Origin of the sequence: Novosphingobium mangrovisedimenti, assembly GCF_025153475.1 — a bacterium.
Classification (GTDB): Bacteria; Pseudomonadota; Alphaproteobacteria; order Sphingomonadales; family Sphingomonadaceae; genus Novosphingobium; species Novosphingobium mangrovi_A.
Genome location: NZ_JANZXA010000002.1, coordinates 1 through 230,686 on the forward strand (window position 1 = coordinate 1; position 230,686 = coordinate 230,686).

The 230,686-nt window shown below is 64.2% G+C and carries 189 protein-coding genes, 1 tRNA gene and 7 pseudogenes (1 of these 197 cut by a window edge); 103 read left to right on the forward strand and 94 right to left on the reverse strand.

What is annotated here, in order from left to right:
• Positions 1-101: 101 nt before the first annotated feature.
• From NZK81_RS03575 to NZK81_RS03585, 3 genes are all read right to left on the reverse strand, one after another.
• On the reverse strand, positions 102-1,829 hold the full coding sequence (locus NZK81_RS03575) for a DEAD/DEAH box helicase (RefSeq protein ID WP_260043963.1): 1,728 nt from the start codon (positions 1,827-1,829) through the stop codon (positions 102-104).
• A complete protein-coding gene (locus tag NZK81_RS03580; RefSeq protein ID WP_255308807.1) occupies positions 1,826-1,999 on the reverse strand; it encodes a hypothetical protein in 174 nt (57 codons plus the stop codon). Before NZK81_RS03580 ends, NZK81_RS03575 begins: the two co-directional genes overlap by 4 nt.
• Positions 2,000-2,181: 182 nt before the next feature.
• Complete coding sequence (locus tag NZK81_RS03585; RefSeq protein WP_260043968.1) at positions 2,182-3,174, reverse strand: helix-turn-helix transcriptional regulator; 993 nt, start codon at positions 3,172-3,174, stop codon at positions 2,182-2,184.
• A 74-nt stretch (positions 3,175-3,248) separates the two neighbouring features.
• On the opposite strand from NZK81_RS03585, the gene NZK81_RS03590 reads away from it, so the two are divergent.
• From NZK81_RS03590 to NZK81_RS03615, 6 genes are all read left to right on the forward strand, one after another.
• Positions 3,249-3,515 (forward strand): DUF4258 domain-containing protein, encoded by a 267-nt coding sequence (locus NZK81_RS03590; RefSeq protein ID WP_260043970.1) that lies wholly within the window; start codon positions 3,249-3,251, stop codon positions 3,513-3,515.
• 185 nt (positions 3,516-3,700) lie between these two features.
• On the forward strand, positions 3,701-5,188 hold the full coding sequence (locus NZK81_RS03595) for a DUF2779 domain-containing protein (protein ID WP_260043972.1): 1,488 nt from the start codon (positions 3,701-3,703) through the stop codon (positions 5,186-5,188).
• Between the two features lie 48 nt (positions 5,189-5,236).
• Complete coding sequence (locus NZK81_RS03600) at positions 5,237-8,116, forward strand: AAA family ATPase (RefSeq protein ID WP_260043974.1); 2,880 nt, start codon at positions 5,237-5,239, stop codon at positions 8,114-8,116.
• Positions 8,113-9,420: an McrC family protein gene (locus NZK81_RS03605; protein ID WP_260043977.1), complete on the forward strand. Its 1,308-nt coding sequence runs from the start codon at positions 8,113-8,115 to the stop codon at positions 9,418-9,420. Before NZK81_RS03600 ends, NZK81_RS03605 begins: the two co-directional genes overlap by 4 nt.
• The gene (locus NZK81_RS03610) at positions 9,398-12,838 is read left to right on the forward strand and encodes a TM0106 family RecB-like putative nuclease (RefSeq protein WP_260043979.1); all 3,441 of its coding nucleotides are present in this window, start codon (positions 9,398-9,400) and stop codon (positions 12,836-12,838) included. The genes NZK81_RS03605 and NZK81_RS03610 overlap by 23 nt, the downstream gene beginning before the upstream one ends.
• Positions 12,839-12,958: 120 nt before the next feature.
• A complete protein-coding gene (locus NZK81_RS03615; protein WP_030540248.1) occupies positions 12,959-13,165 on the forward strand; it encodes a hypothetical protein in 207 nt (68 codons plus the stop codon).
• A 4-nt stretch (positions 13,166-13,169) separates the two neighbouring features.
• Here NZK81_RS03615 and NZK81_RS03620 read toward each other — a convergent pair whose 3' ends face one another.
• The 18 genes from NZK81_RS03620 to NZK81_RS03705 are packed head-to-tail and all read right to left on the reverse strand — an operon-like array spanning position 13,170 to position 30,954.
• Positions 13,170-15,872, reverse strand: a complete 2,703-nt coding sequence (locus tag NZK81_RS03620; protein WP_260043984.1) for a conjugal transfer protein TraG N-terminal domain-containing protein — start codon at positions 15,870-15,872, stop codon at positions 13,170-13,172.
• Positions 15,873-15,885: 13 nt separating this feature from the next.
• Positions 15,886-17,322, reverse strand: a complete 1,437-nt coding sequence (locus NZK81_RS03625; RefSeq protein WP_070156226.1) for a conjugal transfer protein TraH — start codon at positions 17,320-17,322, stop codon at positions 15,886-15,888.
• On the reverse strand, positions 17,312-18,076 hold the full coding sequence (locus tag NZK81_RS03630) for a conjugal transfer protein TraF (protein WP_260044688.1): 765 nt from the start codon (positions 18,074-18,076) through the stop codon (positions 17,312-17,314). Before NZK81_RS03630 ends, NZK81_RS03625 begins: the two co-directional genes overlap by 11 nt.
• 56 nt (positions 18,077-18,132) lie before the next feature.
• Positions 18,133-19,878 carry a conjugal transfer protein TraN gene (locus NZK81_RS03635; RefSeq protein WP_260043987.1) on the reverse strand — a complete coding sequence of 582 codons (1,746 nt, stop codon included), beginning with the start codon at positions 19,876-19,878 and terminating at the stop codon, positions 18,133-18,135.
• Complete coding sequence (locus NZK81_RS03640) at positions 19,875-20,630, reverse strand: type-F conjugative transfer system pilin assembly protein TrbC (protein WP_260043990.1); 756 nt, start codon at positions 20,628-20,630, stop codon at positions 19,875-19,877. The genes NZK81_RS03635 and NZK81_RS03640 overlap by 4 nt, the downstream gene beginning before the upstream one ends.
• Positions 20,627-21,640, reverse strand: coding sequence for a conjugal transfer pilus assembly protein TraU (traU, locus tag NZK81_RS03645; protein ID WP_260043992.1), 1,014 nt, complete (start codon positions 21,638-21,640; stop codon positions 20,627-20,629). Before traU ends, NZK81_RS03640 begins: the two co-directional genes overlap by 4 nt.
• Positions 21,637-22,266 (reverse strand): type-F conjugative transfer system protein TraW, encoded by a 630-nt coding sequence (traW, locus tag NZK81_RS03650; RefSeq protein WP_260043994.1) that lies wholly within the window; start codon positions 22,264-22,266, stop codon positions 21,637-21,639. Before traW ends, traU begins: the two co-directional genes overlap by 4 nt.
• Positions 22,263-22,784: a S26 family signal peptidase gene (locus tag NZK81_RS03655; RefSeq protein ID WP_260043996.1), complete on the reverse strand. Its 522-nt coding sequence runs from the start codon at positions 22,782-22,784 to the stop codon at positions 22,263-22,265. The genes traW and NZK81_RS03655 overlap by 4 nt, the downstream gene beginning before the upstream one ends.
• Positions 22,781-23,167: a type-F conjugative transfer system protein TrbI gene (locus NZK81_RS03660; RefSeq protein ID WP_260043998.1), complete on the reverse strand. Its 387-nt coding sequence runs from the start codon at positions 23,165-23,167 to the stop codon at positions 22,781-22,783. The genes NZK81_RS03655 and NZK81_RS03660 overlap by 4 nt, the downstream gene beginning before the upstream one ends.
• A complete protein-coding gene (locus tag NZK81_RS03665; RefSeq protein WP_260044000.1) occupies positions 23,160-23,546 on the reverse strand; it encodes a hypothetical protein in 387 nt (128 codons plus the stop codon). Before NZK81_RS03665 ends, NZK81_RS03660 begins: the two co-directional genes overlap by 8 nt.
• A complete protein-coding gene (traC, locus tag NZK81_RS03670; RefSeq protein WP_260044003.1) occupies positions 23,546-26,098 on the reverse strand; it encodes a type IV secretion system protein TraC in 2,553 nt (850 codons plus the stop codon). Before traC ends, NZK81_RS03665 begins: the two co-directional genes overlap by 1 nt.
• A complete protein-coding gene (locus NZK81_RS03675; RefSeq protein WP_260044005.1) occupies positions 26,095-26,718 on the reverse strand; it encodes a hypothetical protein in 624 nt (207 codons plus the stop codon). Before NZK81_RS03675 ends, traC begins: the two co-directional genes overlap by 4 nt.
• Positions 26,718-27,587, reverse strand: a complete 870-nt coding sequence (locus NZK81_RS03680) for a DsbC family protein (RefSeq protein ID WP_260044007.1) — start codon at positions 27,585-27,587, stop codon at positions 26,718-26,720. The genes NZK81_RS03675 and NZK81_RS03680 overlap by 1 nt, the downstream gene beginning before the upstream one ends.
• Positions 27,584-28,927: a TraB/VirB10 family protein gene (locus NZK81_RS03685; protein ID WP_260044010.1), complete on the reverse strand. Its 1,344-nt coding sequence runs from the start codon at positions 28,925-28,927 to the stop codon at positions 27,584-27,586. The genes NZK81_RS03680 and NZK81_RS03685 overlap by 4 nt, the downstream gene beginning before the upstream one ends.
• Positions 28,927-29,733 (reverse strand): type-F conjugative transfer system secretin TraK, encoded by an 807-nt coding sequence (locus NZK81_RS03690; RefSeq protein WP_260044012.1) that lies wholly within the window; start codon positions 29,731-29,733, stop codon positions 28,927-28,929. The genes NZK81_RS03685 and NZK81_RS03690 overlap by 1 nt, the downstream gene beginning before the upstream one ends.
• Positions 29,734-29,741: 8 nt before the next feature.
• Entirely contained in the window at positions 29,742-30,305 is a 564-nt protein-coding gene (locus NZK81_RS03695) for a type IV conjugative transfer system protein TraE (RefSeq protein WP_030538243.1), read from the reverse strand.
• 12 nt (positions 30,306-30,317) lie between these two features.
• A complete protein-coding gene (gene traL, locus NZK81_RS03700) occupies positions 30,318-30,605 on the reverse strand; it encodes a type IV conjugative transfer system protein TraL (protein WP_260044018.1) in 288 nt (95 codons plus the stop codon).
• A 34-nt stretch (positions 30,606-30,639) separates the two neighbouring features.
• Entirely contained in the window at positions 30,640-30,954 is a 315-nt protein-coding gene (locus NZK81_RS03705) for a hypothetical protein (RefSeq protein WP_030538241.1), read from the reverse strand.
• Between the two features lie 381 nt (positions 30,955-31,335).
• Here NZK81_RS03705 and NZK81_RS03710 point away from each other — a divergent pair, with 381 nt between their 5' ends.
• The gene (locus NZK81_RS03710) at positions 31,336-31,815 is read left to right on the forward strand and encodes a hypothetical protein (RefSeq protein WP_260044689.1); all 480 of its coding nucleotides are present in this window, start codon (positions 31,336-31,338) and stop codon (positions 31,813-31,815) included.
• On the forward strand, positions 31,808-32,023 hold the full coding sequence (locus NZK81_RS03715) for a helix-turn-helix transcriptional regulator (protein ID WP_260044022.1): 216 nt from the start codon (positions 31,808-31,810) through the stop codon (positions 32,021-32,023). Before NZK81_RS03710 ends, NZK81_RS03715 begins: the two co-directional genes overlap by 8 nt.
• A gap of 25 nt (positions 32,024-32,048) precedes the next feature.
• Here the strand turns inward: NZK81_RS03715 and NZK81_RS03720 are convergent, their stop codons facing one another.
• Both NZK81_RS03720 and NZK81_RS03725 read right to left on the reverse strand, forming a co-directional pair.
• Positions 32,049-32,669, reverse strand: coding sequence for a thermonuclease family protein (locus tag NZK81_RS03720; RefSeq protein ID WP_260044024.1), 621 nt, complete (start codon positions 32,667-32,669; stop codon positions 32,049-32,051).
• Complete coding sequence (locus NZK81_RS03725) at positions 32,650-33,795, reverse strand: tetratricopeptide repeat protein (protein WP_260044026.1); 1,146 nt, start codon at positions 33,793-33,795, stop codon at positions 32,650-32,652. Before NZK81_RS03725 ends, NZK81_RS03720 begins: the two co-directional genes overlap by 20 nt.
• 121 nt (positions 33,796-33,916) lie before the next feature.
• Here NZK81_RS03725 and NZK81_RS03730 point away from each other — a divergent pair, with 121 nt between their 5' ends.
• A complete protein-coding gene (locus NZK81_RS03730) occupies positions 33,917-35,251 on the forward strand; it encodes a DUF6946 family protein (RefSeq protein WP_260044028.1) in 1,335 nt (444 codons plus the stop codon).
• Between the two features lie 13 nt (positions 35,252-35,264).
• Here the strand turns inward: NZK81_RS03730 and NZK81_RS03735 are convergent, their stop codons facing one another.
• Positions 35,265-35,888 (reverse strand): S24 family peptidase, encoded by a 624-nt coding sequence (locus NZK81_RS03735; RefSeq protein ID WP_260044030.1) that lies wholly within the window; start codon positions 35,886-35,888, stop codon positions 35,265-35,267.
• Positions 35,889-36,061: 173 nt separating this feature from the next.
• Here NZK81_RS03735 and NZK81_RS03740 point away from each other — a divergent pair, with 173 nt between their 5' ends.
• The 3 genes from NZK81_RS03740 to NZK81_RS03750 all read left to right on the forward strand — a co-directional run bounded on the left by NZK81_RS03740 (position 36,062) and on the right by NZK81_RS03750 (position 40,054).
• Positions 36,062-37,111, forward strand: coding sequence for an IS110 family RNA-guided transposase (locus NZK81_RS03740; protein ID WP_260044032.1), 1,050 nt, complete (start codon positions 36,062-36,064; stop codon positions 37,109-37,111).
• Positions 37,112-37,743: 632 nt separating this feature from the next.
• Positions 37,744-38,883 (forward strand): tyrosine-type recombinase/integrase, encoded by a 1,140-nt coding sequence (locus NZK81_RS03745; protein ID WP_260044034.1) that lies wholly within the window; start codon positions 37,744-37,746, stop codon positions 38,881-38,883.
• Positions 38,884-39,124: 241 nt separating this feature from the next.
• Positions 39,125-40,054 carry a TonB-dependent receptor gene (locus tag NZK81_RS03750; RefSeq protein WP_260044036.1) on the forward strand — a complete coding sequence of 310 codons (930 nt, stop codon included), beginning with the start codon at positions 39,125-39,127 and terminating at the stop codon, positions 40,052-40,054.
• A gap of 198 nt (positions 40,055-40,252) precedes the next feature.
• Here the strand turns inward: NZK81_RS03750 and NZK81_RS03755 are convergent, their stop codons facing one another.
• The 3 genes from NZK81_RS03755 to NZK81_RS03765 form a co-directional block, all read right to left on the reverse strand.
• Positions 40,253-40,714 carry a hypothetical protein gene (locus NZK81_RS03755; protein ID WP_260044038.1) on the reverse strand — a complete coding sequence of 154 codons (462 nt, stop codon included), beginning with the start codon at positions 40,712-40,714 and terminating at the stop codon, positions 40,253-40,255.
• Between the two features lie 238 nt (positions 40,715-40,952).
• The gene (locus NZK81_RS03760; protein ID WP_260044040.1) at positions 40,953-42,128 is read right to left on the reverse strand and encodes an MFS transporter; all 1,176 of its coding nucleotides are present in this window, start codon (positions 42,126-42,128) and stop codon (positions 40,953-40,955) included.
• A gap of 14 nt (positions 42,129-42,142) precedes the next feature.
• Positions 42,143-43,177: an aldo/keto reductase gene (locus NZK81_RS03765; protein WP_260044042.1), complete on the reverse strand. Its 1,035-nt coding sequence runs from the start codon at positions 43,175-43,177 to the stop codon at positions 42,143-42,145.
• Between the two features lie 88 nt (positions 43,178-43,265).
• Here NZK81_RS03765 and NZK81_RS03770 point away from each other — a divergent pair, with 88 nt between their 5' ends.
• Entirely contained in the window at positions 43,266-44,171 is a 906-nt protein-coding gene (locus NZK81_RS03770; protein WP_260044044.1) for a LysR substrate-binding domain-containing protein, read from the forward strand.
• 212 nt (positions 44,172-44,383) lie between these two features.
• The gene (locus NZK81_RS03775; RefSeq protein WP_260044046.1) at positions 44,384-44,791 is read left to right on the forward strand and encodes a GFA family protein; all 408 of its coding nucleotides are present in this window, start codon (positions 44,384-44,386) and stop codon (positions 44,789-44,791) included.
• Positions 44,792-44,809: 18 nt separating this feature from the next.
• On the opposite strand, the pseudogene NZK81_RS03780 reads toward NZK81_RS03775, so the two are convergent.
• A pseudogene (locus NZK81_RS03780) lies at positions 44,810-45,569 on the reverse strand (IS5 family transposase).
• 735 nt (positions 45,570-46,304) lie between these two features.
• Here NZK81_RS03780 and NZK81_RS03785 point away from each other — a divergent pair.
• The 8 genes from NZK81_RS03785 to pncB all read left to right on the forward strand — a co-directional run bounded on the left by NZK81_RS03785 (position 46,305) and on the right by pncB (position 56,662).
• On the forward strand, positions 46,305-48,119 hold the full coding sequence (locus tag NZK81_RS03785) for a tetratricopeptide repeat protein (protein ID WP_260044048.1): 1,815 nt from the start codon (positions 46,305-46,307) through the stop codon (positions 48,117-48,119).
• 259 nt (positions 48,120-48,378) lie between these two features.
• Entirely contained in the window at positions 48,379-49,566 is a 1,188-nt protein-coding gene (locus tag NZK81_RS03790; RefSeq protein WP_260044050.1) for a transferrin-binding protein-like solute binding protein, read from the forward strand.
• A gap of 197 nt (positions 49,567-49,763) precedes the next feature.
• A complete protein-coding gene (locus NZK81_RS03795; RefSeq protein WP_260044051.1) occupies positions 49,764-51,077 on the forward strand; it encodes a surface lipoprotein assembly modifier in 1,314 nt (437 codons plus the stop codon).
• Between the two features lie 4 nt (positions 51,078-51,081).
• Positions 51,082-52,755 carry a cupin-like domain-containing protein gene (locus tag NZK81_RS03800; RefSeq protein ID WP_260044052.1) on the forward strand — a complete coding sequence of 558 codons (1,674 nt, stop codon included), beginning with the start codon at positions 51,082-51,084 and terminating at the stop codon, positions 52,753-52,755.
• Positions 52,752-53,993 carry a phospholipid carrier-dependent glycosyltransferase gene (locus NZK81_RS03805; RefSeq protein WP_260044054.1) on the forward strand — a complete coding sequence of 414 codons (1,242 nt, stop codon included), beginning with the start codon at positions 52,752-52,754 and terminating at the stop codon, positions 53,991-53,993. Before NZK81_RS03800 ends, NZK81_RS03805 begins: the two co-directional genes overlap by 4 nt.
• A gap of 289 nt (positions 53,994-54,282) precedes the next feature.
• Entirely contained in the window at positions 54,283-54,429 is a 147-nt protein-coding gene (locus tag NZK81_RS03810; protein ID WP_260044056.1) for a hypothetical protein, read from the forward strand.
• Between the two features lie 24 nt (positions 54,430-54,453).
• A complete protein-coding gene (locus tag NZK81_RS03815) occupies positions 54,454-55,347 on the forward strand; it encodes a hypothetical protein (protein WP_260044058.1) in 894 nt (297 codons plus the stop codon).
• Between the two features lie 10 nt (positions 55,348-55,357).
• Positions 55,358-56,662, forward strand: a complete 1,305-nt coding sequence (gene pncB / locus NZK81_RS03820) for a nicotinate phosphoribosyltransferase (protein WP_260044060.1) — start codon at positions 55,358-55,360, stop codon at positions 56,660-56,662.
• Between the two features lie 7 nt (positions 56,663-56,669).
• Here pncB and NZK81_RS03825 read toward each other — a convergent pair whose 3' ends face one another.
• The 4 genes from NZK81_RS03825 to NZK81_RS03840 form a co-directional block, all read right to left on the reverse strand.
• Entirely contained in the window at positions 56,670-58,640 is a 1,971-nt protein-coding gene (locus NZK81_RS03825; RefSeq protein ID WP_260044061.1) for an AAA family ATPase, read from the reverse strand.
• A gap of 256 nt (positions 58,641-58,896) precedes the next feature.
• On the reverse strand, positions 58,897-59,913 hold the full coding sequence (gene rtcA / locus NZK81_RS03830) for an RNA 3'-terminal phosphate cyclase (protein WP_260044063.1): 1,017 nt from the start codon (positions 59,911-59,913) through the stop codon (positions 58,897-58,899).
• A 42-nt stretch (positions 59,914-59,955) separates the two neighbouring features.
• Positions 59,956-61,182 carry an RtcB family protein gene (locus NZK81_RS03835; protein WP_260044065.1) on the reverse strand — a complete coding sequence of 409 codons (1,227 nt, stop codon included), beginning with the start codon at positions 61,180-61,182 and terminating at the stop codon, positions 59,956-59,958.
• 612 nt (positions 61,183-61,794) lie between these two features.
• Positions 61,795-63,345 carry a vWA domain-containing protein gene (locus NZK81_RS03840; protein WP_260044067.1) on the reverse strand — a complete coding sequence of 517 codons (1,551 nt, stop codon included), beginning with the start codon at positions 63,343-63,345 and terminating at the stop codon, positions 61,795-61,797.
• A gap of 268 nt (positions 63,346-63,613) precedes the next feature.
• On the opposite strand from NZK81_RS03840, the gene rtcR reads away from it, so the two are divergent.
• Entirely contained in the window at positions 63,614-65,212 is a 1,599-nt protein-coding gene (rtcR, locus tag NZK81_RS03845) for an RNA repair transcriptional activator RtcR (RefSeq protein ID WP_260044069.1), read from the forward strand.
• A gap of 264 nt (positions 65,213-65,476) precedes the next feature.
• On the opposite strand, the gene NZK81_RS03850 is transcribed toward rtcR, so the two are convergent.
• Positions 65,477-66,691, reverse strand: a complete 1,215-nt coding sequence (locus tag NZK81_RS03850) for a Fic family protein (RefSeq protein ID WP_260044071.1) — start codon at positions 66,689-66,691, stop codon at positions 65,477-65,479.
• A 732-nt stretch (positions 66,692-67,423) separates the two neighbouring features.
• Here NZK81_RS03850 and NZK81_RS03855 point away from each other — a divergent pair.
• Complete coding sequence (locus NZK81_RS03855) at positions 67,424-67,678, forward strand: FeoA family protein (protein ID WP_260044073.1); 255 nt, start codon at positions 67,424-67,426, stop codon at positions 67,676-67,678.
• Complete coding sequence (gene feoB / locus NZK81_RS03860) at positions 67,675-69,519, forward strand: ferrous iron transporter B (protein ID WP_260044075.1); 1,845 nt, start codon at positions 67,675-67,677, stop codon at positions 69,517-69,519. The genes NZK81_RS03855 and feoB overlap by 4 nt, the downstream gene beginning before the upstream one ends.
• Before the next feature lie 26 nt (positions 69,520-69,545).
• On the opposite strand, the gene NZK81_RS03865 is transcribed toward feoB, so the two are convergent.
• Entirely contained in the window at positions 69,546-69,890 is a 345-nt protein-coding gene (locus NZK81_RS03865; protein WP_260044077.1) for a hypothetical protein, read from the reverse strand.
• Between the two features lie 104 nt (positions 69,891-69,994).
• Here NZK81_RS03865 and ssb point away from each other — a divergent pair, with 104 nt between their 5' ends.
• Positions 69,995-70,555, forward strand: coding sequence for a single-stranded DNA-binding protein (ssb, locus tag NZK81_RS03870; protein WP_311202066.1), 561 nt, complete (start codon positions 69,995-69,997; stop codon positions 70,553-70,555).
• Positions 70,556-70,608: 53 nt separating this feature from the next.
• Here the strand turns inward: ssb and NZK81_RS03875 are convergent, their stop codons facing one another.
• Positions 70,609-71,262, reverse strand: a complete 654-nt coding sequence (locus tag NZK81_RS03875) for a COQ9 family protein (RefSeq protein ID WP_260044079.1) — start codon at positions 71,260-71,262, stop codon at positions 70,609-70,611.
• Positions 71,263-71,273: 11 nt separating this feature from the next.
• Positions 71,274-71,924, reverse strand: a complete 651-nt coding sequence (locus NZK81_RS03880) for an ankyrin repeat domain-containing protein (RefSeq protein ID WP_419181653.1) — start codon at positions 71,922-71,924, stop codon at positions 71,274-71,276.
• A gap of 87 nt (positions 71,925-72,011) precedes the next feature.
• Between NZK81_RS03880 and NZK81_RS03885 the strand changes: the two genes are divergently transcribed.
• The 6 genes from NZK81_RS03885 to NZK81_RS03910 are packed head-to-tail and all read left to right on the forward strand — an operon-like array spanning position 72,012 to position 75,946.
• Positions 72,012-72,674 (forward strand): SCO family protein, encoded by a 663-nt coding sequence (locus NZK81_RS03885; RefSeq protein ID WP_260044081.1) that lies wholly within the window; start codon positions 72,012-72,014, stop codon positions 72,672-72,674.
• A complete protein-coding gene (locus NZK81_RS03890) occupies positions 72,662-73,153 on the forward strand; it encodes a YcgN family cysteine cluster protein (RefSeq protein ID WP_260044083.1) in 492 nt (163 codons plus the stop codon). Before NZK81_RS03885 ends, NZK81_RS03890 begins: the two co-directional genes overlap by 13 nt.
• 5 nt (positions 73,154-73,158) lie before the next feature.
• Entirely contained in the window at positions 73,159-73,884 is a 726-nt protein-coding gene (locus tag NZK81_RS03895) for a M48 family metallopeptidase (RefSeq protein ID WP_260044085.1), read from the forward strand.
• 33 nt (positions 73,885-73,917) lie between these two features.
• A complete protein-coding gene (locus NZK81_RS03900; protein WP_260044087.1) occupies positions 73,918-74,373 on the forward strand; it encodes a hypothetical protein in 456 nt (151 codons plus the stop codon).
• The gene (gene ribD / locus NZK81_RS03905) at positions 74,370-75,344 is read left to right on the forward strand and encodes a bifunctional diaminohydroxyphosphoribosylaminopyrimidine deaminase/5-amino-6-(5-phosphoribosylamino)uracil reductase RibD (RefSeq protein WP_260044088.1); all 975 of its coding nucleotides are present in this window, start codon (positions 74,370-74,372) and stop codon (positions 75,342-75,344) included. The genes NZK81_RS03900 and ribD overlap by 4 nt, the downstream gene beginning before the upstream one ends.
• Positions 75,329-75,946, forward strand: coding sequence for a riboflavin synthase (locus tag NZK81_RS03910; protein ID WP_260044090.1), 618 nt, complete (start codon positions 75,329-75,331; stop codon positions 75,944-75,946). Before ribD ends, NZK81_RS03910 begins: the two co-directional genes overlap by 16 nt.
• 121 nt (positions 75,947-76,067) lie before the next feature.
• Here the strand turns inward: NZK81_RS03910 and NZK81_RS03915 are convergent, their stop codons facing one another.
• The 5 genes from NZK81_RS03915 to NZK81_RS03935 form a co-directional block, all read right to left on the reverse strand.
• Positions 76,068-76,400: a GIY-YIG nuclease family protein gene (locus tag NZK81_RS03915; protein WP_260044092.1), complete on the reverse strand. Its 333-nt coding sequence runs from the start codon at positions 76,398-76,400 to the stop codon at positions 76,068-76,070.
• A 145-nt stretch (positions 76,401-76,545) separates the two neighbouring features.
• Positions 76,546-77,169, reverse strand: a complete 624-nt coding sequence (locus tag NZK81_RS03920) for a DJ-1/PfpI family protein (RefSeq protein ID WP_260044094.1) — start codon at positions 77,167-77,169, stop codon at positions 76,546-76,548.
• Between the two features lie 19 nt (positions 77,170-77,188).
• The gene (locus NZK81_RS03925) at positions 77,189-77,761 is read right to left on the reverse strand and encodes a GNAT family N-acetyltransferase (RefSeq protein ID WP_260044694.1); all 573 of its coding nucleotides are present in this window, start codon (positions 77,759-77,761) and stop codon (positions 77,189-77,191) included.
• 2 nt (positions 77,762-77,763) lie between these two features.
• Positions 77,764-78,942 (reverse strand): amino acid aminotransferase, encoded by a 1,179-nt coding sequence (locus NZK81_RS03930; RefSeq protein ID WP_260044096.1) that lies wholly within the window; start codon positions 78,940-78,942, stop codon positions 77,764-77,766.
• An 88-nt stretch (positions 78,943-79,030) separates the two neighbouring features.
• Complete coding sequence (locus NZK81_RS03935) at positions 79,031-79,855, reverse strand: DUF1134 domain-containing protein (RefSeq protein WP_260044098.1); 825 nt, start codon at positions 79,853-79,855, stop codon at positions 79,031-79,033.
• Between the two features lie 268 nt (positions 79,856-80,123).
• Here NZK81_RS03935 and NZK81_RS03940 point away from each other — a divergent pair.
• The 19 genes from NZK81_RS03940 (at position 80,124) to NZK81_RS04030 (ending at position 104,272) form a co-directional block, all read left to right on the forward strand.
• Positions 80,124-80,214: transfer RNA gene (locus NZK81_RS03940), tRNA-Ser, on the forward strand.
• Between the two features lie 134 nt (positions 80,215-80,348).
• On the forward strand, positions 80,349-80,579 hold the full coding sequence (locus NZK81_RS03945; protein WP_260044100.1) for a hypothetical protein: 231 nt from the start codon (positions 80,349-80,351) through the stop codon (positions 80,577-80,579).
• Between the two features lie 103 nt (positions 80,580-80,682).
• The gene (locus NZK81_RS03950; protein WP_260044102.1) at positions 80,683-81,126 is read left to right on the forward strand and encodes a MarR family transcriptional regulator; all 444 of its coding nucleotides are present in this window, start codon (positions 80,683-80,685) and stop codon (positions 81,124-81,126) included.
• A gap of 2 nt (positions 81,127-81,128) precedes the next feature.
• The gene (locus NZK81_RS03955; protein WP_260044103.1) at positions 81,129-83,189 is read left to right on the forward strand and encodes an FUSC family protein; all 2,061 of its coding nucleotides are present in this window, start codon (positions 81,129-81,131) and stop codon (positions 83,187-83,189) included.
• Entirely contained in the window at positions 83,186-83,401 is a 216-nt protein-coding gene (locus NZK81_RS03960; RefSeq protein ID WP_260044105.1) for a DUF1656 domain-containing protein, read from the forward strand. Before NZK81_RS03955 ends, NZK81_RS03960 begins: the two co-directional genes overlap by 4 nt.
• Complete coding sequence (locus NZK81_RS03965) at positions 83,398-84,273, forward strand: efflux RND transporter periplasmic adaptor subunit (RefSeq protein WP_260044107.1); 876 nt, start codon at positions 83,398-83,400, stop codon at positions 84,271-84,273. Before NZK81_RS03960 ends, NZK81_RS03965 begins: the two co-directional genes overlap by 4 nt.
• Positions 84,273-85,673: an efflux transporter outer membrane subunit gene (locus NZK81_RS03970; RefSeq protein ID WP_260044109.1), complete on the forward strand. Its 1,401-nt coding sequence runs from the start codon at positions 84,273-84,275 to the stop codon at positions 85,671-85,673. The genes NZK81_RS03965 and NZK81_RS03970 overlap by 1 nt, the downstream gene beginning before the upstream one ends.
• A gap of 135 nt (positions 85,674-85,808) precedes the next feature.
• The gene (locus tag NZK81_RS03975; protein WP_260044110.1) at positions 85,809-86,390 is read left to right on the forward strand and encodes an RNA polymerase sigma factor; all 582 of its coding nucleotides are present in this window, start codon (positions 85,809-85,811) and stop codon (positions 86,388-86,390) included.
• On the forward strand, positions 86,374-87,444 hold the full coding sequence (locus tag NZK81_RS03980; protein WP_260044112.1) for a FecR family protein: 1,071 nt from the start codon (positions 86,374-86,376) through the stop codon (positions 87,442-87,444). Before NZK81_RS03975 ends, NZK81_RS03980 begins: the two co-directional genes overlap by 17 nt.
• Before the next feature lie 203 nt (positions 87,445-87,647).
• Entirely contained in the window at positions 87,648-90,719 is a 3,072-nt protein-coding gene (locus NZK81_RS03985; RefSeq protein WP_260044114.1) for a TonB-dependent receptor, read from the forward strand.
• A gap of 69 nt (positions 90,720-90,788) precedes the next feature.
• Positions 90,789-92,336, forward strand: a complete 1,548-nt coding sequence (locus NZK81_RS03990) for an alkaline phosphatase D family protein (protein ID WP_260044116.1) — start codon at positions 90,789-90,791, stop codon at positions 92,334-92,336.
• A gap of 216 nt (positions 92,337-92,552) precedes the next feature.
• Positions 92,553-93,548 carry an NAD(P)H-dependent flavin oxidoreductase gene (locus NZK81_RS03995; RefSeq protein WP_260044118.1) on the forward strand — a complete coding sequence of 332 codons (996 nt, stop codon included), beginning with the start codon at positions 92,553-92,555 and terminating at the stop codon, positions 93,546-93,548.
• The gene (locus NZK81_RS04000; protein WP_260044120.1) at positions 93,545-94,558 is read left to right on the forward strand and encodes an amidohydrolase family protein; all 1,014 of its coding nucleotides are present in this window, start codon (positions 93,545-93,547) and stop codon (positions 94,556-94,558) included. Before NZK81_RS03995 ends, NZK81_RS04000 begins: the two co-directional genes overlap by 4 nt.
• A 194-nt stretch (positions 94,559-94,752) precedes the next feature.
• Complete coding sequence (locus NZK81_RS04005) at positions 94,753-96,060, forward strand: polysaccharide pyruvyl transferase family protein (RefSeq protein WP_260044122.1); 1,308 nt, start codon at positions 94,753-94,755, stop codon at positions 96,058-96,060.
• Positions 96,061-96,149: 89 nt separating this feature from the next.
• Entirely contained in the window at positions 96,150-97,778 is a 1,629-nt protein-coding gene (locus tag NZK81_RS04010) for a hypothetical protein (protein WP_260044124.1), read from the forward strand.
• Between the two features lie 504 nt (positions 97,779-98,282).
• On the forward strand, positions 98,283-100,790 hold the full coding sequence (locus tag NZK81_RS04015; RefSeq protein WP_260044126.1) for a S8 family serine peptidase: 2,508 nt from the start codon (positions 98,283-98,285) through the stop codon (positions 100,788-100,790).
• A gap of 339 nt (positions 100,791-101,129) precedes the next feature.
• Complete coding sequence (locus tag NZK81_RS04020) at positions 101,130-101,684, forward strand: calcium-binding protein (protein WP_260044128.1); 555 nt, start codon at positions 101,130-101,132, stop codon at positions 101,682-101,684.
• Between the two features lie 209 nt (positions 101,685-101,893).
• A complete protein-coding gene (locus NZK81_RS04025; RefSeq protein WP_260044130.1) occupies positions 101,894-102,835 on the forward strand; it encodes a sulfotransferase family protein in 942 nt (313 codons plus the stop codon).
• A gap of 15 nt (positions 102,836-102,850) precedes the next feature.
• Positions 102,851-104,272, forward strand: a complete 1,422-nt coding sequence (locus NZK81_RS04030) for a hypothetical protein (protein ID WP_260044132.1) — start codon at positions 102,851-102,853, stop codon at positions 104,270-104,272.
• An 18-nt stretch (positions 104,273-104,290) separates the two neighbouring features.
• Here NZK81_RS04030 and NZK81_RS04035 read toward each other — a convergent pair whose 3' ends face one another.
• The 10 genes from NZK81_RS04035 to NZK81_RS04080 all read right to left on the reverse strand — a co-directional run bounded on the left by NZK81_RS04035 (position 104,291) and on the right by NZK81_RS04080 (position 116,399).
• On the reverse strand, positions 104,291-104,518 hold the full coding sequence (locus NZK81_RS04035) for a hypothetical protein (RefSeq protein WP_260044134.1): 228 nt from the start codon (positions 104,516-104,518) through the stop codon (positions 104,291-104,293).
• 9 nt (positions 104,519-104,527) lie between these two features.
• Positions 104,528-105,397 (reverse strand): glycosyltransferase family 2 protein, encoded by an 870-nt coding sequence (locus NZK81_RS04040; protein WP_260044136.1) that lies wholly within the window; start codon positions 105,395-105,397, stop codon positions 104,528-104,530.
• 1 nt (position 105,398) lies between these two features.
• Positions 105,399-106,550, reverse strand: a complete 1,152-nt coding sequence (locus tag NZK81_RS04045) for an acyltransferase family protein (RefSeq protein ID WP_260044138.1) — start codon at positions 106,548-106,550, stop codon at positions 105,399-105,401.
• A complete protein-coding gene (locus NZK81_RS04050) occupies positions 106,547-107,833 on the reverse strand; it encodes a glycosyltransferase family 4 protein (RefSeq protein ID WP_260044140.1) in 1,287 nt (428 codons plus the stop codon). The genes NZK81_RS04045 and NZK81_RS04050 overlap by 4 nt, the downstream gene beginning before the upstream one ends.
• 5 nt (positions 107,834-107,838) lie before the next feature.
• Entirely contained in the window at positions 107,839-108,387 is a 549-nt protein-coding gene (locus NZK81_RS04055; protein ID WP_260044142.1) for a polysaccharide biosynthesis/export family protein, read from the reverse strand.
• Between the two features lie 38 nt (positions 108,388-108,425).
• Positions 108,426-109,556 (reverse strand): glycosyltransferase, encoded by a 1,131-nt coding sequence (locus tag NZK81_RS04060; RefSeq protein WP_260044144.1) that lies wholly within the window; start codon positions 109,554-109,556, stop codon positions 108,426-108,428.
• The gene (locus tag NZK81_RS04065; RefSeq protein WP_260044146.1) at positions 109,553-111,787 is read right to left on the reverse strand and encodes a GumC family protein; all 2,235 of its coding nucleotides are present in this window, start codon (positions 111,785-111,787) and stop codon (positions 109,553-109,555) included. The genes NZK81_RS04060 and NZK81_RS04065 overlap by 4 nt, the downstream gene beginning before the upstream one ends.
• A 27-nt stretch (positions 111,788-111,814) precedes the next feature.
• Positions 111,815-113,050 carry an outer membrane beta-barrel protein gene (locus NZK81_RS04070; protein ID WP_260044148.1) on the reverse strand — a complete coding sequence of 412 codons (1,236 nt, stop codon included), beginning with the start codon at positions 113,048-113,050 and terminating at the stop codon, positions 111,815-111,817.
• 182 nt (positions 113,051-113,232) lie between these two features.
• A complete protein-coding gene (locus NZK81_RS04075; RefSeq protein ID WP_260044150.1) occupies positions 113,233-114,594 on the reverse strand; it encodes an HlyD family type I secretion periplasmic adaptor subunit in 1,362 nt (453 codons plus the stop codon).
• Positions 114,591-116,399 carry a type I secretion system permease/ATPase gene (locus NZK81_RS04080; protein ID WP_260044152.1) on the reverse strand — a complete coding sequence of 603 codons (1,809 nt, stop codon included), beginning with the start codon at positions 116,397-116,399 and terminating at the stop codon, positions 114,591-114,593. The genes NZK81_RS04075 and NZK81_RS04080 overlap by 4 nt, the downstream gene beginning before the upstream one ends.
• 247 nt (positions 116,400-116,646) lie before the next feature.
• Here NZK81_RS04080 and NZK81_RS04085 point away from each other — a divergent pair, with 247 nt between their 5' ends.
• Positions 116,647-118,098 (forward strand): TolC family outer membrane protein, encoded by a 1,452-nt coding sequence (locus NZK81_RS04085; RefSeq protein WP_260044154.1) that lies wholly within the window; start codon positions 116,647-116,649, stop codon positions 118,096-118,098.
• 105 nt (positions 118,099-118,203) lie between these two features.
• Here the strand turns inward: NZK81_RS04085 and NZK81_RS04090 are convergent, their stop codons facing one another.
• Complete coding sequence (locus tag NZK81_RS04090) at positions 118,204-120,738, reverse strand: cation-translocating P-type ATPase (RefSeq protein WP_260044156.1); 2,535 nt, start codon at positions 120,736-120,738, stop codon at positions 118,204-118,206.
• 192 nt (positions 120,739-120,930) lie between these two features.
• Entirely contained in the window at positions 120,931-121,848 is a 918-nt protein-coding gene (locus NZK81_RS04095; protein ID WP_260044157.1) for an AraC family transcriptional regulator, read from the reverse strand.
• Between the two features lie 150 nt (positions 121,849-121,998).
• Here NZK81_RS04095 and NZK81_RS04100 point away from each other — a divergent pair, with 150 nt between their 5' ends.
• A complete protein-coding gene (locus NZK81_RS04100; RefSeq protein ID WP_260044159.1) occupies positions 121,999-123,039 on the forward strand; it encodes an aldo/keto reductase in 1,041 nt (346 codons plus the stop codon).
• 83 nt (positions 123,040-123,122) lie between these two features.
• On the opposite strand, the gene NZK81_RS04105 is transcribed toward NZK81_RS04100, so the two are convergent.
• A complete protein-coding gene (locus NZK81_RS04105) occupies positions 123,123-124,451 on the reverse strand; it encodes a TetR/AcrR family transcriptional regulator (RefSeq protein ID WP_260044161.1) in 1,329 nt (442 codons plus the stop codon).
• Between the two features lie 70 nt (positions 124,452-124,521).
• Between NZK81_RS04105 and NZK81_RS04110 the strand changes: the two genes are divergently transcribed.
• From NZK81_RS04110 to NZK81_RS04135, 6 genes are all read left to right on the forward strand, one after another.
• Positions 124,522-127,059 carry a TonB-dependent receptor gene (locus tag NZK81_RS04110; protein ID WP_260044163.1) on the forward strand — a complete coding sequence of 846 codons (2,538 nt, stop codon included), beginning with the start codon at positions 124,522-124,524 and terminating at the stop codon, positions 127,057-127,059.
• Positions 127,060-127,075: 16 nt separating this feature from the next.
• Positions 127,076-128,128 carry a tyrosine-protein phosphatase gene (locus NZK81_RS04115; RefSeq protein ID WP_260044165.1) on the forward strand — a complete coding sequence of 351 codons (1,053 nt, stop codon included), beginning with the start codon at positions 127,076-127,078 and terminating at the stop codon, positions 128,126-128,128.
• 226 nt (positions 128,129-128,354) lie between these two features.
• Positions 128,355-129,857, forward strand: coding sequence for an efflux transporter outer membrane subunit (locus tag NZK81_RS04120; protein ID WP_419181648.1), 1,503 nt, complete (start codon positions 128,355-128,357; stop codon positions 129,855-129,857).
• 2 nt (positions 129,858-129,859) lie between these two features.
• Positions 129,860-131,176 carry an efflux RND transporter periplasmic adaptor subunit gene (locus NZK81_RS04125; protein ID WP_260044169.1) on the forward strand — a complete coding sequence of 439 codons (1,317 nt, stop codon included), beginning with the start codon at positions 129,860-129,862 and terminating at the stop codon, positions 131,174-131,176.
• Positions 131,177-131,188: 12 nt separating this feature from the next.
• Positions 131,189-131,902 carry an ABC transporter ATP-binding protein gene (locus tag NZK81_RS04130; RefSeq protein WP_260044171.1) on the forward strand — a complete coding sequence of 238 codons (714 nt, stop codon included), beginning with the start codon at positions 131,189-131,191 and terminating at the stop codon, positions 131,900-131,902.
• Positions 131,903-131,904: 2 nt separating this feature from the next.
• A complete protein-coding gene (locus NZK81_RS04135) occupies positions 131,905-133,113 on the forward strand; it encodes an ABC transporter permease (RefSeq protein ID WP_260044173.1) in 1,209 nt (402 codons plus the stop codon).
• 60 nt (positions 133,114-133,173) lie between these two features.
• On the opposite strand, the gene NZK81_RS04140 is transcribed toward NZK81_RS04135, so the two are convergent.
• A complete protein-coding gene (locus tag NZK81_RS04140; RefSeq protein WP_260044696.1) occupies positions 133,174-134,727 on the reverse strand; it encodes a tetratricopeptide repeat-containing sulfotransferase family protein in 1,554 nt (517 codons plus the stop codon).
• Between the two features lie 195 nt (positions 134,728-134,922).
• Entirely contained in the window at positions 134,923-136,068 is a 1,146-nt protein-coding gene (locus tag NZK81_RS04145) for a YeiH family protein (protein WP_260044175.1), read from the reverse strand.
• A gap of 249 nt (positions 136,069-136,317) precedes the next feature.
• Between NZK81_RS04145 and NZK81_RS04150 the strand changes: the two genes are divergently transcribed.
• From NZK81_RS04150 to NZK81_RS04175, 6 genes are all read left to right on the forward strand, one after another.
• The gene (locus NZK81_RS04150) at positions 136,318-137,190 is read left to right on the forward strand and encodes a LysR family transcriptional regulator (protein WP_260044176.1); all 873 of its coding nucleotides are present in this window, start codon (positions 136,318-136,320) and stop codon (positions 137,188-137,190) included.
• Positions 137,191-137,278: 88 nt separating this feature from the next.
• Complete coding sequence (locus NZK81_RS04155; protein WP_260044179.1) at positions 137,279-137,593, forward strand: ArsR/SmtB family transcription factor; 315 nt, start codon at positions 137,279-137,281, stop codon at positions 137,591-137,593.
• A gap of 1 nt (position 137,594) precedes the next feature.
• The gene (locus NZK81_RS04160) at positions 137,595-138,650 is read left to right on the forward strand and encodes a permease (RefSeq protein WP_260044181.1); all 1,056 of its coding nucleotides are present in this window, start codon (positions 137,595-137,597) and stop codon (positions 138,648-138,650) included.
• 13 nt (positions 138,651-138,663) lie between these two features.
• Positions 138,664-138,900 carry a thioredoxin family protein gene (locus tag NZK81_RS04165; RefSeq protein WP_260044182.1) on the forward strand — a complete coding sequence of 79 codons (237 nt, stop codon included), beginning with the start codon at positions 138,664-138,666 and terminating at the stop codon, positions 138,898-138,900.
• Positions 138,901-138,946: 46 nt separating this feature from the next.
• On the forward strand, positions 138,947-139,930 hold the full coding sequence (trhO, locus tag NZK81_RS04170; protein WP_260044184.1) for an oxygen-dependent tRNA uridine(34) hydroxylase TrhO: 984 nt from the start codon (positions 138,947-138,949) through the stop codon (positions 139,928-139,930).
• Complete coding sequence (locus NZK81_RS04175) at positions 139,914-140,570, forward strand: glutathione S-transferase (RefSeq protein WP_260044186.1); 657 nt, start codon at positions 139,914-139,916, stop codon at positions 140,568-140,570. Before trhO ends, NZK81_RS04175 begins: the two co-directional genes overlap by 17 nt.
• A 13-nt stretch (positions 140,571-140,583) precedes the next feature.
• Here NZK81_RS04175 and NZK81_RS04180 read toward each other — a convergent pair whose 3' ends face one another.
• Entirely contained in the window at positions 140,584-141,462 is an 879-nt protein-coding gene (locus NZK81_RS04180) for a pirin family protein (RefSeq protein WP_260044188.1), read from the reverse strand.
• A 50-nt stretch (positions 141,463-141,512) separates the two neighbouring features.
• Complete coding sequence (locus NZK81_RS04185) at positions 141,513-142,112, reverse strand: TMEM175 family protein (protein ID WP_260044190.1); 600 nt, start codon at positions 142,110-142,112, stop codon at positions 141,513-141,515.
• 238 nt (positions 142,113-142,350) lie between these two features.
• Between NZK81_RS04185 and NZK81_RS04190 the strand changes: the two genes are divergently transcribed.
• The 3 genes from NZK81_RS04190 to NZK81_RS04200 all read left to right on the forward strand — a co-directional run bounded on the left by NZK81_RS04190 (position 142,351) and on the right by NZK81_RS04200 (position 144,639).
• Positions 142,351-142,617, forward strand: coding sequence for a hypothetical protein (locus tag NZK81_RS04190; RefSeq protein ID WP_260044191.1), 267 nt, complete (start codon positions 142,351-142,353; stop codon positions 142,615-142,617).
• A 169-nt stretch (positions 142,618-142,786) separates the two neighbouring features.
• Positions 142,787-143,767, forward strand: a complete 981-nt coding sequence (locus NZK81_RS04195; protein ID WP_419181654.1) for a zinc-dependent alcohol dehydrogenase family protein — start codon at positions 142,787-142,789, stop codon at positions 143,765-143,767.
• Positions 143,768-143,868: 101 nt separating this feature from the next.
• Positions 143,869-144,639 (forward strand): SDR family NAD(P)-dependent oxidoreductase, encoded by a 771-nt coding sequence (locus NZK81_RS04200; protein WP_260044194.1) that lies wholly within the window; start codon positions 143,869-143,871, stop codon positions 144,637-144,639.
• A 17-nt stretch (positions 144,640-144,656) separates the two neighbouring features.
• On the opposite strand, the gene NZK81_RS04205 is transcribed toward NZK81_RS04200, so the two are convergent.
• Complete coding sequence (locus NZK81_RS04205) at positions 144,657-145,187, reverse strand: nuclear transport factor 2 family protein (protein WP_260044196.1); 531 nt, start codon at positions 145,185-145,187, stop codon at positions 144,657-144,659.
• Entirely contained in the window at positions 145,184-145,483 is a 300-nt protein-coding gene (locus NZK81_RS04210) for a hypothetical protein (protein ID WP_260044198.1), read from the reverse strand. The genes NZK81_RS04205 and NZK81_RS04210 overlap by 4 nt, the downstream gene beginning before the upstream one ends.
• A gap of 421 nt (positions 145,484-145,904) precedes the next feature.
• Here NZK81_RS04210 and NZK81_RS04215 point away from each other — a divergent pair, with 421 nt between their 5' ends.
• The 4 genes from NZK81_RS04215 to NZK81_RS04230 are packed head-to-tail and all read left to right on the forward strand — an operon-like array spanning position 145,905 to position 152,266.
• Positions 145,905-147,311 (forward strand): efflux transporter outer membrane subunit, encoded by a 1,407-nt coding sequence (locus NZK81_RS04215; protein WP_260044200.1) that lies wholly within the window; start codon positions 145,905-145,907, stop codon positions 147,309-147,311.
• Entirely contained in the window at positions 147,308-148,396 is a 1,089-nt protein-coding gene (locus tag NZK81_RS04220) for an HlyD family secretion protein (protein WP_260044202.1), read from the forward strand. The genes NZK81_RS04215 and NZK81_RS04220 overlap by 4 nt, the downstream gene beginning before the upstream one ends.
• Positions 148,393-151,137: a ribosome-associated ATPase/putative transporter RbbA gene (gene rbbA / locus NZK81_RS04225; RefSeq protein ID WP_260044204.1), complete on the forward strand. Its 2,745-nt coding sequence runs from the start codon at positions 148,393-148,395 to the stop codon at positions 151,135-151,137. The genes NZK81_RS04220 and rbbA overlap by 4 nt, the downstream gene beginning before the upstream one ends.
• Before the next feature lies 1 nt (position 151,138).
• Positions 151,139-152,266 (forward strand): ABC transporter permease, encoded by a 1,128-nt coding sequence (locus NZK81_RS04230; protein ID WP_260044206.1) that lies wholly within the window; start codon positions 151,139-151,141, stop codon positions 152,264-152,266.
• Between the two features lie 185 nt (positions 152,267-152,451).
• Here the strand turns inward: NZK81_RS04230 and NZK81_RS04235 are convergent, their stop codons facing one another.
• Entirely contained in the window at positions 152,452-153,285 is an 834-nt protein-coding gene (locus NZK81_RS04235) for a HoxN/HupN/NixA family nickel/cobalt transporter (RefSeq protein WP_260044208.1), read from the reverse strand.
• Between the two features lie 433 nt (positions 153,286-153,718).
• Here NZK81_RS04235 and NZK81_RS04240 point away from each other — a divergent pair, with 433 nt between their 5' ends.
• Both NZK81_RS04240 and NZK81_RS04245 read left to right on the forward strand, forming a co-directional pair.
• Positions 153,719-153,898: a hypothetical protein gene (locus NZK81_RS04240; RefSeq protein WP_419181649.1), complete on the forward strand. Its 180-nt coding sequence runs from the start codon at positions 153,719-153,721 to the stop codon at positions 153,896-153,898.
• Positions 153,895-154,380: a hypothetical protein gene (locus tag NZK81_RS04245; protein ID WP_260044212.1), complete on the forward strand. Its 486-nt coding sequence runs from the start codon at positions 153,895-153,897 to the stop codon at positions 154,378-154,380. Before NZK81_RS04240 ends, NZK81_RS04245 begins: the two co-directional genes overlap by 4 nt.
• On the opposite strand, the gene NZK81_RS04250 is transcribed toward NZK81_RS04245, so the two are convergent.
• Both NZK81_RS04250 and NZK81_RS04255 read right to left on the reverse strand, forming a co-directional pair.
• Positions 154,277-157,255: a cation-translocating P-type ATPase gene (locus tag NZK81_RS04250; RefSeq protein ID WP_260044214.1), complete on the reverse strand. Its 2,979-nt coding sequence runs from the start codon at positions 157,253-157,255 to the stop codon at positions 154,277-154,279. The genes NZK81_RS04245 and NZK81_RS04250 overlap by 104 nt on opposite strands.
• 175 nt (positions 157,256-157,430) lie before the next feature.
• Complete coding sequence (locus tag NZK81_RS04255; RefSeq protein ID WP_260044216.1) at positions 157,431-158,738, reverse strand: DUF3422 domain-containing protein; 1,308 nt, start codon at positions 158,736-158,738, stop codon at positions 157,431-157,433.
• Positions 158,739-158,929: 191 nt separating this feature from the next.
• Here NZK81_RS04255 and NZK81_RS04260 point away from each other — a divergent pair, with 191 nt between their 5' ends.
• The gene (locus NZK81_RS04260) at positions 158,930-159,517 is read left to right on the forward strand and encodes a c-type cytochrome (RefSeq protein ID WP_260044217.1); all 588 of its coding nucleotides are present in this window, start codon (positions 158,930-158,932) and stop codon (positions 159,515-159,517) included.
• Between the two features lie 78 nt (positions 159,518-159,595).
• Here the strand turns inward: NZK81_RS04260 and NZK81_RS04265 are convergent, their stop codons facing one another.
• Positions 159,596-160,204: a rhodanese-like domain-containing protein gene (locus NZK81_RS04265; RefSeq protein WP_260044218.1), complete on the reverse strand. Its 609-nt coding sequence runs from the start codon at positions 160,202-160,204 to the stop codon at positions 159,596-159,598.
• Between the two features lie 69 nt (positions 160,205-160,273).
• Here NZK81_RS04265 and NZK81_RS04270 point away from each other — a divergent pair, with 69 nt between their 5' ends.
• A complete protein-coding gene (locus NZK81_RS04270; protein WP_260044698.1) occupies positions 160,274-161,068 on the forward strand; it encodes a quinoprotein dehydrogenase-associated SoxYZ-like carrier in 795 nt (264 codons plus the stop codon).
• On the forward strand, positions 161,065-162,018 hold the full coding sequence (locus NZK81_RS04275) for a quinoprotein relay system zinc metallohydrolase 1 (protein WP_260044220.1): 954 nt from the start codon (positions 161,065-161,067) through the stop codon (positions 162,016-162,018). Before NZK81_RS04270 ends, NZK81_RS04275 begins: the two co-directional genes overlap by 4 nt.
• Here NZK81_RS04275 and NZK81_RS04280 read toward each other — a convergent pair.
• The 5 genes from NZK81_RS04280 to NZK81_RS04300 all read right to left on the reverse strand — a co-directional run bounded on the left by NZK81_RS04280 (position 162,015) and on the right by NZK81_RS04300 (position 169,503).
• Positions 162,015-164,279: a TonB-dependent receptor gene (locus NZK81_RS04280; RefSeq protein ID WP_260044222.1), complete on the reverse strand. Its 2,265-nt coding sequence runs from the start codon at positions 164,277-164,279 to the stop codon at positions 162,015-162,017. The two genes, NZK81_RS04275 and NZK81_RS04280, sit on opposite strands and share 4 nt — an antisense overlap.
• Positions 164,276-164,794 (reverse strand): cytochrome b, encoded by a 519-nt coding sequence (locus tag NZK81_RS04285; protein ID WP_260044224.1) that lies wholly within the window; start codon positions 164,792-164,794, stop codon positions 164,276-164,278. The genes NZK81_RS04280 and NZK81_RS04285 overlap by 4 nt, the downstream gene beginning before the upstream one ends.
• Before the next feature lie 27 nt (positions 164,795-164,821).
• A complete protein-coding gene (locus NZK81_RS04290) occupies positions 164,822-166,885 on the reverse strand; it encodes a TonB-dependent receptor (protein WP_260044226.1) in 2,064 nt (687 codons plus the stop codon).
• 105 nt (positions 166,886-166,990) lie between these two features.
• Positions 166,991-168,388, reverse strand: coding sequence for a porin (locus NZK81_RS04295; protein WP_260044700.1), 1,398 nt, complete (start codon positions 168,386-168,388; stop codon positions 166,991-166,993).
• Between the two features lie 119 nt (positions 168,389-168,507).
• Positions 168,508-169,503, reverse strand: a complete 996-nt coding sequence (locus tag NZK81_RS04300; protein WP_419181650.1) for a PQQ-dependent catabolism-associated beta-propeller protein — start codon at positions 169,501-169,503, stop codon at positions 168,508-168,510.
• 160 nt (positions 169,504-169,663) lie between these two features.
• Between NZK81_RS04300 and pedF the strand changes: the two genes are divergently transcribed.
• From pedF to NZK81_RS04340, 8 genes are all read left to right on the forward strand, one after another.
• Positions 169,664-170,101, forward strand: a complete 438-nt coding sequence (gene pedF, locus NZK81_RS04305) for a cytochrome c-550 PedF (protein WP_419181655.1) — start codon at positions 169,664-169,666, stop codon at positions 170,099-170,101.
• A gap of 76 nt (positions 170,102-170,177) precedes the next feature.
• On the forward strand, positions 170,178-170,996 hold the full coding sequence (locus NZK81_RS04310; RefSeq protein ID WP_260044704.1) for a substrate-binding periplasmic protein: 819 nt from the start codon (positions 170,178-170,180) through the stop codon (positions 170,994-170,996).
• 244 nt (positions 170,997-171,240) lie between these two features.
• Positions 171,241-172,983: a methanol/ethanol family PQQ-dependent dehydrogenase gene (locus NZK81_RS04315; RefSeq protein WP_260044230.1), complete on the forward strand. Its 1,743-nt coding sequence runs from the start codon at positions 171,241-171,243 to the stop codon at positions 172,981-172,983.
• 58 nt (positions 172,984-173,041) lie between these two features.
• Entirely contained in the window at positions 173,042-173,722 is a 681-nt protein-coding gene (locus NZK81_RS04320; RefSeq protein WP_260044233.1) for a response regulator transcription factor, read from the forward strand.
• A gap of 122 nt (positions 173,723-173,844) precedes the next feature.
• Positions 173,845-175,365, forward strand: a complete 1,521-nt coding sequence (adh, locus tag NZK81_RS04325) for an aldehyde dehydrogenase (RefSeq protein ID WP_260044235.1) — start codon at positions 173,845-173,847, stop codon at positions 175,363-175,365.
• 124 nt (positions 175,366-175,489) lie between these two features.
• Positions 175,490-175,924 (forward strand): DUF779 domain-containing protein, encoded by a 435-nt coding sequence (locus NZK81_RS04330; protein ID WP_260044237.1) that lies wholly within the window; start codon positions 175,490-175,492, stop codon positions 175,922-175,924.
• A gap of 87 nt (positions 175,925-176,011) precedes the next feature.
• Positions 176,012-177,163: an FIST N-terminal domain-containing protein gene (locus NZK81_RS04335; RefSeq protein ID WP_260044239.1), complete on the forward strand. Its 1,152-nt coding sequence runs from the start codon at positions 176,012-176,014 to the stop codon at positions 177,161-177,163.
• 5 nt (positions 177,164-177,168) lie between these two features.
• Entirely contained in the window at positions 177,169-179,370 is a 2,202-nt protein-coding gene (locus tag NZK81_RS04340) for a hybrid sensor histidine kinase/response regulator (RefSeq protein WP_260044241.1), read from the forward strand.
• A gap of 148 nt (positions 179,371-179,518) precedes the next feature.
• Here the strand turns inward: NZK81_RS04340 and NZK81_RS04345 are convergent, their stop codons facing one another.
• Complete coding sequence (locus tag NZK81_RS04345; protein WP_260044243.1) at positions 179,519-181,834, reverse strand: arylsulfatase; 2,316 nt, start codon at positions 181,832-181,834, stop codon at positions 179,519-179,521.
• A 515-nt stretch (positions 181,835-182,349) separates the two neighbouring features.
• Here NZK81_RS04345 and NZK81_RS04350 point away from each other — a divergent pair.
• Together NZK81_RS04350 and NZK81_RS04360 are read left to right on the forward strand one after the other, a co-directional pair.
• On the forward strand, positions 182,350-182,670 hold the full coding sequence (locus NZK81_RS04350; protein ID WP_260044245.1) for a hypothetical protein: 321 nt from the start codon (positions 182,350-182,352) through the stop codon (positions 182,668-182,670).
• A 436-nt stretch (positions 182,671-183,106) separates the two neighbouring features.
• Complete coding sequence (locus tag NZK81_RS04360; protein WP_260044247.1) at positions 183,107-183,325, forward strand: hypothetical protein; 219 nt, start codon at positions 183,107-183,109, stop codon at positions 183,323-183,325.
• A 17-nt stretch (positions 183,326-183,342) separates the two neighbouring features.
• Here the strand turns inward: NZK81_RS04360 and NZK81_RS04365 are convergent, their stop codons facing one another.
• On the reverse strand, positions 183,343-185,811 hold the full coding sequence (locus NZK81_RS04365) for a zinc-dependent metalloprotease (RefSeq protein WP_260044249.1): 2,469 nt from the start codon (positions 185,809-185,811) through the stop codon (positions 183,343-183,345).
• 290 nt (positions 185,812-186,101) lie between these two features.
• On the opposite strand from NZK81_RS04365, the gene NZK81_RS04370 reads away from it, so the two are divergent.
• From NZK81_RS04370 to NZK81_RS04380, 3 genes are read left to right on the forward strand one after another with little or no spacing between them, the layout of a single operon-like run.
• Complete coding sequence (locus NZK81_RS04370) at positions 186,102-187,388, forward strand: OmpP1/FadL family transporter (RefSeq protein ID WP_260044251.1); 1,287 nt, start codon at positions 186,102-186,104, stop codon at positions 187,386-187,388.
• A 13-nt stretch (positions 187,389-187,401) separates the two neighbouring features.
• Complete coding sequence (locus tag NZK81_RS04375; protein ID WP_260044253.1) at positions 187,402-187,818, forward strand: YeeE/YedE family protein; 417 nt, start codon at positions 187,402-187,404, stop codon at positions 187,816-187,818.
• The gene (locus tag NZK81_RS04380) at positions 187,818-188,261 is read left to right on the forward strand and encodes a DUF6691 family protein (RefSeq protein WP_260044255.1); all 444 of its coding nucleotides are present in this window, start codon (positions 187,818-187,820) and stop codon (positions 188,259-188,261) included. The genes NZK81_RS04375 and NZK81_RS04380 overlap by 1 nt, the downstream gene beginning before the upstream one ends.
• Positions 188,262-188,306: 45 nt before the next feature.
• On the opposite strand, the gene NZK81_RS04385 is transcribed toward NZK81_RS04380, so the two are convergent.
• Complete coding sequence (locus tag NZK81_RS04385; protein ID WP_260044257.1) at positions 188,307-189,485, reverse strand: sulfotransferase family protein; 1,179 nt, start codon at positions 189,483-189,485, stop codon at positions 188,307-188,309.
• A 91-nt stretch (positions 189,486-189,576) separates the two neighbouring features.
• On the opposite strand from NZK81_RS04385, the gene NZK81_RS04390 reads away from it, so the two are divergent.
• The gene (locus NZK81_RS04390; RefSeq protein WP_260044259.1) at positions 189,577-190,071 is read left to right on the forward strand and encodes a GbsR/MarR family transcriptional regulator; all 495 of its coding nucleotides are present in this window, start codon (positions 189,577-189,579) and stop codon (positions 190,069-190,071) included.
• 87 nt (positions 190,072-190,158) lie between these two features.
• On the opposite strand, the gene NZK81_RS04395 is transcribed toward NZK81_RS04390, so the two are convergent.
• The 12 genes from NZK81_RS04395 to NZK81_RS04450 all read right to left on the reverse strand — a co-directional run bounded on the left by NZK81_RS04395 (position 190,159) and on the right by NZK81_RS04450 (position 206,672).
• Positions 190,159-191,076, reverse strand: coding sequence for an MBL fold metallo-hydrolase (locus NZK81_RS04395; RefSeq protein ID WP_260044260.1), 918 nt, complete (start codon positions 191,074-191,076; stop codon positions 190,159-190,161).
• Positions 191,077-191,145: 69 nt separating this feature from the next.
• Positions 191,146-191,790, reverse strand: a complete 645-nt coding sequence (locus tag NZK81_RS04400) for a peroxiredoxin (protein WP_260044262.1) — start codon at positions 191,788-191,790, stop codon at positions 191,146-191,148.
• Between the two features lie 524 nt (positions 191,791-192,314).
• On the reverse strand, positions 192,315-193,139 hold the full coding sequence (gene cobA / locus NZK81_RS04405; RefSeq protein ID WP_260044264.1) for a uroporphyrinogen-III C-methyltransferase: 825 nt from the start codon (positions 193,137-193,139) through the stop codon (positions 192,315-192,317).
• Positions 193,136-195,715, reverse strand: a complete 2,580-nt coding sequence (locus NZK81_RS04410; protein ID WP_260044266.1) for a nitrate reductase — start codon at positions 195,713-195,715, stop codon at positions 193,136-193,138. The genes cobA and NZK81_RS04410 overlap by 4 nt, the downstream gene beginning before the upstream one ends.
• Before the next feature lie 5 nt (positions 195,716-195,720).
• Positions 195,721-196,074 (reverse strand): nitrite reductase small subunit NirD, encoded by a 354-nt coding sequence (gene nirD / locus NZK81_RS04415; RefSeq protein ID WP_260044706.1) that lies wholly within the window; start codon positions 196,072-196,074, stop codon positions 195,721-195,723.
• Positions 196,074-198,578: a nitrite reductase large subunit NirB gene (nirB, locus tag NZK81_RS04420; protein ID WP_260044709.1), complete on the reverse strand. Its 2,505-nt coding sequence runs from the start codon at positions 198,576-198,578 to the stop codon at positions 196,074-196,076. The genes nirD and nirB overlap by 1 nt, the downstream gene beginning before the upstream one ends.
• 254 nt (positions 198,579-198,832) lie before the next feature.
• The gene (locus NZK81_RS04425; RefSeq protein WP_260044268.1) at positions 198,833-200,071 is read right to left on the reverse strand and encodes an alginate export family protein; all 1,239 of its coding nucleotides are present in this window, start codon (positions 200,069-200,071) and stop codon (positions 198,833-198,835) included.
• Between the two features lie 323 nt (positions 200,072-200,394).
• On the reverse strand, positions 200,395-202,092 hold the full coding sequence (locus NZK81_RS04430) for an ABC transporter ATP-binding protein (protein ID WP_260044270.1): 1,698 nt from the start codon (positions 202,090-202,092) through the stop codon (positions 200,395-200,397).
• A 40-nt stretch (positions 202,093-202,132) separates the two neighbouring features.
• Positions 202,133-203,170 (reverse strand): ABC transporter permease, encoded by a 1,038-nt coding sequence (locus NZK81_RS04435; RefSeq protein WP_260044272.1) that lies wholly within the window; start codon positions 203,168-203,170, stop codon positions 202,133-202,135.
• 31 nt (positions 203,171-203,201) lie between these two features.
• Positions 203,202-204,632, reverse strand: a complete 1,431-nt coding sequence (locus tag NZK81_RS04440) for a CmpA/NrtA family ABC transporter substrate-binding protein (RefSeq protein WP_260044274.1) — start codon at positions 204,630-204,632, stop codon at positions 203,202-203,204.
• 221 nt (positions 204,633-204,853) lie between these two features.
• On the reverse strand, positions 204,854-206,062 hold the full coding sequence (locus tag NZK81_RS04445) for an ABC transporter substrate-binding protein (protein ID WP_260044276.1): 1,209 nt from the start codon (positions 206,060-206,062) through the stop codon (positions 204,854-204,856).
• A gap of 31 nt (positions 206,063-206,093) precedes the next feature.
• Positions 206,094-206,672 (reverse strand): ANTAR domain-containing response regulator, encoded by a 579-nt coding sequence (locus tag NZK81_RS04450; protein WP_260044278.1) that lies wholly within the window; start codon positions 206,670-206,672, stop codon positions 206,094-206,096.
• A 558-nt stretch (positions 206,673-207,230) separates the two neighbouring features.
• On the opposite strand from NZK81_RS04450, the gene NZK81_RS04455 reads away from it, so the two are divergent.
• The 8 genes from NZK81_RS04455 (at position 207,231) to NZK81_RS04490 (ending at position 216,961) form a co-directional block, all read left to right on the forward strand.
• Complete coding sequence (locus NZK81_RS04455; protein WP_260044281.1) at positions 207,231-208,145, forward strand: LysR family transcriptional regulator; 915 nt, start codon at positions 207,231-207,233, stop codon at positions 208,143-208,145.
• 161 nt (positions 208,146-208,306) lie between these two features.
• Entirely contained in the window at positions 208,307-209,329 is a 1,023-nt protein-coding gene (locus tag NZK81_RS04460) for a substrate-binding domain-containing protein (RefSeq protein ID WP_260044283.1), read from the forward strand.
• A 37-nt stretch (positions 209,330-209,366) separates the two neighbouring features.
• Complete coding sequence (locus NZK81_RS04465) at positions 209,367-210,143, forward strand: ATP-binding cassette domain-containing protein (RefSeq protein WP_260044285.1); 777 nt, start codon at positions 209,367-209,369, stop codon at positions 210,141-210,143.
• The gene (locus tag NZK81_RS04470) at positions 210,140-211,144 is read left to right on the forward strand and encodes an ABC transporter permease (RefSeq protein WP_260044287.1); all 1,005 of its coding nucleotides are present in this window, start codon (positions 210,140-210,142) and stop codon (positions 211,142-211,144) included. The genes NZK81_RS04465 and NZK81_RS04470 overlap by 4 nt, the downstream gene beginning before the upstream one ends.
• Positions 211,145-211,229: 85 nt before the next feature.
• A complete protein-coding gene (locus NZK81_RS04475; RefSeq protein WP_260044289.1) occupies positions 211,230-212,273 on the forward strand; it encodes an isopenicillin N synthase family dioxygenase in 1,044 nt (347 codons plus the stop codon).
• A gap of 127 nt (positions 212,274-212,400) precedes the next feature.
• A complete protein-coding gene (locus tag NZK81_RS04480; RefSeq protein ID WP_260044292.1) occupies positions 212,401-214,725 on the forward strand; it encodes a TonB-dependent siderophore receptor in 2,325 nt (774 codons plus the stop codon).
• Between the two features lie 59 nt (positions 214,726-214,784).
• Positions 214,785-215,741 (forward strand): isopenicillin N synthase family dioxygenase, encoded by a 957-nt coding sequence (locus tag NZK81_RS04485; protein WP_260044294.1) that lies wholly within the window; start codon positions 214,785-214,787, stop codon positions 215,739-215,741.
• Positions 215,738-216,961, forward strand: a complete 1,224-nt coding sequence (locus tag NZK81_RS04490; RefSeq protein ID WP_260044296.1) for a multidrug effflux MFS transporter — start codon at positions 215,738-215,740, stop codon at positions 216,959-216,961. Before NZK81_RS04485 ends, NZK81_RS04490 begins: the two co-directional genes overlap by 4 nt.
• A gap of 48 nt (positions 216,962-217,009) precedes the next feature.
• Here the strand turns inward: NZK81_RS04490 and NZK81_RS04495 are convergent, their stop codons facing one another.
• The 4 genes and pseudogenes from NZK81_RS04495 to NZK81_RS21720 all read right to left on the reverse strand — a co-directional run.
• Positions 217,010-217,996 (reverse strand): aldo/keto reductase, encoded by a 987-nt coding sequence (locus tag NZK81_RS04495; RefSeq protein WP_260044298.1) that lies wholly within the window; start codon positions 217,994-217,996, stop codon positions 217,010-217,012.
• Positions 217,997-217,998: 2 nt separating this feature from the next.
• Positions 217,999-218,536, reverse strand: a pseudogene (locus NZK81_RS04500) (oxidoreductase); the annotation flags it as partial.
• Positions 218,533-219,027 (reverse strand): annotated as a pseudogene (locus tag NZK81_RS04505) (DODA-type extradiol aromatic ring-opening family dioxygenase); the annotation flags it as partial. The pseudogenes NZK81_RS04500 and NZK81_RS04505, both read right to left, overlap by 4 nt.
• Before the next feature lie 39 nt (positions 219,028-219,066).
• Positions 219,067-219,468: pseudogene (locus tag NZK81_RS21720) on the reverse strand (amidohydrolase family protein); the annotation flags it as partial.
• Between NZK81_RS21720 and NZK81_RS04515 the strand changes: the two are divergent.
• Positions 219,388-219,855: pseudogene (locus tag NZK81_RS04515) on the forward strand (PrpF domain-containing protein); the annotation flags it as partial. The pseudogenes NZK81_RS21720 and NZK81_RS04515 sit on opposite strands and share 81 nt — an antisense overlap.
• 25 nt (positions 219,856-219,880) lie before the next feature.
• Positions 219,881-220,761 (forward strand): annotated as a pseudogene (locus tag NZK81_RS04520) (amidohydrolase family protein).
• Positions 220,762-220,914: 153 nt separating this feature from the next.
• On the opposite strand, the gene NZK81_RS04525 reads toward NZK81_RS04520, so the two are convergent.
• On the reverse strand, positions 220,915-221,814 hold the full coding sequence (locus tag NZK81_RS04525; protein ID WP_260044300.1) for a LysR family transcriptional regulator: 900 nt from the start codon (positions 221,812-221,814) through the stop codon (positions 220,915-220,917).
• Positions 221,815-221,948: 134 nt separating this feature from the next.
• Here NZK81_RS04525 and NZK81_RS04530 point away from each other — a divergent pair, with 134 nt between their 5' ends.
• The gene (locus NZK81_RS04530; protein ID WP_311202067.1) at positions 221,949-223,109 is read left to right on the forward strand and encodes an isovaleryl-CoA dehydrogenase; all 1,161 of its coding nucleotides are present in this window, start codon (positions 221,949-221,951) and stop codon (positions 223,107-223,109) included.
• Between the two features lie 323 nt (positions 223,110-223,432).
• A pseudogene (locus NZK81_RS04535) lies at positions 223,433-223,659 on the forward strand (aldehyde dehydrogenase family protein); the annotation flags it as partial.
• Positions 223,660-223,775: 116 nt separating this feature from the next.
• On the opposite strand, the gene NZK81_RS04540 reads toward NZK81_RS04535, so the two are convergent.
• The 5 genes in view from NZK81_RS04540 to NZK81_RS04560 are tightly spaced (at most 60 nt apart) and all read right to left on the reverse strand, a layout consistent with a single transcriptional unit that may run on beyond the window.
• Positions 223,776-224,966 (reverse strand): M24 family metallopeptidase, encoded by a 1,191-nt coding sequence (locus tag NZK81_RS04540; protein ID WP_260044302.1) that lies wholly within the window; start codon positions 224,964-224,966, stop codon positions 223,776-223,778.
• Positions 224,963-226,639 (reverse strand): hydantoinase B/oxoprolinase family protein, encoded by a 1,677-nt coding sequence (locus NZK81_RS04545; RefSeq protein WP_260044304.1) that lies wholly within the window; start codon positions 226,637-226,639, stop codon positions 224,963-224,965. The genes NZK81_RS04540 and NZK81_RS04545 overlap by 4 nt, the downstream gene beginning before the upstream one ends.
• An 11-nt stretch (positions 226,640-226,650) precedes the next feature.
• Positions 226,651-228,705, reverse strand: a complete 2,055-nt coding sequence (locus NZK81_RS04550) for a hydantoinase/oxoprolinase family protein (RefSeq protein WP_260044306.1) — start codon at positions 228,703-228,705, stop codon at positions 226,651-226,653.
• A 60-nt stretch (positions 228,706-228,765) separates the two neighbouring features.
• Positions 228,766-229,602, reverse strand: a complete 837-nt coding sequence (locus NZK81_RS04555; RefSeq protein WP_260044308.1) for an aspartate/glutamate racemase family protein — start codon at positions 229,600-229,602, stop codon at positions 228,766-228,768.
• 14 nt (positions 229,603-229,616) lie between these two features.
• On the reverse strand, positions 229,617-230,686 hold the end of the coding sequence (locus tag NZK81_RS04560) for a TonB-dependent receptor (RefSeq protein WP_260044310.1). Its footprint extends 1,141 nt past the window's final position; 1,070 of the gene's 2,211 nt are visible here — the last part of the coding sequence; the start codon falls outside the window, past its right edge; it ends in the stop codon at positions 229,617-229,619.

The following is a 230,686-nucleotide window of genomic DNA, read 5'->3' on the forward strand; positions in this document are numbered from 1 at the left end:
CCGCACCCAAAACCAAAAAGGAAAAATCACCCGCTTGACCCAACCCCCGCATCGCGGGAAACACACATCCACCCGGGTCACTTCTCGATGAAAATCCCGGGTCAACTCTCAGCGGAAATCAACAGGTTCACGCCTTCCCCTGCGGCGTCGGTCGCCACCAACACGCGGACGTCAGGATCGGAGCGGAATAGTGCCTGGAGGCGCCGCCGTTCGTCGCGATGAGTGCCGCCATGGATCGAGACGATCGCATCGGGATTGCCCAGCACGCCGGCTATCCGCGCCTGAAGATAGTTCAGGGTGTCGCGGTGTTCGGAGAAGATGATGATCTTGCGCTGACGTCCCGAAGCATCGCGCATTTCAGGATGGTCCTGAAGGATCTTCGAAAGCTCATCCCATTTGCGGTCCTGGCCGGACGCGACGACAACCTTTGCTTGGTCTTCGAGCCCCTTCAGGATGACAATCTCAGCTTCCAACTCGACGACCGTCTTTGCGGCTGTCGCGTCATCGATCAGGCTTTCTTCGAGGTCTTCCTGCTCCTCGGCGCTGAGGTCATCATCATCCTCGGGGATTCCTGGATAGGTCTCGGCTTTGGCCTGGCGGCCCTTGATCCCGAGCTTCTCGTCGCGAAGCCTGTTTTCTAGCCGCTCACGACGGCGCTTCAGCGACTGGAAGATCGCTTCGGGGCTAGACGCAAGACGCCTTTGAAGCGCTGTGAGTGCAAAGCCGACAGAGCCCTTGCGCGCCCCTTCGAGCTGATCCGCCTTACCCATTTCGGTCTGCACGTATTCCGTGACGGCTTCGTAGAGAGCTGCTTCAATCGGAGAGAGTTCGTAATTGACGGTATATGCCTTGCGCTCAGGAAAGAGCGGGGTCCCGTCAAACTTGACAAGCTCTTCCTTGACCATCCGGCGCATGAGGTCGGATGCATCGACTTTGTGCACACCGTCACGAAACTTACCGTAGAAGCGGTCGGAATCGAGCAAGGACAGAAAGAGCTGGAAGTCCTCCTCCTTGCCGTTGTGAGGCGTCGCCGTCATCAAGAGCAGGTGGCGCACATGAGCGCCTAGCTTTTCAGCAAAGCGGAATCGTCCGGTCTTCTCGAGCTTGGAGCCAAAATAGTGCGCTGAGAGCTTATGGGCTTCGTCGAAGACGGCCAGGTCCCAACCAGGTGCGCAGAGCTTTTCCTGCAGCTCCTCGTTCCGCGAGAGTTGGTCGAGCCGCACGATAAGGCGAGCGTAGTCGTCAAACGGATTACCGCTCGGGGAGGTCTGCTCCATCAGGCTGGAATAGACGTGGAACTCGAGCCCAAACTTTTCATATAGTTCGTCACGCCACTGTTCAACGAGACTGCCGGGCGCGACAATCAGAATGCGATGCGCGTCGGCTCGCATGATCAGCTCGCGGATGTAGAGCCCCGCCATGATCGTTTTACCGGCACCGGGGTCATCTGCGAGGACAAATCGCAATGGCTGACGAGGCAGCAATGATTCGTAAACAGCGGTGATCTGATGAGGGAGAGGGTCCACGTTTGAACTGTGGACCGCCATCATGGGATCAAACAGGAATGCGAGATCGATCCTTTTGGCCTCGCAAGTCAGCTTGAATGCATCACCATCGCCATCGAAGGAAAATGGCCGCTCTGTTGTCGCAAGCTTAATCAGTTCCTCGTCGACACGGCCAAGCATCCTCTCCTTCATGGAGCCGTCCGGGGTGCGATAAATGAGCTGCACCGAGCCCTCGCCAAGCGGTACGATCGCGACAACCGTCACGACTTCGCTGGGCTCCACGCCGGATAGGCTTTGGCCCTGTGCCAGCTCCTCGATCTTCATTTCCTGTCCTTCTGCTCATCCAAGAGCGATTGCGTTGGATGGGCCTCTACAAAGTCGCGCATAAACTCACGAAGCACCTGCGCCGCGGGCTTGTCCTGCGCCTTGCAGGCAGCCAAGAACTGCTCCCGCAGCTCCCTCTGCACTCTGATGCGAAAGCCAGAATCCTTCATGATGATCTCTGTGTATCCAATGGATGCACATTTGGGTAGTGCAAACTCGGGGCTGGCACCAGAGCAACCCACTTTGGATGACCGGATTTCTCGCTGATGTGAGCTCTCGCCAAGAGCCGCTGGCGAGCCCGCCGCGGCGCCAAGGCTTGGTTTCAGGACCAGCCTCTCAGGCTCGCCCGGCTTCATGGCAACGCAGCAAAGTCACTTCTGCGGTACGGATGCACCATGGCGGCCAGATCGGCTGGCTTGATGACCTCCACGCTGTCGCCCCAAGCGTAGAGGTGCCAGCTCATCTCGAGGTGACCGGACGCCTTGAAGCGCACCAGCATTGATCCATCATCCAGGTGCTCGATCTCCTGGCTGGGGTGGAACTGGAACCTTGCCGCCCGATCGGCCGCTTCGGACGAAAATTTCCAGATTACCTCCCCGTACTCAGCCTCGTGATGATATGATCCGAAGGCACGGGTCGCGTATTCTCCGAGGTCGAATTCGTCCGGATAAGTGAAGATCCTGGTCTGGACCTGGGCCTCCATGATGTCTTCGACGCGGTAGTGGCGGTAGCGTCCATCTCGCTTGGCCGTATCGATACCGACGAGATAGCGACGCGAACCCAGGAGCAGGCCAAGTGGCTCGATTGTTCGCCAACTCGGCTTCGCGTCCCCTCTGCCTTGGTAGTGAATTCTCAGTTCGAACGGCCCCTTCAGCGCCTCCGAAATGGCGAGGTCGACGGCTTCATTCATCGACGGGCGCGGGCCAGGTCTTGCGGCAAAGCCCATGGCTTCGAGCAGGGCTTCTTCGTCGGTCGCCAGACGGAGTGTGCGGTCGCTGGGAATGAGCGCGCGGACCTTGCGCTCAAGGCTGCGCAGCTGAATGGCCTCGCCGTTCATGTCGACCCGCTCGAGTTCGGTGATCGCCGACTTGAGGCTGACGAGCTCTTCCGCCGACGGGGTCAGTAGCGGCGCGACCGCCCGAGACGGCAGGCGCCAATAGTGCCGTCCGTCGTCACCCACATAATGCTCGGTGGCTGGAAACGCCTCTTCCAGCGCCGCGATCATGCGCTGTGCCGTCCGTCGGACACCGCCGAATTCTGCTTCCACATCGCTGAGACAAACCCCCTGTCGGGACGTGGCCATCATTGCGAGACGCAAGAGATCCACCGCCTTGGCAAATGACATAGAGGTCCCCCATGACAGTTTCTGTCACCCCGGTGATTTAGACACAACTCATCACCAAGGGAAAGGACGATCAAATGTTTACGCACCACGCCGAAGCCCGCATGCAGCAGCGCGGGATTTCTCAGCAAGCGGTCGACGCCCTGATGGCATATGGTGAATACCGTCGCCACCGGGGCGCTGAGGTTTGCTTTTTCACCCGGCAGAGCCGCTCTCACATGCTCAAGGACATGGGTAAGTCGGCATTCCTGAAATTAGAAAAGGCGCTGGACGCGTACCTCGTCGTCGGTGACGATGGAGCGATCATTACTGCCGGCCATCGCCACCATCGGTTGAAATTCTGACAATTAACTCTTTGGCCGGGCTTGGACGCCATTACGTGTTCGGGCCGCTAGTCAAAGAAAGATCCGGAGAGCGGCCTTATCAATCGGCACGCAGGGATGTCTGAGTGGAGGCGACAGATTTTGTCATCCTGAAGTGCTAGTGGACCGGATGCATGGTGGGAATGAAGGGGGCATGACGTAGTTCAATGAGTTCTGGCAGCCGGCAATTCGGCCTTTCCAAATCAAAAATCACCTCCTTCGAGCAGTGCCCGAAGCGCTTGTGGCTACAGACGCATCGGCCTGACCTTGCAGAGCTCGATGCCGGTGCTGAGGCGCGCTTCGCTGCTGGTCATGAAGTGGGGGATGCGGCCTGCTCGTTATGTTCCGGCGGCATAATGATCGAGGCCGAACCGGATCTTGCCGCTGCGCTTCAGCGCACCCAGGAGCTCACGTCCGCCTCGGCCAAAGCTCCATTGTTCGAGGCGACCTTTGCCCACGATGGTGTGCTTGTCCGCGTCGACATCATGGAACCCGACGGCCTTGGGGGCTGGCACGTTTCCGAAGTGAAGAGTTCGACGAGCCGGAAGGACTATCATGTCGCTGATCTGGCGACCCAGCTCTGGGTGCTGCGTGAGGCTGGGATCCAGGTGAGTTCAGCTGCCATCCGGCACCTCAACAACCAGTTCTTCCTGACCGAGGAAGGCAACTACAATGGCGCATTCGTGGATACGCCGTCGCTGGAGGATGCCAAGCCATTGGCCCTCAAGCGCCCAAAGCTGGTCGCGGAAATCCGGACGGTCCTTGGCGGGGAAGAGCCGGCTCGCGATCCCGGCGATCATTGCCATGATCCGTTCCCCTGCGAATTCGTGGCCTATTGCTCGCGCGATCTGGAAACGGCGCGGTATCCGGTCTCCTCGCTACCTCGAACGGGCCGGCAACTCGCCGCCAAGTGGGCCGAGCACGGCATTGTCGAGCTCGAAGATGTCCCGCCTGGCAGTTTCACCAATGCCATCCACGCGCGCATTCATGAAGCGACCTTGTCGGGCATCCCCTACCACGATGTGGATGGAGCGCGGCGGATCATCGGGGATTGGGTATATCCCCGAACCTATCTCGATTTCGAGACAATCGCCTTTGCCTTGCCTCGCTGGCTCGGAACCAAGCCCTGGGAACAAGTCCCCTTTCAGTTTTCAGCGCACATCGAGAATAGCGAAGGGCAGTTCACTCATCGTGAATTCTTGAGCCTGGATGGCAGCGATCCTCGCCGCGCCTGCGCCGAGGCACTGGTGGCCCAGATCCCGCAAGACGGGACCGTCATCGCATACAATGCAGCCTTCGAGAGGACATGCATCCTCCGGCTGGCGGAGCAGTTTTCGGATCTCGCCGAGAATCTCAAGGCCATTGCAGCCCGCATCGTCGATCTGCTGCCGGTAACCCGAGAGCACTGGTACCACCGTGACCAGGGCGGCAGCTGGTCCATCAAGGCCGTTCTGCCGACCATTAGCAATAGCGGCGACTATGCCATGCTGGATGTTGCCGATGGCTCTGCAGCGCAGCTTGCCTATCTCGAGGCAATTGCGCCGGTCACGACCGAGGCCCGGGGCGCTGAAATAGCGCAATCGCTCAGAACTTACTGTGCAAAAGACACATTCGCCATGGTCGAAGTGGTTCGCCACCTCACGGATACAAAATAGACTGCAACCGCTGCACCGATCCGTTCAAAGAATTTTGAGAAAGCACTGATGCAAGAAGCCGAATTTCGAAAGTGGATGGTGGATCAAGGTCATTCCTTGTCTACACAGAACACCCAGGTTCAAGATGCGAAGCGTCTTGAGGCGCACTACGGCGATCTCGACGAAGCCTATGACGCAGATGGCCTGGAAGGCATCAAGGCAGAACTTGCCTATTCGAAGGCGGACGAACGTGCAGGCCGGGAGAACCCAGCTCGCTTTCCGATTGACGGCAATCTCTATGCGAACCTCTCGCACTACCGCTCGACGCTGAATTACTACATCCAGTTCCGCTCGGGGACTGCGGGTGACGGGTTCGACAGTGTCGATGCCGAGAAGCGGATCGCGCTCTTTGATGATTCCAGAACGGTTCACTGGCCCATTCGTCAAACCAACCGGCAGTCGGGGGTCAAAGCGTTCCGGATCATGGGCGCTTCGAACAAAACCGAAGATGCCATCGAAACCGACGATGTCTTGGCGGTGGCTCGGGCGCTGTTCAAGGAGCAGCGTTTGGTCCGGGTGCTGCGGTCCAACAATGGTCGTCGGCCCTATCTGGGATACGGCAAACAGAAGCTGACTTCCTATGAGATCGACCCCGAGATCGCCAAGGCTCTGGGCATTCCCGCGAAAGGGTCGATCCACGGTAATGAGCTGATCCTTGACGCCGCCGTGCTTGCGGACCTCAAGGCTCGCTTCCTGCGGACCTACCCAGATTTTGAACCGGAAGGATTTGCCGGCGCGACCTCGCAAGTCTTCAGCGATGTCATCAACTACAAGCGGGAGGCTGTCGCCAAGGTCGCGGCGCTCATGCAGTCTGAGCCGCCGCTGGCGACCGAGGCGTTGGGCGGCGCCATGTTCGACATCCTGACGGGTATCGATCTTCCCGGATGGCGGACCAACAACCGTCTGGCTGCCATTCGCCAGCAGCATCCGAATGTTCTTGAACGGGCAGCAGCCCAATTGGCCCGCTCAAGCAATGACCCGCCGGCGGCGGCCAAACAAATGGTCGACGCGATCTGGCCCGTCCTCCTGGAGGGCCAGGAGAAGAGCAAACCCTACTCGGAGAGCCGCAATATCCCCTCGATGTTCTTGGCGCTGGTCAGACCGCGCGAGGCTCTGGGCATCAACACCGACCCGCTGTCGAGGGCTTACAAGGCTTTGGTTCACAAGCCGCTGTTCGGCTGGAGCCCGCTGTCAGCCGAAGAATATGCCGAAGTGCTCCGCTTCGCGCACAAGCTCTACGAGGAAATGGTCGGTTGGGGATGGCAGCCCCGAGACCTGTGGGACGTCCAGAGCTTCCTCTGGGTCGTGAGCCAGGAAGACCAAGCTGCCGATGCAACGCAAGAAATTTCAGAAATGAGGCCGTCCATGCCAACTGCAACCAACTTGATCCTTTACGGGCCTCCGGGAACGGGAAAGACCTATGCAACGGCAGCCGAGGCCGTGGAAATCTGCAACGGTCCAGGATCGGCGCAGCTTGGCCGCAAGGAGCTGATGGATGTTTATCAGTCGCTCCATCGCAAGGGGCGCATCGGCTTTGTCACATTCCACCAGTCCTTCTCTTACGAAGAGTTCGTCGAGGGACTGAGGCCCGTCACGGGGGAGGAGAGCGACGATGGTCCGGCCAGTGGAGGGTTCAGCCTGAAACCCCACGACGGCATCTTCAAGCAGATTGCCAATCTTGCCTCGGAGAACCGTGGCCATGCGGTCGACGCCGAGAAACCGCTGCTCGATCGAAGCCAGAAGATCTTCAAGATGTCTCTCGGGCGAAGCTGGGCGGCGGAAGATGACGCAATCTTCCAGGACGCAATCCGTGATGGGTACATTGTCCTGGGGTATGGCGGCGACGTCGATTGGTCCGATCCCCGCTTCGATAAATGGGAAGCGATCAAGGAACGGTGGCGCGAGGATCATCCCGAGGCGACCGGCAACGATCCCAACATGTCCCAGATGTATGCATTCAGGATCAACATGGAAGTCGGCTCCCTGGTCGTTGTGTCGGACGGCAACAGGAAATTCCGGGCGATTGGCGAGGTCACCGGGGGCTATCGTTTTGTTCCCGGTCCCAACGGCGAATATAACCATCGCCGATCAGTCAAGTGGCTGTGGCACTCTGATGAGAGCCTCCCGCGCGAACGCATATACGGGAAGACCTTCAGCCAGGTATCGGTCTACCAGCTGAACAATCGCTACATCGACTGGGACGCCCTGGAACAGATCGTCACCTCGGGTGGCGATGCGGTGGCCACCACGGGTGTACCCGAGCCCTATGTGCTCATCATCGACGAGATCAACCGCGCGAATATTTCGAAGGTTTTCGGTGAACTCATCACCTTGCTCGAACCGGACAAGCGGATCGGGGAGGAAAACGAGCTTCGCGTGAAATTGCCCTACTCGGGCGAGATTTTCGGGGTGCCGTCGAACCTTCACATTATCGGCACGATGAATACGGCGGATCGCTCCATCGCCTTGCTCGACACCGCTCTGCGTCGGCGCTTCACCTTCCGCGAGCTCATGCCAGACATTGAGGCGCTGCCTGAGGATGTCGATGGCATTGCGCTCAGACAGCTCCTTGCCGCTCTCAACGAGCGCATCGAGTACCTCTTCGACCGTGAACACCAGATCGGGCACGCCTATTTCATGGGGTGTCAGGCCCGATCCGATGTCGATGAGTGCATGCGGCACAAGGTTATCCCGCTCCTCGCCGAGTACTTCTACGAGGACTGGTCCAAGGTCGCCGCCGTGCTTGGCGATACGACCGGCGAGCGTTTCTTGGAACGGCGGGAACTGAAGGCCCCCAACGGCCTCGACTCCGATGGCGATGCTCCGGCTCGTTGGCGCTGGCAGGTCCGGCAGCCGTTCGCAGAAGACGCCTACAAGGGCTTCGCGTGATCCGGCGATCGCTCCTCGAATGGCAATCGCTCGCCTATGGCGAGGGTGAGGAATGCATCCCTGCATGGGCAGCAGACAGGCTTGTCGCCGTTGCGCGCCGCTCCCCCTTGGCCGGTAAGAATGGCAAGGGAATCCTGGAGCATGGCCGGCATGCCCTTGGGGCTCGTCAGGTCGTGGGCGTGATTGTCGCTGATGGGTGTGCGCTGGAAATCCTGCCCAAGATCGATGCCAAGCCTTCAGAGAGCGATCCCGACAATCGCGGCTACTTGCGGGATCGCCTGGTGCATATGCTGGCCGTGGCGCTCGATCTGGAGATCGACAGCGGCACCTTGACGGCGCTTGGGTCTCAACGCGACACATTGCTCGAAGTTCTGATCGGCCTGTTTTCCCGAAAGCTTGCCGACGCCCTGCGTCAGGGCATGCCGCGTCGCTACATGGCCTGCGAGGATGAATTGCCCGCGCTTCGCGGGCGCCTTGATGTGGTGCGGCAGTTTACGCGTCTCGCCGCTTCGCCGCAGCGTCTCGCCTGCCGTTTTGACGAGCTGTCGCCTGACACCCCGCTCAATCAGATCATGAAAGCAGCTGTTTCCCGGTTGCTGCGCGTTTCCAACGATGCCGATAACCAACGCCGGCTGGCTGAGCTGGGCTTCGCCTATGCCGACATTGCCGATGTTCCGGTAAGCGGGTTGCGCTGGGATGACGTCCATCTCGATCGCACCAACGCGCGCTGGAAGGAGCTGATCACCCTAGCCCGGCTTCTCCTCGGCGACCGGTTCCAGACGAGTTCGATGGGCCGGCAGGACGGCTTTTCGCTGCTTTTTGAAATGAATACCCTCTTCGAGGAGTATGTCGGGCGCCTGCTCAAGCGCGCGCTCTCGGGCACAGGATTTAGCGTCAGCCTTCAAGGCGGACGTCTCTTTTGCCTCGAGAATGAGACCGATGGCCGTCAGGTGTTTCAGACCAGGCCCGATATTCTGGTGAAGCGTGGCAACGAGGTCGTGCAGATCATCGACACCAAGTGGAAGCGGATTTCCTCCCGGATCGACGATCCCAAGCAGGGAGTCTCCCAAGCCGACGTCTATCAGATGATGGCCTATGGTCAGATTTACCACTGCAACTGCCTCAGCCTGCTCTATCCGCATCACTTCGCACTGGCTGACAACCCTGGCGCTCTGGCGTCGCACCGGATCGGCGCGGATCAGGCCCGGCTCCACACGATGAGCGTCGAACTCGGCTCCCGGCAGGCCGTCATCCAACAATTGCGGCAGCTCACGCTCGAGTTTGCCGAAGCTGAAGTGGGCTGAGTTTTTCGGGGGCTATATCGTGCAAATTCAAAATGGAACGCCGCGCCTCAGTGCTACCGACCTGGTGGGATATCTCAACTGCCGGCACTTGACCCAGTTGGAGCATGCGGCAGCGCGCGGCGAGCTTTCGCGTCCGAAATTTTTCGATCCAGCCCTCGAAGCGCTCTGGGAGCGCGGCAAGCAGCACGAACTGGCCTATGTGGACCATCTGCGCGCCCAAGGCCTATCATCCGTTGTGATCGACGGTGTGGATATCACCGAGGAGGCTGTCGCTCAAACCATCGCCGCTATGCAGGCGGGCGTTGACGTGATCGTCCAGGGGGCCCTGCGAGGCGGATCCTGGGCTGGCCGTGCCGACATCCTGCAGCGCGTCGAGACCCCAAGCGACCTCGGCGATTGGTCCTATGAAGTCGCCGACACCAAGCTCGCCCGGGAAACGAAGGGCGGCACCGTCCTTCAGCTCTGCCTCTACTCCGAGCTCATCGGCGAAGTGCAAGGCACCATGCCGGTCTTCGCCAGCGTCATCCCACCCTGGACCAACTTTGAACCGGAGCGGTATCGGCTGGCCGATTTCGCCGCTTATCATCGTCAGGTGAAGCAGGGATTGCTTGGAGCGATCGGAACCGACAAGCCCGCACAGACCTACCCGGAGCCGACGTCAAACTGTGACATCTGCAATTGGAGCACGCGCTGCGACAAGCAACGCCGGGATGACGATCACCTGTGTCTCGTGGCGGGTATCTCCTCGATGCAGATCGCAGAGCTCAGGGATCACGGCGTCACCACGGCAACGGCGCTGGCTGAACTGCCGCTGCCCCTGCAATGGAAACCGGAGCGCGGCTCGAAAGAATCTCTGACCCGCGTCCACGAGCAGGCCAGGATCCAGCTTGAAACCAGAGTCAGTGGCGAACTGCGCTACGAGCTGTTGGCGCCGGTGGCAGGTTTCGGCCTCAATTGCCTGCCCGAGCCTTGCGAGGGCGATATCTTTCTCGACTTCGAAGGGGATTCCTTCGTCGGCCAACATGGGCTGGAATATCTCTTGGGCTTCCACTTCCACGAGAAGGGCGAGCCACAGTACCGCGGGCTTTGGGCGCTAGATCGGGCTGGCGAGAAGGCAGCCTTCGAGACATTCATCGATTTCGTGCTCGAGCGGAAGAAGGTCTTCCCGCAGCTCCATGTCTACCACTACGGCGGATACGAGCCGGGCGCGCTCAAGCGGCTGATGGGTCGATATGGCACGCGCGAAGACGATCTGGATTCGCTGCTGCGTGGCCTTGTCTTCGTCGATCTGCTGAGCGTCGTCCGCCATTCGCTGCGCGCGGGCGTCGAGAGCTATTCCATCAAAAAGCTCGAGCCGCTTTACGGCTTCGTTCGCGACGCCAGCCTTCCCGATGCCAACTTGGCGCTCAACCGGCTGCAGGTGAGCCTCGAACTGAACGACGCGGCGGGAATTCTGCCGGAGGATAAGCAAACCGTCGAAGCCTACAACCGCGACGACTGTGTCTCGACCGAGGCTCTGCGCGATTGGCTGGAGGCCGAACGCACCAAGCTCATCGATCGAGGCATCGAGGTGACAAGACCGGAGCCAGGTGAGAGTGGGCCCAGCGAAGGCCTTTCCGAATGGCTCGAGCGGATCACGCCGCTGATTGAGCAGCTGACTGCCGACGTCCCTGTCGATCCGGAGGAGCGCAGCGCAGAGCAACATGCGCGTTGGCTCCTTGCCAATCTTCTCGAGTGGCATCGCCGTGAGGAAAAGGCGACATGGTGGGAATATTTCCGCCTCAGCGACCTCTCCGCAGACGAGCTCATCGACGAGCGCGCCGGTCTCGCAGGTCTCGCCTTTCTGGCAACGGTCGGCGGCACAGCCAAGTGCCCGATCGACCGCTACAGCTTCCCGGTTCAGGAAGCCGATGTCCGCGCAGGCAAAGGGCTGAGAGCGCAGGGCGGCCAGACGCTGGGCACCGTTGAGGACATCTCAAGGGAACAGCGCACCATCGACATCAAGAAGGCCTCGGCCATGGCCGACGAACATCCTGCCGCCGTCTTCGTACATGAGCATGTGCCGTCCAAACCGATGCAGGAATCGCTGGTCCGACTGGCAACCCATGTTTGCGAGCATGGCATGGACGAGGGAGAAGCCTACCAGGCGGCGCGCGACATGCTGATGCGCGTAGCGCCGCGCATCGCAGACGGCAGCGCCGTGCGGCGTGACGGTGAAAAGCCCCTCGATGCGGGCGTGCGCATCGGCCCGCTCATCTCAGCAGGCGTGTTGCCAATCCAAGGGCCTCCTGGCACCGGCAAGACCCACACTGGCGGGCACATGATTTGCGAGCTTGTCCGGCAGGGCCATAAGGTCGGGATCGTGGCCAACGGTCATGAGGTGATCCGCAACCTTGTGAACAAGGTCATTGAGGTCGCCGAGGAGACCGATACCCCCCTGATCTGCATCCAGAAGCCGAAGGCCGGGTCCAAGGAGGACGCGACCGACCGGCTGCGGTTCGCGAAGAAGAGCAATGCGGAGGTCTTCGCCGCGCTCAAAGCGGATTGCAGCCTCGCAGGAGGAACAGCATGGCTGTGGTCGACGGAGGATGCCTTCGAAAGTCTCGACGTTCTCTTTGTCGACGAGGCCGCGCAGATGTCGCTGGCGAATGTGCTTGCCGTTTCGCAGGCGGCCAAAACGCTGGTTCTGCTCGGAGACCCGCAGCAGCTCGACCAGCCCATGCAAGGCAGCCATCCGGATGGCACCGGCTGCTCTGCGCTCGACCATTTGCTTTCGGGCAAGCAAACCATCGCACCCGACGAAGGTCTGTTTCTCGACGTCACCTGGCGGCTGCATCCGGATATCTGTGCGTTCACGTCCGAGCTGTTTTACGAGGGCAAGCTCGGAGCGAAGGCGGAAGCGGCCGGGCAGCGGGTGAACGCCAAGGGCATCGCCAATGGCACGGGTCTGAGGTTCCTGCCCGTCGAGCATTCCGGCAATCAGAATTGCTCAACCGAAGAGGCTGACGTTATCGCCGAACTGGTCTCCGACATACTGGCACAGGGTGCGACCTGGATTGATCGGGAGGGGAACGAAAAGCCGCTCGGGATCGCGGACATACTGATCATCGCCCCGTACAATGCCCAGGTGTTCGAGATCCAACGCCGGCTACCCCAGGCGCGGGTCGGGACGGTGGACAAATTCCAAGGCCAAGAGGCGCCGATTTCGATCTATTCGCTCGCCAGCTCCTCGCATGCCGATGCGCCGCGCGGGATGGAGTTTCTGTACAGCCTGAACCGATTGAACGTTGCGACTTCACGCGCAAAATGCGTCACGATCCTTGTCGGCTCTCCGCAAGTTTTCGAGGCCGAATGCCGCACGCCTCGTCAGATGCAACTCGCGAATGCCTTCTGTCGGTATCTTGAACTCAGTTCATGAAAATGCCGCCGAACATCGCTTGGCACCCATGATTTTGTGTGTCAGAATCGCTGCATTAAGCCCGGAAATCTGCGATAATGCAGCGATTTTGGAGCAGCCTGCCTGCTGAATAGGTGCCCTATGTTGAAGTCATCCGACGACCCTGTTGCGACTGAGGACTGGAAGGGTCTCAAAGAGATCGACCGGGCCATCGCGGAAAATCGCCTGACTGCGTACACCTGGAAGAAGACCTGGGCCGATCCGTGGGGGCGCGCCGCCATGGTCACGGTCTTCACGTTGCTCACAGCGTACATCATTTTTGTGATTATCAACGATTTGATCCTTTAACGCATCACCACTCTTTGACCTCGTCTGCGGCCTCTTCCGAAGCTCCCTTGGCCCCTCGGGTGGTCGCATCGAGATTGCCCCTGGATTGACCGATCCGGCCACGGCCCCGCGCCTGCGCTGCGCGGACTTCTTCGCTGATCCCCGTGGTGTCAGGAGCAGCACCAAGACTGCCGGATCCACCGCCGCCACTGGGCCCACGCGCGCGGACGCTACCCTGGCTCGTAACGGCAGGACGGCTGACTGGCGCGAACTCGGGCAGCGTCAATTGCCCTTCAATGTCATCGTGCAGGCGGTCGGCATAGGTTTCAACGAACCGTGCCTGGAGCTGCTGGCCCTGTGCGCTCATCTGGAAATTGATGTCATCGAAGCGGACCGGGCCGTAATAGTCGCGGTTCGCCTCGACCTCCGCCATGCCCCATTCCCGATAAGCCTGGCTAAGATTGAGCGAACCGGCAGCGTTCGCTCCTTCGTACCAGGAGGCCTGGTTCTCGAGCCGGCTTGCAAGTTCTTCGGCACGCCGCGCTTCGACCGAGTAGGTCTGCGCTTCGGTCAGCGAGTGGCTGAGACCCGCGGCGCTGGTCGAGACCTGCGAACTCGAACTCGAGCTCGTCTGGCGTAGGAATCCTTCGCGCGTGCTCGACCAGTTCCGCGTGTCCGAAAGCTGCTGCAACGTCCCGGTAATCCGGTTGCGATCCTCAGATGCAATGCCGACGTCGCTGTCGGTCCAGCTCTGGTTTCGTCCGCCGCTGGCTTTCGCACCAAGCTCAACTGGCCCAAGGTTGCCTCCGACGCCAGCGCTAGCCTGGCCATTGAGGAACCAGGACACGGTGATGTCGTCGGCGGCTCGGCGCGACAGGCCGAACTGCCGCTGCAGGGTGGTGGAGGCGTTGTCGACCTCACTGAAGGCCGTGCCGATGCTGTCATTGCTGCCGGTGCCGCTCACCGTCTCCGAAGACCGCCCCTGGCTGTAAGCGTTGCGGATCTCGTTGAACCGGGTGACAGCCGAGCTGGTCGATTGCTGGGCAAGGTTCGAATAGGTCTCGCTCTGCCCCCGGCTCTGGCTCGCCATGGTCGAGAGCCTGCTCGTAAAGTCCTGCCCCAGCGTGGGCGTGAACGGATACTGCGAATTCGGCACGGTCGCGAATTCGGCCTCGCCAAAGCTCGTTGTCTGGGTGCCTACATCGCTGAACCCGCGCGTCTGCGGCGCGCCATAGGAAATGCTCGGGTTGAGCGCCCCTTGGGCAAACTGGCGTGAGAAGACCGTCGAATTGTCGAGATTGCTGTTGCCGAGCGAGACATTCCCGGTGCTCGCCTCGCGCGCCGCTTCTTCTGCCGCATTTTGCGAGGGGTTGAGGTAGGAGGTTGCTTGCCCGGAAATGGCGAGCGCGCCCTTGGCGACGCCGCCTGCCAGGAACGGAACCGAGGCGACGAGATAGCCAGCCAGAAGCCCGATATCGCGGTTGACGTCGGTCATGCCTGCGAAGGTTGCGAGCGACAGGCCGGCACCGGCTCCGGCGGACGCGACATCGCTTGCCCCCTTGAACATCAGGATCATGTGCAGGATCACGAAGAGCGGCCCCCATGCCGCGAGGTAGAAGAACCCGGTGATGTAGCCGCGTAGTGCGACCGGTCCGGTCTTGGGCATCAGGAACAGAGGAAAGATCACCGGGAACATCGCGTAGAAGACGACCGTCAGCACGACATTGAGGATCGGCACCCACTTCATCGCGTTCTCCGCGATCGAGGCATAGGTCCGCTCGGTCTGGATATCGGCGCGGGTTTGGGCGAAGACGTCGATGCTCGAGGTGCCGCTCGCACCCGCGAACCCATGCATGGCCTGGTTCATGGCGTTGATCGTCAGGACCTGGCGGAAGATATCGCTCGCGTTCTTCGACACGCCCGAGAGATACTGGTAGGCGACCGGCAGGTCGGCGAGCAGCTTGGTCTTGGCGAGCGCCGCAGTCTGGCGCGGATAGAGCTGTCGTCCGGCGCTGAGCGCCATGGAATCAATGAGACCCGCCCATTGGTTCGATAGCGCAGTATAGGCATCGCGGCAGGTGACGATCGACGCGGTCACGCTGTCATCGGCTTGTCGCGTCAGGAACTTCTGCGCCCGCGCCGCACTCCCGGGGGCGATCGTGGTCCAGATGTCGTCGCTCTCGGCGAGCTGCTTCATCGAGTAGCGGCCAAGCAGCAGATCGTAGAACACGCATTGCCGGACATGCTCGTCGAGATTGGCGGCAAATTCCGGGTCCGAAATGCGTAGGGAGCGCGTCGCCTCCATGAGCCGCGCGCCATAGATCATGCCGTTCTTCGAGTAGTTGAGATCGTCCGGCAGGCCAAAGACGAGCTCGGCCGAGCGGGTGAGATAGTCGCCAACCTGGCTTGTGAAACTCGCCATGAGCGCGAGGCCGAGCGGCACGTTGGCGACGTTTGCAGGCGCAAGGCTCGGGTTGACCCGATCGGTCACATGGACGTCCATGCGCGGCACCATCAGGCACATGTAGATGAGCGTCGCGCCAAGGAACCAGTTGAGCCAGGCCCGCCAGTCCTGGTTGAAGGCCAGCACGATGACCGCGAGCGCCAGCCCCATCACCATGGTCACCTGGATCAGGCTCTTGTAGCCACCCGCGCCCGTCCAGCTGGCGACGGCATTCAAGACATTGACGATGTACTCGCCGCCGCCGACCGTGAAGATCTCGATCATGACTTGTCTCGCCTTAGGGGACGATGGAACGGGACTGGAGCGCGCGCGACCAGTCGAGCGATGCCGCCATCGAGGGCGACATCGAGGCAGCCAGCATGTTCTCGATCATCGCCGTCTTCTCGATGATCTGCATGATGGCCGAGACCTTGGCTTGCCCTGTCGCCTGGCGCTGCGCGAGGCTCGAGCGGACGTCCGCGACTTGCGAACGCCAGATCGCGAGCTTGGCTTCGTCGGCTGCGATAAAGCTCGCCATCGAGCGGCCGGCTTCGGACACGATCCGGTCGAGCACGGCGTAGAGCAGGTCGATGCTGGTGATCTCGGCGAGCGTGTCGCGATCATCGGTCGCCATGCCCCGGCCATAGGCGGCCTGGACCGTCAGGATCTTGTAGAGCGGCACCGAAGCGACCTGGAGCAGCTCCTTCTCGGCATCGCCAATCGCGGTGTCCGAGCGGATCGCCGCCACCATGCTGCCAATGAGCGCGGCTACCCGCGGCCGGATCGCCTTGGCGGAACTGAGGCTCATGTCCTGGAACGTCGGGTTGAGGCACTGGTCGGCCTCATCGCAGGAAAAGACCCGGACGGTCTGGCCTTGCGTCCCATCGAGCAGCGCGGTGACCAGCGTCGAAGACGCGTCGCCCGCAAACGGCACGAACTTGCCCGGCTCATCGTCCTTGGGCGGCACGTAGATAACCGTGCCAATCAGCGTCATGGCATATTCGGCGAGCTCCCGGTCGAAGGTCCCACCCGGATTGAAGAAGGCCGATTTCTTGAGGACGTGCCAGGTGTAGTTGCGCGCCACGGCCGGGTTGACGTCGGCATAGTCTGCCCCGGCTCCCGAGTTGGTCGAGCTTCGCTGCCCGCGCGTGCCGCAGCCATGCTTGGCCGCGGCATAGTCGGTGAAGATGCCCTCGCTGTTGCCGATCGCCTCGCAGATCGCCTTGTCGGCAAGGTCGCCTTTGGGCCAGATCCCGCCGACCAGCCCTTGCGCCATCTCGCAGGAGTTGATCGACAGGTTGTTCATGAGCTGCGCCTTCTGCGCAAACTCCTGCATGATCTTCGAACATTCCGGGCAGACCGTGTCGATCGCCAGGCTGAAGGCAAATCCCACGGCATTGTTCGCAACCGCCTTCAGCAGCGCGACCATCTCGCTCGCGTTGATGAAGCTGAAGCTGCCGGCGAAGATATCGATCCCACCGCAGCCGGCCCGCGCGCGGGGCAGCTGGAGATTGGCGATGTTGGTCGTCTTTTGCGGGAAGCGCGTCCAGACATTGCCCAGGCTGTAATAGCCCGCCGACTGCCCCTGGAAGGCGCTCGGACCCGTGACATTCGCCGCACCGCCCATGTCGTTCATGAAGCGGTCCATGCTGTCGCCGACATTGGCGTGGAGCGGAGTCGCAACGAGGCTCGTGGCGGCAAGCGCGAGCGCCGCCGTGCGCAGCTTAGAAATCATGGCCGGTTTCCTTTGAGGTCAGGAGAAAGATGCGGTCCTGCAGTTCGTCGGCCGAGAGGACGCCGTATCCGATCGGGATCGCGCGCCCCGCTTCGCTGTCCCACAGGACCAGCGCCGGGGTGATCTTGGGCTCCAGCCCCATGCGCGGCCGCTGTCCGTTCTCGACGGTGTATTGCGGGAAATGACGCGAGGGACCGCCATCGGTGGAAATCGCCCGGACGGTCAGGTGCCAGCGATCGGCAACCGCCTTGACGATCGGGCTCATCACCTCGCAGGCGCCGCAGGTCTGGGCGAAGAAATAGAACAGCCCAAAGCGGTCACCGAGATGCGCCATGACCGTGTCGCGCTCGGCGGCCCGGGCGTCCTGCCATTGCCGCTTGGCCAGTGTGCCGACCGGACGTTCGAGCGTGTAGTCGAGCTCGGGCTCCTGCCAGATCGCGCGCTGCCAGACGTCGGAAAACAGCGAAGCACGATCGAGCTGCTCGCGCTGGAAACGGATATAGGCGGTCACATTCTGAGGCGTCGGCTCGATGATCGCCCGGGCTTTCAACTCGCGCAGCTCGGCCGTGACGGCTTCCAGTTGGGCCGTAGCCGACTGCGCCTGGGGTGCCGGGCCTTGCTCGCGCGGTTCGATCCGTTTGGGCCGCACGCAGTAGAACCAGTAACCGAGGCGCCGCTCACCGCAGTAGAAGGCATCGGCCTCGTCGGCGGCTACGGCCTGTTCTGGGCCATGCTCCCGGGCGACGAGCGGCATTGTCGGGACGAGCAGCGCAGCCATGAGCGCGGCGGTCACAGAGGTACGAAGCGCGCTCACGGGTTGCTCCTTTCGTAATAGTCGCGGATTTTCTGCTGGATCAGTTCGGAGGTCTGCAGCTCGTCGGGGAGCCGCGCCGCATCGGTGAACTCGGCGTAGACTTCCGAGAAATCCATGCGGGAGAGGTCAAGCCGGGCGAACTCGTCGAGCGTGAAGCCCAAGCACTGCTCGGACTTGGGCTTGGCCCAGGGCTTGGGAAGCTGCGCGCGGCCCTGTTCCTGCAGGATGCGGGTCAGCTTGGATTCAAAGCAGCAGTAGACCTTCTTCTTGGTCAGGCAGACCCCGAGGAAGCTCGAGGAGCAATAGGTCCCGACATAAGCGCACAGGCCTTGCGCATCGCGCTCGTGGAGGAGGATTTCCTCGCGGCTGCAGCCCAGCGCAACCAGGAGCTGCACCCCCGGGATGAGCGGGAAGCCCTTGCCCTTGCAGCAGTTGAGCACGCCGAAGACCTTGGACGAGCAGGTCTCCCGCTCGCCCTTGAACAGGGTCATGGTTTCGGGATCGAATTCGCGCCGCGCCTGGTCCATCGCGTTCAAGGCGACGACCGCGTCCTTGAATTCGTCGTTGGCCTCACGGGTGATGGTCTCGCACGATCCGTCGATGCAGTAGACGTCGCCGTCGCAGACATATTGCTGGCCCGAAGTCTCGCTCGGCGGCACCGGGCACTCGTAGACGCGCTCGGCGGTCGAGCAGGGGCTGTCGCCCGTCAGGCAATCCTCGCGCACGAAGCGGCAGCTGCCGTTGGCCTCGAGCTCGCTGCAATCATTGCCGGCGATCCTGGCCGAGCAGGTGTAATTGCGCTGCCAGGCCCAGCAAGGCTGGGTCACCGACACTCCGTCGACGATCCGGGTGACGGGATCGCTGTCGGTGCAGACCTCGCTGTCCTGCGAGCAATTGCTATCACCCACAAGGCCTGAGCACTGGCTCTCGTTGCGCTGGGTCGTCACCACGGTTTCGGTGGTCATGGTGTAGGGAGTCGCGCCATCGACCGGCGCGGTGCAGCTCACCAGATCGACGTGCAGATCGCCGTAAGAGCAGCCCCAGTAGATCCCGAAATAGGGATCGCAGAGGTTGATTGGCCAGGACTGGGTGACCGTGCACTGCGGCGCTGGATAGTGGTTGCAGGCGTAGATGCTGGCGGGATCGACCCCGCTGCCGCCCACGCAATAATAGCCATAGATTTGTCGCGGGGTTGCGCTGGCCTCGAGCGTGATCGGACAGGATGCGGACTTCTGCTCGGCCGTATAGCCGGTGTTGCAGGTCGCCATGTAAGTCCCGACCGAGCCGGTGCCCGGCGGCAGCGGAACGCAATTGCCCTTCGAGCCGGACACCGACATGCCGCTGGTGTAATCGAGTGGGGTCTCGCTGATCTCGCCTGAGCGCGCGAGAATGCTCTTGATCTCCTGGGGCGAGAAGCGCGCCCGATTGTTCATCGAATCCTCGATCGTGCGGACGGCAGTGTTGTTGGTGGCTGCGCTGCGCGCCGCGCCCTCGATCCGGTCCGGATTGTCAGCCAGATCCTCGAGGCTTTGCGTTGCGGCGGGATTGAAGCCGGGCACGCGCGAGGCATCGGGCGATGTGGTCGCCGCACTCTTCACCTGGTCGATCACAGAATTGCCGAACGCCTTTCCGTCGGCCTTCGTGTCCGCGGTCGTCTGCCCTGAACTGGATTGGGCTGTGGCAGATTGCGCTGTGCCTGCGCATAGGAGCCCGGCGCAGAGCAGCGTCAGGATCTTTCTCATCGATCCTCTCCTTCCTCAAGGCGGGCCAGATGAAGGCGCGCCAGCGCGGCGCCGGGGCCGGCACCGTCCTTGAATGTTTCGAGGACCTGCCCGACCGTCACATTGCCGGTCATCCGGTCGTGAGGCGGCGGGACGTCCTGGCAATCAAAGCCATCGCAAGGAGCGAAGTCGCTCCCCACCATGACAAAGCTCGGCGCTGCCTCGATGTGGAAGGCGCGGAACAGGCGCGGGTCGATCCCGAGCGCCTGCGGGGCATCCTCGCCTTGCCAGATCTCGGTCAGGAGCGCCTTGAACCGCGCGGAATCGCCGGATGGAAAGCCCCGCAGCACGGTCACGCCGCCGGCGCGGCCCATGTCGCGCACCAATGCCTTCAAGGCCTCGGGCGGCATCGACAGGCTGGCAAAGGCGATGAAGCGCGGGCTCTCGCCAAGCGGCGCTTTTTCCGCCTCAGCCCGCTCGCGAACCATCGCATCGAAATCGAAGACGTCCGTGCTTTTCGACGTCGGTGGCAGGTTGTCGGCATAGCGCGCGCCGGCGGATTGGGCCTGGTCCTGGGTTTGGAGTGCGTCATCGTGCACCGCTTCGGCTCGCTCGCGGACCGTCGCTGCCAGGGCGGCCGCGTCCTCGGCATGCTCGGCCGAGCGGGCACGAATGGCGTCGAGATCGATGCCGTCGGGTGCACTCTGGGCGAGCGCGAGACCTGCGAGAGGGAGAGCCAGTCCCAGCGGGATGAGGAGAAGTTTCCGGTTCATAGCGCGCAGCAGTTCCGCTTGCGCCAGACGAGGTAGCCCATGTCCTCGCCGATCGCGGGGATGACCTGTCCAGCCGATTGAAAGGTGGTGGCGGCGCCGATCGGGGGGCAGGCATAGCGCCCCTTGGTCGCCGGGTTCGGATTGGTGGCCTGGAAGCGGTATTGCTGCTTGCGCATCACCGGCATCAGGTACTTGCCGCAGAGCCCCTTGCTGCCCATCGTGCCCCAGGCGACGAGCTCGCGGTGGAGCTTGTAGGCGAAGCGCGAGAGCACGAGCCGCGAAGCCTGGACGTGCCCGATCGAGGCCGAGACATTGCCGTTCATCGGGTACATCGAGCCCTGGCAGCCCGCGCACCAGAACATCTCGTCGACCGGCAGGTGGACCGTCGAGGACACGCAATCGGCAGCGCAGGCGGCGAGCGCAAGCGGATTGGCGAACAGGACCGCTTCGGGATTGATGATCGCGGTAAGTTCGCTGTCCTGCCAGAGCGGATCGATCTCGGAGATGTAGAGAATGTCGATCGAGCCCGATTCCAGGCACAGGAAATCGGTGACGATCTCCATCCAATAGATCAGCGGATAGGCATACCAATGAACGTGCCAGCTCGAGTAGTTCTGGCTGGCCCCGCCGATCGCCGACGGACCCTTGATCGAGCGAAACCCGATATCGAAGCCGGGATCGAGCTTCATCCCGCCCAGGTTGACGAAGCACCAGGGCTTCATGCTGACGTCGGCAAGCCGAACCGGCTCCCAGAAGCCCATGGCGATGCCGGGCCGCAAACCGCATAGGCACAGCGGCAGGGTCGGGTTGGAAGGATCGGGACGGCTCGACGGCCAGATCTTGAGGGCCCCGACTGAGATCGGAAACAGGCAGGACCAGCAGATGTCGGTGATCGGGTTGACGAAGCTGCCGGTGCAGCGGCCGGGCCCTGCATCTGCACTGGCTGGACTGGCCAGCATCAGGCCCAGCGCTCCGAGCGCAGCCGCTACCAGACGACGAAGATGTGTCATGGGCGGGCTCCTTGACGGGGTGGAAGGACGATCTCGCTAACTTCGAGCGCGCGGCCTTGCTGGCGCACCCGTGCCGGCACCGCCCCGATCCCGAAGTGGCGGATGAGTTTGCCGCCCTGGTCGAAGTAAAAGCGCCGCTGCCGTGCCTTCATCAGCTCGAGCGGCGCGCCTTTGGTGAGGATGAGCTTCGCAGCCCTGGACTGGCTCAGCGCCCAGGCGAGCTGCTCGGGATCATCGCCGTCGAAGAACAGGAGCTCGGCGCGCAGCGGCACGCTATCGAGTGGGTTCACTCGCGTGCCGCGGGCATGAATGAGCTCGCCCTTGGCGCCCCGAATATCGGTCTCGAGCGTGATCGTCGGATCAAAGTTCCAGCGGCGGGCCGCGCTCGCGCGGATAAGTCCGGCGACCGGCTCAGGCCGATTGACCCGGGCCGCCGTGCGCTGCTGTAGTTCCTGGTTGAGCCGCTCGGTCTCGCCCGACTTTTCCATGGCGGTCAGCCGCGCATGGATCTGCTCGAGGAGATCGCGCTCGATCACCGGGAAGACCGCGCCTTGCTGGCCATAGTCACGAGCCTCGGCCGCAGGAACGCATGCAAGGCAGAACGGAAGGAGAAGCGCGCGCCTCACAGGATCGCCCTCCCGCTGCCGAGGATGTGGCCGCGGCAGGCGAAGCCCACTTCGGCATAGCGGCTGTCGAAGCCGCGCGGGTGGTCGCTGCCGACGTAGTAGCAACCACGCGGAATGACGCCTTCGGGTCCGGGGCTTAGCTTGAGCCCGAGCCGGGTTTTCGCCAGGCGCGCGCCGACCTTGCGTCCGTTGACCAGGACCTCGGTGCCCTCGTGGCTCACCATATCGCCCGGCAGGCCAAGGACGCGCTTGCCGAAAAGATGCGGACCTTTCCCGAAATGCCTCTCCAGCAGCGGCGAGGCTGGCGGCTCGAAGAAGATCAGGCTGCCGCGTGCGATCGGGGCCGACTTGTCGAGCCAGAAGGCCCAGTTGGGCAGGCTCGGGCTCGAATTGATGAGAAACGCATGGTCCTCGCCGAAAGCGGCAATCGGCGCCCAGGCAAACGGCAAGGCGACAATCCCGGTGAGGAGCAGCGGACGCCGGACCCGGCGCAGCGTGCGGGCGACAAGATCCGTCATGGCCGCTTCTCCCGGCCAAGCTTGGCGGCAACGCGCTGCTCGAGTTCAGCCGTGGCATCGGGGACATCGCCGGCCAGCACCGCTTCGGCGACCAGAACCACCCGGCCATTGCGGCCCATTTCGCGAACCGCGGCCTCGGCGGCCTGGAGGTAAGCCAGCGTCCTTGCCTGCCCGTCCTCGGGCGCCTTGCCGCTGCGCGCTTCGGCATCGACGAAGCGCGCAATCGTTTCAGACAGGCGCACGGTGACGAGCTGCTCGCGGGGACGCGCCACTTCGCGGCTGACCCACGCGCCCCACAGAAGGAGGCAGACCGCGAGGAGAACCGCGCCCAGACGGATCGCCAGCGTGCGATTAAAAGATTGTAATAGGGTCGTGTCAGCCATTGTCGGTCTCCCGGGGATCTGCCGGAGCGAGCGCGGTTTCGAGGCGCTTCAAGAACCGCGGTGCGCGTGCCAGCAGCACGCCGAGCGAGGTCGCGAGGAACACGCCCTGGAGATCCTGCGAAAACGCGATCCGCCGGATCGCGCTCGCTTCGCGGTAATGGTCGGCAAGGTTGGCGAGCTGCGTGAACAGGAGCCCCAGGTCCCAGCCCGCAAGGAACAAGAAAGCAAAGAGCGGCAGTCCGAGCACGATCAGCAGGCTCGAGACGGCAAAACGCGAGGCCTCGATGAGGACAAAGCATGTCCCCTGCAGAAACGGTAGCAAGCGCTGCGGCGGCGACCACACGCCGATGTGGTCGAAGGGCGTCTGGTGAAAGGCCATCAGCGCTCTCCCAGCGGCAAACCCGCCACCTTGCGGATCGCATCGGCGAGCGGCATGCCGCGGGCCTCGAGCGCCTGGATCGCGGCGTAGGTGTCAGGGTCGGACGAGAAAATGGTCGCCGAGAGCGGATCAAGGACCAGACGGCCAATCGCTTCGGTCTCCGGGCCTTTGATGAAGATCTCGGAATATTCCGCGCCCGAGCGCTTCAGGGACCGGATCAGGGTCTCGGTACGATCGTCCATGTCGAGCCGGGCGCTTTGCCGGAAATCGGCAATCGTCTCGGCCTTCTGCTGGAGGATCAGCATCCAGTCGCTGTTCTCGAGTGCGGCGCGGGCGCCGTCCGACTTGTAGTAGTCGTTGAGCGACTGGGTGGCGGTCGCGAGCGCGCCGCCATATTTGCGCGCAGTGCGGGCATAGGTCTCGACGAACTCGCCCATCGAGCCGCCCCGTAGCATCGACCAGGCCTCGTCGATCAGCAGCAGCTTGCGCGTTGCTCGCGACGTGCGCGTCATGGCCTGGCCGGTCATGAACATGATCGCCGAGAGGACGACGCTTCTGAGCTCCTCCCGGCTCGCAAGGTCGCTCATCTCGAAGACCGTGAAATCAACGTCGAGCGCGAAGCTGGCCTGCCCTGAAAAGAACCCGCCGTAGCTGCCGCCCCGGCAATAGGGCGCGATGGCGGTCGCGAGGTTAGCCCCAAGCTCGCCGCCGCCCGCGCCGAGGGCGGCCGCAATATCGTCGATACTGCCACCGCTGCCGAGCGTGTCCCAGACTGTCGTCACCGCCCGGTCGATGAGGCCGCGCTCGGTATCGCTCGGCTTGTCATCGTGCCGCGCCATCTGGCCGATGATCGCCTTGATCATAGCAAAACAGTCGAGCCGGTAGTCCTCATCGCTCGCCGCCCGGGCATCGTCGACCATCGAGAAAGGGTTGAGCGAGAAGCCCGCTGCCAGCGTAAACTCCACGAAGCGGCCGCCCTGAAGCTTGACCGAGTGCTCGAACGAGCGGCCATCGTCGATCACGACGACCTTGGCGCCCGCGCCGCGCAGGGCCGCGCAAAGCTCCTGGAGCAGGACCGACTTGCCCGACCCCGATTTGCCGCAGATGGCGATGTTGTGGTTGCCCGCCCCGTTCTCGAAGGGCGACCACCAGAAAGGCTGACCGCGGCGACCGACAAGCAGGAGATGCGGAACTGCGCGGCCAAGATATTCACCCTGCATCGGCGCGATATTGGCCGCCGTGGTCGAAAGCATCGTGCGCATGCGCTTCAGCCGAAGCATGTCGTCCGCCAGCCCATCGGCGAGGCTCAAGGGGAAGGCCGCGACCAGGCCCTGGAGCTGGAGAAAGCGTTCGTCGGCGAGATCCCAGCCCGCCGCCTTGAAGATCGCCTTGATCACCCGCTCGTGCGCATCGCCTTGGCCGAGCGGCGAATAGCTCGTGAGCCCGTAGAACAGCTTCACCAGCTTCTTGCCGGCCTGCAGCTCGTTCTGGACATGCCGCCACTCGGCCGACTGGTCGGCAAGCTTGGGCAAAAAACGTGCGCTTTTGGTCTGGCTGAGGCTCGTGGTGCGCATGAACTTGTAGCCCGCGCGTGCCGAGGCCGCTTCCTGGTCGGGATAGACCAGACACAGCATTGTTGCGGTCGGACAGGGAAACCGCAGCTTGTCGGTGAACATGTCGCCGATGAGGCGCGCGCATTCCCAGGGCGCCCAGCGTTCGGGGAACGCGCGCACGGCAAAATGGCGCAGATCGAAGCTGTCGGGCAGGCATTCCCCGACTTCGGGATGGCCAGCGCGGTCGCGGCCGATCTCGCGGAACCGCTCGGTTCGCAGCACCATGCGGTCGTCCTCGACCTCGAGCTCGATGTCGCTGCGGATCGCCTGGACGTCGATCTGCTCGAGCGGATTCCAGCTTTCGCGCTCGGGTTCGCGGGCCGTGGTCGGCGACGTCAGCTCATCGATCAGTCCGATCAGCGCCGAAGGCCGCAGCGCATGGGCTTCGAGGCCCAGCGAATGGATAAGCCCCAGGAGCCCTTCGCGGCATTCGGCGAGTTCGGCATCGGTGACGCTGGCACTTTCGGGCACGCCCAAGGAGACGATCAGACGGCTGCTGCGGACATGGAAGGGCGCATGCGCCGAACCGCTCTCCCAGACGAGATCGTAGAACCGGGCAATCCGTTCGCGCGCGATCGCCTCGTAGATCCCGCCCTGTTCGTAGCGGGGGGCGAACCACGGCGAAACGACCTGCCCGATGCGCGGGCTCGCAAAATTGAGCACCTGCAGGCAGGCTCCCTGGGGTAGCCCTTCGGAGAAGAACTGGCCCAGGATTTCGCCGGTGCGCTCATCGGCGCCGATGAGCGGAGTCACCTCGAGGATGAAACCCTTGGAGCGGGCATTGCGGTAAAGCCCGGCGCTCTCGTCGAAGACCCGGTAAGGGAGCCAGTCCGAGAGCATATCGAGGCCGAAGCTCGTGCGCGGCTTTTCGGCCGAGGCCGTGTCCGCGAACAGCGAGCCCATCAGCGCGTCGCGCGCCCTGGCAAGCGAGAGAGTCATGGCTTTTGACCTTCCTGAGGAGCGGGCTCCTCCATTTGCGCATCAGGGTGGGGGACCCGGGCCGGGAGGGAGGCAGTCCCAGGTCCCCCGGCCGGCGCGTGCTGCAAGGGGGCAGTGAGCACGTCCGGCAAGGCGGTGGTGGTAGGATCGGCAGGCAGATCGGCCGGGGGACCGATCGGGCGCGGCGGCTCTGCCGCGCTCTCGGGACGGCGCGCAGCACTCACCGCACGGGCGAGTGCCCGAGCGACTTCGCGGCGGCTCGCCGGATCCTGAAACTGGCTCGCTGCGCTCGTCGGCAGTGGGACCTCGACGACCCGCGCTTCATGCGTGCGTCCATTGTCGTCGCGATAGGCCGCCAGAACGACGCGCAGCCGTCCCTCTGATATCTGCGGCAGGACGCGTGCCGAGGGACGGCTGGTTGCTTCGGGCGCTTTGCCGGATGCCTGGGTGGCTGCTTCATCGATCACCGAGGTTGGCGCGCAATTGCCCTCCGGCGCGCGGCACGAGAAGCTCCCCTTGACGTTGCCGCCGAGCACCGCGCAGCCGCTGGTCGCGACAGCGAGGGCGGCGAGCGCCGCAAATCGCAGGGGCGCGAGGGAAAGTCTGTTGGGCTTGCGCATCACTGGCCTCCCTTGCTCGGGGTAAGGCCAAGGAAGCGGCGGATCTCGCTTGCCGGTCGATAGCCCTGCAGAACCGCGCCGTCGCTCGCTCGCACCAGCACCGGCGTGCCGTTGAAGCCATTCGCCTTGGCGAATGCCTCGTTCGCATCGAGGCCCTTGGGCTTGCAGCCAGGTCGCGCTTGTGGCGCCTCTCCGGCATAGGCGGCGTGAAGTGCGGCGGCCGGATCGAGCGCGCAGAGAACAGCCTCGGAGAGCGCGCGACTCTTGGCTCCGAAGATCGAGATCGGCCGTTCCTCGACCTGGACGCCCGCCTTGGCGAGCTCGCCGGTCAGGCGCTGGCAGTAGCCGCAGTGGAAGTCCGAAAAGACTACGACTTTGGGGCCTGCCGGATTGCCCCAGCGCACAGCGCCATCGGCGGGCAGCTTGGCGAGATCGACCTTGGCCGGAGGCGCGTTCGCCGGCTCGTCTTCCTGCCCCTTGCTGTCGCCGCCCGCGCGCGCAGCGCCGGCAGCAATGAGGTCAGGGTTGAGCTCGAGCAGGCGCGCTGCCGTCACATCACGGCGCGTCTCCATGTCGTAGAGCCGGCCGACCAGGAGGTATCGGGCACTCTCATCGACGTAGAACAGCGTGCTCCCCGACACGACTTCGCACAGTCCGCCGAAGCCCTCGCAGGTGAGCGCGTCGATCGGCGTCTTGGGAAGGCGCGCCTTGAGCGCGGCGCGCACCGCGCTCGAGGTGTCGCTCGCCTGTGCCGGCGCGGAGGTCACCGCCGCGAGACCGAGGCTGACGACGGCGAAGGCCGTGGTGACGGCAAGCGCTGCCGTCGCGGCGCGGGCTTTGAAGCCCGGCCGGAAATCCGTGTAATTCATTTCGTGTTGCTCCTGACATGAACGCCGTCGAGAAAGACGATCTCGACCTCGATGCCGGTCGGCATCTCGACGACGGGTTGGTATTGTTCGGCGCGTTCGATGAGGTACTTGCTCACCGTGTCGGCGGCTTCGCCGGCGCCCTGGCCGATGCCGCCTGTGACAATGTCGGTCGGCGAGAGCGCTTGGCGCTTACCATCGGCGCCGATCTGGCCGGTGAAGATGCCATTGGCATTGGCGGAAAAACCCCGGCCGAAGCCGCCGACGATCCCGGCAAGGAGGGCCTGGCCAACCAGGCTACCTTCGCGGCTGACGACACGGCCACGCACGCCCGACTTGCCGGCAAAGCTGATGAAGCCTTTGACCTCGCTCACCGCATAGCGGCCGCCCGGCTGCGCACAGGTCATGCGCGCAAGCTTCACATAGACTTTCTCGCTGCTGAGATCCCCGCGGGCCGCGCCGTTGACGAGGCAGCCGGTGATGTCGGTCGTCAGCACCTTGCCGTGCCGCATGACCGAGCGTGCCGGGCCGGTGATCCGCAGCACCACCGGGAGCGGATCGGTCTGGCTGGCAACGCCGGTCGAGGCATCGACACCGACAATGACCCGCGCCGGCGCATAGCTGTTGGGCGGCAGGTAATCGGGGCTGTCCTGTAAGAGGAGCTGCGGGGCCGCGGTTTCGCCGGCAGGCTTCTTGGGTCCGGCACCGCCGGTCTCGAAGCTCATCAGGCTGACCTTGGCGTCGGCTGTCGGGCCCTCGGCACCTTGCCGGTTTGACCCTGGTGCCGGGGTGCCAGCACCCGGAGTGACACCAGGACCATAGGCAGGCGGCGGCATGACCGGTGCAGCCGGCGCGCGCGAGGCCTGGTCGAGCTGCGCCTTCAAGGCCGCGTTCTCTGCCGAGATCGCATCGATCGCGTGCTGACCGTCGGTGCGCATCTGCGCATTTTCGGTCTTGAGCGCGGCGAGCTGCTGCTCGAGCTCGGGACGCGAGACCTGGCCTTCCTTGAGCGCCTTGATCTCTCGGTCCTGGGCATCGGCCCGGTTGCCGTAGGTCGCGACGAACTCGCGTTCGGACAGGTTGCGGTTGACGAGCCCGCCGGTGTCGATCGTTACCGCCTCACCGGAAGCACCCGTGCCTTTGCCGTTGTCACCACTGAACAGGAACGTCGCGCCACCGACGAGGGTAAGAGCGCCGACACCAATGAGCAGAGCCTTCTGGCGCTGAGCGATCTGGCGATTGAGGTTACGGCGTCCGACTTCGCGCCGGCTTTCCGGAGTGGCGGCCACCTGGCCGTTGTCGGAGGCAGGCTCTCCGCCCGATCGTTCGGTTTCGTGTGCCATTACTCGAGCCCTCCCTTGCGGAAGACAAGGAAGGCGCTGGTCGTCTCGCCGGGACGCAGCGCATCGCGGCCATAGGCAAAGGCGATTGTTCCGGCCGGACCCTCGCGGTCGGCTGCGAGGTCGAGCAGCTCCTTGCCGAGGTTGCGCAGGACAAGGCGCTGACCGACGAGTTCGGCGCCGGAATATTCCGCGACCAGCTGGACCTCGATCCCGCCAGTCTTGCGGGGGAGCCCAAGTTCGGCGCGGGCCGTAAAGCCGGGGAGCACCGCATCCCCCGCCATTGCTTCGATCAGGCGGATCGCGGCCTCATCGGGACCTGCCGCCTGCTCCCAGTCTTCGGCGTCATGGGTCTTCAGCGCCGGGTTGGTGACGAAGATCTGGCTCGCCTCCTGGGCGGCCGTTCGGCACGCGAACTTGTAGACGTAGCCCGCCTTGCTCGTGGCGAAGAAGCTGACCCGGTCGGCGGCAAACTGCGGCGGCACCGAAATGTAAATGTCGCCGCGGACCGGCTCATGGGTCACCGTGAAATCGTTGTAGGGATAGGCGCTGGCGATTTTCGAGACGTTGGCAAAGCCATCGTCGATGAGCGCAATGCGGGTCAGTTCGCCGCGCGAGAGCACGCAGTCGATCTTGGCGTTGTCGGCCGCTTCGACGAACTGGTCGGCGAAGGCCGGAGACGCGCTGAACGCGAAGGCGCACAGGGCGGCGCCCAGCGCCTTAAAACCGGTGTCGACACGGCGTGTGACGCCCCATCCGAAACAGGCGAGACCGGCACCAAGTGCGGTCGTTGGGGTAAGAGAGCTCATGTCCGTCTTCAGTCCTTCTGGCTTTGGTCTTGCAGCTGCTCGAAGCCGACGAGCCCGAGGGCGAGGCCATGCCGGCTCCAGCGGAACCGGAAGCTGCGATCGTTGCTGGCGATCACCTGCGCGCCGACGAAGGTCTTGAGCGTGCCGGTGACGGTCGAAGTGAGGGCGGCCGGGTCGACCTCCATCTTGCGGATGACGAAGGCCTGGGAGATGTCCGAGCCGCGCTGCTCGTCGACGATCTTGACGAGCTCGGCCTTGAGGCGGCCGTGGGCAGCCGGATCGGCGAGCTTCAGGATCTCGGCCATCCAGTAGTCGAGGCCTTGTGGGCTTCGGTTGAGCAGCATCAGCGCAGTGTCGCGGGTGACGAGCTCGAGGTAATGCGCATCCGGTCCGGCGCTGGAGAGCGAGAGCCGTTCGCTGGTCACCGGGACCAGAACGACTTCCCGGTCGCGGGTTGCCGCTGCGCCCACGCCGAACAGCGTGGTGACGGCCAGGCCGCCGGCGACCAGAGCCAGCCAGTTGCGCTGGCGCAGGTATTTCTGGGCCTCTTCGTATGCGAATTCCGCGCGCATCTCTTGTCTCCCTCAGCCGGCCAGGAGGCGACAATGGGAGGGCGGCGTGGCCTTCAGCCCGAGGAAACCCCCGGGCATGTACCAGTAGGCAGCATGCACCAGCGCCGAGCCCGCGTTTCCGGATTTCGCCTTCCGCAAGACGAACCAGGCCGCAAAGGACAGTGCGATCCCGATGAAGATGTGCTGCGCCAGGATCCCCCAAGCAAAGGGGATCAACAGCCCCGCGAACTCGTCGATGGTCCAGAAGCCGATGAGCTCCGGATCGTCGAGCCGTTGGGGAACGAGGTACTTGTCGGCCATGTTGCCGCCCTCCCGCCGTGACCGGATCCGCTGTTCAGATGACCGCGGTCACGACCGAGGTGACGATCGGCACGCCGGTGCCGACGCCGATGCCGACGCCTACCGGGACGGCAATCTGACCGAGCGTAAAGCGACCCGAAGCGAGGCCGATGAGGCCGCCCGCGAGGCTGAGAACGGTGATGATCTTACCGCCCGAGCCCTCGAGAAAATCGGTGAATTTGACGAGAGCGGGATCGAAGGTGGTGTCGGCGCCGGCATAGGCCGCGCCGGCACCGGCGAGGGCAACCAGTGCGGGCAGGATGTAGTCCTTGAGCTGGGTGCGCCGGGCAAGCTGGAGAGGGGTATTCATGAGGCAAGGCCTTTCGAGGATTGAAGGAGCAGCAAGCGGTCGACCCGTTCGCTGTCTGTTCTTCGTGATCCCTCGATGCCCCTGTAGGAAATAGCGACTGTCGTCTGGGCCCTGCCGACCAAGCAAAAAGCGACATCTAGGGGCGCGCGAGCCGGCAATCGCGCTGCCTCGATCTCTTCGAGCGCCATTCAAACCGAAGATCGCGATAGCCGAGACGGAATCTGCGCCGAAGCGGCTGATTTCTGCGCGAATCGCAGGAGGCGTCCGATTCGCGTCTTCCTCTATGTTCCATTTATGTTCTTTTCGTTTTCCTACACCTTTCCTCTTCGCTTACCCGGTGAGTCGATCATTCCAGTCAAAGGAGAAACACCAGTGATCGACATGGGCGTACTTGGTGAAAGCCAGACCCGACGCGACCTCGCGCACCTTCTGTACACCGCGGTCGAACGGAGCGGTCGCAACCGCTGCGAAATCGCGCGTGAGGCAGACCTGCATAAAGATGCGCTACGCCGGACGCTGTGCGGCGATCGAAGCCCGAGCCTCGGGGAAGCGCTGCGTATCCTGGCCTCATCGGGCATGGCGCCGCATGCGCACCTGCTGCTGTTCTTGGGAGCCGGCGGCGACCAGGCGACGCGCTGGCTTCAGACCGACATCGCCCGTTTCTTCGAAGAGCTCGTTGGTGAGCTACCGTCCGCCCTTGAGCGGGTTCTCGGCAACCAGGTGCATGACGTGAAGCCCCGTTGGGCCAAGGGAACGGCTCACCGCGTTGCGCGGCTTCTGGCTGATCATATTGACGAGCTCGAACGCAAGGATGCCCTGCTGGGCGAAGGCAGCGCGAGCTTTGGAGGGCGCCATGGCTGAAACAGGACCGTCGCCGTCTCCCGAGCAACGCAGGATCACCCGCCTGATCCGGCTGAAAGAGGTCCAGCACCGTGTTGGCCTCGGTCGATCCACAATCTACCGGTGGATGGCCGAAGGGAAGTTCCCGAAACCGGTTCAGCTGGGTGGATATGCCGTCGCGTGGGCAGAAGACGACATTCAGCTCTGGATCTCCGCCAGATTAGGATGAGCGCGGAAAATTCGGCGATCTCGATTCAGATCAGTCGGCCCTGTCCCTCCGCTGCCTTGCTCCGACGTTTCTGACGGCGCTTGAAGGTCCAGGGCGGCTCCGGATTGTCCATTGCCCACAGGCCCCGCCGATCCCGCCGGGCATCGTCTTGCGCCTCGAAGTATTCTACTTCGCGATCAAACGCATATTGCTCGGTCACCCAAGCCCACCCGTTCACGATCATCTCGAGTTCAATGTTGCGCGAGACAGGGCGCGCCCGCTTCACCGCGCCGCCGCCAAGTTTGCCTTCGTGATAATATTTGACGGTGCCAACGTCCATTTGCTCGGTCAGGAACGCCATGCACAGAACCCGTCTGTACGGGTCGATGGGCAGATAGCCAGTCGACTCTTTGCCGACCGGGTCGAGGCGAAGTTCCTTACCCGCGATGAGGCCGACCAAGAATTCCTTGGATTCCGGACCGAACGGTTGCTCCATTTCGGGCGCGTCGATGAACGCAAAGCGGAAGGGGACGCGCTCGACCCAAGCCTGGCGATAGGGATGCCAGACGTTTGCCAAGAAGCCGTCGCCGTCGAATACCTTTCGGACAGCCGCCTTCAATACGCCGTCGGGACCTGCAGGGCCTGGATCATCTGGAACTATGATCATGCCTACCTGCCTCGACGAATGCGGTGCGATACTTTCTGCTCATCGTTTGCGCGGACTTCGAATGGGCAGACGATTGACCGTTGCCGGGCCAACGCCGGAGCCAAGCAAAGCGCTCGGGATCCTGGCGAAGCAGATATTCACGAATGCGCTGCTGTTCCTGATTGGAAGAGCGCATCAGCAGCCCTCGCAATTCATGGTCGATCGCTTGGCGCGGCGCTCCAAGGCTCTCGGCCTTTGCGTACCATTCGTGCCCTGTCGGGAGGTCCCCAAGCTCGATGTAGACTGCGCCCAACAACGTGCATGGTCTATAGTCGCTTGAGGTCAGTTCATGCGCTTCGCTTGCCAGTGTCTTAGCCTCGTCGAGGCGGCGCAGGTCACGCATTGCTCCGCCGCGCGTTGTCGCCAAGGCCGACCTGAGTTTGGGATTTGACCCGACCTTTGCCAAGGCCGCCTCGGTCAGACGCAAAGCTCGCTCCGGTTCACCAGCCTTACGCCAATGCCCGCTCGCATTCACGGCATTCCAAGGATCACCGCTGCTTTCCCATGCTTTGGTCAGCGCGGCTGCTTCCAATGCATGCCAGGCTCTCTGCAGCTCGTCGGTCCAGCAGTAATCGGCCTCGGTCTTGAGCCATGCGAGGTCATCGACTTTGAGGCGTTGCCCGTTGGCGACTTGCCTGAGAAGCGCCATCACACGCGGATAATCGTCGCTTTCGATATATCCCACGCCGAAGCGCTGTCGCAGTTCTTTGGCCTCTCGCTTTCGACGGAGTGCCGGATCGTTCGCCATGGCGGCAAAAGTCGCCTTGACTGCAGCGGCTCTGGCCTCAGCGCGTTCTGCCAGTTCTGCCGCATCCTTCAGGGCCTTGACCGAAGCATCTTCAATGCGCGCTGCCTGCTCTCGCTGGGCTGCGGCTTGAAACTCCTCCAGCGTTGCCTGGCCTTCCGCCAAGGCATCGAGCGCACGCAGGCCAGTCGTGACGAGAAACTGCCGCTGTAGCGCGGTCACCGGCTCGCCTGCATCAATCTTCAAGAGAATCCCGTTCAACCGGGCGCCCAGTTGGGCGGCGCCGGGGAGGTCCTCAAGAAAATAGCGTTCAGCTAGGTCGGCGTGCAGAGATCGTGTCATGGCCCTATTTTACGTTCGTGGTCCTGCGCGCCGAGGATATCTTCAATTCCGATATCGTGCGAATTTCTATGTGGCACGCTGGCCTTTTGGATCTCTTAACATCTCAAGGCGAGCTCGTCGTATGACCATGGGCCTATTGCCTGCTGTTGACATGATGCTGGAAGAAAAGAAGTTCGGCGCCATGCAAAGTGAATCGACCATCCGCCGCCTGCATGTCCCGGTATTGCGACCCGAAGACGTGATCCATCACCTCGGATCGCCAACGCATTGGCAGCCAGGTCGTTCTGCCAAATCGGTGGCCGATCTCTGGTTTTCTGCGAACGGGCTGCCGCCATCAGTGAAATCGGCTCTCGATCATGACCCCGCGTTCAAGGGAGCCACATTGGTCGACGCGTTTTTTGAGCGCCCGGTCGACCTCGGTGATGGTCAGCGCCCGAGCCAGACCGATCTCATGGCAATCCTTCGCCTTGATGGGCGTCTTGGCGTTCTGGCCGTTGAGGCCAAGGTGGACGAGACTTTCGGCCCAACAGTCCAGGAGTGGCTTTCAGAGGCAAAAGGAGATGCGACCGCACGCCCAGCGCGCCTGGAGCGGTTATGCCGAATTCTCGATCTCGATCCGGCGACGGTCGGGACAATCCGATACCAACTCATCCACCGCACGGCCTCCGCAGTCATCGAAGCCCAACGCTATTGCTCGCGCGATGCAGCGATGATCGTTCAGAGCTTTTGCCCGAAGCGCTCTTGGTTTGACGATTATCGGGCCTTTGCCGAGGCTATGGGCTTTCCAGACCCGCCAGTCGGCGTAATAAGTCCAGCAAAAGTCTGTGATGGTGTTGCTCTGCGGATCGGATGGGTGGCGGAGCCAAGTGGGGCCCCCGTAAAGCGGCTCGGAACGGCACGCACCGTTCCTTCGCTCACGGAATTGGGCCGCGTACAGCTGTCGAAATCCTTCTTCATGCGCGACATGCTTTATTCGGAAGTCGCCATGATCCACGGGCTTAACAATGCCCCCGATGACCCAGACTTGGCCATCAAGGCCGGAAAGCGGCTGTGCGAAGAACTGCTCGAACCGCTGCAGGATCACTGGGGGCGGATCGCTATCCGCTCGGCCTACCGCTCGTGCGAGGTGAACGGGTTCTGCAACGAAATGCAGCGCAAGAAGAAGGCCGGCTACACTTGCGCGTCCAACGAGAGCAACTACGCCGGGCACATCTGGGATCGTCGTGACGCCGATGGCCACATGGGAGCGATGGCTTGCGTTGTCGTTCCGAGCTTCTGGGCGAAAAATCAGGAACCCGGCGATTGGCGAATCCTTGCGCGCTGGGTGCACGAGAACCTGCCTTACTCGACACTCTACTTCTTCCCGACCTACTGGGCGTTCAACATCGGCTGGCATGAGCGGCCCGAGCGCACGATCAAGAGCTACGCTGAACCCGCGGGTCTATTCTCGCCTTAAGACCGGAAACCGATCAGGCGACATGCAGGCCAGCCCATATGACCCGACCCACAATCTGTACCGCGTTTCTCGGTAGGCCATCCCAGTTCGGATAAGCCGGATTGTCCGTCAGAACCGCAATGCGGTTTCGGGACGGCTCGAGCGCAATCCGGCGCACAAGTAGGCCGGCGTCAGCCCTGATCACGTAAAGGCCATCGCGAATGTTTTCGTTCGCCAAATAGCGCTGGATCAGCACTTCATCGCCATCCCGCAGCGAAGGGCTCATGGCGTCCCCCTCAACCATGACGATCGAGACCCCAGTTGGTTTGTAACTGAACCTCCGGAGCCACGCCTCATCGACCAGGCGCACGCGACCGAGTGCGTCCTCAGCATCGGCGGCACCGAGGACAGGGATCGCTATTGTCGACAGCCCCGCACTCTCGGGGACTGCATCTCCACCAAAGATCGCTGCCGGAACCCCGAAGTGCACAGACAGCTGCGCGATGTCGCTATCGTCCAGGCGCGCCGGGCTGCCACGTTTGATGAACTGCTGGATGTAGGCCGGATTGCGGCTCAGCAGCCGTGAAACCGATGAATACGATTCCCCCCGCTCCTTGATGAGTTCGTCGAGCGCTCGGCGCGGATCCAACGTGGCCATTCCTACAATTTCCTAGACCTTGTTTTGCATTTCTGAGGACCATTCCCATTCGGCGAATCCTTCGCCGATTGCTACCCTCTCATTGGCATGTGGACGTCGGAAGTTTGCAGGGCTCCTGCCGCGAGATTAGGTGACGCCGCGCCAAAAAATAAAGAATTTCATGGGGATTTTGATTGGCTTATCGCAAGTATTGGGTTGGGTTGGACACGGGAGTTTCCGAAACGGCAGTGTGCCTCATCGACGAATTCGGTGAAATCCTGTTCGAAGGAAAACGGGAAACGAATGCTGATCAGATAAAGGATATCCTGCGCCCCTTTGGCGTCGAAGCGGTTCAGCGCATCACCATCGAAGCCGGCGTCGGCACGCATATGGTGCGAAACCTCCAGAGGCAGGGCTTTCCCGTCTATGTCACCGAGGTTCGCAAATCAGCGAAATTCCTTGCGATACGACGGCAGAAGACCGACGCCAACGATGCTCGAGGTCTTGCCGAGCTCGGCCGAATCGGGCGGACAATCGGATCGGAAGTGTTCGTGAAGCCGCTCGATTGCCAGAACCTTCGCAGCCTACTCAATGTGCGCAAAAGCCTCGTCCAGCAGCGCATGAAAATAGACGCGTTGGTCCAGTCGATCGTGCGCCTGCACGGGGGAAAGCTGAAGACCAATACCGGGGTTGGCAAACTCGCCAGCGGTATTGAGGGTCAGCTGGAACGATTGAAGGTCGATGGCCTGGACGTCGATGCGGATCTCAGACCGCTGATCACAATTGCTGAGAACCTGCGATCGCACATCGCCGGGATGGACAAGCGCCTTCGCGCCATGGCTGTGACACATCCCGTCTGTTCGAACCTCATGACGGTGCCCGGTGTCGGCCCAATCACTGCTCTGTCATTCTACAGCGCTATCGGTGACCCGTCGCGCTTCCAACGGACCCGTGATGTAGGACCCTATTTCGGCCTGACGCCGTCCATCCATCAATCGGGCGTAATCTCTCGCGTTGGCAGGATCAGCCGGTTCGGCAGCAAACTAACCCGCACACACCTCGTATCTGCCGCCACCGTTCTTTTGTGCTCCACGAAGGCTCAAAGCGCATTGCAGACTTGGGGGCTGGAATTGTCGAAGAAGGTCGGCCTTTCGAAGGCCCGGGTTGCTGTGGCTCGAAAGCTGGCCGTAGTCATGCTTCACATGTGGAAGTCTGGTTCAGCTTTTGACCCGGCACACACATGAAATGAGTTCCTCCGAGCGGAGGGAGGCCTGGACCCCGCTTTGTTTTCTGGGGCTCCGACCCCGGTGTAGGTAATTGGGCCAGGCCTGCCGACTGCTCCCTCAAGGTTTATGAATTTCGAGCTTTACCAAGTCTGGCTTAGCGGAATCGGAAACTTGTAAACCTGGCTCCCCCGGAGGTGCCGCTGAAGCGGATCATGTGAGATTTGATGGGGCGACCCGGAACGTTGCAGGAACGAATTTTTGCGGGCCTTTCGGTCCCTGACTTGAAGCAGGTTTCTGCTTTTGTTCACGGCTGGCGAATGCCAGAAATCCGCCACTTTTGTAAGTTTCGAGTCCTTGAATTGGACTCGAACCTCTAGGCCACATTGAAATGCGGGCTTTTCTGCGGGCCTTCGTAAAAACCACATCGCCTATGTGGCTGTTATACCACACAAAATATAATAAGATGCGAGTCCTCTTCTGGCACCATTTGTTCTCCTGGCAACGTCCATTGACGTCCAGGAAGTGGCTGAAATCCGCCATTTTTTGTGTTATGATCGTCCAGTCAAATCCGGGCGTATCCGGTACCAACCAGGAACAATGAGGGTATTTCTGAAGGTACCGAAATCGCCTTTTTGAAGGGCGATACCGGCATGAACACCCTTTTCGCGACCACGGTCCTCAACGCCAAGCCCGCCGAACGGGACTACAAGCTGTCCGACGGCGGCGGCCTCTATCTTCTCATCAAGCCGAGCGGCAGCAAGCTGTGGCGCATGAACTACCGCTATCTCGGCAAGCATCGCCCCCTTTCCTTCGGTGCCTGGCCCGAAGTCAGCCTTGCCGATGCACGCGTGCGCCGGGAAGACGCGCGGCGGATGATCGCTGCCGGCCTCGATCCCTCGCACGAACAGAAACTCGCTGCAGCACGCGAAAAGGTCTCCGAGGAGAACAGCTTCAAGCTGGTCGCCGAGGAATGGGTGGCAAAGAACGAACGCGAAGGCATGGCGGAAATCACGCTGAGCAAGATTCGCTGGCTGCTCGAAAAGGCCTACCCCAAAATCGGCAACCGGCCGGTCGCAAAGATCACCGCGCAAGAAGTGCTCGGCGTGCTTCGTGCGATCGAGGCGACGGGACGCTATGAAAGTGCCCGGCGCATGCGCTGCGTGCTCAGCCGCGTGTTTCGCTACGCGATTGCCACGACCCGGGCCGAACACGATCCAGCGCGTGACCTGCGCGGCGCGCTCACGGTGCCCAAGGCCAAGCATCTGGCGGCCATCACCACCGAAAAAGGCGCAGGTGAACTCATGCGCGCGATCGAGGGGTACACGGGTCATGCCATCACCCTCTTTGCCCTGCGGCTGTCCGCGCATCTCTTCGTTCGGCCCGGCGAACTGCGTCAGGCGGAGTGGAGCGAATTCGACTTCGATCGCTCGCTCTGGAATATCCCGGCCGAGAAAATGAAGATGCGCCGGCCGCACCGGGTTCCGCTGTCGCGCCAGGTAACCGCGCTGTTCGAGCAGCTCTGGGACCTGACCGGCACGGGACGGTACTGCTTCCCCTCGTTCCGCTCGCCGCGCCGGCCGATGTCGGAAAACACGGTCAATGCCGCGCTGAGAGTTCTGGGCTTCGGGCCAGCAGTCGGATATCGACGCTCGTGCCGCCCCCCGGCGCATAACCGCGGCAGACAAACAGTGGACCTCGGGAATACTGATGCTCGACCACACGCCGCTCGAAGACGCTGTCGCCGCCATCAATCGCTACAACCGCGTTCAGGTGCGGCTAGCGGTGCCTGACCCTTCCCATCTAACGATGACGGGCGGGTTTCGCGTGCGCGATCCGGAAGGATTTGCGCGCGCCGTGGCTGCCGCTTTCCGCCTCGCGGTCCAACATCCGGATACATCGACCATTCTGCTCGCCCCGCGGCCGTAACATTCACCCAGCCACGTGACGTAAAGAAAGTTGGCGGGTGTTTTCCGCACCCGGCGTCTCTTCCCCATCCCGCAATCAGGCGGCCCCAGGGGGGAGAACGAAAACATGATCCGAGTTCAGGAAATTCTGGCTAGCACCGCCGCAGTGGCGCTCATGGCGGCGGCATCGAGCGCCGAAGCGCAGGACAGCCGAAAGCTCGATATCATCCTGCCGGCGCAGCCGCTGGGCGCGTCCCTGCGCACGCTGGCACAGCAATCCGGCAGCACCGTTCTGGCCGACGACACCGTGATCGCAGACCGGCAAGCGCCGGCCATCCGAGGCTCCTATACTCTCGAACAGGCCTTGACGCTGCTGCTCGCAGGCTCGGGCCTTTCCTTCGACCGTATCGGCAAGAGCTTCGTGGTCCGGCGCGCCGCTTCGACAGGCGACGATAATGCGATCGTCGTGACCGGAAGCCGCATCCGCGGCGCGCCCGTGGCTTCACCGGTCATCCGCATCGGCCAGCAGGACATGCGCGATGAAGGCCAAACGAGCCTTGGCGATGTGGTACGGAGCATTCCGCAGGCCTTCGGCGGCGGCCAGAACCCCGGCGTCGGCAACAACGTCCCGGCGTCGAGCGGGATCAATGTCGGCAGCGCATCGACGATCAATCTGCGCGGTCTCGGAAGCGATGCAACGCTCACGCTGATCGACGGCCACCGGCTCGCCTACAACGGCTCGCGCCAGGGCATCGACGTCTCGGCCATTCCGCTCAGCATCGTCGACAGGATCGAGATCGTCGCCGATGGCGCCTCGGCGCTCTACGGCTCGGACGCCGTTGCCGGTGTGGCCAATGTGATCCTGAAGCGTGACTATCAGGGCCTCGAGACGCGCGCGGACATCGGCGGGGCAACCGATGGCGGCGATTTCAGCCAGCGATATGGCGCGGTCCCGGACAGCGCTGGGCGTCGGGAGGGCTCATCGACGACACGATTGAGGTTCGGCCAAATGCCCACATCTTTGTTGCTGATCGCGCCTCTTGGGACGAGGACCTAGGGGGCCTGCCGATGATCGAGACATTTCCGAGCTAGTCCGAACACGCCGACTTAACGGACATTTCCGACCTCTTCAGCCCCTACCGAAAGCGGCCTTACGTTCATGTGAATTACCTCGACAACGAAGGGCGAGTTTCGAGATGGATTTGGGGAGCCTGGAGGTCCGGAATGCCGGGGGGGAGCGGTCATTGACCCTCTACTAATCAACAGGAATGGGCAGGCTTTTCACCGCATTCAATAGCGATTTGTTGCGGGCTGCATTTTGAGACGCGTTGCATCCAAAGTCTGCCAAAAAATGCTCGTCCAGTCCGCTACCAACCCAACGAATATAGACTGCTCCCGCATCGCGGATCTGAGGGCTTCCGTCCGGACACCCCTGCTGGATGAACTGCAATGCGCTGCTGTCACTATAAGGCGTGGCGGCTTGTCTATATGGTTCTAGTCGCTTTCGAAATTGATCGAATTGTTGAGGCGTGACATTGAACGCTCCAACCTTTCTACTTGGATCCAACTCGAAATGTCCTTCACCTTGGCGCGTTAGCGAAATATCTACCGAGGACCAACCCGAGACCCTTAAATCTATTTCGTCGATCTTTCCGTCAGAAGCCTCAGAACACGCTCCAACTGTGATCAAGAACGAGAGTGCGAGCAGAGACCTCATCACATTGACATGCACCGGAAACGAAACGGCAGCAATGTCGGCGGCTCCGGTAAGGCCGGTTTCCGGTTAAAATGTTGAAACGCCGCCGTTCGCGTTCAGCCAAGCTGAGCCGGCAGCAGGCGCCGACATAGCCGTCGTTCAGGCCTTCGCGACCGACCCATGAGAAGCGGCCATACATTCATCCCCTGCTATTAGGCCGCACTCTGTTAGGCCGCACTCTGTCGATCTGCATCTGGTCTCACGCACCGCAGAGCGGCTGTTCGCGTTCGCGGGCCCTGTCTCGAGCGGTGAGGCCGACAACCGCAAATCCAATGACGGATATCGCCGCGCCAGCCAGAGCCACAGTCGGATAGCCTAGGCCCGCAGCGATGACGCCGCCGCCCAAGGCTGCACCGATCGCGTTGCCCAGATTGAACGCGCCGATGTTGACGGCCGAGGCCAGATTGGGCGCGTCGGCCGCGGCGGTCATCACGCGCACCTGAAGCGGCGGCACCAGGGCGAAGCTGGCAACGCCCCACAGGAATACTAGGATCGCGGTCGGCACGGCGAAGGACATCAGCAGCGCGAAGGCGACAAGGATCGCAGTCAGCGAAGCGAGAGTCACAATCAGCGTGCGATCGACAGATTGATCGGCGAACCGCCCACCCAGCCAGTTCCCCACCGTCAGCCCGACACCATAAGTGACGAGCATTGCCGTGACGAAACCGAGCGATGCGTGCGTGACCTCGCGCAGGATCGGTGCGATATAGGTGAAGACCGTGAACATCGCGCTCGACCCGACCACGGTCAGGGCCAAGGCGCCCAGCACAGGACCGCGCGTGAGGACGCGCAGCTCTGAAATCGCATTGCCGCCGACCGGAACGGGCAACGCCGGCAGCGTCAGCCGCAGAGCGGCCATGGTTGCGAGCCCGAGCCCCGCGATCCCCCAGAAGGCGGCACGCCATCCGAGATGCTCGCCCGCCCAGGTCGCGAGCGGAACGCCGACGACATTGGCAATGGTGAGCCCCATGAACATCGCCGCAACGGCGCCCGCGCGCCGCTGCGGCGGTACTAGGCTGGCGGCGACGACCGAGCCGATACCGAAAAAGGCGCCATGGTTGAACGATGTGATGACCCGCGCGATCAGGAGTATCCAGTAACTGGTGGATATGGCCGCCAACAGGTTGCCGAGCGTGAAGATGCCGGCCAGCCCGATCAGCAGCGTACGGCGTGGCACGCGTCCGGTGGTCAGCGTCATCAGCGGCGCGCCGATCATCACGCCCAGCGCATAGGCGCTGATGAGCAGCCCCGCTACCGGGATCGAGACATGGAGGCCGATTGCGATGACGGGCAGCAGGCCCATTGGCGCGAACTCTGTGACGCCGATACCGAACGCGCCGACGGCAAGAGCGAGCAAGCCAGGATTGAGTTTCATTGCATGGATTCCGTTCAGATCAGCGCGGGATTGAGGCGGGCAAAACCCTCTTGCTGCCGGTACGGGGTGTGCGGATAGGGCGGCAGCCTGTCGCTCGCGGCATCCAGCGAGGCGATCTGCTCGGGCGTCAGCGACCAGCCGACCGCGCCGAGATTCTGGCGGAGCTGCTCCTCGTTGCGCGCGCCGATGATGACCGAGGAAACGGTCGGACGCTGCAACAGCCAGTTGATGGCGATCTGCGGCACGGTCTTGTCCGTCTCCGCGGCGACCGCCTCGATCGCGTCGATCACGCGATAGAGATGCTCCTGCGTGACCGGCGGCGCGAACTGCTCGGTCTCGTGCAGCCGGCTGCCGTCCGGGATCGGGCGGTTGCGTCCGATCTTGCCGGTCAGCCGTCCCCAGCCGAGCGGGCTCCACACCAGCGCGCCGATGCCCTGATCCGCGCCCAGCGGCATGAGATCGTCCTCATAGGCGCGGCCGATCAGCGAATAATAGACCTGATGCGCGACCAGGCGCGGCAGACCGTGCTGGCGCGCGAAAGCCTGCGCCTTCATGAGCTGCCAGCCGGGATAGTTGGAGACGCCGGCATAGCGCAGCTTCCCCGACGCGATCAGCTGCCCAAGCGTCTCCATCAGCTCCTCGACCGGAGTCGAGGCGTCGAAGGCATGGAGTTGCAGCAGGTCGATATGATCGGTGGCGAGGCGACGGAGCGCGTCCTCCACGGCGCGGACCAGCCTTGCCCGCGATACGCCCCAGTCGGCGGGACCATCGCCCATGGGGAGCCCAGTCTTGGTCGAGATCAGCACCGCGTCGCGCCGGCCCTTGATCGCGTCACCCAATATCTCTTCGGAAGCGCCGTTCGAATAGACGTCGGCGGTGTCGAACAGGGTCACGCCGGCCTCGAGGCAGATGTCGATCAGCCGCCGCGCCTCGCGCGCATCGCTTTGTCCCCAGGCACTGAACAACGGACCCCGGCCGCCGAACGTGCCGGTACCGAAGCTCAGGGCAGGGACGCGAAGACCGGATGCGCCAAGTTGCCGATAGTCCATGTGAAAACCTTTCGATTGCTATGCTGGCGCATAAATGGAAGATCGTCGCCAAGCTTGGTAGGGCCGTTGCACGCGAAGGATTTTTGAAATGGACGCAAAGACGGCCGTCGGCGCGGATCGCGCCCGCGCCCTCGAAATCTTCGCGACGGTGATCGATGCCGGCAGCTTCTCCGCCGCCGGGCGCCTGCTCGACCTGACACCGTCGGCGGTCAGCCGCACGATCGACCGGGTCGAGGCGCGGCTCGGCGTCCGACTGCTGCTGCGCTCCACCCGCACGCTGACGCTCACGGCCGAAGGTCAGGCCTATCTGCTGGCGGCCCGCCGCATTCTGTCCGATCTCGACGATGCCGAGCAGGAGATCGCCGATCAGGGCGCGCCGCGCGGGCGATTGCGAGTGAGCGCGGCGCTATCGCACGGCCGGCTGTGCATCGTCCCCTTGCTGGGTGCGTTCGCCCGCCGCTATCCGCACATATTGGTCGATATCGCACTCACCGACGCGCTGGTTGACGTGGCTGGCGGACAGGCCGATGTCGCGGTTCGCTTCGGCCGGCTCGCCGACAGCATGTTGACCGCGCGCAAGATCGGGGAGACGGGCCGCGTGATCGTCGCCTCGCCCGACTACCTCGCCCGCTACGGCACGCCTCGGACCCCCGAGGATCTGCACGGCCATAACTGCCTGAACTTCAATTTCCGCCGCGCCGAGCCGACCTGGCCTTTCCGCCGTGATGGTCAGGATTTCTCGCTCAGCGTGCAGGGCAATATCGAGGCCAACAATGGTGAGACCCTAGGGCAGCTAGCGGCCAATGGAGTGGGTGTCACACGCGTCGGCGCGTTCAGTGTTGCGGCCGAACTGGCGAGCGGGACGCTGATCCCGCTGCTCGAGGCGTTCAACCCCGGCGATGTTGAACTGATCCATGCCGTTTTTGTCGGCGGGACTAACATTCCCGCACGCGTCCGTATGTTCGTGGACTTCTTGGTCGAGAGCTTGCGCTGATGATGGAAGCGCCGGCAAAGCGGACGTTTGAAACCAAGGGATGGCTCCCTGCTTGCGGTCATCCGTTCATGCGCCCTCGCGCACCTCTATGCTGCTCCTCGGTGACAGCGCCCGGGAGTAGTGAGTTGCCTGACCTTTGTCTTCTTTCCAACAGCTCAGTCCCTAACACCCATAGCGTGGCGTCGCAGAACGAGGTGCGCTAGGCTTGGGCCATGACCCAATCTACCGAAGGCTCCTGTCTGTGCGGCGCTGTCCGCTTCCGCATCGAAGGTGCGTTCGAGAGCTTCTTCCTGTGTCATTGCGGGCGCTGCCGCAAGGACACAGGATCGGCTCATGGTGCAAACCTATTCTCCTCGACGGCGCGGCTCGAATGGCTTGCGGGTGAAAGATTGGTAAGGACCTATCGCCTTCCCGACACGCGCCACGAGAAGAGCTTCTGTGGCACCTGCGGGTCGCCGCTCCCGCGGGTGCAGGAAGGTGTGGGCATGTTAGTCGTGCCAGCAGGCAGTCTCGACGACACGATTGAGGTTCGGCCGAATGCCCACATCTTTGTTGCTCATCGCGCCACTTGGGACGAGGACCTAGAGAGCCTGCCGATGATCGAGACATTTCCGGGCTAGGCTGTAGTGACAAATTAATCACTTAAGCCATAGCATGATGCTTGCGAGTTTGATGAAACCGAGGAAGTTGGCGGCGAGTTTGTCGTATCGGGTGGCGATACGGCGGTATTGCTTGAGCTTGGCGAAAAAGCCCTCGATGCCCCATCGGTTCTTGTAGGCGATGCGGTCATAGTCGCGCGGCTGCTTGCGATGGCGGCGGGGCAGGATGACGACGGCTCCGCCCTGCGCTTCGATCTTCTCGCACAAGCTGTTGGTATCATAAGCTTTATCGGCGAGAACTTGTTCGGCTTCCAGGCCCTCGATCAGGTCGTTTGCGGGTGCCATGTCGTTCTACTGCCCGGGCCCCAGAGCAAAGCGTACCGGCAGACCAAGGGCATCAACTACAGCGTGGATTTTGGTGCCGAAGCCGCCGCGTGACCGGCCAAGAGCCTGGGCTTCCTGCCCCCCTTTTTCGCCGTGCCCCGGCCGCTTGAGCCTGAGCACGGATGACGGTTGCATCAAGGGCGATCCATTCCATGTCCGGATCATTCGATACCGCCTCGAAAATCCGGTCGAACACACTCTGCTCGATCCAGCGATAATAGCGCCGCTTCACCGTTTGGTAGGGGCCGAACCGCTCGGGCAGATCACGCCAGCGCCCGCCCGAGCGCGCTACCCACAGGATCGCATCGAAAAAACGCCGCCCATCGCTTCTCGGACCCCGCCGTCCCTTGCGACCACCCGGCACAAACTCCCGAAGCCGCTCCCATTGATCGTCCCGAAGTACCTCACCTTCCACACCAGCCTCCAAAAGCAAGTGTTGAATCAGAACTTACAGAAAATGGGAATCCCTAAAATGTCACTACAGCCTAGTCCGAACACGCCTGAATAGCCGCCGTTCAGCCGTTCAAACCGGCTTCTCGAAACCTTCCGTTTGTTCAGCAAGCTCTCACGGCGGACCGAGCGACCAGATCTGGGACATTCCAGCCGGTCGCCGCTTCTACTGGGAACGTCCGGCTACGCCCAAACCGGGCATTCGTCGGGCTGCGACAGCCCTCTCTCCTACGTCAGGGCTTTCGGACGAACCCGCAAGTCTCCTTTTAGAAGTTCATCAGCAGAAACAGTCACTTGTTCACGATCCATCGTGCCGCTTGGCGAATGCCTGCTTGGGAGAAATTATGGGAGGTAAGTAATTTAACTTTGATGTTTCGTTAGATGCTGTCAGTTAATTTAGAGACCGTTCTATTGGCGACATCGATGAATGCAATATTGTATAGGTCATTTGTCTTTACTATCTATGTGTGGCACGACATCATTGTCTCGGGTTCCTGACCACTCTAAGCAAATTGCCCCCGTAGATCATTCTTGCGCGTGGGCATTTACATACCGCTGATACCATCTCCGACGATGGGCCACATTGTGAACGACGCGCAGGCTACTCTCTTGGGTATTTTCTGAGAAAATCCATCTTGCCTAATGCATTAATTCCGGCGACTGGGGGCGTTCTTTCAGAATAACAGGTGCCTGGCAGGGCATGGAAATCCAGGAGGAGATCTTGTCCTATCGCCGCTGGCGTGCCGGGAATCTCTCGTACGACGAACGTTCAAATTCTCTTTCCCTGAATGAAACGCCTCTGTTTCTGGACCGGACAGCTCAGGCCATTCTCATTGCGCTGCTTCGGGCGAATGGTGCGCCTGTCAGCAAGGACAACCTGCTCGAAGCCGGCTGGCCGGGACGTCTGGTCCACGAGAATTCCCTTGCGAAGGCTGTTGGCCGGGTGCGCAGTACGCTGGGTGAGGAAGGTCATCGGGTCGAGGCGGTCTACGGACAGGGCTACCGGCTTGTCAGCGGCGAGCCTGTCGAAACAGAACTGTCCGATGACGTAGCTGAACCGTTGGCAGTGCCCGTGGTGCGTCCAGACTGGCTCCAGAGGCTTTCCTGCAAGCGCGTAAGGGCGGTGTTGGCGATAGGAACTGTCGTCGTCGCAGCGGCAACCGGTGCTGTAATATACAGCGCGTCGCACGCGCGAGCGGGTGATGAACAGGTCGAGCAGCTGGTCTCTTTCCTTTCGGCCGACCTGCTTGAACCGGCGGATCCTTATAGCCCCAGGCGAGATAGCAAATCCTTGCGTGTAGTCGTTGAAAAGACGGCTGCGACGATGAATGAACGTTTCAAAGACCAGCCAGACACGCTCATTTCCCTTAATCGGGTCATAGCCAATGCCTTCAGTGGCTGGGGAGAATACCAGAAGGCGATCTTTCATCTGGACGCTGCGGCTGCGCTGGAACAGAGCACGAATGGCACGAGCACGGAGGCTTACGCACAGGTCGAGGCCTCGCTTTGCCAGGCATTGCGGCTGGCAGGGCACACGGGAAGAGCACGCATAGCTTGCCATTCCGCTGTTGAGATAGACAGCCGGCTGCACTTTCCAGATCTTGCACACGCGCAGGTAACGCAGGCGAAGCTGTTCTTTGAAACCGGGCAATATGAAAGGGCTGCCACGGAGCTGGATGCAGTCCTGAACATTTCGGGACCCATTGACCCAAGCGTTGAGGCGGATGCGAACTGGTTCCTCGGACTCAGTTTGCGCAAGCTCGCGCGCTTCGATCAGGCTGATGCCGCGTTCCGCCGGCACATCCAGTTGCGCGAAAAGCAGGTCGGGAGCGATCATCCGCTTACGGCGTGGGCCCTCGCCGATTACGGCGATTTTCTTGTCGATCGGGGAGACTTCGCGAGGGCGGAGGCCAACTTGCTCAAGGCCCGGGCGATTTTCGTCGAAACGCTGGGCAAGGACCATCCGGAATCTCTGTCTCCGCAATACAGCCTGGGCGTTCTCCGGCTCTGGGAGGGACGGCCTGCGGATGCGAGAACCCTTCTTGTTCCCGTCCTCAAACACTATCGCAAAGAGCTTGGCTCGGATCATTTCTGGACGCTGTACGCGATGACGGAACTGGCGCTCGCGGACGCCCAGTTGGGCGATCGCACGGAAGCGGCCCGGCTGCTCGACGAGGCGCGTCAGATCGGAATCCGCACACTTTACGGCCTCGATGCAAAAGCATCCCATTTCCATTTGCGTTGGGCCCGGACATTCCTGGCGCTTGGGGAGGCCGATCCGGCCGAACAGGAAATCCAGGCTGCCCGTGACACGATCTCACGCAGTTTTGCTCCGGCGCATCCCTGGCAGGCGCGCGTTCACTGTCTCTCGGCGCATTTGTTTGCGTTGCGCCAGTCCCGGTCTCTGGAGCAGCGTGAGGCGGCGAGATGCGAAAGTGGTCTGCGTGCCGCAGGCGTGCCGCCCAGCTATGCGCTCTGGAGGGAAGTCGAGGCGTTCCGGAAGAACTCTGGCTGATGTGAATTAAGTGACTGTAAAATTTGAAATTTCATAATTTTCATATTTCAGACACTTCAGTTTTCAGATTGTTTCAGGCTGCCGGCAAAGAACCGGCACTTGTGCCTGTGCCTCTTTGGAGGATGCCACGGGGGGCACAAGGCATTCTGCAGCAGCTTAAGGCAAGCGGGACCTGAGTACGTCCAACCCGTCCGGAGACAAATGCGGACGCCGGTTCGTGGTGAACTGTGAAGATGTGCAAAAGGACCAGAAAATAGCCATGCCCGAGCGCTCGAAGACCGACCTGAACAAGCTGCCGCTGCTCCCGTCCGCGAAGACCAGTGCCCGTGGCATGGAATCTGGCTGGCGCCGTTTTCTGATCGGCACGGCTGCAAGTGTCAGCATTGCGCTTGCGGGCTGCCAAGATGGCGGCGTTGTTTCCACGCCCACACCGACGCCCACACCGACGCCGACGCCCACACCGACGCCGACACCCACACCGACGCCGACACCCACACCGACGCCGACACCCACACCGACGCCGACACCCACACCGACGCCGACACCCACACCGACGCCGACACCCACACCCACACCGACACCCACTCCGACGCCGGCCCCTCTGGCAATCAGCGCTGCAGGTGCAACGATTTCGGTCAACGGTAGCGGCGACATAGTCGCTCCCGCTACGCCCTTCTCGATCACCGGCACGTCAACCGACGATGCAACCGGCGGTGAATCGACTGTCGCTTTGAATTTCACGAGCGCGAACGGGACGGTTTCCGCCTCGTATTACTCGGGCGATACTACCAGCACGGCGCTTGCGGGAGGGACTGCCGAGGCTGCCGAGGCAACTGTCACGGCAAGCTCCGACAGTGCGATCTCTGCCGGCACCGGCGTCGTGAGGGTCTTCGATTTCGCAGATGCCCTTCTGTACACCTCCTATGGCCTGTGGGAAATTGCTTCCGATCAGGATGCCCTCTCGACTTATGCCGGTGTATTCGCCGGTGGTACCGAAACGGAACTGACGGCCAATATGCCAACAACCGGCAGCGCGACCTATTCCGGCAACGCCGTCGGCTATGTGGTCGATCCTTCCAGTGCGAGTGCATATGGAACGGCGGGCCGCTTCTACGGAGATGCGACGCTGACTGCCGATTTTGCCGGCAATTCGCTTTCCGGATCGATCTCAAACAACACCGTTTACAGTGTTGGCGATGGACAAGAGACCCTGGCTATCGGTGCCATGAACGACATCGCTCTGAGCGCCACAATTTCGGGCAACACCTACTCCGGAACGGCGACAGCGAGCAGCGATACCGGCAATGTGTTCGACATTGTCGGAGCGGTTGGCACGCTCAATGGCGCCTTCTACGGAAGCGGGGCTGCGGAAACCGGCGGTATTTTCTCGCTGGAAGGTGGAACCAACGGGGTCACCGTGATCGGTTCATTCGGCGCCGCGAAGTAAGCCAAGCCCCGGTATCGGCCTGCTGCGGACATTCAGCCGCATGTCCGCAGCAGGTCGTGCCTTCTGTTTTCGGCCCCGTAATCGCCAGGCTCCGCGCGTTAGGGAAGTCCTGCGAGCTGGATTACGCCGCGGGGCTATATCCCGGTAACCCAGACGAACGGTCATAGCTGATGCAATTGCTCCTGCCGGCTGCAGTCATGGCCGCAGCACTCGCAGACCCTGTCCAGCCTGGAGCGGACGTGCCGGAACCACCTGCCGCGCCGCAAACTGCCGGCCCGGCCGAAACTCTCGAGCGGGCCAAATGGCTCATCTTCAAGAAGAGGCCGGACGAAGCGCGCAAGGCGCTTGAGGGACTGGCGCTGAATAGCGGAAAAATGCCGCGCCAGCAGGTTAACGAGGTGCAGTTCCTGATCGGCCTGATCGATATCACTGACGAGGACTACCCGTCTGCCATTTCCCATTTCCGCCGGATCCTGGCATCGGATCCCGGCGCCGTGCGCGTGCGGCTGGAGCTGGGTCGTGCCTTTTTCCTGAACGACGATTACAACAATGCCCGGCGGCAGTTCCTGTTCGCAAGGGCCGGCGACGTGCCGGCCACGGTCCGTGAGAATATCGACCGCTACCTCGTCGCGATCCGATCCTTGCGCACGACGAAATTCACCTTTTCGATATCGCTCGCCAGCGACACGAACCTGAACGCGGGCCCTTCGGCGGATACGATCACGATTTACGGCTTGCCGTTCCAGCTTTCGAAATCGGCGCGGGCGAACAGCGGGACTGGCCTCGCCATCGATGCCGGGGCGGAATATGCCCCGCGCATCGCCAAACGGCTGAAATGGCGCATGGGGGCGCAGCTCCACCGGGCCCAGTATCGCTACACCGAGTTTGATGACATGACCATGAGTGCCTACACCGGGCCTCATCTCACGCTGAGGAAATGGGACTTCAACCTCCTCGCCACGGCTGCCCGGCGCTGGTACGGCAATCATGTCTATACCGATATCTTCGGTGGTCGTGTTTCCGCGACCTATTTCGTCACCTCGCGGCTCGGTATCGGCGCAGCACTTGCCGTCAATCATCTGAACTACCTGCGCTACACTCCGCAAAGCGGCACGGGCGGTAATGTGTCGATGAACATGTTCTACACGCCCAGCACATCCAGCATTCTGCGCGCGCGCGCCACCCTTGGACGGCAGGATGCGAAGGACAAGGCATTTGCCAATCACCTTCAGCAGTTCAACGTGAGTGTGACCAAGGAACTGGGAAGCGGCTTCACGGTCACCGCTTCACCGACTTACAGCAGAATCGCCTACGATGCGCGATTGGCCGCGTTCGACCGGCGCCGGATAGATCACCAGTTTATGGGGAGCCTGACGGTGCTCAATCGCAAGATCGACGTCCTGGGTATCACGCCGCGTATCGTCTACTCGTATACCGACAATGCCAGTTCGATTCCGCTCTACCGCTACACCAAGCACCGGGTCGAAGTCGGCCTTACCACGCAGTTCTGATCCCATGACATCCCGGCCAGACAATTCCGATTTCCTCTGCTACGTCGCGCCGGGCTGGGAGCCACGGATCCGCGCGGCCTCCAGCAAGAGGGACTGGATGGACGCCGCGCCGGAATCCTTTCCCTATCGCTGCCTGCCCCTTGCCATTGCCAACAGCCACGGCTGGGAAATCCTGAGCCCCTGCGGTTTCGAGGTTGTCTGGAATGGCGGGGTGGCACCGGAGGACGTGACGGTCCGCGCCGACGAGGGCGCGCGCGAACACGAGATTCCTGTCGCCCTTTTTGGCCTAGGCTCGTTCACGATCCATGTGCAGGGGCTGTTCCGCACGCCGCCGGGCTGGAACCTTTACGTCTCGGGCCCGCCCAATGCAGCCAAGGACGGAGCGGTGCCGCTGGCGGGCATCGTCGAGACGGACTGGTCGCCCTATACGTTTACGATGAACTGGCGGCTTACCCGCCCCGGCCATCCCGTTCGTTTCGAAGAGAACGAACCGATCGCCCAAATCTTTCCGGTCGAGCGCGGTGCCATCGAGAAGATGCAACCCCGTGTGGTGCCGCTTTCGGATAACCCTGAACTGGAAGCCGAGTTCAGAAACTGGTCGCATTCCCGCGATGCCTTTCAGGCCAGGGTCGCGGCCAACCCGCCGGACAAGCCCGCCGACAAATGGCAAAAGCTCTATTATCGCGGTCTGATGCCGGGTGGCCGCTGTCCGGTCGCGGATCATCAGGGCAAGCTGCATGTTCCGGAATTTGCCAATGCGCCCGCGATCCCGGAAACGGGGGCCGTGGCTTCAATTCCGCCGCAAAACGATCAGGAGGCGCTCCGGCAGGCGCAATGGAAGATCGCGAAGTACGAATGGTTGCTGGAAACGCTTGAACAACAGCGGGCGCTTACGCCGACGGGCACGAGCATTTTCCGCTGCCAAGACGTGCCGCCTGACGAATTCCTCGAGCATTTCTATGCGCCCGGAAGGCCTGTGGTCCTGACTGGTCTGCTCGAGGATTGGCCGGCGCTGTACAGATGGACGCCGCAATACTTGCGGGAGCGCATCGGCGAGGCTCAGGTCGAATGCCAGGCGGGCCGCAGCGGCAATGCGCGCTTCGAACTCGACAAGGAAGCCCATGCCGTACGAATGCCTTTCAGTGACTTTATCGATGCCATTTCCGCAGCACAGGGCAATGATCTTTACCTGACAGCCTTCAATTCGCGCGCCAATGGCGAGGCGCTGGCTCCGCTGGAAGCGGATATTGGCCGCATCGACAGTCTTCTCGACCATCCGGAAGGTTCGAGCGGCGGCATGGTCTGGATCGGGCCGGCCGGCACCTTCACGCCGCTGCACCATGATCTGACGAACAACCTGCTGGTGCAAATCGTGGGACGCAAACAGGTAATCCTGCTGCCTCCATCGGACACACCCAAACTGCAAAACGATGTCCATGTCTTCAGCGCAATTTCCGACGTCGCCGATCCCGCGCTGGATCGCAAACTCTATCCACACATCGGGGCCTTGCGGACTTACGAGATCATCCTCGAACCGGGTGAGGCACTGTTTTTGCCGCTTGGCTGGTGGCATCAGGTCCGCTCACTCGATTTCAGCGTATCCATGACATTCACCAATTTTCGCTGGTCGAACGCGGGCTATCGCGGCCATCCCGTTGCGCCATGGCTGGCTTCATGAAAATCTCATCACTGTCTCCCAGACTTACCGGTGCATTGCTGGGGCTTTTTTCGCTGGCCTTGTTCTGCTGGCATATCGCGAGGCCCGATCACCCCTACTTTGACGAGACGCATTACGTGCCAGCGGCAAGAGCGCTGCTCGAACGCGGCGTTCCGCTCAACCCGGAACACCCGCTTTTCGCCAAGGCCCTGATCGCGGCGGGCATTGCGCTGTTCGGGGACAATCCTCTGGGCTGGCGCCTCCCGGGCGCGTTGTGTGGCACCCTGGGAATCGTCGCGGTCTACTGGATTGCCATCCACGTCTTTGCCGATCGGCGCGCAGCACTGGCGACGGCCTTGCTGGTGCTGTTCAACCAGACCTATTTCATCCAGGCGCGCATCGCGATGCTGGAGATGCCGATGATGGCATTCCTGCTGATTGGCGCGGGATGTCTGTTCCATGCTGGAAAAGCAGGCGGTGAATGGCGGAGATGGGCAATGGTCGGGGCCGTTTGCATGGGTCTTGCCACGGGCTCGAAATGGCTGGCGGCACCTTATGCCGGACTTTACGTGCTCCTCGCCTGTCGGCTGACATGGAAGAGGGCCACCTGTGAGAGCACTGCCCGCAGCCTATTCTGCATCCGCGAGGGCCTGACGCTGTCGCTCATCATGGGAATCGTTTATCTGGCGACCTTCCTGCCGCTGTTCTTTTCCCGGCAGGCTCCCATGACGCTGGCCGGACTGATCCCGTTCCAGTTCAAAATGTTGGCCTTGCAGCGCGGCAGCTTGGCCCCGCATCCCTACCAGAGCAGCTGGTGGCAATGGCCCCTGATGCTCCGGCCCATCTGGTACCTCTTTGAAAAGCGGGAGGGGGCCTATCAGGCGGTATTGCTGGTCGGAAACCCGGTGCTTTACTGGTCCGGCCTTCTGGCTGGCCTTGCGATCCTGTCCGGCTGGATGAAATCGCGCAGCGGCGCGGCCATCGGCTGCACGGCGCTGTTTGCAGGGTCTGTCCTCATGTGGGCTGTGATCCCGAAGCAGATCGGCTTCTTCTACTACTACAACTTTTCGGCGATCATACTCTGCTTCGTCGCCGTGGCATTTCTGATGGCATTGGGCAGTCGCGGAGAACGCATGCTGCACTGGTACGTTTCCGCCAGTGCCCTCGCGTTCCTGTACTTTCTGCCCATCATTTCAGCTTCGCAGCTGCCAACGGACGACACCTGGACCCAATGGGTCTGGATGAAGTCCTGGTACTAATACTTCCAGGCTCACAGCCGTCCGGCGACAGATGAATGGCCGGCTGTATCGGGAAGCCGATCTGCGAGCGGGAGCGTCCGGTTTGGCGCCGGATCCCGCCGGACGGCCTGACGTAGCCCGAATGACTGCTCTTTTCAGATTGCGACGTTCACGCCGCCAGAAGCGAACGTCGCAATCTGGTCGGAATCCGAAATCGCCGTCGAACGCCAAAATTATTCCCGGTCGCCCCGTCTTCGCATTATCAACGCTGCATGGCGTTCGGCGTTTTCATCCACCGGTCTGATTCGATTTGCCGCCTGCCATCCTACTCGGCCTTGCTGCGCAGCAGCTTGCCGGCAAGCTGGAGACGATCGAGCATGTCAACGTGACACCCGATCTGCTCGCTGCGGTCCTGGGCGAGTTTCGCAAGGCTCCGGCGCTGACCGACGCACGGTAAAGCCGCAAGACAAGAGAGGCTTCCATGGCCAATCTCACCCCCCGCGCCGTCTTCGTGACGCGCGAGACCGACTACGAACTGCTGATTGCCCGGCACGCGACCCGCGATCAGGCGCGCTTCTTTCTCGAGACGCGAGGCCAGCGGATCGAGGAAGTCGAGGCGCGCCATCACCGGTTCCAAGCGGTGCTCGCCTCGGCGCGGGCCGCCGTGCCGGTGGAGTGGCGGCAGGCCCTGGTAAAGCGCGCCGACCTCGACCGCTTCCTCTTCGCGCCCGACGATGTCGTGGTGCCGGTCGGGCAGGATGGGCTGGTGGCCAACGTCGCCAAGTATCTGGGCGGGCAGCCGGTGATCGGCGTCAATCCAGCCCCCGATCTCTATGACGGTGTGCTGGTGCGGATCGCGGTCGAGAACCTGGCAAAGCTCTTTCCCGCCAGTGTCGCCGGGGCAGCCGGGGTCGAGCGCCGTACCATGGTGCAGGCCACGCTCGACGGTGGCGAAACGCTGACCGCGCTCAATGAAATCTTCGTGGGCCACGGCAGCCACCAGTCCGCGCGCTATCGCATCGAAGCCGGCGGCATGACGGAAGACCACAGCTCGTCAGGCCTGATCGTCGCGTCGGGCACGGGCGCTACCGGCTGGGCGCGCTCGATTGCCGATGCCACGCATCTGGAGCTGGCGCTCGGCCTCGAGGAGCGCGCTGTCGGATACTGGGTTCGCGAACCCTTCCCGAGCGTGGCCACCGCCACGGCCATGCGTGCGGGCAAGATCACCGGCCGCGCGCTGACCGTCACCTCCCGCATGAACGACGGCGGCGTGATCTTCGCCGATGGTATCGAGCAGGACTTCATCGGCTTCGACTGGGGCCGCAGCGTGCAGATCGCGCCCGCCACGCGTTCCCTTCACCTCGTGATCGGGTAAGGATCGCATCATGACCGTCACCGACATCGCCCAGCGCACATACGACCATAATTTCCGGCTGGACCCGATCGTCCGCAGCCTGCTCGACACGGACTTCTACAAGCTGCTGATGCTGCAGATGGTCCAGCACATCCACCCGGACGTGCAGGCCACCTTCTCGCTGATCAACCGGACGAAATCGGTGCGGCTCGCCGACGTGATCGACGAGGACGAACTGCGCGCCCAGCTCGATCATGCGCGCGGTGTCCGCTTTACCAAGAAGGAGCTGATCTGGCTGGCGGGCAACAGCTTCTATGGCAAGCAGCAGATGTTCAGCCCAGACTTCATTGCCTGGCTCGCGGACTTCAAGCTGCCCGCCTACGACTTACGCAAGGCCAATGGCCAGTATGAACTACAGTTCGAGGGACCATGGACTCACACCATGATGTGGGAGATTCCCGCGCTAGCCATCGTCAACGAACTGAAATCACGCGCCGCGATGCAAGGCAAGGGCAAGTTCGCGCTCGATATCCTCTATGCCCGCGCCAAGGCACGGCTGTGGGAGAAAGTCGAACGGCTGCGCCAGCTCCCCGATCTCGTCATTTCCGATTTCGGCACGCGGCGGCGCCATGGGTTTCTGTGGCAACGCTGGTGCGTCGAAGCGCTCAAGGAAGGACTGGGCAGCCGCTTTATCGGCACTTCGAACGTCCTGCTGGCCATGGACGCCGATCTGGAAGCGATCGGCACCAATGCGCACGAGCTGCCGATGGTCGCGGCAGCTCTTGCCGAGAGTGATGAGGCGCTCGCCCGCGCGCCTTATCAGGTTCTTGAGAATTGGCAGCAGCACTACAACGGCAATCTGCTGATCGCCCTTCCCGATGCCTTCGGCACCACGGCCTTCCTGAAGAACGCCCCCTCTTGGCTGGCCGGTTGGACCGGTTTCCGCCCGGACAGCGCGCCGCCGATCGAGGGCGGCGAGCAGATCATCCGCTGGTGGCAGGAACAAGGTGTCGATCCGCGCCAAAAGCTGCTGATCTTTTCGGACGGCATGGATATCGACGCGATCGAGGAAACCTACCGGCACTTTCACGGCCGCGTGCGCATGAGCTTCGGCTGGGGCACCAACCTGACCAATGATTTCCGAGGCTGCGATCCGGATGGCGCTTCGGGCCTGGAGCCCATTTCTCTGGTGTGCAAAGTGACATCGGTCAATGGCCGCCCGGCGGTAAAACTATCCGATAATCCCGCCAAGGCGACCGGCGATCCGAAAGAAATCGAGCGCTATTTGAGAGTATTTGGGTCTGCTGGCCGCACGCCGTCCGCCGTCGCGGTGTGACAGTCGTTTAGAAGCCGATCGGTTGGATAGCATCGGACTTGGCCGCCACTTCGGCACGCAGGCGCGCCACGATTTCATTCGCATCGCGTGTCGGATCATACCGCAACTGGCGGGCAACCACGGCAAGATCGCCCGGCGTCAGTCCGTGAACTGATGCCAGCGAGGCCGGAGGCTCCATCCCGAAGAAGCCGGCGAAGGCCCTCCCCGCCTTCGCGCCTGAAAGCGCCCGCAGTTCCAGCTTGAAGACAAAGCGCCGCAGCGTTGCCGGGTCCAGTCTTGCCGCATGGTTGGTGGCCGCCACGACCGGCAGGGGGTGGCGGTCCAGCCATGTCAGCAGTTCGTTGACCTGGCTGACTTCCCAGTTCGCCCGTGCGGTGCTGCGGTCAAACAGCAGCGAGTCCACTTCGTCGAACAGGAGCACGCATTCCTTGTGCCGCGCTTCGACAAAAGCTTCCGCGATACGCTGCTCGCTCTCCCCGACCCATTTTGACAGCAGGTCCGAAGTGCGGCGCACCAGCAGCGGACGGTCGAGGACGCGTGCGAAGTGATGCGCGAGCGCAGTCTTGCCGGTGCCGGGAATACCGGTGAGCAGTAGCGAAACGTTCAAATATTCGGTCTGCCGCAACTGTTCGAACAGCGGCGCAAGGGGGCGGTCGGTTTCGAACAGGTCGAGATCGACGGGCCCCGGCGCATCGGCCGGAAGGTCGTTTTCATCGCGAAGCGCCTTCACCAGCGAACGCGCGGAACGCAGCCCGCCATCGGTTTCACCCGCCAGCCGGGCACCGCGCGTCGAGACGCGCAGGACCGAGGCGGCCTCTGGAGCGCTTTCGAGAAGCCCGTCCCACCCCGCGCCCGGCGTCACACCCTCTTCCTGCGCGACATGATCCAGCATTCGCAGGGCGACTTTCCTTGTCGGCAAGTCGATCTTGAGTACGTGGCTCATGCGCCGCAGGATCGCCGGATCGACATTGCCGATCGCGTTGGTGGTCCAGATCACCGGAACCGGGTTGGTTTCCAGCAGGCGGTTGACGAAGACCTTGCTGCCTTCGCGTCCCCGCATCCAGTCACCCTGCGCAGGCTGGGCATCGCCGATCAGATCCTCCATCTCGTCGAAGATCAGCGCGGCATCGCCCTTCCCGGCCAGCAGGCGCTGGCCCATCTGGAACGCGGCGATGCGATCACGCCGGTTGGGTTCATCCCCGTCTTCATCGGCTTCCCCGGCACCGTGCAGGGTAAAACCAGCGGCGGCGGCCAGACTGCGGGCAAACTCGGTCTTGCCTGTGCCCGGCGGACCGTGGATCAGGATGTTGACGCCCTGGGCACGCTCGCGGCGCCCCCCTTCGAGCAGACGGCGCAGAAAGTCCGCATCCTCGACATGGGCAAAGGCCGACATCGGCAGCCCTGCCGCATGGCGCGGGCCGACCATCAGTGCGACGATTCCAGCTTCGCTCTGCGGCAGCCGGTCGAGCAGGTTTTCGAGCGCCCAGCGCGTTTCGAGCCGCACCTGCCCGCGCCAGTCGGCCCGAAAGGTTGCAAGACCGAGACGGAACAGCGGGTTCAACCGCACGCGCCGCTCCGCTTCCTGCGGCTCCGCCCCTGCTGCCTCGCCAATCGTTGCCGGGACGTTGTGACCGGAGCGGGCCAGGATATCGTCAAGCTCGCCGGGCAGGGACAGGCGGTCGAGTGCGAAAGTCACTTCGACAATCGCACTGTCGACAGGATCGAGGCGCAGCAGCGCCGAAAGCTCGCGGGCAAGGCGAAGCACGCCGTCGCCGTCATCGGCGCAGCTGCCATCGTCTGCAACCGCGCGCTTTAGCGCCATCCAGGTAAGTTTTTTCGCCTCCGCGGCCTTGAGGCCGAAGAGCATGCGGCCATGGGTCCGCCCGAATTCGAGCAGATCCTTGGCCGGTTGCGTGGTCGCGTGAACGCCGCGCATGGCCCGGCGCATCATGCGCCGGATGATCTGAATCTGGTTCATAAATCTCGCTTCGCGAGCGGCCACGCAAACAGGCGCGGCCGCGTCTTCCATTTCCGGTTATGTCGGGAAACCGCGGGCGCGGGCGTCCTAGCCCTGCCGCGGCGAGAAGACGCCTAGGCGAAGGGCTGGAACGCGGCGGGCACGGCGCCCGGCAGATAGCGTAGTTCCAGCAATGCTTTTCTCCTGCGGATGGCGGTATTGCCGTCCGAGCCGCCGCCGTTAGCCGAAAACGGCCTGATTGGCAACGCGTGTCCGGCTAGCCCACCGTTAACAGGTGTTCACCGGCAGGCTGGCGAGCCAACGTGATCCTGCGCCCGGTAAAGCGCTGGGCGATATCGATCGCGGTCAGCGTATGCTGACTGGGTTTCACGGTCGTGAAGGCTCCACCGCCCGCCAGAACGAACGGCAGGATCAGTTGATCCGCAAGATAGGGGCCCGCGAAGGCTTGGGCTTCGGCATACCCTTTCATCCGCGCAGCCGAGGTCTTGGCCAGCCGTTCGGCGGGCACGCTAAGCTGGCCGAAACCGCTGACAACTTCAGTGACATGGGCATAGCGCGCCTCCAACATCAAGATCACACCGGGCCCCTGTTCGGCCGGCAGTTCTCGGATACAAAGGGCATTCTCCGGCCAGTCCGGCAAGTCCTTTGCGGCACGCTTCACCATGCGATCGGCAATGTCGAACGGCACGCCCGCGAACATGGCCTGTCCGGCCACGCCTTGCGCCACACCGCGCTCGATGCACTCGATGGCGGCAAGGGGGGCCGGTTCGATATCGATCTCGATCCGCCCGCCGCCGCGCGGGTAGAAACCGTGGCGCACGATCCGCGCGCGGACTTTCGGCCCCATCCGTTCGATCACGGGCAGGAAGCTCTTCTCGATGAAGTCAAACGGCGGCGCGAGCATGTTGTGCGTACCGCCCTCCAGCACCAGCCGCGAAGGGCCGCCCGCGAGGATCAACGGCATCAGCACCGTCTGGAGCACAAGGCCCGTGCTGCCCGCCGTGCCGACCGCGAAGTGGTATTCACCGGGCTCCGCCTTGCCCGGCCGGAATTCCAGCTCGGACGAGCCAACCGCCAGCCCGCGCACTTCCGCACCGGAAATGACGCAAGCCGCTTCTACAGCCGTCACATGCTGGCGCATAAGGCCGGGTTTGGAGCGCTTGCCCCGGACATGGGTAATACGGAACGGCTCACCGGTAACGAGCGAGAGCGCGCACGAATTGCGCACGATCTGGCCGCCGCCTTCGCCTTCCGATCCGTCGATGATAATCATGGTACTTTCATTCGATAGGCCATGCAGCCCGCGCAAAGGGGATCACCCCTTCACGCAGACCACCTGCTTCAGTGTATGGACAATCTCCACCAGATCGGCCTGGGCGGCCATCACGGCTTCGATCGGTTTGTAGGCCCTGGGCGTCTCGTCGATGACGCCCGCGTCCTTGCGGCATTCGACGCCTGCGGTATCGCGGACATGCTCATCGAGCGTGACCAGCTTCTTCGCCTCGGTGCGCGACATCACACGCCCCGCACCGTGCGAGCAGGAATCGAAGCTCTCCGGGTTGCCCAGCCCGCGCACGATGAACGACTTGGCGCCCATCGAGCCCGGAATAATCCCCAGCGTACCCTTCGCCGCGCGCACCGCCCCCTTGCGGGTGACGAGCACGTTTTCGCCGAAATGGTTTTCGCGCGTCACATAGTTGTGATGGCAGTTCACCGCTTCCAGCTCGGCCTCAAAGGGCTTGGCAATCACCCTGCGCAGCGCGGCGATGACGTTGGTCATCATCATGCGCCGGTTAAGCGCTGCGAAGTCCTGCGCCCAGCCCACCGCCTCGACATAGTCGTCGAAATGGTCGGTCCCTTCCGGGAAGTAGGCGAGGTCCTGATCGGGCAGGTTGATGTGCCACTTGCGCATGTCCTGCTTGGCCAGTTCGATGAAGAACGAGCCGATCGCATTGCCCACGCCGCGCGATCCCGAATGCAGCATCACCCACACGCGCGCCTCCTGATCAAGACACAGCTCGATAAAGTGGTTGCCCGTGCCGAGCGTGCCGAGGTGCACCATGTTGTTGGTGTTCTTCAGCTTGGGATATTTCTCGCAAATCCGCTCGAACCGGGCGACGAGCGTGGCCCAGGCCTCGACAATCGCCGGGGGCGGCGAACCCCACGAGCCGTTGTCGCGCTTTCCGCGCCCGACGGAGCGCCCATGCGGCACCGCCTGCTCGATGGCAGAGCGCACGCCTTCAAGGCTGTCCGGCAGGTCATGCGCCATCAGCGCGGTGCGCGCGGCCATCATGCCGCAGCCGATGTCCACGCCCACGGCCGCCGGGATCACCGCGCCCTTGGTCGGGATCACCGATCCCACAGTCGCACCGATCCCCACATGCACGTCGGGCATGGCCGCAACATGCTTGAAGATGAACGGCATCTGCGCCGCGCGCGAAAGCTGATCGTGCGCCTTGTCGTCCACGGGTACACCACGGGTCCACATCTTGATCGGCACGCCGCCGTCGACATGCCGGTATTCGTAACTGGTCTCGGTCATGGCCGATCTCCTTGAAAACACGTCATAGGTGCTGGCGACGAGGTTTGGCGAGACTTCCTGAATTGCTTCAGGCGCGGAATTGAACCGCTCGGCCCGTAGGCCTTACCCGTGTAGTCCCACCGGCATTCGCCAGCGTTGAAATAGCGTGCACGGCGACGAGGTTTGAACAGACATCCCGCTCTATCCGTTTGAGCTACGGGTCCGCAGATGGTGGACCCGGCGGGATTCGAACCCGCAACCTGGCGATTAACAGTCGATGTAGTCCGTTCGGCATTCGCCGTGCTGAATGGGTAGCCGTGGCGACGAGGTGTGGTGAGACGCGGCCCTTAAGCTACACTCCAATGGCGGGATTCGAACCCGCATCTCCCCTTGACCGTCGCTGGCTTCGGGGCGCTTTAACTCGTCGGACCTTCTGCTTGGTGGAGGATGTAGTCCCACCGGCATTCGCCACGGCAATTCCTGAATTTCGTTAAAGGGTCACGGCGACGAGGATTGGAAAGACATCCTGATGCTCTACCGCTGAGCTACTGCCCCTGAGGACAGGCGGGATTCGAACCCGCGCCAGTCAGATCCTGATGTAGTCCTTCCGGCATTCGCCGTGACCCTTTGCGTTCAAACCTCCGTTTCGTTCACCAACTCGACCCAATCGCGCGTCTGCCCTGAGGCAAAGCGCGCCATCGCGTCGAACACGGCGTCGGTGAAGCCACCGACATTCATGATATCCGCCCGGCTCTTCGCCTGCGTGGTGCCGTAAGGCGCGATGTCGATGCAGATCAGCTTCGCGCCCGGGTTGCGGGCCTTCAGCTTGTTCCACTCGTCCATCGTTGCCGTGGCGCCGCGGCGGGAGGGATCGATCCAGGACTCATTGTCCGAGACGATCACCACGGTATCGACCGTGGCCCGCTCGCGGTTGAGCAAGGCAAGCGGGGCCGACACATTAGTCCCGCCACCACCGACCGAAGCGAGCTTCGCGGCATTGACCGCCACGCGCGCCTTCGGATCAAGCTTCAGCTTCACCACATCGCATTCGAACGGTAGCACCCGGGCGCTGCGATTGGTGCGCAGTACTGCCGCCGCAACCAGCGCCGCGACATCGATGCACCGCACCTTCGAGCTTGCGCCCTTACGGTAGCCGGTGACAGGCGAACCCATCGAGCCAGACACGTCCGGGCAGACGACCACATGGCCTTCGAGCACCGGAACCCTCGCAAGTGAAGCCTCCAGCGCATCTTCCAGCGCGGCCTGCACCTTGAGCGGCACACCGTCCCCCACCTGTCCCATGGCAACCATGAGCTGATAGGGCATGACGCGCGCCCGGGCCAAAGCCTCGCCATCGGCCAGCCGGGCTGTCACCGCCTCAGTGACCCCCGCGACGTCGAACGCGCCTTGGCGCGCCAGCGTGTTGAGGTTCATCCGCAGCGCCTGCCAACCCATCCGGGTCAGGGCAATCTCACCCCACTGCTCTGCCGAGAGCGGGAACGCGGTCAACCATTCGAACGGCACCGGCGGCAAGGGCAGCGCGGTGTCGCGCTTCCACGCCTCGAACGCAGCGATTTCCGCCGGCAGCGCTGCAACGTCATAGGGCTTGCCGATCAGCCAGCCATAGAACGAGCGTCGCTCATCCGACGCAGGCGTCGGGTGAACCATCCTGACGACATCCGCCAGGCTCGGATCGTTGCCGGTCGCGGCTTGCATCAGACGCGTCATGGAGGCCTGCTCCAGCCACTCCTTCACCAACCGCTTCGGCCGCGAGCCGAGCGAAGCCCGCCCGGTCTGGCCCGAACGCATGATCTGCACGAACGAGCGCAGCATGCGGCCGTTATCGATGACGCGCTTGAACACGCGCACCGACAAGTCGGGATCCGACATCGTCAGCACCGCCGTCAACAGCGCAGGCATATCCTTCATCGCGCCCGACTGGCGGGCATAGACCGCCGCCTTGGCGACAAATTCGGCATCGACCGCCCAGGCAGTCTCCAGCACGTCGGCCAGCTGCGTTTCGGCATTCGCATAGAAGCCGTCACCCAGCGCGCCGGTTGCAGCCAGCTGAGCCAGCTTCGCTTCGGGGCCGTAGGCATAGGCCACACCGCCCGCTTCGTTCACGGCATCGGCGCGCGGCAGAAACCGCGATGCGGTGCCGGCAAAAAGGCGCTTCAAAGCCATGGCATAAAATCCTTCGTCTCGGGGCTGGAGGCGGCCAGCCCATTCCGGCCGCCCCGCTTTCCCGTTTCCTCGCACCGGGCTGTTCGACCGGCCCGGCACGAAGGATATTGCAGAAGGCGTGCCAAATGGGCGGAACCGTCAGAAAATTCTGCAAAACCGGCGTATTTCCGCGAAATTCCGGCAGGCAGATCAAGATGGATCGCTCAATGCCATCGCAGGATTCTTATCTGACTTTATCCAAAAATATAAATATGTATAAGATCATCGCATGAAGCCCACCACCGTCATAGGCTTTCTCGGCTCCACGCTGGACGCATCGAAGTTCGGCCCTTCGCGCTGGATGAAATGGCGGCCCTCGGTCGCGCTCGCCATGCACGAGGACTTGCGCGTCGACCGCTTCGTGATGATCCATGGTAATGCGCACCGGCGTCTGGCCGAATATGTGTGCGAGGATATCGCCTCGGTTTCGCCCGAAACGCATGTCGAGCGCCACGTGATCGACTTCGACGATGCCTGGGACTTCGAAGAAGTCTACGGCAAGCTACTGGATTTCGCGCGCACGCTCGATCTCGATCCCGAAACCGAGGACCTGCTGGTCCACATCACCACCGGCACCCACGTCGCGCAGATCTGTCTGTTCCTCCTGACAGAGGCGAACTATCTGCCGGGCCGCCTGCTCCAGACCCAGCCCGGCAAGCGCGCAGACGGAACCGCGCCGGGCACATGGAGCGTGATCGACCTCGATCTCTCGCGCTACGATTCCATCGCCACGCGCTTCGCCGTGGCGAGCGCCGAGAGCACCTCGTTTCTCAAGTCCGGCATCGACACCCGCAACGCCGCGTTCAACGCGATGATCGAGGAGATCGAACAAGTCGCCAGCCGCACCCGCGCGCCTATCCTGCTGATGGGGCCGACCGGGGCAGGCAAAAGCCAGCTCGCCCGCCGCATTTTCGAGCTGAAGAAGTTGAAGCGGCAAGTCTCCGGCCAGTTCGTCGAAGTCAACTGCGCAACCTTGCGCGGAGACAGCGCCATGTCTGCCTTGTTCGGCCACAGGAAAGGCGCTTTCACCGGCGCAGCAGCAGACCGGCCCGGCCTGCTCCGCACCGCTGACGGAGGTATGCTGTTTCTCGACGAGATCGGCGAACTCAGCCTCGACGAACAGGCCATGATCCTGCGCGCCATCGAGGACAAGCGTTTCTTGCCGGTCGGCGCAGATCGCGAAACCGAAAGCGATTTTCAGCTGATTGCCGGCACCAACCGCGATCTCGGCGCCTGCGTGGCGCAAGGCACCTTCCGCGAAGACCTTTACGCCCGCTTGAACTTATGGACCTTTTCGCTGCCCAGCCTCGCCGAGCGCCGCGAGGACATCGCCCCCAATCTCGACTACGAGCTGGACCGCCACGCTGAACGCGAGGGCGAGCGGGTGACGTTCAATAAGGAAGCCCGCGAACGCTACCTGGCCTACGCCGTCTCTCCCGAAGCCCGTTGGCCCGGCAACTTCCGCGACCTTGCCGCCAGCATCACCCGCATGGCGACATTTTCACCAAAGGGGCGGATCGATGTCGATGTCGTGTCCACGGAGATTACGCGTTTGAAGCGGCCTTCGGCAGTCGCTGAGCCGAACGGCGACGGACTGGAATTTCTTCTGGGCGCCAATACCTTGTCGCAGGTCGATCCGTTCGACCGCGTTCAATTGGGTTTTGTCGTCGAAACGTGCCGAAACAGCTACTCGCTGTCCGATGCGGGCCGAAAGCTGTTTTCCGCGTCACGAGAAAGGCGCGCAAGCACCAATGACGCCGACAGATTACGGAAATACCTCGCTCGGTTTGACCTGACCTGGGATGTAATTGTGCAACGGGATAACTGAAGCGTCAGGTTGGGTTCCAATCTCAGCAACAAGGCCCTTGCTCATCCGCAACGTATCGGCATCATTGCGCAGAAAGTCCGGCAGGTCGGCGCTTCAAAGCTCTCTTTCGATTTGAGGAGAGGAACTACAGCTTTGCCGAACAAACGCCGACCTAGCCGCTTTTGGTCTTTGAAAAAAATCAGCGGATATCGCCTCTTACGCACGACAGCAGGATGATTTGGCCGATCTTTTGGCCGATCCTGCCGCCATTTCCCGGTCGGCCCGCTAAACCATTGCATCAGGATACAGCTTCGGAAACAGCGCCTCCAAGGTATCACTGGGAAAGCGCAACGAGACAGGCCCTTTCTCGGTCGAAGATGCGAGCAGGCCCGCTTGGGTCAGGTCCTTGAGCACTCTGCGCGCACTTCGCTCCGGCATACCAGTAAGACGCGCCGCTTCGCCACGCTCGAACTCACCGCGCCGAAGTGCTTCAAGGAGTAGGTGAACGGCCTCTGGAGCGAACTTTTCGTGCCGGGCAACCAAGCGCTCGATACGCTTGGCGAGCGTTTCAAGATCGAACAGCTGCGTCATGAATTCGAGTTGGTCGAGGGCAACCTTGAGGAACCATGTTGCGAATACGCTGAGTCCCTTGAGCGACAGGTTGCCCCTTCCGTCACGGTCACGCTGTCGCTGCTCATCGGCCCACGCCATGTGCTGCCTGTATTCCAACCGGCCCTCGGGACCGTCCGATAACCCACGCGCAAGCCCGCGCGATATCGACCAGAGCCCATGCGCTCCGATCCCGGCTTTGTGCGCCATTGCATGGCTCATCAAACGACTGACCCGCCCGTTGCCATCCGGAAACGGGTGAATGTAGTTGAAGCGATGATGCGCCGTCGCCATGGCGAGAATGCGCTTACCCTTCCCGGGGCCGACAGCCAACAACAGGTTGTCCGTGGGTTCAAAGGCAAATCGCCGGTAGAAATAGTTCATGAAATCGGGAACGCGGTCACTCGGCGGCGGAAGATGGCGGCCTATCTCGACGTCCTGTTCTTCGCCCTTGCGCCATTCGCCGGGGACCATTTCAAAGGATCGGCCCCGGCCCGTGATAGCCAACATCTCCTTCGTCGCCCCCTCGTAGAAATCATGGTGGAGTTGCCGTAGGAAATCGGGAGCCGCCGGGTCGGGCAGGCGCCCTTCGGAAGCCAACGCATCGATCCGCGCCTGAAGGCGAACATGGGCGACCGCCTCGATGAGGAGATCGCGCTTCTCATCTTCCTCATCGATCCGTGCCAGGGCACGTTCGATATCGCGCGGCCGCGTATTGTGGCCCTCGATGAGGTTGCTGTAGTAGGTGTTCATGATGCGTACGAAGCCGGCGAGATTTTCCGCCGTCCGCGGATGCAGCTTTTGCCCCAGCGCCTCACCCTTTGCAGCCACCTCGGCGATAAGGTCGGGAAGGTCGCCGTCGGGTGCGTCTATACGCGCGGGCTCTATCATGTCAGGCGCTTCTGAACTCATGTTTTGGCCGATCATCTGTGATGGAATAATCGTAGAATATCGTATGTTTTTCTCAACATCTAACTAAATTTGGCCGATCCTTTGGCCGATCCTTTGGCCGATCCTTTGGCCGATCCTTGTGGACGGCAGCGATACGACACCCCCTGCCGATGGCAGACAGCGACACGCTTGATGGCGAGATTCTCTGTGCTCCTGCGGAAGACAGACCAATCTTCTCGTTCATGGTGCAGGCTGTATTCACCGCATGCCTTGCGGCAATTGATCCCGCTAATCGCCGCACACCATCACTTCAAGCTGTTGCCAAGGCACCACCACTATAAGTCGAATCACCCGTCGGAAATGCATTTCTGCGGCCTAAAGGGACTCGAACTTGGGCCCAAAAATTTGCCAGGGTATCGGCGTGGGTATCACTCAAGAATCACAAATAATTATATAGCAAATTCAATTCACTAGATGACACTTTCGAGTGTTCTTCTGACACCATTCCCCACGATCACAGTCGCGCAAGTGAGGCAAAAACTGCCTCCGGCGCGTCTTCATGCGTTCCTTCGCAGGAACATTTGACGCGACTCGTACACGTGAGCTGTCACAAACGGAGCCGGCGTCATTTTTTCGCGCCGAGCGTGCCGATTTGATTCAGAACAAAGACAGATAGCCAGAGTTATTGCGAACCAGTTGCAATTGACGACGTAATCTGGCAGCGCAGCCTTCATGACTCTTGACTCGCTTCCCATCGGCCGGACCGCGCGCATCGTCGCGGTCGAATGGTCGGCACTGGTCCAGGAAGAAGCCCGCCGTTTGCGCGCGCTGGGGCTGGAGGAAGGCGCGCGCGTTGCGGTTGCCCATCGCGGGATACTGGGCGGTGCAGACCCTATCGCGATCACCGTTGGCCGCATGACTGTCGCGGTACGCCGGGCTCATGCAGCGGCGATGCAGGTCGAAATACTGGAAGAGGTGAACGCGTGAGCCGTCCGCGCAAGGTCGCTCTCGTCGGCAATCCCAATGCGGGCAAGAGCGCGCTGTTCAACGCGCTGACCGGCGCACGCCAGAAGATCGCGAACTATCCGGGAGTCACGGTCGAGCGCAAGTCGGGCCGGGTCGTGCTCCCTACCGGCGAGCCCGTCGAGATGACCGACCTGCCCGGCGCCTACGGCCTCGATCCGACCAGTCCCGACGAGGAAGTGACGTCCAAGGTCATCCAAGGTGCCTTTCCCGGCGAGGCCGCACCCGACGTGCTCGTGGTGGTACTCGACGCCTCGAACCTCGAGCAGCACCTCGTCTTCGCTCAGGAGATCCTGGCGCTGGGCAAGCCCACCGTCGTGGCGCTCAACATGGTCGACCTTGCCGAACGCGACGGGCTGGTGCTCGATCCGGCCGTGCTGGAGGAAGAACTGGGCGTGCGCGTCATTCCCACCGTCGCGGTGCGCCGACGCGGCCTTGCCGAACTGGGCGAGGCGATCGCGTCGGCCGAAATGCGCCACCCCGGCCCCGGCATTACCGCGCTGTCGCAGACCGAACGCCGGGTTGCCGCCCATGCCATGGCCGACGCGACGATCCTCTCCGAATCGAAGCGTCACCGCCTGCACGCACGGCTCGACCGCGTGCTGCTCAACCCCTGGGCCGGGCCGGTCATTCTGCTGGCGCTGCTGTTCGTGGTGTTCCAGGCCGTTTTCGCCTGGGCCACTCCCTTTGCCGACGCGCTCGATGCAGCGGTTGGCTGGCTTCACGACGTCGTGAAGGCCGTCTTGCCGGCCGGATTGCTGCGCGATCTCATCACCGATGGCGTGATCTCGGGCGTCGGTTCGGTTGTGGTGTTCCTGCCGCAGATCGTCATCCTCTTCGCGTTCATCCTCGCTATGGAGGCATCGGGCTACATGGCGCGCGCCGCCTTCCTGATGGACCGGCTGATGGCGCGTGTCGGCCTGTCGGGGCGCAGCTTCATTCCGCTGCTCTCCAGCTTTGCCTGCGCGATTCCGGGCATCATGGCGACGCGCTCGATCACCGACCCCAAGGACCGGCTGACGACGATCCTGATCGCGCCGATGATGACCTGTTCGGCGCGCCTTCCCGTCTACGCCGTGATCATCGCCGCCTTCATCCCGAACCGCAATGTGGGCGGCGGCGTGGGGCTGCAGGGCCTGGTCCTTTTCGCGCTCTACGTGGCCGGCGTCATGGGGGCGATGCTCGTCGCGCTGGTGCTGCGCCGGTCGGTCACCAAGGGCGCGGCATCCGGCTTCATCATGGAGCTTCCCAAGTACCAGCTGCCGCGCATCGGCGACCTGCTGCTGGGCCTGTGGCAGCGCGCCTGGATCTTCCTGCGGCGCGCGGGCACGATCATCTTCACGGTGACCGTGGTGCTCTGGCTCCTGCTCAACTTCCCGCAGGCCCGCCCCGGCGAGAGTCAGGTCGATGCCTCGATCGCGGGCAAGGTCGCCAATGGCCTTGCCGTCGTCGTCGAGCCGATCGGTTTCAACCGCGACATGGCGCTCGCGCTGATCCCGGCCATGGCCGCGCGCGAGGTTGCCGTCAGCTCGCTCGCAACGACCTACGCGGTCGATGCGGGAGACGACGAGGACCAGCAGGCTGCGCAGCTCGGCGACCAGCTCAAGAGCCGCTGGACCCTGCCGATGGCACTGGCCTTCCTTGCGTGGTTCGTCTTCGCGCCGCAGTGCATGTCGACCATCGCCGTGACCCGGCGCGAGACCAATGGCTGGAAATGGCCAGCCTTCATGCTCGCCTACCTGTTCGGGCTGGCGTATCTGGCGGCGGGCCTGACGTACTGGATCGCGGTGGCGGCGGGGCTTTAGAGGCGTTCGCACGGCAGGTTGCGGCGTCAGCTGTTCCTGATTCTCGCTTCAAAAGCCGCTGTTCCGGACACGCCGACATTGCAGAAATTGGGCAGCATGGTCATGATGCTTCCATGAAGTTTGCTGAACGTATCCTCTATGCCTCCACTGGTGCGCACTTCGCCGCAGCTTTCGTCGGATTGGGCGTTGAATGGAGAGCCTTTTATTATGGCTCGTTCACTGCTGGTGCTCTCGCCGGAATTTGGCTGGCGGTGTCGTGGTTCTCGAGGCGTCGGTCGATGTCGAAGGGCAACTGACCCCGACTTTTCCGCCATCCAGCACACTACAATGTCTTCCTGAACACCGTCGCCCGCCAAGATCAGCTTTTGCACGGTACATTCCTGCCAAACGGGGAAAACAGCCCCATCAACGGTTGGCAGGAAGCCTCCTCGTTCGCTACCCCATCCGCCGAAGTTCAAAGGAAAGCGATTCCATCATGGCAGGCAGCGTCAACAAGGTCATTCTCGTCGGCAACCTCGGGGCCGATCCCGAGGTCAAGTCGTTCCAGAACGGCGGGCGCATTGCCAACTTGCGCATTGCCACGTCGGAAAGCTGGAAGGACCGCCAGACCGGCGAGCGCAAGGAGCGCACCGAGTGGCACAGCGTGGTGCTCCAGTCCGACGGGCTCGTCGGCGTTGCCGAACGTTTCCTGCGCAAGGGCTCGAAGGTCTACATCGAAGGCCAGCTGCGCACCCGCAAATGGCAGGACCAGAACGGCAACGACCGCTACACCACCGAAATTTCTGTCGGCGGTATGGGCGGCGTGCTCACCATGCTCGATAGCGCACCGGGCGGCGGCGGTTCGCGCGGCGGCGGCGGTGGCAGTGGCGGCTGGAACGAAGGCGGTCGCTCGGGTGGCGGCGACAACAACTGGGGCCGCTCGGGCGGTTCCTCGAGCGGCGATGACTGGGGCCGGACCAGCAGCAGCGGCGGTTCCTCCGGCAGCTCGATGGGCGGCGGCTTCGGCGACGATCTGGACGACGATATTCCGTTCTGATCGCGCCCACGCGCACATCAAAAAAAGGGGGGATGCCCTCCCCCCCTTGATCTTTACCGTGCCGGGTAACGGAGCCTGCCCAGCAGGCGGGTTACGCTGAAATGCTCATCCGGCGCACGCAGCATTTGAGTCTTGGCCTTTTCGAAGCGGATGATGCCCTCGATCCGGCGGTTGAGGAAAGCACGCGTCTCGGCCTTCCCCTCGCTCTTGTCGCGGGCGAAGACATGCAGCGTCGCCGCATAGATGCCCGCCAGAATCGTCCGCTTGGTGTAGTGGTTGTAGTCGGTCGCGGTATCCCCGGCGAGCCGCCACATGGCATCGGCACTGCGCCAGCCCAGCCGCGTGGAAGCGGCAAGGTTGCGCGGCAGAGCCATGATCGAAAGCGCGCGCGTCAGAGCCTCCTCGCGCCCGGCGACGGCATCGAGCCGCGCCATGACCAGCCGGCGGATGCGTTCCCGGACCGACAGGCCCGAAAGCGACTCGGCCGGCACCGCGCTCGCCATCTGCGCATCAACATGGCCGATCCAGGCCGCGATCATTGCCATCGGCCCGTCCCGAAAGGCGAAGGCCGCCAGATCGCCGTCGACGCCCGCCGCAGCTGCGGCATGGGCAACGGCTTCCCTGCTCCAGCCGTCGAAGGCTGCGGCATCGGCAATGGCGGGCGCAAGCTGCACGCGCAGGGCGTCGAGGGTAGCGGGATCTTCCATCGTCTGCACTCTCAAGGCACCGGACCGTAAACCGGCATGGACGACTTGGAGGCATCCTTGCGTGCGTAGGTCTCGATAGTCGTAAGCAGGTTGCTGTCTTCGCCTTCGAGCTTGGCATAGTCGCGTGCGCTGCGGCCCGAATTGTCGGCACGGTCCGGATCGGCACCGGCCTCCAGCAGGGTCTTCATCAGACGCAGGTCATGCCGGTGTACGGCGAAAATCAGCGGCGTCTCGCCCGCGTCGTTCGAATCGTCCGTCCGCGCGTGGTGTTCGACCAGGAATTCGGCGCCCTCGCGCCAGCCGAGGTTGACCGCCAGTTGCAGGGGTGTGCGCCCACGGTCGTCCGCCTGGTTCACATTGGCCCCATGCGAGACGAGATAGTTGAGCCAGGTCAGGTCGCGCCGCTTGGTAACGATGTGCAATGCCGTCTCGCCCGACGAGATGTCGCGTGCATTGACGATGCTCGCGGAATCCATGATGGCCTGCTCGACCTTCTCGCCCTCTTTCTTCTTGACCGCTTCGAGGAACTTGTAGCCATCGGAGAAATCCGCATGGGCGGGGCTCGAAAGCAGCAGGCCCGCCGCAAGCACGGGAGCGGCCACCTTGAGGATCGTACGCGAGATGGCGTTCCCGCTTGCGATCCGCTTCATACCGGCAGTCATCTTGGACACCTTGAAATTCCTCCGAACTCTTCTCAATTCCGGGGCGACCCCGCCAGCTCCGCCTTGCACGGGAGCGTTTAGCAGAGCATGAACCGCCACGCCATGACCTACCTAGACAATCGGCTCGCCCCCCTCGCCAGGGGCCTTGCCCGCCTGACGCTGCCCCTCGCGCTCGGACTGGGGCTCGGCATGTCTCTTGCCGCCTGCCAGCAGCAGGGCCAGCAGGCCGAACGGCCGCCACTCGAAGGCGCCTCGATCGGCGGACCTTTCACGCTGGAGGACAAGAACGGCAAGACGGTGACCTGGGACCAGTTCAAGGGCAAATGGCGAATCGTCTACTTCGGCTACACCTTCTGCCCCGATGCCTGTCCGCTCGATGTCCAGGCAATGATGCGCGGCTTCAACCAGTTCGCCGGGGAACGCCCGGATCTGGCGGCAAAAGTGCAGCCCATCTTCATTTCCATCGATCCCGAGCGCGATACGCCCAAGGTCGTCGGCGAATGGACGGCCGCCTTCGGTCCGCGCCTGCTGGGCCTGACCGGAACGCCCGAACAGGTAAAGCAGGCAGCCGATGCCTTCGCTGCCTACTACAAGCGCGGCGACGACACGCCCGGTGGCTACCTGATGGACCACAGCCGCGTCGCCTATCTCATGGACCCGGACGGCAAGCCCATCGCCATGCTGCTGCCGGTGGACCATGGCCCGCCGGCACCGGCCGTGGCAGCGGAACTGGCGAAATGGGTGAAATGAGACCTTTCTGGGAGCGCCCGCTCGATTCGCTGAGCCGCGAGGAGTGGGAGGCGCTGTGCGACGGCTGCGGCCAGTGCTGCCTGCACAAGGTGGAAGATGCCGACACCGGCGAGATCTATCACACCAACGTCGCCTGCAAGCTGCTCGACCTCAAGACCGCGCGCTGCAGCGACTACGCCAACCGCCGCAGCTTCGTGCCCGATTGCCTGCGGCTGACCCCGCAGATTGCCGGTTCGCTGTCCTGGCTCCCGCCGAGTTGCGCCTATCGCCTGCGGGCCGAGGGCGATCCGCTGCCGGAATGGCACTACCTCGTGTGCGGAGACCGCAATGCGGTTCACGAGGCGGGCATGTCGGTGGCGGGCAAGGTGATCAGCGAGACCATTGCCGGCCCGCTCGAACAGCACATCGTCTGGCCCTATGGCGATGACGAGGAGGATGAGCTGGAGGACGACGGCACCAACCCCTGGGACGTAAGCTGACCGCCATGCTCGACTGGCTGCGCCGCGATCCCCGAGCGGAGCCAACCGTAGAGGTTGCCGGGCGTGCCCTGCCCGTGACGATCCGCCGGCTCGAACGGGCGCGGCGCATGACCATGCGGCTTGCGCCCGACGGCAGCGAAGTGCGCATCTCGATCCCGCGCTGGACGCGCACCGCCGAAGCGCTGGCCTTCGCCGAATCGCGTCGCGACTGGCTGGCGCGCCAGATCGAGGCCCTGCCTGCCGCAGTGCCGCTCGCCCACGGTTCAACGCTGCACTTTCGCGGCGAGGCGCTGACGCTGGCGCACGATCCCAAGGCCCCGCGCCGCCCGGCAAAGGTCGAAAGCGCCCTTCACGTCGGCGGCCCGGAAAGCTCGCTCGCCTCCCGCCTCCAGCGCTGGCTGCAGGCCGAAGCCCGCGAGGCGCTGGGCGGAGACCTTGCCGAATACTGCACCCGCGCCGCGCAGCCCACGCCCCGGCTCGCACTTACCAGCGCGCGGCGGCGCTGGGGCTCGTGCGCCTCCGACGGAACGGTCCGCATCAACTGGCGGCTGATCATGGCGCCGGACACGGTCCGCCGCTCGGTGGTGGCGCATGAAGTCGCGCACCTTGTCCACTTCGACCATTCGCCCGCGTTCCATCTGTGCCTGAAAGAGCTGTTCGAAGGCTCGGTCCACGATGCCAACCGCTGGCTGAAAGCGCACGGGCGCACGCTCTATCAGCCATTCGGGTAGCCTTCCGGCGGCGAACGGCCTACATAGCGGCCCATGTCCCTGTTCAAGCGCTCCGGATACTGGAAAGACGTCAATCCCACGGGAATGGTCGCGGACTTCATCGAAGTCTGGAAACAGGCCGGGCATAACCGCTGGCGCATCGCCGCCATTTCCGCCGCCTGCACTTTCGGCGTGTTCTACGTGATGTGGAATCAAGAGGCGAAGGGCCCGCACCCGCCGCCCAAGGTCGTCTATATTTCCACGCTGCCCGCGCACCGCACCGACGAGGAAATCATGGCCGAGAACATCGCCAACCAGAAGCGCAAGGAGGTCTGGCTGGCCGAGCAGGCCAAGCGCGACGAGGAAGTGCGCAACATCTACAAGGCCATCGGGCGCGCATCGGGCATGGACGTCGACAAGATCGAGCGCGAGGCCAAGGCCGAGCAGGCCGCCGAGGAAAAGGCCCGCGCCGAACGCTTCCGCCAGCAGCAGAGCCAGCAGCAGCAGTGAGCGACGACGCGCGCTGGCTGGCGGCGGCGGCCGCCCTCGCCGCACGTGCGAGGCCGCTGAGCCGCCCCAATCCCGGTGTCGGCGCGATCCTCGTCAAGGACGGAAAGGTCATCGCGCACGGCTGGACCCACGCTGGCGGCCGTCCCCATGCCGAGGCCGTGGCGCTGGAAATAGCTGGCAAGGCCGCGCACGGCGCCACGCTCTACGTCACGCTCGAACCCTGCGCGCACCAGTCGCGGCGCGGCCCTGCCTGCGCCGATCTGGTGAGCGCGTCGGGTGTCGCCCGCGTCGTCATCGGCTGCATGGACCCGGACCCCCGCACTGCCGGCAGCGGCCTTGCCCGCGTGCGCGAAGCCGGAATCGCAGCCGAGTACCTGCCCTCCCTCGCCTGCGAGGCGAGTCTGTCGGGCTATCTGGCGTCCAAACATCTCGGCCGTCCGGAAGTCACGCTCAAACTGGCGATGTCGCTCGACGGCTGCATTGCCATGGCCAGCGGCGAGAGCCAGTGGATCACCGGACCCGAAGCCCGCGCCCACACCCACGCCATGCGCGCGAAAGCCGATGCCATCCTCGTCGGCGGCGGCACGCTGCGCGCCGACAACCCGCGCCTCGACGTGCGCCTGCCCGGCCTTGCCGAACGCAGCCCCGAGCGCTGGGTACTCACGCGCGGCGAAGCGCCCGAAGGCTGGCGCGCCCTGCCCTCGCCCGATGCCATCGCAACGATGGAGGGCGTGCAGTACCTTTTCGTGGAAGGCGGCGCTAAGGCTGCCACGGCGTTTCTGGCCGCCGGTCTTGTCGACCGCCTGCTGATCTACCGCGCGCCGATCCTCGTCGGCGGCCGCCCCGCGCTGGGCGACTTCGGCCTTGCCGCGCTGTCACAGGCGCACGGAAAATGGCGCATGGGAGAGCGGCGGCAGCTTGGCAGCGACACGCTGGAAGTCTACACGCGGACACCATGTTCACCGGAATAGTCACCGCTATCGGCACCATCCGCGAAACCCGCAAGACCGGGGACCTTCGCGCCGTCATCGCCTGCCCCTTCGATCCCGCAGAGATCGCAATGGGGGCCTCGATCGCCTGCTCGGGCGTATGCCTGACCGTGGTCGACAAGGGCGGCGCGCCCGGCGATGCGTGGTTCGCGGTCGATATCTCGGGCGAATCGGTGGCCCGCACCGTACCCGGACGCTGGGAACAAGGCGGCAAGCTCAACCTCGAACCCGCACTCAAGCTGGGCGATGAACTGGGCGGCCACATCGTCACCGGCCACGTCGACGGCGTCGGCACGGTGGTGAGCGTGACGCCCGAGGGCGATTCGAAGAAGTTCGTGATCGCCGCGCCCAAGGAACTGGCGCCCTATCTGGCCCCCAAGGGCTCGATCACTGTCGACGGCGTCTCGCTGACCGTGAACGAAGTCTCGGACGAGCCGGACGGCACCTGCCACTTCACGCTCAACATCATCCCCCACACCGCCGAGGTCACCACCATCGGCGCGATGCAGGCGGGAGACGGCGTGAACCTGGAGATCGACGTGCTGGCGCGCTACTTGCAGCGGATGCAATCGCTGCGGGGGTGATGCCCAGCGGACCGAGAGCTCTGTGCAAGCGTCCTTCGACAAGCTCAGGACGAACGGGAGGTGGAGCAGATATTGCTTCCGCAATCCGGGGCCCATGCCTTTTCGCCATCCCCAAGCCCGCTCAGCCTGAGCCTGTCGAAGGCCGCGCACTACCCGTGGTTCCCGCCTGATCGCCGCTCCTGCATCGCGCAAGCTCGGCAACCAGCCCCCAGTCTCCCGCCATCATCGCTTCCTTCTTGGCCCTACTCCATCCCTTGAGTTTGCGTTCGGCAGCGAAGGCTTCGTCGCGGGTCTGAAAGCTTTCGGACCATAGAAACGTAACGGGACGCCGTCTGGCTGTGTAGCCTCCCATGGTTCCGGTCTGATGCTCGGCGATCCGGCGTTCAAGATCATCAGTGTGGCCGACGTAGTAACTGCCGTCCCGGCATCGCAGGATGTAGGTGAAGAACGCCATGCCCCAGAGTCTGACGTTGGTGGGTGGCCTTCGACAAGCTCAGGCTGAGCGGGAGCGGGTTAAAACTCGGCAAGAGGCTGGTTCACGTTTCAATCTTCGCCTCAAGAAACACCGCTCATCCTGAGCTTGTCGAAGGATGTTGATTTCAGCCCTGCCCCAACGGCTCCGCAACTGCCTCTGCACCCGCAATCGCGGCCATGGCCTGTTCGATGTAACGGGCCTTTTCCCCCACGGGTGCGACGTAATGGATCGCGTCGCGGGCATCCTCCAGCGAGGCGCCGCGCGCGATCATCCACGCTGCCAGATATTGCGAGGCCAGGCACCCGCCCGCCGTCGCCACATTGCCATGCGCAACGAACGGCGCATCGATGACGTCGACGCCCGCCTCGATGACCCAGGGCTTGGTCGTCAGGTCGGTACAGGCCGGCAGCGCACCGATCAGCCCCAGCTTCGCCAGCAGCAAGGTGCCGGAGCATTGCGCCCCGATCAGCTGACGCGAAGGATCGAGCCTTATCCGGGCGAGCAGATCGGCATCGGCCGCGATGTCCCGCGTCCTGATCCCGCTGCCGACGAGCACGGCATCCGCCTCGGCCGCGAATTCCAGCGGCTTCTGCCGGCGCACGGTAACGCCGTTCATCGACGTGACCTCCTCGGCAGGCGAGGTGATATGCGCCGCCCAGCCATGCGGCTTCATGCGATTGAGAATGGCCGATGCGATGAACGAGTCCAGCTCGTTAAACCCGTCGAATGTGAGAACCGCGATCTGCATGGGATACCTCGTAGCTCGTTCAGCCGCGCCCCAGCGGCCCGTTTGCGAGCCCCTCGCGCGTGACCTCGTAGATCACATGGCGCACCATCACGCCGCCGCCACGCTCCAGCATGCGGGTACGGTCGGTCAGCACGCCGCCGATGTTCTCCATGGCCTTGCGCGAGATCGCGTTATCCTCGCCGACCTGAAAGATCGCGCGTTCATAATGCGCCAGCGCGTGGGCGAGCATCAGGCGCTTGAACTCGGCGTTGTATCCCCGTCCCCAATACTTGCGGGCGAGGAACGACCAGCCAATCTCGATTTCACCCGGCCCTGTCAGTTCGGGCTCGTCGAACTGGCTCGACCCGATGATCTCGCCGCCAGCCCCTGCGGCAGAGCTCTGGGCATGCTTGTCGATGATCGCCAGCGCTCCGCCGCGCGTCATGGCATCGGCGAAGAACTTGCGGAACACCGGCTCCTGCCAGCGGTCGTACGAGGGATGGCCCGCCCAGATCTGCGGATCCGAGGCGACGACATAGAGCGCGCGCCAGTCATCGGGACGCAGGGGCCGGAGCGACAGCCGGTCCCCTTCCAGAACCGGCTGACGATCCATCATCAGCCGGTCACGTCCGCAACGGCGGCGATGAACTTGTCGATGTTGCCCGACGTCAGCCCGGCGACGTTGATACGGCCCGACCCGGCAAAATAGATGCCGTGTTCGGCGCGCATCGCCTGCACCTGCTCGGGCGTGAACGGGATGATCGAGAACAGGCCGTTCTGTCCGCCGATTGGCGAAAGATCGACGCCGCCGGTCTTGCCGGCAGCGGCAAGCTTCGCGCGCATCTGGCGCATGCGCTCGCGCATCTGGTCCAGCTCGTCGAGCCATTGCATGGTCAGAGCCTCGTCCTCAAGGATGAGGCGCACCGCCGCACCGCCGTGATCCGGCGGCTGCGACCAGTTGGCGCGGGCCAGCGAATGACCGTTCGACATGACCTTGGCGAGGTCCGCCGGATCGGCGACCATCGCATAGAGCGCGCCGACGCGGTCGCGGTAGAGGCCGAAGTTCTTGTCGCACGAATAGCACACCAGCGCCTCGGGCACGGCGGCCAGCACACGGCGCACGCCGTAGGCGTCCTCTTCCATGCCACGGCCCAGCCCCTGATAGGCCAGGTCGATCACCGGCAGCACCTTGCGCTCGGCCAGCAGACCGGCGATCTCGTCCCACTCGGCGTTCGAATAGTCGATGCCGGTCGGGTTGTGGCAGCAGCCGTGCAGCAGGACGGCATCGCCCTCGCCGGCATCGGCCAGCGCGGCGCGCAGTGCGTCCATGTCGGTGGTGCCGTCCGCCTTGGCATGGGCGAACTCGGAAACTTCAAGACCGAGGTCGGCGCAGATCTGGTTGTGATTCGGCCAGCTCGGCTTGCCGACGATCAGGCGCTTGCAGCCCGCACGCTTCACCATCGCGAGCGCGAGGCGCAGCGAGCCGGTGCCGCCGGGGGTCTGCATGCCCTCGATCCGGCCGTCCATCGTCGGATTCGCCTTGCCGAAGATGTAGGGCATGAGCGCGGTAACGAAACCCATGTCGCCCTCGGGGCCAAGGTAGGCCTTCGAATCCTGCGTCTCGACGAGTTTCTTCTCAGCCGCCTTGATCGCGCCGAAAACCGGGGTTTCCCCCTGACCGGTACGATAGACGCCCACGCCGAGGTCGATCTTGTCGGCGCGCGGGTCGTCGTTATGGAGCTTGATCAGCGCGAGAAGCGCGTCGGCGGGCTGTTGTTGCAGGTCGGTAAGCATGGCGGCGGGGGCTTACTCCCGCTCGCCACGCCGTGCAACAGGGGACAACACAATCCGTGAAGATAGCTTCGGGAGGGCCGCCCTGCCCTCAGAACGGCAGCCACTTCTGCTTGTGCGAGAACTTCATGTAGCCGATGTTGGCACCCAGCCGCAGCCCCGCGCCGGCCCGCACGGGAATCAGCACCACGTCGCCGCGGCGCAGGTAGCTGACCGTGAAGCCGCCCACGAGATAGGCCTGCCCCTCACCCGCGCCGAAGCGGTGGTAGAGGTCCTCGCTATCGTAGAGATTGTAGACCAGAACGAAGGCGTTGCCCGCGTTGGCACCGGCATCGAAGCCGATCGAGGGGCCCGTCCAGTAAACAGGCTGCTCGCCTTCGACCTTGTGGTGCAACGTGCCCGAACCGTAACGCAGCCCCACCGCGAAGGCACCGCCGGCTTCGCGGCCGACGATATAGGCATTGGGCTCGCCCTGCTTGGCCAGCAGGTCCTTGATCAGGTCCGCAAGGCCCTTGGCACCCTTGCCGAAGACTCCCTCGGCCGCGCCGATCAGGTCGTCCTCGCGATAGGTGGACGTCGAATCGGCTGTCTGAGCCCCGGCTGTGGCGGCAGGCGCGGGAGCGGAAACCGCGTTGGCATTCCAGTCCGCGACTCCACCCCCGCTCTGCGCCGGCGTGCTGTCGGCGGCAGCCGGGGCAGTCGGCTCGCTCGATGGCAGTTCGCCTGTGGGCTGCTGCGAGAACGTGGTGCCCTGATTCAGGTCCGCATCGATCGCGGCGTCCGGATCAACGGTCGTAACTTGAGCCAGCGCGGGCGCGACCGGCGCGATCACGGCGAGCAGCGCAGCGGCCAGGGCAACGATCGGCCGGTGGAGGCGACGGCGCCCCTTGCCCCGTTCGTGAGTGCTGACTGGCATGGTATGACCCTTTCCTCGCGTAGCTGGTCGAATTCGTAACTGGCGGCCCGACGCGGCGCGTTCGCGCGTGCCATGATTGATGGCACCCTAAAAGAATCCACGGCACCTTTCCCCGCAATGAATGGGCGATGGGGCGAGTCCGTTTTGCGGCGGACCGAATCCGAAAACGCTCCGGGAGGCCGGTTTTCGGCAAATCCGCACAAAGGCGACATCGCCCCCTTGCCGCCCCCGAAACCCATGGCTATAGGGGCCCGCCTGAGCCGGCACCGGAGACGTGGGTGAGTGGCTGAAACCAGTTCCCTGCTAAGGAACCGTACTCTATCAGGGTACCGAGGGTTCGAATCCCTCCGTCTCCGCCACTAAGCCAAAACTCGAAGCAGCTTCTCAAGACCTTCCGGAACACGGCCAGAACGCACTGGCGGACCAGAGGCGGCCATAGGTCGACCCTGCATTTCGGGAAACGTCTCCCATTCAAAAGAATCGTCCGGCGTGGATGAAACGCTATGCTGATCTTTCCCGCCGCCGCGCGACCATCGTTGCCCTGTCCGCGCTGATCGGGACATTGCTGTTTACCCAGGTGTTCAGCTATTTCGTGTCGCCGAAGGCCCCCATACAGAGCCCGGACGTCGCCATTTTCATGGCAGATGCGATCCTAAGTATGGCCTTTACAGCCTTGTTTCTGTGGAAAAATACCGCCCCGGCGACAGCAACTCAAGCACGATAGAGGGTCGCAGCGTCGAGCTATCGCGCTAACAGACAATCCCCTGCCGTCGCGCGCGCCGCTTACCCGCAATTGACTCTTTTAATTAGCATACTAATGAAAATTCATGAATCGCAGCACAATGGAACGATTGTTCGCCACCCAATTCGCCAACCTGTCCCGGCGCTGGCGCCTTCTGGGGGATCAGGTTCTGTCCCGGCTCAATGTCTCCAGCTCGAGCGGTTGGTGCCTTGTCTACATGCAACGACTGGGAGAAGGCGCCTGCCAGTCGGATCTCGCCCGAGCGCTGGGAGTGCGCGAACCGACGCTGGTGCGAACCCTGAACGGTCTGGAGCAGGCCAAGCTGATCGAGCGCTTCCCCCACCCCCAGGACGCGAGGGCCAAGCTAACGCGCCTGACGGTGAACGGGGCTAGCATCGTTCGCGACGTCGAGGATTGCCTCAAGGAACTGCGCCATGAGCTGCTGGCGAGCGTGAGCAACGAGGATCTTGCAGCCACCTTGCGTGTTTACGAAAGCATCGAGGCGGCATTGACGGAACGGCGAGACTGACCGTGACTTCCCGTTTTGGACTACCGGCAGCGCTCTTTTCGCTGAAGATCTATCTGTCGGCGATGCTGGCGTTCTACGTGGCGCTTCGGATCGGACTCCCGCGCCCCTACTGGGCCATCCTGACATCGTTCATCATCGCCCAGCCGCTGGCCGGTGCTGTGCTGTCCAAGGCGTTTTTCCGCATCATCGGTACGATCGCCGGCGCGGCCGCCACCGTCATCATGGTTCCGCCGCTTTCCAACGCACCCGAGCTGCTCTCGCTCGCCATCGCGCTGTGGCTGGCACTGTGCGTGTTCATTTCCCTGCTTGAGCGGACACCGCGCGCATACATATTCGTGCTGGCCGGCTACAGTGCCTGCCTCATCGCCTTTCCCAGCGTCGAAACGCCCGGGGAGATCTTCAACGTGGCGATCCTGCGCGTGCAGGAGATCACCGTCGGCATTCTGTGCGGCAGCCTCGTGCACGGCGTGGTGCTTCCCGGATCGGTGACCGACATGCTGCTGCGTCGGGTGGACACCACCTTGCGCGACGCGGAGCGCTGGTCGCACGATTCGATCTCGACCGAGGACGTCCCGAACCTCGATGCGGAGCGCCGCCGCCTGGCACTCGACATCACCGAAATGCATCAGCTGTCCATTCACCTGCCTTTCGACACCGTGAGGGCAGCACCGCGCATCCGAACCGTGCGAGCCCTGCAGGATCAGCTATCGCAGATCCTGCCTCTGGCGGCCGGCGTCGACGACCGGATAAAGGCGCTCGCGGAACGCGGCAGGCCGCTGCCGCAGAACGTGGACCGCCTGATCGCCGATTGTCGGGCATGGCTCGCCCATCCCGGCGAGGACCGGGACGAGCGGCACAGGCAGGCCGAAGCCTTGCGCCAGCGCGCAGCCGCGCTCGAGCCCCATGTGGAAAGCGGCATGGGCTGGGATGCCGCACTGCTTCTCAATCTGCTCGCGCGTCTCTCGTCGCTGATCGCGGCCCATCGCGATTGCCGGGACTTGCGCGACCAGATGGTGAGCCCGACCAGCCGTCCCGTCTCGCCGCGCGTCGCGGAACTGCTGGAAGGACGCAGCCAGCGCACGCTCCATCGCGATGTGGCCGGCGCGGCACGAGCAGCCTTCAGCGCCGCGCTGACGGTCATCGTCGGCTGCGCACTGTGGATCGGCAGCGGCTGGCAGGACGGATGGATGGCGGTCATGCTGGCCGGCGTTTTCCTTGCCCTGTTCGCCAGCGCCGATGACCCGGTGGCTCCGATCCGCTTCTTCCTGACCGGGACCCTGATCGCCATTGTGATCGGCGGCGTTTACGCCTTCGTCATCCTTCCGCGCCTGGACGGATTCCCGATGCTCGCGGCAGCGCTGGCCCCGGGTCTCCTGATCGGCGGCGCGGCGATGTCGTCGCCGCGCCATGCCCCCGTGGCGCTGGCGGCCATGCTGGGACTTGGCAGCCCCAGCCTGCTCGCCGTGCAATACAACGGCGATTTCGCGACCTTTGCCAATGAGGCCTTTGCCCAGTTGGTCGGCATTCTCTTCGCGCTCGTCATGGTTCGCCTGCTGCAGTCCGCCGGGCTCGACGGCGCGATCCGCCGGACCCTGAAGGCGGGCTGGGCCGACATCGCCACTCGCAGCAGTCTCAACACGCCGCCCAATGTCACGGCATGGATAAGCCGCATGCTCGACCGGATCGGCCTGCTGGCGCCGCGCCTCGCCATGCGCGGCGACGATCCGGGGCAACCGCTCTACGACGCGCTGCGCGATGTTCGTACCGGGATTGTCATCGGCGAGCTGCGCCAGATGCGTCTCGACCTCCCGAAGGAAGACGGCGCCGCCATCACGCCCGTGCTGAAGGACATCGGCGACTATTACCGTGCAATGGAACCGGATCGGCCCCCTGCCAGCCCCCCGGAGATGCTGGCCCGCATCGATCATGCCGTGGCCAGGCTTGCAGACCATTCCTCCGAACAGGTTCGGCGCGCGGGCGTGCTCGCCCTCGTCAGCCTGCGCCGGAACATCTTCCCCGATGCCCCCGCATACCAGACACCCACAGGAGGAGCCCCAGCATGACCGGTGAGGTCTCCATCAGCGGCCTGTTCGTGCCGACACTCCTGCTCCTCGCGATTGTGGCACTGTTGATCAGCATGGCCACGATCCGCCTGCTCAACCTTTCGGGGTTCTACCGTTTCGTCAGCTACAAGGCGCTGGTCGACCTTGCGATCTTCATCCTGATCCTCGGCGGCCTGTCGCTTGTGGCGACCCATACCGGATTCCAGCCATGAAAAACCTTCTGCCCTCCCTCGCACGCAACCTCGCCACGGTCCTGATCGTGGTCTTCGCCGTTCTGACCGCAATCTGGATGTGGAACCATTACGAGCACAGCCCGTGGACACGCGACGGGCGCGTGCGTGCGGACGTCGTGCGCGTCACTCCGGACATCGGCGGCCTCATCACCGAAGTGGACGTGCACGACAACCAGCCGGTCAAGGCGGGCGACCTGCTCTTCGTCATCGATCGGCCGCGCTACGCACTGGCGCTGGATCAGGCGAACGCCGCCATTGCCAGTGCGAAGGCGACGCTCGCGCAGGCACGCCGCGAGGCGCAGCGCGACATCGCCCTTGGCGATCTCGTCGCCAAGGAAACGCACGAGCAGAACGTGGCGAAGGTGGAAACGGCACAGGCCGCTCTCTCTCAGGCGCTGGCGGCGCGCGAGGCCGCGGCACTCAACGTCAGGCGCACCAACGTGCATGCTTCGGTCAACGGCGTGGTCACCAATCTCGATCTCCATCCCGGCGACTATGTCGGGGCAGGGCAGCAGGCCATGGCCCTGCTGGACACGGACAGCCTGCGGGTCGAGGGCTATTTCGAGGAAACCAAGCTGCCGCAGATCCGGATCGGCGCGCCTGCGTCGGTGCATCTGATGGGCGAGGACGGGACGCTGAAGGGCCATGTCGAGAGCATCGCCGCCGGCATCAACGACACGACGCGCTCCAATTCCGGAAACCTGCTGCCCAATGTGGACCCGACGTTCAGCTGGGTCCGGCTGGCGCAGCGCATCCCCGTGCGCATCCGGCTCGACAATCCTCCCGCATCGGTACGTCTTATCGCCGGGCGAACCGCCACGGTGACCGTAGAGCCGCAGGGCGACAAGTGATGCGCTCCGCGTTCCTCTCCCTGTTGCCCGCCGTGCTGCTGGCCGGATGCGTCGCCGGCCCCGACTATCACATGCCGAAAGACGCAGTGGCCGCGTCCGATGCACCGGGACGGCCTTTCGTGTCGGTACAGGGCACCGCGTTTTCGGCCGCCCCCCTGCCCGACGAGTGGTGGCAGCTCTACAACGACCCGCGCCTGAACGAACTGGTCGAGCAGGCCCTGGCAGCCAATACCGACCTTCGCGCCGCCGACGCCAATCTGCGTCGCGCCGCCGCCATCGCACGTCAGGTGGAGGCAGGACGCACCGTATCGACGGCGGTAGGCGGCGGGATCGACCTCTCGCGTCCATCCTCGACCGGATACAGCCTGCCGGGCATCCTCGGCTATGATGCGGGCATATCGGCGGGACTTCCGCTAGACCTGTCGGGCAGAATCGCCCGGGCCATCGAGGCATCGCGCGCCGACGAAGATGTTTCGCGCGCCGCCCGCGACTATACGCGCGTTGCTGTCGCCGCTGCCGTGACGCGCGCCTATGCCGGCGTCTGCGCGGCCAATTTCAGCCTTGCGACAAACCGTCGCGTCGTTGCCCTGCAGCGCTCGACGCTGGAGGCCACCCAGCGCCTGCAGCGCGGCGGCAGGGGCACTGTCTTCGACGTCACGCGCGCCCAGGCAGCGGTCGACCGGAGCGAGGCACTGCTGCCCGCGATCGTCGCCCAGCGGCAGGCGCACCTGTTCCTGATCGCGACACTCCTGGGCAAGGTCCCGGCCGATTATCCTACGGACCTTGCCGACTGCAGCGCCCTCCCCGCCCTGACCAGCCCCCTGCCGACCGGAGACGGCGCAGCGCTGATCCGGCGCAGGCCGGATGTCCGCGCGGCCGAACGGCAAATGGCGGCCGATACGGCGCGGGTCGGCGTCGCCATGGCAGACCTCTACCCGCAAGTCAGCATCGGCGGATCGACGGGGATCGGTGGCCCCTTCAAGTCGTTCGGTTCGGGCAACAGCTTCGGCTTCAGCCTGGGCACGCTGCTGAGCTGGTCCTTTCCCAATCGCCCCGTCGTGAAGGCCCGGATTGCCGCCGCGGGGGCCCAGGCCGACGCGGACCTCGCCAATTTCGATTCGACGGTCCTTGGCGCCTTGCGCGAAACCGAAACGGCGCTGAACACCTATGCGCAAAGCCGCGAGAGCATCGCGGCGCTGCAAAAGGCCCGCGACAGCGCGGCAGGCGCTGCCGGTCAGGCCGACGAGTTGTTCCGCTTCGGGCGCTCGGACTTCCTGCAGGTGCTGGATGCAGAGCGCAGCCTTGCCGATGCCGAGGTTGCGCTGGCGGACGCCAGGACCATGATGGTGGACGACCAGATCGACATCTTTCTGGCACTGGGCGGCGGCTGGCAGCGGTAAGCCGGGTTTCGGGCGATCGCTGCGTCCTCCCGGCAAGGCAGACCAACTTCTTCGGACCAGGCAGCCGTTTCAGTCACCGCGCTGCAACATTGGGCAACTAGCGGGCTACGCGTCCTTCCTGGTTCATCGAGTCCGATGTCTGCGCTACGCCCGATCGATCGCTGGTTCATCGATGAGGTTCTCCCTCATGAAGCCGCCTTTCTGGAAGCGGCGCGCCGGCTGGAGCGCGATCCGGATGCGGCGAATGATCTGGTGCAGGCCGCTTTCGTCAAGCTGATCGCGATGGACGGCTGGGCGCAGATCGCGCAGCCGCGGCAATATGTGATGCGGATGCTGCGCAACATGTCGATCGAGCGCCTGCGCCGCGCCAAGATCGTCGAGTTCCAGCGCATGTCCGAAATCGACGACTTCGATTTTGAGGACGATGCGCCTGACCAGTTCCGGATCGCCTCGGGCAAGGACATGATCGATCGGATCGGCAAGGCGCTTCAGGCCATGCCCGAACGGTGCCGGACCGTTCTGGTCCGCCGCCGCTTCGACCAGCAGCCCCCGAAGGAAATCGCCCGCGAGCTCGGCATCAGCCTCTCGACGATGGAAAAGCGGCTCGCACGCGCGGTGGTTCTGCTGATCAGGGCGCTGGAGCCCGATGGTGCGCGGAACGGTTCGGCGGCTTCCCCTGCCGAGACCGATACGCGCGACGATGCGGCCAACGGCTGAGATAGCCGCAAAATATTTCCATGGCACTTGGCGGCAGTCCGCGCGCCAAACGTCGTGCCCTTTAGGGGCCCGCACAAGCATTGCCGGCCCAGGGAGCACGAACATACCGAATTTCCGCCCATCCGAGCAGGAGCGCCTCGCTACCGAAGCGGCGCAATGGCTGGCGCAGCTTGATCTGGGAACCGCCGATCAGGCCGCGTTCGAGCGCTGGCGCGACCAGAGCCCGGCGCACGCACTGGCCTTTGCGCGCGCCTATGCGCGCTGGGAGCAACTGGACGGAAACGAGGCCCCGCAGGCCGAACAGCACGTCGGGCCTTCCGCATCGCGCCGTGCCCTGATGCGCACGGCGCTTACGACCGCAGCGGTGTTCGGGATCGGCGGCGGCCTGCTGACTTCGCGCGCCTATGCCTGGGACCATGCCGAGACGGGCGTGGGCGAGACGCGCAAGCTCATGCTTCCCGACGGCAGCGTCCTGGCGCTGAACACGGACACCGCGGTGGCATGGAAGTTCAACGACACACAGCGCGTGGTCCGGCTCGAACGCGGCGAAGTGGCGCTGGACGTTTCGCCCGGCCCGGGCATGCTGTCGCTGGAAAGCGAAGGGGCCAGCACGGCGCTTTCGGCCGGCCGTTTCAATGCGCGGCTCAAGGCCGGGGCGCTCGACGTGATGGTCCTGCGCGGCAAGGCCAGCAGCAAGGCGCAAGCGCTCGGTTCCGCCCATGCGCCGATCGTGGCCGATGCCTATCACACACTCCTGCTGGCCACGGGCGAGCCGAGCGTGCGCACGGTATCGAAACAGCAGGTCGCGGCGACGCTGGCCTGGCAGGATGGCGAGATCCTGTTTCAGGACGAGCCGCTCTCCGTCGCGCTGGAGGAATACAACCGGTACCTGCCGGGCAAGATCGTCATTGTCGATTCCAGCCTGAGCGGCATCCGCGTGGGCGGCCGCTTCACCTCCACCGATCCCTCAGCCTTCCTCGAGGCACTGGAAGCCACGCTCGACATCGATGCACGGCCCGTGAATGGAAATTATGTGCTGACTCGAAAAAAATAATCGCGCGACTTGGCGGCGCTCCATTCCCCAGCCGTCTTAAGAGGTGAAAGCAGTTCACCTATTCAATATCGGGGGTCGTAATGATTGAACATTCAGTTCTGTCATCTCTTAAGTATGCCTGTTGTATTTCTGCAGTTTTTACCCCTTGCGCGGCACTTGCGGAAGAATCTGCAGAGAAATATTTCGATATTCCGGCACAGAACTTGCCGGATGCTTTGAACGCCTATGCGCAGCAGGCCGACGTCCAGATCTTTTTCCCGAGCGAGAAGATCGCCTCAATCCGCTCCGTGCCGATCAAGGGCAAGCTGAAGACCGATGAGGCGCTGCGCCGCCTGATCGCCGGCAGCGGGCTGGAAATCGCCCGCAAGAGCGGCGGCACGATCATGCTGCGCGCGGCATCCGAACCGGCCCGGAAAGCGAGCGGGGCCACGGTGGTCTCCAACGAGCCCATCGTCGTGACCGGATCGCGCATTGCCCGCACCGAGGAAGACACCTCCACCCCCGTTTCCACGATCGATCGGACGCTGATCGAAGCGAGCGGCAGCATCGTCCTGGAAGACGTACTGACCCGCCAGCCGCAATATTCGGGCGGCTTCACCTCGCGGTCGAACAACCCCGGCACCGGCGCGGCCCAGATCGACCTGCGCGGTCTCGGCTCGAACCGCAACCTGGTGCTGGTCAACGGCCGCCGCTACGTCTTCTTCGGCCAGGATCAGGTGACCGACATCAACGTCATCCCCGCCGCATTGGTCGAGCGGATCGAGACGGTGACCGGCGGTTCCTCAGCCGTTTACGGCTCTGATGCCATTGCCGGCGTGACGAACTTCATCCTGCGCGACGATTTCGAGGGCATCGAAGCGAGAGCGCAGCTTGGCGGCGACACGCGCGGCGACGGCCAGACCTACAGCCTCGACCTGACCGCGGGGACGAATTTTGCCGACGACCGCGGCAATTTCGTGATCTCGGGCAGCTACTACAAGCGCGACGGCATCCGCCAGGCCGCGCGCGCCTATGCGGGCAGAGTGCTCGACGATGGGTATGATGAAAACTGGAACCCGGCGCTGGTCGAAACCGGCTCGCTGCGTTCGCCCGACGGCAGCTTTTCCTATATCCCTTACGGCGATCAGCTGCTGCAGCCGGGCATGGAAGGGCTGCGCGATGCGCTGTCCGCCGCCGGGCTGGCCGACATCGGCCCGACGGGCTTCACATTCGACGGCGCCGGCTCCGACGCACGCGTGCACAACGATCCGGCGGACCGCTACAACTACGCGCTGCTCAACTATCTGCAGACGCCGGCAAAGCGCTATGGCGTTTCGGCCTTCACCCATTTCGACGCCAGCGACGCGCTGACGCTCTACGGCGAATTTTCCTATTACCGCAACGAAGTGGACATGCAGCTCGCCGAGGCGAACCTCGCGGGCACCATGCGCTTCGATGTCACCAATCCCTATGTCTCGCCCGAGATGAACGAGGTCTTCCGCCAGCTCGACCTGCTCGAGACGGGCGACGCCTACAACGACGGGCTGGTCAGTCTGCGCGTCAACCGCCGTTTCACCGAATTCGGCCCGCGCGAGGCGTTGGTGGTGCGTGATTCCTATCGCGCGGGCGGCGGCATCCGGGGCGACCTTGGCGATCTGGGCGGACAGTTCCTGCGCAATGTCCACTATGACCTGAACTATTTCTACAGCCGCGCCGACAGCTCCACGCACCTCAACAACATGGTGTCCTACAGCGGCCTTGCCGCAGGCATCCTCAGCGTCGACGGCGCCGATCCGCTGGTCAATCTCTTCGGCGCAGGCGGCATTTCGGACGAGGCCGTCCGGCAGCTGAAGATCGACACCAGCAACCCGACCGAGACCGAGCTGCAAGTCGCCTCGGCCATCGTCACCAGCGATGTCGCGCCGCTGCCGGCCGGACCGCTCAGCATGTCGCTCGGCTTCGAATGGCGCTCCGCCTATGCGCGTTCCAGCTCGGACCCGGCGCTGGAAAGCGGCGATGCGGTGGGTTTCGATGCCTATTCGCCGACCGAGGGCGAAGTGAACGTCTACGAGATCTTCGGCGAAATGCGGCTGCCGCTGCTGTCGGAGGAATCGCCGATCGGCCGGGTGACCGCCAATGGCGCCTTCCGCTATTCGGACTATGACCTGACCGTCGCGAACGGCGTGTGGACCTATCTGGGCGGGCTCGAATGGGCCCCCGTCCCCGGCCTCAACTTGCGCGGCCAGTGGCAGCACGCGGTGCGCGCGCCCAATATCGGCGAACTGTTCGGCGGCCAGTCCGCGGACCGTCCGCGCGCGACCGACCCCTGCGCCGATCCGAGCGCGGCCGCCGATCCGACCTTGCGCGACTTGTGCATCGCCACCGGCGTTCCGGCCAATCTGGTGGGCAGCCCCATCGTCCAGACGGGCGGCCGCGTCGATGCGCTCTATGGCGGCAATCCGGACCTCGATGTCGAAAAGTCGGATACCTACACGTTCGGCTTCACGCTTGCCCCGCGCGCCGTGCCGAACCTGCGTGTTTCGGTCGACTACTTCCACATCGAGGTGAAGGACGCGATCTCGATGCTCGCGGGCGGCGTCGAGAGCACGCTCGACCTTTGCTACAACGTCATCCAGGACCCCGCCAGCGACGTGTGCCAGGCGATCCGCCGCGATCCCGCAGATGGCGTGATCGCCGCGCCCTACAGCATCCTTGCGACCTATACGAACATCGGCAAGCTGGAGACCTCGGGCATCGACTTCGGCGTGTCCTGGTCGCAGCCGCTGGCCTTCGGCATTGGCGGCAACGACAGCCATCTCGCCATCGACATCCGCGGGACCTGGCTGGAGAAATACGCGATCACCCCGGTGCAGGATCTGCCCGATCAGGTCTACGAATGCGAAGGCGCTTTCGGCCTGACCTGCGGCGGCCCCTTCCCGCGCTTCAAGACCGCGAGCCGGATCACCTGGAGCAGCGGCGGCCTCATGCTGAGCGCACAGCACCGCCATCTGAGCGCCGTGACCGACGATCGCATCCTGGTCCCTGCGCGCAGCGGCGAAAGCGGCCCGACCAAGGCCGATCTGGCCGCCCCCGTCATGGGATCGCGCGACTATGTCGACATCTCCGTCAGCTACGAAGTGGGGCGGACCGGGCTCACCTTCTTCGGGGGCGTGAACAACGTGTTCGACGTCGATCCGCCGATCGTCGCGGATTCGCAACAACAAGCCAATACCTACCCTTCAACCTACGACGCACTTGGTGCCGAATATTTCGTCGGCGCGAAGCTGCGTTTCTAAAATGGGGGCCAGCTTCATCGGCCGGTGAAGCTGTGTTTCCTGCCTGACCAATTCCGGAGAAAGTCCATCATGCACCTCGATCGCCGCGCATTGATCCAGGGAATGGGACACTTGGCGATCCTTGGCGGGCTTGCCCCCGTGCAAGCGCTGTCCGCGCCGCTAGGCGCCTATCCCTTCACTCTTGGCGTGGCATCGGGCGATCCTTGGCCGGATGGCTTCGTTATCTGGACGCGGCTGGCCCCGCAGCCGCTGGAAAGGCACGGCGGCATGCCGATGCTGCCCGTCGCCGTGCGCTGGGAAGTGGCGGAGGACGAGGGCTTTTCCCGGATCGTGCAGCAAGGCGAGGCCATCGCGCGGCCCGAGCTTGCCCACTCCGTCCATGTCGAACTGGCGGGGCTGCAGCCGCAGCGCCCCTACTGGTACCGTTTCATGACCTCGGGCAGCGATACCAGCCCTGTAGGCATGGTCCGCACCGCGCCTGCCGCCGATGCCCTGCCCGAAAGGCTGCGCATCGGTGTCGCCGGCTGCCAGAAGTGGGAGCACGGCTATTTCGATGCCTGGGGCCATCTGGCGAGCGAAAGCGATCTGGACCTCGTCTTCCACTACGGTGATTACATCTACGAAGGGGCCCCTGCGCCGCTGGGCCCCTATATCCCACGCCAGCACATCGGCGACGAACTCTATAGCCTGAGCGACTATCGCCGCCGCTATGCCCAGTACAAGACCGATCCGCACTTGCAGGCCGCCCATGCCGCATGCGCTTTCGCGATGTCCTTCGACGATCACGAGGTGGACAACAACTGGGCCGGCGATCTCGACCGCGACGGCACCCCGCCCGAAGTCTTCGCGCTGCGCCGTCTGGCCGCGATGCAGGCATGGTACGAGCACATGCCCGTCAGGCGCGCGCAGATGCCGGGGCTGCACGGGATAACCGCGCACCGGCGGCTCGATTTCGGACGGCTGCTGCGCATGCATGTGCTCGACACGCGCTCCTACCGCTCAGATCAGCCGTGCAACGACGGCAAGACCCAGCCCTGCCTGCCCGAAATGCACAATTCCCCGACCATGCTCGGAGCCCGGCAGGAAGCATGGCTCGATGAAGGGCTTGCCCATGGCGGGGCCTGGAACCTGCTCGCGCAGCAAGTGTTGATGATGCCCTACGACCGGCGGCCTTCTCCGGATGCAGCACCCGATTTCCCCTACGACACCTGGGACGGATACCGCCCCGCCCGCGCCCGGATGATCGAGACCATTCAACGCCATGGGCTAACGAACGTCGTCGTCGCCTCAGGCGATTACCACCGGCACTTCGCGGGAACCGTGCCCGTGCGCGAGGAAGCACCGGACGGCGCGATGGCCGCCGTCGAGTTCCTCGCCACATCGATCTCCTCGAACGGAGACGGCCGGCCGATCCCCGACGCCGCGTTCCAGCTGGCGAACAATCCGCACATCAGGCTGATGACCGACAGGCGTGGCTACCAGCTCTTCGACATCACGCCGCAATCCTGGCGGACCGACGTGAAAGTGATGGATCAGGTCCGCACGCCGGGAGGAAGCATCGAAACCCTCGCCAGCTTCATCGTCACCCCCGACCGGGTCGCAATCGAGCGCGCATAGCCGGCAAGAGCAACCGTGCGTTCGATCCGGCGGGGGCATGGCGACGGCACACATCCGTCGCCGCCATGCCCCCGCCTTCGTACTTTTCAGCGGATGAGATTTCCGGTGGCGCCATCCCGCAGGTTCGGCATACTGGCACGCAACCAGATGCAGGCCGCCAAAAGCGCGCCTGCAGCGCGGAACACAAGAACGGCAGCGGGAGGACAAAGCAGCGCAATGGCACTCGACAAACGTATCGAGCGACACCTGACCCTTCCTGCCATCGCGGCGCCCATGTTCCTCGTCAGCACGCCGGAACTTGCCATTGCCTGCTGCAAGGCGGGCATCGTCGGCTCGCTGACGCGCAACCACTGCCGCGACATCGAGGAACTCGGCCTGCAGCTGCGCACCGTGCGCGAGGTGCTGGACCGGTTTGCGCAGGATAATCCCGACGTTCCCGTCGGCCCGCTTGCCGTCAATATCTCGCCCACCTTCTCGCAAGCCGAGTTCCGCGATCATCTAGCGCTGTGCCGCCAATGGGGTGTTTCGATCATCGTGACATCGGTGGGCGATCCAACCGTCAACGCCCCGCTGGTGCAGGATCATGGCCTGCTGCACTTCCACGATGCCACAACCATCCGCTTTGCCGAGAAGGCTGCAGCGGCCAAGGTGGACGGGATCGTGTGCATCGGCGCGGGCGGCGGCGGCCATGCCGGCACGATCAGCCACCTCGCCTTCATCCCGCAAGTCCGCGCGATGTTCGACGGTACGATCGTGATGGCCGGGGCGATCTCGACAGGCGAGGCGATCCACGCCGCCGAAGCGCTCGGCGCCGACCTTGCCTATCTGGGCACGCGCTTCATCGCGACCCGGGAATCGGGCGCGCCCGATGCCTACAAGGCCATGCTGGTAGAGGGCGGGGGCACCGACGTGCTCTACACGCGCGGCGTCAACGGCCTTCCCGCAAGCTGGCTCAAGGCCTCGCTACGCGAGACCGGGCTCGATCCCGACAACCTGTACATTCCCGAGAAACGCGGGACGGACCATCTGCCTGCCGGCAAGACCCCCTGGCGCGACATCTGGAGCGCGGGGCAAGGCATCGGCCTGATCGATGACCTGCCGAGCGTGTCCGATCTGGTCCGCCGGCTGCGGCACGAATACGTCACGGCCTGCGAGAAGCCCGGCCTCGCCGCCGCCAGAGAGGCTCTTGCCCGCGACATACCCGTGACATGACGCTGCGGGTGGAGGAAGCTGCGATCGAGCCGGACCGGCCGATCGTCGATCCGCATCTGCACTTGTGGGACATCCCGGCCGTGGAAGGCTTGCCACAGGAGCCCCAGACTTTCCTGCTGCGCGATGCGGCCCGGACGCTCGAAGCCTGTGGTCACCGGATCACGCACACCGTATTCGTCGAATGCCATGCGATGTACCGGGCGCATGGCGCCCCGGAACTGCAATCGCTGGGAGAGACCGAATTCGCGAACGGCACGGCCGCCATGAGTGCCAGCGGCGGCTATGGCCCGACGCGGATCTCGCACCGGATCGTCGGCAATGTCGATCTGTGCCGGGGCGACAGGGTCGAGGCGCTGCTGGAGCGGCATTGCGCGGCGGCGGGAGAGCGCTTCCGCGGCGTGCGGATGAACACTGCCTACAGCCCCGCGGGTCTGTTCGGCGGCCCGGCCGAACCGGCAGCGCGGGACCGGATCGATGATCCCCGCTTTGTCGAAGGGTGCCGCATCCTTGCCCGGATGGGGCTCAGTCTCGACGTCTGGTGCCTGCACCCGCAACTGGAGCAGCTCGTCCGCCTCGCCGACCGTGTCCCCGGCCTCACCATTGTTCTCGACCATCTGGGCACGCCCGATCTTCGTGGGGACTATGCCAGTCGGGAGGACGAGGCCATCGCCCAGTGGGAAAGGAAACTCACGCAACTGGCCGAGCGCCCGAACACGCGCATCAAGCTCAGCGGACAGGGAATGGACGTTGCAACGCTTCTCGGCGCAAGCACCGGAACGGCTACCTCGAACGAACTGGCTGAGCACTGGCAAGCCCGCATCTGCGCCGGCATAGAGGCCTTCACGCCCGCCCGGTCGATGTTCGCGAGCAATTTTCCGCCCGATCAGTCGGCCGGCAGCTACGGCACGATCTGGAACGCCTTCAAGAAGATCGCTGCCCGTTTCAGCGAGGAAGAACAGGACTGGCTGTTCCGGGGCACCGCCACCGAAGTGTACGCCATCGACACTTAGGCCGGCGCCCCGGGCGCAAATCGCGGCAACGGCCGAGGTTCCCGCCTCGTCGGACCGACGGAGATACATCCGAAACGGGCCCATTCGCGATCAACAACGCGTGCTCCCGCGCTATTCCATACCGCGACGCAGAACGCGGACAGGGCCTGCGAGCAGACACACGCAGGCGCCCTCCCACATGCACGGAGCAGAGCTTGCAGCGCATCGCCCCGCCATTTCAAGAAGGCCCCAGCAGGCGGAAGGTCGAGCGCCTGATGCGCCAGGCCCTGCGCGCCTCCAGCCCCGTGCCGCAGCGCAGTGGCGCCCGTGTGCGCATCTTCAATGTGAAATACAGCCCCAACCTGGGCGACGGGCTGCTTTCAGAGTGCCTGGAACAGGCCCTGATCGAATGCGGCACCGCGCCCGGCACCGGCTCGGTCGATCTCGCTGGGAGAACGGCCTATGGGCCGGGCGCGCCAGGTCGGGTCACGCAAATGCGCCTGCTCGATGCCCTGCCCGCCCGGCTGCGACACCTGGCCGTGCGCGCGCCCCTGGCGGTCCAGTCGCGCCGGCTCTGGCGCCCGCACTACCGCCGGGCGCTGGAAGAGGCCGACTGCGTGGTGATCGGCGGCGGCAACCTGATAACCGATCTGGACCTCAATTTCCCGACCAAGCTGGCGCTCGTCGCCGACGAAGCCGCCCGGCGCGGCCTGCCGGTCTTCATCTATGGCTGCGGCGTTTCCAGTGAATGGAGCCCGCGCGGGCGCGCCCTGCTCGCACGGGCCCTGCACCGCCAGGTCATCCGCCAAGTCTTCGTCCGCGACGAGCGATCGCGACAGGCCTGGAACGATCTGGCGGGAACCGCAGCCGGGCTCGAAGCCACTCCGGTGCGCGATCCCGGCCTCCTCGCCGCCGAACGCTACGATGTACGGCCCGTACAGCGCGGCGATGGTCCGCCACTCATCGGCATCAACGTGACCAGCCAGCTCGCGCTACGCTATCATTCGGCTGCCGCCCCCTCGCCCGCGCAGCTGGACGCATGGTATCTCGACCTTGCCCGGTCGCTTGTCGCGCAAGGCTGCAATATCGCGGTCTTCACGAACGGCTCTCCCGAAGACCGGGCCTGCGCGCTGCGGCTGCAGCCAGCCTTCCAGGCGCTTGGCTCGGGATCGAGCGTGCGCTTCCCCAATGCCCGAAACCCCGAGGAACTGACACACCTCATCGCGGGACTGAGCGCGATTGCCGCCTTCCGCATGCACGCGATCATCGCCGCCTATGCCTGTGCCGTTCCATTCCTCGCACTGGCCTGGGACCCAAAGCTGGATGCCTTCGTCCAGTCGGTCGACCGCGCGCACTGGTTGTGCTGTCCGGCACAAACCTCGGGAGCGGCTGCGGCGAGCCAGTTGCTCGGTGCGATGCGGGAGGGCGTCCCCGATCCTGAACGCAAGCTCGTGGTCGCCCAAACGCGGCGGGGCATTGCCATGTTGCAGGAGGACATCGCACGGGCACTTGCCGAAAAATGAGAAGCGCCGCAGTGCTCTGGGCCTGCTGTCTGACGGCAAGCGCAAGCGCAGACCAGGCTGCTGCCTCACCGACCGGAACCCCCGCCCCAATGCAGTTGGGGGCCGCCTCCAACTTCTCGCAAGGGTGGAGCGACCGGATCTGGCGGGCAGCGCTGGACCTGCCCCTTCCTCGCCTGCGCGACAGCATCCGATGGGAACAGGTCGAGCGGACGCCGGGGCTCTATGTCTTCGACAAGCCGACGACGACCTGGCCCGACCGCTTCGCGCGAAGCGGCACGCCGATCACGCTGACGCTGAACTGGGGCAATCCGCTCTACGACGATGGCAAGACACCGCACTCGCCACAGGCGCTGGCCGCCTTCGGTCGCTTCGCAGCCGCGGTGGTCCGCCGTTTCCCGCAGATCGACACGCTGGAAATCGGAAACGAAATCAACGGAAACAATTTCGTATCGGGTCCGGTGAGAAACGCCGGCCTTGCCCGGCGCGGGCAATACCACCTTGCCATGGTCCGCGCCGCCGCCCGGGCAGTTCACAGGGTCCGTCCCGGCATCAAAGTCCTTGGGGGTTCCACCCATTCGCTGCCGGCCGGCTTCCTGTGGCCCCTGCTGGACCTGTCCGGAGCCGGGGCCATCGAGGGACTTGCGCTTCACCCCTACACCACGCCGATCGATCAACTGCCCGGGCAAATCGGCCTGCTGCGAAGGAACGGCACGTTGGCACGTCTGCCACTCTCCATCACCGAGTTCGGCAGCCAGGACGCGCGGCACGCAGCCGATGACCTGGTGCGCGGCTATGCGGTTCTGGCCGCGCTCGGCGTCAGCGAAATGGACTGGTACCCGCTCAACCCGCGCGGCGACGGCATGATCCCGCTGGTCCGGCGCGACGGTTCGCTGACCGATACCGGCAAGGCCTTTCGCTTCGTACAGGCCCGGATGGCCGGCCTGCCCGCGCGCGACGACAGCCCTGACCCCTTCACGTCCATTCGCAGGTTCGGCTCGAAAATCGCGGTGATCTGGGGTGCGCCGCGCCGCATCACCGTCGATCCCGGAAACGTCTCGGTCTTCGATGCCACGGGCGCCCGGCTCGATACCCGGAACCTGATCCTGCATGAGAGGCGCGTGCTGGTCCTGATCGGGACGCGGCCACTGAAAACCGCGCAACTCGTCCATCTCGGATGCAGCAGGCTGCTGGCCGACAGCTTCCACCAATTCGGCTATCCGCTGCCCGGCGCGCGTCAGGCCGCCGGCGACGGTTTCGAACGCTATGTCCGCGTCGGCTCGCACGCCTTGCCTTTCGAAGTGATGCCCGGCCAGCAGCGCCGCGGCGTCCCCTGGACGCCCTATCTCGGCCGCCGGGGCATGAGAGACCTGCGCCTGACCGCGGATACGATCCTTCCGGCCGTCGAAGGCGGCAACGGCGCCGTGGTTCATCACTATGCGACCGGACGCGACCTCCGCGTACACCTGCTCGCCGAATTCAGCGTCTCCCCGCGCAGCACGGATGGCGTTGCCATGACCCTTTCGCGGAACGGACACGACGTCCTCACGCGATCCGGCAACGCGCCGATCACCGTCGACCTCCACCTGAACTTGCGCAGGGGGCAGGCTCTCAGCCTGTCACTAGCCCCCGGCACCAGCGCACGCGGCGACATCACGCGCTATCGCATCCGGATCCTCGACGAGAGCCGGTGCGCTGAAAACGCTCCGCCGAATTCCTGACTCTCCCGATTCGCCAGTCGACCACTTTTCGCCCCATACCGCCGGCAAGACGCGCGCACGCACCGCCGATTGTCGACTGCAAGGCGGAAAAAATGGCCTGATAGAGAGAAAACAGCCCTGCCCATGGCTATTTTTCCGCTCCGCAGGGATCCGTAAATCCACCTGCTTTTGTCTCGAAACCGGCAATGACTGCGAGTGGAGCACGAGAACAACATTCCTACGTCGGCTCATATACTTAATATTTTCCACCCTTGGCTTCCCACAAGCTTAGGCATCGCGCCGAACAGCCCCATCCTCATTTTAACCGACAGAGTACGTGTAGGTATAATTCTGCATTAAAATGTGAATTCCAAGATAAGAAATAAGTATACTTCATGGTGAATTTCAATTTACCACAGCACTACAGGTCTCGTTTAATCACCCCCCATACTCGTCCCAACATCACGAATTCCGGAGCTCCGAGCACCGCAAACCGGAACAGCCTCCGACAGATGGGACGATATCATGACCGACAGAAACTCAGTTAACCCGACGCACGGAACAGCAACTGCAAGCGCCTGCTTCTTCAATGATACTTATGAAAAGAAGGAGTGGTACCTCGATGGCTCCGCACTATCGCCACTAAGTATTGATGCTTACTCGGCATGGACGGACTACAAAGGCGCAGGCATCAAGATCGGCGTCATCGATTCACAGATCGATTTCCGCCACACGGATCTGGCCAAAGCCTACGACGCATCGCTCGACTACAACTTCGCGCAGGCAACCGGCCAGATCGCGATCGATGACAGCGATCTGCCCTACTACCACGGCACGGCCGTCGCCGGCGTCATTTCGGCCGAGGCGAACAATGCCTACGGCACGGTCGGCATTGCCTCGGAAGCGACCCTGGTCGGCCTGGGGATCGACTACAATTCGGACAACGTCACGGATCAGATCGTTTTGGCCCTGAACGCCTCGGCCGACCTCGACGTCGTCAACAACAGCTGGAGCTTTACCTCCAACTTCGACGACAACTTCAACAGGCACCCGGAATATGCAGAGGCCCTGGAACATGCCGTCAGCGAAGGGCGCGGCGGTCTGGGCACTTCGGTGATCTTCGCGGCAGGCAATGCCGGAACCGGCGGCACTTCAAACTACCACAACTTCCAGAACTCGCCCTACACGATCGCGGTGGGCGCCGTGAACGCGGACGGCACGCCCGCTTCTTTCACCAGCCTGGGCGCCAACGTCCTGCTCTCCGCCGCGGGATCGGACGTCTACACCACCACCCTGAAGGACGGCTTCAAGAACTGCAGCGGCACTTCCTTCGCCGCCCCGGCGGTGACATCGACGGTCGGCCTCATACTGCAGGCCAACCCCGACCTGGGATACCGCGACGTGCAGCAGATCCTGGCCTACTCGGCACGACGCGAGGGCCTGTCCGACAGCACCAATTTCGGCGACGGCTGGCGCACCAACGGCGCGACCAACCTCAATGGCGGCGGCCTGCACTTCAGCGACGCCTTCGGCTATGGCTTTCTCAACGTCCACGACGCCGTGCGCCTTGCGGAAACCTGGACCCGGCAGCAGACTTACGCCAACCTGGCGACGGTCAGCCAGTCAGTGCAAGTCGACCAGACGCTTGCCGCCGGCTCCAACGATCACATCTCGACGCGGATCGAGGTCCGCCAGGCCATCGACATCGAACACGTCCAGCTCGCGCTCGACCTGCGCTGGGTCGATACCGGCGATCTCGACGTCTACCTGACCTCGCCCGACGGCACGACCGTGCGGCTGGTCTACGACCTGCCCTACGACAACCGCGCCGGAGGCCTGCGCAACTTCGTCTTCGATTCCGTCGCATCGATGGGCGAGCAATCGGCCGGAACCTGGACGATCGACGTCTACAACCGCAACCCCGACGCCACCTGCAAGGACGGCACGCCGATGACCGGCCTGCTCCAGGACGCGACGCTGACCATCACCGGCAGCAGCGACAACCGGGCGAACGACACCTACATCTACACCGACGAGTTCGGCACACTCTATGCCGGCGCCGACCTTGCCAGCCGCAGCGTCCTCCATGACACGGACGGCGGCAACGACACGATCAACGCGGCGGCGGTCACGTCAAACTCGACCATTGACCTTTCAGCTGCATCGCAGACCAGGATCGCGGGGGTCATGCTCTCGTTCGCGGCGGACACGATAGAGAACGCGATCGGCGGCGACGGCAACGACACGCTGATCGGCAGCAATGCTGCCAATGTCCTGCACGCGGGCCGCGGCGACGATGTGATCTACTTCAGCTTCGGCAACGACATCCTGGACGGCGGCCGCGGCGCGGATACCCTGATGGTTAATTCCGACTTTGGCAGCATCTCCGGTCATGCCCTGAGCGATGGCGCGCTGGAGATTTCAACGCGCACCGGCGAGGTTTCGACCGTGTCCGATGTGGAAACCTTCGTATTCTCCGACACCACTTACTCCTACGATCAGCTGCTCGACCTCTTCGCCGCAGGTAGCGGCGATACCTCGCAGGACGGTTCGAACGGCCAGACCTCCGACGGCTCCGATGGAACTACCCCCACCTATGACAACCACCTGACCGGAACGACCGAGAGCGAGACAATTCTCGGCAGCGACACCGCGGACCTGATTCACGGCATGGGCGGCAACGACCTCATCAAGGGCGGTGCCGGGGACGACTGGATCGAGGGCGGCGCGGGCCGCGATCGGCTCTTCGGCGGGGACGGTGCGGATACCTTCATCTTCGACGTATCGGAACTCGACACCCTCGACATCGTCTACGACTTCAACGCCGGGGAAGGCGACCGCATCCTGATCACCGGCCTCGACGCGAACGCTGGCGCCACGTTCGACTTCGAGGAACACGGCACCAGCACCATACTGGCAATGCACATGGGCGGCGAAACATACGACGTGGCGCGCCTCAAGGGGGACGCCATCGATCATCTGGACATGACCCTGCATATGAGCACCAGCGATCTCGGCATCCTCTGGGCCTGATGCGCTCCCGCGCCAACGCCGGATCATCGCCAGAAGGACGGGAGACACGTCCATTTTGACATCGAGACACGACGATCAGATCCGCCCTCTCCTCCGATCTGAAAACGATTAGATATATACACAAACCTAAATAAATATACCTATTATACATTCATAATAGAACAAAATTGATCAAATCAAGAAAACGTCCATGTTGAAAATCAATCAAACCTCACAATAAAACCAAGACAAGCGGACACATATCGATTCGCAAGAAACAATATAAATCAAAATATATTTAATGGGTGGCAATGAAGACGAACTCGTTGACACAGAGTAGCACACTGAAGGGAATCTTTCATGGTAGACATCGTAGGGGACAGCAACGCCAACAAGATCGACGGCACGGACGGTTCGGACGTGATCGATGCGGGCGGGCGGCGTGATGCCGTCCACGCAGCCGAGGGCGACGACACCGTCTATGGCGGCGCCAACCAGGATCGCCTGTATGGCGATGACGGCAACGACTACCTCGACGGCGAAGGGTCCAACGACAAGCTCTATGGCGGTGCCGGCAATGACACGCTGATCGGCGGCGGCCAGGATGACCGTCTCTACGGCGGCGACGGCGACGACATCATCAACGGCGGCGACGACAACGATGTCCTCTATGGCGACAACCCCGCCGACGGCAACGACAACGAAGGCGGCCACGACATCTTCCTGTTCGATGCTGACGATGGCACCGACAAGGTGTTCGACTTCGAGCATGGCATCGATCAGGTGCAGCTCACCGACGGAGGCTCCTACTCGCTGGAATACACCGGCTCGGGTAACACCGTCCTGACTTACGGTGCGACGACCGTCACCTTCTACGATGAACACATCGACGCCTCCGACATCGTCGTCATCTGACTACCAACCCGGGTCCGCACCGGGGGGCGAGGAGTGGGGCGCGGCCAATGCCGCGCCCCATTTGCGTCGGCGCATGGCCCGGATCAGCGCACAAGGCGCCAACAGGGCCGGAGAACTTGAACCATATCGGAGCATACTCGTGTTCCGGACCGTGACCGTCGGGAATAGGCTTCGAACATGCCGTCGATGTTCCATGCCCGGAGGCACGTTTGAACCTGCAAGCTGCATCCATCCGCACCGATACCTCCCCCGCGCCCTTCGAAGGCGGCCCGGGCCGGCCGGGCCCGAACCTCTTCATCATCGGCGCATCGAAAGCCGGATCGAGCGCACTGCACGCCTATCTGGCAGCCCATCCCCGGATCTGCATGAGCACGGAAAAGGAGCCCTGCTATTTCATCGATCAAAACGAGCTGAAAGCAGCCTGGCCGATCATGGCGCGCCGGCCCTGCTCGCACGACCGGGAGGCCTACCTCGACTTGTGGCAGGCGAACGACCGCACCCGATATCGCGGGGAAAGCAGTGTCTACTATTCACAGGCCCCCCACCGCAGCGGCGTGCCTGCACGGATCGCAGCCGTCAGCCCCGATGCCCGCATCATCTACACCGTGCGCGAACCGGTAATACGCGCTATCGGGCACTACTGGCAGCGCTTCAAGGAGTTCCAGGAGCCCCTGCCGCTCGATACGGCGATGCGCGAAAATCCGCTCTACCGCGACACGTCGGACTATGCACTGCAACTCCATTTCTATCTGGAGCACTTCGCCCCGTCGCAGATCCACGTGATCGTCGCCGAGGAACTGCGCAAGGACCGCCGCAGGGTTCTGGCCCGATGCATCGACTGGCTTGAGCTGGAACCGTTCGAATACGCTAAATCCCAGCTCGCCGACCGGCACCCGTCGCCGCCCGTCAGCCGCAGGACGCGTTTTCCGCTTGTCCGGCAAGTCCGGAATTCGGGGATCTGGTCGATGGCGCGGCAGCATCTTCCCGCAGGAACGGTCGAGCGCCTGCGCCGGGCATCGACGATCTCCTTCGACAAGCAGCAGATCGATGACAGCGCGGCCCGTGAATACCTCTCGCAACACCTGGCACCGCGCCGCGCCACGTTCGAGGACCTGATCGGGCGCCGCATCACCGCCTGGGATGCGGCCTGAACCCGCGCGCAGACCATGAACATGGTTCCCATCGCCCTGTTCTGGACGCTCGCGATCTGGGGGCTGCTCAGCCGTAAACCTGTCCTTCTCTACCTGTTCTTCGCCAGCATGCCGATCGGCGCCTTCGCCGTCATCCCGACGGCCTTGACCGGAGGACTGACTTTCACGGCCACACCGATCGTGGCTCTGCTGCTGATCGCGCGGACATTCGCCGATCGCAGCGGACCCTCGGCATTCCTGTCGCTTGCGGTACTGCCGGGCAGGCTGATGCTGCTGACGCTGTTCTGGCTGGTCGCAGCGATTGCCACCGCGTTCATGCCGCGCCTGTTCGAAGGCGCCGTCATGGTCGTGCCGATCCGTGGAACCGTCAGTGCGCCAGCACCCTTGCAGCCGACCCCTCAGAACATTTCCCAGTTCACCTATCTGTCGATCGCCGTGTTCTCGGTCTTCGCCTTTGCCCGCGCACTCCAGCCGGCAGCCATGCGTCAGCATGCTCTCAACGCCATGTGCCTGGGCGGGTTCGTCACGGTCGTAACCGGACTGCTGGACTATGCCAGCCAGTTCCTGCCGCTCGCACCGCTGCTGGAGCCGTTTCGCACGGCAAGCTATGCGTTGTTGACCGACATCGAAGTCCTCGGCGCGAAACGCGTTGTCGGCCTGATGCCCGAAGCCTCGGCTTACGGCGGGTTATGCCTTGCCCTTCTGAGCGCACTCTACTTCTACCGCCGCGCGATGGCCGACGACATCTTGCGCAACGTCTACACGCCGATCGTGCTGGGCCTCCTGACCCTCTGCGCATGGCTCTCGACTTCCTCCGCCACATACGTCGGGATGGCCGTTCTGGTGTTCGTGGCCGCGCTGGAATGGTTCTTGCGGATCACCGGCGATGAACACAAGGACGCCATCTACCGCAAGGGGCTTGCGGGTGAAATGTCGGCTACGGTCACGATTGTCATCGCCATTGCCGTGCTGACGATCCTGCAACCGCAGATCCTCGATCCTGTCTACTCGCTGGTCCAACGCATGGTCCTGGAGAAGCCGGAATCCAGTTCGTTCAGCGAGCGGGGGATGTGGCGCTCCACCGCCCTTGCGGCGCTGCCCGGAACCCACGGCCTGGGCGTCGGCCTTGGCGGCACCCGCTCCTCCAGCGGCATCGTCGCGATGTTCAGCAGCACCGGCATTCCGGGCGGCCTGCTGTTCTATGCCTTCATCGTGCAAAGTCTCTCGCGGCGAAGCCCGGGTGCGCCGGGAGAACCCCAGCTCATCCTCTCCGCATTCCGTTTCTCCTTCATTGCGCCCTTCGTCGTGTCACTGGTGGTGGGCGATGCCGATTTTGGGGGAATCGCGGCCTTCGGCTATGGTCTTGTCGCTGCCCTTGCCGTCGCCGGGCGACCGCCCCAGCGCCCGGCCGCCATCCCCATCCCGCGCGCGGCGTAAAACAGGGAACGACAGACCTCATGAGCGATCGGCCCCGGCGAAGTCCTCTTCGAACGCCTGCCGGCGTAGTTCGACCACCCAGAACACCGCATAGAGAACGAGCCAGATCGGCCAGAACAAGGCATCGCGCACGTCTCGCCGGAACCGGCCGGGCACGGGCACCGGCCCCTGTATTCCCGCGAAGCACCAGGCCGTAACGAGCCAGCCCGTCAGGTAGATGCCTCCGGCCAGGAGAAATCCTGCCAACATGCCCTCCTACATTTCCAGGATCTTGCGCGGATCGAGCTGCCCGCGCAGGCAATCGACAACCGCCAGCACGTTGCCCAGCAGCCGTCCGCGCCGGTCGACAAGCGGCTCGGGCTTCAGGCTGCGCAGGGCATTGGCGAACACGTTTTTCGTCATCAGCCGGTTCCCGAAACCACTGCGCATCGAGCCCTTGCGCTTCAGGTACACGATGTTGGCAACCTGCGAGTACCCCAGCCGCTTGCCTGACGTGCGGCCGCTGCTGATGCCCATATGCACGCCGGTCACGCTCGACGCCGCAATCAGGCGGCCCCTGCGCCCCAGCCGGTTGGTAAAATCGACGTCTTCCTGCCACCCATAGAGCGGAAGGTTCTCATCGAAACGCAGCCCTTTCGCGGCCGCCACGCGAATGGCCATGTTGCAGCCATAGAGTTCGCGGCGCTCGACGATCTCCGGCTGAAACCTTGCCGGACGGTTCGCGATGAGGGCCTGGGCCTGTTCCACCGAATAACCGCCGTGCAACACGCCATCGGCCAGGAGATCTCCGGTCACGCCCACGACCTGCGGATCAGCCGCGAACAAGGCCTCGACATTGGCGAGATAATCGGGCGCGGGAATGAAATCGTCGTCGAAGTAGACGATGATGTCCGCCTGCCCCTCAAGCGCCGAAAGGGCGCGATTGCGCTGCCGGCACAGTCCCTTTTCGGAAAAGAGGATTTCGGGATTGCCCCGCGCCTCTTTCACGCCGGCGACATCCTGCGGGGTAACGCTGGCCACCACAATTCCATCGGCCCGCCGGGTTTGATCGGCGAGCATATCGACCGTACGTCGCACAAGCTCGGCGCGGCCAACCGTTGCGATCACGACGAAGAGCGCTGCCACCCTAGGCCTCCTTCAAGACCGAGGCACGGCGCTGACATTGCCGCAGGAACGCGGACAGGCGCAGCTGCATCCGCCGTTCGACAAGGAGAGCGAAAGCGCCGGCCAGCACCGTGCACGAAACGGCAGTCACAACCACGGCGACCACAGGCGAAAGCGGGGTGCGATAGAGAGCTCCCAGGATGAAACCGCCCGGGATCTGGTTGATGAGATAGAGCGGATAGGTCGCCAGTCCGGCGATCGTTGCGAACCGGACGAACCTGCCCCCCGAACCGACCCGCAGCAGAACGCAGACGCTCAGCACCAGCGTTGACACGCCCCAGACAGCAACGGCCCGGTAAGGCATCTGGCCGAATTGCGACACCCCTACGCTGGACAAGGCCGCATAGTACGTCGCAATCAGCGACATGACGAAATTGGCACAAAAAACGGTAATATTTACAGTGACATCACGGCGCATGAAGATGCCGCAGAGTGAGGCGCCAACAACGAAATAGCAGTTCGTCGAAATCAGCGTCACCCGCAGCTTGTACGAAGATGCCGCCTCCGCTAGCCGATGTCCGAGATCACCGAGCAGCCCCGCCTCACCAGCCAGCACTGCCCCCCAGAGCACCAGATTGAAAACCGTCACCGCCAGCATGATGGCCGTCACCCGGCCGATCATCCCGGTCCTTATGGCAACGAAGACAGCGCCATAGAACACCGCCTCCGCAACCAGTGTCCACACCGCGCCATCCACCCATGGGCCGACCGGGAAGAGGATCATGGAGCGCAAGAACCGCTCGGAAAGCTCCAGCGGTCCAAGCACTCCGCACGCCAGCAGGATCAATGCCGAAAGCGCGGAAAAGAACCACAGCGCCGGCACAATCCGCGTCACGCGCCCGATCAGGAAATCCGACGCCGACTTGTCTTGCGCCGACATCAGGATCACGAAGCCGGAGATCACGAAAAATACCTGCACGCCGACCCAGCCCAGACTGGTCCAGGCCACAGCGTCCGCGAACGCTACCGGACTGCCGATGATTGCCCTGATGCCTCGCGAATCCGCCGATTCCGCCCACGACAGGAACAATAGATGGTAGGCCATAACAGCCTGCGCGGCCAACAACCGCATCACGTCCAGAGACGATATCTCGCGCGCTCTTCCTGTTCTCATGTCTTCTCCCGATGGCATGCGGCCGCCATCCCCCGCGCCGCCATGGCGACGCTGCGGTAATGGTCCACGATCTCGTCGGTCCAGCTCCCCTCGTCGTGGCACAGCTGGCGGTAGCCCACGTGCCCGGCCATCGACATCGCTGCCACACGCGCATCGTCCGCATGCAGTTCGGCCATGGCCGATGTGAATGCGGCGATATCCGCAGTATCGACAGCAAGACCAAAGCCGGCCCGCGCGATCTCCTCAGCGACCAACGCGCGGTCGCTGACGATCACCGGCACGCCCGAACCGATCGCCTCCAGTGCAACCAGCCCGAAGGGTTCGGACCAGCGGCTGGGCATGACGGCAAGGCGCGTACCGGAAAGCGCACGCGCCACGCCGGCGCGGTCCAGCCGGCCGAGCAGGACGGCATCGGGGTTGAGCCTGCGAACACGTTTCTCCTCGATACCCTCTCCGACGAACGTGATTGGCAAGCCCGCCGCCGCGGCAGCGCGCGCCGCCAGATCCGCACCCTTTTCCGGCGAAATCCGGCCGATGAAGACGATGCCCTTGTTGTCTTCGGCACGCACACGCTCCGCGCAAGGCGGCGTTACCGGATTGCGAACCGCGAACAGCTTGTCGGCAGGCCATTGCCCGGCCACGAAGGCGCCGGCTTGACCGGGATGGATGAGCAGCATGCGCTCGATATTGGCGAGCCCTCCCAGCAATGCGCGCCGCAGCCCTTCACGCCCGGCACGCCACAGTTTCTCGGCATAGGAAGACTTGTCACACTGGCTGCGAAGACACGCGCCGGAAAGCGGCTCCAGCCTGCAGTCACGTTCGGTGACATAGTTGAAGAAGGCCCCGTTCGGGCAGCAATTGAAATAGTCGTGCCCGTGCAGGATCGTCCTCTCGCCCACCGCGCGCAGCGCTCCGAACACGGCGGGCGTCAGTATCTTGGACCAGCCATGGAGGTGATAGACCGTGCCCGGCGTGTCGTTGCGTCCTATCCAGTCACGGATGACCGCATAGGCGCTGTGATTATACAGCCCCACGGTCGCGGCCCCCAGCTTCGAACGATCGAGCAAGGACTGCCCATGGAGCGCGATGAACTCGACATCTTCGCGATGGAAATGCGCACCGTCGTCGCCGCTGAAAAACGTCACGGGAATGCCGCGCGCGCGCAGTTGCCCGATCAGCACCTGCACGAGGTAAGAGGCGCCGCCCAGAGCCTGGCTGAAATCGTGAAACAGCACCACGCGCTCGGGCCCGCGCCGGGTTTCGAAAGGCTCGTACCGCACCATTCTTCTCAGAAATACCGCTGGTCGATCCGGACGGTATCGCCCGGCAGAACAGCGGCTCCGCTCGTCAGCTTGTAGGCGGTTTCGTCCCGCTGGTCGGCATGGCGGACGTAGACCACGCGCTCATTCGCCCGATAGGTGAAACCGCCGGCCTTCGCGACCAGTGCATAGACCGACATCCGCTCGCTGTAGGCATATTCGCCCGGCTTCTGCACTTCCCCCAGAATGTAGATCGGGCGATAGCTGACGACATCAAGATTGATCCGCGCGTTGCGTACGTATTCCCGCCGCAGCGTCGCGGTCAGTTCCCCGCGCAGTTCTGCAAGCGTCCTTCCGGCAGCCTGGACATCGCCCACCATGGGAAGCCCGATCATGCCCTGATCGTTGATGGCGTATTCGCCGGAGAGGCCATCCTCCCTGAACACCTCCAGCCTGACCCTGTCGCCCGGAGAGAGACGGTATTCGACGACATCGACGCCCGGCAACACAGTGCTTGCCGTCGATGCACATGCCGTGAGTACCGCGCATCCGGCCAAGGCGATCGTGCGAAACAGCATGTCAGACCCTTTCCATGGACAGTCTTGGATTCATCGCGTCAGGCCACTTGCCGCGATCCGAGGCGATAGTGATCGAGCGCATCGAGAAAGCCGGTCGCGAATGCCTCGGGCGAAAACCGGGCTGCATTGGCAATCGCGTCTTCGGAACGGAACTGCGGTTGCCATGTCTCGAAACGTTGCAGGGCACCGCACAGTGCGCGCGCCGTCTGCTCCCGGAAGAACAGCCCGGTCCTGCCCTCGACGATGGAATCGGTGACGCCGCCATGGCCATAGGCGATGACCGGCCGACCGCTGGCATTGGCCTCGACAGGGACGATCCCGAAGTCCTCCTCGGGGGTAAAGACCAGCGCCTTGCACGTGGCGTAGGCATGCTGGAGTTCCTCGAAACTGAGGCGCCGGCGTACCTCCACGTTGGGCCCGGCACGGGCGGATATGGATTTGAACATCTCGCCATCCCCGACCATCAGCGCGGGCACGCCGAGGCGATTGAACGCTTCCAGTGCCACGTCGGCACGCTTGTAGGGCGTCATCTGGCTGACCCACAGGTAGCGGTCGGAAATCTGCCGCGACGGCTTGAACGCGCCCACCGCTACGGGCGGGTGCACCACCCGCGCCTGGCGTCCCCAAACCTTTCGGATACGCCGGGCGACGAAGCTGCTGTTGGCGACAATGCCGTCGACCCGGCTGGCAGAACTGACGTCCCACTGTCGCAGGCGGTGAAACATGGCCGGCATCATCATGCGGCTGAGCCCGCCGGCAGCGGCCTTGTAGTCGGGATAGTGGTCCCACAAGTACCGCATGGGCGAGTGGCAGTAGCAGACGTGCAAGGCATCGGGGCGGGTGATGATGCCCTTCGCCGGCCCGGATTCACTGCTGATAACGAGATCGTACCCGCGCAAATCCAGCTCCTCGAGCGCCATGGGCATGAGCGGCAGGTACTTCTGGTAATGCCTGCGTGCGCCCGGCAGGCGCCCGATGAACGTCTCGCGCACATGGGCGGCGCGGATCTTGTCCGAGACCCTGTCGGGATCGTAGACATGGGTGAACACATCCGCGCCGGGGAACAGGTCCAGCAACCGTTCGAGCACGCGCTCGCCACCGCGCATGGAGACGAGCCAATAATGCACCAGCGCGACCCTGGGCGCGCCGGAGTGCCAACCGCCGATCATGCGTAATATCCCCGGTACTTGTCATAGAAGCTCGCGGCATCATGGCCGCCGAAACGCGCCTGCTGCTTCATGTCGACCCGGTTGAGGACAATGCCCAGCGCCTTGATCGTGCGCATCGGCAATTGCCGGACCGCCGCCTTGACGACCTTGTCGACCGTCTTTCGCCACTGGACGACCAGAACGACGTTGTCCGCAAGCGAGACGATCTCCCGCGATTCCGCGATCGGAAGGATCGGCGGACAGTCGAGAATGATCACGTCGAACTCCTCGCCCAGGCGCGCGATCACGCGGTGCAGGCGCCCCCGTTCGGTCAGGCGTTCCCCCCTGGCGAAAGGCCGGGTGATGGGGATCACCTGCAGGGCGGAATCCGGCTCTTCATGCGCAACCACCCGACCGGCCTCCAAGCTCAGGGCCTCGTGCAGGCCGGGCTCACCGCCGGAAAGGCCAAACTGCCTACTCAGGCACCGACGGATCACATCGCAATCGATCACGACCACGCGTTCATTAGCCATTGCGAGCGCCCGCGCCATGCACGCGGCGATGGTCGTCTTGCCTTCACCGGGCACGGCCGAAGTGATGGCAATCACCTTGCCACCCCCCGACGCCCCGTGCCGGATGGAAACGATCACATTCCGTAATGCTTCGGAGAAACCGCCGTCGGGATGGTCCCGCACGGTATCGAGCGGCGAGGCCGAATGCGGTTCGACCGTATGACAGGCGGGCACAAAGCCGAGACCGCGAATACCCAGCCGGCTCTCGACATCGTCGAGCGTCGTCAGGCCGCGATAAGACAGCTCCAGCACAATCGCCAGGGTTGCGCCCAGCAATCCACCCACCACGCAGCCCAACGCGAGGTTGAGCAGAAGGTCCGGAGATTTCGGCAGGACCGGCACATTGGCGCGCGAAATGAGCCGCGCGCCCGGCTGCTCCGAACCGCTGCCCGCCACGACCGCGTTGTAGCGTTCGAGATAGGACTGGTAGAGCGTGCGCGCCGCCTCCGCGCGCTTTTCAAGGTCGGCAAGCGTCACCAGCGCGGCATTGTCGGTGCTGAGCTGCGCGCGGGTGCCGCTGCGGCTGGCCAGCAGCGAGGAAAGACGCCGGGCCGAGGCCTGTGCCCGCGCTTCCAGCCCCTTGATCGAGCGGTTCACCTCCCCCGCGATCTGCCGATCGATATCCGCGATCTGACTGCGCACAGTGATCAGGTCCGGATTGTCGTCGTAATAGCGCTGGGACAAGTCGCGCTCCCTGATGACAAGTTGCGCGCGCTGCGCCCGCAGTGCCGACACCACTGGGGAAGCGCCCCCCTCCCCGACATTGTCCGCGCCCCCCGAACGCAACTGGCCACGCGCGCTGGCCAAGGTTGCGGCATCGCGCGCAGCCTCGGCCTGCGCGGCTGCGATCTGCTGGTTGTACGTGGAAATTTCCTGCTCAGTCAGGCTGGTCGCCGCCGAACTGAGCAGGCCCGTGTGCACGCGATAGGATTGCACTTCGGCAAAGGCCCTGTTGGCTGCCCGGCGCAGCTCGTCGACGCGGGTCTGCAACACCTTGGCTGCCGTCGCATTGGTCCTGGCCCTTTCGCGGGCATCGTCAGTCGTAAACAGGCGCGCATAGGTATTGGTGACCAGCGCCGTCCGCTCCGGGTCGTAATCTTCGAAGGCGATACGCAGGTTGTACGAATTGTCGACCCGCGCCACGCCCAGGCGGTCGATCAGGTAGGTAACCGCCATTTCGTGAAAGGGGCGAGCGAGCCCCGGTTCCTGCGGCGTTCCTTTCCTGCGGCGAATACCCAGCAAGGAGGAAATGTTGTCCAGCGCCGATCGCGGCGCGATGACGTCGGCGCGAAAGGCCTCGTCCCCGAGCAGTCCGGTGCGGTCCAGCACCTGCCCTGCCATTTCGCGCGAGCGGATCAACTGGATCTGCGTCTCGACGTCTTCCGACCGGGTCGGTTCCGACTGGGCCTGATCCGCATCGCCCGGCACGACCTCGGTCGATGTCGTGATCATCACGACATCGGCACTGGAGCGGTAGATCCGCGGCAGCGCAGCCGTCCAGACAAGCGCCAGCACCACGCAGATCGCCAAGGTCAGCAGCAGAACCTCGCGGCGGCGGCGCAGCATCGCCAGCAGCAGGTGCACCGTTATCTGGTCCTCGGCGGCATGCCAGGCCGCCCCGCGCTCCGCGACGATCTGCGGGACGTGCCGGCCCGGTTCATAGATGGCGGGAAGATTCACGTGCATGCCTCCTTCGACCGCTCCGCCTCAGGCCCTGAAGGTCATGCCGAAACCGGCACTGAACGAAGTGAACTGGCTGACGAGCGGCGTGCCCCTGACGTCCTGGCGTACGAAATCGACATATCCTCCGACGGACAGCGATCGGTTCAGGCGATACTGCGCCTGCAGCCGCATGGACTTGCGCAAGGTTCGCGTGTCGGTCTCTCCGAAGTCGCCGCGCTCCAGCCGCGCCGAAGCGGACAGGCGCAGGTTGCGCAGCGGATCGTAGTAGGCGCTGAGCGTAAAGGCGTCGGTCAGGATGCCGCCGACCTGCCGGTTCCCGCTGTTGCGGAACGTCCGGCTCGCCTGCGCGCGCAAAGTCATGAGCGGGGTGACGTACCACTGCAGGTCTCCGCGAAAGGTCACGCCCTGAAAATCGCGGTAGATCGGCAGCCGGTAGTCGCGCGCGCGGTAGCCGACGCCGATTTCCCCCGACACAACCGGCGAAAGCCGCCCGCGCAGCCCGGCGACGACGGTGTAATCACGCGAATCCCGCCGAAGAGAAGCCGTGGCCGACGTCGACCTGATGTCTTCGTAGCTCCCTGAGGCAAAGACCGAAGCAAGGCCCGAAAGATCATAATCGAGGCGCACGTCGCCGCGTAGCGCACACGTGTTGCGAAAGGACTGGTCCGCCCGCCCGCCGCCCTCCAGCGCCACGACATCGTACTCAACACGCTCGTAGCGCAGGCCAGGCGTCAGGCCTATCCGCCCGATGGCGGCGCGCGCGCTGACATCGCCAACAAGGCGATCGTAGCTCACAGGCTCTGTCGCGTTCGGAACCGAGCCTGCACTGCTGCGCGGCTCGATCAGGTGCGAAAAGCCCGCCGAGGCCCGGATCGCCTGACCTCGCGACAGATCGAACCGGCCATCCACATCCAGCACGATTTCCTCGCTGTTTTCGGTCCGGTAGCGCGAAAGGCGCCGCAAGGTGCCCGCTGCGGAGAAACGAACTTCGTGGCGCGGCAGGTTGGTGCGCAGAACCAGCGAAGGCGATACCATGGCCAGCGCCGCCGCCCGGGCATCCGGCCGGTTGAAGACATTACCGTCGTACCCGCCCACCACCGAAACGCTTGGCTGCGCGAACACAGGCCCCACCACAATCGGGCGCGCCTTGTAGGCAGGTTCGATCCGGGCGCCGGCGACGTCGTCCCGGTCCAGCCGGGGTTCGATATCGATCGAGATACCGGCACCGATCGCCTGCGCGCAGGCAAGCGTAGGTGCCATGACGGCTCCCGACGACAATGCCAGCCTCGCAACGCCCCCTTTCATCCAGCCACATCCCCTTCACCATCCAACAAAAAAAAATGCCGAACAACCAGCCAGTCAATCAGATAACCATTTTGAATAAATTCCCAGATTTACTCTCAATGTAGCCACCGGCCTCAATAAGATTACGGTTACCCTGCCTATTCGCGCAACGCGCGTTTGAATTGATCCGAAAGGGGGCGAATTATGTATTGCAGGATTGTCCGCTGCTGGGTCTGGACAAACACCTCGACCGGCATACCCACGGAAAGACGTACGTTTCCAAGCTTCCTGAACTCATCATCCGGAATGGAGACAGTGGCGGAATAATAGGACGCATTGGTCACCCGATCGACTGTCCGATCAGCCCCGACCTGCGTCACGGTACCGTTCAATTCGGGCGTGGTGCGCATGCTGAGCGCGGTGAAGCGCAAGTGCGCCGACTGTCCCGTCGCGACGCTGTCAATATCGGTCAGCCGCACCCGTGCCCGGACCACCAGCCGGTCTGCGTCCGGGACGATCTCCATGAGCGGTTCGCCCGCCGGCACCACGCTACCCACGGTGCGGACCTGCAGCTTGTCGACGATGCCGTCCTGCGGTGCGCGGATCGCCGTACGGTCGTTCTGGTCGCTCGCGGCGACGTCCTGCTTGCGCAGGTCAGAGATCGCCGCCTGGACCTGCGCCAGTTCAAGCGCCGCCTCACTGCGCGCGGCGCTGGTCACCGACGCCATCTGGACTTGCAGTTCCGCGATCCGGGCATGCGCCTGCCGCATTCCCGCGCGCGCCGTGTCGCGCTGCGCCTGCACGCCGACCGCAGCGCGCTCGAGCGCGTTGAGGCGATCGAGCGTCGTGAGGCGCTGTTCATAAAGCTGGCGGGTCTGCGCCAGTTCCTCGTGCACCAGCTGTTCCTGACGGTCGTAGGCGTCCGACTGACTGGCGTAAGTCGCGATCTCGGCGCGGGCCTGGGCAATGCGTGCCTGAAGCTGGCCGATCTGATCCGCGCGCGCGCGGCGTGCGAGGACAAAGCTGCGGCGTTCGTCCTCCATGGCGGCCAGTACCGCCGGATCGCCCGCCGCGCGGGCCAGCTCATCCGGGAAGGAAACCCCCGGCGCGCCGCTCAACGTGGCGCGCAGCCGGGCCGCTTTCGCCAGCAGCTGGCGGAGCCCCAGGCCTGCATATTCCGCCATCGCGCCCGAGACCTTGCTGTCGAGCCGGACCAGCACCTGTCCCTTCTTCACGCGATCGCCGTCACGCACGAGAATGTCGGACGCGACGCCGCCGAACGGATGCGAAATCTCCTTCACGTGCGTTTCGACGGTCACGTCACCCGGCGCGATCACGGCGCCTGCCATCGGAAGGAATGCGATGAGCCCACCGATGCCAAGCACCAGCACGGCCACCGCCCCCAGCCCCGACCGTACCAGCCACCACAGGCTGCGCTCGGCACGCGCCGAAAATTCGCCATGCATCGGTGCCGACGAACCCCCGCCCCTGTCCTTGATGAACGGCATCGAGGCATTCATTCACCGACCTCCGCCGGCACGGCCATGTCGTCTCGTGCACCGTCGGGCACGTCTCGGTGCCCGTCCCTTGATGGCCCGTCCCGGGCGGCAGGTGCTTCATCCCTGCGGGTGATCGGCGCGGGCGATCTCATTCGCTCCTGAAAGGCCTCGCGCGTCTCCATGCGTTCGATCCGGCCGTTGGCCATCACCATGATATGGCTGACATGGGCGACGACACTGGGCAGGTGCGCGATCACCAGCACGATCCCGCCCCGCTCGCGCACGTGCCTGATCGCCAGTCCCAGCGCAGTTTCCCCTTCATAGTCGAGATTGCTGTTGGGCTCGTCCAGCACGACCAGAAACGGATCTCCAAAAAGCGCGCGGGCGAGCGCGATGCGTTGCCGCTGCCCTGCCGAAAGCCCGCCGCCCTGCGGACCGATCAGGTAATCGTAGCCGCCATCGAGCCGGACGATGAGATCGTGGCAATCCGCCGCCCTGGCCGCCTTCAGGATCGCCTCGCGATCGGCGTCGGGGCGAAAACGGGCAATGTTCTGCCCAATCGTGCCCTCGAAGAGCTCGATCGACTGCGGAACGTAACCGACGATCCGGGCAATCTGGTCCGGCGACCACTGGTCCAGCGTCGCTCCATCCAGCCGCACCGAGCCGCGCAGGGCCGGCCAGATGCCGCACACTACGCGCGCGAGCGTCGTCTTGCCCGAACCGCTGCGCCCGACGACCGCAGCGGCATCGCCGGCTTCGAGCCGGAAACCGATGTCCGTGAGGGCTATCGATCGGGTCCCCGGAGGCGCGGCGGTGACCCCGGCCACCGCCAGTTCCGACCTGGGGCATTCCAGCCCCATCGGCTCGATCCGGAACGGGACCGCCGCCAGCAGTTCGCGCAGCCGCGCCAGCGCCTGCCGGCTGGAGACCATGCCCTTCCAGTTGGCGATCACCTGTTCGACCGGCGCCAGCGCCCGCGAGGAAAGGATCGAACTGGCGATGATGATGCCCCCGGTCGCGCTGCCCCGGATCACAAGAAACGCACCCAGCGCCAGCGTCGCCGATTGCAGCAGCATGCGAAACGCCTTGATCGAGCCCGACATCGTGCTCGCAATGTAGGAGAAGCGGTCGTTGGCCCGCAGGTATTCCGCCTCTGCCGCATGCCATTGCCCGCGCCGCGCGCCAGCCATGCCCAGGGCCTTGAGCGTCTCGGCATTGCGCAAGGTGGCGTCTGCAAGTCCCGTCCGCCGCGCACCAGTGCGCATCGTTTCCAGTGCCAGCGGCGCGGTCATGCGATTGTTGAGCAACATCAGCGAGACGAGCACGCAGACGCCACAAAGCGCAAGCAGCCCGAGCGCCCAGTGAAACACGGAAAGGATCAGCAGGTAGACGACGATCCAGGGCAGATCGAGCACAGCCAGCGGCCCCGGCCCCGACAGATAAGCGCGCACGGTATCGACATCGCGCACGATCTGCGTGCCATTGGGCATCGGCCCCCGGCTCATCTCGTAACGCGAGATCACGTGGAGCACGCGGTCACTGACCGAACGCATGAACAGCGAGCCGACATGGACCATGATCCGCCCGCGCACCACGTCGAACACCGCCTGAAAGGCATAGGCCAGCGCGACCAGCATCAGAAGGCTGACCAGTGAGGGCACGCTGCGGCTGGGCAGGACGTCGTCATAGACCAGCAGCATGAAGAACGAGCCCGAGAGCAGCAGCACGTTGTAGACGCTGCTGATCGCGAGCACCGGCAGCAGCACCCGCCGCATCGGTGCCATCGCGGTCTTCAGTTCGCCGGGCAGCCGAACGGCGAAAATCATCGCCGCGCCTCCGCCGCCGAGGGGCGGATGATCAGCACGGCCGCGGGCAGCCTGCGCACACTCCTTCGCATAATTACGTCCTGTCCGGAACAATCTCGCGCTGCATTCAATCAGGCGCGCCCATAAACAACCACCGACAATACATCAGATTTGGGGCTTAAATCCGGACGCCGTGCGCCACGAAGGAATGAATAGGGACAACAACCTGGTGATTTATACTTATATCAGGATTGCATTGGCGATGCCCTTGGCAGCCCTCGCAAGCATCGCGCATGCCGATACTCTCGAACAGGCACTTGATGCTGCCTATGAAAACAACCCGTCCATACGGGGTAGCCGCGATCTGGTCAGCGCCGCCGATGAACGCCTGACCCGGGCCCGCGCGGCCTACGGCCCGACACTGAACGCAAGCGCCCGGCACGAATTTACCACCGCCAGGATACGCGGCACCGCCCTGCCCTCGCAAAACGGGGGCTTTGCGAGCTCTGCCGAAGTCACGCTGTCCCAGCCGCTGTTCACTTCCGGCCGACTGGCCGCTGCGGTCGATGCAGCGACAGCCGCCAAGATGGTCGAGCGGGAAAAACTGCGCGCCAGCAGCCAGCAACTGATCCTCGACGTGGTCAATGCCTACGTCTCGCTTCAGCGGGACATCGAACTCTATGGCGTCGCCGTCGAAATCTACCGCCTTCTTCTGCAGCAGCGCGACGTCACCGTCTCGCGCTTCCGTCTGCGCGATTCCACCGAACCGGATGTCGACCAGACCACCAATCGGCTGGAACTCGCCGCCGGTCGCGTGATCGTGGCCCGCTCCACGGTGGAGGCCAGCGCGGCGCGTTACCGCAATCTCATCGGCACCTATCCCGGGGGGCTTGCACCGCCACCTGCGCTGCCCGCCCTCCCCACGCTAGAGACGCTCTATGCCGAGGCGGAAACCCACAACCCCACCCTCACCGCGGCCAAGTTCACCGAAGCCGGCTCGCGCGCGGCCATCGGCGCGGCACGGGCACAGATGGGGCCGCAAGCCAGCGTCTTCGCATCCGCCGCCCGCCGCTCGCTGACGCCGTACCAGAACACCCTGCGCGAGGAATCGGTGGTCGCCGGGGTCAGCCTGACCATGCCACTCTACACCGGCGGCCAGCTCTCGGCGGGCCTGCGCGAGGCGATCGACCGCAATCGGGCCGATCAGCAATTCACAGAGCAGGCCCGACGCACCATGCGCGAGACGCTTGCAACCGACTGGAGCCTGCTCAGCGCGGCAAGCGAGGCCCTGCCGCGCTACACCGCCGCCGTACGTGCGGCGGAGCGCGCGGTGGAGGGCGTAAAGAAGCAGGAAATCTCTGGAATCCGGACCCTGCGCGATGTGCTCGACGTGACCAACGATCTGCTCAATGCCCGCACCGGTGCAGCGCAGACCCGCACCGAACTATACCTGCGCCAGGTCGCGATCCTGCGCGATGCGGGACTGCTCTCGATCGACATGTTCACGCAAGCCCGGCCTTACGATCCAGACAGCCACAAGGCGGGAACCGCCTATCTTGCCGGACTGCCGCTGCGCCCGATCCTTGAGCCGGCAGACCGCCTGCTCCTCTCGGAACAAGGCGTGCAGGCACCGATTCAGCGCGAGGATTCGCCGACGTACGACTGGCCCGGGATCGCGAAGAATCCCCTGCAGCCGCTGACAACGCCAACCGGCCCGTGACAGGGCAGGACAGTCCGCACGCCACGCCCTGCAAGCGATTTGATCCAAATCGGATACGATACCCACGCATACCACCCCATCCACCGACCTGGGCAGCCACAAAGGCTAGGTATGCAATTGCCGGATTCGGCGGTGCATCTTCGTCACCTCGAAAACAACCAGTAGCCCGACGCCGGTGAGCGCGACGATCCCGAGTTCCATCCAGTCCAGCGGCGCGAAGCCGAGTGCCCGCTGGACCGCCGGAACCGTAAGGATGACAGTGCCACCCGTAACGATGAATGCCAGGACATAGCGAAAGGTGATGTTGTGCCGGACCAGAGCCTGAACGAACGATGTGCTGAAAGAACGGTTGGCGAGAACCAGCGCCAGAACCGCTGACACCAGCGCAAAGAAGATGAAAGTACGAAGTTCCTGCGCCGACATGTCCAATCGCTCCGCGGCAAGGAGGTAGAGCCCCGACAGCACCAGCGCCGCGACGCCGCCCTGAATCACGCCGCGCGCAATGACGCCGGCCGAGAACAACCGCTCCCTGGGATCGCGCGGCGGTCGCTCCATGATGTGGCTTTCATCGCGTTCGGCCTCGAACACCAGCGCGCAGACCGGGTCGATGATCATTTCCAGCAGGGCGATCTGGATTGGTCCGAAGATCACCGGAGAGCCCACCAGCAAGGGCAGGATCGCCAGTACCGCGATCGGCACGTGAACGCCGAAGATGAAGCCCATGGCCTTGCGGATATTGTCGTAGATCCGCCGCCCGACCCGGATGGCGCCGACAATGGCGCCGAAATCGTCCTCGACCAGCACGATCGCGGAAGCCTCGCGCGCGACATCGGTGCCGCGCTTGCCCATGGCGACGCCGATGTGCGCGGCCTTGAGCGCGGGCGCGTCGTTGACGCCGTCGCCGGTCATCGCCACGACCTCGCCCGCCGCCTTGAGCGCCGAGACGATCCGCAGCTTCTGCTCGGGCATGGTCCGCGCGAAGATGTCGACATCGCCGACACGGGCCGCCAGTTGCTCGTCGGACAAAGCCTGAACCTCGTCACCGGTCATCAGCTCCCCGTCGACCAGCCCGGCGCTGGCGGCGATGGCGCGCGCCGTCGCCGGATAGTCGCCGGTGATCATCACCACACGAATGCCCGCCGAACGACATTGCGCGACCGCCTCGGGCACGCCCGCGCGAAGCGGATCGGAAAGGCCTGCGAGCCCCAGCAGCTCGAAGGGATGCTCCTCCTGCTCGCGGTCCAGATCCTCGTGCTGCACCGGGGCTCCGGCGACGCCGAGCACGCGGATACCCCGCGCGGCCATCGCCTGCGCGGCTGCATCCATGGCCGCGCGCTGCGTATCGTCGAGGCGGCACAGACGCGCGATCGCTTCGGGCGCGCCCTTTGCGGCGATCATGTACGGGGCATCCCCGTCATCGATCTGCCAGATGTTCGACATCGCCAGAAGTTCGGGCCGCAAGCCGTGCGTGCGCGCCAGCGTCATCCCTTCGGCCCCGCCGATGCCTGCCTCGTTCGCGGCCGTGTGAAACGCCACTTCCATCGGATCGACCGGGACCGGCGCACTGGCCAGGGCCCCTGCTTCGATCAGGTCGAGAAAGCGCGCATCGCACTGTCCCTCGCTGCAGTCGCTCAGTTCTCCGGTGGGCAGCCACAGTTCGGCAACTGTCATCCGGTTCTGGGTGAGCGTTCCGGTCTTGTCGGTGCACAGGACCGTTGCCGCGCCCATCGTCTCGATCGCCGCCGTGCGGCGCGTCAGCACGCCCACTTGCGCGATCCGCCATGCTCCCATGGCCAGGAAGATGGTGAGGACGACCGGGAACTCCTCGGGCAGCAGCGACATACCGATGGCGATCCCCGCCAGCAGTGCATCGAGCCAGCCCCCGCGCGTAAGACCGTAGAGCACGACCACCATCAGGGCGACGCCTGCACCGCCTACCGCGCAAAGCCGCACGATCGCGGCAGTCTCGCGCCGCAGACGCGGCGCCTCGGTCTCCAGCTCGGCCAGCGAACGGCCGATCTCGCCGATACGGCTATGGGCACCGGTGGCACTCACCCGCGCGACGCCCTGCCCGCGCGTGATGATGGCCCCGGCGAAGATCTGCGGAAGATCGTCGCCGCCCGGTTCGGCACGCTCGGGTTCGTCATCATGCGCGGCACGCTTGCGCACGGGCACGGATTCCCCGGTCAGCAGCGATTCATCGGCCTCCAGATGTTCGGCTTCGAGCAACAGCGCATCGGCGGCGATGCGGTCTCCGGCATCGAGCACGAGCAAGTCGCCCCGAACCACCTCGCGCCCCGGGACGCGCACTGTCTCCCCGTCGCGGATGACGAGCGCGCGCGGGGCGGAAAGATCGCGCAGAGCCTCCAGCACCTTTTCGGTACGTGCTTCCTGCACGATGGTGAGCGCAATGGATATGCCGGCGAAGGCGATGAGGATCAGCGCCTCGGTCATATCGCCGAGCAGCAGGTAGATGACGCCCGCCGCCAGCAGCAGCGCCAGCATAGGCTCGCGCAGGACCTCACCCACGATCCGCAGGGGGGTACGCCGTTCGCCGCGCGGCAATTCGTTGGGTCCGTCGCGCTCCAGCCGCTCGCGCGCCTGAAGGGCGGAGAGGCCGGTGTGATGGTTGGAACTCATACCGTCATATCCCTGGCGCCATGTGAAAAATCCCGGCGATACCGGGATCGTATGTCATGCAAGCGACTGCCCGCCAGCCTGAAAGGCATGTTGCGCAGGCTATCCCTGCAGCGGCTCGCCCTTCTCCTAACCGCTGCAGGGACAACCCGCGCCCCGTAACATTACCAGATAGATAGCCCGCGCGAAGCACCCTCACCCGGCTTGCCCGGATAATTCCATCGCAGTGCGCAATCCCTCGCGCATCGCGACACCGTCGCGGCCCGGCGGCTCACCGAACAAGCGGCGATAGTCGCGGTTGAACTGCGAAGGGCTCTCGTACCCGATCGAATAGCCGATCGCCGCCACTTCGCCGCCATCGGCAAGCAGCATGCGGCGCGCGGCCTGCAAGCGTATCTGCTTCTGGAACTGGATCGGCGTCATCGCCGTAGCCGCGCGGAAATGCCGGTGGAAGCTGGCCGGGCTCATCCCGGCAAGCGCGGCCAGATCGGGCACGCGAAGCGGCTCGGCGTAGTGATCGCGGATCCAGGCGACGGCGCGGGCGATCCGCGCCATGCGGCTGTCGGCCAGACCAACCTGGCGCAGGATCGCCCCGTGCTGCCCGTTGAGCAGCCGCCAGACCATCTCGCGGCGGATCAACGGCGCCAGCACCGCCAGATCGCGCGGCCGGTCAAGCAAGGCGAAGAGGCGGGCGAGCGGATCGAGCAAGTCCGCGTCCAGTTCGCACACCGCCATTGTCGTCAGGTTCGGCTCGGCGGCTTCCATCTCGGCATCTTCCAGCAGCAGGTCCGCGACCATCGCCGGATCGATGGCCAGACTGAACGCCATATAGGGCCGCTCGCGGCTTGCCTCTACGATCTGCGCGGTGATCGGCAGGTCCATCGAGGCGATCAGGCATTTGCCTGTATCGTAGCGAAACACACGGTCACCGAGCAAACTCAGCTTGGCTCCCTGCAGGACGCCGCAGAAGGACGTGCGATAGACTGTATGCAGCAGGCCCGACGGCGCGTCCGCCACGCTCAGCGCCAAGCCCTCCAGAGGCGCCTCATGGCCGTACCGGTCCCACTGCCGTTGCAACAGCATGCGCACGTGCTCGATCCGGGATTCTCGCATGACGGCGTCATACCCTGCTGCAAGCGCAAGAAAAAGCGTTCCGGCACCGCTTGATAGAATCGTGCAAGAGAATGCGACGATCCGCGTCGCCACCGGCAAGGCAGCGCCCTATTTCCCCTGACATTCCCCAAAGCCGCAAAGGATCACTTCATGCGCTATCGTCAACTTGGCCCCAGCGGCCTTTTCGTTTCCGAACTGTGCCTGGGCACCATGACCTTCGGCGGCAGCGAAGGTATGTGGGGCCAGATCGGCCAGCTCAGGCAAGCCGAGGCCGACGCGCTGTTGAAGGCCGCCGTCGATGCCGGCGTCAACTTCATCGATACCGCCAACATCTATGCCCAGGGCGAAAGCGAGCGGATCCTCGGGCGGGCCGTGCGCAATCTCGGCCTCTCGCGCGACGATCTGGTGATCGCAACCAAGGTGCTCGGCCCGATGGGCGAAGGCCCCAATGCCTGCGGCGCCTCGCGCAAGCACATCCTCGACCAGTGCAAGGCCAGCCTGACGCGGCTGCAGCTCGACCATATCGACCTCTACCAGATCCACGGCTTCGACAGCGCGACGCCGATCGTCGAGACGCTGGAGGCGCTCGATACGCTCGTGCGGGCCGGGCACGTGCGCTACATCGGCCTTTCGAACTGGGCGGCCTGGCAGATCGTCAAGGCCGTGGGCATCGCGGAGGCGCGCAAGCTGGCGCCGATCCTCTCGCTGCAGGCCTATTACACGCTGGCCGGACGCGACCTCGAGCGAGAGGTGGTGCCGATGCTGCAATCGGAAGGCCTCGGCCTGATGGTCTGGAGCCCGCTGGCCGGCGGCTTCCTCTCGGGCAAGTACAGCCGCGAGGACGAAGCGGCGGGCGACGGACGGCGCGCCACGTTCGATTTCCCGCCGGTCGAGCGCGATCGCGGCTACGGCGTAATCGAGGCGATGCGACCGATTGCCGCCAGCCACGGCGTCAGCGTGGCGCAGATCGCCCTTGCATGGCTGCTGCACCAGCCGGTGGTAACCAGCGTCATCATCGGTGCGAAACGCCCCCACCAGCTCGCCGACAATCTCGCTGCCGTGGACGTGCGCCTGTCTGCCGAAGACCTCTCCGTACTGGACGAGGCCAGCAGGCTGCCCGCCGAATACCCCGGCTGGATGCTGGAACGGCAGGACGAATACCGCGCGCACATGATGGAAACCGGCCGATGAGCTGAAACGAGGTCGCCCCGTGCGAACAATAGTGGCACGGGGCGCCTGAACCCTGCTCGTCAGATTCGCGCCCGCACCTGGGCTCACCTCGCGCCGGAAGCAGCCATCAGAAACCCCAGCAGGACGTCCCACTCTTCGCGAACACGCGCCTCGACCAGATCAGGCGCCATGTTCGCATAGACTCTTATCTGGGATGCCGAAAAACTCGAAAACAGTGCCGCTTCGACGGTACCGATCTCTCGACCGGCCCCAACGATTGCCTGAAGCACCCCCCTCGACGACCGCCCCCGAAGATAGCGCAGTTGCGCCCCGAACGGGCTGAGCGACGGATCGCGCGCCACCGCCACGAACAATTCGTCGCCGCCTCTGCTGCTGGCCCCGCGACATATCATGTCGGTCAGGCTGTCCCGCACCGCTTGCGGATTCCGGGTATCGAATGCGGGCAGCGACGACGGCTTTCCATGTATGCGTTCGAGGTTGGCCGTATAAATACCTTCGAATGCCGCCTCGATCAGCGCCGACTTGGTGCGGAACTTGTGCGATACCGTGCCCAGCGTAAGACCGGCCCGTTCGGCGACCGCGCGGTGCGTCAGCCTGGCCACGCCGGAAATCCCGATCAGTTCCGCCGCCACGGCAACGATCCGCGCCGCGGTCTCATCGCGTTCAGGCAGGCTGGGCATCGACCTGATCGCCTCTTCCCGCGCGAACTCGCGCCATGGCGCGGCCGGCGTCGGACTGCCCGACAGCCATGCACCCAGGGCCCGTGCAGTTTCATCGAGCGCTGCACGGTCGATCATGCGGCGCCAGCGGATCATGTGCAGGAAGCTCTCGTTCTCGAACACGCGTTCGATCACGATCCGGCCCCGACCGAGACCGAATATCCTTGCGACTTCGCTCCAGAACCCGGCCCAGAGGTTGTCCCACCCCTTCGACACCTCGCCGAACGATGCATTGCGCAGGGCAAGCAATTGGCATTCGCGCCAGGCAAAGGCCAGACGGCGTTGCTCGTGGGCCCAGCCGTCGACGATCTGGGCAAAGAAACCCGGAAAGGCATCGGGCGCGCCGGCAAAGCCCGCAAGTTGCTGCAACTGCTCGTCGCACCAGCCCTTCGCCGAGGCCAGGGCCGCCTTTTGAGAAACATCCAACAACTGTTCCATGGAACCGAAGTAGTGATAAATCGACGAGACCGGGACGCCAGTGGCAACACTGATCTGGCGGGCCGAGATTCCCGCCGTTCCCTGCGTTTCCCATTGCTCCATGACCGCAGAAACAAAGCGATCATATGACGATTCTGCGACACTTTCAGGGCAGTTCATCAACGCTGTCACGATTTTTCTCCCGACCGAAGGACTAGCAGAACGCATCGCCGCAATCGAGCCACATACGCGCTTTCGCTGCGTATTTTTTGCCACGCCTCCCCTGTCACAAGACATACATACAACCGTTCTAGTCGCCCCCTGAAGTATCCAGGGGACCACATCCATGAAACTGAATTCCGCTTCTCGCCTGCTGCGCGCGACCGCCCTTGCCGGCGTCGCGGCGGCCGCTTTCACCCACGCGCAGATGGCCTGTGCGGAAGACGCAGCCGGAGCCGACGCCGAGCCGGACGACGCGATCGTCGTCACCGGGTCGATCCTCGCCTCGCAGCAGGCTTCGGTCGAAGCCAAGCGCAAAGCCATCAACATGACCGATATTGCCTCGGCCGACGCTGCCGCCCGCTTCCCGGACCAAAGCGCTGCCGGTGCCCTCGCCCGCCTGCCCGGCGTGGCCGTCCAGCGCGATCAGGGGCAGGAGCGCTACATCCAGGTGCGCGGCGCGCCCAACCGCTGGACCTCGGTCTCGATCGACGGCGTGCCCATGGTGGGCGTGGACGAAGGCGGCGACACGCGCGCCTTCCGCTTCGACGCGATCCCGGCGGTAATGCTGTCGGAAATGGTCATTAACAAGTCGCTGACCTCGAACCTGCAGGCTGATGCAATCGTCGCGACGATCGACCTCAAGACCTATTCGCCCCTCGATCGACTGGGCTTCCACGTCGATGGCGACGTTGGTTACGGCTTGATGGGCCACGGCGGCGGCCAGCAACGGCAGGGCTCGCTGCGCGTTTCATGGTCGAACGACAGTTTCGGTATCGTGCTGGGCGGATCGCACTACCTGCGCGACCAGATTACCGACAACCGCGAACCCGGCTACGACGACACCGGCGAGCCAACCACCTTCTCGGTCCGCAGCTACAAGCTGGAACGCTACAACAATGGCCTGTTCGGCGGCATCGAGTGGAGCCCCGAAGAGGGGCAGAAGCTCTATGCCAAGGTGATCTGGTCTGAATTCGCCGACAACGAGGAACGCAATCAGTACGACTTCGCTGTCAGCGGCGACACCGTCACCGGCATCAGCGGCATGTTCAACGACGGCAAGTACCGTAACCGCAACACGATCGGCTTGATCGGCGGCGACTACGATGACTTCAACGGCTTCACCGCCTCGTTCAAGGCCAACTACGCCAAGACCGTGAACACCACAGACCTGCCGCTGGTCCGTTCGAGCATGAGCACGGTCGGCGACATGACCTACACCCTCGACGATCCGCGCTTCCCGATCTTCTCCGACAACGATGGCTCGTTCAGCCAGACCAACCTGTCGCAGGCCGGCACGATCCTGCTGCCGCTCGAACAGCGCACCGAGTCGGACAGCTACACCGTCAAGTTCGACATGGCCAAGGAACTGGGCGATCTCACGCTTTCTGCAGGCCTGCTCTATGCCGACCGCGACATCGCGGGCAACGTCATGTCGACGAGCAGCTACGCGGCCATCGGCTATGTCGGTTCGCTGATCGGCCAGCCGTTCAACGTCAACGACTACGTGACATCCACTGGCTGGGACACGGACTATCCGCTCGGTCTTTCGCTCAACTATGTCGACAACAAGGCCATGCGCAGGGGCGCCGAAGCCACGCTGGCCGCGATGGAAGCGGCCGGACTGTTCGACCCCGCAGGCGTCATCGAAGACACCACCCGTTATAACCAGCGCGAAAAGACGCTGGCCGGCTATCTCATGGGCACGTTCGTCAAGGGCCCGCTGACAGTTGCCGGCGGCGTACGGATCGAAAACTACAGCATGGACAATGCGGGCTGGCTCAACATCGAAGGCGACTACACGCCCAAGGCCTATTCGGCGAGCAAGACCGACTTCTTCCCAAGCCTGAACATCCGATACGAGGCGTCTAACGACATCGTGCTGCGCCTGGCCGGCCAGCGCGGCGTGTCGCGCCCCGCCTACGGCGCCACGCGCGTGGGCGCGTCCGTAAACGATACGTCGAAAACGATCGAGGGCGGCAACCCGCTGCTCAAGCCCGAATATACCTGGGGCGTGGATACCAGCGTCGAATGGTACCTGCCCGGCAACGGCATTATCTCGGTCGGCGCGTTCTACCGCTGGGTCGACAACGTGCTCTACAGCGCCCAGGAAAGGGTGAATTCCGACTTCTACGACACCCCTGGCTTTGACACCCGCGCGGACTATCTCTTCTCGGGCCAGTACAACGGCAAAAGCGGCAAGCTCTACGGCGTGGAATTCAACGTCCAGAAGCAGTTCGACTTCCTGCCCGGCGCGCTTTCGGGCTTCGGCCTGCAGGGCAACCTGACTCTGCTCGATGGCGACTTCGAAGCGCCCGACAAGAACGGCGTACTGCAGACCTACGACTTCCAGGGCATGTCGCGCACCATCGCCAACGCTTCGCTCTTCTACGAGAAGTACGGCCTCTCGGCGCGCGTCAGCTACCAGTGGCGCAGCCACTGGCTCGACACGCTGGGCGGTCTGGGCAGCGGCGAATACCGCGCGGCCTACGAGAACCTCGACGTGACGCTGCGCTATGCCGTGACCGACGACTTCACGCTCTACGCCGATCTCGCGAACCTCACCAACGAGACCTACGTCGCCTACGCCGACTCGCTATCGCATCCGACCGAAGTCGAGCGGATCGGTGCTCGCTACCTGTTCGGCGTGCGCTTCAGCTACTGACGGAAAGGATCGGACCATGCACCTTTTCAAAGGTTCCGCCGCTCTCGTCGCGCTGGCCATTCTGGCGTCGTCTCCCGCGTTCGCGCGGGAGATGGCGACCGTCACGCGACTGGACAGCAAGACCGTCGAACTGGATCGCGGCGACACCACGCCCGTCTCGGTCTGGATCAGCGCCGACCAGCGGATCGACGATGGCGACCGACGCGTCACCGCGACGAGCAGCGACCGCAAGCTCAGGTTGGCGATCCCGGCCGACGAGCGCCGCTACGTGATCCTGCTCGGAGAGAACGGCCATACGACCGTCGTCGCCGAGCGGGTTCTCCCGCTCCAGCAGGGCAGCAACTTCCGCGACATCGGCGGCTACGTTACCAGGGACGGCAAGACCGTACGCTGGGACAAGGCTTTCCGCTCGGGCGCCATGCCCGTGCTGACCGATGCCGACTATGCGCTGATCGGCCAGCTCGACATCGACAGCGTCGTCGACCTGCGTTCGCTGGAAGAGCGCGAAGTCGCCCCCGATCTGGTCGACGACCGCACCGGAGCGCTGTTCATAGCCAACGACTATTCGCTGAAGCCCCTGATGGCCCGGTTCGCCAAGGGTAACGGCGAGAACATGTACAGCGGCATGGAAAAGATGCTGGTGCCCCAGTTCCGCTCGCTGTTCCGCCGCCTGCTCGCCGATGAAGGTGCGGTGATCTACCACTGCTCGGCAGGGCAGGACCGTACCGGCATTGCAACGGCGCTGATCTACGATGTGCTGGGCGTCGATCGCGAGACGATCCTGAAGGACTACCACCTCTCCACCGCGCTGCGCCGCACGCAATGGGAGATGCCCCAGGTCAATCCCGAGGACTATCCGAACAACCCGCTGGTGAAGATGTACATGGCCAGCGGCAAGGATAAGCCGATGAAGGCGAACCCGCTCTACACGCCGAGCGGTGCGTCGTACCTGGCCCAGTTCTTCACCTACCTCGATGCTACCTATGGCGGATCGGAAGGCTACCTGAAGCAGGAACTGGGACTGACCGACGCGGACATCGCGAAGCTGCGCGACATCATGCTCGACTGAAGGGGCACGGCCCCACCCTGCCGGCAAGGACAAACGATGTACGGCGCCTTTCGCAAGAAGGCGCCGTACATCGTTTTGATGCCAGGGCCGTTACATTGTGTGACTATTTGTAACACCTAGCCCCCTCCCCACTGTCGGGGAACCGTGTATGGTGCGATCCACGATGGCAGAATCGCGACAACTCCTTGCGCATGCCGAGAAAATTCACCCCCGGAGGCGAACCCAGTTGCAATCCCGGCATTTCCAAAAGGTACTGGTTGCCGCTGCTGCGGGGACACTGTGTTCATGCGCCGTGGGCCCGGATTACGTACCCCGCCAGGCAGCGCAGCTCGGCGTTCCGGATGACTGGTCGGTATCGGCATCGCCCGCGCCTTCCGATCTCACGCGCTGGTGGCGCCATTTCGATGACCCAGTCCTGACCGGGCTCGTCCAGCAGGCCGTGGCCGCCAATCCCGATCTCGAACAAGCCGTCGCGCGACTTCGGCAGGCCCGCGAAGCCCTTGTCGTCAGCCGCGCATCGCTGTTTCCCACGCTGGGCCTTTCGGGCGGCTACAACCGGACCGAGACACTCAAGGGCGGCGGCACCACGCTGACCCTGCCCGACGGTACCGTGAGCACGGTGGGCGGAGGCGGCAGCAACAGCTACTCGCTCGGGCTCGACGCCGGCTATCAGGTCGATCTGTTCGGCGGCAACCGGCGCTCGGTGCAGGCCAGCCGCGCCGATCTCGAGGCCGCCGGTTTCGACTATGCGTCCATGCTGGTCTCGATCGAAAGCGAAGTCGCGCGTAACTACGTCCTCGCCCGCGCCTATCAGGCACAGCTCGCGAATGCGAAAGCCAGCCTTGCCATTCAGGACGACAACCTGGAAATCGCCGGATACCGCGTGATGGCTGGCCTCGTTTCCTCGATGGATGGCGAACAGGCCCGCTCCAGCCGGGCACAGGCCGCCGCGAACATCCCTCAGATCGAGCAGCAATACAACGCCGCCGTCTCGCGCATCGGCGTGCTGACCGGGCAAGCCCCCGGCGCGGTCAAGCCGCTGATGGAGACCCCGCAGCCGATCCCGCAAGGCCCCGAGCAGATCGGCACCGGCATCCCCGCCGACATCCTGCGCCGCCGCCCTGATGTACGCGCCGCCGAACGCACGCTGGCCGGGGCCTCTGCACGGATTGGCGTTGCCAAGGCCCAGTTGTTCCCTGCCCTGACCATCAGCGGCAGCCTCGACACCAATGCAAGGACGTTCAGCGGCCTGTTCGACACGATCACTGGCGGCCTGTTCGCGGGGATCAGCCAGTCGCTCTTCGCCGGCGGTAGCTATGCCGCGCAAGTCCGGTCCAGCCGGGCTGCCGCCGACGGCGCCTTCGCCGCCTACAAGTCGACTGTCCTTGGCGCGCTCGAGGACGTGGAGAACGCCGTCGTCGCCCTCCATGCGGCGGAGGCGCGGGAGAAGCAGTTCACCATCGCCCTCGACGCGGCGAACAATTCGGCGATCTACGCGCGCTCGCAGTATCGTACCGGACTGACCGACTTCACGACACTCAACACCCAGGAAAGCGCCCTCGTTTCCGCCCGCGACGGCCTCGTCCAGGCCCGCAGCGACCGGGCCACCGCTCTCATCGCCCTGTTCGATGCACTGGGCGGCGGCTGGGATCCCGATACAGACTATTCCGCCGCGACCTTGCCTTCCGCAACGGGCCGCGAAACTAGCCGCGAAACTGGGCAGGACTGACGATGGCCGAAGAAAACCTCGACGAATTCCTCGGCAAGGTCGAGAAACCGGGCTTGCTGCGCCGGTGGAAACTGTGGGCCGGGCTCGCGGTGCTGGTGGTGCTCGGCCTGTTGCTGCTGCAATGGCTGGCAGGGCCCGGACCAGCCGGCTATGCCACCACCAAGGCCGAAACGGGACGCCTCGTCACCAGCGTCTCGGCAACCGGCAAGCTCGCGCCGACCAATCAGGTGACGGTGGGCTCGCAGCTTTCCGGCCTCGTCACCAAAGTGCTGGTGGACGTGAACGACCGCGTCGTTGCCGGCCAGCCCCTTGCCGAGATCGACCCCGAGACGATCGAGGACCAGATCCGGCAGAGCAAGGCGCAGCTTGCCGCCAACGAGGCCCAGGTCTCACAGGCGCGCGCCACGCTGGCGCAGTCGCAGGCGCAATATGCGCGGCTTGAGGAAGTCTCGCGCCTGTCGGGCGGCAAGGTTCCCTCGAAGACCGAGCTGCAGGCCGGACGCGCCGACATGGAGCGCGCGCAGGCCGCGCTCGACGTTGCCCGCGCCAATGTGCTCGCCTCGCAGGCCTCGCTCGCCCAGAACCGCACGCAGCGGGCGCGGGCGATCATCCTCTCCCCAGTTTCGGGCGTGGTTCTGGCCCGGCAGGTCGATCCCGGCCAGACGGTTGCCGCTTCTTTCAACACGCCGACCCTCTTCGTCATCGCCGAGGACCTGAGCGAAATGAAACTCGAGGTCGCCATCGACGAAGCAGATGTCGGCGCCGTCGAGGAAGGCCAGAAGGCGACCTTCACGGTCGATGCCTTTCCCGGCGAATCCTTTCCCGCAACGATCACCCGCGTCGAGATCGGTTCCAACCTCACGGCCTCTTCGGCCAGTTCCTCCAGCAGTTCGTCGAGTACCACGAGCACGACCGGGCAGGTGGTGTCCTATGCCGCGGACCTCTCGGTCGCCAATGCCGATTTCAAACTGCGTCCGGGCATGACGGCAACCGCGGACATCGTCACCTCCGACAAGTCCGGCGTGCTGCTGATCCCCAATGCAGCCTTGTCGTTCTCTCCCAATGGCCAGGACAAGGACGCGAACTCGGGAGGGATCATCAGCTTCGGTCCTCCCGGCCGCGACGAGAGCAAGAAATCGGCGACGATCGGGCGCGGCGCGCGCCAGACGATCTACGTGCTGGGCGCTGACGGCGTCCCTGCCCCGGTCGAAATCGTCACCGGCAACACCAACGGCCAGCAGACAGCCGTGGTTTCAGGCGACCTCAAGGCCGGCATGGAGGTGATCACCGGCAAGCTCGCCTCCGGCGCGGCGAACTGAAAAGGCCGCGCCGTGCCCGAAAACGAACCCCTGATTTCTCTGCGAGGCATCACCAAGGTCTTCGGTTCCGGCGCGAACGTGCTGGAAGCGCTCAAGGGCATCGACTTCGATGTCATGGACGGGGATTTCGTCGCCGTCATGGGCCCTTCCGGTTCGGGCAAGTCGACGATGATGAACATTCTGGGGTGCCTTGATGTCGCGACGGCGGGCGAATTCCTGTTCCGGGGCCATCACGTCGAAGCGCTCGACCGCGACCAGCGCGCCCTGCTGCGGCGCAAGTACCTCGGCTTCGTGTTTCAGGGCTTCAATCTGCTGGCGCGGACCTCGGCGCTGGAAAATGTCGAGCTGCCCCTGCTCTATCGCGGCGACAACAAGCACCAGCGCTACAACGCGGCAATGGCGGCGCTGGAAAAGGTCGGACTGTCCGACTGGGCCAGCCATACGCCGGGCGAGCTCTCGGGCGGACAACAACAGCGCGTCGCGATTGCCCGGGCGATCGTCACCAACCCGCAGGTCCTGCTCGCGGACGAGCCAACCGGCAATCTCGACAGTCAGCGCTCGATCGAGATCATGGAACTGCTCGCCGGGCTCAACCGGGACGGCATTACCGTGCTGATGGTGACACACGAGCCCGACATGGCCGCTTTCGCGCGCAAGATCGTCCACTTCAAGGACGGACTGATCGACAAGATCGAACAGGGTAACGGGCAACAGGCAGAGGCATAGAGATGCTGCGCACAGTCTTCCTGCTTTCGCTGCGTTCGATCCGCCGCCACGTGCTGCGCTCGCTGCTGACGATGCTCGGCATCGTCATCGGCGTGGCCGCGGTGGTGAGCATGGTGACGCTGGGTCAGGCGACGACGGCCGCGGTCACCGAACAGATCGCCTCGCTCGGCTCCAATATCCTGCAGGTCATGCCCGGCGGCGGCATCCGGCGCGGCGGCGGCGGTTCACGCCCAAGCGAGTTCGATTACGCCGATGTCGACGCGGTCCGCGAACAGGTCGGCGGTGTGGTCGCCATCGCCCCGCAGGCAACCACCACGGCCACGGCGATCTACGAAGGGGCCAACTGGTCCACCACGATCACCGGCACCACGACCGACTATTTCGACATCCAGCCCTGGCCGCTCGATGCCGGCCGCCTGTTTTCCGCAGGCGAGGAAAGCGCGGGCAAGGCCGTGTGCATCATCGGCTCGACCGTGCGCGAGAACCTGTTCCGCAACGTCGATCCGATCGGCAAGCGCTTTCGTATCAACGATGTAAGTTGCGACGTCGTTGGCCTGCTCTCGACCAAGGGCCAGGGCGGTTTTGGCAACGATCAGGACGATGCCGTCATCATGCCGATCAAGACGGTGCAGCGCCGCTTTCTGGGTACCACCAACGTGCGCACCATCGTGATCGGCGTCGACGATGCCTATTCGACCGATCAGGTGAAGGCGACCCTCAAGCGCGTCATGCGCAAGCAGCGCCACCTGACGCAGAACGAGGATGACGACTTCCACATCTTCGACACCAAGCAGATCTCCGACACCCTGACCCAGACGACCGGCATGCTGACCAGCATCGTTGCCGCCATCGCCGCGATCAGTCTCGTCGTCGGCGGCATCGGCATCATGAACATCATGCTCGTCTCGGTGACCGAACGCACCCGCGAGATCGGCATCCGCCTCGCCGTGGGCGCGGTGGCGAACGAGGTACTGATGCAGTTCCTTGTCGAAGCCGTGGTTCTGTCCTGCATCGGCGGGCTCATCGGTCTGGTCCTTGCCCAGATCGTGGTCGCCATCGCCATCCCGCTGATGGACCTGCCTTGGGTCTTCGACCTGCCGATCAACATCGGCGCCTTCCTCGTCTCGGCGGCGATCGGGGTGATCTTCGGCTATTTCCCGGCCCGGCGCGCGGCGAGCATGAACCCCATCGACGCCCTGCGCTACGAGTAGCGCGCCGCCGGCGCCTTGCCGCTGCGCGTTGTCCTTGCGAAGCGGTCGGCGAGAGCCGGATCAGTCTATGGGAATGCCCTGAGCCTCGAAGAAGGACCGCACCTCGGCCATTCCCTCGGCATGGGTCTTCCAGCGGCCGATGCCTTCGGCATTAAGACTGCGCCGGACTTGCGCGGCACTCGGCGTGGCGACCGCGGCGCGGTTCTCGTGGAACGCAAGGCAGGCCGGATCCCACGACAGGCCGCAGTGCTCCAGCAACCGGCGCGTCTCGACCTCCTGATCGTGCACCAGCGCCTCGTAGCCGAACTGAAGCACGCGGCCGGGATAGAGCCGGTCCCAGAATGCCATCAAGCGATCGAAACGGGCGTAATAGCGCGCCGTATCGAGCAGATCGTAGGAATAGGCATAATAGGCCGACTGGGTCGCGAAGAGATTGCGAAAATTGCTCCAGACCGTGTCCATCGGATTGCGTCGCAGACAGACGATGCGGGCATTCGGCAGGCTGCGGATGATGTGCCCTACGTGAAGGAAATTCGCCGGCAGCTTGTCGACATAGCGCGTGGCCCCCGCAGGCCGGTGATGTGCCGCGCGGACCAGATAGAGCTGGCCGATCTTGGCGGGATCGGCCGCCATCGCGGCCTGCGCGGTCTCCGGATCGATCACCTGCCGCGAGCGCGTGCCGGCAGCCTGCTTGACCGCCAGCGGCATCGCCTGGAGTTCCCCTGTAGAGGCAACCTCGGCATGCGACGAGAGGATACGGTCGACCAGCGTCGTGCCGGTTCTCGGCATGCCCACGACGAAGATCGAGGAAGCATCCGGTATCCCCGTCCTTGCCCCCGGATCGACGCGGGAAAATGCCGCTTCTATCGCATCGAAAATAGCCGCGTCCTGCGCGAAGTCGTAGCGGATCTGCCGCTTGTAGTCTGCATTGGCCGTGGACAGCGTGGCGAAGGCCCGGTCGGCCTCTCCGATGTCTTCGAGTTCCTTGGCCAGCGCATAGCGCAACCGCACGAGGTCCTGCGGATCGCGCGCGCGGGATGTCGCCACCTCGAGACGCGCCACATGATTTGCCTCGGGCATCTGCCGCGACAGGATCGCCAGACCGTAGTGACTGCGGGCATTGCCCGGATCGGCGGCAAGGATCGCTTCGTAGTGTCCGCGCGCCGCATCGACGCGGCCGGTGAAGCCGCACGCGGCGGCAAGGTTGTAGCGATAGTCAAGATTGTCGGGCTCGCGGGCAACGGCGCCTTCGAACGGCCGCACCGACGTCTCGTGATCGCCAAGCCGGGCCAGCACGCAGCCCACGGTATCGAGCGTGCGCGCATCGTCACTGCCCTGTTCGAGCGCCCGGCGCGCCGCCTCGGCGGCCTCCCCGTCACGCCGCAGGAGAATCAGCAGGCGCGCATTCTGGGCCAGGTACTCGGCATTGTCCCGATCGCACGCGAGCGCCCGCTCCAGCATCGGCAGCGCCTTGCCGACCTGACCAGCCTCGGCCGCCGTCATGGCCATCAGGAAATAGCCCTCGCCATCCTGGGGCCGCGCCCGGATCATCGCCTGCGCCGCCATGCCGGCAGCTTGCAGGTCGCCCCGCGCCAGCGCGTCGCGTGCCGACATCGCGCTCACGCCATATCCTCACTGAACGACGCTATCCGTTCGATCGTCCAGAAACACCCGACGATACCCGCGCCCGGCAGGTGCGCCCATCCGCACAGGTATCTTTCCATCCGGTCTCCGACATCCCTTTCCATGACATTTGTTCAGGGCACATATCATCCATTTACAGACATGCGAAATGCCCGCCAGGCGGGATCAGCTCAGCCCCAGCCAGCCTAGCATGACCATGCTGATGCCGCCCAGTGCCAGAAGCGAGGCAATCACCGTCACGGTGACCCGGCCGCCGGCCCTTGCCACGGTGCGGACATCGACGCCGAGCCCGAGCGCGGCCATCGACACGATGGTGAGCAGCGTCGCCGCCGTGCTCGCCGGTGCCAGCAGGACCTGCGGCACCCACCCGAAGGACCGGAACGCGACCAGCACCAGAAAGCCGATGATGAACCAAGGAACCAGATGATGGATCGGCGGACGGCCGCGCGCGGGTCGTTCGCCGGCCGTGACATGCGGAGCAGGCTCGTCTGTTTCCTCACGCAGGCCCGGCGTCACCATGGCCAGCACCAGACAGACCGGCCCCAGCATCAGCACGCGCACCAGCTTCACCAGCGTGCCCATCTGGATCGCCACGCTGCCGAACGGCGTTGCCGCCGCAAGCACCTGGGGCACCGCATAGACCGTGAGCCCTGCCAAGGCGCCATAGCCCAGCGCACTCATGTCCAATGCATGCCCGATGAGAGGCAACCCGAGTACCACAGCCACCCCCAGCACGGCGGTAAAGGCAATGGAGGCCGCCACATCGTCCCCGTCCGCGCCTATCACGGGCGCAACGGCGGCTATGGCGGAATTGCCGCAGATCGAATTGCCGCAGGCAACCAGAATGGCCATGCGCTTCGACAGACCCAGCATCCGCCCGACGCCGAAGCTGATGCCTATGGCGACGAACACGATCGCGGCAATGCAGGCCAGCAGGGCCGGCCCCGCTGCCATGATCGTGGCAGCACTGACCGACAGCCCAAGCAGGACCACGGCGATCTCCAGCAGAAGCTTCGCGCTGAACCCGATACCGGGAAACCACCGGGCGGAAGGCGTCCAGACCGTCCGGACCGCTGTGCCGATCAGGATCGCGAGCACCAGAGGCTCGATCCACGCTTGCCCGAAGATGGCTTCTTCCGCACGCGATGCCACTTCGGCGGCAAGAGTGACCACAACGCACAGACCGATACCGGGAAGCAGCCTGCGCCCTTGCCCGGCCAGGGAGGCAAGGCAGGAGGCCGCCGTGCCGCGCGAGGTATCGCCCAGCATCTGGTCGCAGGGTGCAGATCGAATGTCGTTAGCCGCAGGCAATGGCGGGGCCTCCTTTTCCAACCGGAGAGCAGGCAAAAGCACTGCCTCCGAATGAAAAATCGCCTTTTTGGCCAGACGCATCCAACGCGTTCTTGCGGTGATTCCCATAAGCAAAATCGATCATTCGACAGATCGATTTTGCTTATGATAATTATTTAATCAATCGTTTGGACTTATGCTTCTGAGAAGCAGACAAGCTGGCTGTCGCCCATGGGGTGGCGACGAGCGGCAGTTGCCGGAAAGCGCACGATGACACTCGAACAACTTCGCATCTTCATCTGCGTCGCCGAACGCGAGCACATGACGCGGGCGGCGGAGACGCTGAACTTGACCCAGTCCGCCGTCAGCTCCGCGATCGCCGCGCTGGAATCGCGTCATGACGTGCGCCTGTTCCACCGGGTCGGGCGCGGCATCGAGCTTACCGACACCGGCCGGGCTTTCCTGGCCGAAGCGCGTGCCGTGCTGGGCCGTGCCCACACCGCCGAACTGGCCCTCGCCGACTTCGCCGGTCTCGAACGCGGCACGCTTTCGCTGGTCGCCAGCCAGACCATCGCCAGCTACTGGCTGCCTGCGGTCCTGGCGCGTTTTTCGACACTTTACCCTCGGATCACCGTCCAGCTCGGCATTGCCAACACCGAGGGCGCAGCCGCCAAAGTCAGCGACGGCAGCGCGGAACTGGGCTTCGTCGAAGGCCTGATCGACGATCCGGCGCTGGCGCGCTGGCAGGTGGGGGAAGATGAACTGGCACTCGTCGGTAGCAGTCCGGTACCCGCCGACGCCGATCCGGACTGGATCCGCTCCGTGCCATGGGTCCTTCGCGAACCGGGGTCCGGAACCCGCTCGACCTTCGAGACGGCTCTGAAGGCGATGGGCATTGCCCCCGAAACGCTTCACGTCGCCATGACCCTGCCCTCGAACGAAGCCGTGCGCGGCGCGGTGGAGGCGGGCGTCGGCAACAGCGTGCTATCGACTCTGGTCGTCGATCCCTCGCTGCGCGCGAGGACGCTCCATCGTATCCCGCTGCAACTGGATCCGCGCCCCTTCTACGGCCTGCGACACAAGGAACGCTATCGCAGCAAGGCGGCGGACACGCTTCTCGACCTGCTGGCGGCACCGGCGTGAACCCGATCCCGTCTCGGAACGGCAGCCGTGACCGGCGATCTTGATCTGCATCAAGGCGCATATGCGCAAGTATGCATATGCAGATGGCATGGATACGCGAATCGATGACCTGCTGAGCGCGCTTGCTGAGCCCACGCGGCTACGCGCGTTACAGATCGTCTGGGACGGCGATGAGCATTGCGTCTGCGAACTGATGGACAAGCTGGGCGCCTCGCAATCGCGGATGTCCCGGCACATGGCCCGGCTGAAGGCCGCCGGCCTGCTTTCCGACCGCCGGGACGCGCAATGGGTCCGCTACCGGCGCAACCCGGATCTTCCCGCCGATTGGCTGAGGATCATCGAAACCGTACTTGCCGCGATGCCTGCCGTGCCCCGCGACGAATGCCGGAAGAAGGCCGCCTGACATGACCACGCTCGCTGCATCGCTGGGCCGGGCTCGCAAATCGCAAGGCGCCTGGATGGCGGGCCTTGCCGTCGCAGTCGTCCTCTGGTTCGCGATCTACCGGCAATTGCTGCCATTCGCGCAATGGCTGGTCGCCCGGTTGCCGATCGCCCCCGGCAGCCATCTGGCATCGTCGGTCGAGTTCTTCTTCTACGATACGCCCAAGGTGCTGATGCTGCTGACCCTGGTGGTCTTCGCCATGGGTGTGGTGCGCAGCTTCTTCTCCGCCGATCGCACCCGTGCGCTGCTTGCCGGTAAGCGCGAGGGGCTGGGCAATATAGCGGCCGCACACCTTGGCGTCCTCACGCCATTCTGCTCCTGTTCGGCGGTGCCGCTGTTCGTCGGCTTCGTCTCGGCCGGCGTGCCGCTCGGCGTGACCTTTTCTTTCCTGATCGCCGCCCCGATGGTGAACGAGATCGCGCTGGGCCTGCTTTTCGCACTGGTGGGATGGCAGGTCGCGCTCACCTACCTCGTCTTCGGCCTTTCCGTTGCCATCGTCTCGGGCTGGATCATCGGCCGCCTCCATCTGGAATCGTGGCTGGAGCCCTGGGTGCGCGAGGTGCGCGCCGGCGACGTCGATCTGGAAGACGAACATCTAAGCTGGATCGACCGCTTCGAGGCAGGCTGGGAGGCGGTCAGGGAGATCGTCGGCAAGGTCTGGTACTGGATGATCGCCGGCATCGCGGCCGGTGCCTTCATCCATGGCTATGTTCCGGAAGCGCTCCTCTCCGGGATCATGGGTTCGGGAAGCTGGTGGTCGGTTCCCGCCGCCGTTCTGCTCGGCATCCCGATGTATTCCAATGCCGCCGGCATCATCCCGGTGATCGAGGCGCTGCTGGGCAAGGGCGCGGCGATCGGCACCGTGCTGGCCTTCATGATGTCAGTAATCGCGCTGTCGCTTCCCGAGATGATCATCCTGCGCAAGGTCCTGAGCGCCCGATTGATCGCGGTGTTCATCGCGGTCGTCGCCAGCGGCATCCTGACCGTCGGCTTCCTGTTCAACGCACTCTATTCCTGAAAGGACTCACGCCGTGAAAGACATCAAGGTACTCGGCCCAGGCTGCAAGCGGTGCCAGACGACCGAAGACATGGTGAAGACCGCCGCCGCATCGCTTGGGCTGGACGTCGCTGTCGAAAAGGTCACCGACTATGCCGAGATGGCAAAATACGGGGTCCTTTCCACACCCGGCATCGTGATCGACGGCAAGGTCGTGCATGCCGGCGGCCTGCCGAAGGAAGACGATCTCAAGAAATGGCTGCAGGCATGATGCACTATTGCTGACGCGCCCGCAGCTTCCCGCTATGGGCGGGGCCATGGATACCCCTAGCCCCGAAACCCGCGGCCCCTGGCGCGTCGCCGCCCTGTACCATTTCACCCGTTTCGAGGACTTCGCCAGCCTGCGCGATCCGCTTGACAGCCTCTGTCGCGAACAGGGCATTCGCGGCACGCTGCTGCTGGCATCGGAAGGCATCAACGGCACAATTGCCGGCACCCCCGGGGGGATCGACAAGGTGCTGGAACATATCCGCGCATTGCCGGGCTGCGCCGACCTCGAAGTCAAGCTCTCGACCGCCTCCGCGATGCCGTTCCACCGCATGAAAGTGCGCCTCAAGCGCGAGATCGTGACGATGGGCGAGCCAGACATCGATCCGCGGGCGATCGTCGGCACCTATGTCGATCCGCAGGACTGGAATGCGCTGATTTCCGATCCCGACACGATCGTGATCGACACGCGCAACGACTACGAAGTGGCAGTGGGCACGTTCGTAGGAGCAATCGACCCGAAGACCGCCAGCTTCCGCGATTTCCCCGAATGGTTCCGCCGCGAACGCGCGCGTCTTCTCGATGCTAGCCGCCCCGGCAACGAGAAGACGCCGAAAGTCGCGATGTTCTGCACCGGCGGCATCCGGTGCGAGAAATCGACCGCGTTTCTGAAGCAGGAAGGGGTCGAGGAAGTCTATCACCTCAAGGGCGGCATCCTGAAGTATTTGGAAACCGTGCCCGAGGAACTGAGCCTCTGGCGCGGCGAGTGCTTCGTGTTCGACCAGCGGGTGACGATCGGCCACGGCCTCGTCGAGGGCAGCTACACCCTCTGCCACGCCTGCCGCCGTCCGGTCAGCGCGCAGGACGGCGCATCCCCCCTCTATGAAGCCGGCGTAAGCTGTCCCGCCTGCCATTCGGAGCGAACCGACGAACAGCGCGCGTCCTACCGTGAGCGCCAGCGCCAGGAGATGCTCGCCGCCGACCGGGGACAGGCCCATGTCGGCGCGGTGCAGGCCGATGACCGCAGCGACTGACCCCGTCCTCTACAGCTTCCGCCGCTGCCCTTATGCAATGCGGGCGCGGCTGGCGCTGGCGATCAGCGGCACGCGCTGCGAACTGCGCGAGGTCCAGCTCTCGGCAAAACCCCGCTCCATGCTGGACGCATCGCCCAAGGGGACAGTGCCCGTGCTCGTGCTGCCCGACGGCGAGGTGATCGACGAGAGCCTCGACATCATGCGCCGGGCGCTGGCCCGCCGGGACCCGGAAGACTGGCTCGCGCGCGAGGATGCAGCACTGATCGCCGAGAACGACGGCCCCTTCAAACGCGATCTCGACCGCTACAAGTATCCCGAACGCCATGGCTCCGAACCGCTCGCCCATCGCGAGAGCGCCATGGCCTTCCTGCGCCGGCTCGATGCACGGCTGGCCGACACGGGCCAGCTTTGCGGCCCCGTGCGCGGGCTCACGGACGCGGCGATCATGCCCTTCGTGCGGCAGTTCGCGGCAGTGGATCGCCTGTGGTTCGATGCCCAGCCGCTACCACATCTCGGGACATGGCTGGCCGGTCACCTCTCGTCTGGCCTGTTCGGGGCCATCATGATCCGGGTCACCCCCTGGTCACCCGGCGACCCTCCGATTGCCTTCGCATCTTCCCCCGAGGCCGCTTCCCGCTGAAGCCTTCCGGCGATCACGCCTTGCCCTCGGCAGGCAGCGGCGCGAATTCCCTGTCGTCATCGTCGGGTAGCTTCATCCGCTGCCGCCGCCAGTCTTCCTTGGCCTGCTCGATTCGGTCCCTGGAAGATGAGACGAAATTCCAGAACAGGAAGCGCGGGCCGATCGGCGCGCCGCCCAGAGCCATAAGCGTCGAACGCTCCTCGGCATGAACGGGAACGTCCCGTCCCGGTTCGAACACGGCCATCTGCCCGGCATGGACGCGCTGGCCGGCCAGTTCGGCCGTCCCCGCCGCCACGTAGATCGCCCGCTCCTCGTACTCGGCGGGCAAGATGCGCGAAGCTCCGGCCTCCATGTCCCAATGCATGTAGAACTGCGGCGAATGCACTTTGACGGCCGCGCGCATTCCCTCCGCCTCGCCCGCTATCAGACGCCCGCGAATGCCCTGTTCGTTCCAGGTCGGCAAGTCGGCGCCCTCATGGTGATAGAAGGCCGGATCGGTCTCTTCATCCTCCACCGGCAGCGCGACCCAGGCCTGTATGCCATGCATATGAGCGCCATGCGCCCGCGCATATTCGAACCGTTCGGAATGCGTGATACCGCTTCCCGCCACCATCCAGTTCACTTCGCCCGGCCGGATTTCCTGATGGAACCCCAGACTGTCACGATGGGTCAGCGCCCCGTCGTAGAGGTAAGTGACGGTCGACAGGCCGATATGCGGATGCGGCCTCACGTCGAGTTCCCGGGGAATGCCCGCGGCAAGGTCCACCGGCCCCATGTGGTCGAAGAAGATGTAGGGCCCCACCATGCGCCGTGCGTGGAAAGGCAGCACACGCCCGACTTCGAAGCCGCCGCCGAGATCGTGGGGCCGTTTGTCGATGATCCGCTCAATCATGCTCGCTCTCCCGAACCTGTCACTCCCGCAGTCAGCAGGCGGCAAGTTCCCTAGTCGTCGTCATGTCCTTCTCCTGCCAGCGTCTGCTCGATACGCCGGTCGGGAACCAGCCACATCGCCGCTACGCCGGCGAAAAAGGCGATGCCCAGCCATGGCGTGACCAGCAGGGCACTGCCAATGCCGAGCAGGTACAGCAGCGGCGAAAGCTTGCCCTTCATGTCCAGGCCGATCGCCCGGGCCAGCACGCTGTTGCGACCGTCCACGGCGATGATCGCCCGTTCCAGAACGAAATAGGCTATCGCGCAGCATAGCAGGTTCAGGCCGTAAAGCGCAGTCGGCCAGACGCCGAACTCGTTCTCGCCCATCCAGCCGGTCGTGAACGGAAGCAGCGACAGCCAGAACAGCAGGTGCAGGTTGGCCCAGAGCACGCCGCCGGTCACCCGCTTGGTGGCCTGCAGCATGTGATGGTGATTGTTCCAGTAGATGCCGATGTAGATGAAGCTGAGCACATAGCTCGAAAATATCGGCCAGAGCGCCAGCAACGCGGACGGCTGGGCATTGCCATGCGGGACTTTCAGTTCAAGGACCATGATCGTGATGATGATGGCCAGCACGCCGTCGCTGAATGCTTCGAGTCGGTTCGTCCGCATGCCAGGCCCTTCCGCACGATTGCAGCAGCAAGCCTAGTGGTGCACCCTGGCAGTTTCAATCGCACGTTCCCAATCACGCATGAACGGGAACCACGAAGCTGCTCCCGGCGTTCGGAAACCGTCACAAACCGGCACGCAATGCCGGGTATTCTGGCATGGCGAATCGCGCACGCGATCGCACTGTACCCTCGTGGAAACAATCCAACCCGCATGACGCCGGGCAACAGGAGATCATGTCATGACATCATCTCGTACCGAGACCTCTTCGTCCCCGATCACCCTGATGCAGCCCGAAGCCCCGTTCCTGCTCGGCATGCGAGCACTGGAAACGATCAGGGACTTCCAGATGCAATGGTGGGATAGCTGGGCCGCCATGCTGGGCCAGAGCGCCCCTTTCAGCGAGAAGGCCGAAGCCGCCCCCGCGGAAACACCGGAAGCAGCGCCATCGGAGACGCCTGCTCCCGCGGTTCAGACGTCCGAATCCGAAGCGCCCGAAGACGTATAGGGCACATTCGTCCCGATCATACGAGTGCCGGGAAGCCTCCCTCTCGGCACTCGTATTGATCCGAATGGACGGACCTGCCGTCACCCTGCAAGCCAAAGCGGCAAGGCAGCAGGCTGACATGCGCGCCCGCGTGCCTGCCCGAACCCGAGGAGGAAACGCGATGACGACTATGCGTGCGATGCAGCTCGATGCGCCTGGCACGCCGCTCCACATGGTCGAACGCCCCCTGCCCGAGCCCGGCCCGGGCGAGGTACGGATCGCCATCGCGGCCTGCGGCGTGTGCCGCACCGACCTGCATGTCGTCGACGGCGACATTCATGGAAACCTGCCGATCGTACCGGGCCATGAGATCGTCGGGCGCGTCGAGGCGGTCGGCACGGGCGTTTCCGGTCTTGCCATGGGCCAGCGCGTCGGTGTCCCATGGCTCGGGCATACCTGCGGGCATTGCCCTTATTGCGCCACCCACCGCGAGAACCTGTGCGACGATCCGGCCTTCACCGGCTTCACTCGTGACGGGGGCTTCGCCACGCATTGCATCGCCGATGCCCAATACTGTTTCACCATTCCCGAAACCTTCGACGACGTCCATGCCGCGCCGCTGCTTTGCGCGGGCCTGATCGGCTACCGCTCCTATCGCATGGCGAGCGAGGCTCCGGTGCTGGGCCTCTACGGCTTCGGCGCGGCCGCGCATATCCTGGCGCAACTTGCCGTGTGGCAGGGGCGCAAGGTCTTCGCCTTCACGCAGGAAGGCGACACGGCGACGCAGGACTTCGCCCGCACGCTCGGCTGTGCCTGGGCTGGTGCATCGTCCGAAATGCCGCCCGAACCGATGGACGCGGCGATCCTGTTCGCCCCGGTCGGCGCGCTCGTGCCACTGGCCCTCAAGGCCGTGAAGAAAGGCGGGCGCGTGGTCTGCGCAGGCATCCACATGTCCGACATCCCCGCCTTCCCTTATGCCGACTTGTGGGAAGAGCGCTCGATCGTCTCCGTGGCGAACCTGACACGGCAGGACGGCACGGAATTCCTCGATCTGGCCGCACAGGTGCCAATCCGGACGCACGTGACGCCAATGCCCTTGGCACAGGCCAACAGCGCGCTGGACCAGCTCCGCAGCGGCGACGTGGAAGGTGCGCTCGTTCTGGTTCCATAACCTGCGACCGCGCCTGACAGCGCTCTACACCGCCTTGTCGCCCGCTGTCCCGTTGGCCCAGATGAAGCGCAGCACCGGCTATCACATTGGAAAGACCGCATATGTCACGAATCCTGATCACTGGCTCCTCGGACGGTCTCGGACTGGAAGCGGGAAGGCAGCTCAGCGCCGACGGCCATGCCGTCGTCCTCCACGCCCGCAACGAGGCGCGAGCCGAGGCAGCGAGGCAATCGCTGCCGAACTGCGAGGCGGTGGTCCGCGCGGACGTCTCCACGCTCGCCGGAATGCACGCGCTGGCGGAACAGATCACCGGTCTCGGCACGTTCGACGCGGTGATCCACAATGTCGGGGTCGGCTACGGCGGCGGGCACATCGTCACGCCCGACGGGTTCGAGCGCATCTTCGCCGTCAACGTCGTCGCCCCTTTCGTGCTGACGGCAACCACGCCCCGGCCGCGACGCCTGATCTATCTCAGCTCGGAAATGCACGTCGACGGGAATCCCGACTTGTCCGACCCGATGTGGGAGACCCGTCGCTGGAACGGCGTGCAGGCCTATTGCGACAGCAAGCTCTACGACACGATGCTGGCGATCGCGCTGGCCGGACGCTGGAGCGACGTGCGCGTCAACGCCGTCGACCCCGGCTGGATCGCAACGAAAATGGGTGGTGCCAATGCCCCCGGCAAACTCGCGGACGGGGCGCGAACGCAAGTCTGGCTGGCAGCCGGCGATGCCCCCGAGGCAACGGTTACGGGCGGCTATTTCCACGACATGCGCCAGTCTCGGGCCTGCGCGGCGGTCTATGACGAGGATGCACAGAAGCGCCTTGTCGACTACCTCGAAAGGATCACCGGAATCTCCCTGCCCGATTGACCCCGCCCCGGCCCTGCTCAATCGAGCGTGATGCGCCTGTAGCTTTCATCGTCGGGATGGCGGCGCCCCGGCTCGATCATGATGCCCAGCATGCCCTTCGACCAGTCGGCCGAATCCGGGTATTCGCGGAACCAGTCGGTCACGACGAGCCGATCCTTGATGCGCCATTCATCGTCGCGCTTCTCGAAGCGATCGACATAGCGGCCGGCCCCGATGACATCCTGCTTGCCGCCCTCGGCATTGTTTATGCGGTGAATGCCGTAGAAATAGGATTCCACGTCCGCGCTCTCGCCGTTGATCGCCATCAGCACGTTGCACACAAGGTGCATGGTCTGGTCCATGGTGCCCATCGCGGTGAAGGACCAGTCGATGAACTCTTCTGCATTGCCCCGGAAGCTGAGATGCTCGTCGGTGCAGTCAGGCCAGTAGGCGCTGCGCACCATGTCGGCATCGAGCCGGTCGACGCCCCGCGCATAGCGAGCGAGGCATTCGCGAATCGCCTCCCGGTCGGCCAGTTCGGCGGCGATCTTGCTGGTGCTTGTGGTCATGCCCTTGCGTCCTTTCCCCATATCGCGATCACGGCACCGGCAGTCTGAAAACCGCGCAGGCCCTGTCGTGGGCGTATGGTTTCTTCTCCGCCCGCTCCGTTGGTAATCGGGCATCCGCCCGCGGTGAAGCGATTGGTGGCGCCGTTGCCTGTCGGTGCAAGTTTGCGGAGCCCCGCGTTGCTCCAGCGGCAAGCTATCCGCCGAAAGAAACTGTCGGCACAAAGTAAGGATACGAACCGTTTGACATCCGGCTCAAGAGCGCCGCCATAATCGGTCAGCGCCACACCGTCTGCCATGGCTATCCTGCATAAAGGGGCGATCGGCCGGCGCGTTGCTGGACGTACCGTCGCGCCTGATTTCCATCGACCACAACTGCGATGCCTTGACCAGCCATCCGCTGATGAGCGCAGTTTCCGTGTCGATCACCCCGATCCGCCCCACCTGAAGTTTCGAGAGGCGTGTCGTGCACTCAGATAGAAAATTGAAAAGTCAGTAATATTACCAATTTTCCCCTCAGCCTCCAACGAATACCGACACCGTTCGAAGAGCCGAAAAACGCTGATTGAGAGTTCCCATTTTCGGCTCGTGCTGCCATAATCGCGCCATGGTTGGCATTGCCCAATGCGTTCACTGAGGTCGGCAGTCTTGCTCTCCCTTGTCTGCCGTGCGGTTTCCGCAACTCTCCGATCCCGACGCTTTCCCGCTTCCGCAGCGCCTGTGGCCACGCTGCTGGCATTGAACGCCTGCACCATGGCTCCCGACTATGTGCAGCCCCCTCTCCCCGTGCCGGAACGCTATTCCCCGAACGAAACCGAAGGACAAACGATCGCCGCGCTCGACTGGCGCGTCTTCTTTCATCACGAACATCTTCGCGACCTGATATCCAATGCCCTGGCCAACAATCGCGACATCCGGCTGGCGGCCGCGCGGGTTGCGGAAGCGAGAAGTGCGTGGCGAATCGAGGGATCCGCGCTCTACCCCCAGCTCGACGCGGTGGGCACGGGAACGCGCGGGCGGATACTGGCCACCGGCACGTCCATGTATGTCGACGCCAAGCAGGTGACGGCACAACTGAGCGCTAGCTGGGAAATCGACTTCTGGGGGCGGCTGCGCAACATGCGCGAGGCGGCCCGAGACCGGTACCTCGCCAGCGAGGAAGCCCGCCGCGCGGTGGCAACCGAAGTAGTCAGCCAGGTTGCGCTGGGATACCTGCTCGAACTCGAATACGCGGAACGCTCGGCGCTCGCGCGCCGGTCGATCACAACGCGCGAGGAGAGCCTGCGGATCATGCGCAGGCGCTTCGAGGTCGGCTCCGGATCGAAGCTGGACATGGCGCAGGCACAGGTCCTGCTGGCACAGGCCCAGACCACGCTCCAGTCGCTCGAGCGTGACCGGGCGATCAATCGCAACGCGCTCGCGCTGCTGGTCGGCAAGCAAGTTGAACTCGCCCGAGAGCCCCATGGCCTGACCGAGGAATTGCCCGATTTCTCGCTCCCGCCGGGCCTGCCTTCCGATCTCCTCGTCCACCGCCCCGATATCATGGCCGCCGAATACCAGTTGCGCGCAGCCAATGCCGACATCGGCGCGGCCCGGGCCGCCTTCTTTCCCAACATCAGCCTGACCGGCGCCTACGGCACGTCAAGCACGGAGCTCGACGGCCTGTTCCGCGACGGCTCCAGGATCTGGAGCTTCACTCCCACGGTAGCGCTGCCGATCTTCAACGCGGGGCGGCTGAAGGGCAATCTCGACGTCGCCAAGGCGCGCCAGGAACAGGCGGTCGCCACCTACGAGAAGACGATCCAGTCCGCCTTCCGCGACGTGTCCGACGCACTCGTGCAGCACACCCAGTTGAAGAAGCAGATCGCGACGACACGCAGCCTGCTCGAGGCGCAACGCGAGCGCGCACGGCTGGCACGGCTGCGCTTCGACAACGGCCGCTCGGCCTACCTCGAAGTCCTCGATGCTCAACGGGACCTGTTCGATGCCGAACAGACACTGGTGCAACTCCAGCGTGCCGAACTTTCGAGCCTGGTGGCGCTCTATTCCGCGCTCGGAGGCGGCTTTCCGGCCAGCCGACCGTTTGAAACCACCGCGACACCAAGCAACGGGGGCAGCGACAAATGAACCGAACCTGGGTGGTGCGAGGGCTGATTGCCGCAGCGGTGCTTGCCGGCGGCTTTCTGCTCTGGACCGTGCTCAAGCCCTCCGGCCTTCCCACGGGAATCGTCGGCAGCAACGGACGGTTGGAGGCGATCGAAGTCGATGTCGCATCGAAGTCGCCAGGCCGCATCGACGAAATTCTCGTCGATCAGGGCGACACGGTCAAAGCGGGCCAGATCGTCGCCAGGATGGATGTCGACGTGCTCAACGCGCAAAAGGCCGAAGTGGAAGCACAGCTAGCCGAAGCACAGAACGCAGTGGTGGTTGCCCAAGGCCAGGTAGCCCAGCGCGAGGCCGAAAAGGCCGCTTCCGAAGCCGTCGTGCGCCAGCGCCTCGCCGAGCTCAACGCATCTCGCAAGCGCCTCGGCCGATCTGAAACGCTGGCCAGCGAAGGCGCCACATCGGTGCAGGAACGCGATGACTACGCGGCCCAGACGGAAGGCGCCTCGGCCGCGGCCGAGGCCGCCCGCGCCCAAGTCGCTTCGGCCCGGGTCGCCATCACCAACGCCCGCAACCAGGTCATCGGTGCCCAGTCGCGCGTGGCTGCGGTGCGCGCCACGCTGCAGCGCATCGAGGCCGACATCAACGATGCCGCGCTGCGTTCTCCACGCGATGGCCGCGTGCAGTATCGCATTGCCCAGCCCGGAGAGGTCGTCAGCGCCGGCGGACGCGTGGTCAGCCTGATCGACCTTACCGATGTGACGATGAGTTTCTTCCTCCCCGCCGGCGAAGCCGGGAAATTGCGGATGGGCAGCGAGGCCCGCATCGTCCTCGACGCCCTTCCCGACTATCCGATCCCTGCCAGCATCAGCTTTGTCGCGGATGTGGCGCAGTTCACGCCCAAGACGGTCGAAACGCAAAGCGAGCGCGAGAAGATGATGTTCCGCGTGAAGGCACGGATTGCCCCGGAACTCCTGCGCCGCCGGCTCGACCTCGTGAAGACCGGCCTGCCGGGGATGGCCTATGTCCGGCTCGATCCGTCGGTTGAATGGCCGCAGTGGCTGCAGGTCAAGCCGTTTCCATCCGGGCAAGCACAGACCGCGCCGTGAGCCATGACGCGCCGAGCCGCGATCCGGTTGCACGCCTCGAAGGCGTAAGGGTCAGGTACGCCAAGACAGAGGCCCTGCGCGGTATCGATCTGGAAATCCCGGCAGGCAGCATGGTCGGCCTGATCGGGCCGGACGGCGTCGGAAAATCGACATTGCTCTCGCTCATGTCCGGCGCGCGCGCCCTGCAGGAAGGCGAAGTCCACGTCCTGGGCGGCGACATGCGCGAACGCAGCCACCGGCTGAATGTCTGCCCGCGCATCGCCTACATGCCGCAAGGCCTCGGCAAGAACCTCTCCCCGACGCTTTCCGTCGAGGAGAACCTCCAGTTCTTCGCCCGGCTGTTCGGCCACGATGCCGACGAACGTCGCCGGCGCATCGACCGGCTGACCTGCGCCACCGGGCTCGATCCGTTCCTGACGCGCCCTGCCGGCAAGCTGTCCGGCGGCATGAAGCAGAAGCTCGGGCTGTGCTGCGCCCTGATCCACGATCCCGACCTGCTCATCCTCGACGAGCCAACGACCGGCGTGGACCCTCTCGCACGGGCGCAGTTCTGGGATCTCATTTCCGATATCCGCGAGACGCAGAAAGCCATGAGCGTCGTCGTCGCCACGGCCTACATGGACGAGGCACAGGGTTTCGACTGGTTGGTAGCCATGGACGATGGCCGCATCCTCGACACCGGCACGCCGCAGGAAATCCTCGATCGCACCGGCACGCACGCGCTCGAAGAGGCGTTCATCGCGCTCTTGCCGGAGGAGAAGACGCAAGGGTACGAGCCGGTGACCATCCCACCGCTGCAGGCGGACGGTACAGACATCGCCATCGAGGCCCGCGACCTCACCATGCGTTTCGGCGACTTCACCGCCGTCGACCACGTCAGTTTCAGCATCCATCGCGGCGAGATCTTCGGCTTCCTGGGCTCGAACGGCTGCGGCAAGTCGACGACTATGAAGATGCTCACCGGCCTGCTTTCGGCGAGCGAGGGCGAAGCCTGGCTCTTCGGCAACGAGGTCGATTCGCACGACATCTCGACCCGTCGGCGGGTCGGCTACATGAGCCAGGCCTTTTCGCTCTACGGCGAACTGACCGTGCGACAGAACCTCGATCTGCACGCCAGGCTGTTCCACGTTCCCGCCGATGCGATAGCCGCCCGCGTGGCCGAAATGGTCGAGCAGTTCGAACTTGGCCCCGTGCTGGACGCTTTGCCGGCAAGCGTGCCGCTGGGCATTCGCCAAAGGCTGAGCCTGGCCGTCGCGATGGTCCACAAGCCCGAACTGCTCATCCTCGACGAACCGACGTCGGGCGTCGACCCGGTAGCGCGCGACGGGTTCTGGCGATTGCTGGTCGAACTGTCCCGCCGCGACAAGGTCACGATCTTCATCTCGACCCATTTCATGAACGAGGCGCTACGCTGCGACCGCATGTCAATGATGCATGCCGGCAAGGTGCTCGACAGCGACACCCCTGCCCGGCTCATCGAAAAGCGTGGTGCCGACAATCTCGAGGACGCCTTCATCGGATACCTGCTGGAGGCAGAGGGCGAGGAACCGGAGAAACATGACACTGCAGCCGATCTCGCCGCGGCGCCATCCGAGCCCGCTGCTGCGGCAACCCGGAGCCCCTTCAGCCTGCAGCGCTGCCTGACCTACGCCTGGCGCGAGACGCTCGAACTTCAGCGCGATCCGGTGCGCGCCACGCTTGCGCTTGCCGGTTCGCTGATTCTCATGATCGTGATCGGCTTCGGCATCACGATGGACGTCAACGAACTGAGCTATGCCGTGCTCGACAGGGACCACAGCGCGCTGAGCGAGAACTATGCGCTCGACATAGCGGGCTCGGGCTATTTCGTCGAGAAAGCGCCGATAAGGGACTACGACGATCTCGACCGGCGCATGGTCGATGGCGAACTGGCCCTGGCCATCGAAATCCCGCCCGGCTTCGGCCGTGACCTGACCGCGGGGCACGAGGTGACGATAGGTGCATGGTTCGATGGCGCGAACCCGCAACGTGCCGAAACCGTCAAGGGCTATATCCAGGGAATGCACCAGCACTGGCTGGCGGAGCAGGCACGCCAGCGCACCGGGGCAACGCTCGGCAGCTTCTCGATCGAGAACCGGTATCGCTATAATCCCGACGTACAGAGCCTTCCGGCCATGGTGCCGATCGTCATACCGCTGCTGCTGCTAATGCTTCCCGCCATGCTCACCGCGCTCGCGGTGGTACGCGAGAAGGAGATCGGCTCGATCATCAATCTCTACGTGACACCCGTCACGCGCAGCGAGTTCATGCTGGGCAAGCAGGCGCCCTACGTCGCGCTGGCACTCGTCAACTTCCTGCTGATGGTGCTCATGTCGATCTTCATCTTCGATGTTCCCGTCAAGGGCAGCTTCCCGGCCTTGTTTCTGGCCGCCTTCATCTACAGCGTCTCGGCCACCGGAATGGGCCTGCTTGCCTCCGCGGTTACCCGCAGCCAGATCGCCGCGCTGTTCCTGGCGATGATAGGAACGATGATCCCGGCAACGATCTTCGGCGGCATGTTCGATCCGGTGTCCTCGATGGAAGGCATGGGGCGCATCATCGGCGAGATCTATCCGGCCAGCCACATGTTCACGATCAGCCGAGGCATCTTCGCCAAGGCGCTCGGGCTGTCCGACCTCCGGTCTTCGTTCCTGCCCCTAGCGCTTTCGGCTCCGACAATCGTCGGCATCGCCATCTTGCTGCTGAAGAAGCAGGAGGCCTGATATGCGCCGCACACTCGAAAACATCTATCGGCTTGGCGTGAAGGAGTTGTGGAGCCTGCGGCGTGATCCGATCATGCTGGGTCTGATCATCTTCGCCTTCACGTTCTCGGTATATACCTCGGCGAACGCGTTGCCCGAAACCCTGCAGAACGCGTCGATCGCCATTGTCGACGAGGATGAATCCCCGCTCTCGCAACGGATCATATCGGCATTCTACCCGCCGCAGTTCTTAACGCCGAAAATGATAGCGCCCGCCGAGGTCGATCCCGGCATGGATGCCGGCAAATTCACCTTCGTCCTGCATATCCCCTACGGCTTTCAGCGCGACGTGCTCGCAGGACATTCGGCGGAAATCCAGCTCAGCACCGACGCCACGCGCATGGGGCAGGCATTCACGGGAAGCAGCTATATCCAGCAGATCGTCAGCGCCGAGGTAAGCGAACATCTCAATCGCTACCGGTCCGGCGACCCGCCACGGGTGGATATCGCCTTGCGCGCACGCTTCAATCCCTCGCTCGACAAGTCCTGGTTCGGCGCGCTGGCACGGATCATCGACCAGATCACCATGCTTTCCATCATCCTGACAGGCGCGGCGCTGATCCGCGAGCGCGAACACGGGACCGTCGAGCATCTGCTGGTCATGCCGGTGACGCCCCTGGAGATCATGCTGTCCAAGGTCTGGTCGATGGCCTTCGTCGTGCTGCTTGCCTCAATGCTTTCGCTCCTCCTGATCGTACAGGGTCTGATGCAGGTGCCGGTGGCGGGTTCGCTGCCGCTCTTTTTCACGGGGGCCGCCCTGGTCCTGTTCGCCACCACCTCGCTGGGCATTTTCCTTGCAACCCTCGCGCGGACCATGCCCCAGTTCGGCATGCTGATCGTGCTGGTCCTCATGCCTTTGCAGATGCTGTCCGGCGGCAATTCGCCAAGGGAATCGATGCCGCAACTCGTCCAGGACGTGATGCTCCTTGCGCCAACCACGCACTTTGTCGAGATGGGTCAGGCCATCCTGTTTCGGGGCGCGGGCTTTGGCGTGGTCTGGCCGCAATTCCTCGCCGTGACAGTGATCGGGGCAGTATTCTTCGCGATCGCGCTGGCCCGGTTCCGCTCGACGATCAGCGCGATGACATAGGAACGGCTTCCGGACTGCGAACGCACGACTTCGGCTTGCCATTTGACGCGCGCGTACCCAGCAGGCAGGAAAACAGCCAGAGCGATCATTGCGTGGCGAACCTGTCCTATGTCGTCGGCCGGCGCGTGCGCTCGCTTCCCCAGCGACTGGCAGACCTGCAGCATGCCCATCACGGCCTGGCCCACCTATCCCCACGAAGCCGGTGACCTGTCCTCGCCTGCCGGTCGAACGCGGCTGAATGCGTAAATGCCGATGAACATGACCACACACAGCAGGACCACCGCGGCGCTCGTTGCAAGGGCATACTCCTCCCGCCATTGATCCAGACGCGGCAGCAGCAGCGCGGCGAAGGCCAGCAGGCCAAGGCCCAGATTGATAAGGCCGATCACCAGCGTCATCGCGTTCGTCATTCCGGCGACACGTTTCCGGGCCGACCGCAGGAGGTGCACCGTGAACGCGCCGTTGGCCGTGCCGACCAGCATCATGCCGCTCCCGAAAGCAGTGCATACGATCGGCACGTAGCGCCAGTCTCCCATGACCTTGCCCGCCACCCCAAGGCCAAGCGCTATCGCCATCGTGTCGAAGGACAAGGCGAAGAGCGCCCCGGTCAGGACGATCAGTGAATGACGCTCGGCGGGGCGAACCCACGCGCTGCGCCATCCCTGAATCCCCAGCGTCTCCGGCACGCCTCGCCGGCAGGCCAGAGCAAGATTGATGCCGCCGAGCACGGTAAGCATCGTCGCCGAAATGGCGACACCCACGGTTTCGAGCCAGGCCGGCGGCATATCCGTCTGGTCCAGATGGAAACAGGCCAGCAAGGCGACGGCGGCAACCACCAGAACATGCCCCAGCGAAAACGAGAAACCGGCAAGGCGGGCCGACCACGGCCGTTCCAGCGCGTCGCGGCGCGCGACCGCGTCCACCACGGACAAGTGGTCCGCATCCAGCCCGTGCCTTGCACCCAGAAGGAAGGCCGTAAAGCTCAGGGCCGGAAGCGTGAGAAGTCCAAGGTCGATCACAGCTGGTATCGCGCCGGCAAGCACACTTGCCCGGCACCCCGGCGCTGCGCAAAATCGCCCCGGGGAAGCCATACTTCCGGGCCAGGGGCACGAACGGCCGATACCCGTGACTGGTGCCTTCGTCGCTGCATGCAGGCGGACCTTGTATGCTCTCTCTCTCTCGAACAAATTCATACAATCCGCCGGCTGTAAAGCCATGGGCCATTCGACGTAAGCATGAGTTGCCGATTGCCCACCGACACCGACGACACGATGGGATGCCATTCGTGAATATCCCGGTCGCGGTCGGCGCCGAGAACCGCTAAGGTGATTCCCATCTTCTGCAGAGGAACAATGGATGCGTGGTTTTTTCGTGGGGTTGGCGGTTGGTGCCGGGGCGGCGCTTGCAGGCCCGTCGTATTGGCGATCGCTCCGTCCCGCAGCGAAAAGGGCCATGCGCGCCGGTATCGAAGGCTACATCGTCGCCCAGCGCGCCGTGGCCCAGATGACCGAAGAGGTCGAAGACCTGATCGCCGAGGTCTCGCACGAAATGGCGGAAGCGGCGGCCGAAGCCGCGCAGACCGGTGAAGATGTCATTCGCGCCGAAGGCGGCGCGAGCGGCGACGGACAATGACCGCACCGATCAAGGCGGAACTGCGCCATCGCATGTCCGGGCGGATCCGGGTTGCGCTGGAGCACCCCTTGCCTTCGCGGGACGCGCTTGAGACTCTGGCCGGGACGTTGTCCGCGGCCAGGAACGTGGAAGAGGTCGAGATCAGGCCCCGCAGCGGCAGCCTCATCGTCCGCCATCGCGGCGCCTACGAGGATGTGTCGAGGGCACTGGCCCGGGCCGGTCTTCATATCGAGGTCAAGGAACATCCCGCCGGGCCGGCCGATCCGATCGAGCAGACGCTGTCTCGCCTGTCCACGGCGGACGCAGTCCTCCAGCGCGTCACGAACGGGCGGATAGACATCTGGAGCGCCGGTTTTTCCGCGCTCGTCGGTGCCGGCCTCATCCAGCTCGCGCGCGGACAGGTCGCAGGTCCGGCACTGACACTGTTCGGCCAGGCCGCGACGCTCGTGATGGCCCGTCCGCTCCGACGCTTCCTCGGCTGACGATCCGCCGGCTTTCCGCGAACAGGAAATAGGCGCCCGCAAGCGTCCCCGACAGCGCCAGATGCCCGCCAGTGGGCAAGGCTATTCCCAGCAGGCTGCGCAGGGACGGGAACACGAAAGGCGCGGCCAGCAGGCCACCGGCAACGGCCAGCGTTCCTTCGAGCCGGTGTTCGGATTCGATCAGCGCTTCTCCGGCGTTGGCCGAACGGTCCCGCAGCACCCAGGCTTGCGCGAACTGCGCCAGCGCGAGCGTCAGGAAAGTCGTGCCGCGCACCGTGGGCCCCGGCCCGCTCCGCATCTGCCCGATGAAGTGCGCGGCCAGAGCTGCCACTGCGATGCCACTGCCATCCTTCACCATCGTCCCGATCTCGTCCCCAGTAAACAGCGGCGCCTCGGCGGCACGCGCCGGCCGGGTCATCACGTCTCCGCGCGGCTCTGCAAGGGCCAGGCCCAGCCCCGGCAGGATATCGGTGACCAGATTGAGCCAGAACAGCTCCATCGGGGTTTCCAGCTCGCCTTGACCGTGCAGCGATTCTCCGAGCATGACGAGCACTTCGGACAAGTTGGTCGACAGGAAATAGCGGATTGCCGTCCTGATGTTGTCATCGGTGGCCCGGCCCCGGGCGATGGCCCGTGCAAGCGCCCGCAGATCGTCATCGGCAATCACGATGTCCGCCACTTCCCGCGCGACATCGGTCCCGCCGACTCCCATGGCCACGCCGACGGAGGCCGCACGTAGCGCCGGCCCGTCGTTGATGCCGTCGCCGATCATCGCCACGCGTTTCCCGACCGCCTGAAGCCCCTTCACGATGCGAAGCTTGTCGCCGGGGCTGACCCTGGCGAACACCGATGTCTTCAGCGCCAGTTCGCCCACCTCGCGATCGTCGAGCCCGACGAAACGACTGGTTTCCACCACGGGGATGATGCCGGTGCGCGACAGGGCAAGCGTTTCGGCGACAGCCAGCGCGGTAACCGGCTGGTCTCCGGTCAGCATGATCGTGCGAATGCCGGCCCTGTGGAATGTCTCGATCGCCTCGCGCGCTTCGGCGCGGATGGGATCGGCAAGGGCGACGAGCCCCAGCCAGACGAGGTCGTCCGGTGCGGGCGTTCCCAGATCACCATCGCGCCGGGCCACGCCCAGGATGCGCAGCCCCTTGGCCGCAAGCTCCTCGTTGGCCTGCAAAATCTGCCCGCGCCGCTCCGTCGAGAGCGGAACGGCAATCCCATCGGACAGCTCGTGCGTGGCCAGCGCCAGAAGCTCGTCGGGCGCCCCCTTCATCGCGACGAGCAGGTCCTCGCCGTCGTTGTGCTCGGTCGCCATCCAGCGCTGCTTTTCATTGCGGCTGCGGACGGTCAGGATCGGGGAGCGCACCTGCAATTCCTCGGGGTCCACGCCGACCAGCCGAGCGAAATGCAGCAGTGCCATTTCCGTTGCGGACCCCGTGCTGTCCGCTAGGCTCGCTTCGTTGCAAAGCGACACCACCTTCGCCAGCGGCCGCAGCATTTCGATGTCCGCGCGGGGCCACTCGTTGCCGGGCGAGAGGTCGAGTATCCGGCCGTCGACATGCGCGCCGACGACACGCATCCGGTTTTCCGTAAGCGTACCGGTCTTGTCGAGGCAGATGGTATCAATCGTGCCCAGCGCCTCGATGGCGGGAAGCGCGCGCACGTAGGTCTGTTCCTTCTCCATCGCCCTCGCGCCCAGCGCGAGAGTGGAGGTCGCCACGGCGGGCAGCCCTTCGGGGATAGCGGCGACGGCCAGGGCGATGGCGCTCTTGGTGATCCCCAACAAGGGTTCGCCGCGCATCAGCCCGATGGTGAAGACAAGCCCGGATGCGCCCAGGCACCCCAGTGAAAGACGCTTGCCGAGCCAGGCGAGCTGGTCCTCGATTTCCGGTCTTGGAGGGCGGGCCAGACCGATCATGGCGCGCGTGCGGGCCATCTCGGTCTCGCTGCCCGTACCGATCACGAGGGCACGGCCATTGCCGCCGGTAACGATCGTTCCGCCGTGCAGGATGTTAGATCGTTCGGCAACGGAAGCAGGCGGCCGGTCCAGCGGCTCGGCCCACTTCTGCGCCGGCAGGCTCTCGCCGGTCAGCCCCGATTCATCGGCCGACAGGTCATGCGCTTCCAGCAAGCGCGCATCGGCCGGCACGAAGTCACCCGGCGCGAGGACAATGACGTCGCCGGGCACGATCTCGCGCGCCGGCACGGTCACGCACACCCCGTCGCGCATGACGCTGCCGTCGCGTTCGACGGGACGCGAGAGGCGCCGAATCAGGCTCTCGGTGGCACTTTCGGAAGAAAAGCCAATGACCGCGTTCGCCACCACGACCCCCAGCGTGACGGCGGCATCGATCACCCCGCCCGTCGCGACCGACAGGATGGCCGAACCGAAAAGCAACGCGACCGGAAAGGTGGTGAACTGTTCGATCGCCATTTCGGCCGGCGAGCGCCCGGCAGGAGCGGGCGTGGCATTGTATCCGTGAACCGAAAGCCGGCGCTTTGCCTCGTCGCTTTCCAGCCCTTCCGGAGCGCTGCCAAACTCGCGCAGGATCCCGACCGTGTCCATGACCGCCATCTGGTCCAGTTCGCGCCGCGGGCTGCCGTCTGGCGCACGAAGCGTGGACACGTCGGCCCCGGGTTTACCCGGCGCCACTTTCGCCTGGTTTTCGACATGACCGTGAAGTTCGCGGGCCGACAGCGACACGGGGTGCCGGACGAGCATGCTGCCCGACAGCGGATTCGCCGACACGACCATGCTGCCAAGCCGCGACAGCATGTCGTGGATAGCGTCGAGCGATGCGGCCTTGGGCCAGGGGTCGAGCCTGAGCCGCGTGCGTCCCGGAACATGATGATGGACGACGACAGTCATCGATTCTCGGTAATGAGTCAGGCAGTTGACCAAGAGATATGCCTTGCTCAGGCTACACTTGAAAGACGCGATCTCGCCCAAAGCGCTACAAATCGCTCACGCAGCACCGGCATTGTCGGAACACCGATGGGGCGGCAGCCGGATAGGGAGGGAACGGGCGTCAGTTCTTGCAGGATCAGGAAGGGCCATCCCGCATGGGCCCGAGTATCCGCCCTTTCATGTGATGGAGGCCGAACCATACGGTCACGACGACCACCGGCACCATGAGCGCGGTGACGGCATGAACGTCCATACCCGGCACAAGGCTTTCGATGCCCTCCAGCACTTTGGCGAGAAGGCCCAGCGCATAATAGCTCACCGCCACCACCGACAGCCCCTCTACCAATTGCTGCAGGCGCAGCTGGCGCGAGGCGCTTCGCTCCATCGAGGCGAGCAGGCGGCCGTTCTGGTTCTCGATCCGGGTCTCGATGCGCGTACGAAAGAGCGACACGAACTGCGCCGTGCGCTGGGCCAGCTGGTCGGCGCGGCGGCGATGGGCCGCGCAGGTCCGTATCGCCGGCAGGAAACGGCGCTGCGTGAAGTCGGCGAGCGAGAGAAAGCCGGGACAGGGCCGGATGTGCAGGTCCGCCAGCCGCTCCTCGACGATCGTGGCATAGGCCTCGGTCGCGCTCATCCGGTAATCCGAGGCGGTTGCCTGCGAGACCAGTTCCATCGACAGGCGCGAGACTTCCTCAAGCAGTTCGTCATCGGTCACTTCGGGGCGGACGACGGCCTGGTTCATCGCGCCGAGCGCGGCCTCGACATGATCGAGCACCTTCCACCCATCGCGCGCGACGGGCAGGCCGAGCAGGGCCAGGTTGCGATAGTTGCCAAGCTCCTGCAGCCGTTGCAGCGTGCGCGTGAGATCGCCGCTCGACATGCCGTTCGCCGCGACCAGCATGACGCCGAAACCATCTGCCCGCAGGCGGAAATCGGACCAGATCCGCGCCGCGGCATCACCCTGCCCGCCCGAATTGATGTAGCAGGACACCAGTTCCTCTTCCGCGAACCCCATGTCCGGCAGAAGCCCGGCTGCTTCCGTCTCGTCGGCGACCAGCAGCAGGCGGGTCGCGCGGATGACCTTGCCGGGCAATGCGCAGGCCCATTCGAGCGCCGTTTGCAGCCCTGCATCGCCCCGAGGCCCGAACAGGACCGAAACATCGCCGTTGTCCATGAACAGCGAGGTCGTGCTCGCTTCGCTGTGGCGTTCCCAGGTGAAGGCCAGCCCTGGCGCGAAACATCCTTCAAGGTGGCGGGGATTGTCACCGCTCTCCAGTTGCGCGCCTTGCGGAAGCGCCGCCATGGCAGCACGCTCCGCCTCGCGTTCCCCGGGCGCGAGCACGCGCACGAACTGGATGATCGCAGCGGGCGCATGCACCAGAGGCCAGCGGCGCAAATGCATCTCGCCGACGACCGTGCGGCGCTGCTCATGCTCATTCAGCATCCGACGTTCCCCTCACGGTGCCGAACGACCGTGCAGCAGATCCCTTGCTCATAAAGGGCCCTGCAACAACATGCCAGAAAGTATGAGGGAAAGACTGCGGTCCGCGGTCCTGCATGGACCAAAGTGCAATAGCAGCGGCAAACACCGCCGTGCGATGGTCCCGGCGATAATCGATCCTGGGAGACGATCACATGCGTTTTCATCTTGCCGCAAGCCTGGCGGCACTGGCGCTCGCCGGCTGTTCGGGCGGCAACGACACCACACCCGAGCCGTCCGCCCCCGCCACCGAGACTGCGACCGAAGCCGCTCCTGACGCCATGGAGAGCGAGCCCGCCGCGCCGGAGACACAAGCTCCCGCAGCGGAAAACACGCCGGAACCGACGCCGACCCCAACGCCAACCCCCAAGCCTTCCGCCACGCCGACCGCAAAGGCCGAACCCGCAGCCGCCGCGGCTCCCGCGCCCGAGCCGGTCAAGGTCGCCGCGGCGGGTCCACCGCCCGCCTTCGCGCGTTGCGCGGTGTGCCACAGCGCCGAAAAGGGTGCCCCCGACAAGATCGGCCCGAACCTCTTCGGCGTCTATGGCCACAAGGCCGCACAGGGCAGCTACAACTTCTCCGATGCACTTAAGAATGCCGGGCTGACGCTCGACGAGGAAACGCTCGACAAATGGATCGAGAACCCCCGCGCACTGGTACCCGGCAATCGCATGAGCTTCCCCGGCCTGAAGAACGAGGAGAAGCGCAAGGCCATCATCGAGTACCTCAAGCAGCAACAATAGTCCTTGAGGCCATCACCGAGCTACCCGTCGGCTGCCGCACGGCCGACGGGTCTTTTTCTGCCCGCCACGGCCCGGAACTCACGGCGCTGCAATGACCTCGGGGTCGGCACGGATGAGCGTGCGTCCCGCCTCGTGCCAGCCCTCGATGCCCTCGGCCAGCCAGAGGACGTGCGGCACGCCCTCGCGCGCGAGGCGCCGCGCGGCATTCCAGCCCATCCAGCAATCGGCACGGCAGAACAGTACCACCGGCATGTCCGGACGCGCCTCGCGCGCGGCCGCGATCGCCTTGCGCAGGCCCTGCCAGAGCACCGGATCGGGCGGCGAGCGGCCGATCTCGGGATGCCACCGGGCGCCGGGAATGGTCCAGTGTTCGCTGCTGATGCGCCAGGCACCGCTCCCCGGGTCCCGCACACCGCTTTCTACCGGCAGGACATCGATGAACAGCGCATCTCGCCCGGGATCGAGTTGCAGGGCATCGGCCAGGGCAATCCGCGCCGCCGGGGCCGGTGGCCGCGTAACGGGCGCACGGAAGCGGGTCGCGCGATAGCCCTCGATGTCGAATTCGCTCGCCTGTACCTGCGCCCTCGCCGCGACAGGTGCGGGCAGCATTCCTCCCGCATCCGCTACCCCGCCGGCAAGCGCGAACACAAGCCCGAGGAAGCCTGCCGCCTGCCTGCCCATCACCATGCCCTTCTCCATCATCGTACCTAGGTACAATATGAGCGCACCACGCGGGCATCTACATTGTTCCTTGGTATGATGCGCCCGACGATCTTCCTGGCTGCCATCGCAGCCCTGCCTGCCAGCGCGTCAGCGCAGGCGCTGCCCGCCGATCCGCTGGACTCGCCGATGTGGCAGTATCACGCGGAGCGCCTCTTCGCCGGCATGCCCGTGAGCTTCGACGAGCGCGTGAAGATCGAGATGCCGATCATCGCCGAAAACCAGCATGCCTTTCCCGTCGCCATCGATGCCCGCGCCCTTCCCGGCGCGAGGCGCATCGTCCTGTTCGCCGACCTCAATCCCATCCCGGTCGCGCTCGACTATCGCCCGCTTGCCGCCGAGCCTTTCATCGCCACCCGCATCAAGCTCGACCAGGCAACCCCGGTGCGCGCCGCCGTACAGCTGGAGGACGGCTCCTGGCACCTCGCGGGCAAGTGGATAGACGCATCGGGAGGCGGATGCTCGGCCCCGCCGGTAAGCCGCGTCAGGGGCGACTGGGCCGAACATCTGGGTGAAATACGCGGGAGCGGCTGGCACGAAGGAAGCGAGACGCGCCTGCGCATCAGCTTCCGCCACCCCATGGATACCGGGCTGGTCGAGAATATCCCGGCCTACAACATCGACAACGTTACCGTGAGCCGCGCCGACGGCACGCCCCTCGCCCGCATGCACGTCTTCGGCTCGGTGGCGGAGGACCCGGCCTTCACGGTCATCGTGGACGATCCCGCCAGGACCGCGTTCTCCGTCAGCGCGCGCGATACCGGCGGGCTCGAATTCTCGGGCTCGCTCGCCCCGGCAACGCGCCCGGTCATGGCGTCTCTCCACCCATGATGCTGACGCGCCGCGCCATGTTGGGGGCCGCGCTGGCGCTGCCCGTCGCCGCTCGTGCCGAGCAGTTCGCGGGGCGCTACGAGCCGCGCGCGGAACCGATCGCGGACGGTCTGTGGATGGTGCGCGGCGCCGATGCGCCGATAGAATTCGGCAATGGCGGGGCGATCGCCAACAGCGCGCTGATCGCAACCGAAGCCGGCACGGTCCTGTTCGATCCCGGCGTATCGCTCACCCATGGCCAGGCGCTCGCGGCGCTGGCCCTGCAGGTTACGGGCATTCCGGTCGCCCGGGTCTATGTCAGCCACCTGCATCCCGATCACGCCTTCGGCGCGGCGGCCTTCGATCCCTGGATCGTCCACGCCCTGCCCGCGACCCGCAAGGAACTGGAGCGCGACGGCGAAGGCCTTTCCGACGCGATGTACGACCTGCTGGCCGACTGGATGAAGGGCACGAACCTCGTGCTGCCACTGGGAGACGTTGCCGCGGGCGATGCCACCTTCGGCGGCCGCGACTTCCGGATGTTCGCGCTGTCCGGCCACAGCGGCGGCGACCTTGCCCTGCTCGACCGGCGCACCGGCACGCTGATTGCGGGAGACCTCGTCTTTCACGACCGCGCGCCCTCGACGCCGCATGCCGACCTGCCTTCGTGGCGCGCCGCGCTCGACGTGCTTGAAGCGACACCGCACAAGCTGCTGCTGCCCGGACATGGTCCGCTCGATACCGACCACACCGCCATCACCCAGACGCGCGACTGGCTCGACTGGATCGACGCCACCCTGCGCAAGGCCGTCGCCGGGGGCCTGTCCATGGCGGAAGCGGGCGACATTGCCATTCCCGGACGCTTCGCCCGGCTCAAGGCGGCCCGCTATGAATGGCAGCGCAGCGTGTCGCATTTCTACCCTGGGCTGGAAGAAGAGCTGCTGCCCCGCCTTCAGGAAATCCGGCCCTAGAAGCGCGCGCGCAACGACACGGTGAACCGACGCGGCACGCCCGGAGCATAGGCGCGCGGGTTCCCGGCGTCGGGCGCTTCCACGAGGTGGACGTCATCGATCTCCGCGAAAGTGCCGGCAGTAGCGTAGCGCTTGTCGAAAACGTTGCGCAATTCGCCGGAAAGCTCGATTCCCGGCGCCAGAGGTACGCGGCCGAGAACGTCGAACACCGCATAGCCGGGCACGGCAGCATTGTCGTTCCCCTCGTCCCCCAGCAGCACCTGCGGGGAACGCACGCGCATCGCCACGCCCAGTTCCCAGCGGTCCGACGAGCGACCGGCGAAAACGTCCAGCGCATGGCGGGGCACGCCGGGCAGCCGGTCTCCGCGCGCGACCTGCACCAGGCCATTCCCGTCGGCCTGTGGGTTGGCGGGGCTGGAAATCACGAAAGCTCGCCGAAAACGGGCGTCGGTGAAGGCATAGTGGACAGACACGCGCCACGGATCGCTGCGCCAGTCGAGCGAGGCTTCCACGCCCTGCCGGCGACTGCGCCCCAGATTGGCGAAGTAGGCCCGTCCCCGGACCTGCGAGGCGACCATGCGGATGTCATTGCGCGTATCACTGCGCCATGCCGACAGCCGCCATGCGATCCCGCCGCTCTCGCCCTGCATTCCGGCGTGCCAGTTCTGCGCCGTTACCGCCTTGAGCGGCGGGTCCGCGACAAAGAAGTTGGCAAGCGTGCAAGGCGCCTCGGGATCGGCGCAGGAAAGCTCGGCCGGGGTCGGGATGCGGCTGGTCAATGCGAAGCCCGCGGTAGCCTGCACGTCCCTGCCAAGGGCATAGTCGAACTCCAGTGAAGGGTTGATCTTGCTGAAGCCGTGCGTCCCGTCGAGCGCCACGCCAAGTTGGTCGTCGAGCCGCACACGATTGCGCGCCCAGCGCCCCCCTGCCTCGACGGACAGCGCTTTTGTAACCGGCAGTTCGGCGCTGGCGAACACGGCGAGATCGGACATCCGGCTGACGACATCGATCGGCGTGATGCCGCCGTCTTGCGAAGTCAGGACAACGCCGAGGCCTTCGACCGCGCGGCCCCCTCCGAGTTCGCCCAGTTCGCTGGTCGCGCGAAAACGGGTACGCGCCCGTTCCCATGCGACACCCAGCGCCAGCCGGCGCAGCCCCTTGTCGGTCCGGGTCTCGTCGAGCCATTGCAGCGTGGCGCCGCCGCTGCGCGTCCTCTCCGCGCCGCGGTTGAACACGGCATAGTCGTCAATGGCCGGATCGGCAGCGACCCGCCGTCCCGATGCCAGCAATGCCTCATCGAAACCGGCATCGTCCTCGCCGAGGCACAGGAAGCCGGGATCGGCATCACAAGGACCGAAATCGGCCAGATCGCCATTGGCGCTGCGACGCGTGAGGCGTTGGTAATGGGCCCGCAACTCGATCCGCCCGGTCGCGCCGATGTCGACATGGGGCGCGACGATGAACCGGGCAAAGCGCGCACGCGTCGTATCGGGCCGCGTGAACACGGCGTCGTAGTCGGCCGCCAGCAGGTCCACCGGAGCGACACCATTGCCGGTGAGCCGGGTATCGGCAAGGATGGTCGAGAGGTCGACTCCCCATCCCTCCCGGGCATAGAGGCCCTTGGCGAAGAGGCGATAGAGCCGTGACGGGCTCGCCTCCCGCCAGCCCTTGTCGTCGCGCACTTCCGCCACGACGAGGGCATTGGCCCCTTCATCGCCCAGCCCCAGCGAGACCGAACCGCCCGTGCTGCCCACCGTGTCTACATCGGCCTCTCCCCGCAGCCCGGAAAGCGACAAACCGTCGCGGGTCTGCAGCAACAGCGATCCGGCCAGCGCGTTGCGGCCATGGACAGGGCTTGCCTCCATCAGTTGCGCACGCGCCAGCGCAGTCTCGGGCACGAGGTCCAGCAGAACGGTATCCCCGAAGGGCTGATTGAACCGCACGCCATCGAGATAGACCGCCAGCCCCTGCTCGGCGCCCTGCAGCGCGGAGGCCGAAAAGCCCCGCCAGCCGATCGCCGCCTGCCAGGAATTGCCTGTCGTTTCCGCGAGCGTCAGGCCCGGCACCTCGCGTTCGAGCGCGCGCGCCAGATCGGGGCGCGCCGCCGCATCGAGCGCGCGGGCGTCGAGCACGCGCGCCTCGTCCACGTCGATCGCGCCCCCGGGCGCAAGAACCAGGATTTCCGGGCCATCGTCGGCCAGCACGGCATTGGCGGAAACGAGCGCGGCGACGCAGACAGCAAGCTGCGCCGCGCGTCTCACAACATTCTGCGCAGAATATCGTCCTTGAGCACGAAGTGATGGCGCAGCGCCGCCGCCACGTGGAGTACGACCAGCGCCAGCATCACGAAGCCCAGCACCTCGTGCGCCTCGTGCGCGGGACCTGCGAAGGGACCATCCTTGCTGATCGGCAGCTTGGGCCAATCGAACAGGCCGAAGAAGCTCAGCGGATACTTGCCCGCCGAGGAGAAGACCCATCCCGTCAGCGGCAGGGCCAGCAGCAGGACGTAGAGCAGCATATGCGTGCCCCATGCCACCGCCCGTTCGAGCGGCGTAACCGAACCCGGCAAAGGCGGTTTCTTCCAGATCATGCGCAGGGCGATACGCACCAGCGTGAGCACCAGCACCGACAGCCCGATCGACTTGTGCAAGGGGATCAGCTGGACGACTTTCTCCAGCGGATCGTGCAACAGCCCCAGCGCAATGTTGAGAATGGCGAGTATGGCAATGAGCCAGTGAAGCAAACGGGCACTGCTGTGGTATTTCTCGACCGTCATCCGACATCCCCTCCAATGGGGCCGTCATCACAGCCCCCAGCGTAACCCGGCCCAGAGCGTGCGCGGCACCCCCAGGTCGATCGAGCCACCAGAATTACGGGTTATGATGTTCTCGTCAAACAGGTTTTCACCGCGCAGGACGATCGAGGCACCGCGTCCCAGCGGCACCTCGACGAAGGCATCGAGCGTGGTCGCGGCGGGCAGAACGTCGGTCTGGAGATCGTCCTCGTACTGCTTGCCCACATGGCGCAGTGTCGCGGCCAGCCGCCAGCCTTCGACAGGAACCACGGCAAGCGTCGCGCTGGCCGAGAATTTCGGCGTCTGGGCCGGACGCATCCCGTCGAGATCGGCAGAGTCCCCCTTCCCGCGCACTTCGGTATCGCTCCAGGCCAGCGAGGCATCGAAACGCAACGGACCGCGTGCGGCCTGCATGCCGATCTCGACGCCCTTCGCATCGATCGCCGGAAGGTTGCGCCGCTGCCGCAGATTGGTGCCGATCGTGACATTGGCGATAGCGTTCCGGATGCGGTTGTCGAATGCCGTGACCGACAGTTTCACGCCTTCGAGCAGCATGACGTCGATACCGGCCTCGTAGCCTTCGAGTTTCTCGCTCCGCAGATCGGCATTGGCCTCGGTCACGACCGGAAAGACGGTAAACGGCCGGTAGAGTTCGTTGAGCGTCGGCAGGCGAATGCCGCTATAGGCCGCCGCACGCAGCGCGATCCCGTTGCCGGCCCTGAACAGCGCGCCGGCACGATAGGTCACCGTCCAGTCGGAACGGGTCGGGTAGCGGGTCTCGCTGTCAAGCGAGCCATCCGGATTTCGGGAAGCATAGTAGCCGCCGGAAATACGCGTGCGGTCCGCCCGCAAGCCTCCGGTCAGCACGATGGGGCCAAGCGTCCAGTCATCCTCGATGAAGAGGCCAAGATCGGTATTGCGGCCGCCGGCGCGGCGGCGTGCGGTAATCTGGCCGGAAAAGGCGCTGATCGCATTTTCCATCATCGTGCCCGAGGTACGCCGCCAGTCGGCGCCGACACGGAACGTATGCGCCTTACCGATCGGCGGGCGCAGCTCGAACTTGCCGCCGATCCCGGTCGCGGGCGTATCGTACTGGTCGAGCACCGGCACGAAGCGAGTGGAACTGACCACGATATTGGTGAAGTTGCGCGCCTGGACATAAGCCAGCGCATCGAATGACCACTTGCCCCGGCCAACGAGGCGCAGGCTCGCATCCTGCCCCTCCGTGGAACTGTCCGCGCCTTCGAAGCGCAAGGTGCGATGGTCCTCGAACACAAGGCCCCGCGCCTGCAGTTCGATGGTATCGGTCAGGGGGGCGACCCCGCGCAGACCGGCCGACCATGAATTGAACCGGGCACGCGCCGTCGCCGGTACGCGCTTGTCCTCCGGCGTGGTCCAGAAACCCTTGCCGCGATCCCAGCGGCCGCTCGCGACCAGAAAGCCGCTGCCGAGTTGCGGCGCGATGCTGGCACTCGCCTCGCTCTCCCCCCGCTGGTTGGCAAGCAGGCTTGCATCGACGAGGTCGAACTGGTCGGGGCGCGCGCTTTCCAGCTCGATGGTCCCCGAAAGCGCGCCGGCGCCGAACGGCCCCGAGCCGCCGCCACGCGTGACCCGGACCGTGCCCAGCCGTTCCGGTGCGAGCGCCGGCAGCGGAATGTAGCCAAAGAAGGGATCCGCCATCGGCACCCCGTCCAGCAGGACCAGCGCCCGGCTCGACGCGTTGCCCCCCATTGCCCGCAGCGTCACGCCCTGTGCCGAGGGGTTGGACGAGCGACTGTCCGAACGCCGGAACTGCTGGAAGCCCGCCACCGAGGACAGCACATCCTCGATCCTGCCCGACGGAGCCGAGACGATGGCCTCGCGCGGGATTTCGCGGGTGGAATAGGCGAGCGTGCCCGGCGTTTCCTCCAGCCCTGCACCAGTCACGAGAATCTCGGCGCCGAGCGCGGCAGTGCCAAGGATGCCGGATGCGGGAAGGTTTGCGCTGCTCCCGCCCTCCCCGTCGTCTGCGCGGGCGGCAACGGGCATGAGCAGTGCCAGCGCCAGAGAGCCGGCAACGGCCCCGGAGGCCATCGGCCTCGTCCTGAAGATCATATCGACCATATCTGCGACCTATGGTGTTAGTGGGATGTCCCGGGGCCTGCCCCCTGGGCGGTATGCCGCAGGGGGCAGGCAACCTCAGAAGAAGAGGATGCCGCCGAGTGCCATGGCATCGCTCTGGGCCTCGTTGCCGCTATGAGCCTCAGCCTTCGAATGGACGTATTCGCCGATCAGCGTGACCCAGCTGGTCAGGTTGTAGCGAAGCTGGCCGACATAGCTGGAATTGGTCTTGAGCAGATCGGGCACGGCGATCGCGTCGGCCGCATTGGCGTAGTGCAACGAGCTTTCGCCATAGCTGCCGCCCACCGCGATCTTTCCGAACGTGGCCAGCGCCTGGACGTAGAAGCCGTCGCTCTTGCGCGGATTGCCGAAGTCGTCGGTATCGAGCAAGCCGAGCACGGTCGTTCCCAGCCCCTTGGCGGTATAGTAGTAACCGGTCACGGCGATCGGGCCAGCGGTTACCTTGCCGCCGAAATCGATCCCCCTGCCGGTGTAGCTGCCGCCTGTGACCATGTCGTGCTTCTGACTTACGCCCGACACCCACAGACGGGCTCCGATCCCGCCGATCTTGCCATCGTAGGTCAGCTTGCCCTGGAAACCGGGGCTGGCGTTGGTCTGCGCCGGGCCGGTCAGCGAGTCCAGTGGCTGGAACACGCCCACCGAGCCCTGGAAGCCGGACAGGTTCGGGCTGGAATACGTGATCTGCGGCTGGAAGTCGGTGTAGATGTAGCCGACGCCGATGCGTCCCAGCGTGGTGTTGGCCGGTGCGACGTTGTTCCCCGGCGTGCCCGATGACAGCAGGGTTATATCGTTGAGAATGGCTTCCGAGCCGAACAGGCCGATATCGCGCCCGATCTTGATCGTGCCGAGCCTGGGCTTGCCGAAAGTCATGTATGTCTGGCGGGCATCGATGCCGGCGGTGGCAAGCGCGGTCGGTTGCCCGCCGTTGTTGGCGCCTAGCGTGCCCCACGCGGCCGAGTTGATGCCGGGATAGAGGCCGAAGAAGGCTCCGATGTCCCACCCTTCCTGCTGGGTCGAAACCGCAACCGTCAGATAACCGGGTAGCAAGCCGTTGCGTACGGCGCTGGAATTCTTGGTGCCCACGCTGGCGATACCGCCGATAACGCTGGTCGTGGCGCTTGGCGTGTCGGGATTGTCGTGGACATAGAAGCCATTGACCGAGCCCGAGAACTTGATCGTCGCGGGTCCCACCTCAAGGCCGATGCCGCTGTCGGTCATCTTGACCAGCCGGCTCGTATCCAGCGATTTCCCGGCCTGAGCCACCGGCGCCGCCGGAGCGGCGCTTGCCTCGGTCTGCTCCTCGGCGAGAAGCTCTGCGTATTCGTCATCGCTCAGGATGCCTTTTTCATGAAGGCGCTTGAGCAGCGTTTCGCCGGTGCCGGCATAGGCGGGTGCGCTCGCCAGGGCGAGAGCACCCAGCGCGGCGGAACCGCGCAGCATGATCCTGGAGATCATCATCCATCCCCCTCTCTAGGTGTTTGTCGTCTATTCCTGCGACTGGGATGGAAGGTGCGCCCGGACCGGCGCATTAGATATTGGACTTTGGTTCTCGTCCTTTGGAACGAGACGGCCGCCTATCGCCCCAGGACCACGCCCCAGGGGCTCTCGCCCGCCGGAATCGTCGAAGTGACCGCCAGCTTGTCGAGATCGACCACCGAGAGGTCGTTGCTGGTTCCGTTGGCGACCAGCGCCCGTTTGCCGTCGGGCAGGATGGCAAGATGCCACGGCCGCTCGCCGACCCTGACATAACCCCGCACCGCGCCGCTGGCGACATCGACCACGGCAACATGTCCGGCGCGGCCCAGCGCGACGACGGCAGTGCGTCCGTCGGGCGTGAAACGAATGCCGCAGGGCATGACCTTGTAGGCCGGCACGCCGGGCGGGGCGAACGTGATGGTCCTGGCGATGCCGCGCGTGGCAACGTCCGCGACCTGCACCACGCCGGCCATTTCCGCCGCGACCCAAGCCTGCGCGCCATCCGGCGTGAACTCGATATGGCGAGGACGCGTCTGCGTTTCCATTTCCTCGACGACCTGCCGGGTGGCGAGGTCGATCCAGGCAACCACCGAATCTTCCTCGCTGGTGACCAGCAACCACTTGCCATCCGGGCTTTCGGCTATGCCTTCGGGCTCCTCGCCCACCGGGACCTGCCAGGCGACCTTGCCCGCGGCCAGATCGACGGCCGTCACGGCGGCATCGTTCTCGTTGGCAATGAACAGCAGCTTGCCGTCGTTGGAGGGGAAGAACTGTTCGGGATCATCGCCCGAGGGCAGCACCCGCACCAGCGCGCCCGTCTGTGGATCGCGCATTTCCACCGCATTGTCGGCGCTGGCACAGATCAGCAGGTACTTGCCGTCGCGGGTCAGGGTGATCCCGCGCGGGCGGTGGCCGACGGGCCAGTCCGCCACGGCCTTCCCGCTCGCCAAGTCTACCACCGTCACGGTCGAGGACCGTTCGTTGCTGACATAGGCCCGCGTCATGGCTTCCTGCGCGCCGGCCCTGTCGGCAAGCACGAGCGGCGTAAGCGCGGCGCAAGCGCCCAGCGCGATCCTGAACAGGCATCTCTCCATAATGCGCCCATTCTAACACCACGCCGACCGGGCGACATTGCACCATGGTCTGGTACCATAGTCCAATTGGGGAACGGCAATCCTCTCGGTTACCCAAAGTGCAGATCGGGGACGTTCGCAAGGCGTACCCCGAAGTCGCAGAGGATGACTGACCATGAAAATGACCATCGGCCGAACGGCCATGATCGGCGCTTGCGCCATCGCTTCGCTGAGCATCGCCGGCAACCTCTACGCCCATGGCAACGTCACGCCGCAGGCGGTCGACACCTCGGCGCTGCCCGACATCGAAGGCGGCAACGACAACTGGATCGAGCACAACCCCTACAGCGGCAACCCCAAGGCCATCGAGATCGGCGAGTCCGCCTATGGCCAGAACTGCGCGCGCTGCCATGGCCTGCAGGCCATCTCGGGCGGCATCGCGCCGGACCTGCGCTATCTCGAACTGGGCGATAGCGGCGACGAGTGGTTCATCGAACGCTACCACCACGGCTCCAGCCACGACGGCAAGGTCTACATGCCGCCGATGGGCGACGTGCTCGGGCAGAAAGCCGGCTGGGCGATCCGTGCCTGGCTGGAAACCCAGCACACCGAGGACTGACCCGGTGGAAACCGGTCGCAGGTCGTTCCTCACCGGGCTGGCGGGCGCCATCGGCGCGCTCGCCCTGCCCGCCGCAATGCGTTCGACGCCCGTCATGGCCGCCCCGCTCGAGAAAGTGCGCGAGCTGGGCGTGCTGCGTGTCGGCCTCTACACCAACAACCGCCCGTGGTCCTGGGAACAGGCCGGCAAGCCCGCCGGGATCGACGTCGACCTGGCCAAGGCACTCGCCGACCATCTCGGCGTACGCGCGGACATCGCCCTGTTCCTCGCCGACGAGGAGATTTCCGACGACCTGCGCAACGTCGTCTGGCGCGGCGGCCTGCTCGGCTTCCAGCCCTGCGACGTCATGCTGCACGTTCCCTTCGACCGCCAGCTCATGGCGCAGGAGGACAACGTCGTCTTCCTCGCTCCCTACTACCGCGAGACGTTCGGCGCGGCCTGCGCCCCCGGAATCGCGGATTGCGAAGTCCCGCCAGTCCAGTTCCACGGCAGGCGGCTGACGGCCGAACTCGATTCCATTCCCGACTTCTACCTGCTCGGGACCTTTGGCGGCATTCTGGCCAGGGACCTGACCCATGTCCCCACCGGCTACGAGGCCGTCGCCGCCCTGGCCGAGGACAAGGCCGACGTGGCGATCGCCAGCCGCGCGCAGATCGAAGCAGCCATGGCCGATCACCCCGACGCCGGGATCCGCCGCCGCAACAGCCCGCTGCCGGCGATGCTCTCACCCGGCTGGGACATCGGCATAGCCGTCAAGGAAAACAGCCGCACGCTCGGCTTCGCGCTTGAAGAGGAAATCTCGGCAATGGCCGGCGATGGCCGGATGAAGGCGATCTTCGCTAGGCACGGAGTCGAATGGCGTCCCGCACTCGCGGCCCAGCCCACGGCTTCGTGAACAGGGGGACGGGGACGCCGCCTGCGACCGGCGTCCCCCGAACCACCGCCACCCGGATCATGGCCCCGAACGCACCGGGAAACGCCCGTCCACGGCCATCGGAGCCCTCCCCGCAGCCCCGCCGCCTCCTCCCAAGGTGCAATTGCCCTCTTTTCGCCGGCCGATAGGCTGCCAATCGACGACCGGGGGCACCAGGTCCAGATCCGGCACCTGGCTCGGCGCAAGAACAACATGGAGGGATAGGATGAAGCGGCGTTTCTCAAAATTCATCGCGGTACTCGCCGCGGCGGGCAGTACCATTGCCGTGCCGCTGCACGCAGCCGGCCCGACCAGCGCCGAGCTGCTGAACGATGCACAGAGCACCGGCGACGTTCTCACTTACGGCATGGGGCCCTGGCAACAGCGCTTCTCGCCGCTCGACGAGATCAATACCGACACCGTGAGCAAGCTCGTGCCCGCCTTCGCGGCCTCGCTTGGCGGGGAGAAGCAGCGGGGGCAGGAAGCCCAGCCGCTGGTCTATGACGGCACGATCTACGTCACCGCCTCCTATTCCCGCATGTTCGCCTTCGATGCGCGAACCGGCGAGAAGAAGTGGGAGTACGATGCGCGCCTGCCAGACGCGATCATGCCCTGCTGCGACGTGGTCAACCGCGGCGCGGCCATCCATGGCGACAAGGTCATCTTCGCGACGCTTGATGCGCACCTCGTCGCGCTCAACCGCGAGACGGGCAAGGTCGTGTGGAACAAGAAGATCGGCGATTACAAGGCCGGCTATTCGGCAACGGCCGCGCCGCTGATCGTCAAGGACATGGTCATCACCGGCAACTCGGGCGGCGAGTTCGGCATCGTCGGCGCCGTGCAGGCACGCAACGTCGATACCGGCGAACTGATCTGGGAACGCCCGGTCATCGAAGGCCACATGGGCACGCTCAACGGCCAGCCCAACGGCATTACCGGCAAGACCAACGCCACCTGGACCGGCGACCTGTGGAAGACCGGCGGCGGCGCCACCTGGCTTGGCGGTACTTACGATCCGGGCACCAACCTCGTCTATTTCGGGACTGGCAACCCGGCGCCCTGGAACAGCCACCTGCGCCCGGGCGACAACCTCTACACCGCGTCCACGCTGGCGATCGATGCCGATACCGGCGTGATCAAGTGGCACTTCCAGACCACGCCGCACGATGGCTGGGACTTCGATGGGGTCAATGAATTCATCCCCTTCGATGCCACGATCAAGGGCAAGACCCGCCATCTCGGCGCCAAGGCGGACCGCAACGGCTACTTCTACGTCCTCGACCGGACGAACGGAAAGTTCATCTCGGCAAACAAGTTCGTGATGGAGACGACCTGGGCCGACGGCATCAATCCCAAGACCGGACGCCCCAACTACACCGCCGATGGCCGCCCCGGCGCGCCGGAGGGTGCGGAAAAGGGCAAGGCCGTCTTCGCCAGCCCCTCGTTCCTGGGCGGCAAGAACTGGATGCCGATGGCCTATTCGCAGGACACCGGCCTGTTCTACATCCCCTCCAACGACTGGGGCATGGACATCTGGAACGAGCCGATCGCCTACAAGAAGGGCGCGGCCTACCTGGGCGCGGGCTTCACCATCAAGCCGATCGCCGAAGATCACATCGGCGCGTTGCGCGCGATGGACCCGAAAACGGGCAAGATCGTCTGGGAATACAAGAACTCGGCTCCGCTGTGGGGCGGCGTGCTGACCACCCACGGCAATCTTGTCTTCACCGGCACCCCCGAAGGCTATCTCAAGGCCTTCGACGCGAAGACCGGCAAGGAGCTGTGGAAGTTCCAGACCGGCTCGGGCGTGGTCGGATCGCCGATCACCTGGATGCAGGACGGCCAGCAGTATGTCGCGGTCATGTCCGGCTGGGGCGGCGCCGTGCCGCTCTGGGGCGGAGAAGTCGCCAAGACCTTCAAGGAAATCAGCCAGGGCGGCATGCTCTGGGTGTTCAAGCTGTCACACTGACCCAACCGAGAGGCGCGCCGGTTAACGCTGGCGCGCCTCGCCTCCCCGGGGTAATGAAATGAGTGCAATGGTCGCCATGGATGCTTCGATGGGAGAGTTCGCCGCACCCGACCGCGTTCTGATCGTCGATGACCACTCGCTGGTCCGCGACGGGCTGCGTTCGATCTTCGACGACGCTTTTCCCGAATGCGAGATCCTCGAGGCGGACTGTCTCGAAAGCGCGCTGCAGGTGCTCGCCGGCGCCGGCGATGTCGACCTCATGCTGCTTGACCTCAACATTCCCGACGTCTCGCACCTGTCCGGCCTTGAACGCCTGCGCGACGATTTTCCCGCCACGCCGGTAGTCATGGTCTCGGGCGTATGCGACCGCAACGTAGTGCGCGATGCGCTGGCGGCCGGGGCTGCAGGCTTCGTGCCCAAGTCGCTGAAACGCGCGGCGATAGTCGACGCGCTGCAGCAGGTCCTTTCCGGCGAAATCTACATGCCCGAGCTGGAAGTCGACGATTCCCAGGCCGCAGAGGAAGACATGATCCGGGCAAGGATCGACAGCCTGACCCCGCAGCAGCGCGTGGTGCTGGGCCATCTTGTCGCCGGCCGCCTCAACAAGCAGATTGCCTACGAACTCGACGTCTCGATGACGACGGTCAAGGCCCATGTCTCGGCGATCCTGCAGAAGATGAACGTCTTCAGCCGCACCCAGGCGGTGATCATGGCCGGCAAGGTGGGATTCCGGGGCTAGAGCACCGGTCCGAAGGACGTCGCCCGCCGCTTCCTAGGCCCAAGGTACAATTGGATTCGCCGCACCGAAGTCACAGAATGTCCGGCGAAGGTTCCGCTGAGAACACAGATTGGAGACTGGGAATGCTTGAACAGGCCATCAGCAAATTCACCGGAGAATCGCTTATCCGCGATCGCTTCGACAACTTCATCGGCGGCAAGTGGGTCGCTCCGGTCCAGGGTGCATATTTCGACAACATCTCGCCGGTGACCGGCCAGGTCGTGTGCCAGGTGGCCCGCGGCACCGCCGAGGACATCGAACTGGCGCTCGATGCCGCCCATGCCGTGCGCGAGGCCTGGGGCCGCACGTCCACCACCGAGCGTTCCAACATGCTGCTGCGCATCGCGGACCGCATGGAAGCCAACCTCGACAAGCTGGCGCTGGCGGAAACCATCGACAACGGCAAGCCCATCCGCGAGACGACGGCGGCCGACATCCCGCTGGCCATCGACCACTTCCGCTACTTTGCCGCCTGCGTGCGCGCGCAGGAAGGTTCGCTGTCCGAGATCGACCACGACACCGTGGCCTATCACTTCCACGAACCGCTCGGCGTGGTCGGGCAGATCATCCCCTGGAACTTCCCGATCCTGATGGCCGCCTGGAAGCTGGCACCGGCACTGGCCGCGGGCAACTGCGTGGTGCTCAAGCCCGCCGAGCAGACGCCCATGGCAATCCTGGTGCTGGCCGAGATGATCGCCGACATCCTGCCAGCCGGCGTGCTCAACGTGGTCAACGGCTTCGGCATCGAGGCGGGCAAGCCGCTCGCCACCAACAAGCGGATCGCCAAGATCGCCTTCACCGGCGAGACCACCACCGGCCGCCTTATCATGCAGTACGCCTCGGAAAACCTCATTCCCTGCACCCTGGAACTGGGCGGCAAGAGCCCCAACATCTTCTTCGCCGACGTCATGGCCGAAGACGACGACTACCTCGACAAGGCGCTCGAAGGCTTCACCATGTTCGCGCTCAACCAGGGCGAGGTCTGCACCTGCCCGAGCCGCGCGCTGGTGCACGAGGCGATCTACGACCGCTTCATGGAAAAGGCGATCGCCCGCGTCGAGGCAATCAAGCTGGGCAGCCCGCTCGATCCCGCGACGATGATCGGCGCGCAGGCATCGAACGACCAGCTCGAAAAGATCCTCTCCTACATCCAGATCGGCAAGGACGAGGGCGCGAAGGTCCTTACCGGCGGCGAACGCTACGTTCAGGACGGTGAACTGGAACAGGGCTACTACATGCGCCCCACCGTGTTCGAGGGCCACAACAAGATGCGTATCTTCCAGGAGGAGATCTTCGGTCCCGTCCTCTCGGTCACCAAGTTCTCCTCGGACGAGGAAGCGCTCGAGATCGCCAACGACACGCTCTACGGCCTCGGCGCCGGCGTGTGGACCCGCGACGGCACGCGTGCCTATCGCTTCGGCCGCGGCATCCAGGCCGGGCGCGTGTGGACCAACTGCTACCACGCCTACCCCGCCCACGCGGCCTTCGGCGGCTACAAGCAGTCAGGCATCGGGCGCGAAACGCACAAGATGATGCTGGACCACTACCAGCAGACCAAGAACCTGCTGGTCAGCTACAGTCCGAAAGCGCTCGGCTTCTTCTGATGGAATCGGAGCCAGTCTCCTTTCCCCTACCGGTGCCTGCCCGCTCTCTCCACCAATCCCAGGCGGGCACCGGAACCTTGCGGGCGACGGATGGCACTTGTGCCGTCCGTCGCCTCTTCGCGTCATGAGCGGGCCGGTTCCCCCGCGCATTCTCGCGACGCCGGAAGCCGCTGCGTGGATCGAGCGTCTGCGCGCGCAGCACGGTGACCTGATGTTCCACCAGTCCGGCGGCTGTTGCGACGGTTCGGCCCCGATGTGCTTCGTCGCCGGGGAATTCCGCGTCGGCGGGCAGGACGTGCTGCTCGGAAGGCTCACGGGCGATACGCCGGTCTGGATCGGCGCGGCGCAGTTCGAATACTGGCGCCACACCCAGGTCACGATCGACGTCGTGCCCGGACGCGGCGCCGGAATGAGTCTCGAGGCACCCCATGGCGTGCGCTTCGTCATTCGCTCGCGCGTATTCACGGACGAGGAGGCGGCAGCGCTGGCCGAGGCGGGTGACCCGCCGCGCGGCGATGCCGTGCCGGAAAACGGGGAACGGGCGATCACCCGCGAGTGAATAGACTTGGCGAAGCGCGCGCTTCCGCCTAAAATTCGCAGTTCGGCCACCGCTCGCCATAGAAGCGGGGCAGTTGGGAGTAAGCGAATGGACACGCAAGTGCAGGATGGCGGGGAGCGGCTGGTGGCTTGCACCTCTCACGCCGACGATCCGGGATCAGCGGTGGCCGAGCTGGTTGCCGGCATCGCCGGTCGCGAACTGGCGGGCGGCCTGCTGTTCTGTTCCCAGCGCTACCCGCGCGACGAACTGGCCCGTGAGCTGGCCGAGGCGCTCCCCGGCGTCGCGTTGGTCGGCTGCACCAGCGCGGGCGAACTGACCGATCGCGGCTACGACACCGACAGCCTGCTGCTGATCGGCTTTCCCGCATCGGACTTTTCGATGTCGGCACTGCGCTTCGACGATCTCGACAATTTCGATCCACAACAGGCACAGGGAGCGATCCGCCAGCTTGTCGCCGGGGCCCGGCTCGATCACGGGGCGGCTGGCGACCTGCATCAGGTAGCGATGGTCTTCGTCGACGGCCTCTCGCACCGCGAGGAGATCCTGACGATGACCGCGCAGCATGCGCTCGGCGATGTCCAGCTCATCGGCGGATCGAGCGGCGACGACCTCAACTTCGCCAAGACCGGCGTGTTCCACGAAGGCAGGTTCCATGAGGACGCCGCGGTCATCGCCGTGCTCACCAGCCGTCGTCCGATGCACGTTTTTTGCGCCAATCACTATCAGCCGGGCCCGGCCAAGATGGTGATTACCGAGGCTGACCCCGAAACCCGCACGGTCTACGAGATCAATGCCGCCCCTGCCTCCGAGGAGTACCGGCGCCTGGCGGGGAGCCCCGCCGAAAAGCTCGACGTGCATTTCTTTGCCGCCCACCCGCCGATGGTCCGCACCGGGGGGCAGTATCACGTGCGTTCGATCCAGTCGGCCAATCCGGACGGCAGCCTGACGTTCTACTGCGCCATCGATACCGGCGTGGTGCTGACCATCGGCGAGCCGGTCGACCGCGTCGCCTGGCTTCGCGACCTGTTCGGCAAGGTCGGTGCCAACGTGGGCGAGATCGACCATATCATCGGCTTCGATTGCGTGCTGAACCGTCTCGATGCCGAGGATCGGCAGATCGCGCGCGCGCTGTCCGCGCTCTATGTCGAGAACAACGTGCTTGGCTTCAACACCTACGGGGAGCAGTTCCTCGCCGCCCACATGAACCAGACCTTCAGCGGGCTGGCCATCGGACGGTGACAGCGATGGAAACCGCCACTGACATCGGAGAACTGGAGGAACTGCGGCGCAAGGTCGCGCGGCTGGAAAAGATCAATGCTGCATTGATCGACCGGGTCGAGCGCTCGACCGATATACAGGGCGGTGCGTTCTCGATGTTCGAAACGGCCATCTCGCTCGAGGCCAGGGTTCGCGATCGCACGAGCGCGCTCGAGGAAGCGCTTGAACGGCTCAACGCGGCCAATGCCGAACTGGCCTCGGCCCATGCCGCCGCGAGTTCGACGCGAACGCTGCTGCGCGATGCGATCGAGTCCCTCAGCGACGGCTTCGCGCTGTTCGACAAGGACGATCGCATGGTGCTGTGCAATCGCGCCTTCCTGCAATTCTTCCCCTATTTCGAGTCGATCAGCGATTCCCTGCCCGAGTTCTCGGAACTGGCCACGCGTTTCGCCCGTTCCGGGGAGGCGCTCGCCTCGCGCGATGCGCCGGAACGCTGGCTCAAGGACCGGCTCGCCCGCCATCGCCTGGCCCAGGGCGCCCACGTCCAGGCGCTTGCCGACGGGCGGTGGCTCCAGATCAACGAACTCAAGACCAGCGATGGCGGCACTGTCGGCATCTATACAGACATCACCCTGGTAAAGGCCGAGGACGCCCGCCAGCGCGCCCGCGAACTCGCCGAACGCAACCTCGCGCTGCAATCCACGCTCGACACGCTCTCCGAAGGCGTCTGCCTGTTCGACGCGCAGCGCCGCCTGCAGGCTTGGAACGAGGGCATGCTGGCCGTGCTCGACATCGGCGACATCGTACCCGGCAGCGGTCCGGAGACGCACGAGGCGCTGACCGACTGGTGCGTGCGCAACCGCGGGCTCGACTGCCCCGGGGCGCTGTGCTGGCGCGAAGGCGACGCCGAGCGGGTCGCCACCCAGTGCATGATGGGCGATCGCCATTTTACGGTCCGCTCGGTGCCGCTCAAGAACGGCGGCATGGTCTTCACGTTCGATGACGTGACCGACCACGTGCGTTTCCAGCGCTCGCTGACCGAGACCGCCGAGACGCTGGAGCGACGCGTGACCGAGCGCACCGCCGAACTGGTCGAGGTCAACCGCCAGCTCGTCGAGGCGAAGAACGAGGCGGAAACCGCCAACCGTTCGAAGACCAGCTTCATCGCCGCCGCCAGCCATGACCTGCTGCAGCCGCTCAACGCCGCACGGCTCTTCGTTTCGGCCATGGACGGACAGGAAATGCCGGCAAGGCCGCGCAGTCTGGTACAGCAGGCCTCGACCGCGCTGGACTCGGTCGAAGACCTGCTGGAAGCACTGTTCGAGATCTCGCGCCTCGATGCCGGCGCGATCCAGCCCGAGTTCGCCGACCTCTCGCTGAACACGATCCTGCGCGCGCTGCGGATCGAGTTCGCCCCGCTCGCGCAGTCCGGCGGCCTCGAACTCGAAATGCCGGAAACGCGGCTGTGGGTGCGCAGCGACCCCCGCCTGCTGCGCCGGGTGCTGCAGAACTTCGTCTCCAATGCGATCCGCTACACCGAAAACGGCAGCGTCCGTGTCGAACTGTGCGAGCAGGGAGAAGACGTCGTGGTCACCGTGCGCGATACCGGCCCCGGCATCGCCGCTGCCGATCGCGACGAGATCTTCGAGGAGTTTCGCCGCCTCAGCAAGACGCAGAAGATCCCGGGCAAGGGCCTGGGCCTCGCCATCGTGCGGCGCGTAACGACCATGCTCGGGCACGAAATCGGGCTCGAATCGGCTCCCGGCGAAGGCGCTGCCTTCTCGATCCGGCTGCCGCGCGCAGAGCCTGTCGCGGAGACCGGCAGCGAAAACGCGGCCGCCGCCGGAGGCAACACCCGCGCGGGCGGGCTCGTGCTGGTGGTCGACAACGATCCGGCGGTTCTGTCGGGCATGGAAGCCCTGCTGGAGAACTGGAGCCTCGACGTTGTCGCCGTCAACGATCCCTCCGACCCCGCGGCGCTGGCGGCAATCGACCAGGGGCCCGCGATGTTCATCGTCGACTACCATCTGGACAACGATCTTACCGGCGAAAAAGCGGTGGCCATGCTGCGCGAACGCGCCGGCTCCAACGTACCGGCCATGATCATCACCGCCGATCGCGGCGCGGAAACCAAGGCCCAACTCGCCAGCCTCTCGCTGCCCGTGCTGAACAAGCCGGTCAAACCCGCGAAGCTGAGGGCCTTGTTGCGGCAGCTCGACATTCTCTAGGCGGCACCGTCCGGTTCTTCACGGCGTTAGAGCCTGTCAATTTCCCCTCATGAAGAAGGGCGTCCGGAACATGTCCCGGACGCCCCTCGACTCAAGCCGCAGCCGCCTCCCCGCCAACAGAGAACAACCATGGACATGCGATCAAAAGTCAGTCGGCTTTCGTCATAGGCTGCACTGGCCCGAGATCGAAAGCGATCTTGTCGATCCTGCCGTTGAACGCAAATGGAAGGCGATAATCGTCGACGATCGGCGTACCCGCATCACGCCCGATGGTGGCCTCTTCGGGACTGAACGCGAACGGCACCGTGCGTGCCAGTCTTCCTTCGGCAGCCGGCTTTCCATCGACGGAAAGCGTGAGCACGCCGCCGCGGCCGAAGCCGGGGCCATCGACGACGAAGGAAACCGTAACAGCATGCCCTCCAGGCGCCAGCGGCTGAGGCGCGGCGACACGGACCAGCGCCGCCGCGCGATCGCTGTTGCGGTAGAAGAAGGTCGGCCGGCCGTCCAGAACCGCAAGCCCCCACCCGGAAAAACGCCCTCCCTGCGTCACCAGCATGCCTTCGCCCCCATTGTCCGGCACTTCGATGACAGCCTCGATCGACCAGCTACGATTGTTGATTGCGGGGAAGACACCTGCGGGCAGCCGCTCCCGCGTGGGATAGAGAACGTGACGACCAGGCTCCGACAGCGGCTCGGGCCGCGTGCCCGGCAACATCGACGAAAGGTTGCTGAACTGCAGCGGCAGCACGTGGTTGCGCGTCGCTTCCGCCTCCCAGAGCGCCTTGAGTTCGGCAACCTTGTCGGGATGGAATGGCGCGACGTCGGTGGTCTGCGACCAGTCGTGATTGAGATCGTAGAGCTGCCATGGCGACGCCGGATCGGGCATGGCCGCATCCAGTCGCGGCTCGACCTTCACCGGCTCCGACAGCATCCAGCCATCGTGGTAGATCCCGGCATGGCCGAAGACCTCGAAATATTGCGTCCGGTGCCGCGTGGGTGCCTTGGGTTGCGTGAAGCTGTAGGCAAAGCTCACACCGTCGAAGGGTTGCTGAACCACCCCGCCAAGGCTTTTCGGTGCCGCTACCCCGGCTGCTTCGAGCACGGTCGGCATCACGTCGTTTACATCGACGAACTGGCTGCGCACGCCGCGCTGCCCGATCCGTGCCGGCCAGGACACGACCATCCCGTTGCGCACGCCGCCCAGGCGCGAGGCCACCAGCTTGTAATAGGGGAACGGCGTGTTCAGCGCCGAGGCCCAGCCGACCGGCGCGATCGGCAGGCTGTCCGGCCCGCCGATTTCGTCGAGATGCGTAAGTGCATGCGCCGTCTCCCCGCCCTGCACCGCGGCGCTGACGCGCGTGGCGTAGTTGACGCCGCCCATCGCACCACCCTCGCCCGAAGCGCCGTTGTCGCCTTCGATGAACACGATCATGGTGTTGTCGAGTTCACCCGTGCGCTTCAACGTATCCAGGATGCGGCCGATCTGCGCATCGCAGTAGGCGAGCATCGCGGCATAGACCTCCATGTAGCGCGCGGCGACCTTGCGTTCGTCGGGCGAAAGCGCGCTCCACGGCCGCGTACCCTTCGGCATCGGCGCCAGCTTCGTGTCGGACGGCACGAAGCCGAGCTTCTTCTGCCGGGCCAGCGCGGCCTCGCGATAGGCGTCCCAGCCGGAATCGAACTTGCCCTTGAAACGGGCGATCCATTCGGCCGGTGCCTGCAACGGGGCATGTGCGGTTCCCGGCGCGTAGTAGGCCAGGAACGGCCTGTCAGGGTTCTGCGAATGCTGAGTCAGCAGCCAGTCTATCGCATGATCGGCAAGATCGCGGTCGAAGACGTAGCCTGCCTCAGTGCCGTCCCCCGACGCGGGCGGCTCGATCGTGCGGTCGTTCTCGATCAGTTGCGGCGAGAACTGGTCGGTCCAGCCGCCATTGAACCCGTAGAAGTACTTGAAGCCGAGCCCGTTGCCCCATTGGTCGAAAGGCCCCATCGGTCCGCTCTGCCAGGTCGGGACATTGTGGTTCTTCCCGAACATGGCGGTGTCGTAGCCGGCGGCGGACAGGACCTGCGCAATGGTGCCCGCGCTCTTGGGGATGACTGAATTGTAGCCGGGCTCGCCGCGCGCCAGATCGGCCACGGTACCAAAGCCCACCGCGTGGTGATTGCGTCCCGTCAGCAGGGCCGCGCGCGTGGGCGAACAGATCGCCGTTGTGTGAAAGTTGTTGTAGACGAGCCCGTTCGCCGCGAGCCTGTCGAGATTGGGGGTCGGGATGGCCCCGCCAAACGTGCTGCTGGCCGCGAAACCGACGTCATCGGTCATGATGATGAGAACGTTCGGCGCGCCCTGAGGCGGCACTGCTTCAACCGGGTAGGCAGGCTCGGCCGTGGCCGGTGTCCCGAACGCCCAGAGGACCGTGCTGGCCAGCAGGACATTCCTGGCAGTGTGCCTGATCCTAGCGTTCATGGCGATGTCTCCCAACTGCGGATATTATTGCGCGGGCCAGTCAAACTGATCCGGCATCGATCTTGCCATGCTCGTGAGATTGCGTCCAATGCATGACATTCCAATTTATAATGCGTGTAATGCATATGATAGAGTTGCGACCCCTTCGCCACTTCGTGGCCGTCGCCCGTCGGCTGAACTACTCGCGCACGGCAGAGGATCTGGGCCTCCACCTAGGACGAACTGGACGCCATGGCCGAGAGCAAAGGCGCACGGCGCAAATGCCGTGCGAAACCTGTTCCAACGCGCCATCCTCAATCTGGCCACACCGGACGATGGCCATCCTCTGGCGTGGCCGGCAACGGATTCTCCGCACCAGCCCGTGCTCTGAATTTTTCTTTTATATCAATGCATAGGAAGAAATACTTCCACCATGCGGCAATTGTAATTGGCAGAAGCTTCTAACCTAGGTTAGCAACGCGGCAAGTCCGACAACAAAGATTCGGTCTGCACAGACACCAACGGAGAGATTCGAAATGAAGAAATTTGGTTCCCTGGCTGCCGTTGCCACTGCCGCCACGCTTGCCGTTATCCCCGCCGCCGTTCTCGCCGAAACGACCCAGCCGGTCCGCGAAGTTACCGAAGCTGCTGCCGAGCCCGTCCAGATCAATGCGGGCATGATGCTCTACAGCTCGGCCGGTTACCGCGTTGCCCCGATCTACCGCGTCACCGCCGATGGCAGTCCGCAGTTGATCCTCAATGGCCGCCTCGTCACCGTGCCGGCCTCGAGCCTTTCCGTCGTCGATGGCAAGGTCACGACGGCGTTGACCAAATCGGAAATCGCCAACGCCAAGTAAGCGATATTCCCATCTTCCTTTCGGCGAGGGCGATGTTTCAATCGTCTCTCGCTGAATGGAAACGTTATTAGGAACACAGGCACCGGCGCTTGTGTTCGCCAGCAAGTCCGGCGTGACTTCCCTTCCCCCCCCTCGGCGCACATGAGGCTGCGCCTGTCCCCATCGCGATCATGGCCATCGACCGCCATATCTCCATTTGGGGATGGCGACGGTGCCGTTCCCGTGGTCTTTGCACTCCCAATCGGCCCCGGGGCTTTCGGATTCTGCGATGGCCGTACAGGCCATCGCAGGACCTGCGTCCACTGGCGCCACGTTTGGGAGAACGTCCATGGATTTACAGCTGGAAGGACGCCGGGCCTCGTGACCGGCAGCAGCAGCGGGATCGGCGAAGCCATCGCGGACATGCTCGCGGAAGAAGGCGTCCGCGTCGTGGTCCATGGTCGCAATCGCAAGCGTGCGCATCCATGGCGACCCGCCGCTCGAATGCCAGTTCATGAGCGCGAAGGACGCGGACGGGCGCCATCCCTTCCTGGGCCTGCCCTGGACCGGGCTTGTCGGCTGCACCGCCGTTCCGGCGGTATGCGATGCGCCGCCGGGCGTGGTTACGCATATCGATATGGGCGTGGTGAAACCCAAGGGGCTGGTCCGCCGCTGAAGGCTCGCCAGATCGGTCTAGTGCAAGTCCATCCAGCCGCCTTCACCGCCCCCGATCGGATCGGCGGGCGGGACAGGCACACTGCGCGGCAGCTCCTTCACCAGCGTCGCACGTTCGCGCGGGTCGAGCAGCTTGCGCGACAGGCTTGCCGCCCAGGCACGCTCGGCGGCGTCGCCCTTACGCCTTGCAAGGCTGGCGCCGAGGTCGTGCAGCTTCTGGTCGATCAGTGCGGCGATCTCTGGCGTGGTTTCACTGGCTTGCGCTGTCGCAGCGAGCACCACGATCGTGCGGTAGGCAATCCGCCGCTCGAGCGTGTCGGTGCGGGCGGGCAGCACCGCCATGACCAGCCGGTCGACGATCTCGCTTACTCCGGGAATGTCCGCATCCAGCGCATGCTGGGCCGCCACGCGCTGGAGCCGTGCCGGCGCGAGCAGCGACTTGAGCGTGATTTCGACCGCTGCATCGGCAGCGACGAGCGGGTCGAACAACGGCCCCCTCGGGCTCTGGAACACCTCGATGTCGAACTGGCGATTGCCGCCCGGGCTTTCCGGAATCGAGAGCAGTGGGACCAGCCGCGCCGGCACACGCAACGCCTCGGGCGAAAGTGTTGCCAGCAATGCGTCGAGCGCCGCGCGTTGCGCCTCGGCGGGCACCGGCGGCGCCTGCTCGCGCCCGCCGCCGTTGACGGCGTAGGCATAAGTACCGCCGCCGATCGCCTTTGCCGCCGCGACCACTTCGTACCGGTGGAGCAGCCAGATCGGCACGAAGCGCCGGCGCAGGTTGGCGACCGGCTCCTCCGGCGCGAGCGCTGCGAGACCGAAATTGGCGATGGCCGCCGCGCGCACCGTCATCATCCGGGCAAGTTCCGCGGTCGGGTCGGCGCCGTCATCCCATAGCCCGCCCCAGCGTTGCGCGGTGTCGGGCGCACGGGCATTGTCGTCCTTTACATAACGCAGGCCTTCGGCGACGACCACGCGTGCCCTGGCCTTTGCCGCAGCCTCGTCCGGAGCGCCATAAAGCCAGTCCACGGTCGCCATGTCCCACTTGCCCACGCCCGTGCCATAGGCGTCGGACAAGTCTGGTTTGCCGTTTCGCAACCCGATACGCGGAGACGGATAGTCCATTACCGAAGCCCGGTCCTGCGTGCTCGCGGCGAAGTTGTGAGCGAAGCCGAGCGTATGGCCGACTTCATGCGCGGCAAGCTGGCGCAGGCGCGCGAGCGCGACCTGGACCGGATCGTTCGGCCCACCGGCGTTCAACTGGTCTGCGCCGACCAGCCCCTCGAAGATCTGGATGTCCTGCCGCGCGCGCAGCGAGCCGAGCACGACCATGCCCTTGATGATCTCGCCTGTGCGCGGGTCGACGATTTCCTGCCCGTAGGACCAGCCACGCGTCGCGCGGTCGTCCCAGTTCACGACGTTGTAACGCACGTCCAGCGGATCGATGCCGGGCGGCAACGCCTCGACCTCAAAGGCGTCGATGAAGCCGGCAGCTGCAAACGCCTGCTTCCACCAGCTCACGCCCTCGATCAGCGCCGCCCGGATCGGTTCGGGCGCACGGCTGTCGATGTAATAGACGATCGGTTTCTTCACCCGCGACGGCGCGGGCCCGGGATTGACTTTCTCGAGCCGGAAGCGATTGGCGAAGTCCCGCACGACGTCCTCGCCGAGCGGCGCGGCGAAATCGACGACCTGCGTGGAGAAACCGGCGATGCGCGGGTCGTAGACGCGCGGCACGAAGCCCGGACCGGGCAGCCTGACGAAGCTCGAATGAACGGTGAAGCTGACCTGCTTGGGCTCGGGCGCGATGTTCGAGACTTCGGCCCCCGGCTTGTCCGAAGCGAATGTCTGGATCGCGTCGGCCTCTATGTTGTCGGGGAAGACCTTGACCGAGCCGGGCAATGCCGCGCTCAGCTTGGCATCAAGCTTGAAGCCCGCGCCCGCCCCTCTCCCGTCTCCGGTACCGAAAGTGTCGGCACTCTGGTTGAGCGAGGCGGCAATGCCTAGCGTGTCGGTGGCGAGGAAGCCCGAAATGTCGACCACGACGCTGCCGTCCGCGAGCGTCGCGGCAACATCGCCCATCCACACCGTCGAGGTTGCAAAGTCAGCACTCCCGGCCGGGTCCGCCTGCGCCGCTCCGTTGGCACGGAAACGGGGATTTTCGAACTGCACCGAAACCTTCTTGCCGATACGGCGGAAGGCAAGCACCTGTGTGCCCCCGACGCGACCGCGATCCAGAAAGGTCGGCGCCGAACCAAGCCCGGTGCGCAGGGACACAGTGTAGATGTAGCGCGCCGAAATCCCGTCGGCGTCCGGCGGCGGCAGCGTCAGGAAGATGCGCCCACCCGGCTTGTCGACATTCACAGGCAGCAATCCGCTCGCGGCGGTCGTGCCTGCAAGCAACGCGGGCGGCTTGCCCGCGGGCGTTTCACAATAGGCCGGCGCCGCGAGCGCCACGGCGAGGGCAATCGCACAAATCCGTCGCATCAATTTCCCCTGTGTTTCGAGCAGCATGACCAAGACCACCGCAACAGGCAAGTGGCGCGATCGGGCACGTACCATTATCCCTTGTATCGGGGCTTGCCACAGGCCGTCCGCCCGGAGGCTGGCGTGCCCTTGCGTGCCCAAGTCGTTGCCATTGCAGGACAAGCAAGGTTTGTCGGCACGCAAGGACAAGTTGCTTCACTGCAAAGGCCAGTGCTCTATTGGGTTCCCCCATCAAGCCGGGCAGTCGCATCGACCCGGCGCCCATCGCATTCGGGGAGCATCCGCCCACCATGTCCTTTCACGTCCCCGGCCGTGCCGGTCGTATCCTGCCGCTTACTGCAATCGTTTTCACTCTCGGTGCCACGGCGGCACTCCCCGAGACGGCCCGCGCGACCGACGGTTATTTCCTGAACGGCGCCGGCGCCAAGGCCAAGGGCGCAGGCGGTGTCGAAATCGCCATGCCCCAGGATGCGCTTGCCATCTCGGTCAACCCCGCCGCCGCCACTGTGGTCGGCCACCGCCTCGACATCGGAATGGAACTCTTCGTGCCCGACCGCGGCGCCCGCATTTCCGGGAACGGCGCCGGGCTTGACGGGACCTATTCGGGCAATGGAGCCAATCCCTTCGTACTGCCCGAGGCCGGGTACGTGCGCCCGCTGTCCGACAGCGTGGCCGTCGGCATAACCATCAACGGCAATGGCGGCATGAATACCCACTACAAGGCCAATCCCTTCGCCAACTTCGGCGCAAGCGGCCCGGCCGGGGTAAACCTGCGCCAGATCATGATTTCGCCTGTCGTGGCCGTGAAGCTGGCGGAAGGCCACTCCCTGGGTGTTTCGCCGGTGCTCGTGCTGCAAAGCTTCAAGCTGCACGGGGCCCAGCCCTTCGCCGGCTTTTCGCAGGATCCGGCACAGGTTTCGAACAATGGTACCGACTGGACGACGGGCGTCGGCGTGCGCATCGGCTATCTTGGATCGATCGGCAAGAACGTGCGCGTCGGCGCGTTCTACCAGTCGAAGGTGTGGTCCGGACGCTTCAAGAACTACGGCGGCCTCTTCGCTCAGAATGGCAGTTTCGACATCCCGGCATCCTGGGGCGTCGGCGCCTCGGTCAGCCCGACAGCCGATCTCACGCTGGGGGCGGACTACAAGCGGATCGAGTATTCGGGCGTGCAAGCAGTCGGCAACACGCTTGCCGCGCTGTTCGAAGGCGTGCCCTTCGGTGCGGACAACGGCCCCGGCTTCGGCTGGCGCGATGTCGATGTGTGGAAAGTGGGCGCGGTCTACAAAGCCACGTCCGCGCTGACGCTGCGCGCCGGCTATGGCCGCTCGGACAATCCGGTACCCCGTTCGCAGACGCTGCTCAACATTCTGGCACCGGGCGTGGTTCGCGGACACTACACGCTGGGGGCGACAGTCAACCTGTCGCAAGATGCCGAAGTGACCGGCTACGTCATGCGCGCGCCACGCCAGACGGTTCGCGGCTCCGGCTCGATCCCTGCGTCCTTCGGCGGCGGGGAGGCCGACGTGCACCTTGCCGAGACCGCGGTCGGTCTCTCGTTCGGCCTATCACTCTAGGGGAAGCAGAATCATGCTGACGCTTTACATCGCGCCGCTGCTGGGCGGCATCGTAATCGGCCTTACATCGGGCGGCCTCTATCTGCTGATGGGCGAGATCGCCGGCATCACCGGCATCGCCCGTTCCGCCATCATCGGCCCTTCGCGCGGATGGCAGATGGCCTTCATCGCCGGCCTTCTGGCCTCGGGCGGCATCGCCGCGCTTATGCTGGGCGGAGACTTTACCGCCGGCATCGAGGGCATTCCCCTCCCGGTTCTTGCGCTGGCCGGGCTGCTGGTCGGCCTCGGCACAGATCTCGGCAACGGCTGCACCAGCGGCCACGGCGTTTGCGGCCTGTCGCGCCTGTCGCTGCGCTCGCTGGCGGCAGTCGGCCTGTTCATGGTTTCGGCCGGACTGACGGTCTTCCTTCTGCGTCACGGAGGGTTCTGATGCGCCTTGCCATCGGTTTCGTAACGGGCCTTCTCTTCGGTTTCGGCCTTCTGCTGGCGGGGATGACCAGCCCCGACAAGGTAAGGGCATTCCTCGATATCGCCGGCGCATGGGACCCCAGCCTTGCCTTTGTCATGGGCGGCGCGGTCATGACGGCAATGCCGCTTTTCGCGCTGGCGCGCCGTCGCGCGAAGCCTGTCGCAGGTGCGCTGTTCGACCGTCCGTCGACCACCATGATCGATCGCAAGCTCGTCATCGGCTCGTTGACGTTCGGCATCGGCTGGGGCCTTGCCGGCATCTGCCCCGGCCCGGCCCTGGTGGCTCTTGCCATCGTGCCATCGCAGACGCTTGCCTTTGTCATCCCGATGATAGCGGGACTAATGGTATCCGCGGCCTGGCGTCGCAGTGCCAGTGGCTCTGGCGTGGAAGCACTCCAGCATTAAGGAGCGGTTCGGCAATGGCCGCGTTGAACGCGTCCCGGCCTTTGCTCATGTCGGGGCGCCGATACGGCCGAGCCCTTCGGCTTCGGCGGGAATAGCAAAGCGCGCGACGTAGGGCGCGAACTGTTCGCGAAGCGCATCGGGATCGAGGCCGTACTGGCCCAGCGAATAGTCGTTGCGGCCGCGCGCATTCTTCGGGTTGTTCGCGTGCCAGTCACCCACCGCCTTTGCCACCGCGTCGGGCGTTTCGATGCCGATGCCTGCATGTATCCGGCGCATCTCGCCCACGGGATCGGCGACAAGCGCGTAGTAGTCGACATGCACCACACGGTCTGTGTGGGGGCCTGCATCGAACGCCATGATCCGGTCGATATGGCGCTGGATGAAGTGCAGCATGTCACGTCCGACCTCCTCCCTCTCCACCGGGCTGGCCGCATACATGCTGCGCAGATTCCAGGTCATTTTCGAAATCGACGCGACGACCTGCGCCGGATCGCGATGCGTCATCACGAAGCGGGCGTCGGGATAGACCTCGAGGATCTCGTTCATCGCAACGATGTGGTTCGGGTACTTGAGCGCCCAGGGCTTGCGATCGTTCCGCCACTGCAGGCACTGCAGCTGGCGCTTGTGGACCTTGTAGGTCTCTACGAGATCCAGCTCGTCGAGCAGCCAGTCGAAATATTGCGGCACCCGGAACAGGTTGTGCAATCCGGCAGCGCCCCAGCTCTGCTGCAGGAAGGCATGGCATTCGTCCGAGCCGTCCTCGTCGTAGAGATGCAGGGCCTCGAAGCCCTCGAAATGGGGGCGCGCCTTTTGCAGTTCACGCCACGCAGCGCGGCGCACCTCGATCGAGGCCGGATCGAACCCCGGCGGCGGAGAGGGCATGGTGGATTCCCAGGTCCGGATCAGACGAAAGCGGGGATCGCGATCGAACAGGTACTGGAAATAGGTCGTGCCCGAACGCGGCAGCCCCATCAGGAAAACGGGGGCCTCTATCGGTTCGTCGCCGATCTCGGGATAGTCGCGCAGCCATTTCAGGCTTTCCAGCCGGTTGGTCGCATCCATGAGAAACGTCGCGCGAACCCGTGCCTCGCCCGCTTCGGACAGTGGGAAGGTTTCACCGATGGCAGCAACCAGCCGTTCGAGATTGCCGGCAACGCCCGGATCGGTATCGGCGATACCCGCTTTCGCTTCCGCCTCGGCAATGATTGCTGATGCATCGAGCATGATGCCCCTCCTCCCCACAAACCTGCTGCTGCCTTCGCGCTTTCTGCCTTGCGGTCTTGATTCGTAGCGCAGGCTCTGTAATATTCGGTAAATGCCGAATATATCAAACCATAGCCTGAATGCCGATCAGCGCCGTTTCATCGACGAGATGGCTGCCTTGCTCACGCCTTGGGGGATGCAACCTGGAACGGCCAGCCTCTACGCCTACCTGCTGATCTGCGACGAACCGGTGAGCCTCGACGCCATCGCCGCCACGCTCGGCATGGCCAAGAGCAGCGTCAGCGTGGCGGGACGTGCGCTGGAGCAATTCGGGCTCGCGCGCCGCCATAGCGAACCGGGCAGCAAGCGCGTGCGCTATGGCGCGTCGGATTCCTATTCCGGCTTTCTCGTCGCCCAGGCCGGCCTGCTCGACGAGATGGGCCGGCTCGCGCAATCGCGCGCACCGGTGGTCGCAGAGGACGAGACCATGCAGCGTTTGCGCTATCTCGGCGCGTTCCACCGCAAGATGGCCGCAGCCATCACCGGCAGGATTTCCGAACTGCACGACGAGTTCCTGACCCACGGGCCTGACGAGGACTTGCGTTGAGCGCGATCGCACCGGTCATCCTCTTCTGGATGACCGGTGCGCCTGGGCAGGGAACTTGACGGGGAGTCCTTTTCGGCCCGAACAGCGTCACAGCGTGTTGAGCGGCAGCTTCAGGTAGCTCGCGCCATTTTCCTCCGGTTCGGGGAAACGTCCGCCGCGCATGTTCGTCTGGATCGAGGGCAGGATGAGCCGGGGCATTGCCAGCGATGCGTCGCGTGCCTGCCGCATGGAGACGAAATCGGCTTCCTCCACGCCCTCGTGAACATGGATATTGGCGGTGCGTTGCGCGCCAACGGTGGTTTCCCACACGAAGGTATCGCGGCCCGGTGCCTTGTAGTCGTGGCACAGGAACAGCCGCGTTTCGCCGGGAAGCGAGAGCAGCCGCCGCACCGACCGGAAGAGCGTGCGCGCATCGCCGCCGGGAAAGTCGGCGCGGGCAGTGCCGTAATCGGGCATGAACAGCGTATCGCCGATGAAGGCCGCATCGCCGATCACATAGGCGAGATCTGCGGGCGTGTGTCCGGGGACGTGGACGACGGCGGCTTCGATCGAGCCAACCCGGAACCGGTCGCCATCCTCGAAGAGATGGTCGAACTGCGATCCGTCACGCGCGAACCGCGTGCCTTCGTTGAAGATCTTGCCAAAGACCTGCTGCACGGTGAGGATGTCCCGCCCGATCGCGAGCTTCCCGCCGAGGTGTTCCTGCAGGTACGGCGCCGCCGACAGGTGATCTGCATGGGCATGGGTTTCCAGCAACCATTCGACCTCGATACCGTTCGCGCGGACATAGGCGATGACGGCATCGGCAGACCGGGTCGAAGTCCTTCCGGATGCCTGATCGAAATCGAGCAAGCTGTCGACGATGGCCGCCTTTCCGGTGGCCGGATCCGACAGAACATGGGTTGCGGTGAAAGTGGCTTCGTCGAAGAAGCTGCGAACCACCGGCGCTGCCGAAGCGGAGCGCTTCACGATGGCGGATGCTGCCGAGATGACGGGGTCGAACATGGTCCTTTCCTTCGAGGTGGGCAGGCCGGCGGCAGCGAGCCTCTCGCGCCGCCGGCCGATTGCGATGGGTCAGAGGTCCTTCTTGCTGAAGTACCAGTCAGTGTATTCGTAGCCTTCGCTGGCGCGTTCCTTCGCGGCCTGTGCCGTGGCCGGGGGCGGAACGATCACCTTCTCGCCGGGCTGCCAGTTTTCAGGCGTGGCGACCTTGTTGGCATCGGCGGTCTGCAGGGCCTGCAAGAGGCGCAGGAACTCGGCTACCGAGCGGCCGTTCGACATGGGGTAGTAGACCATGGCGCGAACCTTGCCTTCGGGATCGATCACGAAAGTGGCGCGAACCGCCGAGGTGTCAGAAGCGCCGGGGTGGATCATGCCGTAGGCCTTGGCCACGTTCATCGAGAGATCCTCGATGATCGGGAAGGGAATTTCCACGCCGAACTTTTCCTCGATGCTGCGCATCCAGGCGATGTGCGAGTGCACGGAGTCGATCGACAGGCCGAGCAGTTCGCAGTTGAGTGCCTTGAAGTCATCCGCGGCGCGGGCAAAGCCCATGAATTCGGTCGTGCAGACCGGCGTGAAGTCCGCCGGATGCGAGAAGAGCACGAGCCACTTGCCCTTGTAGTCCGACAGCGAACGCATGCCATCGGTGGTCTTGGCGGTGAAATCGGGCGCCGGCTCATTGATGCGCGGCATGGAAGGGATGGTGGTATCGGTCATTGCTGCCTCCTTGATTGGATGAACAGACAATATTCGAAAAACCTAATTTAGAATATTACAATATACAGAACAGAGTGATCGGAAACGCCAATCACCGGCAGCGCCCAAAAACGCCAAAACCACGCGCCCGAAATCCCTGCCTGTGGCAGTCGACCGGTGCTGCGAGGCGAACAGATGGCCTCGGCACTCTGCCAGGAAGCAGCTTCTCCCGCGATCAAATGCTGCAACACGCGTTTCTCGAGCACCAGGAGCGCACTGGCATCGTTCGTGCGCATCACAAGCCCGTCCGCGAGCGGTCGCGCGGCGTCACGCACGGCACCGGCCAGTCTCAGGAAGGCCCTCGCCTCGCTGCCGCTTCATGCCTGAATTTTCAACGGGGCTCGCATGATGGCATGCGGCCCCGGACGAACGGAACGGTGCTGTCAGCCCAAGGGAACCCGCTTCCGGCCGGCCAACGCATCTGGAATTGGCTGGCTTTCAAAGGCGTTCGTTCGAAAGGCTTTAGCGGAGACGGTACGAGCGCGTCATTGTCGAGGTTGTTCCCGCCGCCAACATGACACGGGCGAGCCAAAAGCCCCAAACCGTTCCACAAACCGCGGCGACGCTTCGCTCGCCCTGTCGGGCCGTGCCAGGGCGGTGCCGATCAGCAGCAGCGCCGGACCATCGCCCAGCGCCGTGCGCGCGGCCAGCGGGAGCAGGTCGAGACGGGTATGGAAATGACGCTCGGTCGGCAGGCTGGCGCTTTCCACGAGCGCTACGGGAGTCTCGGCGGGCAGGCCCGCATCGATCAGCCGGGCCGACACTTCGGGGGCAGCCGCCTTGCCCATGTAGACAGCCAGCGTCGCTTCGGGATCGGCAAGGCGCTGCCAATCGATCTGCAGGTCCTCTCCTGCCCGCGCGTGCGCCGTCACGAACGTCAACTTGCGGGCGAGCCCGCGCAGGGTAAGCGAAGTACCCAGGCTGGCGGCAGCAGCGCTGGCGGCAGTCACGCCGGGGCAGATGCGCACGGGCACCCCTGTGGCGCGACAGGAATCGAGTTCCTCGGTGGCGCGGCCGAAGATCGCCGGGTCGCCGCCCTTGAGACGCACCACTTTCTCGCCGGCCAGCGCAGCCTCGACGATCATCTGGTCGATCGTCCCCTGATCCTTCGAATGCCGCCCCGAACGCTTGCCGACATGAACTAGCCGCGCCGAACGGGCAGCCATCGCGATGATCTCCGGGCCCACGAGCGCATCGTAGAACACCACTGTGGCTTCCCCGATCAGGCGTTCGGCCTTGCGGGTGAGCAATTCGGCATCGCCCGGCCCCGCGCCGACAAGCCAGACCGAACCTTTCGGAAAATCCGTCATTCCGCGGCCTCCTTTTCCAGAGTGGCGAATGTTTCGAGCAACTTGGCGATGGCCGGGCGGCACGATCCGCAATTGGTGCCGGCCCTGGTGCAGGCCCCCACCTCGGCGACAGTTGCCGCACCGTTGCCAGCGGCGTCGGCAATGTCCAGTTCGCCCACCCCGTGGCAGACGCAGACGATCGCTCCGCGATCGGGCAGCGGCGTGCTGGGGCGGCCGGCCAGCAGTTCGGCCGCGCTGGCCTCGCCGAGGCCGAGTTGCCCGGCTACCCAGTTCCTGTCCGGAAGTTTACCCGAGCGGGTGAGGTAGGCTGCCGCGATCAGCGAGCCATCCTGCCCGCGCACCGCGATACGGCGCATGCCGCGCACCATATCGGCGACTTCCAGCCGTTCACCATCGGGCAGCAACGCCGCAAGGTCGATCTGCCCTTCGCCGGCGAGTTCGTAGAGCCAGCCCGCCTTCACCCGCGAGCGGGTCCAATAGAGCAGGCCTTCGGGCGCGATCACATCGCCGCGCACGACGAAGGCGCGCCAGTCGGGCGAAACGGGACCGACACGCGCCGCGCCATTCTTGAAACCGGGCTGGCCGGAAACCGGATCGACCGCCTGCGAACGCAGCCGGTTGCTGCGCCCCTGCCCGGCCATGGTATCGCTCCAGTGCATCGGCACGCAGATCTCGCCCCGCCGCTGCCCGTCGGACACCAGAACGCGATAGACCGCCGCCCCGCTTTCGGTTTCCACCCGCCCCAGACTGCCATCGACGAGGCCGAGCGCTTCGGCATCGGCAGGGTGGATTTCCAGCAGCGGTTCGGGCCGATGCTGCGAGAGCGTGGGCGACAGGCCGGTGCGCGTCATCGTGTGCCACTGGTCGCGATAGCGTGCGGTGTTGAGCCGCAGCGGGAATTCGGCACTGGCCACCGGCGCGTGCGGCAGAACCGAGACCAGCCGTGCCTTGCCCGATGCCGTCGGATAACCGCGCGAGAGCGGACGTTCACCGCCCCACTGGAACGGCTCCAATGCCTCGTATTCCGACGCGCTGATGGCGGCATGGGCCGTCAGGTCGAGCACCTTGCCCCGCGCCTTCGCCAGCGCGGTCATCTGCGCGTACTCGCGGAAGACATCGGCGGCGCTGTTCCAGGCAAAGCCATCGCCCCACCCCATGCGCGCGGCCACGTCCGCGACGATCTTCCAGTCCGCACGGGTCTCGCCCGGCGCGGGGAACAACGCTCGCTGGCGGCTGATCCTGCGTTCGGAATTGGTGACCGTACCGTCCTTCTCGCCCCAGCCGTGGGCGGGCAGGCGGACATGGGCAAAGCGGCCGGTGTCGGTATCGGCGATGATGTCCGAGACCACCACCGTCGGGCAGCGCGACAGAGCCTCGCGCACGAAGCCGCTGTCCGGCAGCGACACCGCGGGGTTGGTCGCCATGATCCAGAGGAACTTGATCTTTCCTTCGTGGACCGCCCGAAACAGCTCCACGGCCTTGAGCCCCGGCCCGGCGCAGATGTTCGACGCGTTCCAGAAAGCCGCCACATCGGCCCGCTCTTCCTCGGAAAAGCCGAGGTGGCACGCGAGCATGTTGGCCAGACCTCCCACCTCGCGACCACCCATGGCATTGGGCTGGCCGGTGATGCTGAACGGCCCTGCGCCGATCCGGTTGATCCGGCCTGTCGCGAGGTGGAAGTTGGTGATCGCGTTGCCCTTGTCGGTGCCGCAGACCGACTGGTTCGCGCCCTGGCTGAACAGGGTGATCATGCGCGGATGCCGGGCGACGAGATCGCAGAGCTTGGCGAACGTGTTGTCGGGGATGCCGGGTTGGTGGGTCAGGGAATCCCAGAACCCGGCATCCTCCTCTACATGAGCGGCGAGGTATTCCTCGTCCACCAATCCGCGCCGCCTCATCTCGGCGAGCAGCGCGTTGAAAAGAGCAATGTCGCCATCCGGCGCTACGGCGACATGTAGGTCTGCCTGCTCGGCCGTTTCGGTGCGGCGCGGATCGATGACGACGATTTTCGTGCCGCGCCGTTCACGCGTCTTTTCCAGCCGCTGCCAGACGACAGGATGACACCAAGCGGTGTTGGAGCCAACCAGCAGCACCAGGTCGACTGCGTCGAGATCCTCGTAGGAACAGGGGACCACGTCCTCGCCGAAAGCCCGGTTATAAGCCGCCACCGCGCTGGCCATGCACAGGCGCGAATTGGTATCGACATTGCCGGTGCCGACGAAGCCCTTCGCCAGCTTGTTGGCCGCATAGTAATCTTCGGTGAGGAGCTGGCCCGAAAGATAGAGCGCAACACTATCCGGCCCATGCTCGGCAATGCATTCGCGCATCCGGCCCGCGACGAGGTCGAGTGTTTCGTCCCACGAGGCTTCTCGCTCCCCGATCATCGGCGCAAGCAAGCGCCCTTCGAGGCCCACCGTCTCGCCCAGATGCGTGCCTTTGGAACACAGCCTCCCGCGATTGGCCGGGTGCGCGCGATCCCCGGTGATGACGACCCCCCGATCATCACCACCGGAAACCTCGGCGGCAATGCCGCAGCCGACGCCGCAATAAGCGCAAGTGGTGCGAATCGCCGCCATGACGGTCAGGCCGCCTCAGCCTGATCGCCCCCGCCGATCACGGCGGAACGCAGCAGGTAAATGCGCCCGGCATCGACCTTCAAGGGAATGGTGGGCACGCAACCCTCGTCATCGCCCAGCGCCTTTCCGGAGCGCAGCGAGATGTTCCAGTTGTGCAGCGGACACGTCACCACGTCGCCATGGACAATGCCCTGGCTGAGCGGCCCCTGCTTGTGCGGGCACGTGTTCACGATCGCGAAGAATTCGTTGCGCATCGTGTGGAACACGGCGATTTCCTCCCCGCCGATGACGGGCAAGGTCCGGGCCGTGCCCGGTTCGATCTGGGTAATCGGACCGATATCGAGCCAGTTGCCGATCATCATGCGTTCTCCATCTGCGAAGCCGGGAAAGGACGGACTTCGGCAAGGTGCTGGTGCAGTTTCTCGTGCTCGCCCGCAGCGCGCCTGGCCCAGGGATCGTCCTGCATGAACTGCTGCGAGTAGTGGAAGCGCGCGGCATAACGCTCGACCGCGCCCTCTTCGGCCAGCGCGTCCTTGACGTATTGCAGGCCAACCCGCTCCACCCAGGGCGCGGTGCGTTCCAGATAGTACGCATCCTCGCGGTAGAACTGGATGAAGGCCGCGCACATATCGAGCGCCTCCTCTTCGGTCTCCACCTTGCACAGCAGGTCGGTGGCGCGGACCTTGATGCCGCCGTTGCCGGCGATGTGCAGTTCGTAGCCCGAATCCACGCAGACCACGCCGAAGTCCTTGATCGTGGCTTCCGCGCAATTGCGCGGGCAGCCGCTGACCGCGATCTTGAACTTGTGCGGCATCCACGAACCCCAGGTCATCCGCTCGATCTGGACGCCGAGCCCGGTCGAATCCTGCGTGCCGAAGCGGCACCATTCGGAACCGACGCAAGTCTTCACCGTGCGCAGCGACTTGCCGTAGGCGTGACCCGAGACCATTCCGGCGGCGTTGAGATCGGCCCAAACGGCGGGCAGGTCTTCCTTCTTGATCCCGAATATGTCGAGCCGCTGGCCGCCGGTGACTTTCACCATCGGCGCGTTGAACTTCTCGACCACATCGGCGATCGCGCGCAGTTCCTTCGGACTGGTGAGGCCGCCCCACATGCGCGGGACCACCGAATACGTGCCGTCCTTCTGGATATTGGCGTGCATCCGCTCGTTGACGAAGCGGCTCTTCTGGTCGTCCTCGTACTCACCCGGCCATGCGCAAAGCAGGTAGTAGTTGAGCGCGGGACGGCACGAGGCGCAGCCATCGGGCGTGGTCCAGTGCAGTTCCTGCATGACCTGCGGGATTTCCTTGAGGCCCTTCTCGACGATCAGCTTGCGCACGTCGCCGTGGGTGAAGCTTGTGCACTTGCACATCGTCTTCGGGCCACTCTCGACCTCGCCGCCCAGCGTCAGCGCCAAGAGGCTTTCGACAAGGCCGGTGCACGAGCCGCACGAGGCCGAGGCCTTGCAGGTGGAACGCACCGCGTCGAGCGAATGCGCGCCGCCATTGATGCACGAGACGACCTGACCCTTGGAAACGCCGTTGCAGCCGCAGATTTCTGCGTCGTCCGAAAGGGCAGCAACGGCGGCATTAGGGTCCGCGAGGGCGCCCCCCGAGGCGAAGGCCTGGCCGAAGATCAGCGCCTCGCGGATGTCCGAGACATCCTCGCCCTTCTTCATCAGGTCGAAGTACCAGGAACCATCGGCGGTATCGCCGTAGAGCACGGCGCCGAGCACCTTGCTGTCCTTGACGATCACGCGCTTGTACACGCCGCGCGAGGCGTCGCGCATGACGATGTCCTCGCAGCCCTCGCCGCCCGAGAAGTCCCCGGCGGAGAACAGGTCGATGCCGGACACCTTGAGCTTGGTCGACGTGACCGAACCCTCGTAGCCCGAAGGGCTTTCGGTCACGAAATCCGCCAGCGCGCGGCACATGTCCCACAGCGGCGCGACAAGGCCATAGCACATGCCCCGGTGCTGGACGCATTCGCCGACCGAAAGGATCGCCGGGTCGGACGTGACCATGTGGTCGTCGACCATAATGCCGCGCTCGACCTCCAGCCCGGCTTCGCGGGCCAGCCCGGTCGCGGGGCGGATGCCGACCGCCATCACGACGATGTCGGCGGGAATTTCGGTGCCGTCTTCCAGACGCACACCGGCAACCTTTCCATCCTTGCCGATGATTTCCTTGGTGTTGGCGCCGGTGAGGATCGTCTGGCCGCGCCGTTCCAGCTCGGTCTTGAGCAGCCACCCGGCCGCTTCGTCGAGCTGACGCTCCATCAGCGTGGGCATCAGGTGGATGACGGTGACGTTCATTCCGCGCAAGTTGAGGCCGTGCGCGGCTTCGAGGCCGAGCAGGCCCCCGCCGATGACGACGGCATTGCCGCCCCCCTTGGCGTTACCGGCTTCGGCCGCTGCCAGCATCTTGTCCACGTCATCGAGGTCGCGGAACGTCACCACGCCGTCGAGGTCCTTGCCCGGCACCGGGATGATGAAAGGATCGGAACCGGTAGCGATCAGCAGCTTGTCGTAGGGTTCGATGCGGCCCGAAGCGGCGACGACGCGCTTGTGCTCGCGGTCGATGCTTTCAACCTTGTCGCCCGAGACTAGGGTGATGCCGTTGTCATCGTACCATTCGCGGGTGTTGATGACGATCTCGTCGAAAGTCTTCTCGCCCGCCAAGACCGGCGAAAGCATGATGCGGTTGTAGTTCACCCGCGGCTCGGCGCCGAAGATGGTGACATCGAACCGGCCGGGATCGCGAGCCAGGATCTCTTCCACCGCACGGCAGCCCGCCATGCCGTTGCCGATCACCACGAGCCGCTCCCGGACCTGTCCGGCGGGCTTGCCCTCCTCGAAGTTCATCGGTGCATTCACGTCACGTCTCCGTCCGCAACGCGCACAACAAAAAACCGCCTCGTGCCTGTTCCCTTGGGAAGAGGTACGGGCGGCTTCGTTGCCACGCGTCTGTAAATCTGATGGCGAGGCGCTGAAATCGTCCAACGGCGGACGGCGCATTCTCGCTGACGATGTGTTTAACCGATTCGCCCCGCTGTGGGCAAGCCGGTTTTTGCAGTGCAGCAGGGAAAGGTGGACCAAGGCCCACCTTTCCCCTCCGTTCAGTACTTGAAGCCGATCTGCAGCCAGAACTTTTCGGTATCGGTGCCGAAAGCCTTGGCATCGTAGTTCGCGTACTTGAGCAGGATCGGATAACCGGCCACCTGGAAGCCGAGGCTGGCATCCCATTCCTGGCCGTAATTCGTGCTGCCGAAATCGCTTTCGAACTTGTGGTAGATGACGGCGGCCTTCACCCCCTTGAGCGGGCCGGCATTGCCGAACGCCTTCGACACGCCGCCATGGTAGTCGCGCAGGCCGCTTGCAGGGGTCGTCAGGAACAGGTCCGCCCAGCCGTTGAAGGCATGCAGCGTGGCAAGCGGCGTCTGGAACGCGGCCACGCCATCGTCGCTGCCCAGTTCCTCGTAGCCACCCGTCAGCCGGAATCCTGCTACCGAGACACCGAGTTCGGCATCGATGTAGTCGGCGGAGTAATCGACCGGGTTGAGCTTGTAGTCCTGCTGGTTGGCGTAGCGGATCTTGAAATCGAGCTTGGCCTTGCCGCCCAGCGGCACGCCCCCCGTCGCCATGAAACCGATGGTCCGGCTCGAAAAAGCAAGACGGGTATCGTAGTCGAGCATGTAGGCAAAACCGACGAGCTTGACCGGCTTCATGTCGATGCCGGCATTGACGAGAATGAAGTCCCCGTCGAAGTGCGCGTTCGGACTGTCGACACCGAAGATCGTGCGCTGCGAGATCGAGTAGGTCGCATCGATCGAAACCGGCCCCACCTTGCCCTCGCCGCGCACGGCATCGAAGGTCTGCTCGTTCTGGCGCCAGCCCACGTTGCCGACGAAGCGCGCATCATCGAGAATGATGCGCTGGCGGCCGATGGTGACCTTCGCCGCCTTGCCCTTGTACGAAAGCTGCAAGCGGTTGATCTCGACGTTCTCCGGATCAGCAACGACCGAATAGGGCTCGGCGCCAAGGTAGCCGTTATTGCCCGGGATCGTGTCGTTGTAGTGGTCGGAAATCGCCAGCGTGCCCTCGGCTTCCGCCAGGAACGAAAGATTGTGAATCTTCGCTTCAGCGCCCGCGCGCATGCGGATCGTGACGGCATCGGCATCGAGACCGAGATCGTCCTGATTTACATGCTCCCAGCGCAGGAGCCCCTCGATGATCGGGTCGATGGTGAGATTGTCGTTCACCACGATGGGATCGCCGGGCTTTGCCGCCGCTGGTGTCGCGATGGCAAACGTAGCGGTGGTGGCAGCAAGTACGGCAAGCGAAAGTGCATTCTTCATGAGCGTGGCCCTCCGAAGGGCGTCCACCCCCGGACACCCCTTCCAAAACTGGATCGAAGGCAGACGCCATTGCCCGCCGGTTTAGTCCTCTCCCGGGCACTTCCCGGCCCCTTGTATTGCGCCTTGCACGGCGGGCGCCCTTGCCCGTCCGCCGCCCCTCATGAGCTGGCGCTTGCATTCTTGTCCTCCCCCGTGGGGGAGGTGGTAGCCCGCAGGGCTGACGGAGGGGATTCTCGTCGCAACGCAAAGGTTGCTTCGTAGCGAGAGTCCCCTCCACCGCCTGCGGCGGTCCCCCTCCCCGATACGGGGAGGGCAACGAAGTATCAGGCCGCCTTGGCGGCCGGCCCGTGGTCGTATTCGGCCAGAAAGTGCAGCACTTCCTGGCGGTAGTGATAGAACTGCGGATCATCGAGCAGCGCCTTGCGGTCGCGCGGGCGCGGCAGGTCTACTTTCAGGATCTTGCCGATGGTCGCGTTCGGGCCGTTGGTCATCATCACCACCCGGTCGGCCAGCAGGATCGCCTCGTCGACGTCGTGGGTGACCATGATCGCGGTCACCTTGGTGCGGTTCCAGGTTTCCACCAGCACGTCCTGCAGGTCCCAGCGCGTCAGGCTGTCGAGCATGCCGAAGGGCTCGTCGAGCAGCAGCAGACGCGGGCTCAATGCAAAGGCGCGAGCAATGCCCACGCGCTGGCGCATCCCGTTCGACATCTCGGCCGCCATCTTCTCCTTCGCATCGCCGAGGCCCACGCGGTCGAGATAGTAATCAACGATATCGCGCCGCTCGACCTTGCTGGCGTGCGGATAGACCCGCTCCACCCCCAACGCGACGTTCTGGCGCGCGGTGAGCCAGGGCATCAGGCTCGGTGCCTGGAACACCACGGCCTTGTCCGGCCCGGCAACGTCGATCTCGCGGTTGTCGAGTACGATGCCGCCAGCACTAATCGCATTGAGCCCCGCCGCCATCGTCAGGACGGTGGACTTGCCGCAACCCGAGTGGCCGATCAGCGAGATGAACTCGCCCTTGTCCATCAGCAGGTTGAAGTCCTCCACCACGGTGAGTGGCCCCTTGGGCGTGGGGTAGACCTTGTGGAGCTTGAAGAATTCCAGATAGCGCCGCTCCACCGCCGACCTGCCAGCTTCCACATAAGCGGCCGGCAGTTCGGCGTCCCTCCGCCCGGCAAACAGGTCCAGCGGCGCGACTTCGGGCAGCGACACGCTGCTTTCTCCGACGCTGGAACCTTGCTCGTTGAGAGCGCCGAGATAGCCGACGATCTGCTTGCGCAAGTGCTGGTAGTGCACATCGTCGTTCACCGCTTCGCGGTCGCGCGGGCGCGGTACATCGACGGTATAGATCCGTCCGATCCGCGCTGCTGGAGCGGGTGTCAGCACCGCCACGCGGTCCGCCAGCAGCAGGGCTTCGTCCACATCGTTGGTGACAAGGATGATCGTGCGCTTCTCTTCCTTGCGGATACGTTCGATTTCATCCTGAAGCTTGGAACGGGTGAGCGCATCGAGCGCCGAAAGCGGCTCGTCGAGCAGCAGGATTTCCGGCTCCATCGCCAGCGCGCGCGCCACCGACACCCGCTGGCGCATCCCGCCCGAAAGCTGCCCCGGCTTGCGGTCCATGGCGTGACCGAGGCCGACCAGTTCAACCTTCTGCTTCACCAGAGCGGCACGCTCTTCCCTGCTACGGTCCTTGTGGACCGCGTCCACGGCCAGCGCGACGTTCTTTTCCACGGTCAGCCAAGGGAACAGCGAGTAGGACTGGAACACCAGACCACGATCCTTGTCGGGCCCCTTGATCTGATTGCCGTGGAGCAGGATTTCACCCGCATCGGGCTCGATCAGGCCTGCAATGGACGAGATCAACGTCGTCTTGCCTGCTCCCGAGAATCCGAGGATGGCGATGAATTCCCCCTCCTCGACATCGAGATCGATGCCATCGAGCACCTGGGTAACGCCTCCGGTCTGGCCCTTATAGGACTTGGAGACACCCTTGAGCGAAAGGATCGTGGCCATGTCTTGTTCCTTTCCGGCAATTTGGTTCGGACTGCGTGGATCAGGCGAGGCGGTTGCGGCTGGCGAACTTCTCGACGCCCATCATGATCCGGTCGAGGAGGAAGCCGATCAGGCCGATGACGATGACGGCGAACATGATGCGGGCGAGCGACTGGCTGGAGCCGTTCTGGAACTCGTCCCACACGAACTTGCCGAGGCCGGGGTTCTGCGCGAGCATTTCCGCCGCGATCAGCACCATCCAGCCCACGCCCAGCGAGAGGCGCATGCCGGTGAAGATGTAGGGTAGCGAGGAAGGCAGCACGAGCTTGGTCAGCTTGGCGAACCAGCCCAGCTTGAGCACGCGGCCCACGTTGAGGAGGTCCTTGTCGATCGAGGCCGTGCCGACAGCGGTATTGATGAGCGTGGGCCACAGCGAGCAGAGCATCACCACGATAGCCGAGATCACGAAGCTCTTGGCCAGCATCGGATCGGCGCTGGTGATCGTGGCCGAAACGACCATGGTCACGATCGGCAGCCAGGCGAGCGGGCTGACCGGCTTCATGATCTGCACCAGCGGGTTGATCGCGGCATTGAACATCGGCGAAAGCCCCGCCGCCAGCCCGATCGGCACCGCGAACAGCGTCGCCAGAATGAAGCCGAGCGCCACGGTCTTGAGCGAGGTGAAGACCTGATCGAGGAACGTCGGCGGCCCGGCGTAGTTGAACGCGATCGCCTGCGTCCCGGCGGCAATGCGGGCATCCTGCGCCGCGTAGAATTCGGCCTTGGCCTCGTTCGAAGCCTGCCACTCGTCGTAGAGAGCGACACCCTGCTCGGCGACTTCCAAGGGGCCGGGAAGTGCGCCGAGCGAGGTGTCGACCTGCGGGGCAAGTATCGCCCACAGAGCCAGGAAGGCAAAGATCCCGAGGACCGGGGCCATCATGCCCCGTGCGAATTTCGCGGCAGCCGCCATGGCCTTTCCGGGCACGGCAGGCGCGGCAGCCTCGGCCGGCTTCCCGCCGGATACGGCCTGTGGGATTGCAGTGTCAGCCACGGTCTTCTCCGTTTCAACCGGCTCGATTTCGGCAAAAGCTGTCGCCATCGAAATTCTCCTCGGAACGTTTAGGCGGTTGTCAGTTTCCGGTCACGCCGGAAGCCGTCACGCGCTGGCCTTTCTTCAGGCCGATCTTGAGCTTGGCGAGATAGGCGTTGGGCTGCTTGCCATCGTAGGTGATGCCATCGATGAAGCCGCCCTGTTCGCCGCGGAAACCATCGGTCTCGGGGACCGAAGCCCTGGGGATCGCGCCATCCTTGACGAGGCTTTCGGCCGCCGAGAGATAGAGGTCGGGACGATAGACCGCCTTGGCCTCGTCGAAGTACCACTTATCGGCGTGATCCTCGGGGATCTGCCCCCAGCGGCGCATCTGCGTCATGTACCAGATGGCATCCGAATAGTACGGATAGCCCGCGAACTTGTCGAAGAAGATGTTGAAGCCCGGTGCGGGGCGGGTGTCGCCCGGTTCGAACGTGAACTTGCCGGTCATCGAGGCGGCAATCACGTCGTAGTCGGCACCCACGTAGTTCGGCTGCGAGAGGATCTTCACCGCCTCGGGACGGTTCTTGCCACCGTCTGCATCGAGCCACTGCTGGGCCTTGATGATCGCACGCAGCATGGCTTTGGTCGTGTTCGGATACTTCTCCGCAAAATCCTTGCGCAGGCCGAAGACCTTCTCCGGATTGTCGTGCCAGACTTCATCGTCGGTGATGATCGGAACGCCGATCTTCTTCTGCACCGCGGCCTGGTTCCAGGGCTCGCCCACGCAATAGCCCTCGATCGTCCCGGCTTCGAGCGTGGCGGGCATCTGCGGCGGCGGCGTGACCGAGAGCTGGACATCGGCACCGACCGTGCCGCCAACGTCGCCAGGCGTGTAATAGCCCGGGTTGAGGCCGCCAGCCGCCAGCCAGTAGCGCAGTTCGTAGTTGTGCGTCGAAACCGGGAAGACCATGCCCATGTTGAAGGGCTTGCCGCGCTGCTTGAAGCTCGCCACCACCGGCTTGAGGACCGAGGCCGAAATCGGATGCCTGGGCTTGCCATCTGCATCCTTGGGCAGGTCCGGCTTCACCATGTCCCAGACCTTGTTGGAAACGGTGATGGCATTGCCGTTGAGATCGAGGCTGAGCGGCGCGATCAGGTCGGCCTTGGTGCCATAACCGATGGTCGCCGCGATCGGCTGGCCCGCGAGCATGTGGGCACCGTCAAGCTGGCCGCCGATCACACCGTCGAGCAGGACCTTCCAGTTGGCCTGTGGCTCCAGCGTGACGTTCAGGCCCTCTTCGGCGAAGAAGCCCTTTTCCTTGGCGATGGCGAGCGGGGCCATGTCGGTCAGCTTGATGAAGCCGAACTTGAGCACCGGCTTTTCGACAGCCCCGACCGCGGAAGCAGCCTTGACCGCATCGCCCGATGGCGCATCGCTCTTGCTGCCGCACCCAGCCAGCGCGACGCTGGCCAGCAGCGCCACAACCGCTGCCCTGCGCGTAAAACCGAACCCCCGATCCATGCTCATCAAAACCACCCCGAATTGGCAGCGACAAACGCAAAAAACCGCCTCGACGCACGTCCTCTTGGACGACATCGGGCGGCTGCGTTGCCACTGATTGTTGAAAGCGCAGACCGGTTCTGATCCGCTCCCGTCCTTGGGAGACAACCGAGCTGCGTTACGCCTTGTTTAAGCGATTCGGCCCTTTCGCGTAAAGCCCCTTTTTGCGACGCAACACGAAGTAGCTGTCAGGACAGGTGCGAAATGTACCCTTCGATGTCGCTCGGATCGAACACGACTCCATCGAAGAAAACGTTCTTTTCCAAAGTCATGGAACCCTGCTGCGTTCCCACGACAGTGGTCGAGGCAAGGCTGCCCTCAACTTTCGAACTGGCCCCCGGAAGCGGTGCTCCGGTCCCCAGCAGTGCGCTGCGGTAGACGTCAGGGCGGAACACGCCGGCGGCCTTGCGGCACTCCTCCGCATCGAAGGGTATCGCGTCCCAGCGCACCATCTGGGTGTAGAGCCACTCCGCCTGACTGACCCACGGAAAGTTCGCCGCTTCGCGGTGCTGGAACATGAAATCGGGATAGTGAACGAGCGGTCCTCCACGCGCGATCAGCAACTGGTCCGAGATTGCCCGGCGGATCAGTTCGGCCGAACCGTCGAGATATTCAGGCCTGGCCAGAATCCCGGCATTCAGTTCCCAATTGGCCGGATCGACGAAGTGGGCACCAGCCTTGCACAGGGCCCGGATCAGCCGCTCCACACTCTCGCGCTTTTCCGTCAGGACGCCTTCGCGTAGCGCCAGCACCTTTTCGACGCCGCGTCGCCAGATCTGCGCGGTCGAAAGCACGATCTCGCCCGCGCCCTGCTCCACCGCCACACTGTTCCACGGCTCGCCCACGCAGATTCCGTCCACCTCGCCCTGCTTCAGCGCATCGGCGCAGAACGGTGGCGGAACGGTGGAAATCTCGACATCATGGTCCGGCCGGATACCGCAGGCCGCAAGCCAGTAGCGCAGCATGTAGTTGTGGCTCGAATAGCGGTGGACCACCCCGAACCGCAGCGGATCCCCTGCCCTAAGCCGTTCCTCGGCGATCTCCTTGAGAGCGGCGCCGGCCTCGGCGGGATCGCCGATTTCGTCCCCGGAACGGACCCTTTGCGCCAGCTCGGGCCGCAAGGTAATCGCATTGCCGTTCAGCCCCAGCACGAAAGGCACCGACAGCGGCTGCGCCGGCCGTCCCCGGCCCAGCGTGGTGGCGATCGCCAGCGGCGCGACCAGATGCGCGGCATCGCTGTGGCCATAGAGCAGGCGATCGAGCACCGTAGCCCAGCTCATGTCCTTCACGAGCCGGATCGAAACCCCCTCTTCCTCGGCAAAACCGTGTTCATGCGCAAGGATCGGCAGACAAGCGTCGACCAGAGGCAGGAACCCGATTGTCAGCTCGGTACTCACGTCGCAAAATCCCCCAGATTTCCCGTTCCCATCATGGGTTCCCCATCAGGTTGTGGGCCGTCACGATGGCTTCCGCGATGTCGGCAATACGCTTGCCCTGGTTCATCGCCGCCTTGCGAAGTTCGGCATAGGCCTTGGGTTCGGGCAGCCCGCGGCTGTCCATGAGAATACGCTTGGCCTTGTCGATGCTCTCGCGCTCGGCCAGCTTGCTCTTGGCTTCGGCCAGGTCCTGCTGCAGGCGCGAAAAGGCATTGAACCGGCGCACTGCCAGATCGAGGATCGGCCGGATACGCCCCGGCGCCATGCCATCGACGACATAGGACGAAACCCCTGCTTCCACCGAAGCCGCGATCGATTCATCGTCCGATTCGTCGACGAACATGGCAATCGGCCGCTGCAGCGCCCGGCTTACGGCGAAGTATTCCTCGAGCACGTCGCGCGATGGATTTCCCAGATCCATCAGCACTATATCGGGATCGATCTCGCCCATTCGCGCCAGCAGCCCGCGCCGCTCCGTCACCACGAACAGCTCGCAATCGTCGAGCGCGGCAAGCCCCTCCTGAATGATGGAGGCGCGCGCGGCGCTTTCGTCGATGATGGCAATGCGCATGAGCGGTCTTGTGCAGTGCGGCAGCGCTGCTGACAAGGGCCCCTATGCCGAGGCCGCCGGACAAGACCTGGACAGGCGGCTGTCCGATCAGAAAATCGTGCCGTTGACCTTTGCCGCCATCGTTTCCTTGACAGGAACTTCGAGGGCAGCAGCAGCCATGTCGAGAAGGTTTTCCGGGACGTTTGAGCACGTCGGCACGCGAGGGTACCGCGAAGCGCGAAGAACTTTCCGGCTCGACCATCACCATCACGTCAGGGAACATTGGGCGGCATGGCGACCACCCCCGTCATCCATCACCCGGAAGGGGCGATCATCGAGTTGGCGCGACACCGCGACAGCGCAACGCGTTTCGCCCAGAAGGAAATCGCACCGCTCGCGGCAAGGATCGATGCACAGGGCTGGTTTCCACGCGACCAATCAAGCCCAGACTGTCGCTGGGTTGGCAAAGCCGGGAATTGCGGTTGCAGCGCATTCCGCACGGGACTGGCTGAACGTCGGGCTTGACCAATTCTCCATGGGCCTCGACGTTTACGGGTAGTCGCGTCGATAGAAAGCTGGATGATGCTGTCCCGATTTTGCATCTATTTCGATGAAGTTGCGAAGCGGGGATCGATCCGTCGCGCATCGGAACACCTGAACATCACCCCCTCGGCCATCGACCGGCAGATCCTGATGATGGAAGAAAAGCTGGGGGTTCCCCTGTTCGATCGCATGCCCAAGGGATTGCGATTGACCGCGGCGGGCGAAGTTCTCGTCAGCACGATTCGGCGATGGCGGCGCGACCTGCGCAATGTCGAGGCGCATATCGATGAACTGCGCGGCCTCAGGCGCGGCGAAGTGACGCTGGCCCTCGTGGATGGCAGCGGAGAATTCGTCACCCGCTGTCTCGAAACCTTTTCGCGCAGCTATCCGGGCATTGTCTTTCACATGCAGCTCACCGTCTCGCAGGGCGTCGTCGACCGGGTCCTGAGCGGCGAGGCGGACATCGGGCTCGCCTTCAATCCACCCGAACGCCACGACGTGCGCGTGGAGCGCGCGCTGGTCTATCAGATCGGCGCGGTCATGCCTGCGGATCATCCGCTGGCCGGGCGCAACGAAGTGACGCTTTCCGAATGTGCGCAGCACCCGCTCGTCGGGCCCGATCAGGGCAATGTCCTGCGCATGATCCTGGACAACGTATGGTCGCAGACGCTGGGCGAATTGCCGCGCTTTGCCGCCTCGGCAAGTTCGGTCACGCTGATCAAGTCGCTCGTCATGCACAGGCTGGGCATCGGTTTCCTGACGGCGATCGACGTCGCGACCGAAGTCGCGAGCGGGCAGCTGCGCTTCGTCCCGCTGACCGACGTCAAGATGCCGCTTTCCGCACTCTCCCTCATCAGCGCGGCGGGCAGGCCGCAATCCGCCGCTACCTCGCTGCTGATCCAGCAACTCGCCAGTGCCATGCTCGACGAGAACGTGCCGCATATCGGATAGCATCCGGCATCGTGGTGAGTTTTTTCGAATGCGACCCTAAGAAAATTGAACTGGATTAGAACGCGCGGTGCGCGCACCATCCCTGTCAAGCGGATGGATCAAAAAGATCAGCGGCCCATCCGATAAAGGACGAAAAATTGTCGGGTAGAAGCAGAAGAGACTTGCTGAGCGCAGTGCCCATGGCGGGCGCCTTTGCTGCATTGGCGGCATGCGGCCAGACCGAAGGCGGCAGCGGCGCCAAGGGAGGTTCCCTTGGCCCCAAGCGCACCGTTGCCTGGGCCGTGGGCACCACGGGATCGGATTTCGTGACCGAGATTTCCGTCGGCGCCGCCGATGCCGCCGCAATGCTCGGCTGGCGTTTCAACCGCATTCTCAACGCGCTGCCGACGCCCGATGCCCACATCAACGCGATCCGCACTGCCGTTACCGCGCGTTCGGACGTGATCCTGACGGTCGACTGGTATCAGGCCGTGGTCGACGAAATCGCGGCAGGGCAGAAGCAGGGCACGCATTTCGCCGTCGTCAATTCGGCCAACAACCCGGACGAACTGGCCCCGCTCAATGTGCCCTTCGTGGGGCAGGAGCCGCGCACCACCGGCCGGCTGATGGGCGAACGGATCGCCGCGGCCCTCGCAAAGAAGGACATCAGGCAGGGCAGCGTTCTGGTGGGCAACCCGTTTCCAGGATCGCTCAATATCGAGGAGCGCATTCGCGGGATCGGCGAAGGCCTCGCTTCCGCTGACGGCGGCCTCGAAATGGTGACGTTCCCGGACAGCGCGGCGGCGGACTCGACCTTGTCGGTCGGGCTCTACAAGGCGAAGATTACCGAGATCGGCAATGTCGTCGCCCACGCAGTGGCGGGCAGCGAAATGTCGGCGGTGCCGCTGACGAAAGCGCTGGCCGAGCTGCAGACCGGCCCCGGTCAGGTCGTGGTCGGCAGCTGGGTCAGCAGCCTGAAGACGCTGAACCTCGTCAAAAGCGGGCAGATCACCTTCGCGCTGGACGAAAACCTTTATTATCAGGGCTTCATGGCGGTGCTGCTCGTCTGGTCGATGCTCGAGCGCCAGATGCCCGCTTCCACGCTGTCGTCAGGGCACACTTGGGTGTCGGCCGACAATGTCGAAGAGATGATCGCCAGCTACAACCGCCGCAAGGTGGCGGCGGAAGCCTATGGCCTATCATGATTTCCGCGAACCCGATGCCACTGGGGCGGACATGCCGATGAGCACGGACGCACAGCCCATCGTCAGCGTCAGGAACGCCTCGCGCCATTTCGGCCGCGTCACGGCGCTTAGCGACGTCAGCATGGACCTCTATCCGGGGCAGGTGACGGCACTGCTGGGCGACAACGGCGCCGGCAAATCGACCTTCATCACCATGCTCTCGGGCGTGTTTCCGCCCAGTTCGGGTGAGATCCAGATGGACGGCAAGCCCGTCCACTTCGCCAGCCCGCACGATGCGCGTGCGGCGGGAATTGCCACGGTATTCCAGGGTCTTGCCCTGATCGAGGACCGCAGCATCGCCGACAATCTCTTTCTCGGCTGCGAGCCGGTGCGCTTCGGCTTCCTGCTCGATCGCAAGCGCATGGTGCGCGAGGCCAAAGGCGTGCTGGAGCAGCTCAAGGTCAACCTCCCGCCCGTCACGACCTCGGTCCGTTTCCTGTCCGGCGGGCAGCGGCAGGCGGTTGCGGTTGCCCGTACCATCGTGACCGGCAGCAAGCTGGTGATCATGGACGAGCCGACCGCCGCGCTGGGCGTCCGGGAGACCGGCAAGGTGCTCGACCTGATCCGCCGACTGCGCGATCAGGGCACTTCGGTCCTGCTCATCAGCCACAACATGGACGATGTCTTCAGCGTCGCGGACCGCGCCGTGGTGCTGCGGCTCGGCCGCAAGGTCGCCGATGTCGCGATCAGGGATGTGACGCGCGAACAGATCGTCGGCCTCGTCATGGGTGGCGAACGCGCGCCGGAACGCGACAAACAGGAGGCTGCGGCATGAACCACGCACTGGTTTCCTTCGCGCTCAACCGGCAGACGACGATGTTTTTCGTCGTCGTCGCCCTGTTCATCGGGTTCGCGGCCAATTCCCCGCATTTCCTCGACAGCCAGACCCAGTTCGAGATCCTCAGGATCACGGCCTTCACGCTGATCATCGGCCTGCCGCTGACCTATCTGGTGATTGCCGGAGAGGTCGATCTCTCGATCGGCTCCAACTACGGCCTGTGCAGCGTCGTTACAGCACTGGCGATCGTGGATTGGGGGTGGAATCCCTGGCTCGCGGCCTTGCTGGCAGTTGGGCTGGGAACGTTGATCGGGCTGTTCAACGGCATGTTGACCGTCAAGCTCAAGGTGCCTTCGTTCATCCTGACCATCGGCATGCTGAGCCTGCTGCGCGGGCTGGCGCTCGTGATCACGATGGGGCTGTCGATCGATGTTTCGGCAGAGTACGTGAGTTCGTTCTTCGGTGTCGCGGGCGGCAAGATCGGCCCTGTCCCGGCGCAAGTGATCTGGGCGCTCGCGGCTTTCGTCATCAGCGGCTTCGTTCTGCGCTACACCCTGTTCGGCGCGAGGCTCTACGCCACCGGCGGTAATGTCCGCGCGGCGCTGCAGATGGGCGTCAATCCGGGGCGGATCAAGATCTGGACCTTCACCCTGGTCGGCTTTTCCTGCGGCCTTGCGGGCGCATTGACCACCGGCTGGCTGCGCATCGGCTCTCCCAATACCGGGGCGGGCGGTGAACTGGCGATCATCGCGGCGGTCATCATCGGCGGCGCGGCGCTCAGCGGCGGGATCGGCACGGCGACCGGAACGCTGCTCGGCGCGATCATCGTCAGCATGCTGCAGACCGGGCTCATCCTTGTCGGCGTGCAGGGCAACTGGGTGCAGGTCTATGTCGGGCTGCTGATCGTGATGGCCGCCGCACTGGAACCCTATCTGCGGCCGGACGGCCCCTTCGCCGAATGGCTGATGGGGCTCGGCCGACGAACCGATCCGGGCTGAACCGCCCGGATTCCCGAGTGGCCGCCCACAGCGGCACCCGAAAATCTGAAACCCCCATTCACTTCATTGCGAGGTATCTCCCGCCATGTCGACAGGCGACTTGCGCTACGAAAACCCTGAAACGGTATCGGTTGAAGACATTCCGATCATTGATTTCGGCCGGTTCCTCAACGGGAACGCCGAAGATCGGACCGACATCGCCGAACAGATCAGCGATGCCTGCCGGCGCATCGGGTTCTTCTACATCGTCAATCACGGCGTACCGGAAAGCCTGCGGCAGGCGGTACTGTCCGAAGCCCGCTCGTTCTTCAACCGCCCATTCGAGGAAAAGATGCAGTGCGCGCCGCTGGAGGACGGGCAGTGGTGCGGCTACCTTCCTCCGCGCGGCGCGGCGGAGGGCACCAAGCCCGGCGGCTCGCTGCGGCCGGAATCGCAGGCATCGAATGTCTCGGGCGGTACGCTCGAACAGTTCAACATGATGCGGGTCAAGCTGGCGGGCGACATCAACTACGAAAACCCGGACCCGGCGTTCCAGCGCAACCGCTGGCCGGCCGGCGCGCCGAACTTCGTCGAGACCATGATCGTCAACCAGCGCGCACTGATGACGCTGAGCGGGGAACTGATGCGCGCCTTTTCGATGGCGCTGGGGCTGGAGGAAGATTTCTTCGCGCGCTTCCACAAGAGCCCGCTGGCGACCTTCGGCCTCAATTTCTACCCCGCGCCGGACGAGGCGCGCCAGGGCGGATCGGACGTTGGCGTAGGCGCGCATTGCGATGCCTCCTCGTTCACCGTGCTCCTGCAGGACGATGTCGGCGGCCTCGAAGTCCGCGAGGCGAGCGGACGCTGGATCGCCGCGCCTTATGTCCCGGGCGCCTATGTCATCAATATCGGCGATACCTTGATGGGGTGGACGAACGGCCATTTCGTTTCGACGCTCCACCGTGTCGTCAGCCGCAAGCGGGTGGACCGCTATTCGGCAACGCTTTTCATGAACCCGGACATCGATGTCACCGTCGCGCCAATCGACAGGTTCGTCACGGAAGACAGTCCGGCGCAGTTCGAACCGTTTAACAACGAAGAGTACATGAAGACGTTCTTTGTTAAGTTTTACGATAGCATGTTCAAATAAATAAATTACGGACAGGGGAAGCCTTAATAAGCGTGGGCAGCGCCACTTTATATTGAGGGCTATAAACATGAAAATGAGAAAAACAGATTTTCGGGGAGTCGGGGGACTCACGCTTGCCATTGCAATGATGGCGGCAGTTCCCGCTCACGCCGAGGAGGCGGGCGATCCCGCGTCCACTGCCTCGAACGATGACGGGATGAGTGTCCTTGTCGTGACCGGCACGCGCGAAAAGTCCGCGATCCTGCCCGCCGATACCGATGCGTTCGGGCTCGGCATGAGCCAGGTCGAAACGCCGCGCGCGACCTCGACCGTGTCCCTGTCGATGATCGACCAATACAGCCTGACCACGGTTCGCGATCTGATCGCGGTGACGCCGGGCGTGTTCACGGCCAGCTTCTATGGCGTCGACGGCACGGTGAACATCCGCGGCGAATATGCCGACAACTACTTCCGCGGCTTCAAGCGTGTCGAGAACCAGGGCACCTACATCACGCCGATCGAATCCGCGCTCAATCTGGAAATCGTGCGCGGTGCGGCCTCGCCGGCCTATGGCACGGGCCGCGCGGGCGGCTACGTCAATTTCACGCCGCGTTCGGAGCGCGCCGTGCGCTTCAAGAACGGGCTGGATGCCAAGGGCGAAGTGGTCGCCTCGCTAGGCACCTACAATTACTACCGCGCCTCTGCCGAATACGGCACGCCGTTCAAGATCGGCGAGTACGATGCGGGCGTCGACCTCTATGTCGAAAAAGCGCAGGCTTCGCAGTATTTCCACGGGATCGAGCCGCGCCACACGCTGGTGCAAGGCGGCTTTGCCACGGACCTGCCCGGCGGGTGGGAATTCCAGGCGGGCCTCCAGTACTACGATGCCAGCGGCATGCAGGGCAGCACCGGCGTCAACCGTCTGACGCAGGACCTGATCGACAACGGGATCTACATCTCCGGCAGCCCGATCGCGCAGATCGCCCAGCCCGGCGCGGCCTATATCACCCCTGCCGACATCGTCGCCATCGGCGGCGTGACGAAATACTGGGGCTTCTCGAGCGACTACAGCACGCTCGATCCGGCAACCATCCAGGAAGTGAAACTCAGCCGCCGCGCGATGCTGACCTCCGAATACGATTTCGGCGACAGCGAAACGACGACCGCGTGGTTCGATCTCAGCCGGAACATCGGTCCGGGCACGCTGAAGCTGCAAGGCTTCCTCGATGACCTGAATGCGGACAGCTACAACAGCTACGGTTTCGCCAAGTCGCTGCGCGACCGGGCCGAGGAGCTGCGCCTGTCCTACACCGGCAAGGTCGATCCGGCCCCGTGGCTGTCCACGGCCTTCGTCGTCGGTGCGGGCTATCGCCGTTACGAGGCGGACGAGTCCTACGTCTTCGCGCGCGGCTACATGGTGCTCGACCGGCAGGACATCTCGACCGGTGCGACGGCGGACAGCATTTTCAATCCGGTCTACGTTTCCGGGGAGCCGTTCGATCAGGTCTACCATTCGGAGGTCGACGAATACGCCGGTTTCCTGAACGCGGACGTCAGCCTGTTCGACCAGCTCAAGTTCACCGGCGGCGTGCGTTACGACTGGTACGACGTGCAGTCGATCAACACCGGCCTGCTCGACTACTCGGGCCCGCTCGATACGCTCTACAAGGCCAGCAAGGGCGCGTGGAGCTGGTCGGCCAGCGTCCGCTACGTCACGCCCTTTGGCATCGTGCCCTATTTCACCCGTTCGCGTTCCTATGCGCTGGAGACGTTGCAGGGCGGCGCGGTGACACCGGGCAACGTCGCAAACGACACCTTCCTGTCACCGGCCGATCTGACCGAAGGCGGCGTCAAGGGCAGCTTCTTCGACGACAAGCTGTTCACCTCGCTGTCCGTCTATCGTCAGCGCCGCACCCAGTCGGAACTGCTCAGCGGCAATTTCGTGGGCGCCACCACCAAGGGCGTCGAGGCCGAAATCCGCTGGGCGATCAATCGCAACTTCGGTCTCTCGGCCGTGGCCACCCGGCAGAAGACGAAGATTTCGGGGACCTCGTTCCTCGTCGTCACGCCGGAGGATTTCGGTCTCGACTATACCGATGGCTGGGGCTTCATCTACCAGGCGGCGACATCGGGCTTCCCGGGGCTTGAAACGGGATATGTCGACCGGACGCAGCCGCGCTACGTCTTTGGCCTTTTCGCCAACTACGAGGCCGGCAACGGCTTTGGCGCGACGCTGGGCGGCAACTATGTCGACAAGACCAGCGGCCATCTGCCCGGCGCGATCGAGTTCCCCGACTACGTTCTGCTGCGTGGTTCGGTGCACTACGAAATCGGGCGTTACCGCTTCGCGATCAACGTCAACAACATCCTCAACGAGCGCTATTATGTGCCCCAGCGCAGCACCGACACCGAAGGATCGGCCTTCCCCGGCGAAGGCCGGACGGCCATCCTGAAAGTAACGGCGCGCTTCTGATGGTGCGGGCGGGGCCCTGTGCCCCGCCCTCGCCTTTCCCTCGAACGGAATGACCAACCATGGATAACCTGCCCATCATCGACCTGGCACCGATGCTGAACGACGAGCCCGGCGGGCTGGAACGCGTCGCGACCGAGATCGGCGAGGCAGCGCGCACGATCGGTTTCTTCTACGTGCGCAACCATGGTGTCGACGAGGGCCTGATCGATGCGCTCTATGCCTTGGCCGTGGAATTCTTCGCGCTCCCGCTGGAGGAGAAGGAGAAGCTCTCCATCGCCAAAGTGGGCAACAACCGGGGCTATGCGGGCGTGGGTACCGAAAGCCTCGACCCTGAAAAGCTGACCGATGCCAAGGAAGCCTTCAATGTCGGCCGCGATCCCGAAGCGGGCGAGGAAGACGACGACAGCCAGGTGTCGCGCGGGCGCAACCAGTGGCCCGACGTGCCCGGCTTTCGCGACGTCGCCAGCGAATATTATGCCGCGGTCCGGCGGCTGAGCGAACAGCTGCACCGCGCCTTCGCGCTCGATCTGGGCGTCCCGCCGGACTATTTCGCGCCCTATGTGGACCGCCCGATGGCGACGCTGCGCATGCTGCACTATCCGCCGCATCCCGGCAGGTTCGACGGCACGCGTTACGGCGCGGGCGCGCATACTGACTACGGCAACCTAACCCTGCTCTCGCAATGCGAGGTCGGCGGGCTCGAGGTGCGCACGCGCGCGGGCGACTGGATCAGCGCCCCGCCGGTTCCCGGCACCTTCGTGTGCAATATCGGCGATTGCCTGATGCGCTGGAGCAACGATACCTACGTTTCCAACCCGCACCGCGTGGTCAATCGCAGCGGGACGGAGCGCTATTCGATCGCCTTCTTCTTCGATCCCAATCCCGATGCGCTGGTGGAATGCCTGCCCAGCTGCATCAGCGAGGACAGGCCCGCGCTCTACCCGCCGATCACGGCCGGTGACCACCTGCTCGAACGGCTCGACGCGACATACGCCCACCGCAAATCCGCCGGATGAGCCTGCACATAGTGACGGCCGCGAAAGACCGGCCCGGACTGGGCCGCCGCGAAATCGTCGTTCTGGGTATCCTTTCGGCGATCGGCCCGGTTGGCGTGGACATCTACCTGCCGGCCTTTCCCACCATCGCGCGCGATCTGGGCACCGACATCGGCTCGGTCCAGCTCAGCATGGCCGCCTACTTCCTCGCGCTTGCGCTCGGCCAGTTGCCCTATGGCGCGGTGTCGGACCGGGTGGGGCGCAAGCCGCCGGTCCTGTTCGGACTGGTCGTGTTCATTGCCGGTTCGCTGGTCTGTGCGCTGGCGGGCAATGCCCAGGCACTGATCGCCGGGCGGTTCGTACAAGGCCTCGGCATCTGTTCGGTGCTCTCGATTGCCCGGGCGATCGTACGCGACCGGCAGCAGGGACAGGACGCGGCACACACGGCGGCCCGCATCCTGCTGATCGTCAGCGTATCGCCGATGCTGGCTCCGCTTGCAGGCTCGGCAATCGTGGGCATGGGAACATGGCGCCATATCTTCTGGCTCATGGCCGCGCTGACCACGGTCGTGCTGTTCCTCGCCTGGAAAGTCCTGCCCGAAACCAGCGAAACGCGCCACGACGCGACGGTCGCTGCACTGGCGTCGAAATGCCTGCGGCTGCTGCGCGACACGCAGTTCCTTCTGCCGACAGCGGTGCTTGCCGCCGCGCAGGCCGGGGCCTCGATCTATCTGGCAGGGTCCTCGGCGGTCTATCTGGAAAGCTATGGACTGGCGCCGGCTGCCTACAGCATCGCCTTTGCCATCAATGCCATCGGCATGATCTTCGCCGCCCAATGGAACCGCCGCTTGATAGGAAAGCTGGGCCTTGCCACCGTGCCGATCCTCGGCACAGCGCTGGGCACGCTGGCCATCGTCCTGTTCTTGGGCGCCCATCTACAGGCCAGCGCCACGCTGCCGGTGGCCGCCTTCTGCTTCTTCCTGTTCTTCACTTCTTTCGGCTTCGTGATGGGCCCCGCCGCCGTGCTCGCACTGGAAGGCCACGGCCACATCGCCGGCGCGGCGGCCGGCCTTCAGGGCACGATCCAGTTCGTATCGGGCGCAGTGGCAGTGGCCATCGTGGGCAGTCACGCGAACGGCGGGCCCGGCTTCATGCTCGGCGTTCTGATGGTCTCGCAGACGGCAGCGCTGGTGATGGCCGTGGCCTGCCGAATTCACGCCGGGCGCCGGACCAACGACTAAGGATGGCGGAGAGGACGGGGCACGCCCCTTGCCCTCTTCCCCGCGCCGTCAGACGAAGTCCTCGGTATCGATTGTGGGGCGGATCATTTCCGGATAGCGGTGCCCGGCAACGGTCTGCTGGTTGATCAGATCGCCGGCACGGGCCAGAATCCCCGCATCGATCGCCAGCGATGCGCTCTCGTGGTTCTCGGCCCAATGCGCGATGGAGCGGGTGCCCGGAATGACATGGACATGATCGCCGCGAGAGAGCACCCAGGCCAGCGCCAGCTGTGCAGGCGCGACGCCCGCTTCGGCGGCAAGCCCATTGAAGTCCTCGATCAGTTCTAGGTTCTTTTCCCAGTTTTCCGCCAGAAAACGCGGGAAAGTGCGCCGCAGATCCTTCTCGGTAAGCGTATCGATGTCGCGCAGTTTTCCGCCCAGCGCGCCGCGTCCCACCGGCGAGAACGCGATGAGCGCAATACCCAGATCCTTCGTGGTATCGAACACGCCCAGTTCGACATTGCGCGTGAAAAGCGAATACTCGGTCTGGACGGCGGCTACCGGATGCACGGCATGCGCCTCGCGGATATGCGCGGCGGACCATTCGGACACGCCATAGGCGCCGATCTTGCCGGCCTCGATCGCGCGAACCATGGCCCCGACCGAATCCGCGATAGGCACCTTGGGATCGAAACGGTGCATGTAGAACAAGTCGACGTGATCCGTCCCCAGCCGCTTCAGGCTGGCATCGAGCGATGTGGTGATCGCATCCGGGCTGCAATCGACCCCGCGGCGCGTGCCATCGATGACGATGCCGGTCTTGGTGGCCAGAAAGAACTCCTGACGGCGCCCCATGATCGCTTCATGGAGAATTTCCTCGGATACGCCGCCTCCATAGATATTGGCCGTATCGAAGTGCTCGCAGCCATTGTCGAGCGCATGGCGGAACAACGCCGCCGCATCCTCGCGGGCTGGCGGATTGCCGTAGGCCCAGGCCACGTTCATGCAACCCAGCCCGACGGGGTTGAGAGTATGCTCCGCGAGTTTCCGCTTCATTATCAAGACCAGCCGTCCTGTTGTTCCAGACTGGCGGCGAGTTCGCCGATCACCCGGTAGCAGTCAAGCATCGATCCCGCAGAGCTGTTGGGCTCGCGCCCTTCGCGGATGGCGGCGACGAATTCGCGGTCCTGCAATTCGATGCCGTTCATCGAGACTTCGACTTGCGAAACGTCGATCGGCTCCTCGCGCCCGGTCACCAGATCGTCGTAACGCGCGATGTAAGTACCGGTATCGCCAATGTAGCGGAAGAACGTACCGAGCGGCCCGTCGTTGTTGAACGAGAGGGCGAGCGTCAGAATCTGCCTCGCTTCCGTTTTCATCTGGATAGATATGTCCATGGCGATGCCCCGGTTCGGGGTGCTTCGGCCCCTGCAGCACATTGGCCGCGATCACCTTGCTGCCGGTCCTGTACTGGAAGATGTCGATGGTATGCGCCGAGTGGTGCCACAGCAGGTGGTCGGTCCAAGAGCGTGGCTGGCCCTTGGCGTTCATGTTCTTGCGCCGGAAGAAGAACGTCTCGACGTCCATTGCCTGCAGCGGTTGCCGGAGGCCGGCGGGTAGGTCACGACATTGACGGCGAGCGGGATCACCTTGACCGGCCAGGCATCGGGCGCGCCGTACATCATGGTGAGCGGCACAGTCAGGCCGTGATCGGCTTCCATCTCGTTGATGACGGTCATGTCGAACTCGTCGAGGATCAGGCTCTGGGCGATGTGCCATGCCAGATCGGGATGGCCTTCCACATCGGGCACCGGGCGCGGGCCCCAGCCCTCATCGCAGATGCCGCAACGCTCGGCGCAACCGATCGCGAAAGTCGGGATCACCTTCATGTCGAAGGCGCTTGCGTGGTCGTTGTAGACCAGCACCACGACGTCGGGCTTGTTTTCGGGCTGGGCGATCCATTCCCGCGTCCAGTCGTACCCGGCGAAGATCGGCTTGAAGTAGTCGTCCCAAGCCTTGCCCTGATCGGCGGCGACCCCAAGCAGGGGAACGTGGCTGGAGGCAATCCCGGCAGTGATACGCGCCATTTCAGAGCCGAACAGGATGTTCTTGTTATCGATCACGTCGGCCAGCAGGTTGATGCCCGGCTGGTGATAGACGCAGGTATCGAAGAACACGTTGTTCATGATGTATTCGTCGAGCGAGGGCTTCTTCAGCATGTCCGCAAGACCCCGGTAGCGCCCCCAGTGATAGGGCACCGCACCGCCGCCATGCGGGATGATGAAACGCAGGTTGGGAAACTGCGCGAAGAGATCACCCTGCATCAACTGCATGAAGGCGACGGTGTCGGCCGCTTGGTGCCGGGCGCCACCGAATTCATGTCGCAGAAGAGAGCGCCCATCGCGATGTGCAGCGCCGTATCGAAGGCCACGTCCAGCGCGGCGTCGGCCGTTACCACCGTGCAGACGCCGGGCGGCCGGGTGACATACACGGGCGATGCCGCGATCGACGGGGTGCCCGGAACCCATGCCCCGATCCCGGTAGAATTTCGCGACACCGCCGGTTCGATGTGCGGAGCGCTGCTTCCCACCGGCAAGGCCGTGGAGGAAGTCAACGGCATGCCCTGTGTCGTGATGAAAGCCGAAGATGTGGGCGCGACCGGCTATGAGGACCGCGACAGCCTCGATGCCAACGATGAACTCAAGGCGCGGATCGAGGCGATCCGCCTCGCGGTCGGTGCCCGGATGAACCTGGGCAATGTACACGAAAAGTCCGTGCCCAAGATGATGCTGGTCGCACCGCCCCGAAATGGCGAGGCCGTGACGGTGCGCAGCTTCATCCCGCACCGTGCCCACGCCACGGTCGGCGTGCTGGGTGCGGTCTCAGTTACCACGGCCTGCCTGATCGAAGGGGCGCGCAAGCTGATGGATGGAACCGTCTATGTCTGACCGTATGGTTTCCTGGCATGACGCCTCGGGCAAGCCCGCCTTCACGCCGCCACCGGGCGCGGTGGACGCGCATTGCCGCGTCTTCGGGCCGATGGCGCAGTTCCCCTTCAGCCCCAAGGCAAAGCACCTGCCGGAGGATGCCGGGCCGGACAAGCTCTTCGCCCTGTGCGATCAGCTGGGCTTTTCCCACAATGTGATCGTCCAGGCGAATGCCACGGCACCGACAATGCAGCGACGCCCGATGCCATTGCGAAATCGGATGGCAAGGCGCGCAGCGTCGCCGTCGTCGATCCCGCGATCAGCGAGGCGGATCTGGCCGGGCTGCACGAAGGCGTCATTCGCGGCATCCGGTTCTACTTCCTCAAGCGTCTTGTCGACAATGCCTCCAAGGACAAGTTCCTCGAAGTCAGCCAGAGCCTGTCCGAGGGCTGGCACGTGGTGATCTACTTCGAGGCGGACATCCTCGAGGAACTGCGCCCGTTCATGGACGCGATCCCGGTGCCGCTGGTGATCGACCACATGGACCGCCCCGATGTGACGCAAGGGCCGGACAGCACCGAAATGAAGGCCTTCCGCCGCCTGCTCGACAGCCGCGAGGACATCTGGTTCAAGGCCACATGCCCGGACCGGCTCGATCCGCTGGTCAACGGGCGGCGCGGCGATCCCTGGAATGCCTTTGCGCAGGCCGTCGCGCCGCTCTATCAGGACCGCGTGATCCGGGGCACCGACAGGCCGCATCCCAACATGCAGGACGCTATCCCCGACGATGGCCATCTCGTCGACATGATCCCGCGCATCGCCCCTGCGGCCGAGCTTCAGCGCAAGCTGCTCGTCACCAATCCGATGCGGCTGTACTGGCCGGAAGAACTCTGATTATCGCTCTACCCAACCCTTGAAGGGGGAGAGGAGAGGGCCCTGCCCTCTCCTCCCTTCTTTTTGCGTGATGCCAAGGGCGTTCGCGCCGTTCCCGACGGTTCAGGCGTTCGAGTAGTCGAGGCCGATGTTCGCCGCACTCTGCGGTAAGCACTAGGACTGCTCCATGCACAACCACGGATGTTCCACGGACAAGTCCTCGCAGGCTTCCCGGACAGTCCGAAACACATCTTGCCTTACGGCATCCGGCAACGCGTTCGGCGCGCAACGCAGACCGATGCGTCTGCGCAAATCATAGCCGCTCACCTCGACAGGCTCCATTCCCGGACGACAATAGCTCAAGGGCGCAACGGTTATCCCGAGACCTGCGGCTATCATGCTGATCGCGCGCTCGTCGTCCTCGGTCCGCAAGGAAAACCGGGGCCGGACCCCGTGACGCGTGAAAAACCGGCTCGTGCGCGTGAGGACTTCACAACGACGGCGCGCAATCATGACCTCGGAAGAAAACGCGTCGGGCGGAACCGCATGTTTCCCGGCCAGGGCATGATCAGATGGAACCAGCATGACATAAGGCTCGTCGAACAGGGGAAGAACATCCGATCCGTGGCAATCGGGCGTAAGCAGGGTCAGGGCAACCTGAATCCGCCCTTGTCCCAAGGCCGTGCGCAAGTCCGGATCGGTGCCCTCGACCAGTTCCATGCTGTACTTGCCGCCAAGCACACCCATGATCGCCTCGAGCAACCGGTCGGGGATCGTATGCAGGAGGCCAATCTTGAGATCGGGCCACTCGGACGCCCGCGTCTGACCGAAAGTATCGGCGGCCTTGAAGCCCCGCTCCAGATCGCGCGCAATGACGATGAAACGGCCTCCCGCCGCAGTCAGTCTCACTCGCTTTCTGTCCCGGATGAACAGCCTCGTCCCGACCAGCCGCTCAAGTTCGGAGATCCCGAGCGACAGCGTCGGCTGTGTCACGTGAATGCGAGCGGCAGCCTGGGTGAAGCTCCCTGCTTCGACGACGGCGAGGAACTGGCGGATATGCGCGCGCTTTATCATTGGAAAAATCTATACAAATTTTCGTAACATTCCAATTTTATATAATTTCATTCTCGGCGTAGACCGCATGAAAGCGTAAAATGACGCCCAGCGGCCAGCAGATATGCTGACCTGTGGCAGGGAGACCGGATTTCATGCCCATCACCACTCCAGAACTTGATTTCGGCCTGAACGAAAACACGCAGATGATCCGGGAATCGGTCGCGCGCTTTGCCGACGAGCAAATCGTGCCCCTGGCTGCGAAAATCGATGCACAGGACTGGTTCCCCCGCCATCTGTGGCCGGCAATGGGCGAACTGGGCCTTCACGGGATCACAGTGGAGGAAGAATGGGGCGGAAGCGCCCTGGGCTATCTTGAACACGTCATCGCGATCGAGGAAATCAGCCGCGCTTCCGCATCGCTGGGCCTGTCCTACGGCGCGCATTCCAATCTTTGCGTCAACCAGATCCGGCGCTGGGCAAATGAAGAGCAGAAAGCGAAATACCTGCCAAAGCTGATTTCCGGCGAACACGTCGGCAGCTTGGCTATGTCCGAGGCCGGAGCCGGGTCCGACGTCATGTCGATGAAGCTGAAGGCCGAAAAGAAGGGCGACCGATACGTTCTCAACGGCACCAAGTTCTGGATCACCAACGCGCCCGAAGCCGACACGCTCGTCGTCTATGCCAGGACCGGAGAGGGCTCCAAAGGGATCACGGCCTTTCTGATCGAGAAGGAATTCAAAGGCTTCTCGATCGGACAGAAAATCGACAAGGTAGGCATGCGCGGCTCGCCAACGGCGGAACTGGTGTTCACCGACTGCGAAGTGCCCGAAGAGAACGTCATGGGCCCGGTAGGCGCCGGCGCCGGGGTGCTGATGTCCGGGCTCGATTACGAGCGCACGGTGCTGGCCGGCATCCAGACCGGCATCATGCAGGCCTGCCTCGACGTGGTCCTGCCCTACATCCGCGAGCGCAAGCAGTTCGGGAAGCCCATCGGTGCTTTCCAGCTCATGCAGGCGAAAGTGGCCGACATGTATGTCGCGCTCAACAGTTCGCGTGCCTACGTCTACGCCGTGGCGCGGGCCTGCGATACCGGACGCACGACGCGCTTCGACGCGGCAGGAGCCATCCTGCTTGCTTCGGAGAACGCCATGAAAACCGCTCTCGAGGCCGTGCAGGCACTCGGCGGCGCCGGCTACACCCGGGACTGGCCGGTGGAACGCTACATGCGCGATGCCAAGTTGCTGGATATCGGGGCCGGCACGAACGAGATCCGCAGAATGCTGATCGGGCGCGAACTGGTGGGCGCTCTCTGAAATCCGCGGCGCCTCGTAAACGCTCTCTCCCTATGCGGGTGCCGCCACGGACACCACCGCACATCGGCCCTTCCCGGAGTTGCGACAATCCTGAGCGAATGGGCACCGCACACCATCCAATTCGATCGTGAAGGCGCAATCGCCTGCGATCAGGACGACAGCATTCGCCGCTATGGCTGCGTTTGGAGGGGAAGCTGTTTTGCGCGGAAGGCGACGTGACGGCTTTTGCCGAGGCCAGAAATCGGGTTCCCGACCTCATTTCCGAAGCTGCCGCCTATCTGCACGCGGCCGTCGCGCGCTTTGCGCGAATGGGCACGCTGATCGTGATCGCCACGCGCGCCGCGCAACATCTCAAGCCCTGCCTGCTCGAGCTGGGTGGCAAGGCCCCGTTCGTGGTCCTTGAGGACGCGGATCTCGACGAGGCACAGATGCCGTTCGGGGGCGTCGGCGCTTCGGGTTATGTCGCTTCGGTGGCAAGGCCAGCATCGACAGCTTCACGGAAACCCGCTGGATCACTGTCGAAACGCAGCCCGGGCACTACTCGATCTGATTTCAGCGTGTTGTAAATCCAGCGCTGTCCCCTCGGCACTTCAATGCTCGATCCGATGGCTTGCTGTTCGCCCCCTGACCCGACAGGTGAAGCGCCTGCGGAACCAAGGTCGACAATCAGGCGAACAAGCATTTCATCGACCGGGGAGGCTCGGTGAACCAGGCTGCGCCATCTTCGGTGACGTGGAAATGATCCTCGAGACGAACGCCGAAACGGCCGGGTACAACGATCATCGGCTCGTTCGAGAAGCACATTCCGGGCCTTAATGCAGTACGATCGCCGCGCACGAGATAAGGCGCTTCGTGGACGGAAAGGCCGATGCCGTGGCCCGTGCGATGGGGCAGGCCGGGCAAGCGATAGTCCGGTCCCAGGCCGTGCCGTTCCAGCACGGCGCGCGCGGCGCTGTCGATGTCCTCGCAGCAAACGCCAGGACGGGCAGCATCGAAGGCGGCGCGCTGGGCTTCGGCCTCGATTTCCCAGATCCTGCGCTGTTCGGCGTCTGCCGTTCCGAAAACGTAACTGCGCGTGATGTCCGAATTGTAGCCCTGCACCGCACAGCCGGTGTCGATCAACACCATGTCGCCTTCATGCAGTTCGTCGTCCTTCGGCAGGCCGTGGGGAAAGGCCGTGGAAGCGCCGAACTGGACGATGCAGAAGGTACTGCCGGCACTGCCGATCGCCTTGTGCGCCTGATCGATGAAGCTGACCACCTCGCTGGCCCGGATGCCGGGTGCAAGAACCCGTGCCGCGCGGCGCTGCACTTCCAGCGTCATCTGCTTGGCCTGCCGCATGAGCGCCAGTTCGGCTTCGGACTTGATCGCGCGACACCCGTCGATGATCGGCGTGGCGTCAAGAACCGCTGCCGAAGGCGCGGCGAGCCGTATCCGCTCCGCCATGCCGAACGGCAGCGCCGGATCGATCGCGAGCCGGCCTGCGCCAGCTTCACGCAACACATTCGCGACCAGCACCGATGGGCTTTCGTGCTCCTCCCACAGCCGCAGATCGACATCGAGCGCCAGGATCGCTTCCAGCGATCCCTGCTCGAACGCGGGGCAGACAATGACCGGGCGGCCGCGCGGCGTGAGCACCATCGCCACCAGTCGCTCGATCATGCCCCAGCCGATGCCGGTGAAATAGGACAGGCTGAGCCCTGCACCGACCAGCAGCGCGTCGGCGCCCGCCTCGGCCATGAGTTCCCGCGCGCGCTCCAGCCGCGCCAGCCGTTCCTCGATGGCAATCGGCGGCGCCTTGTCCGCCCAGGGACAGATCGCGGCAAGCTCGGCCTCGAAAGTCGATCCGCCGATCATGCCGCGGGGTCGAAACCGTAGTCGCGCCGCGCCTGTTCGGGCGTGACGTAGCCGTCCCGCAAATCTGCCAGCAACCGGTCGCGATCCCGTTTCATCGGATCACCGTAGCCGCCGCCGGTGGCGCTGACGAGACGAAAGATTTCCCCTTCCACCGCGCGCGCGCCCGTGACCATCGAATGGGTTTCGACCGTACCGTCCTTGCGCAGAATCTCGGCACGGTTGGTCGACCCTTCCTGCCCGCCAGCGAGGCCCCAAGGACGCGAGGTGGTTCGTGTCGCCGAATAGGTCAGGAAAGCCTCGTTCGCGGTCACGCGATAGTCGAGCACCACGCCCTTGCCGCCGCGATATTCACCCGCACCGCCGTCTTCGTTGTGAAGCGCGTACTGATCGATCTCGAAGCCATAACGGCTTTCGGCGAGTTCTACCGGGATGTTGAAAGTCTCGCCGTTCGCGGCACAGAACTGGCCGGCGTCGCCATCGTGGTCGAAACCCGCGCCCCAGCCGCCGACCAGCGGCTCACCCATGACGAAAAGCTCATTGCTGCCCGGCAAGAGGCCCGAGATGAATGTCGCGCCGACAGTACGCTGGTGGCCGACCGGCAGCTTGTGCGGCATGAGCGGCGCCAGGGCCTTCCACATCACCTCGATCGCGCCGAGCAGAGACTCGTAGTAGATCGAGACCGGCGCCGGGCTGGTCGCGGACAGGATCGTGCCTTCGGGACAGATCACCTCGAGAGCACGGAAGCAACCGCCGTTCGCCGGAATCTCGGTGTTGGTCACCGCCTTGAACGTACAGCGCACGCCTGTGATCAGCCCCGCATAGGAGAGATTGATCGGGCCCAGCGCCTGCGGGCTCGTGCCGGTGAAATCGGCGACCATCTTCTCGTCGGTGATGGTAACTTTCACCTTGATCACGAAGGGGCCGTTGCCGTGGCCGTCTTCCTCCACCACATCCTCTGCGGTGAACACGCCCTTGGGCAGCTTCTTCAATTCCTCGCGCGTCATGCGCTCGCCATAGTCGAGCAACGAATCCATCGCGGCGAGGAGATCTTCCACGCCGTATTTCTCCGCCAGTTCGGCGATGCGACGCCCGCCGACGCGGCAAGCCGCGACGCCGGCGTGCATGTCGCCGATGGTGCTGCCGGGCAGGCGCACGTTGGTGCGGATCATCTCGACCAGCGCCGCGTTGATCTTGCCTTTCTCGTAGAGCTTGAGGAAGCGGAAGTGCAGTCCTTCCTGGAAGATGTCGGTCGAAGCGGTCGTGGCGCTGCCCGGGTACGTGCCGCCGACTTCGGTCCAGTGCGCCTTGTTGACCGTCCAGGCGATCAGCCTGCCATCCACGAAGACCGGCAGGAGGATCACCACGTCGGACAAGTGCGTGCCGCCGCCCTCGTAAGGCGAGTTGGTCAGGAAGATGTCGCCCGGCCGGATCTCGTCGAGCGGCCAGTGTTCCAGCGTGCTCTGCACCGCCGTGTCCAGCGTGGCGAGAAAGCCGGTCACGCCGTTGCCCTGCGCCAGCAGGTTGCCCTGTGCGTCGGTCGCGCCGACGGCGAAGTCCGTGGTCTCGTAGATGATCGGGCTCATCGAGGTGCGGATCATCGCGTTGAACATTTCCTCGCCAAGCGCGACGAGGGCATCCTTGATGATTTCCCGCGTGAACGGATCGGTGCTCATGGGAGCGCTCCTCAAGCCGAAAGTTGAACGTGGTAATTGCCGAAACGATCGACCTCGGCCCGTGTCCCCGGGGGCAAAGGCAGCGTCACCGAAGGCTCCTGGATCACGGCGGGACCGGAAAGCTGCATGCCCGGCTCCAGCAGCGGACCGTCGTAGATCGTCGCGGCATGAATGCCGTGCATATCGAAATCGACCTGGCGCGTTCCCTTGACCGCATCGGCCAGCGCGCGGCCCGTCACCGCGCGTTCGGCCAGTTCCGGCTTGTCGACGGGCAGCGTGGCCACGAGGTGGAAATTGACAAGCTGCACGGCCGCATCGAGCCGGTAGGTAAAACGCTTCTCGTGGGCATCGTGGAACGCCGCGATGGCTTCGCTCACCGGATCGGCTCCCTCGAACGGAAAGGCGATGCCGACGGTATGTTCCTGACCAACATAGCGCAGGTCCGCGCGATATTCGAACAACGGCGCGCGCCCTTGCGCTTCCTTGGCGAAATCGCAAACCGCCTCGGCCTCGATTTCGGCGAACACCGTCCTCACATCGTCAAGGCTGTCAGTCTGCAACGGCGTCAGGCGCGTGCGGATGTAGTCGCGGCGCAAGTCGGTAAGCAGCATGCCCCAGGCCGAGAAGACCGAGGAATTGACCGGGATGATGACGCGCGGGACCTTGAGTTCCTCGGCCAGCGCCACCGCGTGCATCGCCCCGCCTCCACCAAAGGCCATCAGCGCGAAATCGCGCGGATCGTGGCCCTTGTTGGTCGAAACCAGCCGCAGCGCCGTGGTCATGTTGGCATTGGCAATGCGGATCACGCCGCGCGCCAGTTCTTCCTTCGACCGGCCGAGCTGATCGCACAACGGCGCGAACGCGGCATCGACTGCCTCCCAGTCGGGTTCGACTTCGCCGCCCACGAAGCTTTCCGGATCGATCCGGCCCAGCAGCAGGTTGGCATCGGTGGTAGTCGGCCGGGTCCCGCCTCGCCCATAAGCGGCAGGCCCGGGCCGGGCCCCTGCCGACTGCGGCCCGACATGCAGCTTGCCGCCGACATCAACCCAGGCGATCGAGCCGCCGCCATTGCCGATCTCGACGATTTCGGACACCGGCGTCTGCACTGGATAGCCAGGGCTCTTGCCGTCACGCTCGATATAGTAGTCGGTCGAAACCTTGATCTGGCCTTCCTCGATCAGCGTGCACTTGGCCGTGGTACCGCCGATGTCCAACACGATCAAATTGGGCTCGCCGATCTTGCGCCCCAGATAGGCTGCGGCATAGATCCCGCTGGCCGGACCGGATTCGACCATGGTGATCGGATTGGCCTTGGCCGCCTCGACCGTGGCGATGCCGCAGTTCGACTGCATCATGTACGGTCGGTGCGAAAAGCCCCCTTCGTCAAGGCGCCTCTCCAGCCGCTCGATATAGCGGCGCGCGATAGGCGAAACATAGGCGGAAAGCACGGTGGTGTTGGTGCGCTCGTACTCGCGCCACTCGCGGCTGACTTCGTGGCTGGCCAGCACCGCGACTTCCGGCCACGCCGCGCGGATCGCCTCGGCAGTTCGCCGCTCGTTCTCCGGGTTCACGTAGGCATGCAGGAAGGCGATCGCGATCGCCTCCACGCCTTCGGCCCGGAAGAAATCGAGCATGACGGGCAGCTGCGCGAGATCGACCGGCTTGTTCAACTCGCCCCGGAAATTGGAGCGTTCGGAAAGCTCGGCCCGCAAGTAGCGATCCACGAAAGGCCTGGGCTTCTGGAAATTGAAATTGAACAAGTCGGGCCGGTTACCGCGCGCGATCTCGATCACGTCGCGAAAGCCCGCCGTGGTGATGAGCGCGGTCTTGACACCCTTGCGCTCGGTCAGCGCGTTGATGACCACGGTTGATCCGTGCGCGAAGAAATCGAGCGCCGCGGGCGACAGGCCGGCCTTGGCCATCGCGTTCATCACGCCCTCTTCGAAATCGGGAGGCGTGGTATCGGCCTTGGTTACCTGGACGGCACCGGGCTGCCCGGTTTCGGGATCAACGGGATAGTAGACTAGGTCGGTGAACGTGCCACCGACGTCGCTTGCTGCACGCACGGGATATCTCCGCTCTGGGTCCGCAGGTGGCCCCGGTTGGATGGGAATTCAAAAAGCCGGTCAGGCCCTCGGCACGATGACCGTGTTGCCGATCGGAGCCGGCCCAGCGAAAACGCCGCTCGCCGCGAGGCGGCCGGGATCGGGCGGCGCCATGCTGTGAAGGTGACTCGGCTTCCAGCCGAACTGCACCTTGTTGAGAGCCGCCATTTCTGTGGCCTTGTAGCAGGCGTAGACGGCATCAATGATCGGGATGCCGAATTCGCGCTGCAGCTGTGCATAGAAGCCGAATTCGATGGTACAGCCCAGGATCACCGCTTCGGCCTTGTCGATCTCGATTGCGTCCTTCACCGCGCGGCGGATCGCCGCTTCGGTCGCGGCGGTATCCTGCTGGAACTCGTCGACATGGCAGCCGATAGCGCGGAACGAGGCGAGCTTATCGGCATAACCGTAATGGCGCACGCGATCTTCCATCTGCACTTTCCACTTTTCCATGCCAATGATGATGGAAAAGCGGTTGCACAGGTTCGAAGCGATCTGCAGCGCCGACTGGCAAGGCGCGCAGACTATGGCGTCGCCAGAGACTTCGCGGGCCTCGTCAATCGCGGTGTCGTAGAAGCAGCCGATCGCGTATCCATCGAAACCTTCACGCGCGGCGAAATGCGCGATCCGGGTGACGGGAAACCAGATCCGGCTTTCGAATCCGCGCCATTCCAGATTGGTGAGCTGGACCGGCTCTGGAATGTCGAGCGAGACCACATGCACTTCGGCATTGGGCAGTTTCACCCGGGCAATCAGGTCAGCGATGGGCTGGTCATAGACCGGCAGGTTCACCGGGTTGAGCCAGAGCAGCTTGAGCGGCGCCGTGGCGGGCAATTCCGAGGGCGAGGAAGGCGTCATGTTCACGTCCCGTTTCAGAAGCTGGTGCGCAGTTCGACACCCCACGTGCGGGGCGAGGCCGGCTGGACAAAGCCGCCGCTCACGAACTCGGCATTGTACTTCTTGTCGGTCAGATTGCGGACGTAGCCAGTCAGGCTCCAGCTGCCATCCTCTGCCTCGATCCCGCCATGCAGGTTGACGAGTTGGAACGACGAACGCGCAGTCGCATTCTCGGGGTCCCAGTACTGCTTGCCGTGGTGCTCCATTTCGCCACGCGCGAACATGTTCAGTGCGTCGGATACCGGGAAGCGGTACTGCGCGCCGATCGTGCCGCTGTCGCGCGGGATGTAAGGCGCCCAGTTGCCGACATCGGCGGGATTGAAGGTGAAGCGCTTGATCTTGCTATGGGTGTAACCATAGTTGGCGAAGAGATCCAAACCATCGATCGGCGTGAGCATGGCCTCGATTTCGCCGCCGTAGAGATCGACCTTGTCGACATTGACGAGGATCTGCGCGCCTACCGCACCGACGAACACGAAATAGAACGGGTTCTTGTCCGCCGTGTAGAAAGCCGAACCGTTGATGCGCAGGCGACCGCCCAGCAGGCTGGCCTTGAAGCCGGCCTCGGTCGTGTTCGCGCTTTCCTGTTTCGCAAGGTCGAAGGCGCCCGGCAGATTGGCCGCCACGGCCGCGCCCGCTTGATTGAACTGGCCCGAACGGAAGCCGATACCCCAGTCCGCGAAAAGGGTCAGATCGTCGCTCGCCTGGTATTTCAGCGTGACCTTGGGCTGCGCCTTGCTGAAGTTCGCAACGCGCGAGCAGGCATCGGTGGCTGTAACCGTGCATCCCTCGGGCACGCCCGCACTGCTGCGCGGATCGATCTCCTGACGGCGGTGATCGTGATCGTACCGGAAGGCGACCGACGCTTCGAGCCGTTCAGTCAGATCATAGGAGACATTGCCGTAGAAGGCATAGGCCGTGTTCCGGTTCCTGTCGGCGAGATAGGACAGCGTCGGGTTGATCGGATCGTCGTACTGGGGGTCGCTATAGATGCTGGTGATGCCCCCGCCGTTGTCCAGCCCGGTCGTGGTCGAGATGAAGCGCT

Coding starts and splice junctions, on each gene's coding strand:
- NZK81_RS04150 (WP_260044176.1), top strand. CDS start 136,318: ATGACACTCGAACAACTTCGCATCTTCATCTGCGTCGCCGAACGCGAG.
- NZK81_RS04250 (WP_260044214.1), bottom strand. CDS start 157,255: ATGACTGTCGTCGTCCATCATCATGTTCCGGGACGCACGCGGCTCAGG.
- NZK81_RS04275 (WP_260044220.1), top strand. CDS start 161,065: ATGATGCTGACGCGCCGCGCCATGTTGGGGGCCGCGCTGGCGCTGCCC.
- NZK81_RS03855 (WP_260044073.1), top strand. CDS start 67,424: ATGACTCTTGACTCGCTTCCCATCGGCCGGACCGCGCGCATCGTCGCG.
- NZK81_RS04015 (WP_260044126.1), top strand. CDS start 98,283: ATGACCGACAGAAACTCAGTTAACCCGACGCACGGAACAGCAACTGCA.
- NZK81_RS04480 (WP_260044292.1), top strand. CDS start 212,401: ATGGCGGCAGTTCCCGCTCACGCCGAGGAGGCGGGCGATCCCGCGTCC.
- NZK81_RS04195 (WP_419181654.1), top strand. CDS start 142,787: ATGCGTGCGATGCAGCTCGATGCGCCTGGCACGCCGCTCCACATGGTC.
- NZK81_RS04320 (WP_260044233.1), top strand. CDS start 173,042: ATGAGTGCAATGGTCGCCATGGATGCTTCGATGGGAGAGTTCGCCGCA.
- rtcR (WP_260044069.1), top strand. CDS start 63,614: ATGAAGCCCACCACCGTCATAGGCTTTCTCGGCTCCACGCTGGACGCA.
- NZK81_RS04090 (WP_260044156.1), bottom strand. CDS start 120,738: ATGAGTTCCAACCATCACACCGGCCTCTCCGCCCTTCAGGCGCGCGAG.
- NZK81_RS04270 (WP_260044698.1), top strand. CDS start 160,274: ATGATGCGCCCGACGATCTTCCTGGCTGCCATCGCAGCCCTGCCTGCC.
- NZK81_RS04370 (WP_260044251.1), top strand. CDS start 186,102: ATGTCCTTTCACGTCCCCGGCCGTGCCGGTCGTATCCTGCCGCTTACT.
- NZK81_RS04245 (WP_260044212.1), top strand. CDS start 153,895: ATGACCGCACCGATCAAGGCGGAACTGCGCCATCGCATGTCCGGGCGG.
- NZK81_RS04530 (WP_311202067.1), top strand. CDS start 221,949: ATGCCCATCACCACTCCAGAACTTGATTTCGGCCTGAACGAAAACACG.
- NZK81_RS03620 (WP_260043984.1), bottom strand. CDS start 15,872: ATGATCGAGATCTTCACGGTCGGCGGCGGCGAGTACATCGTCAATGTC.
- NZK81_RS04450 (WP_260044278.1), bottom strand. CDS start 206,672: ATGCGCATTGCCATCATCGACGAAAGCGCCGCGCGCGCCTCCATCATT.
- NZK81_RS04000 (WP_260044120.1), top strand. CDS start 93,545: ATGACGCTGCGGGTGGAGGAAGCTGCGATCGAGCCGGACCGGCCGATC.
- NZK81_RS03915 (WP_260044092.1), bottom strand. CDS start 76,400: ATGGCGTTCTTCACCTACATCCTGCGATGCCGGGACGGCAGTTACTAC.
- NZK81_RS03590 (WP_260043970.1), top strand. CDS start 3,249: ATGTTTACGCACCACGCCGAAGCCCGCATGCAGCAGCGCGGGATTTCT.
- NZK81_RS03795 (WP_260044051.1), top strand. CDS start 49,764: ATGGCCGCAGCACTCGCAGACCCTGTCCAGCCTGGAGCGGACGTGCCG.
- NZK81_RS03930 (WP_260044096.1), bottom strand. CDS start 78,942: ATGCTTACCGACCTGCAACAACAGCCCGCCGACGCGCTTCTCGCGCTG.
- trhO (WP_260044184.1), top strand. CDS start 138,947: ATGGATACCCCTAGCCCCGAAACCCGCGGCCCCTGGCGCGTCGCCGCC.
- NZK81_RS03615 (WP_030540248.1), top strand. CDS start 12,959: ATGTTGAAGTCATCCGACGACCCTGTTGCGACTGAGGACTGGAAGGGT.
- NZK81_RS03885 (WP_260044081.1), top strand. CDS start 72,012: ATGAACCGCCACGCCATGACCTACCTAGACAATCGGCTCGCCCCCCTC.
- NZK81_RS04490 (WP_260044296.1), top strand. CDS start 215,738: ATGAGCCTGCACATAGTGACGGCCGCGAAAGACCGGCCCGGACTGGGC.
- NZK81_RS04400 (WP_260044262.1), bottom strand. CDS start 191,790: ATGACCGATACCACCATCCCTTCCATGCCGCGCATCAATGAGCCGGCG.
- NZK81_RS03675 (WP_260044005.1), bottom strand. CDS start 26,718: ATGCGCAAGCCCAACAGACTTTCCCTCGCGCCCCTGCGATTTGCGGCG.
- NZK81_RS03755 (WP_260044038.1), bottom strand. CDS start 40,714: ATGAGGTCTCTGCTCGCACTCTCGTTCTTGATCACAGTTGGAGCGTGT.
- NZK81_RS04180 (WP_260044188.1), bottom strand. CDS start 141,462: ATGATTGAGCGGATCATCGACAAACGGCCCCACGATCTCGGCGGCGGC.
- NZK81_RS03625 (WP_070156226.1), bottom strand. CDS start 17,322: ATGATTTCTAAGCTGCGCACGGCGGCGCTCGCGCTTGCCGCCACGAGC.
- NZK81_RS04020 (WP_260044128.1), top strand. CDS start 101,130: ATGGTAGACATCGTAGGGGACAGCAACGCCAACAAGATCGACGGCACG.
- NZK81_RS04240 (WP_419181649.1), top strand. CDS start 153,719: ATGCGCGCCGGTATCGAAGGCTACATCGTCGCCCAGCGCGCCGTGGCC.
- ssb (WP_311202066.1), top strand. CDS start 69,995: ATGGCAGGCAGCGTCAACAAGGTCATTCTCGTCGGCAACCTCGGGGCC.
- NZK81_RS04470 (WP_260044287.1), top strand. CDS start 210,140: ATGAACCACGCACTGGTTTCCTTCGCGCTCAACCGGCAGACGACGATG.
- NZK81_RS03640 (WP_260043990.1), bottom strand. CDS start 20,630: ATGAACCGGAAACTTCTCCTCATCCCGCTGGGACTGGCTCTCCCTCTC.
- NZK81_RS04375 (WP_260044253.1), top strand. CDS start 187,402: ATGCTGACGCTTTACATCGCGCCGCTGCTGGGCGGCATCGTAATCGGC.
- NZK81_RS04310 (WP_260044704.1), top strand. CDS start 170,178: ATGCGTTCGACGCCCGTCATGGCCGCCCCGCTCGAGAAAGTGCGCGAG.
- NZK81_RS04430 (WP_260044270.1), bottom strand. CDS start 202,092: ATGGCCACGATCCTTTCGCTCAAGGGTGTCTCCAAGTCCTATAAGGGC.
- NZK81_RS04440 (WP_260044274.1), bottom strand. CDS start 204,632: ATGAGCATGGATCGGGGGTTCGGTTTTACGCGCAGGGCAGCGGTTGTG.
- NZK81_RS04410 (WP_260044266.1), bottom strand. CDS start 195,715: ATGGCGGCGATTCGCACCACTTGCGCTTATTGCGGCGTCGGCTGCGGC.
- NZK81_RS03880 (WP_419181653.1), bottom strand. CDS start 71,924: ATGACTGCCGGTATGAAGCGGATCGCAAGCGGGAACGCCATCTCGCGT.
- NZK81_RS04295 (WP_260044700.1), bottom strand. CDS start 168,388: ATGATCTCCAGGATCATGCTGCGCGGTTCCGCCGCGCTGGGTGCTCTC.
- NZK81_RS03875 (WP_260044079.1), bottom strand. CDS start 71,262: ATGGAAGATCCCGCTACCCTCGACGCCCTGCGCGTGCAGCTTGCGCCC.
- NZK81_RS03910 (WP_260044090.1), top strand. CDS start 75,329: ATGTTCACCGGAATAGTCACCGCTATCGGCACCATCCGCGAAACCCGC.
- NZK81_RS04285 (WP_260044224.1), bottom strand. CDS start 164,794: ATGACGGTCGAGAAATACCACAGCAGTGCCCGTTTGCTTCACTGGCTC.
- traC (WP_260044003.1), bottom strand. CDS start 26,098: ATGACTCTCTCGCTTGCCAGGGCGCGCGACGCGCTGATGGGCTCGCTG.
- NZK81_RS03840 (WP_260044067.1), bottom strand. CDS start 63,345: ATGGCTTTGAAGCGCCTTTTTGCCGGCACCGCATCGCGGTTTCTGCCG.
- traU (WP_260043992.1), bottom strand. CDS start 21,640: ATGACACATCTTCGTCGTCTGGTAGCGGCTGCGCTCGGAGCGCTGGGC.
- NZK81_RS03710 (WP_260044689.1), top strand. CDS start 31,336: ATGGGCGTACTTGGTGAAAGCCAGACCCGACGCGACCTCGCGCACCTT.
- NZK81_RS04290 (WP_260044226.1), bottom strand. CDS start 166,885: ATGGCCTCCGGGGCCGTTGCCGGCTCTCTGGCGCTGGCACTGCTCATG.
- NZK81_RS04070 (WP_260044148.1), bottom strand. CDS start 113,050: ATGGCACCTACGCTTGCCTGCGCGCAGGCGATCGGTGCCGGTATCTCG.
- NZK81_RS03890 (WP_260044083.1), top strand. CDS start 72,662: ATGGGTGAAATGAGACCTTTCTGGGAGCGCCCGCTCGATTCGCTGAGC.
- NZK81_RS03800 (WP_260044052.1), top strand. CDS start 51,082: ATGACATCCCGGCCAGACAATTCCGATTTCCTCTGCTACGTCGCGCCG.
- NZK81_RS03765 (WP_260044042.1), bottom strand. CDS start 43,177: ATGGACTATCGGCAACTTGGCGCATCCGGTCTTCGCGTCCCTGCCCTG.
- NZK81_RS03745 (WP_260044034.1), top strand. CDS start 37,744: ATGAACACCCTTTTCGCGACCACGGTCCTCAACGCCAAGCCCGCCGAA.
- NZK81_RS03965 (WP_260044107.1), top strand. CDS start 83,398: ATGAAAAACCTTCTGCCCTCCCTCGCACGCAACCTCGCCACGGTCCTG.
- NZK81_RS04175 (WP_260044186.1), top strand. CDS start 139,914: ATGACCGCAGCGACTGACCCCGTCCTCTACAGCTTCCGCCGCTGCCCT.
- NZK81_RS03980 (WP_260044112.1), top strand. CDS start 86,374: ATGCGGCCAACGGCTGAGATAGCCGCAAAATATTTCCATGGCACTTGG.
- NZK81_RS04365 (WP_260044249.1), bottom strand. CDS start 185,811: ATGCGACGGATTTGTGCGATTGCCCTCGCCGTGGCGCTCGCGGCGCCG.
- NZK81_RS03815 (WP_260044058.1), top strand. CDS start 54,454: ATGGCCAATCTCACCCCCCGCGCCGTCTTCGTGACGCGCGAGACCGAC.
- NZK81_RS04125 (WP_260044169.1), top strand. CDS start 129,860: ATGGCCGAAGAAAACCTCGACGAATTCCTCGGCAAGGTCGAGAAACCG.
- NZK81_RS03665 (WP_260044000.1), bottom strand. CDS start 23,546: ATGGCCTTTCACCAGACGCCCTTCGACCACATCGGCGTGTGGTCGCCG.
- NZK81_RS03970 (WP_260044109.1), top strand. CDS start 84,273: ATGCGCTCCGCGTTCCTCTCCCTGTTGCCCGCCGTGCTGCTGGCCGGA.
- NZK81_RS04075 (WP_260044150.1), bottom strand. CDS start 114,594: ATGAATGCCTCGATGCCGTTCATCAAGGACAGGGGCGGGGGTTCGTCG.
- pncB (WP_260044060.1), top strand. CDS start 55,358: ATGACCGTCACCGACATCGCCCAGCGCACATACGACCATAATTTCCGG.
- NZK81_RS04350 (WP_260044245.1), top strand. CDS start 182,350: ATGAAGAAATTTGGTTCCCTGGCTGCCGTTGCCACTGCCGCCACGCTT.
- NZK81_RS03635 (WP_260043987.1), bottom strand. CDS start 19,878: ATGAGAAAGATCCTGACGCTGCTCTGCGCCGGGCTCCTATGCGCAGGC.
- NZK81_RS04455 (WP_260044281.1), top strand. CDS start 207,231: ATGATGCTGTCCCGATTTTGCATCTATTTCGATGAAGTTGCGAAGCGG.
- NZK81_RS04390 (WP_260044259.1), top strand. CDS start 189,577: ATGCCGAATATATCAAACCATAGCCTGAATGCCGATCAGCGCCGTTTC.
- NZK81_RS03895 (WP_260044085.1), top strand. CDS start 73,159: ATGCTCGACTGGCTGCGCCGCGATCCCCGAGCGGAGCCAACCGTAGAG.
- pedF (WP_419181655.1), top strand. CDS start 169,664: ATGACCATCGGCCGAACGGCCATGATCGGCGCTTGCGCCATCGCTTCG.
- NZK81_RS04475 (WP_260044289.1), top strand. CDS start 211,230: ATGTCGACAGGCGACTTGCGCTACGAAAACCCTGAAACGGTATCGGTT.
- NZK81_RS03715 (WP_260044022.1), top strand. CDS start 31,808: ATGGCTGAAACAGGACCGTCGCCGTCTCCCGAGCAACGCAGGATCACC.
- NZK81_RS03660 (WP_260043998.1), bottom strand. CDS start 23,167: ATGGCTGACACGACCCTATTACAATCTTTTAATCGCACGCTGGCGATC.
- NZK81_RS04330 (WP_260044237.1), top strand. CDS start 175,490: ATGAGCGGGCCGGTTCCCCCGCGCATTCTCGCGACGCCGGAAGCCGCT.
- NZK81_RS03680 (WP_260044007.1), bottom strand. CDS start 27,587: ATGAATTACACGGATTTCCGGCCGGGCTTCAAAGCCCGCGCCGCGACG.
- NZK81_RS03600 (WP_260043974.1), top strand. CDS start 5,237: ATGCAAGAAGCCGAATTTCGAAAGTGGATGGTGGATCAAGGTCATTCC.
- NZK81_RS04495 (WP_260044298.1), bottom strand. CDS start 217,996: ATGAAGCGGAAACTCGCGGAGCATACTCTCAACCCCGTCGGGCTGGGT.
- NZK81_RS04050 (WP_260044140.1), bottom strand. CDS start 107,833: ATGGTGCGGTACGAGCCTTTCGAAACCCGGCGCGGGCCCGAGCGCGTG.
- NZK81_RS03990 (WP_260044116.1), top strand. CDS start 90,789: ATGCACCTCGATCGCCGCGCATTGATCCAGGGAATGGGACACTTGGCG.
- NZK81_RS04555 (WP_260044308.1), bottom strand. CDS start 229,602: ATGACGCCTTCCTCGCCCTCGGAATTGCCCGCCACGGCGCCGCTCAAG.
- NZK81_RS04485 (WP_260044294.1), top strand. CDS start 214,785: ATGGATAACCTGCCCATCATCGACCTGGCACCGATGCTGAACGACGAG.
- NZK81_RS04315 (WP_260044230.1), top strand. CDS start 171,241: ATGAAGCGGCGTTTCTCAAAATTCATCGCGGTACTCGCCGCGGCGGGC.
- NZK81_RS03580 (WP_255308807.1), bottom strand. CDS start 1,999: ATGAAGGATTCTGGCTTTCGCATCAGAGTGCAGAGGGAGCTGCGGGAG.
- NZK81_RS04335 (WP_260044239.1), top strand. CDS start 176,012: ATGGACACGCAAGTGCAGGATGGCGGGGAGCGGCTGGTGGCTTGCACC.
- NZK81_RS04260 (WP_260044217.1), top strand. CDS start 158,930: ATGCGTTTTCATCTTGCCGCAAGCCTGGCGGCACTGGCGCTCGCCGGC.
- NZK81_RS03655 (WP_260043996.1), bottom strand. CDS start 22,784: ATGACGGATCTTGTCGCCCGCACGCTGCGCCGGGTCCGGCGTCCGCTG.
- NZK81_RS04115 (WP_260044165.1), top strand. CDS start 127,076: ATGCACCTTTTCAAAGGTTCCGCCGCTCTCGTCGCGCTGGCCATTCTG.
- NZK81_RS04185 (WP_260044190.1), bottom strand. CDS start 142,112: ATGCGGACGAACCGACTCGAAGCATTCAGCGACGGCGTGCTGGCCATC.
- NZK81_RS04230 (WP_260044206.1), top strand. CDS start 151,139: ATGCGCCGCACACTCGAAAACATCTATCGGCTTGGCGTGAAGGAGTTG.
- NZK81_RS03750 (WP_260044036.1), top strand. CDS start 39,125: ATGATCCGAGTTCAGGAAATTCTGGCTAGCACCGCCGCAGTGGCGCTC.
- NZK81_RS04140 (WP_260044696.1), bottom strand. CDS start 134,727: ATGTCGGCACGCGACGCGCTGGCGCGGGGCGACCTGCAAGCTGCCGGC.
- NZK81_RS03975 (WP_260044110.1), top strand. CDS start 85,809: ATGTCTGCGCTACGCCCGATCGATCGCTGGTTCATCGATGAGGTTCTC.
- NZK81_RS03900 (WP_260044087.1), top strand. CDS start 73,918: ATGTCCCTGTTCAAGCGCTCCGGATACTGGAAAGACGTCAATCCCACG.
- NZK81_RS04095 (WP_260044157.1), bottom strand. CDS start 121,848: ATGCGAGAATCCCGGATCGAGCACGTGCGCATGCTGTTGCAACGGCAG.
- NZK81_RS03825 (WP_260044061.1), bottom strand. CDS start 58,640: ATGAACCAGATTCAGATCATCCGGCGCATGATGCGCCGGGCCATGCGC.
- NZK81_RS04425 (WP_260044268.1), bottom strand. CDS start 200,071: ATGAAGAATGCACTTTCGCTTGCCGTACTTGCTGCCACCACCGCTACG.
- NZK81_RS04055 (WP_260044142.1), bottom strand. CDS start 108,387: ATGCTGTTTCGCACGATCGCCTTGGCCGGATGCGCGGTACTCACGGCA.
- NZK81_RS04060 (WP_260044144.1), bottom strand. CDS start 109,556: ATGATCGGCGGTTGGCACTCCGGCGCGCCCAGGGTCGCGCTGGTGCAT.
- NZK81_RS04100 (WP_260044159.1), top strand. CDS start 121,999: ATGCGCTATCGTCAACTTGGCCCCAGCGGCCTTTTCGTTTCCGAACTG.
- NZK81_RS04465 (WP_260044285.1), top strand. CDS start 209,367: ATGAGCACGGACGCACAGCCCATCGTCAGCGTCAGGAACGCCTCGCGC.
- NZK81_RS04395 (WP_260044260.1), bottom strand. CDS start 191,076: ATGTTCGACCCCGTCATCTCGGCAGCATCCGCCATCGTGAAGCGCTCC.
- nirD (WP_260044706.1), bottom strand. CDS start 196,074: ATGATCGGCAACTGGCTCGATATCGGTCCGATTACCCAGATCGAACCG.
- NZK81_RS04045 (WP_260044138.1), bottom strand. CDS start 106,550: ATGAGAACAGGAAGAGCGCGCGAGATATCGTCTCTGGACGTGATGCGG.
- NZK81_RS03735 (WP_260044030.1), bottom strand. CDS start 35,888: ATGGCCACGTTGGATCCGCGCCGAGCGCTCGACGAACTCATCAAGGAG.
- NZK81_RS04385 (WP_260044257.1), bottom strand. CDS start 189,485: ATGCTCGATGCATCAGCAATCATTGCCGAGGCGGAAGCGAAAGCGGGT.
- NZK81_RS04380 (WP_260044255.1), top strand. CDS start 187,818: ATGCGCCTTGCCATCGGTTTCGTAACGGGCCTTCTCTTCGGTTTCGGC.
- NZK81_RS04340 (WP_260044241.1), top strand. CDS start 177,169: ATGGAAACCGCCACTGACATCGGAGAACTGGAGGAACTGCGGCGCAAG.
- NZK81_RS03720 (WP_260044024.1), bottom strand. CDS start 32,669: ATGATCATAGTTCCAGATGATCCAGGCCCTGCAGGTCCCGACGGCGTA.
- adh (WP_260044235.1), top strand. CDS start 173,845: ATGCTTGAACAGGCCATCAGCAAATTCACCGGAGAATCGCTTATCCGC.
- NZK81_RS03945 (WP_260044100.1), top strand. CDS start 80,349: ATGAAACGCTATGCTGATCTTTCCCGCCGCCGCGCGACCATCGTTGCC.
- NZK81_RS04300 (WP_419181650.1), bottom strand. CDS start 169,503: ATGGAGAGATGCCTGTTCAGGATCGCGCTGGGCGCTTGCGCCGCGCTT.
- NZK81_RS04155 (WP_260044179.1), top strand. CDS start 137,279: ATGGATACGCGAATCGATGACCTGCTGAGCGCGCTTGCTGAGCCCACG.
- NZK81_RS03730 (WP_260044028.1), top strand. CDS start 33,917: ATGACCATGGGCCTATTGCCTGCTGTTGACATGATGCTGGAAGAAAAG.
- NZK81_RS03925 (WP_260044694.1), bottom strand. CDS start 77,761: ATGGATCGTCAGCCGGTTCTGGAAGGGGACCGGCTGTCGCTCCGGCCC.
- NZK81_RS03770 (WP_260044044.1), top strand. CDS start 43,266: ATGGACGCAAAGACGGCCGTCGGCGCGGATCGCGCCCGCGCCCTCGAA.
- NZK81_RS03595 (WP_260043972.1), top strand. CDS start 3,701: ATGAGTTCTGGCAGCCGGCAATTCGGCCTTTCCAAATCAAAAATCACC.
- NZK81_RS03695 (WP_030538243.1), bottom strand. CDS start 30,305: ATGCGCGCGGAATTCGCATACGAAGAGGCCCAGAAATACCTGCGCCAG.
- NZK81_RS03630 (WP_260044688.1), bottom strand. CDS start 18,076: ATGCCGCTCGTCGCCCGGGAGCATGGCCCAGAACAGGCCGTAGCCGCC.
- rtcA (WP_260044063.1), bottom strand. CDS start 59,913: ATGATTATCATCGACGGATCGGAAGGCGAAGGCGGCGGCCAGATCGTG.
- NZK81_RS04210 (WP_260044198.1), bottom strand. CDS start 145,483: ATGGCAGACGGTGTGGCGCTGACCGATTATGGCGGCGCTCTTGAGCCG.
- NZK81_RS04525 (WP_260044300.1), bottom strand. CDS start 221,814: ATGATAAAGCGCGCGCATATCCGCCAGTTCCTCGCCGTCGTCGAAGCA.
- NZK81_RS04220 (WP_260044202.1), top strand. CDS start 147,308: ATGAACCGAACCTGGGTGGTGCGAGGGCTGATTGCCGCAGCGGTGCTT.
- NZK81_RS04030 (WP_260044132.1), top strand. CDS start 102,851: ATGAACATGGTTCCCATCGCCCTGTTCTGGACGCTCGCGATCTGGGGG.
- NZK81_RS04345 (WP_260044243.1), bottom strand. CDS start 181,834: ATGAACGCTAGGATCAGGCACACTGCCAGGAATGTCCTGCTGGCCAGC.
- nirB (WP_260044709.1), bottom strand. CDS start 198,578: ATGAACTTCGAGGAGGGCAAGCCCGCCGGACAGGTCCGGGAGCGGCTC.
- NZK81_RS04010 (WP_260044124.1), top strand. CDS start 96,150: ATGCAGTTGGGGGCCGCCTCCAACTTCTCGCAAGGGTGGAGCGACCGG.
- NZK81_RS03690 (WP_260044012.1), bottom strand. CDS start 29,733: ATGAGCTCTCTTACCCCAACGACCGCACTTGGTGCCGGTCTCGCCTGT.
- NZK81_RS03805 (WP_260044054.1), top strand. CDS start 52,752: ATGAAAATCTCATCACTGTCTCCCAGACTTACCGGTGCATTGCTGGGG.
- NZK81_RS04545 (WP_260044304.1), bottom strand. CDS start 226,639: ATGAGCACCGATCCGTTCACGCGGGAAATCATCAAGGATGCCCTCGTC.
- NZK81_RS03935 (WP_260044098.1), bottom strand. CDS start 79,855: ATGCCAGTCAGCACTCACGAACGGGGCAAGGGGCGCCGTCGCCTCCAC.
- NZK81_RS04110 (WP_260044163.1), top strand. CDS start 124,522: ATGAAACTGAATTCCGCTTCTCGCCTGCTGCGCGCGACCGCCCTTGCC.
- NZK81_RS04265 (WP_260044218.1), bottom strand. CDS start 160,204: ATGGTGATGGGCAGGCAGGCGGCAGGCTTCCTCGGGCTTGTGTTCGCG.
- NZK81_RS04540 (WP_260044302.1), bottom strand. CDS start 224,966: ATGATCGGCGGATCGACTTTCGAGGCCGAGCTTGCCGCGATCTGTCCC.
- NZK81_RS04160 (WP_260044181.1), top strand. CDS start 137,595: ATGACCACGCTCGCTGCATCGCTGGGCCGGGCTCGCAAATCGCAAGGC.
- NZK81_RS03950 (WP_260044102.1), top strand. CDS start 80,683: ATGAATCGCAGCACAATGGAACGATTGTTCGCCACCCAATTCGCCAAC.
- NZK81_RS04360 (WP_260044247.1), top strand. CDS start 183,107: ATGGTCGCAATCGCAAGCGTGCGCATCCATGGCGACCCGCCGCTCGAA.
- NZK81_RS04205 (WP_260044196.1), bottom strand. CDS start 145,187: ATGACCACAAGCACCAGCAAGATCGCCGCCGAACTGGCCGACCGGGAG.
- NZK81_RS04435 (WP_260044272.1), bottom strand. CDS start 203,170: ATGGCGACAGCTTTTGCCGAAATCGAGCCGGTTGAAACGGAGAAGACC.
- NZK81_RS03725 (WP_260044026.1), bottom strand. CDS start 33,795: ATGACACGATCTCTGCACGCCGACCTAGCTGAACGCTATTTTCTTGAG.
- NZK81_RS03785 (WP_260044048.1), top strand. CDS start 46,305: ATGGAAATCCAGGAGGAGATCTTGTCCTATCGCCGCTGGCGTGCCGGG.
- NZK81_RS03575 (WP_260043963.1), bottom strand. CDS start 1,829: ATGAAGATCGAGGAGCTGGCACAGGGCCAAAGCCTATCCGGCGTGGAG.
- NZK81_RS03960 (WP_260044105.1), top strand. CDS start 83,186: ATGACCGGTGAGGTCTCCATCAGCGGCCTGTTCGTGCCGACACTCCTG.
- NZK81_RS03920 (WP_260044094.1), bottom strand. CDS start 77,169: ATGCAGATCGCGGTTCTCACATTCGACGGGTTTAACGAGCTGGACTCG.
- NZK81_RS04255 (WP_260044216.1), bottom strand. CDS start 158,738: ATGCTGAATGAGCATGAGCAGCGCCGCACGGTCGTCGGCGAGATGCAT.
- NZK81_RS03790 (WP_260044050.1), top strand. CDS start 48,379: ATGCCCGAGCGCTCGAAGACCGACCTGAACAAGCTGCCGCTGCTCCCG.
- cobA (WP_260044264.1), bottom strand. CDS start 193,139: ATGACGGATTTTCCGAAAGGTTCGGTCTGGCTTGTCGGCGCGGGGCCG.
- NZK81_RS03760 (WP_260044040.1), bottom strand. CDS start 42,128: ATGAAACTCAATCCTGGCTTGCTCGCTCTTGCCGTCGGCGCGTTCGGT.
- NZK81_RS03835 (WP_260044065.1), bottom strand. CDS start 61,182: ATGACCGAGACCAGTTACGAATACCGGCATGTCGACGGCGGCGTGCCG.
- NZK81_RS03585 (WP_260043968.1), bottom strand. CDS start 3,174: ATGTCATTTGCCAAGGCGGTGGATCTCTTGCGTCTCGCAATGATGGCC.
- NZK81_RS03775 (WP_260044046.1), top strand. CDS start 44,384: ATGACCCAATCTACCGAAGGCTCCTGTCTGTGCGGCGCTGTCCGCTTC.
- traL (WP_260044018.1), bottom strand. CDS start 30,605: ATGGCCGACAAGTACCTCGTTCCCCAACGGCTCGACGATCCGGAGCTC.
- NZK81_RS04200 (WP_260044194.1), top strand. CDS start 143,869: ATGTCACGAATCCTGATCACTGGCTCCTCGGACGGTCTCGGACTGGAA.
- NZK81_RS03705 (WP_030538241.1), bottom strand. CDS start 30,954: ATGAATACCCCTCTCCAGCTTGCCCGGCGCACCCAGCTCAAGGACTAC.
- NZK81_RS04190 (WP_260044191.1), top strand. CDS start 142,351: ATGACATCATCTCGTACCGAGACCTCTTCGTCCCCGATCACCCTGATG.
- NZK81_RS04135 (WP_260044173.1), top strand. CDS start 131,905: ATGCTGCGCACAGTCTTCCTGCTTTCGCTGCGTTCGATCCGCCGCCAC.
- NZK81_RS03850 (WP_260044071.1), bottom strand. CDS start 66,691: ATGATAGAGCCCGCGCGTATAGACGCACCCGACGGCGACCTTCCCGAC.
- NZK81_RS03685 (WP_260044010.1), bottom strand. CDS start 28,927: ATGGCACACGAAACCGAACGATCGGGCGGAGAGCCTGCCTCCGACAAC.
- NZK81_RS04080 (WP_260044152.1), bottom strand. CDS start 116,399: ATGATTTTCGCCGTTCGGCTGCCCGGCGAACTGAAGACCGCGATGGCA.
- NZK81_RS03995 (WP_260044118.1), top strand. CDS start 92,553: ATGGCACTCGACAAACGTATCGAGCGACACCTGACCCTTCCTGCCATC.